The sequence below is a fragment of the Haloferax marinisediminis genome (assembly GCF_009674585.1).
Taxonomy (GTDB): Archaea; Halobacteriota; Halobacteria; order Halobacteriales; family Haloferacaceae; genus Haloferax; species Haloferax marinisediminis.
The window spans coordinates 2,175,138-2,395,976 of the sequence record NZ_WKJP01000001.1; the positions used below are offsets into that span (position 1 = coordinate 2,175,138).

Annotated in this window: 235 protein-coding genes and 4 tRNA genes (1 of these 239 cut by a window edge); 123 read left to right on the top strand and 116 right to left on the bottom strand. The window is 61.8% G+C overall.

Features of this window, described 5'->3' with window-relative positions; translation table 11 throughout:
- Positions 1-213, top strand: the 3' portion of a protein-coding gene (locus GJR98_RS11270) for a DNA mismatch repair protein (RefSeq protein ID WP_151138499.1). 1,530 nt of this gene lie to the left of the window's left edge; the window shows 213 of its 1,743 coding nt (coding positions 1,531-1,743); the start codon falls outside the window, past its left edge; it ends in the stop codon at positions 211-213.
- Between the two features lie 43 nt (positions 214-256).
- Here the strand turns inward: GJR98_RS11270 and GJR98_RS11275 are convergent, their stop codons facing one another.
- Positions 257-478: a DUF7511 domain-containing protein gene (locus GJR98_RS11275; RefSeq protein ID WP_151138501.1), complete on the bottom strand. Its 222-nt coding sequence runs from the start codon at positions 476-478 to the stop codon at positions 257-259.
- Between the two features lie 252 nt (positions 479-730).
- Here GJR98_RS11275 and GJR98_RS11280 point away from each other — a divergent pair, with 252 nt between their 5' ends.
- Positions 731-922, top strand: a complete 192-nt coding sequence (locus GJR98_RS11280) for a DUF7576 family protein (RefSeq protein WP_151138503.1) — start codon at positions 731-733, stop codon at positions 920-922.
- Between the two features lie 8 nt (positions 923-930).
- Here the strand turns inward: GJR98_RS11280 and GJR98_RS11285 are convergent, their stop codons facing one another.
- The 3 genes from GJR98_RS11285 to GJR98_RS11295 form a co-directional block, all read right to left on the bottom strand.
- Positions 931-3,285: an ATP-dependent DNA helicase gene (locus tag GJR98_RS11285; protein ID WP_151138505.1), complete on the bottom strand. Its 2,355-nt coding sequence runs from the start codon at positions 3,283-3,285 to the stop codon at positions 931-933.
- Between the two features lie 70 nt (positions 3,286-3,355).
- Entirely contained in the window at positions 3,356-3,745 is a 390-nt protein-coding gene (locus GJR98_RS11290; protein ID WP_151138507.1) for an ArsR/SmtB family transcription factor, read from the bottom strand.
- A 43-nt stretch (positions 3,746-3,788) separates the two neighbouring features.
- Positions 3,789-4,973: an MFS transporter gene (locus GJR98_RS11295; protein ID WP_151138509.1), complete on the bottom strand. Its 1,185-nt coding sequence runs from the start codon at positions 4,971-4,973 to the stop codon at positions 3,789-3,791.
- A gap of 89 nt (positions 4,974-5,062) precedes the next feature.
- On the opposite strand from GJR98_RS11295, the gene GJR98_RS11300 reads away from it, so the two are divergent.
- The 3 genes from GJR98_RS11300 to GJR98_RS11310 all read left to right on the top strand — a co-directional run bounded on the left by GJR98_RS11300 (position 5,063) and on the right by GJR98_RS11310 (position 7,786).
- Positions 5,063-6,499 (top strand): NAD(P)H-hydrate dehydratase, encoded by a 1,437-nt coding sequence (locus GJR98_RS11300; protein ID WP_151138511.1) that lies wholly within the window; start codon positions 5,063-5,065, stop codon positions 6,497-6,499.
- Complete coding sequence (gene moaC, locus GJR98_RS11305; protein ID WP_151138513.1) at positions 6,496-7,014, top strand: cyclic pyranopterin monophosphate synthase MoaC; 519 nt, start codon at positions 6,496-6,498, stop codon at positions 7,012-7,014. Before GJR98_RS11300 ends, moaC begins: the two co-directional genes overlap by 4 nt.
- A gap of 82 nt (positions 7,015-7,096) precedes the next feature.
- Positions 7,097-7,786 (top strand): hypothetical protein, encoded by a 690-nt coding sequence (locus GJR98_RS11310; protein WP_151138515.1) that lies wholly within the window; start codon positions 7,097-7,099, stop codon positions 7,784-7,786.
- Positions 7,787-7,866: 80 nt separating this feature from the next.
- On the opposite strand, the gene hflX is transcribed toward GJR98_RS11310, so the two are convergent.
- A complete protein-coding gene (gene hflX, locus GJR98_RS11315; RefSeq protein WP_151138517.1) occupies positions 7,867-9,162 on the bottom strand; it encodes a GTPase HflX in 1,296 nt (431 codons plus the stop codon).
- 167 nt (positions 9,163-9,329) lie between these two features.
- Between hflX and GJR98_RS11320 the strand changes: the two genes are divergently transcribed.
- Positions 9,330-9,659 (top strand): FUN14 domain-containing protein, encoded by a 330-nt coding sequence (locus GJR98_RS11320; RefSeq protein WP_151138519.1) that lies wholly within the window; start codon positions 9,330-9,332, stop codon positions 9,657-9,659.
- A gap of 42 nt (positions 9,660-9,701) precedes the next feature.
- Here GJR98_RS11320 and GJR98_RS11325 read toward each other — a convergent pair whose 3' ends face one another.
- Positions 9,702-10,418 (bottom strand): ribosome assembly factor SBDS, encoded by a 717-nt coding sequence (locus GJR98_RS11325; RefSeq protein WP_151138521.1) that lies wholly within the window; start codon positions 10,416-10,418, stop codon positions 9,702-9,704.
- 126 nt (positions 10,419-10,544) lie between these two features.
- Between GJR98_RS11325 and GJR98_RS11330 the strand changes: the two genes are divergently transcribed.
- Positions 10,545-10,859, top strand: a complete 315-nt coding sequence (locus GJR98_RS11330) for a NifU family protein (protein WP_151138523.1) — start codon at positions 10,545-10,547, stop codon at positions 10,857-10,859.
- Positions 10,860-11,045: 186 nt separating this feature from the next.
- Here GJR98_RS11330 and trxA read toward each other — a convergent pair whose 3' ends face one another.
- Positions 11,046-11,381, bottom strand: coding sequence for a thioredoxin (trxA, locus tag GJR98_RS11335; RefSeq protein ID WP_151138525.1), 336 nt, complete (start codon positions 11,379-11,381; stop codon positions 11,046-11,048).
- 98 nt (positions 11,382-11,479) lie between these two features.
- Positions 11,480-12,139, bottom strand: coding sequence for a 2,5-diamino-6-(ribosylamino)-4(3H)-pyrimidinone 5'-phosphate reductase (locus GJR98_RS11340; protein WP_151138527.1), 660 nt, complete (start codon positions 12,137-12,139; stop codon positions 11,480-11,482).
- Between the two features lie 121 nt (positions 12,140-12,260).
- On the opposite strand from GJR98_RS11340, the gene GJR98_RS11345 reads away from it, so the two are divergent.
- Entirely contained in the window at positions 12,261-13,304 is a 1,044-nt protein-coding gene (locus GJR98_RS11345) for a glycosyltransferase family 4 protein (protein ID WP_151139433.1), read from the top strand.
- A 36-nt stretch (positions 13,305-13,340) separates the two neighbouring features.
- On the opposite strand, the gene GJR98_RS11350 is transcribed toward GJR98_RS11345, so the two are convergent.
- Positions 13,341-13,709: a DUF7510 family protein gene (locus GJR98_RS11350; protein ID WP_151138529.1), complete on the bottom strand. Its 369-nt coding sequence runs from the start codon at positions 13,707-13,709 to the stop codon at positions 13,341-13,343.
- Positions 13,710-13,825: 116 nt separating this feature from the next.
- Here GJR98_RS11350 and GJR98_RS11355 point away from each other — a divergent pair, with 116 nt between their 5' ends.
- The 4 genes from GJR98_RS11355 (at position 13,826) to GJR98_RS11370 (ending at position 20,645) form a co-directional block, all read left to right on the top strand.
- The gene (locus GJR98_RS11355; protein WP_151138531.1) at positions 13,826-15,106 is read left to right on the top strand and encodes a Single-stranded DNA binding protein; all 1,281 of its coding nucleotides are present in this window, start codon (positions 13,826-13,828) and stop codon (positions 15,104-15,106) included.
- Entirely contained in the window at positions 15,103-16,926 is a 1,824-nt protein-coding gene (locus tag GJR98_RS11360) for a rpa-associated protein (RefSeq protein WP_151138533.1), read from the top strand. The genes GJR98_RS11355 and GJR98_RS11360 overlap by 4 nt, the downstream gene beginning before the upstream one ends.
- Before the next feature lie 4 nt (positions 16,927-16,930).
- Positions 16,931-17,713 (top strand): metallophosphoesterase, encoded by a 783-nt coding sequence (locus GJR98_RS11365; RefSeq protein WP_151138535.1) that lies wholly within the window; start codon positions 16,931-16,933, stop codon positions 17,711-17,713.
- Between the two features lie 91 nt (positions 17,714-17,804).
- Positions 17,805-20,645 carry a DEAD/DEAH box helicase gene (locus tag GJR98_RS11370; protein WP_151138537.1) on the top strand — a complete coding sequence of 947 codons (2,841 nt, stop codon included), beginning with the start codon at positions 17,805-17,807 and terminating at the stop codon, positions 20,643-20,645.
- Positions 20,646-20,657: 12 nt separating this feature from the next.
- On the opposite strand, the gene GJR98_RS11375 is transcribed toward GJR98_RS11370, so the two are convergent.
- On the bottom strand, positions 20,658-21,047 hold the full coding sequence (locus GJR98_RS11375) for a DUF7522 family protein (protein WP_151138539.1): 390 nt from the start codon (positions 21,045-21,047) through the stop codon (positions 20,658-20,660).
- A 102-nt stretch (positions 21,048-21,149) separates the two neighbouring features.
- The gene (locus GJR98_RS11380) at positions 21,150-21,551 is read right to left on the bottom strand and encodes an ArsR/SmtB family transcription factor (protein ID WP_151138541.1); all 402 of its coding nucleotides are present in this window, start codon (positions 21,549-21,551) and stop codon (positions 21,150-21,152) included.
- A 100-nt stretch (positions 21,552-21,651) separates the two neighbouring features.
- Between GJR98_RS11380 and GJR98_RS11385 the strand changes: the two genes are divergently transcribed.
- Both GJR98_RS11385 and GJR98_RS11390 read left to right on the top strand, forming a co-directional pair.
- Positions 21,652-22,272 (top strand): DUF7509 family protein, encoded by a 621-nt coding sequence (locus tag GJR98_RS11385; protein WP_151138543.1) that lies wholly within the window; start codon positions 21,652-21,654, stop codon positions 22,270-22,272.
- Positions 22,273-22,336: 64 nt separating this feature from the next.
- A complete protein-coding gene (locus GJR98_RS11390; protein ID WP_151138545.1) occupies positions 22,337-23,044 on the top strand; it encodes a class I SAM-dependent methyltransferase in 708 nt (235 codons plus the stop codon).
- 20 nt (positions 23,045-23,064) lie between these two features.
- Here GJR98_RS11390 and GJR98_RS11395 read toward each other — a convergent pair whose 3' ends face one another.
- Both GJR98_RS11395 and GJR98_RS11400 read right to left on the bottom strand, forming a co-directional pair.
- Complete coding sequence (locus GJR98_RS11395) at positions 23,065-23,382, bottom strand: hypothetical protein (protein ID WP_151139434.1); 318 nt, start codon at positions 23,380-23,382, stop codon at positions 23,065-23,067.
- Positions 23,383-23,446: 64 nt separating this feature from the next.
- Entirely contained in the window at positions 23,447-25,624 is a 2,178-nt protein-coding gene (locus tag GJR98_RS11400; protein ID WP_151138548.1) for a CDC48 family AAA ATPase, read from the bottom strand.
- A gap of 78 nt (positions 25,625-25,702) precedes the next feature.
- On the opposite strand from GJR98_RS11400, the gene GJR98_RS17840 reads away from it, so the two are divergent.
- Positions 25,703-25,837, top strand: coding sequence for a DUF7128 family protein (locus GJR98_RS17840; protein ID WP_255518429.1), 135 nt, complete (start codon positions 25,703-25,705; stop codon positions 25,835-25,837).
- Between the two features lie 39 nt (positions 25,838-25,876).
- Here GJR98_RS17840 and GJR98_RS11405 read toward each other — a convergent pair whose 3' ends face one another.
- A complete protein-coding gene (locus tag GJR98_RS11405; RefSeq protein WP_151138550.1) occupies positions 25,877-26,113 on the bottom strand; it encodes a DUF7508 domain-containing protein in 237 nt (78 codons plus the stop codon).
- Positions 26,113-26,541: a DUF5796 family protein gene (locus GJR98_RS11410; RefSeq protein ID WP_151138552.1), complete on the bottom strand. Its 429-nt coding sequence runs from the start codon at positions 26,539-26,541 to the stop codon at positions 26,113-26,115. The genes GJR98_RS11405 and GJR98_RS11410 overlap by 1 nt, the downstream gene beginning before the upstream one ends.
- A gap of 168 nt (positions 26,542-26,709) precedes the next feature.
- On the opposite strand from GJR98_RS11410, the gene GJR98_RS11415 reads away from it, so the two are divergent.
- Together GJR98_RS11415 and GJR98_RS11420 are read left to right on the top strand one after the other, a co-directional pair.
- Positions 26,710-27,579, top strand: coding sequence for a shikimate kinase (locus tag GJR98_RS11415; RefSeq protein WP_151138554.1), 870 nt, complete (start codon positions 26,710-26,712; stop codon positions 27,577-27,579).
- Complete coding sequence (locus GJR98_RS11420) at positions 27,576-27,884, top strand: chorismate mutase (protein ID WP_151138556.1); 309 nt, start codon at positions 27,576-27,578, stop codon at positions 27,882-27,884. Before GJR98_RS11415 ends, GJR98_RS11420 begins: the two co-directional genes overlap by 4 nt.
- A 5-nt stretch (positions 27,885-27,889) precedes the next feature.
- Here GJR98_RS11420 and GJR98_RS11425 read toward each other — a convergent pair whose 3' ends face one another.
- Positions 27,890-28,732, bottom strand: a complete 843-nt coding sequence (locus GJR98_RS11425) for a CPBP family intramembrane glutamic endopeptidase (RefSeq protein WP_151138558.1) — start codon at positions 28,730-28,732, stop codon at positions 27,890-27,892.
- A gap of 163 nt (positions 28,733-28,895) precedes the next feature.
- Here GJR98_RS11425 and GJR98_RS11430 point away from each other — a divergent pair, with 163 nt between their 5' ends.
- The 3 genes from GJR98_RS11430 (at position 28,896) to GJR98_RS11440 (ending at position 31,603) form a co-directional block, all read left to right on the top strand.
- A complete protein-coding gene (locus tag GJR98_RS11430) occupies positions 28,896-30,293 on the top strand; it encodes an FAD-binding oxidoreductase (RefSeq protein ID WP_151138560.1) in 1,398 nt (465 codons plus the stop codon).
- 142 nt (positions 30,294-30,435) lie between these two features.
- Positions 30,436-30,864, top strand: a complete 429-nt coding sequence (locus tag GJR98_RS11435) for an OsmC family protein (protein ID WP_151139435.1) — start codon at positions 30,436-30,438, stop codon at positions 30,862-30,864.
- 142 nt (positions 30,865-31,006) lie between these two features.
- The gene (locus GJR98_RS11440) at positions 31,007-31,603 is read left to right on the top strand and encodes a LysE family translocator (protein WP_225316397.1); all 597 of its coding nucleotides are present in this window, start codon (positions 31,007-31,009) and stop codon (positions 31,601-31,603) included.
- Between the two features lie 120 nt (positions 31,604-31,723).
- Here the strand turns inward: GJR98_RS11440 and GJR98_RS11445 are convergent, their stop codons facing one another.
- Both GJR98_RS11445 and GJR98_RS11450 read right to left on the bottom strand, forming a co-directional pair.
- Positions 31,724-32,530 (bottom strand): aminoglycoside N(3)-acetyltransferase, encoded by an 807-nt coding sequence (locus GJR98_RS11445; protein ID WP_151138564.1) that lies wholly within the window; start codon positions 32,528-32,530, stop codon positions 31,724-31,726.
- A 137-nt stretch (positions 32,531-32,667) separates the two neighbouring features.
- Positions 32,668-33,075, bottom strand: coding sequence for a nuclear transport factor 2 family protein (locus GJR98_RS11450; protein ID WP_151138566.1), 408 nt, complete (start codon positions 33,073-33,075; stop codon positions 32,668-32,670).
- A 182-nt stretch (positions 33,076-33,257) separates the two neighbouring features.
- Between GJR98_RS11450 and GJR98_RS11455 the strand changes: the two genes are divergently transcribed.
- Entirely contained in the window at positions 33,258-33,509 is a 252-nt protein-coding gene (locus GJR98_RS11455) for a hypothetical protein (protein ID WP_154269734.1), read from the top strand.
- A gap of 24 nt (positions 33,510-33,533) precedes the next feature.
- Here the strand turns inward: GJR98_RS11455 and surE are convergent, their stop codons facing one another.
- The 3 genes from surE to GJR98_RS11470 form a co-directional block, all read right to left on the bottom strand.
- Positions 33,534-34,325 (bottom strand): 5'/3'-nucleotidase SurE, encoded by a 792-nt coding sequence (gene surE, locus GJR98_RS11460; protein WP_151138571.1) that lies wholly within the window; start codon positions 34,323-34,325, stop codon positions 33,534-33,536.
- 74 nt (positions 34,326-34,399) lie between these two features.
- Positions 34,400-35,803, bottom strand: coding sequence for a small ribosomal subunit Rsm22 family protein (locus tag GJR98_RS11465; protein WP_151138573.1), 1,404 nt, complete (start codon positions 35,801-35,803; stop codon positions 34,400-34,402).
- A 77-nt stretch (positions 35,804-35,880) separates the two neighbouring features.
- Positions 35,881-36,648, bottom strand: a complete 768-nt coding sequence (locus tag GJR98_RS11470; protein ID WP_151138575.1) for a prephenate dehydrogenase/arogenate dehydrogenase family protein — start codon at positions 36,646-36,648, stop codon at positions 35,881-35,883.
- A gap of 174 nt (positions 36,649-36,822) precedes the next feature.
- Between GJR98_RS11470 and GJR98_RS11475 the strand changes: the two genes are divergently transcribed.
- Positions 36,823-37,668, top strand: coding sequence for an SDR family oxidoreductase (locus tag GJR98_RS11475; RefSeq protein WP_151138577.1), 846 nt, complete (start codon positions 36,823-36,825; stop codon positions 37,666-37,668).
- 170 nt (positions 37,669-37,838) lie between these two features.
- A complete protein-coding gene (locus tag GJR98_RS11480; RefSeq protein WP_151138580.1) occupies positions 37,839-38,360 on the top strand; it encodes a hypothetical protein in 522 nt (173 codons plus the stop codon).
- A 36-nt stretch (positions 38,361-38,396) separates the two neighbouring features.
- Here GJR98_RS11480 and GJR98_RS11485 read toward each other — a convergent pair whose 3' ends face one another.
- The gene (locus tag GJR98_RS11485; RefSeq protein WP_151138582.1) at positions 38,397-39,572 is read right to left on the bottom strand and encodes a M24 family metallopeptidase; all 1,176 of its coding nucleotides are present in this window, start codon (positions 39,570-39,572) and stop codon (positions 38,397-38,399) included.
- A 104-nt stretch (positions 39,573-39,676) separates the two neighbouring features.
- Positions 39,677-40,096: a CBS domain-containing protein gene (locus tag GJR98_RS11490; protein ID WP_151138584.1), complete on the bottom strand. Its 420-nt coding sequence runs from the start codon at positions 40,094-40,096 to the stop codon at positions 39,677-39,679.
- Positions 40,097-40,266: 170 nt separating this feature from the next.
- Here GJR98_RS11490 and aroA point away from each other — a divergent pair, with 170 nt between their 5' ends.
- Positions 40,267-41,559, top strand: coding sequence for a 3-phosphoshikimate 1-carboxyvinyltransferase (gene aroA, locus GJR98_RS11495; RefSeq protein WP_151138586.1), 1,293 nt, complete (start codon positions 40,267-40,269; stop codon positions 41,557-41,559).
- 69 nt (positions 41,560-41,628) lie between these two features.
- Positions 41,629-42,870, top strand: a complete 1,242-nt coding sequence (locus GJR98_RS11500; RefSeq protein ID WP_151138588.1) for an alkaline phosphatase family protein — start codon at positions 41,629-41,631, stop codon at positions 42,868-42,870.
- Here GJR98_RS11500 and GJR98_RS11505 read toward each other — a convergent pair.
- Complete coding sequence (locus tag GJR98_RS11505; protein ID WP_151138590.1) at positions 42,856-43,350, bottom strand: DUF6653 family protein; 495 nt, start codon at positions 43,348-43,350, stop codon at positions 42,856-42,858. The two genes, GJR98_RS11500 and GJR98_RS11505, sit on opposite strands and share 15 nt — an antisense overlap.
- A gap of 105 nt (positions 43,351-43,455) precedes the next feature.
- On the opposite strand from GJR98_RS11505, the gene aroC reads away from it, so the two are divergent.
- The 6 genes from aroC (at position 43,456) to GJR98_RS11535 (ending at position 51,402) form a co-directional block, all read left to right on the top strand.
- The gene (gene aroC / locus GJR98_RS11510) at positions 43,456-44,613 is read left to right on the top strand and encodes a chorismate synthase (protein ID WP_151138592.1); all 1,158 of its coding nucleotides are present in this window, start codon (positions 43,456-43,458) and stop codon (positions 44,611-44,613) included.
- A gap of 199 nt (positions 44,614-44,812) precedes the next feature.
- Positions 44,813-46,708: a 2-oxoacid:acceptor oxidoreductase subunit alpha gene (locus GJR98_RS11515; RefSeq protein ID WP_151138594.1), complete on the top strand. Its 1,896-nt coding sequence runs from the start codon at positions 44,813-44,815 to the stop codon at positions 46,706-46,708.
- A gap of 3 nt (positions 46,709-46,711) precedes the next feature.
- Positions 46,712-47,650 carry a thiamine pyrophosphate-dependent enzyme gene (locus tag GJR98_RS11520; RefSeq protein ID WP_151138596.1) on the top strand — a complete coding sequence of 313 codons (939 nt, stop codon included), beginning with the start codon at positions 46,712-46,714 and terminating at the stop codon, positions 47,648-47,650.
- Positions 47,651-47,758: 108 nt separating this feature from the next.
- On the top strand, positions 47,759-48,187 hold the full coding sequence (gene lrpA1, locus GJR98_RS11525; RefSeq protein WP_151138598.1) for an HTH-type transcriptional regulator LrpA1: 429 nt from the start codon (positions 47,759-47,761) through the stop codon (positions 48,185-48,187).
- A gap of 83 nt (positions 48,188-48,270) precedes the next feature.
- Complete coding sequence (gene dinB / locus GJR98_RS11530) at positions 48,271-49,590, top strand: DNA polymerase IV (RefSeq protein WP_151138600.1); 1,320 nt, start codon at positions 48,271-48,273, stop codon at positions 49,588-49,590.
- Between the two features lie 63 nt (positions 49,591-49,653).
- Positions 49,654-51,402, top strand: a complete 1,749-nt coding sequence (locus tag GJR98_RS11535) for a helicase HerA domain-containing protein (protein ID WP_151138602.1) — start codon at positions 49,654-49,656, stop codon at positions 51,400-51,402.
- A 39-nt stretch (positions 51,403-51,441) separates the two neighbouring features.
- Here GJR98_RS11535 and tpiA read toward each other — a convergent pair whose 3' ends face one another.
- The 9 genes from tpiA to GJR98_RS11580 all read right to left on the bottom strand — a co-directional run bounded on the left by tpiA (position 51,442) and on the right by GJR98_RS11580 (position 59,116).
- Complete coding sequence (gene tpiA, locus GJR98_RS11540) at positions 51,442-52,086, bottom strand: triose-phosphate isomerase (protein WP_058573739.1); 645 nt, start codon at positions 52,084-52,086, stop codon at positions 51,442-51,444.
- Between the two features lie 132 nt (positions 52,087-52,218).
- Positions 52,219-52,740 carry a multiprotein bridging factor aMBF1 gene (locus GJR98_RS11545; protein WP_151138604.1) on the bottom strand — a complete coding sequence of 174 codons (522 nt, stop codon included), beginning with the start codon at positions 52,738-52,740 and terminating at the stop codon, positions 52,219-52,221.
- A gap of 102 nt (positions 52,741-52,842) precedes the next feature.
- The gene (locus GJR98_RS11550; RefSeq protein WP_151138606.1) at positions 52,843-53,445 is read right to left on the bottom strand and encodes a CDP-alcohol phosphatidyltransferase family protein; all 603 of its coding nucleotides are present in this window, start codon (positions 53,443-53,445) and stop codon (positions 52,843-52,845) included.
- A complete protein-coding gene (locus GJR98_RS11555) occupies positions 53,442-53,951 on the bottom strand; it encodes an adenylate kinase family protein (protein ID WP_151138608.1) in 510 nt (169 codons plus the stop codon). The genes GJR98_RS11550 and GJR98_RS11555 overlap by 4 nt, the downstream gene beginning before the upstream one ends.
- Positions 53,948-55,033, bottom strand: a complete 1,086-nt coding sequence (gene hisC, locus GJR98_RS11560; RefSeq protein ID WP_151138610.1) for a histidinol-phosphate transaminase — start codon at positions 55,031-55,033, stop codon at positions 53,948-53,950. The genes GJR98_RS11555 and hisC overlap by 4 nt, the downstream gene beginning before the upstream one ends.
- A gap of 72 nt (positions 55,034-55,105) precedes the next feature.
- Positions 55,106-56,059: a substrate-binding domain-containing protein gene (locus GJR98_RS11565; RefSeq protein WP_151138612.1), complete on the bottom strand. Its 954-nt coding sequence runs from the start codon at positions 56,057-56,059 to the stop codon at positions 55,106-55,108.
- A gap of 70 nt (positions 56,060-56,129) precedes the next feature.
- Positions 56,130-57,722, bottom strand: a complete 1,593-nt coding sequence (locus tag GJR98_RS11570; protein ID WP_151138614.1) for a GMC family oxidoreductase — start codon at positions 57,720-57,722, stop codon at positions 56,130-56,132.
- Positions 57,715-58,299: a gluconate 2-dehydrogenase subunit 3 family protein gene (locus GJR98_RS11575; RefSeq protein WP_151138616.1), complete on the bottom strand. Its 585-nt coding sequence runs from the start codon at positions 58,297-58,299 to the stop codon at positions 57,715-57,717. Before GJR98_RS11575 ends, GJR98_RS11570 begins: the two co-directional genes overlap by 8 nt.
- An 85-nt stretch (positions 58,300-58,384) precedes the next feature.
- On the bottom strand, positions 58,385-59,116 hold the full coding sequence (locus GJR98_RS11580) for a fumarylacetoacetate hydrolase family protein (protein ID WP_151138618.1): 732 nt from the start codon (positions 59,114-59,116) through the stop codon (positions 58,385-58,387).
- A gap of 229 nt (positions 59,117-59,345) precedes the next feature.
- On the opposite strand from GJR98_RS11580, the gene GJR98_RS11585 reads away from it, so the two are divergent.
- Positions 59,346-59,513 (top strand): hypothetical protein, encoded by a 168-nt coding sequence (locus GJR98_RS11585; protein WP_154269735.1) that lies wholly within the window; start codon positions 59,346-59,348, stop codon positions 59,511-59,513.
- Positions 59,514-59,523: 10 nt separating this feature from the next.
- Here GJR98_RS11585 and GJR98_RS17510 read toward each other — a convergent pair whose 3' ends face one another.
- A complete protein-coding gene (locus tag GJR98_RS17510) occupies positions 59,524-60,168 on the bottom strand; it encodes a hypothetical protein (protein WP_191965454.1) in 645 nt (214 codons plus the stop codon).
- A 151-nt stretch (positions 60,169-60,319) separates the two neighbouring features.
- Between GJR98_RS17510 and GJR98_RS11595 the strand changes: the two genes are divergently transcribed.
- Both GJR98_RS11595 and GJR98_RS11600 read left to right on the top strand, forming a co-directional pair.
- Positions 60,320-61,036 carry a metal-dependent hydrolase gene (locus GJR98_RS11595; RefSeq protein ID WP_151138621.1) on the top strand — a complete coding sequence of 239 codons (717 nt, stop codon included), beginning with the start codon at positions 60,320-60,322 and terminating at the stop codon, positions 61,034-61,036.
- Positions 61,037-61,126: 90 nt separating this feature from the next.
- Entirely contained in the window at positions 61,127-61,525 is a 399-nt protein-coding gene (locus GJR98_RS11600) for an OsmC family protein (protein WP_151138623.1), read from the top strand.
- A gap of 81 nt (positions 61,526-61,606) precedes the next feature.
- On the opposite strand, the gene GJR98_RS17845 is transcribed toward GJR98_RS11600, so the two are convergent.
- Positions 61,607-61,738 carry a hypothetical protein gene (locus tag GJR98_RS17845; RefSeq protein WP_255518431.1) on the bottom strand — a complete coding sequence of 44 codons (132 nt, stop codon included), beginning with the start codon at positions 61,736-61,738 and terminating at the stop codon, positions 61,607-61,609.
- 187 nt (positions 61,739-61,925) lie between these two features.
- Positions 61,926-62,708: an HAD-IIA family hydrolase gene (locus GJR98_RS11605; RefSeq protein ID WP_151138625.1), complete on the bottom strand. Its 783-nt coding sequence runs from the start codon at positions 62,706-62,708 to the stop codon at positions 61,926-61,928.
- A 77-nt stretch (positions 62,709-62,785) separates the two neighbouring features.
- Here GJR98_RS11605 and GJR98_RS11610 point away from each other — a divergent pair, with 77 nt between their 5' ends.
- From GJR98_RS11610 to GJR98_RS11630, 5 genes are all read left to right on the top strand, one after another.
- On the top strand, positions 62,786-63,052 hold the full coding sequence (locus GJR98_RS11610; protein WP_151138627.1) for a hypothetical protein: 267 nt from the start codon (positions 62,786-62,788) through the stop codon (positions 63,050-63,052).
- A 72-nt stretch (positions 63,053-63,124) separates the two neighbouring features.
- Complete coding sequence (locus GJR98_RS11615) at positions 63,125-63,910, top strand: GTP cyclohydrolase III (RefSeq protein WP_151138629.1); 786 nt, start codon at positions 63,125-63,127, stop codon at positions 63,908-63,910.
- A 3-nt stretch (positions 63,911-63,913) separates the two neighbouring features.
- On the top strand, positions 63,914-64,912 hold the full coding sequence (locus tag GJR98_RS11620; protein WP_151138631.1) for a zinc-binding dehydrogenase: 999 nt from the start codon (positions 63,914-63,916) through the stop codon (positions 64,910-64,912).
- Positions 64,913-64,918: 6 nt separating this feature from the next.
- Positions 64,919-65,296 carry a 6-pyruvoyl trahydropterin synthase family protein gene (locus GJR98_RS11625; RefSeq protein WP_151138633.1) on the top strand — a complete coding sequence of 126 codons (378 nt, stop codon included), beginning with the start codon at positions 64,919-64,921 and terminating at the stop codon, positions 65,294-65,296.
- A gap of 1 nt (position 65,297) precedes the next feature.
- Positions 65,298-66,371 (top strand): glycosyltransferase family 4 protein, encoded by a 1,074-nt coding sequence (locus GJR98_RS11630; protein WP_151138635.1) that lies wholly within the window; start codon positions 65,298-65,300, stop codon positions 66,369-66,371.
- Positions 66,372-66,385: 14 nt separating this feature from the next.
- Here GJR98_RS11630 and GJR98_RS11635 read toward each other — a convergent pair whose 3' ends face one another.
- The 3 genes from GJR98_RS11635 to GJR98_RS11645 all read right to left on the bottom strand — a co-directional run bounded on the left by GJR98_RS11635 (position 66,386) and on the right by GJR98_RS11645 (position 67,993).
- On the bottom strand, positions 66,386-66,871 hold the full coding sequence (locus GJR98_RS11635) for a dihydrofolate reductase (RefSeq protein WP_151138637.1): 486 nt from the start codon (positions 66,869-66,871) through the stop codon (positions 66,386-66,388).
- 110 nt (positions 66,872-66,981) lie between these two features.
- Positions 66,982-67,236 carry a HalOD1 output domain-containing protein gene (locus tag GJR98_RS11640; RefSeq protein WP_151138644.1) on the bottom strand — a complete coding sequence of 85 codons (255 nt, stop codon included), beginning with the start codon at positions 67,234-67,236 and terminating at the stop codon, positions 66,982-66,984.
- 112 nt (positions 67,237-67,348) lie between these two features.
- Positions 67,349-67,993: a helix-turn-helix domain-containing protein gene (locus GJR98_RS11645; protein ID WP_151138646.1), complete on the bottom strand. Its 645-nt coding sequence runs from the start codon at positions 67,991-67,993 to the stop codon at positions 67,349-67,351.
- Between the two features lie 363 nt (positions 67,994-68,356).
- Here GJR98_RS11645 and GJR98_RS11650 point away from each other — a divergent pair, with 363 nt between their 5' ends.
- Positions 68,357-69,433 (top strand): hypothetical protein, encoded by a 1,077-nt coding sequence (locus GJR98_RS11650; RefSeq protein WP_151138648.1) that lies wholly within the window; start codon positions 68,357-68,359, stop codon positions 69,431-69,433.
- 132 nt (positions 69,434-69,565) lie between these two features.
- Here the strand turns inward: GJR98_RS11650 and GJR98_RS11655 are convergent, their stop codons facing one another.
- On the bottom strand, positions 69,566-69,949 hold the full coding sequence (locus GJR98_RS11655) for a DUF7522 family protein (RefSeq protein ID WP_151138650.1): 384 nt from the start codon (positions 69,947-69,949) through the stop codon (positions 69,566-69,568).
- A 235-nt stretch (positions 69,950-70,184) separates the two neighbouring features.
- Between GJR98_RS11655 and GJR98_RS17515 the strand changes: the two genes are divergently transcribed.
- Positions 70,185-70,340 carry a hypothetical protein gene (locus GJR98_RS17515; protein ID WP_191965455.1) on the top strand — a complete coding sequence of 52 codons (156 nt, stop codon included), beginning with the start codon at positions 70,185-70,187 and terminating at the stop codon, positions 70,338-70,340.
- A gap of 42 nt (positions 70,341-70,382) precedes the next feature.
- Here the strand turns inward: GJR98_RS17515 and GJR98_RS11660 are convergent.
- The 4 genes from GJR98_RS11660 to GJR98_RS11675 form a co-directional block, all read right to left on the bottom strand.
- A tRNA-Trp gene (locus GJR98_RS11660) sits at positions 70,383-70,559 on the bottom strand.
- 56 nt (positions 70,560-70,615) lie between these two features.
- Entirely contained in the window at positions 70,616-70,843 is a 228-nt protein-coding gene (locus GJR98_RS11665) for a DUF5795 family protein (RefSeq protein ID WP_191965456.1), read from the bottom strand.
- Positions 70,844-70,908: 65 nt separating this feature from the next.
- Positions 70,909-71,295 (bottom strand): secondary thiamine-phosphate synthase enzyme YjbQ, encoded by a 387-nt coding sequence (locus tag GJR98_RS11670; RefSeq protein WP_151138652.1) that lies wholly within the window; start codon positions 71,293-71,295, stop codon positions 70,909-70,911.
- A 41-nt stretch (positions 71,296-71,336) separates the two neighbouring features.
- Positions 71,337-72,263, bottom strand: a complete 927-nt coding sequence (locus GJR98_RS11675) for a DUF5794 domain-containing protein (protein WP_151139438.1) — start codon at positions 72,261-72,263, stop codon at positions 71,337-71,339.
- Positions 72,264-72,876: 613 nt separating this feature from the next.
- On the opposite strand from GJR98_RS11675, the gene guaB reads away from it, so the two are divergent.
- From guaB to GJR98_RS17520, 4 genes are all read left to right on the top strand, one after another.
- On the top strand, positions 72,877-74,373 hold the full coding sequence (guaB, locus tag GJR98_RS11680) for an IMP dehydrogenase (RefSeq protein WP_151138656.1): 1,497 nt from the start codon (positions 72,877-72,879) through the stop codon (positions 74,371-74,373).
- Positions 74,374-74,550: 177 nt separating this feature from the next.
- The gene (locus GJR98_RS11685) at positions 74,551-75,624 is read left to right on the top strand and encodes a TrmB family transcriptional regulator (protein WP_151138658.1); all 1,074 of its coding nucleotides are present in this window, start codon (positions 74,551-74,553) and stop codon (positions 75,622-75,624) included.
- Between the two features lie 168 nt (positions 75,625-75,792).
- Positions 75,793-76,383, top strand: coding sequence for a HalX domain-containing protein (locus GJR98_RS11690; RefSeq protein ID WP_151138660.1), 591 nt, complete (start codon positions 75,793-75,795; stop codon positions 76,381-76,383).
- Between the two features lie 181 nt (positions 76,384-76,564).
- Positions 76,565-76,705: a DUF7503 family protein gene (locus tag GJR98_RS17520; RefSeq protein WP_191965457.1), complete on the top strand. Its 141-nt coding sequence runs from the start codon at positions 76,565-76,567 to the stop codon at positions 76,703-76,705.
- Here the strand turns inward: GJR98_RS17520 and GJR98_RS11695 are convergent, their stop codons facing one another.
- The 5 genes from GJR98_RS11695 to GJR98_RS11715 form a co-directional block, all read right to left on the bottom strand.
- Complete coding sequence (locus GJR98_RS11695) at positions 76,706-78,724, bottom strand: hypothetical protein (protein WP_151139439.1); 2,019 nt, start codon at positions 78,722-78,724, stop codon at positions 76,706-76,708.
- Between the two features lie 135 nt (positions 78,725-78,859).
- Positions 78,860-79,561 carry a DUF7504 family protein gene (locus tag GJR98_RS11700; protein WP_151138662.1) on the bottom strand — a complete coding sequence of 234 codons (702 nt, stop codon included), beginning with the start codon at positions 79,559-79,561 and terminating at the stop codon, positions 78,860-78,862.
- Positions 79,562-79,698: 137 nt separating this feature from the next.
- Positions 79,699-80,124: a universal stress protein gene (locus tag GJR98_RS11705; protein ID WP_151138664.1), complete on the bottom strand. Its 426-nt coding sequence runs from the start codon at positions 80,122-80,124 to the stop codon at positions 79,699-79,701.
- A gap of 77 nt (positions 80,125-80,201) precedes the next feature.
- Positions 80,202-81,353, bottom strand: a complete 1,152-nt coding sequence (locus GJR98_RS11710; RefSeq protein WP_151138666.1) for a pyridoxal phosphate-dependent aminotransferase — start codon at positions 81,351-81,353, stop codon at positions 80,202-80,204.
- Positions 81,350-81,835, bottom strand: coding sequence for an Lrp/AsnC family transcriptional regulator (locus GJR98_RS11715; protein WP_151138668.1), 486 nt, complete (start codon positions 81,833-81,835; stop codon positions 81,350-81,352). Before GJR98_RS11715 ends, GJR98_RS11710 begins: the two co-directional genes overlap by 4 nt.
- A gap of 145 nt (positions 81,836-81,980) precedes the next feature.
- Here GJR98_RS11715 and GJR98_RS11720 point away from each other — a divergent pair, with 145 nt between their 5' ends.
- The gene (locus GJR98_RS11720) at positions 81,981-82,592 is read left to right on the top strand and encodes a PH domain-containing protein (protein ID WP_151138670.1); all 612 of its coding nucleotides are present in this window, start codon (positions 81,981-81,983) and stop codon (positions 82,590-82,592) included.
- Positions 82,589-83,119, top strand: coding sequence for a PH domain-containing protein (locus GJR98_RS11725; protein ID WP_151138672.1), 531 nt, complete (start codon positions 82,589-82,591; stop codon positions 83,117-83,119). Before GJR98_RS11720 ends, GJR98_RS11725 begins: the two co-directional genes overlap by 4 nt.
- A 24-nt stretch (positions 83,120-83,143) precedes the next feature.
- Here GJR98_RS11725 and GJR98_RS11730 read toward each other — a convergent pair whose 3' ends face one another.
- Both GJR98_RS11730 and arcD read right to left on the bottom strand, forming a co-directional pair.
- On the bottom strand, positions 83,144-83,935 hold the full coding sequence (locus GJR98_RS11730) for a 2-oxo acid dehydrogenase subunit E2 (RefSeq protein WP_151138674.1): 792 nt from the start codon (positions 83,933-83,935) through the stop codon (positions 83,144-83,146).
- A gap of 174 nt (positions 83,936-84,109) precedes the next feature.
- Complete coding sequence (gene arcD, locus GJR98_RS11735; RefSeq protein ID WP_151138676.1) at positions 84,110-85,564, bottom strand: arginine/ornithine antiporter ArcD; 1,455 nt, start codon at positions 85,562-85,564, stop codon at positions 84,110-84,112.
- Positions 85,565-85,772: 208 nt separating this feature from the next.
- On the opposite strand from arcD, the gene GJR98_RS11740 reads away from it, so the two are divergent.
- The 9 genes from GJR98_RS11740 (at position 85,773) to GJR98_RS11780 (ending at position 95,796) form a co-directional block, all read left to right on the top strand.
- Positions 85,773-87,569, top strand: a complete 1,797-nt coding sequence (locus GJR98_RS11740) for a vWA domain-containing protein (protein WP_151139440.1) — start codon at positions 85,773-85,775, stop codon at positions 87,567-87,569.
- Complete coding sequence (locus GJR98_RS11745; protein ID WP_151138678.1) at positions 87,569-89,947, top strand: VWA domain-containing protein; 2,379 nt, start codon at positions 87,569-87,571, stop codon at positions 89,945-89,947. The genes GJR98_RS11740 and GJR98_RS11745 overlap by 1 nt, the downstream gene beginning before the upstream one ends.
- Positions 89,944-90,564 (top strand): chromosome partitioning protein, encoded by a 621-nt coding sequence (locus GJR98_RS11750; RefSeq protein ID WP_151138680.1) that lies wholly within the window; start codon positions 89,944-89,946, stop codon positions 90,562-90,564. Before GJR98_RS11745 ends, GJR98_RS11750 begins: the two co-directional genes overlap by 4 nt.
- Positions 90,554-91,453 carry a DUF7502 family protein gene (locus GJR98_RS11755; RefSeq protein WP_191965458.1) on the top strand — a complete coding sequence of 300 codons (900 nt, stop codon included), beginning with the start codon at positions 90,554-90,556 and terminating at the stop codon, positions 91,451-91,453. Before GJR98_RS11750 ends, GJR98_RS11755 begins: the two co-directional genes overlap by 11 nt.
- Before the next feature lie 82 nt (positions 91,454-91,535).
- A complete protein-coding gene (locus GJR98_RS11760; RefSeq protein ID WP_225316419.1) occupies positions 91,536-92,465 on the top strand; it encodes an AAA family ATPase in 930 nt (309 codons plus the stop codon).
- Positions 92,462-93,352: a DUF58 domain-containing protein gene (locus GJR98_RS11765; RefSeq protein WP_151138684.1), complete on the top strand. Its 891-nt coding sequence runs from the start codon at positions 92,462-92,464 to the stop codon at positions 93,350-93,352. The genes GJR98_RS11760 and GJR98_RS11765 overlap by 4 nt, the downstream gene beginning before the upstream one ends.
- Positions 93,353-93,430: 78 nt before the next feature.
- On the top strand, positions 93,431-94,669 hold the full coding sequence (locus GJR98_RS17980) for an MFS transporter (protein WP_151138686.1): 1,239 nt from the start codon (positions 93,431-93,433) through the stop codon (positions 94,667-94,669).
- 114 nt (positions 94,670-94,783) lie between these two features.
- The gene (locus GJR98_RS11775; RefSeq protein ID WP_151138688.1) at positions 94,784-95,227 is read left to right on the top strand and encodes an ester cyclase; all 444 of its coding nucleotides are present in this window, start codon (positions 94,784-94,786) and stop codon (positions 95,225-95,227) included.
- A gap of 122 nt (positions 95,228-95,349) precedes the next feature.
- Positions 95,350-95,796, top strand: coding sequence for an ester cyclase (locus GJR98_RS11780; RefSeq protein WP_151138690.1), 447 nt, complete (start codon positions 95,350-95,352; stop codon positions 95,794-95,796).
- A gap of 45 nt (positions 95,797-95,841) precedes the next feature.
- Here GJR98_RS11780 and GJR98_RS11785 read toward each other — a convergent pair whose 3' ends face one another.
- On the bottom strand, positions 95,842-96,039 hold the full coding sequence (locus GJR98_RS11785; RefSeq protein ID WP_151138692.1) for a DUF7501 family protein: 198 nt from the start codon (positions 96,037-96,039) through the stop codon (positions 95,842-95,844).
- A gap of 174 nt (positions 96,040-96,213) precedes the next feature.
- On the opposite strand from GJR98_RS11785, the gene GJR98_RS11790 reads away from it, so the two are divergent.
- Together GJR98_RS11790 and GJR98_RS11795 are read left to right on the top strand one after the other, a co-directional pair.
- Positions 96,214-96,639: an EamA family transporter gene (locus tag GJR98_RS11790; RefSeq protein ID WP_151138694.1), complete on the top strand. Its 426-nt coding sequence runs from the start codon at positions 96,214-96,216 to the stop codon at positions 96,637-96,639.
- Between the two features lie 71 nt (positions 96,640-96,710).
- Positions 96,711-97,274: a thioredoxin family protein gene (locus tag GJR98_RS11795; RefSeq protein ID WP_151138696.1), complete on the top strand. Its 564-nt coding sequence runs from the start codon at positions 96,711-96,713 to the stop codon at positions 97,272-97,274.
- Between the two features lie 31 nt (positions 97,275-97,305).
- Here GJR98_RS11795 and GJR98_RS11800 read toward each other — a convergent pair whose 3' ends face one another.
- Positions 97,306-97,734: an RNA-binding protein gene (locus tag GJR98_RS11800; RefSeq protein WP_151138698.1), complete on the bottom strand. Its 429-nt coding sequence runs from the start codon at positions 97,732-97,734 to the stop codon at positions 97,306-97,308.
- A gap of 36 nt (positions 97,735-97,770) precedes the next feature.
- Positions 97,771-97,962 (bottom strand): DUF1918 domain-containing protein, encoded by a 192-nt coding sequence (locus GJR98_RS11805; RefSeq protein ID WP_151138700.1) that lies wholly within the window; start codon positions 97,960-97,962, stop codon positions 97,771-97,773.
- Positions 97,963-98,144: 182 nt separating this feature from the next.
- On the opposite strand from GJR98_RS11805, the gene GJR98_RS11810 reads away from it, so the two are divergent.
- Complete coding sequence (locus GJR98_RS11810; RefSeq protein ID WP_151138702.1) at positions 98,145-98,714, top strand: NUDIX hydrolase; 570 nt, start codon at positions 98,145-98,147, stop codon at positions 98,712-98,714.
- Between the two features lie 25 nt (positions 98,715-98,739).
- Here GJR98_RS11810 and GJR98_RS11815 read toward each other — a convergent pair whose 3' ends face one another.
- Entirely contained in the window at positions 98,740-99,072 is a 333-nt protein-coding gene (locus tag GJR98_RS11815; RefSeq protein WP_151138704.1) for a 2Fe-2S iron-sulfur cluster-binding protein, read from the bottom strand.
- 122 nt (positions 99,073-99,194) lie between these two features.
- On the opposite strand from GJR98_RS11815, the gene GJR98_RS11820 reads away from it, so the two are divergent.
- The 3 genes from GJR98_RS11820 to GJR98_RS11830 all read left to right on the top strand — a co-directional run bounded on the left by GJR98_RS11820 (position 99,195) and on the right by GJR98_RS11830 (position 101,273).
- Positions 99,195-99,887, top strand: coding sequence for a thioredoxin domain-containing protein (locus tag GJR98_RS11820; RefSeq protein ID WP_151138706.1), 693 nt, complete (start codon positions 99,195-99,197; stop codon positions 99,885-99,887).
- 133 nt (positions 99,888-100,020) lie between these two features.
- Positions 100,021-100,605 (top strand): TlpA family protein disulfide reductase, encoded by a 585-nt coding sequence (locus tag GJR98_RS11825; RefSeq protein ID WP_151138708.1) that lies wholly within the window; start codon positions 100,021-100,023, stop codon positions 100,603-100,605.
- Entirely contained in the window at positions 100,605-101,273 is a 669-nt protein-coding gene (locus tag GJR98_RS11830) for a cytochrome c biogenesis CcdA family protein (RefSeq protein WP_151138710.1), read from the top strand. The genes GJR98_RS11825 and GJR98_RS11830 overlap by 1 nt, the downstream gene beginning before the upstream one ends.
- 24 nt (positions 101,274-101,297) lie before the next feature.
- Here GJR98_RS11830 and GJR98_RS11835 read toward each other — a convergent pair whose 3' ends face one another.
- Complete coding sequence (locus GJR98_RS11835) at positions 101,298-102,596, bottom strand: DUF7405 family protein (protein WP_151138712.1); 1,299 nt, start codon at positions 102,594-102,596, stop codon at positions 101,298-101,300.
- Between the two features lie 143 nt (positions 102,597-102,739).
- Here GJR98_RS11835 and GJR98_RS11840 point away from each other — a divergent pair, with 143 nt between their 5' ends.
- The 3 genes from GJR98_RS11840 to GJR98_RS11850 are packed head-to-tail and all read left to right on the top strand — an operon-like array spanning position 102,740 to position 105,699.
- Positions 102,740-103,408, top strand: a complete 669-nt coding sequence (locus tag GJR98_RS11840) for an SCO family protein (RefSeq protein ID WP_151138714.1) — start codon at positions 102,740-102,742, stop codon at positions 103,406-103,408.
- Positions 103,405-104,463, top strand: coding sequence for an iron transporter (locus GJR98_RS11845; protein WP_191965459.1), 1,059 nt, complete (start codon positions 103,405-103,407; stop codon positions 104,461-104,463). Before GJR98_RS11840 ends, GJR98_RS11845 begins: the two co-directional genes overlap by 4 nt.
- Positions 104,464-104,499: 36 nt before the next feature.
- Complete coding sequence (locus tag GJR98_RS11850) at positions 104,500-105,699, top strand: MFS transporter (protein ID WP_151138718.1); 1,200 nt, start codon at positions 104,500-104,502, stop codon at positions 105,697-105,699.
- On the opposite strand, the gene GJR98_RS11855 is transcribed toward GJR98_RS11850, so the two are convergent.
- Together GJR98_RS11855 and GJR98_RS11860 are read right to left on the bottom strand one after the other, a co-directional pair.
- Complete coding sequence (locus GJR98_RS11855; RefSeq protein ID WP_151138720.1) at positions 105,675-106,169, bottom strand: hypothetical protein; 495 nt, start codon at positions 106,167-106,169, stop codon at positions 105,675-105,677. The two genes, GJR98_RS11850 and GJR98_RS11855, sit on opposite strands and share 25 nt — an antisense overlap.
- Before the next feature lie 36 nt (positions 106,170-106,205).
- The gene (locus GJR98_RS11860) at positions 106,206-107,180 is read right to left on the bottom strand and encodes an aldo/keto reductase (protein ID WP_151138722.1); all 975 of its coding nucleotides are present in this window, start codon (positions 107,178-107,180) and stop codon (positions 106,206-106,208) included.
- 174 nt (positions 107,181-107,354) lie between these two features.
- On the opposite strand from GJR98_RS11860, the gene GJR98_RS11865 reads away from it, so the two are divergent.
- The 4 genes from GJR98_RS11865 (at position 107,355) to GJR98_RS11880 (ending at position 112,490) form a co-directional block, all read left to right on the top strand.
- Entirely contained in the window at positions 107,355-108,470 is a 1,116-nt protein-coding gene (locus tag GJR98_RS11865) for a bactofilin family protein (protein ID WP_151138724.1), read from the top strand.
- A gap of 67 nt (positions 108,471-108,537) precedes the next feature.
- Positions 108,538-110,142 carry an acyl-CoA synthetase gene (locus tag GJR98_RS11870; RefSeq protein WP_151138726.1) on the top strand — a complete coding sequence of 535 codons (1,605 nt, stop codon included), beginning with the start codon at positions 108,538-108,540 and terminating at the stop codon, positions 110,140-110,142.
- 60 nt (positions 110,143-110,202) lie between these two features.
- Positions 110,203-110,997 carry a creatininase family protein gene (locus GJR98_RS11875; RefSeq protein ID WP_151138728.1) on the top strand — a complete coding sequence of 265 codons (795 nt, stop codon included), beginning with the start codon at positions 110,203-110,205 and terminating at the stop codon, positions 110,995-110,997.
- Positions 110,994-112,490 carry a cryptochrome/photolyase family protein gene (locus GJR98_RS11880; protein WP_151138731.1) on the top strand — a complete coding sequence of 499 codons (1,497 nt, stop codon included), beginning with the start codon at positions 110,994-110,996 and terminating at the stop codon, positions 112,488-112,490. Before GJR98_RS11875 ends, GJR98_RS11880 begins: the two co-directional genes overlap by 4 nt.
- Before the next feature lie 78 nt (positions 112,491-112,568).
- On the opposite strand, the gene GJR98_RS11885 is transcribed toward GJR98_RS11880, so the two are convergent.
- From GJR98_RS11885 to GJR98_RS11895, 3 genes are all read right to left on the bottom strand, one after another.
- Positions 112,569-112,763 (bottom strand): cold-shock protein, encoded by a 195-nt coding sequence (locus GJR98_RS11885; protein WP_151138733.1) that lies wholly within the window; start codon positions 112,761-112,763, stop codon positions 112,569-112,571.
- An 84-nt stretch (positions 112,764-112,847) separates the two neighbouring features.
- Positions 112,848-113,426, bottom strand: coding sequence for a peroxidase-related enzyme (locus GJR98_RS11890; protein WP_151138735.1), 579 nt, complete (start codon positions 113,424-113,426; stop codon positions 112,848-112,850).
- A 78-nt stretch (positions 113,427-113,504) separates the two neighbouring features.
- Complete coding sequence (locus GJR98_RS11895) at positions 113,505-113,999, bottom strand: metal-dependent hydrolase (protein WP_151139442.1); 495 nt, start codon at positions 113,997-113,999, stop codon at positions 113,505-113,507.
- A gap of 117 nt (positions 114,000-114,116) precedes the next feature.
- Here GJR98_RS11895 and GJR98_RS11900 point away from each other — a divergent pair, with 117 nt between their 5' ends.
- Positions 114,117-115,304, top strand: a complete 1,188-nt coding sequence (locus GJR98_RS11900) for a mechanosensitive ion channel family protein (protein ID WP_151138737.1) — start codon at positions 114,117-114,119, stop codon at positions 115,302-115,304.
- Positions 115,305-115,366: 62 nt separating this feature from the next.
- Positions 115,367-115,501, top strand: a complete 135-nt coding sequence (locus GJR98_RS17850; protein ID WP_255518434.1) for a hypothetical protein — start codon at positions 115,367-115,369, stop codon at positions 115,499-115,501.
- Positions 115,502-115,553: 52 nt separating this feature from the next.
- Here the strand turns inward: GJR98_RS17850 and GJR98_RS11905 are convergent, their stop codons facing one another.
- Together GJR98_RS11905 and GJR98_RS11910 are read right to left on the bottom strand one after the other, a co-directional pair.
- Entirely contained in the window at positions 115,554-118,007 is a 2,454-nt protein-coding gene (locus tag GJR98_RS11905; RefSeq protein WP_151138739.1) for a DUF5059 domain-containing protein, read from the bottom strand.
- 260 nt (positions 118,008-118,267) lie between these two features.
- A complete protein-coding gene (locus GJR98_RS11910) occupies positions 118,268-119,860 on the bottom strand; it encodes a uracil-xanthine permease family protein (RefSeq protein WP_151138741.1) in 1,593 nt (530 codons plus the stop codon).
- A 126-nt stretch (positions 119,861-119,986) separates the two neighbouring features.
- On the opposite strand from GJR98_RS11910, the gene GJR98_RS11915 reads away from it, so the two are divergent.
- The gene (locus GJR98_RS11915; RefSeq protein ID WP_151138743.1) at positions 119,987-121,330 is read left to right on the top strand and encodes an MFS transporter; all 1,344 of its coding nucleotides are present in this window, start codon (positions 119,987-119,989) and stop codon (positions 121,328-121,330) included.
- On the opposite strand, the gene GJR98_RS11920 is transcribed toward GJR98_RS11915, so the two are convergent.
- Positions 121,331-121,801, bottom strand: a complete 471-nt coding sequence (locus GJR98_RS11920) for a chemotaxis protein CheW (protein ID WP_151138745.1) — start codon at positions 121,799-121,801, stop codon at positions 121,331-121,333. It abuts the gene before it with no gap.
- A gap of 246 nt (positions 121,802-122,047) precedes the next feature.
- Here GJR98_RS11920 and cheB point away from each other — a divergent pair, with 246 nt between their 5' ends.
- Genes cheB through GJR98_RS11940 form a run of 4 tightly spaced genes read left to right on the top strand, consistent with a single transcriptional unit; the run spans position 122,048 to position 127,187 of the window.
- Positions 122,048-123,145, top strand: a complete 1,098-nt coding sequence (gene cheB, locus GJR98_RS11925; protein WP_151138747.1) for a chemotaxis-specific protein-glutamate methyltransferase CheB — start codon at positions 122,048-122,050, stop codon at positions 123,143-123,145.
- A gap of 2 nt (positions 123,146-123,147) precedes the next feature.
- A complete protein-coding gene (locus GJR98_RS11930; RefSeq protein ID WP_151138749.1) occupies positions 123,148-125,475 on the top strand; it encodes a chemotaxis protein CheA in 2,328 nt (775 codons plus the stop codon).
- Positions 125,475-126,317, top strand: a complete 843-nt coding sequence (locus GJR98_RS11935; RefSeq protein WP_151138751.1) for a CheR family methyltransferase — start codon at positions 125,475-125,477, stop codon at positions 126,315-126,317. The genes GJR98_RS11930 and GJR98_RS11935 overlap by 1 nt, the downstream gene beginning before the upstream one ends.
- Positions 126,318-126,320: 3 nt before the next feature.
- Positions 126,321-127,187: a CheF family chemotaxis protein gene (locus GJR98_RS11940; protein WP_151138753.1), complete on the top strand. Its 867-nt coding sequence runs from the start codon at positions 126,321-126,323 to the stop codon at positions 127,185-127,187.
- Between the two features lie 161 nt (positions 127,188-127,348).
- Here GJR98_RS11940 and GJR98_RS11945 read toward each other — a convergent pair whose 3' ends face one another.
- The 8 genes from GJR98_RS11945 to GJR98_RS11980 all read right to left on the bottom strand — a co-directional run bounded on the left by GJR98_RS11945 (position 127,349) and on the right by GJR98_RS11980 (position 135,504).
- A complete protein-coding gene (locus GJR98_RS11945; RefSeq protein WP_151138755.1) occupies positions 127,349-127,807 on the bottom strand; it encodes an SRPBCC family protein in 459 nt (152 codons plus the stop codon).
- Positions 127,808-127,971: 164 nt separating this feature from the next.
- A complete protein-coding gene (locus tag GJR98_RS11950) occupies positions 127,972-129,027 on the bottom strand; it encodes a CheF family chemotaxis protein (RefSeq protein WP_191965488.1) in 1,056 nt (351 codons plus the stop codon).
- A gap of 53 nt (positions 129,028-129,080) precedes the next feature.
- On the bottom strand, positions 129,081-130,823 hold the full coding sequence (gene flaJ, locus GJR98_RS11955) for an archaellar assembly protein FlaJ (RefSeq protein ID WP_151138759.1): 1,743 nt from the start codon (positions 130,821-130,823) through the stop codon (positions 129,081-129,083).
- Positions 130,824-130,827: 4 nt separating this feature from the next.
- Entirely contained in the window at positions 130,828-132,492 is a 1,665-nt protein-coding gene (locus tag GJR98_RS11960; RefSeq protein WP_151138761.1) for a type II/IV secretion system ATPase subunit, read from the bottom strand.
- Positions 132,493-133,236, bottom strand: coding sequence for an ATPase domain-containing protein (locus tag GJR98_RS11965; RefSeq protein WP_151109208.1), 744 nt, complete (start codon positions 133,234-133,236; stop codon positions 132,493-132,495).
- Positions 133,233-133,691: a flagellar protein G gene (locus GJR98_RS11970; RefSeq protein ID WP_151138763.1), complete on the bottom strand. Its 459-nt coding sequence runs from the start codon at positions 133,689-133,691 to the stop codon at positions 133,233-133,235. Before GJR98_RS11970 ends, GJR98_RS11965 begins: the two co-directional genes overlap by 4 nt.
- On the bottom strand, positions 133,692-134,117 hold the full coding sequence (locus tag GJR98_RS11975) for a fla cluster protein FlaF (protein ID WP_151138765.1): 426 nt from the start codon (positions 134,115-134,117) through the stop codon (positions 133,692-133,694).
- Positions 134,101-135,504 (bottom strand): flagella accessory protein C, encoded by a 1,404-nt coding sequence (locus tag GJR98_RS11980; RefSeq protein ID WP_191965489.1) that lies wholly within the window; start codon positions 135,502-135,504, stop codon positions 134,101-134,103. The genes GJR98_RS11975 and GJR98_RS11980 overlap by 17 nt, the downstream gene beginning before the upstream one ends.
- A gap of 309 nt (positions 135,505-135,813) precedes the next feature.
- On the opposite strand from GJR98_RS11980, the gene GJR98_RS11985 reads away from it, so the two are divergent.
- Positions 135,814-136,554 carry an RAD55 family ATPase gene (locus GJR98_RS11985; RefSeq protein WP_151138767.1) on the top strand — a complete coding sequence of 247 codons (741 nt, stop codon included), beginning with the start codon at positions 135,814-135,816 and terminating at the stop codon, positions 136,552-136,554.
- A 145-nt stretch (positions 136,555-136,699) separates the two neighbouring features.
- Here the strand turns inward: GJR98_RS11985 and GJR98_RS11990 are convergent, their stop codons facing one another.
- The 3 genes from GJR98_RS11990 to GJR98_RS12000 all read right to left on the bottom strand — a co-directional run bounded on the left by GJR98_RS11990 (position 136,700) and on the right by GJR98_RS12000 (position 138,535).
- A complete protein-coding gene (locus tag GJR98_RS11990) occupies positions 136,700-137,308 on the bottom strand; it encodes an archaellin/type IV pilin N-terminal domain-containing protein (RefSeq protein ID WP_151138769.1) in 609 nt (202 codons plus the stop codon).
- An 11-nt stretch (positions 137,309-137,319) separates the two neighbouring features.
- Positions 137,320-137,991 carry an archaellin/type IV pilin N-terminal domain-containing protein gene (locus GJR98_RS11995; RefSeq protein WP_151138771.1) on the bottom strand — a complete coding sequence of 224 codons (672 nt, stop codon included), beginning with the start codon at positions 137,989-137,991 and terminating at the stop codon, positions 137,320-137,322.
- Positions 137,992-138,196: 205 nt separating this feature from the next.
- Positions 138,197-138,535: an ArsR/SmtB family transcription factor gene (locus GJR98_RS12000; protein WP_151138773.1), complete on the bottom strand. Its 339-nt coding sequence runs from the start codon at positions 138,533-138,535 to the stop codon at positions 138,197-138,199.
- A 141-nt stretch (positions 138,536-138,676) separates the two neighbouring features.
- On the opposite strand from GJR98_RS12000, the gene GJR98_RS12005 reads away from it, so the two are divergent.
- The 6 genes from GJR98_RS12005 to GJR98_RS12030 all read left to right on the top strand — a co-directional run bounded on the left by GJR98_RS12005 (position 138,677) and on the right by GJR98_RS12030 (position 143,590).
- Positions 138,677-139,378 carry a DUF7500 family protein gene (locus GJR98_RS12005; protein WP_151138775.1) on the top strand — a complete coding sequence of 234 codons (702 nt, stop codon included), beginning with the start codon at positions 138,677-138,679 and terminating at the stop codon, positions 139,376-139,378.
- 124 nt (positions 139,379-139,502) lie between these two features.
- A complete protein-coding gene (gene cheY, locus GJR98_RS12010) occupies positions 139,503-139,871 on the top strand; it encodes a chemotaxis protein CheY (RefSeq protein WP_151138777.1) in 369 nt (122 codons plus the stop codon).
- Positions 139,868-141,052 carry a chemotaxis protein CheC gene (locus GJR98_RS12015; RefSeq protein WP_151138779.1) on the top strand — a complete coding sequence of 395 codons (1,185 nt, stop codon included), beginning with the start codon at positions 139,868-139,870 and terminating at the stop codon, positions 141,050-141,052. Before cheY ends, GJR98_RS12015 begins: the two co-directional genes overlap by 4 nt.
- Positions 141,053-141,076: 24 nt before the next feature.
- Positions 141,077-141,589, top strand: coding sequence for a chemotaxis protein CheD (locus GJR98_RS12020; protein WP_151138781.1), 513 nt, complete (start codon positions 141,077-141,079; stop codon positions 141,587-141,589).
- 217 nt (positions 141,590-141,806) lie between these two features.
- Positions 141,807-142,310 (top strand): FlaD/FlaE family flagellar protein, encoded by a 504-nt coding sequence (locus GJR98_RS12025; protein ID WP_151138783.1) that lies wholly within the window; start codon positions 141,807-141,809, stop codon positions 142,308-142,310.
- Positions 142,311-142,417: 107 nt separating this feature from the next.
- Positions 142,418-143,590 (top strand): hypothetical protein, encoded by a 1,173-nt coding sequence (locus GJR98_RS12030; RefSeq protein ID WP_225316398.1) that lies wholly within the window; start codon positions 142,418-142,420, stop codon positions 143,588-143,590.
- Positions 143,591-143,719: 129 nt separating this feature from the next.
- Here the strand turns inward: GJR98_RS12030 and GJR98_RS12035 are convergent, their stop codons facing one another.
- Complete coding sequence (locus GJR98_RS12035) at positions 143,720-145,816, bottom strand: histidine kinase N-terminal 7TM domain-containing protein (protein ID WP_151138785.1); 2,097 nt, start codon at positions 145,814-145,816, stop codon at positions 143,720-143,722.
- A 320-nt stretch (positions 145,817-146,136) separates the two neighbouring features.
- Here GJR98_RS12035 and GJR98_RS12040 point away from each other — a divergent pair, with 320 nt between their 5' ends.
- Positions 146,137-146,586, top strand: coding sequence for a FlaD/FlaE family flagellar protein (locus GJR98_RS12040; protein ID WP_151138787.1), 450 nt, complete (start codon positions 146,137-146,139; stop codon positions 146,584-146,586).
- A 73-nt stretch (positions 146,587-146,659) separates the two neighbouring features.
- Here GJR98_RS12040 and GJR98_RS12045 read toward each other — a convergent pair whose 3' ends face one another.
- Positions 146,660-147,802, bottom strand: coding sequence for an acyl-CoA dehydrogenase family protein (locus GJR98_RS12045; protein ID WP_151138789.1), 1,143 nt, complete (start codon positions 147,800-147,802; stop codon positions 146,660-146,662).
- 117 nt (positions 147,803-147,919) lie between these two features.
- Between GJR98_RS12045 and GJR98_RS12050 the strand changes: the two genes are divergently transcribed.
- Positions 147,920-148,357 (top strand): universal stress protein, encoded by a 438-nt coding sequence (locus GJR98_RS12050; RefSeq protein WP_151138791.1) that lies wholly within the window; start codon positions 147,920-147,922, stop codon positions 148,355-148,357.
- Between the two features lie 39 nt (positions 148,358-148,396).
- Positions 148,397-149,194, top strand: a complete 798-nt coding sequence (locus GJR98_RS12055; RefSeq protein ID WP_151138793.1) for an RIO1 family regulatory kinase/ATPase domain-containing protein — start codon at positions 148,397-148,399, stop codon at positions 149,192-149,194.
- Positions 149,195-149,242: 48 nt separating this feature from the next.
- Here GJR98_RS12055 and GJR98_RS12060 read toward each other — a convergent pair whose 3' ends face one another.
- From GJR98_RS12060 to GJR98_RS12080, 5 genes are read right to left on the bottom strand one after another with little or no spacing between them, the layout of a single operon-like run.
- Positions 149,243-149,980, bottom strand: coding sequence for an ABC transporter ATP-binding protein (locus GJR98_RS12060; protein ID WP_151138795.1), 738 nt, complete (start codon positions 149,978-149,980; stop codon positions 149,243-149,245).
- On the bottom strand, positions 149,977-150,786 hold the full coding sequence (locus GJR98_RS12065; RefSeq protein ID WP_151138797.1) for an ABC transporter ATP-binding protein: 810 nt from the start codon (positions 150,784-150,786) through the stop codon (positions 149,977-149,979). Before GJR98_RS12065 ends, GJR98_RS12060 begins: the two co-directional genes overlap by 4 nt.
- On the bottom strand, positions 150,783-151,880 hold the full coding sequence (locus tag GJR98_RS12070; RefSeq protein WP_151138799.1) for a branched-chain amino acid ABC transporter permease: 1,098 nt from the start codon (positions 151,878-151,880) through the stop codon (positions 150,783-150,785). Before GJR98_RS12070 ends, GJR98_RS12065 begins: the two co-directional genes overlap by 4 nt.
- Positions 151,877-152,818, bottom strand: coding sequence for a branched-chain amino acid ABC transporter permease (locus tag GJR98_RS12075; protein WP_151138801.1), 942 nt, complete (start codon positions 152,816-152,818; stop codon positions 151,877-151,879). The genes GJR98_RS12070 and GJR98_RS12075 overlap by 4 nt, the downstream gene beginning before the upstream one ends.
- A 52-nt stretch (positions 152,819-152,870) precedes the next feature.
- Positions 152,871-154,190, bottom strand: a complete 1,320-nt coding sequence (locus GJR98_RS12080; RefSeq protein ID WP_191965490.1) for an ABC transporter substrate-binding protein — start codon at positions 154,188-154,190, stop codon at positions 152,871-152,873.
- 183 nt (positions 154,191-154,373) lie between these two features.
- On the opposite strand from GJR98_RS12080, the gene GJR98_RS12085 reads away from it, so the two are divergent.
- Entirely contained in the window at positions 154,374-155,213 is an 840-nt protein-coding gene (locus tag GJR98_RS12085; protein WP_151138805.1) for a proline dehydrogenase family protein, read from the top strand.
- A gap of 69 nt (positions 155,214-155,282) precedes the next feature.
- Here GJR98_RS12085 and GJR98_RS12090 read toward each other — a convergent pair whose 3' ends face one another.
- Positions 155,283-156,014, bottom strand: coding sequence for a helix-turn-helix domain-containing protein (locus GJR98_RS12090; RefSeq protein ID WP_151138807.1), 732 nt, complete (start codon positions 156,012-156,014; stop codon positions 155,283-155,285).
- 170 nt (positions 156,015-156,184) lie between these two features.
- On the opposite strand from GJR98_RS12090, the gene GJR98_RS12095 reads away from it, so the two are divergent.
- Positions 156,185-157,711, top strand: coding sequence for an aldehyde dehydrogenase family protein (locus GJR98_RS12095; protein ID WP_151138809.1), 1,527 nt, complete (start codon positions 156,185-156,187; stop codon positions 157,709-157,711).
- Between the two features lie 607 nt (positions 157,712-158,318).
- On the opposite strand, the gene GJR98_RS12100 is transcribed toward GJR98_RS12095, so the two are convergent.
- From GJR98_RS12100 to GJR98_RS12110, 3 genes are read right to left on the bottom strand one after another with little or no spacing between them, the layout of a single operon-like run.
- Entirely contained in the window at positions 158,319-158,750 is a 432-nt protein-coding gene (locus GJR98_RS12100; protein ID WP_151138811.1) for an SRPBCC family protein, read from the bottom strand.
- 43 nt (positions 158,751-158,793) lie between these two features.
- Entirely contained in the window at positions 158,794-159,018 is a 225-nt protein-coding gene (locus GJR98_RS12105) for a DUF7123 family protein (RefSeq protein WP_151138813.1), read from the bottom strand.
- Between the two features lie 51 nt (positions 159,019-159,069).
- Positions 159,070-159,252, bottom strand: a complete 183-nt coding sequence (locus tag GJR98_RS12110) for a DUF7525 family protein (RefSeq protein ID WP_151138815.1) — start codon at positions 159,250-159,252, stop codon at positions 159,070-159,072.
- A gap of 190 nt (positions 159,253-159,442) precedes the next feature.
- Here GJR98_RS12110 and GJR98_RS12115 point away from each other — a divergent pair, with 190 nt between their 5' ends.
- Positions 159,443-160,648, top strand: coding sequence for an LEA type 2 family protein (locus GJR98_RS12115; RefSeq protein WP_151138817.1), 1,206 nt, complete (start codon positions 159,443-159,445; stop codon positions 160,646-160,648).
- A gap of 137 nt (positions 160,649-160,785) precedes the next feature.
- On the top strand, positions 160,786-161,229 hold the full coding sequence (locus GJR98_RS12120) for a DUF7528 family protein (protein WP_191965460.1): 444 nt from the start codon (positions 160,786-160,788) through the stop codon (positions 161,227-161,229).
- A 10-nt stretch (positions 161,230-161,239) separates the two neighbouring features.
- Here the strand turns inward: GJR98_RS12120 and GJR98_RS12125 are convergent, their stop codons facing one another.
- The 7 genes from GJR98_RS12125 to GJR98_RS12155 form a co-directional block, all read right to left on the bottom strand.
- Positions 161,240-162,271 (bottom strand): phosphate signaling complex PhoU family protein, encoded by a 1,032-nt coding sequence (locus GJR98_RS12125; protein ID WP_151138819.1) that lies wholly within the window; start codon positions 162,269-162,271, stop codon positions 161,240-161,242.
- A gap of 138 nt (positions 162,272-162,409) precedes the next feature.
- Positions 162,410-163,474 carry an ATP-NAD kinase family protein gene (locus GJR98_RS12130; protein ID WP_151138821.1) on the bottom strand — a complete coding sequence of 355 codons (1,065 nt, stop codon included), beginning with the start codon at positions 163,472-163,474 and terminating at the stop codon, positions 162,410-162,412.
- A 266-nt stretch (positions 163,475-163,740) separates the two neighbouring features.
- Positions 163,741-164,436, bottom strand: coding sequence for a competence/damage-inducible protein A (locus tag GJR98_RS12135; RefSeq protein WP_151138823.1), 696 nt, complete (start codon positions 164,434-164,436; stop codon positions 163,741-163,743).
- Between the two features lie 60 nt (positions 164,437-164,496).
- A complete protein-coding gene (locus tag GJR98_RS12140; protein ID WP_151138825.1) occupies positions 164,497-165,258 on the bottom strand; it encodes a DUF5803 family protein in 762 nt (253 codons plus the stop codon).
- 4 nt (positions 165,259-165,262) lie between these two features.
- Positions 165,263-165,940, bottom strand: coding sequence for a DUF2110 family protein (locus tag GJR98_RS12145; RefSeq protein WP_151138827.1), 678 nt, complete (start codon positions 165,938-165,940; stop codon positions 165,263-165,265).
- A 3-nt stretch (positions 165,941-165,943) separates the two neighbouring features.
- A complete protein-coding gene (locus GJR98_RS12150) occupies positions 165,944-166,474 on the bottom strand; it encodes a transcription factor (protein ID WP_151138829.1) in 531 nt (176 codons plus the stop codon).
- A gap of 112 nt (positions 166,475-166,586) precedes the next feature.
- Positions 166,587-167,129, bottom strand: a complete 543-nt coding sequence (locus GJR98_RS12155) for a tRNA (cytidine(56)-2'-O)-methyltransferase (RefSeq protein WP_151138831.1) — start codon at positions 167,127-167,129, stop codon at positions 166,587-166,589.
- Positions 167,130-167,251: 122 nt separating this feature from the next.
- Between GJR98_RS12155 and GJR98_RS12160 the strand changes: the two genes are divergently transcribed.
- Together GJR98_RS12160 and GJR98_RS12165 are read left to right on the top strand one after the other, a co-directional pair.
- Positions 167,252-168,148 carry an SDR family oxidoreductase gene (locus GJR98_RS12160; protein WP_151138833.1) on the top strand — a complete coding sequence of 299 codons (897 nt, stop codon included), beginning with the start codon at positions 167,252-167,254 and terminating at the stop codon, positions 168,146-168,148.
- A gap of 75 nt (positions 168,149-168,223) precedes the next feature.
- Entirely contained in the window at positions 168,224-169,159 is a 936-nt protein-coding gene (locus GJR98_RS12165) for an NAD-dependent epimerase/dehydratase family protein (protein WP_151138835.1), read from the top strand.
- A 42-nt stretch (positions 169,160-169,201) separates the two neighbouring features.
- On the opposite strand, the gene GJR98_RS12170 is transcribed toward GJR98_RS12165, so the two are convergent.
- Together GJR98_RS12170 and GJR98_RS12175 are read right to left on the bottom strand one after the other, a co-directional pair.
- Entirely contained in the window at positions 169,202-169,555 is a 354-nt protein-coding gene (locus GJR98_RS12170) for a BsuPI-related putative proteinase inhibitor (RefSeq protein ID WP_151138837.1), read from the bottom strand.
- A 59-nt stretch (positions 169,556-169,614) separates the two neighbouring features.
- Positions 169,615-170,754 carry a S8 family peptidase gene (locus tag GJR98_RS12175; RefSeq protein WP_151138839.1) on the bottom strand — a complete coding sequence of 380 codons (1,140 nt, stop codon included), beginning with the start codon at positions 170,752-170,754 and terminating at the stop codon, positions 169,615-169,617.
- Between the two features lie 182 nt (positions 170,755-170,936).
- Between GJR98_RS12175 and GJR98_RS12180 the strand changes: the two genes are divergently transcribed.
- Both GJR98_RS12180 and GJR98_RS12185 read left to right on the top strand, forming a co-directional pair.
- Positions 170,937-171,683: a DUF2797 domain-containing protein gene (locus GJR98_RS12180; protein ID WP_151138841.1), complete on the top strand. Its 747-nt coding sequence runs from the start codon at positions 170,937-170,939 to the stop codon at positions 171,681-171,683.
- A gap of 79 nt (positions 171,684-171,762) precedes the next feature.
- Complete coding sequence (locus GJR98_RS12185) at positions 171,763-172,179, top strand: hypothetical protein (protein ID WP_151138844.1); 417 nt, start codon at positions 171,763-171,765, stop codon at positions 172,177-172,179.
- A gap of 21 nt (positions 172,180-172,200) precedes the next feature.
- Here the strand turns inward: GJR98_RS12185 and GJR98_RS12190 are convergent, their stop codons facing one another.
- Both GJR98_RS12190 and GJR98_RS12195 read right to left on the bottom strand, forming a co-directional pair.
- Positions 172,201-173,307, bottom strand: coding sequence for a glycosyltransferase family 4 protein (locus GJR98_RS12190; protein WP_151138846.1), 1,107 nt, complete (start codon positions 173,305-173,307; stop codon positions 172,201-172,203).
- A gap of 96 nt (positions 173,308-173,403) precedes the next feature.
- Complete coding sequence (locus GJR98_RS12195; protein ID WP_151138848.1) at positions 173,404-174,465, bottom strand: glycosyltransferase family 4 protein; 1,062 nt, start codon at positions 174,463-174,465, stop codon at positions 173,404-173,406.
- A 106-nt stretch (positions 174,466-174,571) separates the two neighbouring features.
- Between GJR98_RS12195 and GJR98_RS12200 the strand changes: the two genes are divergently transcribed.
- The 3 genes from GJR98_RS12200 (at position 174,572) to GJR98_RS12210 (ending at position 176,093) form a co-directional block, all read left to right on the top strand.
- Positions 174,572-174,847, top strand: coding sequence for a ribonuclease P protein component 4 (locus GJR98_RS12200; protein WP_151138850.1), 276 nt, complete (start codon positions 174,572-174,574; stop codon positions 174,845-174,847).
- Positions 174,848-174,939: 92 nt separating this feature from the next.
- Positions 174,940-175,188 (top strand): YhbY family RNA-binding protein, encoded by a 249-nt coding sequence (locus GJR98_RS12205; protein WP_151138853.1) that lies wholly within the window; start codon positions 174,940-174,942, stop codon positions 175,186-175,188.
- Positions 175,185-176,093, top strand: coding sequence for a mechanosensitive ion channel family protein (locus GJR98_RS12210; RefSeq protein WP_151138855.1), 909 nt, complete (start codon positions 175,185-175,187; stop codon positions 176,091-176,093). Before GJR98_RS12205 ends, GJR98_RS12210 begins: the two co-directional genes overlap by 4 nt.
- A gap of 53 nt (positions 176,094-176,146) precedes the next feature.
- Here GJR98_RS12210 and GJR98_RS12215 read toward each other — a convergent pair whose 3' ends face one another.
- Together GJR98_RS12215 and GJR98_RS12220 are read right to left on the bottom strand one after the other, a co-directional pair.
- A complete protein-coding gene (locus tag GJR98_RS12215; protein ID WP_151138857.1) occupies positions 176,147-176,959 on the bottom strand; it encodes an HD domain-containing protein in 813 nt (270 codons plus the stop codon).
- Positions 176,960-177,031: 72 nt separating this feature from the next.
- A complete protein-coding gene (locus GJR98_RS12220; protein WP_151138859.1) occupies positions 177,032-177,535 on the bottom strand; it encodes a redoxin domain-containing protein in 504 nt (167 codons plus the stop codon).
- A 263-nt stretch (positions 177,536-177,798) separates the two neighbouring features.
- On the opposite strand from GJR98_RS12220, the gene GJR98_RS12225 reads away from it, so the two are divergent.
- Positions 177,799-178,053: a Sec-independent protein translocase subunit TatA/TatB gene (locus GJR98_RS12225; RefSeq protein ID WP_151138861.1), complete on the top strand. Its 255-nt coding sequence runs from the start codon at positions 177,799-177,801 to the stop codon at positions 178,051-178,053.
- Positions 178,054-178,138: 85 nt separating this feature from the next.
- Positions 178,139-178,211: transfer RNA gene (locus tag GJR98_RS12230), tRNA-Arg, on the top strand.
- 266 nt (positions 178,212-178,477) lie between these two features.
- Here the strand turns inward: GJR98_RS12230 and GJR98_RS12235 are convergent.
- Complete coding sequence (locus GJR98_RS12235; RefSeq protein ID WP_151138863.1) at positions 178,478-179,008, bottom strand: hypothetical protein; 531 nt, start codon at positions 179,006-179,008, stop codon at positions 178,478-178,480.
- A 340-nt stretch (positions 179,009-179,348) separates the two neighbouring features.
- Here GJR98_RS12235 and GJR98_RS12240 point away from each other — a divergent pair, with 340 nt between their 5' ends.
- Genes GJR98_RS12240 through GJR98_RS12270 form a run of 7 tightly spaced genes read left to right on the top strand, consistent with a single transcriptional unit; the run spans position 179,349 to position 187,895 of the window.
- On the top strand, positions 179,349-182,603 hold the full coding sequence (locus GJR98_RS12240) for a type II/IV secretion system ATPase subunit (RefSeq protein WP_151138865.1): 3,255 nt from the start codon (positions 179,349-179,351) through the stop codon (positions 182,601-182,603).
- Complete coding sequence (locus GJR98_RS12245) at positions 182,604-184,646, top strand: type II secretion system F family protein (RefSeq protein ID WP_151138867.1); 2,043 nt, start codon at positions 182,604-182,606, stop codon at positions 184,644-184,646.
- Positions 184,646-185,146 (top strand): DUF7287 family protein, encoded by a 501-nt coding sequence (locus GJR98_RS12250; protein ID WP_151138869.1) that lies wholly within the window; start codon positions 184,646-184,648, stop codon positions 185,144-185,146. The genes GJR98_RS12245 and GJR98_RS12250 overlap by 1 nt, the downstream gene beginning before the upstream one ends.
- Positions 185,140-185,739, top strand: coding sequence for a DUF7288 family protein (locus GJR98_RS12255; protein ID WP_151138871.1), 600 nt, complete (start codon positions 185,140-185,142; stop codon positions 185,737-185,739). Before GJR98_RS12250 ends, GJR98_RS12255 begins: the two co-directional genes overlap by 7 nt.
- Complete coding sequence (locus tag GJR98_RS12260; RefSeq protein ID WP_151138873.1) at positions 185,727-186,704, top strand: DUF7261 family protein; 978 nt, start codon at positions 185,727-185,729, stop codon at positions 186,702-186,704. Before GJR98_RS12255 ends, GJR98_RS12260 begins: the two co-directional genes overlap by 13 nt.
- On the top strand, positions 186,704-187,141 hold the full coding sequence (locus GJR98_RS12265; protein ID WP_151138875.1) for a DUF7266 family protein: 438 nt from the start codon (positions 186,704-186,706) through the stop codon (positions 187,139-187,141). Before GJR98_RS12260 ends, GJR98_RS12265 begins: the two co-directional genes overlap by 1 nt.
- Complete coding sequence (locus GJR98_RS12270) at positions 187,134-187,895, top strand: DUF7289 family protein (protein ID WP_151138877.1); 762 nt, start codon at positions 187,134-187,136, stop codon at positions 187,893-187,895. The genes GJR98_RS12265 and GJR98_RS12270 overlap by 8 nt, the downstream gene beginning before the upstream one ends.
- A gap of 5 nt (positions 187,896-187,900) precedes the next feature.
- Here GJR98_RS12270 and GJR98_RS12275 read toward each other — a convergent pair whose 3' ends face one another.
- The 3 genes from GJR98_RS12275 to GJR98_RS12285 form a co-directional block, all read right to left on the bottom strand.
- The gene (locus GJR98_RS12275; RefSeq protein ID WP_151138879.1) at positions 187,901-189,403 is read right to left on the bottom strand and encodes a DUF7289 family protein; all 1,503 of its coding nucleotides are present in this window, start codon (positions 189,401-189,403) and stop codon (positions 187,901-187,903) included.
- A 379-nt stretch (positions 189,404-189,782) separates the two neighbouring features.
- Positions 189,783-189,854: transfer RNA gene (locus tag GJR98_RS12280), tRNA-Ala, on the bottom strand.
- A 104-nt stretch (positions 189,855-189,958) separates the two neighbouring features.
- Complete coding sequence (locus tag GJR98_RS12285) at positions 189,959-190,606, bottom strand: helix-turn-helix transcriptional regulator (protein WP_151138881.1); 648 nt, start codon at positions 190,604-190,606, stop codon at positions 189,959-189,961.
- Positions 190,607-190,826: 220 nt separating this feature from the next.
- Between GJR98_RS12285 and GJR98_RS12290 the strand changes: the two genes are divergently transcribed.
- The 3 genes from GJR98_RS12290 (at position 190,827) to GJR98_RS12300 (ending at position 192,106) form a co-directional block, all read left to right on the top strand.
- On the top strand, positions 190,827-191,159 hold the full coding sequence (locus GJR98_RS12290) for a DUF7553 family protein (RefSeq protein ID WP_151138883.1): 333 nt from the start codon (positions 190,827-190,829) through the stop codon (positions 191,157-191,159).
- A gap of 109 nt (positions 191,160-191,268) precedes the next feature.
- A complete protein-coding gene (locus tag GJR98_RS12295) occupies positions 191,269-191,757 on the top strand; it encodes a hypothetical protein (RefSeq protein WP_151138885.1) in 489 nt (162 codons plus the stop codon).
- A gap of 130 nt (positions 191,758-191,887) precedes the next feature.
- On the top strand, positions 191,888-192,106 hold the full coding sequence (locus tag GJR98_RS12300; RefSeq protein ID WP_151138887.1) for a hypothetical protein: 219 nt from the start codon (positions 191,888-191,890) through the stop codon (positions 192,104-192,106).
- A gap of 129 nt (positions 192,107-192,235) precedes the next feature.
- On the opposite strand, the gene GJR98_RS12305 is transcribed toward GJR98_RS12300, so the two are convergent.
- Positions 192,236-193,102, bottom strand: a complete 867-nt coding sequence (locus tag GJR98_RS12305) for an ion transporter (protein WP_191965461.1) — start codon at positions 193,100-193,102, stop codon at positions 192,236-192,238.
- Positions 193,103-193,303: 201 nt separating this feature from the next.
- Here GJR98_RS12305 and GJR98_RS12310 point away from each other — a divergent pair, with 201 nt between their 5' ends.
- Positions 193,304-195,418, top strand: a complete 2,115-nt coding sequence (locus tag GJR98_RS12310) for an acetate--CoA ligase family protein (protein WP_151138891.1) — start codon at positions 193,304-193,306, stop codon at positions 195,416-195,418.
- Between the two features lie 38 nt (positions 195,419-195,456).
- Here GJR98_RS12310 and GJR98_RS12315 read toward each other — a convergent pair whose 3' ends face one another.
- From GJR98_RS12315 to GJR98_RS12340, 6 genes are all read right to left on the bottom strand, one after another.
- Positions 195,457-196,314, bottom strand: a complete 858-nt coding sequence (locus GJR98_RS12315; protein WP_151138893.1) for an HpcH/HpaI aldolase/citrate lyase family protein — start codon at positions 196,312-196,314, stop codon at positions 195,457-195,459.
- A gap of 13 nt (positions 196,315-196,327) precedes the next feature.
- Positions 196,328-198,379, bottom strand: coding sequence for a dipeptide ABC transporter ATP-binding protein (locus tag GJR98_RS12320; protein ID WP_151138895.1), 2,052 nt, complete (start codon positions 198,377-198,379; stop codon positions 196,328-196,330).
- Positions 198,376-199,311, bottom strand: a complete 936-nt coding sequence (locus GJR98_RS12325; protein WP_225316399.1) for an ABC transporter permease — start codon at positions 199,309-199,311, stop codon at positions 198,376-198,378. The genes GJR98_RS12320 and GJR98_RS12325 overlap by 4 nt, the downstream gene beginning before the upstream one ends.
- Positions 199,311-200,294: an ABC transporter permease gene (locus tag GJR98_RS12330; RefSeq protein ID WP_151138903.1), complete on the bottom strand. Its 984-nt coding sequence runs from the start codon at positions 200,292-200,294 to the stop codon at positions 199,311-199,313. Before GJR98_RS12330 ends, GJR98_RS12325 begins: the two co-directional genes overlap by 1 nt.
- A gap of 32 nt (positions 200,295-200,326) precedes the next feature.
- Entirely contained in the window at positions 200,327-202,225 is a 1,899-nt protein-coding gene (locus tag GJR98_RS12335; protein WP_151139447.1) for an ABC transporter substrate-binding protein, read from the bottom strand.
- 468 nt (positions 202,226-202,693) lie between these two features.
- Positions 202,694-202,765 (bottom strand) — tRNA-Ala (locus GJR98_RS12340).
- A gap of 226 nt (positions 202,766-202,991) precedes the next feature.
- Here GJR98_RS12340 and GJR98_RS12345 point away from each other — a divergent pair.
- The 4 genes from GJR98_RS12345 to GJR98_RS12360 are packed head-to-tail and all read left to right on the top strand — an operon-like array spanning position 202,992 to position 205,473.
- Entirely contained in the window at positions 202,992-203,459 is a 468-nt protein-coding gene (locus tag GJR98_RS12345; RefSeq protein WP_151138905.1) for a 30S ribosomal protein S15, read from the top strand.
- 4 nt (positions 203,460-203,463) lie between these two features.
- Positions 203,464-204,585 carry an exonuclease gene (locus GJR98_RS12350; RefSeq protein WP_151138907.1) on the top strand — a complete coding sequence of 374 codons (1,122 nt, stop codon included), beginning with the start codon at positions 203,464-203,466 and terminating at the stop codon, positions 204,583-204,585.
- Positions 204,582-204,824: a KEOPS complex subunit Pcc1 gene (locus GJR98_RS12355; RefSeq protein ID WP_151138909.1), complete on the top strand. Its 243-nt coding sequence runs from the start codon at positions 204,582-204,584 to the stop codon at positions 204,822-204,824. Before GJR98_RS12350 ends, GJR98_RS12355 begins: the two co-directional genes overlap by 4 nt.
- Positions 204,817-205,473, top strand: coding sequence for a 30S ribosomal protein S3ae (locus GJR98_RS12360; RefSeq protein ID WP_151138911.1), 657 nt, complete (start codon positions 204,817-204,819; stop codon positions 205,471-205,473). Before GJR98_RS12355 ends, GJR98_RS12360 begins: the two co-directional genes overlap by 8 nt.
- A 92-nt stretch (positions 205,474-205,565) precedes the next feature.
- On the opposite strand, the gene GJR98_RS12365 is transcribed toward GJR98_RS12360, so the two are convergent.
- Positions 205,566-206,012: a cupredoxin domain-containing protein gene (locus tag GJR98_RS12365; RefSeq protein WP_151138913.1), complete on the bottom strand. Its 447-nt coding sequence runs from the start codon at positions 206,010-206,012 to the stop codon at positions 205,566-205,568.
- Positions 206,013-206,119: 107 nt separating this feature from the next.
- Here GJR98_RS12365 and GJR98_RS12370 point away from each other — a divergent pair, with 107 nt between their 5' ends.
- Positions 206,120-206,791 (top strand): protein sorting system archaetidylserine synthase, encoded by a 672-nt coding sequence (locus GJR98_RS12370; protein WP_151138915.1) that lies wholly within the window; start codon positions 206,120-206,122, stop codon positions 206,789-206,791.
- A 28-nt stretch (positions 206,792-206,819) separates the two neighbouring features.
- On the opposite strand, the gene GJR98_RS12375 is transcribed toward GJR98_RS12370, so the two are convergent.
- Positions 206,820-207,095 carry a DUF7111 family protein gene (locus GJR98_RS12375; RefSeq protein WP_151138917.1) on the bottom strand — a complete coding sequence of 92 codons (276 nt, stop codon included), beginning with the start codon at positions 207,093-207,095 and terminating at the stop codon, positions 206,820-206,822.
- 112 nt (positions 207,096-207,207) lie between these two features.
- Here GJR98_RS12375 and GJR98_RS12380 point away from each other — a divergent pair, with 112 nt between their 5' ends.
- Positions 207,208-207,522, top strand: coding sequence for a helix-turn-helix transcriptional regulator (locus GJR98_RS12380; RefSeq protein WP_151138920.1), 315 nt, complete (start codon positions 207,208-207,210; stop codon positions 207,520-207,522).
- Between the two features lie 6 nt (positions 207,523-207,528).
- Here GJR98_RS12380 and GJR98_RS12385 read toward each other — a convergent pair whose 3' ends face one another.
- Positions 207,529-208,671 (bottom strand): acyl-CoA dehydrogenase, encoded by a 1,143-nt coding sequence (locus tag GJR98_RS12385; protein WP_151139448.1) that lies wholly within the window; start codon positions 208,669-208,671, stop codon positions 207,529-207,531.
- Between the two features lie 102 nt (positions 208,672-208,773).
- Between GJR98_RS12385 and GJR98_RS12390 the strand changes: the two genes are divergently transcribed.
- Positions 208,774-209,850 carry a phytoene/squalene synthase family protein gene (locus GJR98_RS12390; RefSeq protein ID WP_151138922.1) on the top strand — a complete coding sequence of 359 codons (1,077 nt, stop codon included), beginning with the start codon at positions 208,774-208,776 and terminating at the stop codon, positions 209,848-209,850.
- Between the two features lie 176 nt (positions 209,851-210,026).
- A complete protein-coding gene (locus GJR98_RS12395) occupies positions 210,027-210,875 on the top strand; it encodes a cytochrome c oxidase subunit 3 (protein ID WP_151138924.1) in 849 nt (282 codons plus the stop codon).
- Positions 210,876-211,145: 270 nt separating this feature from the next.
- On the opposite strand, the gene GJR98_RS12400 is transcribed toward GJR98_RS12395, so the two are convergent.
- Positions 211,146-212,804 carry a potassium channel family protein gene (locus GJR98_RS12400; RefSeq protein ID WP_151138926.1) on the bottom strand — a complete coding sequence of 553 codons (1,659 nt, stop codon included), beginning with the start codon at positions 212,802-212,804 and terminating at the stop codon, positions 211,146-211,148.
- 54 nt (positions 212,805-212,858) lie between these two features.
- Between GJR98_RS12400 and GJR98_RS12405 the strand changes: the two genes are divergently transcribed.
- The 4 genes from GJR98_RS12405 to GJR98_RS12420 all read left to right on the top strand — a co-directional run bounded on the left by GJR98_RS12405 (position 212,859) and on the right by GJR98_RS12420 (position 216,858).
- Positions 212,859-213,203 carry a hypothetical protein gene (locus tag GJR98_RS12405; protein WP_151138928.1) on the top strand — a complete coding sequence of 115 codons (345 nt, stop codon included), beginning with the start codon at positions 212,859-212,861 and terminating at the stop codon, positions 213,201-213,203.
- A 67-nt stretch (positions 213,204-213,270) separates the two neighbouring features.
- On the top strand, positions 213,271-215,688 hold the full coding sequence (locus tag GJR98_RS12410) for a penicillin acylase family protein (RefSeq protein ID WP_151138930.1): 2,418 nt from the start codon (positions 213,271-213,273) through the stop codon (positions 215,686-215,688).
- On the top strand, positions 215,685-216,023 hold the full coding sequence (locus GJR98_RS12415) for a hypothetical protein (protein ID WP_151138932.1): 339 nt from the start codon (positions 215,685-215,687) through the stop codon (positions 216,021-216,023). Before GJR98_RS12410 ends, GJR98_RS12415 begins: the two co-directional genes overlap by 4 nt.
- Before the next feature lie 67 nt (positions 216,024-216,090).
- On the top strand, positions 216,091-216,858 hold the full coding sequence (locus GJR98_RS12420) for a CDP-alcohol phosphatidyltransferase family protein (RefSeq protein ID WP_191965462.1): 768 nt from the start codon (positions 216,091-216,093) through the stop codon (positions 216,856-216,858).
- Here GJR98_RS12420 and GJR98_RS12425 read toward each other — a convergent pair.
- Positions 216,855-217,760: an SAM-dependent methyltransferase gene (locus GJR98_RS12425; RefSeq protein WP_151138936.1), complete on the bottom strand. Its 906-nt coding sequence runs from the start codon at positions 217,758-217,760 to the stop codon at positions 216,855-216,857. The genes GJR98_RS12420 and GJR98_RS12425 overlap by 4 nt on opposite strands.
- 171 nt (positions 217,761-217,931) lie before the next feature.
- On the opposite strand from GJR98_RS12425, the gene GJR98_RS12430 reads away from it, so the two are divergent.
- Complete coding sequence (locus tag GJR98_RS12430) at positions 217,932-220,067, top strand: DUF7527 domain-containing protein (RefSeq protein WP_151138938.1); 2,136 nt, start codon at positions 217,932-217,934, stop codon at positions 220,065-220,067.
- Between the two features lie 266 nt (positions 220,068-220,333).
- On the opposite strand, the gene GJR98_RS12435 is transcribed toward GJR98_RS12430, so the two are convergent.
- Positions 220,334-220,639 carry a hypothetical protein gene (locus tag GJR98_RS12435; RefSeq protein ID WP_151138940.1) on the bottom strand — a complete coding sequence of 102 codons (306 nt, stop codon included), beginning with the start codon at positions 220,637-220,639 and terminating at the stop codon, positions 220,334-220,336.
- Positions 220,640-220,839: the final 200 nt, after the last annotated feature.

Genomic DNA, 220,839 nt, shown 5'->3' on the forward strand with positions numbered 1-220,839 from the left:
TTCGCCGAGGGACTGACCGACGAGTTGGAACTTCGTGTCGACTACCAACCTCGGTTCGGGACCGTCGGCAAGTCCACGCCCGAGTTCATCGTCTCGCGGTTGGTGGCGAACGCGCGCTCCCGCGCCGAACGCGCTGGCTTCGAAGCACTGGCTGCAGCAGTCGGCGAGGAAGCGGTACAAAAGACACTCTCCGACGCAGAGTTCGCCGGATGAGCGGGCACGGGAGGTGACGAGTGGTGACCGTCGAGTCTGTCGATTAGCGCATCTCGTCGAGAGAGACGAACGCATCGACGTTGGCGGTCAACCACGCCTCCATCTGGTCACAGCAACTGTCGCGCCGGGGATAGACGGTGACTTGGTCGGCACTCCCTCGATACGTTACGACGACACTATGGAGGAAGCAATCACCGGTCGAGTCCGAACCGGAGCGGTCAGTGGTCCCTGCAACCGAATCCTGAGAGGCGGGCACTTCGGACATTCGCCGTCACGTATACAGAGGAGACGGTGCTTACATAACCTTCACTAAGTGTGGTAAGCTTTGACAATATCGACAGATTCCACCATACTCCCGACGATGGTGAGCGGACGTGCGCCAGTGTTGAGGACTGCAGTTTTTAGCGAGTATCGTGGCTTGCTCGCCTGAAAACGGGCAGTCACACACGAACACGCGCGGGGCGACTTCTGCCGGCGGAGACGGCTTGAAGTGCCCTGACACGACATCTGTGGGTCGATGGTTGATCCCACGTCTGACTTAGAAGAGAACGTAGACCCCGAAGACGCGCCAACCTGTGCGACGTGCGGCGACCCAATCGTGAACGTCCCGACACACCGCGTCGTCACGTGGGTGGACGACGACGGTGCGGTCCAGTACCGTCACTTCTGTGACGACGAGTGCCGAGACGGGTGGGACGACGAACGATAGACGGGCGCTTACTCGACTGACGACCAGAACTGGTCGAGGCCGAACCCGAGCATGTCCGGGCTGACAGGGCGGAATTCGTCTCGTTCTTGTGCGGGGAAGTAGCCGCGGACGCCGTTCCACGAGTCACGCGCGTATCGGGCGTCCACGAAGACGCGAACACCGACTTCGTCGGTGCCGCGGATGACCCGTCCGATGGCCTGTCGCGCCTTCCGGACGGCGGGGACGGTCAGCGCCGTTTCGAATCCGTCTCCAAACTCCTTGTCGTAGGCTGTCTTCACCGCTCGCGTCCGCGGCGACGACGTGTTGATGAGCGGGACACCGCAGACGACGGCGGCCGAGAGTTTGTCGCCGCTGTAGTCGACACCCTCGGTGAGCGTCCCCCGAAGACTCGTGACGAGGACTTTGCCCGTCCCACCGAAGAAATCCCGCTTGAGGTCTTCCGTCGCGCCGTCGTCGGACGCTTCGTCCAAGAGGACCGGTTTGTCGACTCGGTCTTCGAGCGCGCTGGCCATCCACTCGGCTTCCGCGTAGTTCGGCATCCCGACGAGGACGTTTCCGGGTGAGCGTTGGCAGACTTCGACGACGGCGTCGGTGTACGCGAGGCGTGTGTCGTTCTCTTCACCGGGCGGCCCGCGGTTACTGTGGGTGAACTTCGGCACGTCGACGGCGAAACTGGCGCGGTTCGATTCGGGGAAGCCGAGACCGAAGGTCCGTTCGGCAATTGGTCGTCCGTCGTCGGCGAGGGCGTCGAGGCCGGTCACGCGCCGGAACACGTCGATTGGTTCGAGCGTCGCACTCATCAGGACGCCACCACCGAAGTCACCCAGTCGCTCGGCGATGGCCTCACCGGGGACGCAGTTGTGGACCGAGAGTCGGGCGTTGTAGGCACGGCGCCACGACTCGGGCGGTTCCAGTTCGTCCCACGTCCGTTCGAGGTCGATGGCGCGGAAGTGTTTCTCGTGGTCTGCGTAGGCCCACGTCGCGAGCGCGCGTCCGGCGGCGGGTGCGGCCCGCCGCTTGTCGTCTTCTTCGACCGAGTCGAGAATGTGGGCGACGGCCGACCCAGTCGCTTCGGCGCGCACCCACGTTCCCTCGTCGTATCCGGTATCCTCCGCCCACTCGGTGAGTTCGTCGACGGCCGGTTCTTCTGGGTCGCGCAGCGGAATCTCCTCGTCGGTGAGTTCGGTCATGTCGGCGCGCCACCCGACGTACTCCGTATCGAGGTGGGCCGTCACACGTCGGTCGAGTTCCTCGCGGAGGTCACGGATGAAGTCGCGCGTCTCTTTGAGTTCGCGGAGCGTCACGTCTGCCTCTTTCAACTCGCCGCGGACGAGGTCGGCATCGGCGGTCGATTTTCCGGCGTCGTCGAACTCGACGGGTTGGATGACGCGCGTGAACTCGCTCTCTGCGTCGCGGAGGGTTCGGTCGCCGACGCCGACGGAGACGAGGTCGCGGACGCGAGGTTCGAGCATGTGTGCTTCGTCGCAGATGACGAACGTCGAGTCGTCGACGAGCGCGCCGGTGAACGTGCCGACTGTCGTGGGGTCGAACGCGTGGTAGTAGTTGCCGACGACGACTTCGACGTGTGGCAAGAGCGCGCCCATCACCGAATGCGGACACGACCCTGCCCCCGCGGCCAGCGAGACGAGGTCGGACGTGGTGATGAGTCCCTTGTCGTCGAACTCGAACGGGACCGCTTCGATAGGGTCGCCATCCTCCGGGAGGTCGGCGAGGAAGTTCGCGTAGAACGGGCAGTACTCCACGTCTTCGTACTCGGGCATCGACTTCGGGTAGGGCGTCGGTTCGTCCGCGGTTTCGAGGTACGACGGGCCAGCATTCGTCGCGCCGGTGTCGAGGAGGCCAGTCTGTTGCTCGCGTGCGTCTTTCGCCAACGCCTCGGCACTGGTGCGCCCGCCGTCGCCGACGAGCCCACGGGTTCGGTCGCGGAGGCCTTCACAGCGGTCGTACACGCTCGACTCGTCGATGCCGCCGCACCGTTCTCTGCTGTACGGACAGACGTCTGCTTTCCCGACGAGTGTGAGTCCGGAGACGGGTTTCCACTCGTCAGGGAGGTTCTCGTTGATGGTTCGGAGGTCGGCTTCGAACTGCCGGAGTTGCTGTTTGACGCTCGTCAGCACGAACACCCGTTCGTAGTCGGAATCGGGGTCGCGGACGAGTTCGATGCCGGCGGTGAGCGCCAGCATCGTCTTGCCAGTCCCGCACGCGCCTTCGACGACGGCGAATCCGTCGTCGCGGGCGGTTGCTATCGCAGTCTCGATTCCGTCGGCCTGCTCCGGATACGCCTCCGGGTGGCCGAACACCTCCTGCCAGGTCACGCTCTCAGGTCCAGTTGCGACGGCCATAGGGGTGTCGGTGAGTGGCCGCTGATTCGTACTTGAACGTTCGCAGGAGATGGGGGTTCGCGCCCGAGAGTCACTCGAGGAACGACGAGATGGCGTCAGCGAAGTCTTCCCGGTTCCCCTCGTTCCCACCGACGCAGACGACGAGCGGCCCGTCTGTGGGGCCATACACCTTCATCTCGCGCCCTTTTTCGGAGTATCGCGTCCCCGCAATCCGGACTAAGTCGGCGTCGACGAGGTTTCCGAGGTGGTGTCGCGCGTTCTGAATGGAGGTATCGACCGTCTCCGAGAGTTCTTTCGCCGTCGCGGGGGAGTCGTGGAGCGACGAGAGAATGTCGCGAGCGGTGTCGCACGAGAGGCACCCGATGAGTTGCTCCGTCTCGTCGTCGTCGAGCCAGTGGACGCGAGGGGTCCCCTCACCACCGGCGTCGACGTTTCCTTCGGACGGTAGCAACCCTGACATGATATGAAAAATCAGGTGAAGTAAGTAAACCGTTTCGGGACCATCACACTACCGACTCTTCGTGGCGAGAGAGGCCAGGAAGTCGGTCAACGGCGTAGAGCAGTGCGAGCACCGCGACGACGACGAGGAGACTCACTGACAACGTCCGAAACACGAGTTCGAATCCGAAGTCGGCTTCTGTTAGGAAGCCGACAGCACCGCTCCCGTTGGCTTCCAAGAGGAGCGCCGCACCACTGAACACCGCGTAGGCACTCCCGCGAGCATCGTCCGGGAGCGACGAGAGCATGAACGTGTCGAGTGCGGGGAACAAACTGTGGACGACGTATCCCAGAATGGCGACGACGACGGCCACGACGACGAACCCCTGCGCGTACGTGAGGGCGAACAGCGACCCCGTGAACGCGACGAGGAGCGCGAAGATGTAGGGCACGTGCGGGAGTTTGTCGGCGAGTCGCCCCGACACCGAGAACGCCGGGACACCTGCCGCGAAGATAATCGTGAGCATCGTGCTCGCGACTGCCGGACTGAACCCTTTCGCCTGTGTCATGTACGAGACGAGGAAGTTGAACAGGCCTTGCCAGATGAACCCGGCGGGGGCGATGAGGAGGATACCTGTGAGGATGAGTTTCCAGTGGCCGAGCGCGGCAGAGAAGTCTCGGTCGACGCCGGTTCCCGTCTCTGTACTGCCGTCCCGAGAGACGACGAAGAGCGTGATGGTGATGATGGCCGCAGCGACCGACAGCGCCCAGAAGGTCTCACGCCACGAAAACGATGCGAGGATTGCGACGACGACTGGCGCGGCGACGACGGCCGCCACCTGACTCGCAGCGCCGTGGATGCCGACCATCCGGCCGACGCGTTCGGGGAACAGTTCGCCGACGAGCGGAACTGCCGAGACGAAGTACGCACCGGACGCGAGGCCGAGGCCGAACGCGCCGATTTGGAGTGTCAGAATCGACGTCGCACTCGCGGTGAACGCCGCGGCAGCGACGAGCAAGGTTCCTGCCCCGAGGACGACGCGGTCTCTCGGGATGCGCGTGAGGAGGTAGCCGACTGGGATGCGAGGGAGTGCCGTTCCCAACCAGACCAGACTCGTGACGACGCCGATGGTCGCCGGGCCGACGCCGAACTGCAGTTGGAGCGTCTCGACGAGCGGCGGAAACGCGACGCGACCGAAGTTGACGAGGAAGACGAGTCCGCAGAGAGTTCCGAAGAGACGACGGGTCACTGCCACCAGTTTTCCCGGACGTGAGTCAAACGTTGCGGAAGTGACCGCCGACCACACATGTTAACGCGGGGCCGGGCGAACGACTCATCATGATTACGAGTCGACGCATGGCCGCGGTCGATGTGAACGCCGAGTCGCTCGGCGTCCCGCGGAAACAACTCATGGAGTCGAGTGGGAACGCCGTCGCTCGGGTCTGCCGTGACCTCGCCGACCCCGGGTCGTCGGTCGCAATCGTCGCCGGGCGGGGCAACAACGGGGGCGACGCCCTCGTCGCCGCCCGGTTTCTGAAGGAGTACGACGTAACCGTCCACTTGCTTGGTCGTCCAGAGACTATCTCGACCGACATCGCCCGCGAGAACTGGGACGCACTCGTCGCCAGCGAGGCCGACCTTCGAACCGTCAGCGACTCCTCGACGTTCGACCTCGGCGACCCCGACCTCGTCGTGGACGCGATGCTTGGAACCGGCGTGACCGGCGCACTCCGAGAACCCGAAGCGACCGCCGCCAAGGCGTTCAACGACTCGTCGGCGACAGTCCTCGCCGTCGACGTTCCCTCTGGTGTCGATGCCGACACGGGCGAGGCCGCAGGCGTCGCCGTCGACGCGGACCACGTCGTCACCTTCCACGACGACAAACCGGGCCTCGGGTCGCTCGGCTGCGACGTCACAGTCGCAGACATCGGTATTCCGGCGGCCGCCGAACTGTTCACTGGACCGGGTGACCTCCTATCGCTCCGCCGCGACCCCCAGAGTCACAAGGGCGACCACGGCGACGTACTCGTCATCGGCGGCGGCCCGTACACCGGCGCGCCTGCATTAGCCGCACAGGCCGCCCTCCGGGCCGGTTCCGACCTCGCCCGTGTCGCCTGCCCCGGACACGTCGCTCGCGAGGTTCAGGGCTACTCGGAGAATCTCATCGTTCGTGGATTCGAGGGAGACCACCTCGAACCCGACCACGTCCCAGCCCTCCTCGACTTCGCCGCCGACCGCGACGTGGTCGTCTTCGGCCCCGGCCTCGGCGACGCCGACGAGTCACTCGCAGCGGTTCGTGAGTTCCTCGACGCCTACGACGGAACCGCCGTCGTCGACGCCGACGCCTTGCAGGTCGTCCCCGACGTGGACACCGAGGCGACGCTGATTTGTACGCCGCACCAAGGAGAATTACAGAAGATGGGCGGCGAGACGGATGCAGACTGGGAGACGCGGGCAGACCTCGTTCAGGAGTTCGCCGCAGACCTCGGTCACGTCCTCCTCGTCAAAGGTGCCTACGACGTAGTCTCTGACGGTGACGAAGTCCGAATCAACCGAACCGGCAACCCCGGGATGACCGTCGGCGGAACCGGTGACGTGCTCGCTGGGGCGACTGGCGCACTCGCGAGCGTCCTTCCCCCGCTCGACGCGGCCGCGGTCGCGGCGTACGCGAACGGCCGCGCAGGTGACTTCGCCGCCGACGAGTTCGACGGCGGACTCGTCGCCACAGACCTGCTCGAACGACTACCTGCTGCCCTCCGGAGTGATGACGAATGAGCGATGACACACACCCAGACGAGTCGAACAGCGGCGACGAACGAGAACTGACGCACGTCGACGAACACGGAAACGTCCAGATGGTCGACGTGGGGGCGAAACCAGACACCCGTCGGCGGGCCGTCGCACGCGGAACGATTCACCTGAGCGAGTCGACGATTCGCGCCATCCGCGACGACCAAATCGGGAAGGGCGACGTCCTTGCCACTGCTCGCATCGGCGCGATTCAGGCGGTCAAACACACGTGGGAGACGATTCCGATGTGCCACCAGATTCCCATCACGAACGTCGACACCGAGTTCGACGTGGCAGAGGACTCGGTCACGCTCTCTGTCACCGTCGGGACGACCGGAAAGACCGGGTGTGAGATGGAGGCACTGGAGGGCGTGACGACCGGCCTCAACGTCGTCTGGGATATGGTGAAAGCCGCCGAGAAAGACGACGACGGCCAGTATCCGAGAACGAAGATTACGGATGTGGAAGTCCTGACGAAGGAGAAAGAGACGGTCGAGTAAGTCCGGCGAGTCTGTCGAACTTCCGGCGCAGTCCAGACCCACCAGCAGAACGTGTAAGTTGTTGGTCTCGTGAACTGTCTCTATGCCCGATTCCGGTCCCACCGTCGACGCTCCAGCAGACGCAGCAGCGGTCGCACGACGCTATCAGCGTCTCGAACGCCCGTTGAGTGGTGTCGTGTCACTCCTCGCTGTCGGTGTCGTCGCAGCGGCGCTGTTCTTCTTCCCCCTCTTCGTTGGACTCCTCATCGCTGTCGCCATCGTCGCACTGCTTCGAATTCCGTTCTTCCAGAGCAGTGGCACCGCCCACTTAGCATCCAGTGCCGCGACTGAAACGGTCGTTGACGAATTCGAGAGTGAAACCCCGCCGCCGCTGGCATTCCAGTGGGGTATCGCCGACAGCATCCACTCGGAAACGGATGGTGCAGTGTACGAACTCTCGTATCTGTTCGGACTCCGGTCGGTGACTGTCGAGACCGAGGTACAGTCACGCGAATCGCCTGAGAGCGAGCCGGCTAAGAGCGAACCCGCCGACAGCGAGCCCGCTACCGAACTCACGCTGGCGGTCACGGCGGGAGGGCAACCGTGGGCAACGTATTCGTTCTCGATACGCGAGGGCGATGCCGAGACACACGTAGACGTCGAGTGGGAATCAGACCGTAGATTCGAACTCAGACAGCTCCCACAGTGGTTCGTCACCGAACGCTACCGCGACGACGTTCTCTCCGCACAGGGCTACCGTGTCCTCGAACGAGACGCGTCGCTCTCGCTGTAGTCGTCTCTTCGAACTACCTCGTCGGTGTCAACGAGTCGAGTGTCTGAAAACGACCATCGACAGAGTCGGTGCGCTCAGGTCTAGTCAGCCGTCACCGACAACGCTGCCGCCTTCGACCGCGCCTTCTCGATGATCTCGGGGCGCGCCTCGAATTCGAGGTGGACCTGCTCGCCTTCGTACTCTTCTGTCTCGACGTGCGCGTGGTCGTAGAGCCACGAGACGAGACTCATCGTGTCGTCGGTCATCGGGAGCAAGAGTCGTTCACGCTCCCACGCGGGCAGTTCGGCCTCGACGCGCTCGGTCAACTCGGCGATGTTCTCGCCGGTGAGTCCCGAGACGGCGACGGGGTTCGGCGCGAGCGCCGAGAGCGCGGCGCGCTTTTCGTCGAGTTCCTCGGCGTCCACCTTGTCCATCTTGTTGAACACGGTGACGATGGGTGCCTCGTTGCGCTCGTAGAGCGTGTCGTGACTCGTGATGAGCTTCTCGCGCATCTCTTCGATGGGTTCCGAGGCGTCGACCACGAGGAGCACGAGGTCGGCCCGATAGACGGAATCGAGCGTCGACTTGAACGACTCGACCAGCCAGTGTGGCAGGTCGGAGACGAACCCGACAGTGTCGGTGAGAAGCACGTCGTGTTTGCCTGTCTCGGCCCGGCGGGTCGTCGTCCCGAGGGTCGTGAACAGTTTGTCCTGCGATTCGGCAGTTGGGTCGAGGTCGGGATGTAAGTCGTCGTTCTGGCCGACCTCTAAGTCGTCGGCGAGTCGCTGCATCAACGTCGACTTTCCGGCGTTCGTGTACCCCGCGAGTGCCACGAGGTCGAAGCCAGACTCACGGCGCTGTTCGCGCCGCGTCTCTTCTTTGTCCGCGATGGCGTCGAGTTCGTTCTTGATGCGCGAAATCTGCGCTTTGATGTCGCGTTCGCGACTCTCGTCGTACTCGCCGAGACCCATGAACCCGGGTCGTTCGTCGCGTTTCGCCAGCGACGCTTTCGCCTCGGCACGTGGGAGTTCGTAGCGCAACCCGGCGAGTTCGACCTGTAACTGCGCTTTGCGGGTGTTCGCCCGCTGTCCGAATATCTCGAGGATGAGCGTGAAGCGGTCGATGACTTCGACGTTTTCAGGAAGCTTCTGGGCGATGTTGTACGTCTGGTACGGGCCCAGTCGGTTGTCGAAGATGACGGCCTGGACGTCTTCACGGGCCACAAGCGCCGCTAACTCTCCGACCTTCCCTTCACCGAAGTGGTAGGCCGCATCCTCTTCGCGGGTCTGCGAGAGGCGTCCGACGACCTCGTACCCCGCCGCGCGGGCGAGGTCCGTTATCTCGGTGAGTTCGGCGTCTCCGCGGTCGACACGCTTCGCGACGATGACGCGCGTCATCGCCGCACCTCGACTGTGTGGTACGTTGCCTGCACTGTGTCACGATGTACTACCCGCCCGAGACACTTAAGCCCCGCTTGCAGGTTCGCACGTGGCACGACAAACAGTGTCACTGTGCGAGACTGTCCCCACAAATCACTTATACGAACGCGCAGGATGTTCGCCGTATGGACCCCTTACAACTAAGCCTCGACCCCCAACAACTGGGACTCGAATTCGGGAGTGGGGCCGTCATCGGCGGTATCATCGGCTTCGCCGCCAAGAAGGTGGCAAAAATCATCGCCGTCATCGTCGGTCTCGAACTCGCCGTGTTCAAGTTCCTCGAATCGCGCGGCATCCTCGAAGTCGACTGGGAGCGTCTCAGCGGCGGACTGGTGAAGGTTACACAGGATGCGGCGACGGGCGCGCCACCGGACTGGATATCGACGGTTCTATCGACCCTCTCTATCTCTGCTGGCTTCTCCGGCGGCTTCCTCGTCGGATTCAAGAAAGGATAGTCGTCGACCGCCGGTCGAACAGCGAGGACGGACCGAGCGGCTTCAGAGGTCGTCTTCGTCTTTGACGATTCGTGTCTCTGCCGTGCCGCTCGTGATGTTGTTCACTTTGTCGTAGAAGTCGTTCTGCATCCCTGCGGGGAAGGTGATGACGCCGACCCACGAGCCGTCGTTCTGCCACTCCTCGCGTTCGAGGTCGCCGTAGCTCCGGATCTGTGCCTGTCCGCTCCCGGCGTACTGGGCAGGGAGTTGGACGGCGATGGTGACTTCAGCGAACTTGATGGGTAACACCGGTCGGAGCGCTTCGAGCGCGTCGTCGACCTGCGACTCGACGGGTTCCATCGGGTCGATTTTGAACCCTGCTTCTTCGAGCGCTCGCTCGATGCGCTCCGGCGGGTGCGGCGAGTCGTTCATCTGCGGGTTGACCGCGTTGCGGGCGATGCGGTTGATGAGCGACTTGCGCTTCTGTTCTTGCATCTCACGGCGCTGGTCGGCCGTAATCTGAATCTCCCCTTTCTTCACGACTTCGGGGATAATCTGCATCGGATCGGTGGTCCCGAACACCTTTTCGAGGTCGGTCTCGGCGGGGCGGTCGCCACGAGAGGCGTCTTCGAACACGTCCTCGGCGGCGATGACATCTTCGAGGTCTCCGTCGAACTCGTCTCGTTTGATAGCCAGTGCTGCGTCGGGGTCGATGAGCACCTCAAAGCGCGCGCCGTGAGATTCCAGGCGGGCGGTGACTGCCTCGTCGAGTGAAATCATAGGTTCCGATACTCTCTCCGTGGTAAAAAGCCCTCGCCGACCGACTGTCCCCAGTGTGGGCTGCCGAAATCGACCGGTTCACGGACCGAAGAAACCGTTATGCTCGCACAACCCCCACGACTCAGTATGAGTTCGCAAGCCTCGGAGAAGTCACTCGAAGAACGCCTCGAACTGTTCATGCGCCGAAACTTCCCACAGATTCAGATGCACGGCGGGAGCGCGGGCATCGAAGCCATCGACAAGGAGACGGGCGAAGTGTGGATTTCGCTCACCGGTGCGTGTTCTGGATGCGGTATCTCGCCGATGACGATTCAGGCGCTCAAGTCGCGGATGGTCATGGAGTTCGACGAGATCGACGCGGTCCACGCCTCGACCGGTGGCTTCTACGACGACGAACCGGGCGCAGGATTTGAACCCGACGTCTCGGACGCGCCGTTCTGAGCGGTGACTCCGCGGCCGTCGCCGTGGTCAGCCATGCTTCTCTTTCACTCTTCGCTCGTTTTTCCCGGCTATCGACCCTGCTTTCAGCACGCAGCGAAGGCTATCGTGTCGTAACGACAGACGGCGCTGCTGAAAAACGGGCGGCGCTACTGAAAATAGGCGGCCGAGAAAGGGTGTCGAGACTGCTCAGGCGAGTTGTTCGATGATGCCAACGAGGTCGTCCTTGCTCTGGACGCCGATGACTTGGTGGGCCTTCTCGCCGTTCGCGTAGAACTGGAGCGTCGGGACGCTGCGAATCTGCTTGTCACGGGCGAGTTCCTGTAGTTCGTCGATGTCGACTTTCGCAACGATGGCGGCCGTCTCGTCGGCAATCTCCTTGACGGTCGGCTCGAGCATCTTGCAGGGGCCACACCACTCGGCGTGGTAGTCGACGAGGACGATGTCGTTGTCCGCGATGAGTTCGTCGAGGTGGTCCGAACTCTCGACGTGGATGGGGGCGCTGGTCGATGTGGGTGTGCTCATGCACAGTTCTATCCACGCGACACTCTTACCCATTGCGCCCGTTTGCACGAGGCCGCACGACCGCGAAATTGTGCGCTAATCCTTCTTCCTCGCCCGTTTCAACAGGTGTACGTCAGGAGAACGCCGTCGTCGACTCGTTCGACCGACTGGAGTGACAGTCGGGGGAACTCTTCGACGAATCCCTCCCCATCGGCGAGCGTCGGCGCGTCGCGGCCACCGATAATCATCGACCCGACGTAGAGCGTGAGCTCGTCGACGAGCTCGGCCGCGAACAGTGAGAAGATAACTTCCCCACCGCCTTCGACCATCAGTCGCTCCACGCCGTGCGATTCGAGCGCGTCGAACGCCGCTGGGAACGAGACACGCTCCTCGCCCGCGACCACGACGGCTGCGCCGGCAGCTTCGAGGCTCTCGCAACGTGTTTCGGGCGCGTCCTCGGAGACGAGCACGTACGTCGTCGCTTCGTCGTCGAGAATTCGCGCGTCGGTCGGTGTCCGGGCACGCGAGTCGGCGACGACTCTGGCGGGATGGGGTGACTCTCCCCGCGACTCGCGTGCATCGATGAGTGAGGAATCATCGAGCGTGAGGTGTGGGTCGTCGGCGAGAACGGTGCCGACACCGACGAGCACCGCATCTGAAGCCGCTCGAACCTCGTCCACGCGAGCGAAGTCGTCGCTGCCGCTAATCTTCACCTGCTCGCGGCGGCGTGACGACAGTTTTCCGTCGGCACTCGTGGCAGCGTTCACGTGGACGTGCATACCCGAGGGTCGGTGGGGTGGTGAAAACGCCTTTCGGTGACGTGTCGGTGTCGTAGCTGTCGGACAGGAATTAAATAGGGTTGTGTGGTAGATTGTGGCATCAATGAAACCTAAGGTCCTCATGTTAGGCTGGGGCTTCCCGCCGAACGTCAGTGGTGGACTCGACACACACGTCGGCGAGATGTTCGAGCGACTCGAAGACCGAGACGACGTAGATATCGAACTCGTCTTACCCGCGGAGTACGCCCCCGACCGCGAGGGTATCACCGGCGTCCCGACGGGCGAAGGTGACATCATCACGCGAATCGGTCGACTGGGGACGACGTTCGCCGAACGGGCCGCAGACGCCGACATCGTCCACACGCACGACTGGTTCGGCTACGGTCCGGGCTCTCGCGCACAGTCGAACAACGAGGACGTCGAGTGGGTGACGACGTTCCACTCGCTGTCGTCGGACCGCAACATCGACCCACCGCAGCGCGAAGTCGAGACCGAACGCCGAATCGCCGAGCGGTGTGACCACCTGCTCGCAGTGAGCAAGCTCCTCGCCGGAAAGGTCAAAGATGAGTACGGCGGCGACTGCCACGTCATCTACAACGGGTTTTCGGAGGTCGAGACGACGGGACGTGACATCAAAGACGAACTCGGCATCGACGGAAAGATGCTCTTTTTCGTCGGCCGACACACCGACCAGAAAGGAATCTCTCATCTCGTCTACGCACTGGAGAAACTCGACCGCGACGACGTGACGCTCGTCATGGGCGGGTCGGGCCACCTCACCGACCAGCTCAAGCGGTTCGCCGAACTCCTCGGCGTCGAAGACAGAATCGAGTGGGCGGGCTACATCCCCGAAGAGGAACTCGGCGACTACTACTCCGCTGCGGACCTCTTCGTCTCACCGTCGCTCTCTGAACCGTTCGGCATCACCATCGTGGAAGCACTCTCGGTCGGCACGCGCGTCGTCGCCACCGAGAGCGGCGCGGCGGAGGTCCTCCCAGAAGACTGTGTCATCGAGGTCGAACCGGACTCTCGGTCGATCGCCGACGGTATCGAATACGGCCTGTCGCTCGACGGCGAACCCGAGTACGAACCGTACACGTGGGACCGCGTCGTCGACGAGACAGTCGAGTTCTACCACCAGGTTCTCGAAGACAAAGACGCGTAAGACCGAGCGTCGCGCTCGGTGGTTTTGGTCGACTCGTTACCGAAGGAGACGGAGGTCCGTCACCGGTTCGGGATGTCGAATTCGGTAGCCAGTTCGGGTCGGAACCATCCCTTCGCGGGGCATCGTCCCGCGCGCAGACTGGTACGGTGAGTCGTCGTTCTGGACCGACTGGTACGGCGAGTCGTACGACGACTGATACGGGCTATCCGAGCGCTGATACGGGCTGTCGTTCGAGGCGGCAGACGCGAAGTCTTCTGGCGGGAGGTAGATTCGCTCGCCCGACTCCGAACGGACGACGACTGCGGTGTCTTTGTCGCCCTCCATCAGGATGGTCGTCCACCCGTCTTCGATGGTCACAGAAAAGGAGACGTCTTCGTCAGTCTCGGGTGTTTCGTCGTTCGTCATACGTCTCCAACTGACACCCGAACACTTAGTGATTCGCCCACATCGACACGCCGGCGGTGGGGGCCACCCCAGACACCGGCAATCCTTTTTATCCAAAGGGGGCGAATGGCTGACCGATGGATATCGACCACCATGCCGAGGAGCTTGCCTCCGCCCTCGGTGTCGACAAAGAGGAGGTCAAAGCAGACCTGCAGAACCTCTTGCAGTACAGCGTCCCACTGGACGAAGCCAAACAGAGCGTCCGCCGAAAACACGGTGGAAGCTCCTCCGCGAGCGACGCCGCCCCGTTGACGAAACGCATCGGCGACATCGGCCCGAACGACGGGAACGTCTCGGTGACGGTTCGTGTGCTCACCGTCGGTACGCGGTCTATCGTCTACCAGGGTGACGAACAGACCATCCGCGAAGGTGAACTCGCCGACGAATCCGGTGTCATCTCCTACACGGCGTGGCAGGACTTCGGCTTCGAACCCGGCGACTCGGTCGTCATCGGGAACGCCGGTGTCCGCGAGTGGGACGGCAATCCCGAACTCAACATCGGCGCGGCCTCGACGGTCGGCGTCGAGAAAGAGACGGTCGAGACGCCCTACGACGACCGAATCGGCGGCGAAGCCAACCTCATCGACCTACAGGCCGGTGACCGTGGCCGCGTCGTCGACGTGCGCGTCCTCGAAGTCGAGTCGCGGACCATCAGTGGTCGCAACGGCGAGACGACGATTCTCTCCGGCGTCCTCGCCGACGAGACGGGCCGTCTCCCGTTCACCGACTGGAAGCCTCGACCGGACGTGAAAGAGGGCGCCAGCCTCCGTCTCTCGGACGTGTACGTCCGTGAGTTCCGCGGCGTTCCGCAGGTCAACCTCTCTGAGTTCACGACGCTCGAAACGCTCGACGAACCGGTCGAAGTGACCGACTCCGCGCCACGCCTCAAGATTGGCGAGGCCGTCGACGCCGGCGGCATGTTCGACGTGGAAGTCCTCGGCAACGTCCTCGAAGTTCGCGATGGGTCCGGCCTCATCGAACGCTGTCCCGACTGTGGCCGTGTCATCCAGAACGGCCAGTGCCGACAGCACGGCGAGGTCGACGGTGAAGACGACATGCGCGTGAAAGCGATTCTCGACGACGGCACCGGCACGCTGACGGCCATCCTCGACCACGACCTCACGACCGAGGTCTACGGCGGAACGATGGAAGATGCGATGGCTGCCGCCCGCGACGCGATGGACAAGGAAGTCGTCGCCGACGAAATCGCGTCGAAACTCGTCGGCCGCGAGTACCGCGTTCGTGGGAACCTCTCGGTGGACGAGTACGGTGCGAACCTCGAAGCCGACGAGTTCGAAGAGTCTGACGACGACCCGGCCGACCGTGCGATGGCCATCCTCACGGAGGTGGGTGCATGAGTTCCTCACCAGTCGTTGGAACGCGCGAAGTCGCCTACCGCGTCTTCGCCGCCGAGTTCGACGACGCGTCGCTTTCGTACTCCGAGAGTGACGAAGAGCGCGCACCGAACTACGTCGTCACGCCGACGGGTGCGCGCCTCAACCGGACGTTCGTCGCGGGCGCGCTCACCGAAGTCGAGCATGTCAACGACGAGGTGCTCCGCGGTCGTATCGCCGACCCGACGGGCGCGTTCGTCACCTACGCCGGGCAGTATCAACCCGACCCGATGGCGTTCTTAGACCAGGCGACGCCGCCGGCGTTCGTCGCACTCGCAGGGAAGGCCCGGACGTACCAACCGGACGACTCCGACGTCGTCTACACGTCGATTCGCCCGGAGAGCATCAACACCATCGACGCCGACGTGCGGGACCGATGGCTGGTCTCGACGGCCGAGGCGACGCTCGAACGCATCGCGGTGTTCGACGAAGCACTCTCGATGCCGCAGCGCGGTGACGAACTTCGCCGCGTCCTCGAAGCACGAGGCGTCGAATCGACGCTCGCAGCGGGTATCCCACGGGCAATCGACCACTACGGGACGACCCGTGCGTACCTCGAAGCAGTCCGAACGCTCGCCGTCGAGGCATTGGAACTGGTTGCGGGCGAACGCGACCAGGTCGAAGACCTCGCAGTGTCGCCGGGCGACGAGGGCGACGTGACGCTCGGGTCCCTGCCCGAACTCGACCTTCTGCCGGCCGACAGCGTCGACATCGGTCCTGCTCCCGAAGAAACGGTGACAGCAGCCGAAGAATCGGACGACGCAGCGGTGTCCGAATCTGTCGAAGCAGAGTCTGAAACGGCGGAGCCTGAGACAGCAGACTCCGTCGAGGCCGAACCCGAGACGGCGGACTCTGTAGAAGCCGAAGCCGAGGCCTCCGAAGCCGAGGCCTCCGAAGCCGCCGAAATCGAAGCGGATGCCGAACCCGTCGCTGCTGAAGCGACGACCGCTGGGACGGCGGAAGCAGAACCTGTGTCCGAGACCACTGCTGACTCGGAACCCGTGACGGCCGAGACGGAATCCGTGTCCACCGAACCGGACGCAGCCTCTGCCACGCCAGACCCCGAACCCGAGTCTGAACCCTCGGACACGTCGTCGACGGGCGGTTCGCTCGGCGACTTCGAAGACGACGTCGTCGCAGACGACGACCCCCTCGACGAACCTTCACTCGACGAGTTGGGTGACTTCGACGACGACCTCCCAGACATCGAGGAGGCCGACGTGGAGACCGACCCAGTGTCTGAGACGGAAGACTCGACTGCTGAGGCAGCGGCTGACACGGAGTCGGTCGACGACACGACTGCAGACTCGGCGACCGAAGCAACCGACCCGTCGGCGATGTACGAACTCGACGACGACGAGCGCGCCGAAATCGAATCCGAGTTCGGCACGGAGTTCACGAGTGGGTCGGACGTCGACCCCGCCGGCGAGGCGGACATCGACGTCCCCGACGTCGAAGAACTCTCCGAGCAGGTGGAAGACGAACCTGAACCGGCAGCAGACCCTGAACCCGTTTCCGAGCCCGTCGAGACCGAGTCCGAACCGACCGACGCGGAACCCGAGTCCGATGACGACACGCCCGCTGAAGACGTCAACCTCGAAGTGGCAGTCGTCGAAGCGATGGAAGACATCGACGACGGCGACGGTGCGGCACACGACGACGTCGTCGCCGCCGTCGTCGACGAGTACGGCGTCGACCCCGGCTCGGTCGAAGACGCCATTCAGGACGCGCTCCTCGGTGGTCGCTGCTACGAACCGCAAGACGACGTGCTGAAGGCCATCTGAGGCCGTGTCCGGCCCGCTCGTCGAACCGATTCCCGGCGAACCCGCTGCCGTCGCGCAGACCACTCGCCGCGGATTCCCAGAGCGGTCGCTCGTCATCGCCGACTACCACGCCGGTATCGAGGCTGGACTGCGGTACGAGCGCGGGGTCGAACTCCCGTCGAACGCCGCGGTTCGTCGCGAGCGACTCTGCTCACTTCTCGACCGAACAGGTGCAGACCGCCTCGTCGTCCTCGGTGACTTAGGCCACCGCATCGGCGAGCCGAAGGGTGCGGAAGCCGAGGAGTTGACCGACTTCGTGGAGACCGTTACCGACCGGGCCGAGATAACGCTCGTCCCCGGCAACCACGACGGCGGCCTCGCGGACTTTTTTGACGACCGAGTCGAGGTGACAGACCGGTCTGGTGTCAGACTCGGCGACGTCGGATTCTGTCACGGCCACACGTGGCCCTCTCGGGACGTCCTCGCCGCCGACGTGGTCTGTTCGGCGCACGAACACCCGGCGGTCAGACTCGAAGACGAAGTCGGCGGGGCGCGAAAAGAGCGCGTCTGGCTCCGCGGGTCGCTCGTCCCGGACGTGTTCGCGGAACACTTCGACGTAGACGTTTCCGAACTGGAGTGGCACGACCCGGAGTTCGTGATGTTTCCGGCGTTCAACAACACCTCCGGTGGGACGTGGGTCAACGTCCCCGGTCAGGGATTCCTCTCACCGTTTCTGCCGGATGGACTCGTCGATGGTGAGGCGTACCTGTTGGACGGGACGCGGTTGGGTGACTATCGGCGGGTGTAGACTCACTACCCTCACGAACCTCCGCACACGATTTCCGGTCACCCCCGCCCCGAGCGGTGTGCTTAATCACCTCGAACGGTAACCTCGGGCGATGTCAGACGGCGAGGCCGCCGCTGGGATGGACGCGTTTACGACGCTCTCGTCACCCGTCCGTGCGGCGCTCTCGGAACGTGGATTCACGACACCGACAGAGCCACAGCGTCGGGCGATTCCACCGCTGGCCGATGGAAAAAACGGGCTCATCATCGCACCGACCGGAACCGGAAAGACGGAGACGGCGATGTTGCCTGTTTTCTCGGCCATCAGTGAGGCCGAGGACCGGTTCGGTATCTCTGCACTCTACATCACGCCGCTTCGGGCGCTGAACCGCGACATGCGCGAGCGGCTCGACTGGTGGGGAGCGGTACTCGATATCGATATCGACGTTCGACACGGCGACACCACACAGTACCAGCGACAGAAGCAGGCGAACGACCCGCCGGACGTGCTGGTGACGACGCCCGAGACGTTGCAGGCGATGCTCACGGGGAAGAAGTTGCGGAAGGCCCTCTCCGACGTGCATCACGTCGTCGTCGACGAGGTTCACGAACTGGCCTCGGCCAAACGCGGGGCGCAGTTGACCATCGGATTAGAGCGTCTTCGGGAACTCGCGGGACCCTTCCAGCGAATCGGTCTCTCGGCAACTGTTGGGTCGCCCGCCGAAGTGGGGAAGTTCCTCACCGGGGACCGCGACTTCGAAATCATCGAAGTCGACGTGGACAACCGCGTGGAGTTCGACGTGGTCCGTCCCGAGGTGACGAAGGAAGACGAACGCCTCGCAGGCCGTCTCGCGACCGACCCCGAGATCGCGAGTCACGTCCGGACGATACGCGACATCGTCCAAAGCCACGAATCGGTGCTCGTCTTCGTCAACACCCGGCAGACTGCGGAAGCACTCGGGTCGCGGTTCAAGGCGCTCGACGATCCCATCGAAGTCCACCACGGGTCGCTCTCGAAAGACGTCCGTATCGACGTCGAAGACCGGTTCAAAAGCGGTGAGTTGGACGCGCTCATCTGTACGTCGTCGATGGAACTCGGCATCGACGTGGGCCGCGTCGACCACGTCGTCCAATACAACAGTCCCCGTGAAGTCTCCCGACTCCTCCAGCGAGTCGGCCGCGCTGGGCACCGACTCGGCGTCGTCTCCCGTGGGACCATCATCACTGACCACCCCGACGACACGATGGAGGCCCTCGCTATCGCCCGGCGGGCGGAGTCAGGGGCGGTCGAACCCGCCCGCGTACACCACGGCAGTCTCGACACCGTCGCCAACCAAATCGTCGGCGTCGTCATGGACTACGGCGACGTCTCTGCCCGGCGAACCTACGAAATCGTCACTCGGGCGTACCCGTTCCGTGACCTCTCTGAAGACGACTTCCGCGCCGTCGTCCGCGAACTCTCACAGAATCGATTGCTCTGGTTAGACGAAGACAAGGACCTCTTAGAGAAGTCGAGTGGGACGTGGCAGTACTTCTATGCGAACCTCTCGATGATTCCTGACGAGGAGACGTACGACGTCCACGACATCTCCTCACGGCGGCAAATCGGGACGCTCGACGAGAAGTTCGTCCTCAACTTCGCCTCGCCGGGCGCGACCTTCATCCAACGTGGTGAGATGTGGCGCGTCAACGACGTCGACGACGAGGAAGCACGAGTGAACGTCTCGCCAATCGAAGACCCCGGCGGCGAGGTGCCGTCGTGGGTCGGGTCCGAGATTCCAGTCCCCGCACCGGTCGCCGGCGAGGTGGGAGAACTCCGTGACGTGGCAGCACCGCAGTTCGAATCCGGGGCAGACCGAGACAGCGTCGCCCGCGACATCGCACAGCGGTATCCGACTGACGCGGCAACCGTGTCGACTGCGCTCGGCCCCATCGAACGACAGGTCGAGGCAGATGCGCCGATTCCGACCGCCACTCGCCTCGTCCTCGAAGGCTCACCGCGAAAGGTGACGCTGAACTCCTGTTACGGCCACCGGGTGAACGAGACGCTCGGCCGACTCCTCTCGGCGCTCATCGGCCAGCGAACCGGGTCGTCGGTCGGGATGGAAGTCGACCCGTACCGCGTCGAGTTCGACGTGCCGGGGAAGGTGAGTCCGACGACGTTCGCCGAGGTCCTTCGTGAGACGGACCCAGCGCACGTCGAGGCACTCCTCGAACTGGCGCTCAAGCGCTCCGACTCGCTGAAGTTCACGCTCGCGCAGGTCGCCGCGAAGTTCGGGGCGCTCAAACGCTGGCAGGGGAAGGGTCGCTTCGGCGGTGACCGACTGCTCGCCGCGCTCGAAGACACGCCAGTGTACGACGAGGCCGTCAGAGAGGTGTTCCACACCGATCTCGCCGTCGAGGAGACGGTCGAACTCCTCCGGCGAGTCCACGAGGGCGACGTAGAACTCGTCGTCGCCCGTGAACCGACGCCAATCGGGACCGGTGGCCGCGGGTCGGGAACCGACCTGCTCGTCCCAGAGAACGCCGACGCGAGCGTCATCCAGACGATTCGGGACCGGATTCAGAACGACCGGGTGTTGCTCGCGTGTCTCCACTGTAAGGAGTGGACGCGGAAGACGAAGGTCGAGCGCGTCAGGGACCCACCGGAGTGTCCGCAGTGTGGGGCGACGCGAATCGCCGCGCTGAACCCGTGGGACGAAGAGACGGTGAAGGCGGTTCGTGCCCCGGAGAAGGACGAAGAACAAGAGCGACTCACGAAACGCGCGTATCGCTCGGCGAGTCTGGTGCAGGCCCACGGCAAGAAAGCAGTCATCGCCCTCGCAGCGCGGGGCGTCGGCCCGCACAACGCGGCACGCATCATCAACAAACTCCGTGAAGACGAAGACGACTTCTACCGCGATATTCTCGAACGGGAGCGAGAGTACGCCCGGACGCAATCGTTCTGGGACTGATTCTGAGACCGATTACTCTGCGACCGCCCACTCGTCGAGAATCGCCGTTACGGCGGTTCTGAGCGCCTCGAAGTCCTGCATCGTGATGCCGTCCGTCGTGACGAACACGCCCATGTCTTCGACCGTGATGCGGACGAGGTAGCCGTTTTCGAACACGCGGATGGTGTACTGATAGTCGCCGAGTTCGGACCCGCGATAGGCATCCTGTGTCATCTTGAAGTCGTGCCACTCGTTTCCGATGAACGAGTTCAGGTCGGCCTCCTGTTCGAGGTCGCCGCGGAGGTACACTTGCAGGTAGTCGAATCGGTTGAAGTACGTCAGCGACCGCAGACTGTCACCAGCGGCCGTTCGACACGTCGAAATCAGCTTTTGCTGTGCTTCCTCGGGGAGCAGATTTGACATCAGTGTCCGGTGTGTGACCAACTACCAAATAGGCGGCGCCTCCGGCAGGCGACGTGTCAGTGGGCGTCGTCTCTTCGACGCGGTCGGTGCCGCCTGCCCGTCTCACTCCGACGAGTAAGCGTCGCGGTAGTCACGCTCTCGTCGAATGAGTTCCTCGACGCCGTATTCGAGGATGTCCGCCCCGAGCGACGTCGCGCGGTAGTAGGCGAACAACCCGTCTTCGTCAGCGCGAGTTCGTTTTCGCTTCTCCACGAGGCCGACGTCGACGAGTTTCCGGAGGTGGTAGTGGAGCGTGTTCGCCCGCACGTCGAGGGCGTCTTCCAGCTCTTTCGGACTTCGCTCGCCGAAATGGACCAACCGGTACAGGAGGGTAAATCGAGTTCTATCACCGAGTGCCGCCTGCATGTCGAGGTACTCGTCCAGCGTGAGGACGCTCGTCGACGGCAGTAACTCGGCGGGGTCTTCGGGCAGTCCGTCCGAGTCGACCGGTGAGTTCGTCGCCATCTCAGTTCGATAGATGCGGTAACTCGACTTAACAGTTCTTGAGTCGAACATCACTGAAAAGGCCGTTTTTTATATATGTGTTCGGTCAGTACGGCCTCACATGCGCGACTCCATCACACGAGACGACATTCGAGCGTCGCTCGGACGCACCACCTACGACCGGTTTCTCGTCTACGTGATGGGTCCCTACAAATCGTTCAACCTGAACTACGTCCTCTCGGAGCAGGAACTGAGAGACATCGACATCGAGGACCTTCCGGGGCCGATTCGGCGGTTGTTCGCCGCACGCGACGACATCGACGACGCGCTCGCCCTCCTTCGCAGACTCCAAGGGTCACTGCGTGCCGACCCGGGCGTGAACGCGTTCCTCGCCGTCGATGTGGATATCGACACCGACGAAGTCGACGCCGCGACACAGAGCATCGCCTTCGCGCGGGCGAGCAACGCAACCGTGTTCGTCCTCCCCTTCCTCGGGCACAACTTCGGCGTCGGCGAAGAAGCAGGGTCGGTCCTCGAACGCCTCTCTGAGACGCACGGCGACCGAATCGTCTTCGTCCACGAAGCCTCGGTCACGAGTGAGATGATTCGTGCGGCACGAGCGCGCTGGGACCTCCGCGTGGAGACGTACGACGACGAAGCAGAGCTACGCAAACGAATCCGCCTCTTCGTCGCCGACGTGATGAACCGGGAACTCTACGGAGAGTTGGAGCGACTCGACTAGATTGCTCATCGCTACCAACTAGCTCATCACACTTTTTTGACATTCTCACGAATTGTACGTCGTCATGCCCGACGATGCGCTCGGACAGGCGATGCTCGACCGGATGCGCGGATGCGTTCGCGCGCAGTGTGTCTACCGTGACGGGGACGACGTTGGCGACGCCCACATCTACGAACACTATCTGGTCCCACAGGAGCGCTGGCCTGACGAGAAGTGGGAGTTCGTCGGCTCACTGCGGACTCCCATGCTAGATGTCGGCTGTGGCGCGGGTCAACACGCGCTCGCCGTCCAGGAACGCGGTGACGTGGTTGCCTTCGACGTGAGTCCGAACGCAGTTCGTACGGCACGGGAACGGGGCGTCGAGACGGTGTTCGTCGGGGATATGTTCGAACGCAGTCTCTGTACGAGCCAGTTCGAGACAGTTCTCGCAAATGGGACACAGACCGGACTCGTCTCCACTCTCGAGCACCTCGCCGACCTGTTGGTGTCGCTGGATTCGTGTACGACGTCGAAAGGAGAACTCGTCGTCGACTCGTACGACCCGACGCGAATCGTCCCCGACGAGTTTTTTGGGTACAGACCTGACCCACGGCCCGGACTCGCTCGTCGGACGTTCCACGTCGAATACGGTGGCTTGCGAGGACCTGACCTCGAATTTCTCCTGCTCTCACCGGACCGCCTCAGAACGGCCGCAGGTGCTGCGGGTCTGGACGTAGAGCACGTTCACTATCCCACCACCAAATCGAGTTACTACAGGGCACGAATCCGCTAACTTTCGGGGTTGTACTCGCCCTATTCCCACCGATTCGTCGCCTCGTTCCGTCGGGGAAGGAACGGGAGCAACAACGCGACGACGAACACGATGGCCGCGATGACGAGATAGGAAGGCGTCGTCAGGACGAGGACGACGAGTGAGAAAACCGACGCCTGTCCGGCGTTGACCGCCATCACCGCTGCCGAATCGTTGTTCATCAGCACGAGGAACATGAAGATGACCTCGGCGAACGCCACTCTGAGTCCCGCCTTCGTGAACCACCACCCCGCAGAGAGCGGACCGCCAGTGAGCGCATTCAACTCGCGTCGGACTTTTCGTCGCCACGCGGCGTTCATGACACACCACTGTTGCATGTGAACATGACACGTGATTGGTCGGCAGAGAAGATAGTTTTCGCTGTCAGGAGAGCGTCGGTGAGACCGACCCGAGCGCCGCGTTGAAGTGGTCGCGTGTGATGCGAATCTCGTCTGCGTGCTCGTTTGCAGTCGTCCCTTCGTAGGCGTCGGCGACATCTTGGATGGCCCTGAGTGCGGCCTCCCGGCAGACTGCGGCGACGTCTGCGCCAGTGTAGCCGTCCATGTGAGCGGCCACGTCGTTCAGGTCGACATCGGAACTGAGGGGCTTGTCTCGGACGTGAACGTCGAGAATCGCCCGACGCGCCTCGATGTCGGGTGCAGGAACTTCGACGTGTGTCTCCAGTCGCCCGGGGCGGAGGAGCGCCGGGTCGAGGGCGTCACGCCGGTTCGTCGCCGCGAGGACGACGAGGTTCGGGTTGTCCGCGGCGTTGTCCATCTCGGTCAGGAGTTGCGAGACCACGCGTTCGGTGACGCCGGAGTCAGACCCCATCGAGTCTCGGTTCGTCGCGAGCGCGTCTATCTCGTCGAAGAAGAGGATGCTCGGCGCGGCCTGTCGGGCACGGTCGAACACCTCGCGGACGGACTTCTCAGACTCGCCGACGTAGCGGTCGAGGAGTTCCGGCCCTGCGACGTGGATGAAGTTGACCTCGCTTTCGGCCGCAATCGCGCGGGCGAGGAGCGTCTTTCCTGTTCCCGGTGGGCCGTAGAGGAGGAGGCCTGTCGGCGGGTCCGTCGCTGCCGCTTCGAAGAGTGGTGCGTAGGTCAACGGCCACGTGACGGCGCGTTCGAGCGTCCGTTTCACGTCGTCGAGGCCGCCGACGGCCTCGAAGCCCTTCGTCGGTTGTTCGGCGACGTACTCACGCATCGCAGAGGGTTCGACCGACGCCATCGCCGACTCGAAGTCGCCCCGCGTCACCGTCAGGTCGGCGACCGAAACGCCGTCACCGGACCGACGGGAGCGACGAAGTGCAGTCATGGCTGCCTCTTTCGCCAGCGATTCGAGGTCAGCACCGACGAATCCGTGTGTCCGCGAGGCGAGTCGGTCGATGTCGACGTCGTCTGCCAGCGGCATCTGGCGGGTGTGCACGTCGAGAATCTCACGTCGGCCGGCCACGTTCGGGACGCCAATCTCTATCTCGCGGTCGAATCGTCCACCGCGGCGGAGCGCCGGGTCGAGGCTATCGACGCGGTTCGTCGCGCCGATGACGACCACGTCTCCACGGGCGTCGAGGCCGTCCATGAGCGAGAGAAGTTGTCCGACGATGCGATTTTCGACGTCTCCCGCGTCGTCACGTTTCGACGCAATCGAGTCGATTTCGTCGAAGAAGATGATGCTCGGCGAGCGCTCGCGAGCCTCTTTGAACACCTCTCGGAGTTTCTCTTCGGACTCGCCTTTGTACTTCGAGAGCACTTCGGGCCCCGAAATCGTGATGAACGTCGCGTCGACTTCGTTGGCGACGGCTTTCGCGATGAGCGTCTTTCCGGTCCCCGGCGGGCCATGGAGGAGCACGCCTTTCGGCGGTTCGATGCCGAGGTGAGCGAATACCTCCGGTTCCGAAAGTGGGAGTTCTATCATCTCCCGGACGAGGTCGAGTTCGTTGTCGAGGCCACCGATGTCTTCGTAGGTCACGCCCGTCGCGCGCCCCTGGCTCCCCTCACCATCGCTGCCCGTCATACTCTTCACGGCATCTCGAACTGCCTCACTCGCACCTTTCGACTCTGTCGCGGTCACAGAGACCTTCGTGGCGTCGGTGACGCGAACGACACCGCTCGGTTTGGTCTCGCTCACGACGAGGGCGGCACCGCCGAGGCGCTCGACACGAACGCGGTCACCTGCCCGTAGGGGCCGATTCCGAATCTCGGATTTCACCACCTCTTCGATGGTCTCGCGGCTAACGCTAGTTCGCTCGAACGCGCTGGGCCCGGCGAGTGTCACCGCCGTGGCGTCGTCGACGTCTATCTTCTGGACGCGGACGGTGTCCCCGATTTTCACGCCAGCGTTCGCTCGCGTGTCGGCATCGACGAGAATCTCGCCGGCGTCGGCGCCGGGGCGAGCAGGCCACATCTTCGCGACTGTCTCGCGAGTCCCTTCGATGACCACTGTCTCGCCGCTCAACACGCTGAGTTCCCGGCGTGCAGTCTCCGGGAGGCGGGCGATGCCGCGACCCGCGTCGCGTTTTTCAGCGGCGCGGACCACGAGTGTCACCCCGTCTTCGGTCATAGCAGTGGTTTCGGCACCACGAGCCTTGAGGGTTCGCCCGGGGTAACCGTTTTCCGGACTCGTGTGATAGCTCTACACATGGTGACCACGACGAAAAAAGACGGTGAGACGTGGTTCCAGTGTGAAGAGTGCGGGATGCTGTTCGACGTCGAAGTCGACGCAAAAGCACACGAAGAGAACTGCGACACGGATAGCCCGTCGTACCTGCAGTAAGTCGCCCACGGGAGGACGTGGGAGTCTGCTGTGGGGAGACTACTCGGGGTCGTGTTCGGCGGCGATTCGCTCTGCGTGTTCGAGGGACGTCGCTCGCTCCCATCGGACGCGCTCGCCATCGCCGTAGGCGAGTACTTCTTTCAACTCGTCACGGAGGACGCCCACGCCGCGGCCGACGAGTTCGCCATCTGCGTCACCGAGTTCGTAGTAGCCGTAGGCTTCTGGCGCCTTCCCAATCGTCTGCTTCTCCAGTGGCTCCCATCGTTTCCGGAGCATCACTCAGAGACGAACTCGTAGGCGTTCTCGCTCCAATCGTCTTCGACGAAGACGAACACACGGCCACGAGCGACGTCTGGCTCCGCCTCGATTTCGAATCGGTGGCCGGGAAGGCGACGGACGACGACGCCGGGGAACAGTTCTTCTTCTTCGCCTTCGGCGAGGATGACGCGGCCGACACCGCTCGATTCGAGCACGTCGTCGTGCGTCTTGAGGTCGTTTACGTACATCATCACACCTTCCGTCTCGGTCGGGTCGGTGACGAGGACGTGGACTTCCTTTCCGGGCGGCGTGTTCAGCGTGCCCGTGGTTGCCTCGGGGACGCCTCGGTAGACTGTCGACCGATTGTCGATGTACTCCACTTCGACGCCGTAGTCGTGGAGTTCGATGCCGAGGGTACTCGGGGCGATATCGTTCCGGGCGCTCATACCACGCGATAACGCCGGAACGGTGAAAAGGAACGCGATACCGCCCATCGAACTGGTGGCGATGTGCCGCCCGCAACTGACTCGGAGTCGGCAGAGAGACCACCAGCCAACACCGGTTGATATGGCACCGACCGCCACTTCTTTCTCTCCGCTCGTTTCGGTAGAGGTATGCACGGCCGAGCCACCGCCCTCGGAGCGGGAACTGTCTTGAACGCCCTCGCGACGGGCACTGGCTCCGCGTTCGCTATCGACGCAGAGACCACCGCGACGGTCGAGTTAGACGAATCGGACCGCGTTCGCGGGACCATCGCGGAGGCACCAGACGCCGACACGCGACTCATCGAGCGCTGCGTCGAACTCGTCGTCGAGGAGTTCGGTGACGGCGAAGCCGGGGCTGTCGAGACGGAAAGCGACGTGCCGATGGCCGCTGGCCTCAAGAGTTCCAGCGCTGCCGCAAACGCGACGATTCTCGCCGCACTCGACGCAGTCGGTGCTTCGGTCGGCCCCGCACCGGACGACGACATCTCCCGTATCGACGCCTGCCGACTCGGTGTCCGCGCGGCCCGTGAAGTGGGCGTCACTGTCACCGGAGCGTTCGACGACGCCGCCGCCTCGATGCTCGGTGGGGTCGTCGTCACCGACAACACAGAAGACGAACTCGTCGTCCGCGACGAAGTCGACTGGGACGTTCTCGTGTGGACGCCGCCGGAACGCGCCTACAGCGCCGACGCCGACGTCTCTCGGTGTGAAGACGTCGCGTCGATGGCCAACCTCGTCGCCGAACTCGCCCTCGAAGGACGCTACGCCGAAGCCATGACTGTCAACGGCCTCGCCTTCTCGGCCGCGCTGGACTTCCCGACCGACCCTGCCGTCGAAGCGATGCCCATCGCCGACGGCGTCTCGCTCTCTGGAACCGGGCCGAGCGTCGTCGCAGTCGGCGACCGTGACGACCTCGAAGCGGTCAAGCGACGGTGGGACGCCCGCGACGGCGAGACACGACTGACCACCACCCGAACAGACGGAGCACGAATCCTATGACAGACGACACTGCAGACGAAACCGAATCGATTCAGGACATGACTCTCGACGAACTCCGCGAGGAAATCGAAGACATCGACCGCGGCATCGTCGAACTCATCGCGCGGCGAACCTACGTCGCCGACGCGGTTGCGCAGGTCAAAGCCGAACAGAACCTGCCGACGACAGACGAGTCCCAAGAAGAGCGCGTGATGGAACGCGCCGGTGAGAACGCCGACCACTTCGAAGTGGATTCGAACCTCGTGAAGGCAATCTTCCGGTTGCTCATCGAGATAAACAAGGCTGAGCAGCGGCAGAATCGGTAGCTACGCTATCGGGCTGCTGTCGGTGGTTCACCCCCACCACGAACCAACGTCTTCGCTCCCGAGTAGCCCACGACAGCAATCGTACTCACCGCGAGAAGCACGACGAACGCGAGACTCGCCGGGTCGGAGTCGAGGACGGGGAACATCACCTGCGACCAGTTGAACGACGCGTGAAAGAGGAGCGCCGGCAAGAGACTCCCGTTCGTGTTGTTGTACACCCACGTCATGAGGACAGACAGGAGTGTAATCGAGACGGCGAACCCGACGAACGGATTCCGGTAGTAAATCGTCTCGCTCGGGATGTAGAACAGGGGCAGATGCCACACAGCCCAGACCAGTCCGACGACGACACCACTCCAGAGCGCACCGAGTCGGTTCTGGAGTGAATCGAGGAGGACGCCGCGCCACCCGAACTCTTCTTGAATCGGTCCGCCGAGCAGGAGGACGACCACGAACGCGATTGGGAGCACGACCAGGTTTCCCGCCCACGGAAACGACGGCGTCGTTCCAGTGACGAATGCAACACCGAGTGAGACGGCGATTATCGCGGGAGTAAAGAGCACCGTGAAGACGAGCCATCGGTTCGGGTAGTCGAGTTGGATTGCACGCCTCGCGAGGCGTCGAGCGCCCGAAAGCCCGCCAGTGTAGACGACGATGACGAACGCAGCGACAGTTGGCCCAAACGCGCCCAGTTCTGGAAGGTCAGGAACTGTTTGAACGAGTCCTGCCGCCGCAATCGCCTCTGGAATCCAGAACGCCCAGGACCACCCAAACGTGAGAACGAGAAAGAGACCGACTCGCCGCCACCCGCCCGCAGCGCGGGTATTTGGCTGCTGTCCTCGATTCATACACCCCTCGTCTCACTCCAACGATATGTAGACACGCCCAGTACTGGACGGATGCGGTCATTTTACAGACCTGTTCTCCCACGTCACACTCCCGACACACAGACCATCACGATTAAAAATGTAGGTTTATTTGGGTTGACACGGCGAATGCACTAGCGATGCTATGGCAACTGCTAGCACACCGATTGACGACAGTATAGTCTCTGAACTAGAAACGCAGTTCCGTGGGACGTTGCTTCAACCCACAGAAGCAGGCTACGACGAAGCACGAAACATCTGGAACGCGATGATCGACCGCCGTCCGGCGCTCATTGCACAGTGCGCAGGTGTTGCAGACGTGAGGGCTGCAGTCGACTTCGCGCGCACGAACGACCTACTCGTCTCGGTGAAAGGAGCGGGGCACAACATCGCCGGGAACGCCATCAATGACGACGGCCTCGTCATCGACCTCTCACCGATGAAGTCGGTGCGAGTCGACCCCGAGGCGAAGACCGCACGAGTCGAACCGGGCGTGATTCTCTCCGAGTTAGACCACGAAACACAGGCGTTTGGCCTCGCGACGCCGGTCGGATACAATTCGACGACTGGTATCTCTGGACTCACGCTGGGTGGTGGGTTCGGGTGGCTCTCACGGAAGTATGGACTGACTGCGGACAACCTCCGCTCGGTCGATATCGTCACTGCAGACGGCGAACTTCGACACGCCAGCGAGTCCGAAAACGAGGACCTGTTCTGGGCAGTTCGCGGCGGCAGCGGCAACTTCGGTATCGTCACCTCGTTCGAGTTCGACCTCCACGCAGTCGGACCCGAGGTGCTGTCTGGACTCATCGTCCACCCGTTCGATGATGCCGCAGACGTCCTGCGTGCGTACCGCGAATACGTTGCGACTGTTCCCGACGACGTGACCGCGTGGATGGTCTTCCGACACGCACCGCCGCTCGAATTCATCCCTGAGGAGTGGCACGGAAAGATGGTCCTCATCCTCGCGGCGTTCTACGCGGGTTCGATGTCCGACGGCGAAGAGGCGCTCAAACCGTTACGCGAGATTGGGTCGCCCATCGTCGACGTGATTGGACCACACCCGTACGAAGGGTGGCAACAGGCGTTCGACGGACTCCTCGGCCCCGGTGCCCGAAACTACTGGAAGTCACACAACTTCGAAGAGATTACCGACGGCATGATAGACACGTTCGTCGAGTACGCGGCGTCGATGCCGACACCGCTCAGTGAGATTGCAGTCGCCCAACTCGGCGGTGCAATCAACCACGTCTCGGTCGAGGAAACAGCGTACCCCCACCGCGACGCCGAGTTCCTGATGAACCTCCACACTCGCTGGGAAGACCCAGCCCAAGACGACGAGTGCATCGCGTGGGCACGCGAGTGCTACGAGGCGATGAAACCCCACGCGACTGGTGGGGTCTACGTCAACTTCATCCCCGAAGACGTGGGTGAAGAACGAGCAGCGTACCGCGAGAACTACGACCGACTCGTCGAAATCAAGAAGACGTACGACCCGGAGAACCTGTTCCGGATGAACCAGAACGTCACACCGACATCGTAGTCGCGGTGAAACGGCTTTTTTCGGGAGAGACAGCGTTCGGCCCTCGTTTCGTGGGCGACAGCATCACGGTCACGTTCGTCTGAGAACCATCTCTGCTCCCGCCGGTATTTCCATACTGGTGGAGTTCCATACTATGGGTGGAATGGTCAAAAGACAAGCCGAAACGACGTGGCAAGGTGGAAAAGATGGGAGCGGTGACTTCAGCACCGAGAGCGGACAGGTCGAAGGAACGTTCACGTTCCCGACTCGCTTCGAGGACGAACCGGGGACGAACCCCGAAGAGGTCATCGGCGCAGCACACTCTGGATGTTTCTGCATGCAACTGACGGCGCTTCTCGAAGGAGAAGGCTATACGGCAACCGAACTCCACGCTGTGGCAGATGTCCACCTCAGACCCGCAGACGGTGGTGGATTCGAGATTCCCCAAATCGAACTGACACTGGAAGCCGACATCCCAGACATCGACGAGGACACCTTCGAGGAGATTGCGCAGCAAGCCAAAGAGACCTGTCCGGTCTCGAAGGCACTGGCTGGCCCGGAGATTACGCTCGACGCGACGCTCCTGAGCTAACTCCGTCGCACAGAACCGACACCGATATTTTTCCGACGACGACCCCACAGAGAGTGGCACCTCTACAGAACGGTTTTACCGCACTGGTTCGTCGGGGGACGCAACGAGGTGACGCGTATTAACCACGACAACCGACGTTCTGTTGCAGGGTCTCGTTCTCGGTGTCTCGATCGCGGCACCGGTCGGCCCAATCGGCGTCCTCTGTATTCAGCGAACGCTTTCGAGGGGGAGACGCGCTGGCTTCGTCAGCGGACTCGGCGCGGCGTCCGCAGACGCCGTTTACGGAGTTATCGCCGGGTTCGGTATCACTGCGCTGTCGTCGATTCTCTTGGACTACCAGACGGGAATCAGGGTTGCTGGTGGACTGCTCTTGGTGTACCTCGGGGTGCAGTCGTTCCGGGCCGAACCCGCGGAGACTGCTGCGGCGACGACTGACTCCGAGCGCCTCGCTCACGACTACGGGTCGACGTTCCTGTTGACGATAACGAATCCCGTGACGATACTGGCGTTCGTCGGCATCTTCGCCGGATTGGGCGTCGGAACCTCCGGAAACTATCTCGACGCTGCCGTCCTCGTTGCTGGCGTCTTCACGGGGTCTGCACTCTGGTGGCTCGTCTTGAGCACCGGTGTGAGCCTCTTCAGAACGCGATTCACGCGGCCAGTGATGCGCCGAGTGAACCAACTCGCCGGAGTCGTCATCGCGGGGTTCGGAGTGCTCGCGCTGTGGAGTGCAGTGTAGTGATTCTCGTCTTGCGCTGACGTGGCGGCCTCGAAGACCAGTACAGCGGTCCCACACCTACAGCGGTATCTCACTATATCGGGACCCCACCGACAGTGGCACCCCACCAATCGTCGAGTGCTATCGGTGTACTTCGAACCAGTCGACGGCGAAGTCGACTATCGTCGGCTGGTTCACGAGTTTCGCCGTGCCCGCACCGACGGGCCCTTCGGTGAGACCGACTTCCGATTCGAAGTCTGCGCCGAGTTGCTCGAAGTCGTCGGAGTCGATGTCGATATCGTCGTACTCGAAGACGACTCGCTCACCGTCACGGAGAAGTGGAGCGGCCGACTGGATGCGTTCTTTCTCGAAGTCAGCACGGTACTCCGCGAGGTGGAGTGAGGTGTTGCGGTCGTGGCCGACACCGAGGAGTAACACGTGGCCATCGCGGTCGTAGACTCGCGCGAGCGGCGACTGTTCGCCGAGGCCGTCGTCGAGTCTGTGGTCGGCGACGACTTCGTCTGCTCCTGCACCCCACGCGGCGAAGGAAAACGTCGGATGGTCGCTCCGGACCACACCGGGATAGGCTCGGAAGCACTCAGGAATCGCACCCATCCCGCGCGTCGGCGTCACGTCGGGCCGGAACGGCGGCATCGTCTCGCGAATCGTCTCGACCCAGTCGTCCGGAACTGGTGGATTCTCCCACCCTGCTGGGTCTGTGTACTGGCCGCTGTGAGTGGGCATCACGAGCGTGCCGTCGTCGGTGAGTACCGCCTGCAACGCGTCCACGACGGCCTGTGGGCCGCCAACGACCCAGCCGAGCGAACTCAACGATGAGTGGACGAGGAGGGTGTCGCCGGCGTCGATGCCGAGGCGACGGAAATCCGAAGCGAGCGACGAGACCGTGTTCGGTTCGTCTGCGGCTTCGATAGCATCTGCTTCAGGCATGCGAAATCTGACACGTGGGGTCTGTTTCAATGTTCTCCTCGCCTGTTCGGGCCTCGGCGATAGCTCTCACAGAACTCGCGACCTCTTCCTCGAAAAACCGCCGTTCGGGAGCACGGACAGACTCACCGTGAGTCGCCTTATGCCTCGAACAACTGCTGGAACAGCGCCGTATCCGTGTTGTTCACGCACTTGCTGATCTTGCCGTCTTTCATGTCGATGATGTGTGCGAACGGGACTGCAAGGCGGGTGCCAGTTCCTTTCGCTGTCCCGGTTAGCTTCCCCACGACGACGACTGTGTCTCCGCCATCGATGAAGCGCTCTGGTTTGGCCGCGACCTCGTCCATCGCATCCAGCGTTGGCATGAAGATGTCGTTCAAGACGGCGTCGGGGCCGCGGTGCGTTCCACCGCCCAATCCACCTTCCGGTTCGACCCACTCGATATCGTCTGCGAACGTGGACACGACGGTCTCCAGGTCTCCCTCGTTGTACGCCTCGTACGCGTCTTCGAGTATCTCTACATTCGCCCGTTTGCTAATTGCTGCCATATGCCACACCCATATGACTCTACGACTCTCTGGAGAATATAGATACAATGATATATGTTAGCATTGCACTGCTGCAAAACGTGTGATACGGCGTTCGAGAGCGGTGTTTGAGAGTGAAGTTTGAAAGCGATGCTCGAGAGCGTCGTCTGCGGGTCGAAACGAATATTTGGCAGTGGTCTGTCATGCGTGTCGTGCAAACGGTCTCGGCTCGCGCTGCCCTCCGCTACGCCACCGAAGACAGCATGGTCGCACTCTATGGGGTCGTCTTCGGTGGATGGCTGCTCGTGACGGTCGCTGGATTCGCGTTCAACAGCGACACGCTCGGGATGATGTTCGTCGCTGGAGTGCTCGCCTTCCTCGCGGGAGGACTCGCAGTCGCCACTGGACTCGTCGCAATTGCGTACAAAGTCGTGGTCGACAGTCGAACCGCCTGAGTCGGGAAAATCGTTCGACGCGGCTCAGTCGAGATAGGCCTCTGTGAGCCCGTCGAGTGCTTCGTGGTGGTGTGTCGTGTGCGGCGCAGTTAGCGGCGAGACCGAAATCTTGCCATCGACGACGGCGCGACGGTCGGTCCCCTCGGGGTCGGGAATGTCACCGGTGCTCATCCGCTCCCAGACACGGTCGTGGAGTCTCACGGTCCCGTTGTCGTAACTCGCGGTCATGTCGTACATCTCCGAGGGGTAGGTAACTTCCATGTCCGCAGGTTCGCCGCTCGGCTCGGCCATCGGCGCGTTGACGTTCAGGTAATCACACTGCTCGAACACGCCTGCGGGTTCGGCGTGCTTGACGAGGTAGGACGCCGCACGCGTCGCGTCACGGTAGTCGCCTGGGTCAGTCGCCTTCTCGTGCCACGGAACGTCGCCGCCCGGTGGGACGTACATCGAGAGAGCGATTGCAGGAACGTCGAAGAACGCCGCTTCGACGGCGGCGCTGACGGTTCCCGACCGACCGAGGACGTACGCGCCGATGTTGGCGCCTTTGTTGATGCCGGAGACGACCATGTCGACGTCGGGACAGAGGGCTTCCAACCCAGCGACTGTACAGTCGGCGGGCGTTCCCTCCAGTGCGTACCCGAGTTCGTGTTCGGCGACCACGGCGTCGGTCGACATCTTGCGGCCGACTGCACTCTGGTCGGTCGCTGGCGCGACGGCAGTCACGTCGGCGAACTCTGAGAGGGTATCGTAGAGTGCTTTGAATCCAACACTCTCGATACCATCGTCGTTCGTGAGGAGGATGGCGGGTTCGCTCATGTCTTGGACTCCGGAGGGAGCGCGCAAAAAGCCACCCGTCGAACCTAGTCCAGTTTCCGCGCTCGGCGTCTCGCTTACGCCACTCTGTCGACGATCGTCTCTCCGTCGACGACGAGGTTGTAGGCTTCTTCGTCGTCGTTCCACAGCGCGAGGACGTTCTCGAAGGCCAGTACGTCCCCGTACGCTGCGTCTTCGAGGTCGGCGTTCAGGACCGTCGGATTGGTTCGGACGGCGTAGTGGTCGACTGCTTGACTGCCGTCACCGATTTTGAACAGGTGGTTGCCCCCCTCCGAGAGGTTGTGGCTCAGTTTCACCGCGAGGAGGTCGATACGGTTCGTGACGTGCAGGTCCATCTCCGCCATCTTGGCGAACCGTGACGCGTTTGCACGGATACCGAGGCGACGCTTCCCATCGGTTCTGAGGATACTGTAGGAGTACTGCACGTCCACGTTGACGAACGTTCCTTCGTCCTCCTCGGCGTCACGTCCCTCGTCGAGCCGGCGTTGGAACCCCGGTACGTCGAGGTCCGGTTTGACGTCGAACGACCAGCCCCGGTCCGAGGGCGCATAGCCGTCCCAGAGGCGCAGCGTCGGCGAGTAAACCGTCACGTCGCCGTCGACGGGTGTGACCTCGCGTTCGACTTCTCGGAGACCGATGCTCGTGTTCCGGTCGGCGGGTGCGATGGCGACGACGGCTCCGTCGTCGGCGAGGACGTCGAGGTACTTCCGGACGACTGCGGTGGGGTCGTCGAGTTCACTCAGGACGCTCGCGAAGACGACGAGGTCGTACTCACCCTCCGGCTCGAACGCCTCTGCCGTCTCGTCGTGGATGGTCGTTCGGAAGTTCCGACGCGTCTCGCCGAGCATTCGTTCGAGCACGTCGGCGGAGGCGCTCGGTTCGACCGCGTGGTAGTCGACGAGTGAGTCGTCTGGGAGGTAGTCGTGGAGGCCGAGGGCCGGGCCACCGGTTCCTGCACCGACGTCGAGGACACGCAATCGACGTGAGAGCAGGCCGGTTTCCGCGATATCGTCGAGGACGTAGCCGACGGCGGCGTAGTAGTCCGGGAGGTGGTAGATGGCGTACCCGAGTGCGGCGTCGTCGTCGTACTCGACGGGATTTCCGCGATAGTAGTCTTCTTTCAACTGGCGGACGCGCTGGCGGAGGCGGTCGCCGGAGTCGCCGACGTGCCAGTTCGCGCCGTAGCGTTGGATGAGGAGGTCTTCGAGGGCGAACGAGTAGTCACCGGGGAACTGCGTTGGCGACCATCCCGGTGGCGTCACGTCGTCTTCGTTCGCCGGGACGAACGTTCCGTCGTCCTGCTCGAAGAGGCCAAGGTCGTAGGCTTCCTCGCGGAGCGTCTGTTTGACGACTGCTGGGTGTGGCGCGCCGTCGATGTACTCGGCAATCTCTTCGGGGTCGATTGGGCGGACGTTTCTGAGGTACTTCGCGTTGTCGCGGACAGCGTCTCTATCTATCATCGTAGGTCAAATCTGGAAGATGTCGGCAGAGCGTCTCGGGGCCACTCTCTGCACGAGTTGGTCGCGTCTACCCTCTCTCATCGCTCGGTAGGGTCGTGGTTGTCGGTCTCGTCCCGCCCGCGAGCGACGGTGCGGTAGAGCGCGGCGAACTCCTCGGGGTCGGCCATCGCCAGTTCCTGTGCAGCGTCAGCGACGCGGTCGGTTCCGTCGCCAAAGGCTGACTGAATGTCGCCGTACACACGGGGTGTCCCCCCCGAGACCGACGAGACGAGTTCGTCGAGCGCGGCGGAGATGGGCGTCGCGAACTCGTCGCGGACGTCGTCGGCCGCGAGGCCGAACGCGAGGACCGCGGCGTGGGCCGCCGCTTGTACCGTCTCCATCGCCGTATCGTGTTCGTCCGGCGTCGTCTCGAACACGTGGTTGCCAGCGGCAGCGAGGTCTGTCACGATGTCGTCACTGAATGGTCCCGCTTCGTCGACGACGGCAGCGACGTTCCCCGGCGCGTTCTGTGGAGCGAACAGCGGGTGGAGACTGAGTCGTTCGCGGTCCGGGAGGTGTTCGCGCATCGCCGACACGGGGGCAGCCATCGACCCCGTTACGTCGCACATCGCGTTCTCTGCACGGTGGGCGTTAGCTTCGACGGCGTCGGCCGCGAGACTCATCGGAACCGCCAGACAGACGACGTCGAACTGCTCGTCGCCGTCCAGTGGAACGGCGCGGCCACCGAGTTCGTCGGCCGCAGCGACTGCTGCTTCTGGGTTCGCATCTGCGAACGCGAGGTCAGCGTCGACCGTCCTGCCGAACCAGCGACCCATCGCACCGGCGCCGACGACGAGCAGTTTCATCGGTACGGTGTGGACGCGGACCGCCCAAAAGAGAATCGGTGCCGGCGGACTCCGCGAACGGGGTGTCCCGGACGCACTGTCCGCGAACTCCGAGTGAACACCCGACCGGGCAAACGTCGGTGAACGCACTCCCCGTGTACGAACCATCAAGTGGCCGTTTGACAATGTGATTCTATGGCATTCGATGATGTTGATTTCGAGGGGCGGACGGCCTTCATCACAGGAACCAGTCGAGGGATCGGGAAGGCAATCGCACTCGACCTGGCCGACCGAGGTGCGAACGTCGTCTCGACGGGCAAGACCGTCGAGGGGCGCGACGACCTCCCAGGAACCATCGTGGAGACGACTGAGGAGATTCGTGAGCGCGGTGGCAACTCTATCTGGTGTCAACTCGACGTTCGGGACGACGACTCCGTCCAGGCAGCGATAGACGAGACGGTCGACGCGTTCGGCGGCATCGACTTCGTCGTCAACAACGCGGGCGCGATTCACATCGCGAACTTCGAGAACACGCCACCGAAGCGGTTCGACCTCCTCGTGGACGTGAACGCCCGCGGCGCGTACGCGACGACCCACGCCGCGCTTCCACACCTCCGCGAGAGCGACCACGCACACGTCGTCACGTTCTCACCACCGATGCCTGCCCGTCCCGCACCCGGGAAGATTGCGTACGCGCTCTCGAAGTACGGGATGACCTTCATCGCACAGTCGCTCGCACAGGAACTCGAACGAGACGAAATCGGCGTGAACGCACTCTGGCCCGTTGCGGCAATCGAGTCAGAGGCGACGCGTCACTTCGGGATGGGAACGCCCGAAGACTGGCGAACCCCGCAGATTATGTGTGACGCCCTGACCGAACTGTTCTCCCGCGACCCGACGGACTGCACGGGCAACGCCTTCTACGACGAAGAGATTCTGGAAGACGCCGGTGTCGAGGACTTCTCCTCGTACGCCGTCGTCGAGGGAACAGACCCCGGTCCGATGTCTGCGCAACTGTTCGACCCCGACTACGAACGGTAACTCCGCTTAGTATCGGAGTTGAGAGTTGGGCCCAGAGGTTTATGTGTGTGAACGCTAGACCACGGTCAATGAGTTTTCGCGTCACGCACGTTCCGGAACCACTGCTCACGACGCGATATTTTACTGAATCGGCAATTAGACTTATATCCCATTGGGGTTTCGCCTAGCGCATGGAATTCCCTCGCCTGCCGTCCCGAGATACGAACGGCCAGAAGGTCGTTCTCCCCGACGACCTCGAGGGTGAACAGACGCTCGTGCTCATCAGTTTCGACCGCCGCCAGCAGTCGCTCGTGGGGTCGTGGCGAGGGTTTGCAAAAGAACTCTGTGAGACCTACAACCACTTCGGATACTACGAACTGCTCGTGCTCGGCGGCCGAAGCGGGATGATGCCGCCGCTCGCAGGCGGTGGGATGTCACCCGGTGCCGCTCGCAGCCGACCGCACGAGAACGCACTCGTCACACGTGTGAACAAGACCGCACTCCAGCGCCGCCTTGGACTCCTCGGGGAAGGGAACATCTACGCACTTCTCATCGAAGACGGAAGCGTCGTCAGACAGGCCGCCGGCGTTCTCACGCCTGAGACCGCCGACGCGCTCGAAAACCTCCTGAAGCAGTGGCGCGACGTCAACTCCGGATGGACAGACGCCTCGGGAGTCGACCCGACCACCGGCGGCAGCGCACTCGACAGCTAATCAGCGATTCGGTCCCGGGGAAGGCCGTGCAGTCTCTTATTCGACGACGAGTTCGACTGGGTAGTCGGTGAGGTTCTCGTAGCCGTCTTCGGTGACGACGACCATGTCCTCGATTCTGACCCCACCGATTTCTGGGTCGTACAGGCCGGGTTCGATAGTGATGACGTGGCCCGGTTTCAGTTCCTCGCCGTTCTGACTCACGCGTGGGAGTTCGTGTACGTCGAGGCCGACGCCGTGGCCCGTGCTGTGGATGAACCCAGTCTCGGCCGACTGGTCGGCGCGGAGCGTGTTCTCGCCGGCCGCTTCGTACACGTCACAGACTGCGTCGTGGACGTCTTCGCCGGTTGCACCCGGTTCGACGGCGTCGAGGGCGGCGTTGAACGCTTCTTCTGTGAGGTCGAACCACTCGCGAACCTCCTCGGTCGGTTCGCCCTTCACGAACGTCCGGGTCATGTCGCCGTTGTACTTCGTCGCCTTGTTGCGCGGGAAGATGTCGATGATGATGGCTTCGTTGGCGGAGAGTGGGCCACTTCCGCGGTTGTGCGGGTCGGCGGCGTCGGCACCGCACGCGACGATGGTCTCGTTGAGGGCGCACCCGTGGCGGAGGAGCGTGACCTCGATTTCTTCTTTCACGCGCTCGCTCGTCAGCGGTTCACCCTCGTAGCGGAGGGTGCCGTCGTCGGCCACGTCGGCGGCGCGAATGAGGTCTTCCGCAGCGTGCATCGACGCCTGCGTTGCCTTCTGCGCGTCGTGGATGTGGTCGATTTCGTCGTCGTCCTTCACGGCGCGAATCGTCGTCAGCACGTCGTCCGTTTCCCCTTCGATGGAGACGCCTTCGTCGCGGAGGGCGTCGGCGGTGGCGAGTGGGAAGTCGTCTGGGGCCGCGAGCGACGCGACGTCGTGGTCGGCCAGGAATTCGGCGAGCACTTTCGCCTTCCCGACGACCGGGCCGTATTCGGTGTACTTCTCCATGTAGTCGTAGTCGGAGAGTCGCGAGACGGTGTCCGCACGACTCTCCTTTTTGGCACGTCCGTATTCGAGGGTAGAGACGAGAAGGTGGGTCCCCTCGGGCGTATACAACGTCGTGTACGGGTCCGGTGCGTCGAATCCAGAGAGGTACAACTGGTTCGAGTCACTGCCGTCAGCGGAGATGAGATAGCCGTCGAAGTCGTCGCCGAGGAACTCGGCCAGCGGTGAGAAATCTGGTTCCATATGCCGGGGTTCGCCCGGTCGGTAGTAAAGCCCTCGCGTCGCGGACGGCGGTTTCCGGTTTCGGTCCCCAGTGCATCGCATCGGGCAGACGACAGTCTCCGAGTCTACCGCGGGAACTCGCCACGGACGACGTCTGCGAGTTCTTCGAGTTCTCTCGAGAGGTGACACAGCAGGTCGTCCAGCGTGACGATGCCGACGAGGTCGCCGTCGGCCATGACGGGGATTCGGCGAACACCCTCGTCGTGCATCTTGTCGACGACTTCGGTGATGCCATCGTCGGGGGCCACACAGAACACGTTCGTCGAGAAGATGTCGTTGGCTACGAGGTCACCGACCGGTCGGTCTCCGGCGAGTCCGTAGACGACGAGGTCACGGTCAGTCAGCAACCCCGCGACGACTCCTTTTCCGTCGACGACGACCACGCTCCCGACGCGTTCGTCTCGCATCGTTCGAGCGACGTCGACGATGGGTGTTTCGACTTCGACAGTGACGACGTCCGTGTGGGCGATATCCTTGACGAGCATACCTGTGATTCGTTCGGTGAGGCCAAAGGAATACTCGTGATTCTAACGACTCGGGAACACCTGTCGTTGTCCTACTCGGGTGTGCGTGGTGGGTCATTCCTGCTCGCCGATGAGCGGGAGAACGTCGCCGCGTCCGGTACCCTGATACTACGTCCTCACGACGCCCGCGTATGGACGTTCACATCTCGCCGTCTCGGGTTCGGGGTCGAATCCGAGCGCCGCCGTCGAAGAGTTACACACACCGTGCGCTCCTCGCCGCAGGGTACAGTGACGAGGCAGTCGTCCGCGACGCCCTCGTCAGCGCCGACACGAAAGCGACCATGCGTGCAGTCCAAGCGTTCGGTGGAACCGTCGACCGGGACGGCCAGACGGTCGATATCGTCGGCTTCGACGGCCGACCCGAGACGCCAGACAACGTCATCGACTGCGCGAATTCGGGGACGACGATGCGACTCGTCACTGCCTGTGCGGGCCTCGGCGAGAACCTGACCATCCTCACCGGTGACGAGTCGCTCCGCTCGCGCCCACAAGGCCCACTTCTCGACGCCGTCTTCGACCTCGACGGCCGAGCCGAGAGCACGCGAAGAAACGGACAGGCACCGCTCGTCGTCGGCGATGGGATGACCGGCGGCACGGTCGAAATCCCCGGTGACGTCTCCTCGCAGTACATCACGGCGCTTCTCATGGCCGGCGCGGTCACCGAGGAGGGAATCGATATCGAACTCACGACCGAACTCAAGTCCGCACCGTACGTCGATATCACGCTGGAAGTGCTCGACGACTACGGTGTCGAGGCCACGCGCACTGACGACGGATTCTCGGTCGCAGGTGGGCAGTCGTACCGACCCGAAGGCGGTGAGTACAGCGTCCCCGGTGACTTCTCGTCGATATCGTATCTCCTCGCCGCGGGCGCTGTCGCAGGCGCAGAAGACGAACCTGTCATCGTCGAAGGTGCGCGCCCCTCCGCGCAGGGCGACAAAGCAATCGTCGATATCGTCCGCGACATGGGTGCCGACGTCGAGTGGGACGAAGACGCCGGCGAACTCACTGTCTCTGTTGCGGACCTCACGGGAACCACAGTCGACGTGGGTGACACGCCCGACTTGCTCCCGACAATCGCCGCGCTCGGCGCAATCGCCGACGGCGACACCGTCATCGAGAACTGCGAACACGTCCGCTACAAGGAGACCGACCGCGTGACTGCGATGGCCGAGGAACTCTCGAAGATGGGCGCGAACGTCACCGAACAACAGGACCGACTCACCATCCACGGCGGCGACACCGACCTCGTCGGTGCAGAAGTCGACGGCCGCGGTGACCACCGAATCGTGATGTCACTCACCGTCGCCGCCCTCGTCGCAGATGGCGAGACGACCATCGCCGGTGCAGAGCACGTCGACGTGTCGTTCCCCAACTTCTTCGATGCGATGTTCGACCTCGGTGTGAACATGCGCAAGGACTGACTCGCCGTAAAAGAGATAGCTGGCTGACTCGACGGAATCTTTTTCCCCGCGCTGTCCGGCGAACTGGGCATGCAGCACCTCGACGTGTCGGAACTGCGCGAGCGCCAACTGGACGGTGACTACCTCCTCCCTGCATACGAGGACTGGTGCTTCTCTCGGATTCCGGGGACAGTCGCCGACCTGCTCGGTGCCGACGTTGGGCCGCGCCTCCCCGACGCGGCCACCGACGAGTACGACGACATCGACCGCGTCGTCGTCTTTCTCGTCGATGGGTTCGGCCTCGCCCAGTGGGATGGCGAGCGCGAGCGAATCCCGTTCTTGCGGCAGTTCGAGCGAGCGGGTCGGGTGACTCCGCTCACCACAGTCTATCCTTCGGAGACGGCCGCCGCGATGAACACGTTCCACTCGGCCGCCCTGCCCGCCGAACACGGCGTCGTCGGGTGGTACGTCTACGACCCCGACTCGGACGAACAGTTCGAGGCGCTTCCGTTCCTCCGGAAAGATGGGACTCGACCGGAGCGAATCGATTTCGAGGACGTCGCCGACGCCGAGAGCATCTATCCCGAACTGGCCGACGCGGGCATCGAAGTGCATCAGGTGACGCCGTTTCCCAACGACGGAACGGTTGCACACCCTTACGACCCCGAGGACCTCTCGACGTTCTCGGGGGCGTTTTCGGACGCCGCCCACGAGGCGTCTGACCCGGCGTACATCTTCGCGTACCTCCCGCAGACCGACGCCGTCGCACACGGGGAGGGCGTCGATTCCGACGAGTACCGCGAGACTGCAGTCGAGACGTTCGACCGCATCTCCGAGGCAATCGAGAGACTCGGAGAAGCCGCCAGCGACGACGCAGGGCAGACACTCGTCTGCCTCACCGCCGACCACGGCCTCATCGACACCGAACGGGAGCGAAACGTCGATATCTCGGCACCTCCGTTCGACATCGTCTCGGACCTGCAGACGCTCACCGACGGGACGCCGATTCGGTACTCGGGGAGTGCTCGAAACGTCCATCTGCACCTCCGACCGGACCGAATCGACGCCGTCTACGAGACGCTCACGTCCGAACTCGACGCGAGAGTACTCCGGAAACAGGAGGTACTCGACGCTGACCTGTTCGGTCCGAACCCCTCCGAGACGTTCGAGCACAGACTCGGTGACCTCGTCGTCGTCCACCGCGACAGCAGCGTCTGGTACGGCGACGAGGACGTGGGGAAACTGGACTTCCTCGCCATGCACGGTGGACTCCACCCCGACGAGATGTTGATTCCCTTCGCGACAGCGACGCTCGACTCACTCTGCGAGTGAAGTCGCTTCCGAGAGAGTGCTATCGGACGGTCCCTCACCGGTGACGCCCGTCTTTCTGATGATGGCGTCGGTCCACCAGAGTTTGATGACCATCACGCCGAGCGTGCCGAGGAGCGTCCCGACCGGCTTTCGCCGGAACGCCGAGGCGAACGCGTAGAACGTGACGGGGATGTTGAGGACGTTGAGGACGTTCGGGTAGTCCAGTCCCATCGTCCCCTTTCCTTCGTCCAACCACTCCCGTTCCGCGAGGACGATTCTGCTCAGATAGTTGTCCGTGCGCTCGGGGCGGGGAAACAGCACCGGGTTGACGGCGATGAACGCCAGCGTCGCCGCGAACAGTTTCGCGTCGCGCTTGTAGATGGCGTACATGAACACCGGATAGACGAGGATTCGCGTCCCGGCGCTCCACGGATTCGCGTGTCGCTCCCAGAACGTCGCTTCGAGTCGGCCGCGGAATCCTCCGTCGGATGTCGGTTCCATAGGGAACGTTCGACGCACTCGGGTATGAATCTCCGCACGCTGAACACCGCCCACGATTGCACCTTTCTACAAACACTAAATGGCCGGACACCCGAGGGTGCGGTAATGAACGGGAACGAATTCGGTCGCCTCTTTCGGGTGACCACCTACGGCGAGAGCCACGGCGACGCGATGGGCGCCACGATTTCCGGGTGCCCCGCCGGCGTCGAACTCTCTGTCGAAGACATCCAGAAAGAACTCGACCGACGAAAACCGGGCCAATCGATGATTACGACGAGTCGCGGCGAACCAGACGCCGTCGTCGTCAACTCCGGGACGCAAGACGGCTACACGACGGGGACGCCCATCGGGATGGTCGTCCAGAACAAAGACGCTCGCTCCGGGAAGTACGAACCGTACGTGACCGCCCCTCGGCCGTCGCACGGTGACTTCACGTACTCGGCGAAGTTCGGGACGCGAAACTGGGGAGGTGGCGGACGCTCGTCCGCGCGCGAGACGGTAAACTGGGTTGCGGCGGGAGCCGTCGCGAAGCAAGTGCTCGAACAGAGCGAGTACGACATCGAGGTAAAAGCCCACGTCAACCAGATTGGCGACATCGAAGCACCGCCAGTCTCGTTCGACGAGATGCTCGAACACACCGAAGAAAACGACGTCCGGTGTGCACACCCCGAGACGGCTGAGAAGATGCAGGAAGCCATCGAGCAGTACCAGAAGGAAGGCGACTCCATCGGTGGGTCGATTTACTTCGAAGCGCAGGGCGTCCCCCGTGGTCTTGGCTCTCCCCGATTCGACTCCTTCTCGGCGCGACTCGGTCAGGCGATGATGTCCGTGCCTGCGGCGACTTCCTTCGAGTTCGGACTCGGACGAGAGGCGCGTGAGTGGACCGGTTCGGACCGCAACGAGGACTGGGAGTTCGACGACGCGGGCGACCCGCGGCCAGTCGGCAACAAGCACGGCGGCATTCAGGGCGGCATCACGACCGGCCAGCCAATCTACGGCGAGATGACGCTCCACGCGCCGACGTCGATTCCGAAGAAACAGCGGACGGTCGACTGGGAGACGGGTGAAGAAAAGGAGATTCAGGTCGTCGGCCGACACGACCCAGTTCTCCCCCCACGTGGGGTCCCGGTCGTGGAGGCGATGCTGTATCTGACCATCCTCGACTTCATGCTCCTGACGGGGTACATCAACCCCGACCGTCTCGATGGGAAGGTCGGCGAGTATGACACGCCGTATCATCCATCGAGCCCGGAGAACCAATAGGTCACTCGATTCTGAGTTCTCGATTCCGCTAGACTCCCTTCTGAACTCTCCATTCGTCCATTTTCGGGTACGGGTGGGCAGACCAATTTAACAATATTAAGTCCTTCATTATCTTTCCTTGTCAATCCATAGCAAAGTCTTTAATCGGACCAACCCCAAATTTTCAAACAGCGCCCCAGCGGGGCCGTGAGCTCAAATTATGACTGACCACGAACTTATCTGGCGCATCGCAGGGGGTTCCGGTGACGGCATCGCCTCGACCAGCCAGAACTTCGCAAAAGCCCTGATGCGAGCGGGGCTACACGTTTTCACGCATCGACACTATCCATCACGCATCCGCGGCGGCCACACGTACACGGAAGTACGCGTCAGCGACGAACCCGTGAAGTCGCGTGGTGACGGGTACAACTTCCTCCTCTCGCTCGGTGACTCGTTCGCTCGCAACCCGAGTGAGGGTGCCTACTACGGCAACGAGGAAATCAAGCCGCTCTCGGAGAACCTCGACGAACTCGTCGAAGGTGGTGTCATCGTCTACGACTCTGGTCTCCTCGACACCGACGAGATCGAGAACTTCGACGAGCGCGTCGAAGAGAACAACTGGCACGTCTACGACATCGACCTCCGCACCATCGCCCGTGAACACGGCCGTGAGGTCATGCGTAACACCGCCGGTGTCGCAGTCACCTGCGCCATCGCAGACATCGAGCCCGACGTCATCAAGAGCCTGATGTCGGACGCGATGCCGGAGAAGATTCTCGAACCCAACCTCGAGGTCTTCGACGACGCCTACGAGATGGTCCAAGAGGAGTTCGACGTCGACGCCCCCGACATCTCGGTTCCGTCGGGCGAACACGACGAAGAGCAGGTTCTCCTCTCCGGTTCTGACGCCATCGCCTACGGTGCAATCGACGAAGGCTGCCGCTTCATCTCGGGTTACCCGATGACCCCGTGGACGGAAGTGTTCGTCATCATGTCCCAGAACCTTCCCGAACTCGGTGGCATCTCCGAGCAGGTCGAAGACGAGATTGCTGCCGCGGCGCTGGCCATGGGTGCTTCGCACGCTGGTGTGAAGGCCATGTCCGGTTCGTCCGGTGGCGGGTTCTCGCTCATGTCCGAGCCGCTCGGTCTGGCCGAGATTACCGAGACGCCGATCGTCCTCGTCGAGGCCATGCGCGCCGGCCCATCGACGGGTATGCCGACGAAGCCAGAGCAGTCCGACATGGAGCACGTCCTGTACACGTCGCAGGGTGACTCCCACCGCGTCGTCTTCGCCCCCGGCACCGCTGCCGAGGCGTACTACCAGACGCGCAAGGCGTTCAAGCTCGCCTACGAGTACCAGATTCCGTCCATCGTCCTCTACGACCAGAAGCTCGGTGGCGAACTCTCGAACGTCCCTGCCTCCGTCTTCGACGAAGAACCGAACCCAGACCTCGGTTCGGTCCTGACGGAAGCAGAACTCGCAGACGCACCCCACGACGACTCGGGTAAGTACCAGCGCTACCAGCACGACACCGAGAACGGTGTCTCGCCGCGCTCGCTCCCCGGTCAGAAGGGTGGTCGCTACCTCGCGACGGGTAACGAGCACATGCCCGCTGGGCACATCTCGGAAGACCCCGACAACCGCATCGCACAGATGAACCGCCGCATGCAGAAGGTCGACTCCATCCGCGCCGAGCTCGACGACGACGGCGAGTTCAACACGGTCTACGGTCCGGAAGACGCCGACTACGGCCTCATCACCTTCGGCAGCCAGCAGGGCACCGTCGAAGAGGCCGCCGACGTCCTCAACGAGAACGGTCACTCGGTGAAGGTCCTCGGTGTCTCCGAACTGATGCCGTTCCCGAAAGAGCAGGTTTCGGAGTTCCTCGACAGCGTCGACGAATCGCTCGTCGTCGAGATGACCGCCTCCGCCCAGTTCCGCGGCCTCGTCCAGAAGGAACTCGGTGGCTACGGCGACGTCATGTCGAGCCTCCTCAAGTACAACGGTAACCCGTTCGAGCCCGCCGACATCGTCGAGGGCTTCGAGACGGCGCTCCTCGAAGGCGAGGAGCTCCCAGACAACCGTACGAAGTTCGTCCCCAAGGTGGGTGAATAAATCATGAGTGCATTCAGCGCAATCGGTGAGGAAACGGAGAAAGACCAAAACGAGTTCACGCCCGGACTCGAACCCCAGCCGACGTGGTGTCCTGGCTGTGGTGACTTCGGTGTGCTCAAGGCTCTGAAGGGTGCGGCGGCCGAACTCGGCCTCTCGCCCGACGAGATGATGGTGACGACCGGTATCGGCTGTTCCGGTAAGCTCAACAGCTACTTCAACAGCTACGGTTTCCACACCATCCACGGTCGCTCGCTGCCAATCGCCCGTGCCGCAAAGCTCGCGAACCCCGGTCTGACCGTGGTCGCAGCCGGCGGTGACGGTGACGGCTACGGTATCGGTGGCAACCACTTCATGCACACCGCTCGTGAGAACCACGACATCACGTACATCGTGTTCAACAACGAGATCTTCGGCCTCACGAAGGGACAGACGTCCCCGACGTCGCCGATGGGCCACAAGTCCAAGACCCAGCCGCACGGCTCGGCCAAGACGCCGCTTCGCCCGCTCTCGCTCTCGCTGAACGCGGGTGCGTCGTACGTCGCCCGTACGGCCGCGGTCAACCCGAACCAGGCGAAAGACATCATCGTCGAAGCGATCGAGCACGACGGGTTCTCCCACGTCGACTTCCTGACGCAGTGCCCGACGTGGAACAAGGACGCACGCCAGTACGTCCCGTACATCGACATCAACGAGTCCGACGACTACGAGTTCGACAACACGAGTCGAGCCGAGGCGTCCGAGATGATGTTCGAAACGGAGAACGCGCTTCACGAGGGTACCGTCCTCACCGGCCGGTACTACGTCGACGAGAGCCGTCCATCCTACCAGCAGGAGAAACAGCGCATCGGCGAGATGCCCGAAGAACCGCTCGCTGAGCGGTACTTCGACGACTCCTACGAGTGGGAACGGTCCTACGACAAGTTCCTCGGAAAGCACAAGTAACGCGAACCGCCGCCACGTCGGCGACCCGGTTCTCTCACCGGTTCGACGTGACGGAGTTGCGTTTACGGATTCGCAAGATATTTTTCTCCCGTAGGAAAAGAAACGGGCATGGAAACCACGTCCACGGAGGGACGCATCCTCGCAGTCTTGGAAGAAGACGCGAAAGCGTCGTACGCCGAGATTGCAGACCGAGCGGGCGTGTCGAAGCCGACGGTTCGAAAGTACATCAGTAAACTCGAAGACGATGGCGTCATCATCGGATACTCCGCAGACGTCGACCCGAAGAAACTCGCTGGACAGTCGATTGCGATGGTCGGTATCGAATGCGCCAGCGAACGCTACGTGGAGGTCACACGGGCCCTGAAGGAACTCGACGACGTCGAATCACTCTACACTTCGTCTGGCGACCACATGCTGATGGCGGAAGTCCGCGCCGTCGACGGCGATTCACTCGGTGACGTCATCTCCGAGAAGATTCTCTCTATCGAGGGTATCGAGGCCGCTCACCCGTCCTTCCTGCAAGAACGACTGAAGTAACCACGCTCAGTTCTCTGTTCGGTGAATTCAGTTTCACCGCGCTACCTGAAGGTTCAGGTACGTCGCCCGTCTACCATCCTGTGATGGCGGAGGAGACGCTTCCGGGGACGCAATCGGACGACGAGATCGACCGTATCGTCCTCCACGTGGACATGGACTGTTTCTACGCGTCCTGTGAGCGCCTCCGCGAGCCCGAACTCGTCGGCGAACCGGTCGTCGTCGGCATGGGCTACGAACCCGGCGAAGGCCACGGTGCCGTCGCAACCGCGAGTTACGAAGCCCGTGAGTTCGGTGTCGGGAGTGCGCAACCAATCTCGACGGCCCTGGATAAACTGCCGCGCCGCGCAGATGTCGACCCGGGCGACGACCCGTCCGGGACGGGGTACTACCGTACCGTCGACATCGACTTCTACAAATCCGTCGCGGCAGAGGTCAAAGAGATTCTCCACGACTGCGCCGACGTCGTCCGCGAAGTGAGTATCGACGAGGCGTACCTCGACGTGACCGACCGGACGGCGTGGGACGTCGCCCCGTCGGGCAACCGGACGCTGGCCGAGGGCTACGCTCGGTACGTCAAACAGCGCATCGCTCGCGAGGTGGGCGTGACGGCGTCCATCGGCGTCGCACCCAACATGTCCACCGCGAAAATCGCCTCAGACTTCGACAAACCGAACGGCCTCGTCGTCGTCAGGCCCGGTGAGGTTCAGTCATTTCTCGCACCGATTCCTGTCGAGGAGGTCCACGGCGTGGGACCCGTCACGGCCCGCAAGATGGCAGAGTTGGATATCGAGACGGCGGGTGACCTCGCAGCGGCCGACCCGGCCACACTCGAATCACAGTTCGGGTCGCGTGGCCGCGAACTCCACGAACGAGCACGCGGCTCCGACGACCGGCGCGTCACCCCGACGGGGCGACCAAAGAGTCTCTCCAGAGAGTCTGCGCTCACCGAACCCACTGCCGAGATGGAAGACAAACGCGAGGTGGTCCGTGCGCTCGCGGCCGACGTGGCCGACCGTGCACAGTCACGTGGAGCGATGTACCGGACGATTGGCATCAAAGTCGTCGTCCCGCCGTTCGACATCAACACCCGGGCGCGGTCGCTCCCCGGCCCCGTCGACGACCCCGACCTCGTCGAATCAGTGGCACTGGAGTTACTCGACGCTGAGTTCGCCGACGAGCGAGTCCGCAAACTCGGTGTGCGCGTCTCGAACCTCTCGTTTGCGTCGGCAGACCAGTCGAGCCTCGACGGATGGGAGTCTGACGCGGCGACGACGTCGGATGAGCAGGCTGACAGCGAGTCGGAGCGTACTGCGGCCAGCGATTCTGCGAGGAGCGACGAACGCTCGTCGTCCGAACCACGACGAAAACGTCGCGGACAGTCGTCGCTCGTGGAGTTCGATTGATTGGCGACGGTGAGTGTCGCGGAGGGCAGGAACTATCACCTCTGGGACTGTCGGAAAAACCGAATGACGGATTCGGACACGGAAACGATCTCGGTCGCCGAGATCAGTGACGGACCAGGGGGAGTGGGCGCAGAAGACCCGGGGACGACTGTCGACCTTCCAGTGGTCGACATTCTCACCGGACGAGGGTTCATCACGGGGAAGTCCGGGTCTGGCAAGTCGAACACGGCGTCGGTGTTGATAGAGAATCTGCTGTCGTCGAACTTTCCGGTGCTCATCGTCGACACCGACGGAGAGTACTACGGTCTCAAACAGGAGTTCGAACTCCTGCACGCGGGCGCGGACGACGAGTGCGACATTCAGGTGAGTCCCGAACACGCCGAACGACTCGCGACGCTCGCACTCGAACAGAACGTCCCGATAATCCTCGACGTGTCGGGCTATCTCGACGACGCGGCGGCGGACGAGTTGGTGACCGAAGTCGCAAAGCACCTCTTCGCTAAAGAGAAGAAACTCAAGAAGCCGTTTTTGATGCTCATCGAGGAGTGCCACGAGTACATCCCGGAGAAGGGCGGGATGGACGAAGCGGGCAAGATGCTCATCAAAATCGGCAAGCGCGGGCGGAAACACGGCCTCGGCGTCGTCGGCATCTCGCAGCGCCCCGCCGACGTGAAGAAAGATTTCATCACGCAGTGTGATTGGCTGGTCTGGCACCGACTCACCTGGCGGAACGACACGAAAGTCGTCGGCCGCATCCTCGGGTCGGAGTACGCCGACGCCATCGAGGACATGGGCAACGGCGAGGGCTTTCTCGTCACCGACTGGTCCGAATCTATCCGTCGCGTGCAGTTCCACAAGAAGCAGACGTTCGACGCGGGTGCGACACCCGGCCTCGACGACTTCGAACGTCCCGACCTGAAGTCGGTCGACGGAAACCTCGTCTCCGACCTGAAAGAGATATCCGACGAGAAGGAGCGTCGCGAGAGCGAAATCGCCGACCTTCGCCAACAACTCGAAAAGAAGGAGGCGAAGATTCGACAGCTCGAACGCGAACTCGAAGAGGCGCGTGACCTCTCACGGATGGCCGACCAGTTCGCTCAAGCGATGTTCCAGAAAGCCGAGGCTCCCTACCGCGGCGGGGAAGGGCGCAATCTCAACCGTCCCGAAGAGAAGCAGGCCGCACTCGGCGAGTACGGTGCTGCAGACGACGAGGACGACTCCCCGAAGGTTGCGACCCCGGACGACGTCGCCCGTGCTGTCGAGAACGCCGACGACACGGACAGCGAGTCACGGCCGTACCCACGACCACCGCTCGAAGCGCCAGACGGTCCTCCGTGGCCAACACACGGGTTCGACGTACCGACTGGGACAGAGGGTGACTCGGGAGACGACGACGCGTGGGAGGCCGCCGCTAATATGGGCGACTTCGAACCTGCAGACCTGCAACCCGCACCGGGTGCCGAAAACAGACGTGACGTCGTCGACCGGATGACCGCCATCGTGAACGCGCTCGGCGAGGTCCACCACGGGATGCTCGCTCACTACCGCGAATACGGTATCTCGGACCCACTCGCAGCACACGTTGCGGCGGGTGAGACGGGCGACCAGCACCTCGCCTACGGTCGCAATCGCTCACTTCGCCGGGCGGGATTCATCCGCCACGCCGGCCGCGGCCAGTACGAGTACGCCTTGCCCGACCTCGTTAGCGACGAGTACGCGGACCTCTTGGATGCCGAGGAACTCGCAGAGACAGTCGCCGCTATCGAAGCGTCGTTCGTCGACGAAGAACGTGAAGACGCCGCCGCCGAGTAATCGTCGGTCGGCAGTGTGCGTTCGTAGTGTTGTCGTCGTCTACAGTCCGGAGACGAGGTCTTCGAGGGCCGCGCGCGGGTCGTCGGCCTTGGCGACACCGGACGCGAGGAGGATACCGCTCGCACCGAGTTCTTCTGCGGTCACGACGTCGTCGCCAGTGGAAATGCCAGCGCCACAGTACACGTCGACATCTTCGTCGACGTTAGCTGCGGAGTCGACGGCGTCGGTGACGATGCCGGGGTCTGCAGTCGCGACAGAGACGTCGCCGCCGATGAGTTCCGGCGGTTCGACGGCGACAGAGTCAGGTCCGAGTGCGGAGACAGCGCCAATCTGGGCGGGGTTGTTCGCACAGACACAGGTCTCCAGTCCGGCGCGTTCGGCCGCCTGAACCGACCCGTCGATGTCGGCGAGTTTCATCCGCTTTTCGGAGTGGTTGATGAGTGTCCCGACTGCACCCGCCTCGGCGACTGCTTCGGCGAGCGTGCTTCCGGTGTGACTCCCGTAGTCGTTCGGGTCGACGTGCTGTGCCCACGTCTCGACGCCGGTGTCGGCGACGCGCGAGATGTCGGCCGCCTGGGGCGACACTGCGATGCGGACGCCGGACTCCTCGGCGACGTCGCGCGCGGCAGTCGCTACTTCGATGGGGTCGCACGGGTACGCCTTGAGGTTGACTAGGATGAACACATTCGAAGTGGGGTCTGGCGAGACTAATAAATTGGTTTTCACCGCCGTGATTGCCACGAGACGGCGTCTCACGGGAGAAGAACTATGATAAACGTCGCGGCGAGGGCTCGCCGAGTCGCGTGCAGACGGTCGTCAGTCTTTGCGCTTGACGACGTCGCCCAGCGTGGTCGTCGTGCTGCCGCCGCCAGACCACTCGGAGTCGTCGTCACTCTCGCCTTCGACCAGCGAGATGTCGAGTTTGCGCTCGATTTTCTTGCGGACAGTGTCCGGCGGCATGATGTCGCCGCGTTCGAGCTTGCGGATGAGACTCGCCTTCTCGTTGAGCGAGCTGGCGAGTTCTTCTTGACTCATCCCGCGCGACTCGCGCGCCTGTCGGATACGGGAGTCGTAGTCGGTGGCAATCTCGTCCATGTCGTCGAACATGTCGCGGCGTCGGCGCGTCTTCGACGACGAGGACGAAGACGACCCAGACGAGCGTTTGGCCTTCCCACTCGACGAGGAAGTAGAGTACTTCGAACTCGCACTGGAAGTCGACTCGGTGCGGACCTCCGTGCCAAACTGGGCGCAGTTATCGCACAGTTGCAGTTCTGCGCCTTCGACCTTCACAGTCTTCAGAGAGGCTTGGTTGGAGCCACACATCTCGCACTGAGGCATACACTCACGTACCGCCCCGCCGCGTATAAAAGGCACGCCACCGGTCACTCACCCAGAACGAGAATACCGCGTCGTCGTGTGATTCACCGACGAAGCTACCGGTTACGTCAGGTCGCTCCACGCACCCCAGAACCGCTGGAGTGCGGTGAAGTGGCCGATGATGGCGAAGAAAATCAACAACCAACCGACGAGCGTGAACCCGCCGAGTGTGCCGGTGTAGAACGCCGACGCGAACCCGACGATACCGATGAGTGCCAGTCGGTCGGCACGGCCGACGAGGCCGCCGTAGGCCCGCCCGAGGCCGACTGCTTGAATCTGCGTCCCGAGGTACGACGTCATGAGGACACCAGTGACGGCGAGGAGGCCGAGGCCGAACGAGTCGATGCCGGCGGCGAGGCCGACGAGGACGACGATGTCGGCGTAGCGGTCGAGGACGTGGTCGAGCATGTCGCCGGCCTTCGAAGAGACGCCCTGTTCGCGGGCGAGTGCGCCGTCGACGAGGTCCAACCAACCGTTGAGGAAGACGAAGAGTGCGCCCAGTCCGTACCACAACGGGTCGGCGATTGAGAAGGCGACACCCGCGGCGACGGCGAAGCCGAAGGCGATGACGCTCACGCCGTTGGGCGACAGTCCTGCGGTGTCGGCCGCCGAGACGAACGGTGCGAGGAGTTTGTCTGCCGTGTCGCGATACTGGTCTAGCGTCATAGGTATTCGATGAAGTCGACGGTTCCTGCTGACGGTTCGCGCTCATCTTCGGCGACGGCGACGATTTCGTCGGCCACCGCCTGTGGGTCGCGGTCGGTCGTGTCTATCTCGTAGACGGCATCTTCGCCGTGGAACTCGACTGCTTCCCCGAGGATAACGTCGAGTGCTTCGGATTCACGGTTCTCGCGTGCTTTCGCTTCGGATTCCCCACGTTCGAGGAGGCGGTCTTCGAGCACGTCCGGCCGGCAGCGAAGCACGACGACACGGTCGGCGTCGAGGTGGTGGGCGAGGTGGCTCTCGACGATGCCGTCCCACGCACCGAGTCGGTCTCTGACGGCGTCGAGGTCGACGACGAGCGTGTCGCGGTCCTCGTCGCGTTCGGTCCAGAGGTCCTCGTCTTTCACGAGTTGGTTGAGGTGGACGACCGCAGCGTCGAGTTCGTCGGCGACGAGGTCGGTCGCGGTGGTCTTCCCGGTTCCGGGCGTGCCAGTGACGACGAGTCTCACGCTGTGGGCACCTCCGAGAGAATTCGGTTGAGTACCTCGACGGCGTGTTTCGTCTGCGTTTCAGTGCCGCACGAGATGCGGATGCACTCGGGGAGGCCGAAACTCCCGCAGTCGCGGACGATGACGCCTTCTCGCTGGGCGGCCTCGGAGACGGCAGTCGCGTCGCCGACTTCCGCGAGGACGAAGTTGCCGGCGCTCTCCCACGTCGGAACGTCGAGTTCGTCGCGGAGATACTGGCGGGCCCACTTCGCTGACTCGACCGACTTCTCGACGTGGTCGGGGTCGTCGAGTGCGGCGAGGGCGGCACGACAGGCCACCTCGCTCGCAGCGAACGGTGTGTTCACCCGGGCGTAGGCATCGGCCCACTCCTCGGGGACACAGGTGTAGCCGATTCGGAGGCCGGCGAGGCCGTACGCCTTCGAGAACGTTCGAAGCACGGCGATGTTGTCGTACTCCGAAAGCAGGTCGATGGCTGTCGGTTCGTCCGAAAATTCGCCGTACGCTTCGTCGACGACGAGAAGCGTGTGCTCTTCGACCGACTCTGCGAGTTCGACGAGTTCCTCCCGCGGGAGGACAGACCCCGACGGGTTGTGCGGCGTCGTCAGGTAGACCATGCGTTCGCCGTCGTAGGCGTCGAGCACTGCGGCCGCAGTCTGCTCGAAGTCGTCGGCTTTCGACACCTCGTACTGGACGGCGTCGCCGTGGTGGTAGCGAGCGCTCATCGAGTAGTACGAGAAGCCGGGCGACGGTTCGAGGATGTCGTCACCGGGTTCGAGCATCGCGCGGGTCAGATAGTCGATAGACCCGTCGGCACCGGGAGAGACCCAGACCTGTGCGGGGTCGAGGTCCCACTTGTCGGCGAGGGTCTCCGTCAGGTCGGTGTGAGCGGTCTTCGGATAGACGCTCACCGTCGATGCGGCGTCTTCGATGGCCGCGATAGCCTTCGGACTCGGGCCGTGCGGGTTCTCGTTCGAGGAGAGTTTCGTCAGGTCCTCGGGGTCCATCCCGAGTTCGCGGGCGACCTCCTCTGTCCCGCGGCCGGGTACGTAGGGAGCGTGCGCGGAGAGGTCCCGTGGTTGCATGGTCGAACGATGCGGGTCGCGGTTCTTAAGGGTGCGTACTCTGGGTCGGGCGCCCACTCCCGACTGCAGCGTTCACTCGTCGTCAGACTCCGGTTGGTACTGGTCGAACGGTGGGTCGTCGTCGAGCGCGTCCGGGACGAACAGCGTCGTCTCGCCGAACTCACGGATGATTCGTTGTCCCTCACGGCCGGTGAGATACCCGACGTAGGCCATCGCCAGCGAGTAGTTCACGTCGTGTCTGGCGGGGTTCGTCGGGATGACGGCGTACTCGTTTCGGAGCAGGTCCGGCCCCCCACCGAGTGGCCCTTCGACGAACTCGACGAGCGACGTCGAGTCCGACATCACGTAGTAGGTGCCTCTGTCGACGAGGGTGTACGCACCGCGGCGACTCGCCTGTCTGAGCGTGTCGCCCATGCCGTCGCCGGTTGCCTGATACCATCGGCCAGAAGGGCTGGAACCACAGCGCTCCCACAGCGTCTGCTCTCTGATGTGGGTCCCCGAGTTATCGCCCCGAGAGAGAAACAGCGAGTCGGACGACGCGATGGCCTCGAAGGCCGCCACGGGGTCGTTCCCGACGCGTTCGATGCCGGCCGGGTCGTCGTCTGGGCCGACGACGAGGAAGTCGTTGTGCATCAGGTCACGGCGGTTGATACCGTGGCCGGCCTCGATGAACTCGTCTTCTGCACTCCGGGCGTGTGTGATGACGACGTCTGCATCGCCGTCTGCGGCGGTCCGAAGCGCCGCGCCAGTCCCCTGAACGAGCGTCTTGACCCGCACGCCGAACTTCTCTGTGAACCCGTCGTGGAGAACGTCGAGGAGACCCGTATCGTAGGCCGTCGTCGCCGTCGCGAGCGTCAGGTCGCTGGAACGAGCGCCGCCGTCCGTGTCGGAACCGCCCGCGGGGTCGCTTCGGCCTCCACTGAGCGCCACACCGTCACCTCCTTGACGGTCGTCGCCGCCGAGGCACCCAGCGAGCCCTAGTGCGCCTGCCGCGCCGACTGACCGGATGAATCGTCGCCTCAGCATTAGTTCGGGGTTTTGCTTCGATACGTAAATCACACTGGCATCGTTCTCACGATGTTGAAATCGGATTCGGTTACACGATTCGTCGCCGAAGCGACTCGGCGAGACGAACCGACAGCGCGGCGATGGTGAGCGTCGGATTCATCGCCCCGCCCGTCGGGAAGACGCTCGACCCCGCAATCCACAGGTTCTGCAGGTCGTGCGTTTGGCACTCGGCGTCGACGACGCTCGTGTCGGGGTCGTCGCCCATTCGGGTTGTCCCCATGTGGTGGAACGCCGGACCGGTGTTCTCTGGACCGACGGTCCACTCCGCTTCGACGCCCAGTTCGTCCAGCACCGACGCCTGAATCTCGTTCGCGCGGGCGAGAGCGGCCTTCGTCTGGTCGTCCACCGACCAGTGGACCTCCGGAACTGGGTCTCCTAAATCGTCGGTCGTCTCCGTGTCGAGGGTCACGTAGTTGTCTTCGCGCGGGAGTTGTTCGACGAGTGCGCCCATCGCGATGTGTGTTCCGTACGCGTCGTCTAACTGGGTTCGTAACTCGTCACCCCACGTGTCGGCGTGGAGGGCGTCGATGACCGGTGACGGGCCAGCGTAGTTGAGAAACTCCAACTTGAGGCCGTTGACGGGGTCGGTGTCGTCGTAGAACTGGTGTGTCTCGCTGGTGTTGAATCCGACGTGGTTCTGTCTGGTCGGTCTGTCGAGCCGACCGCCCATACCGGCAAAGAGGTGCTCCATGAAGTACCGACCGACGACGCCCGACGAGTTTGCGAGGCCATCGGGATACTGGGCAGAGTCAGAGAGCAAGAGCAGTCGGACGTTCTCGACGCCGCCACAGGCGACGACGAACTGGGCTGCTTCCTGTCGGTGTGTCTCCCCGTCGGGCGTGGTGTACGACGCGGCGACGACGCGCGCTCCCGATTCGTCGTGTTCGAGACGGCGAACGCGGGCGTGGTCGATGACGCGTGCACCCGCCGCTTCAGCCTTCTCGATGTGCGACTCGGCGGTGTACTTCGCCCCTGACGGACAGACCGGTTTGCACGTTCCGTAGCCCACACACGGCGACCGGCCATCGTACGGCTCGGAGTTGCGAGCGCTTGGGACCGAGTGCATGTCGATTTCGAGGCGCTCGCAGGCTTCGGCGAAGATAGAATCGGAGTGTGACGGTGGGAACGCTGGCAGAGGGTACGGGTCGTCCCGAGGCGGAGCGTACGGATTGTCGACTGCCCCCGCGACCCCCAGTTCACGCTCTGCGCTGGCGTAGTACGGTTTGAGGTCGGAATACGAGATGGGCCAGTCGACGCCGACGCCGTGGCGCGACGCGAGGTCGAAGTCGCGCTCGTGGAGTCGCATGACCATCCCTTGCCAGTGGAGTGTGCTCCCGCCGACACCCTTCACACGTGCGGCGTTCAGTGGGTAGAACGACTCACCTGTCGACGAGAACTCGTCTCGTGGGCCACCCATCTCCCACGGGCCTCCGAGTCCGGGCCGGATGTGGCGCTCCAGTTGCTCACGCCTGTCGCCGTCGAACCGCGGACCTGCTTCGAGGACGACCACGCGTGCACCCGACTCGGCGAGTCGGTGGGCGACGATACCGCCTGCGGGACCTGCACCGACGATACAGACGTCTGCGTCTTCGACGGGTGTTCGGTCGTGCTCGTTAGCCATCGTCTGATTCCTCGTCGTCCGCGGGCATCTCCATCGCCGCGCGTTGGTAGCTTTCTGTTCCGCCGGGGTGCCCGATTGGATTCTCGATGCCCACGAGGCGACCGCCGGTCGGCGAGGCGTAGAACGCGTAGAGCAGTTCGTTCACGACGTGGAACCGGATTCGTTCGGAGATGGTTCCATCTGGCACCGGGTCGGCAGTCGCCACACCGAGTTCACGCAGGAGCGAATCTCGCTCCTCGACAGAGAGGTCTGAAAAGGGTGCACCGTACCAATCGCGTGCGGCGCCGTCGAGTTCGCCGACAGCCTCCCGCATCTGTGTCTCACGTTCCTCGTCGCTCACACGCCCGTAGACGTACGTCTCAACGAACGTCGAGACACCACTCGTTTCGCTCGGAAAGACGACTTCGCCTGCGGCGACCATCGTCGGCAGGATGGCAGTCGTCGGGCGTTCGTCGCTTCCTTCAGTTCCACCTGTCTCTGCCGTCGGTGGGTCGAACCGGTCGACGGCGACTGCTCCGCTGCCGACGACACCGAGTCCGGCGAGAACCGCGAGCGCGTCCCGTCGCGTCAGTCGCATTTGGCGGGGATTAGGCCAGCCTAAACTTATGCGTTGTCCTCTGGCGTGGTCGTCTCGCGGTGGAAACGTGAGGCGTGTGACGCGCTCAGTCCTGTCGCACGTCGTGTTCGAGGACACCGACGCCTTCGATTTCGACTTCGACGTGGTCCCCGTCTTCCAGTGGGCCGACGCCTTCGGGCGTCCCCGTCGAGATGACGTCACCGGGTTCGAGCGTCAGATACGTCGTAATCTCGGCGATGAGTTCCGGAATGGAGAAGATGAGGTGTTCGATGCTGGAGTCCTGCCGCGTCTCACCGTTTACGCGAAGCGAGATGCGTGCGTCTTCGGGGAGGTGGTCCGGGTCGGCGAGGACCGGGCCGAGTGGTGCCGCGCCGTCGAACGCCTTGCCGCGAACCCAGTTCGACTCGATGTCCTGGTCGTCGCGGTTAGACACGTCGTTCATGATAGTGTAGCCAGCGATGACCGATTCGGCGTCTTCAGCCGACACGTTTCGGCACTGCTCGCCGATGACGACGGCCAGTTCGGCCTCGTGTTCCACGTTCTCCTTGCCAGCGGGGAGCGTCACCGTATCACCGTGACTTGCGACGGCGTTCGGCGGTTTGAGGAAGAGCAGTGGTCGGTCTGGGACTTCCTCGTCGCGCTCTTCGGCGTGCTTGGCGTAGTTGCGACCGATACAGACGACTTTCGTCGGTTCTGACGGTGGGAGGACGTCGACTTCGCCGAGGTCGTACGTCTCGCCGCCGAAGGAAACCGAATCGCCGTGCCATTCGCCCTGTCGAACTGCGCCTGCTGGGTCACGAAACCGAACGTGGTGCATAACCGACGACTCTGTTTCGGGCGTGATAGGTCTTTACATCCCACTGTATTCGGCCGACACAGACACCACAGGTGAAGTTGTCCCGCCGTCGCACGAATCGAGTATCACTCGACGTAGACGAGCAGTCGAACCTGAGCGTGCACCTCCCGTTCTGGTTCGTTCGACTGTCTGGCGACTAGTAGTGTGTAGTTAGAACAACATTATCTCTCTGTGTCGCCACTGTACTCGTATGTCCTCATCGTACATCGTCGAGTGTCGTGACTGTGAGTTCGAGAAACGAGTAATCGGCGACGAGTTCGCCCAACGGGCCGCCGACAGACACGAACTCGCCACAGACCACTTGGTCACTGTTCGCAGTGTCTCTACGGGGACGACCGTCTACTCGTCGCCGGAGTAACCACGAATAGTCACCGTACGTCCAATCCGATGTCGACGATGACGAACAGACAGATGAGTCCGAACGCGACGACGGCGCTCGGTGCACCGACGGACAGGTCTAAGACTTGGCCGCCGACGGCGATTACCGACAACGAGACACCGTAGTAGAGTGCCCGAACGAGTGTTCGTGTGCCACTCGCCCCTCGAATATGTGGCAATACGAGCAACGAACCGAGTGTGAACCCGCCGGCGACGAGGATTGCGCTCCCCAGTCCCCCCGCAGTGTCGGCGAGTGCCCCCGCGAACGTTCCGAGTCCCAGTGTCGCGTTCAGGTACGCCGCACGTCGCGCGAAAAAGCCGTACCCTCCGGTTGGGCCGAGTCCGAGGTCGTTGTCTTCGATTCGTCGCCACGGCACCCCCACCGAGATGACGCCCATCCGAAACGCACCGATGGTCAGCGACGCCACACTCAACGCGACGATGGCACTCGTCGTTACCGCGACGGGCGTGGTAACAGCCTGAAACGCAATCCAGAGTACCGGAACTGCGAGGAGGAGGTGTTGCCCGAGTCCATAGTAGACGATGGCGTCTAGCCACGCGTCGAGGCCGCCGTGTCGCTCGTCGAGGGAGGTGTGCCGACTCCTGCGTCGGTATCCCTCGTCGCCAGGGGACATCACGGTTACAATGTGGTCGGAAGCTGAAAATTGTACCTCGTGTGTGCCGGAGCTTCGAACAGTGAATTCAACCACAGAACCACGACCACAGCCGCTCGCACCGCTCCCGCGAATAGCTTTTTGTGTATTTCGTGTGTAACTTCGAACTGCTATGGAACTCACCTGGCACGGTCACTCGACGTGGTACGTCACGGTCGGAGACACCTCACTCCTCATCGACCCGTTCTTCGACAACCCCCTTACGTCGCTCTCCCCGAGCGACATCGAGACGCCGGATTACGTCCTTCTCACGCACGGCCACGCCGACCACATCGCCGACGCAGGCGAGTTCGACGGCGCGACGGTCGTCGGCACACCCGAGATTGTCGGCTACGTCGAAGCCGAGATGGGCGTCGACGACACCATCGGTATGAACATCGGCGGAACCGTCGAACTCGGCGACGCGTTCGTCACGATGGTCCGCGCAGACCACACGAACGGAATCAACACGAGTTACGAGTACGACGCGGGCATGCCGGGCGGGTACGTGATTAGCGATAAACTCCCGTCACACGAGTCCGACGACGACACGACGACGTTCTATCACGCCGGCGACACCGGCCTCATGACCGACATGCGCGAGATATTTGCACCGTATCTGGAACCCGACGCTGCAGCGCTCCCCGTCGGTGACCACTACACGATGGGCCCGATGCAAGCCGCAATCGCGTCCGACTGGTTGGACGTCGACCACGTGTTCCCGATGCACTACAACACGTTCCCGGCCATCGAAATCGACATCCGTGACTTCGAGCACGAAGTGAAAGCCGCCGGCAGCAAGGCCGAAGTACACGTCCTCGAAGCAGACGAGTCGTTCACGCTCGAATAACACCGAACCCTCCGCTTTTTCACGGTCGATTGTGCACGAGAGCGCCCGAGTGGACAACTTTTAGGGGCGATTACTCCCTTTCCCCGATGGATGTCCGACATTCAAACTTCAACCGTCAGTGACGAAGGGTTCTCGTGTACGAGTCAGGTCGGCGACTTCGATCTCCAGATCGACGCGCTCGATGAATCCGGCCCGAACCCGAACGCGGCCCTCGTCGCGACGTACGCCTCCTGTTTCCTCCCTGCCTTCCGTGTCGGCGGCCAGAAGACTGGCTTCGACGACCTCGGCAAGATTCAGATCGACGCTGACGCCGAACTCGACGACTCCGACGACCTCTCGACCATCGAGTTCGACGTGTACGTCGAAGCAGACCTCTCTGACGACGAGTTCGCAGAGATTGCTGACCTCGCCGAAGACATCTGCCACGTTCACTCGGCGCTCCGTGACGACCTGCAGGCCGACGTGACCGTCGTCGGCGACGCGTTCTAAGCGTCGCTCTCTCCGTTTCTTTTCAAAAAACCGCAGAAGAGTCGTGAGCTCCGGTGTCGACAGCCCAGTGCGTCGGACTGATTAGTCCTGACGCCGGTATGTTCGAAGGCTCATTGCCTTTCCTTCCACAATAATGACCTCGCCGTCTTGCGGGTCTGCTTCGACGACGTCGTCGACCTGGTCGCGGAAATATGGGCTGTTCGGTTCTTCCATGGCAGACTCTATGCATCAGTTAATAAAAAGCTTTGTCAGACATTCTCACACGTGGTAAGTGGTGTGATGGGGTTCTATTCAGTCGTCTGCGGCCGTGGCAGTCGCTCTATGGCTCATTTCGGTGCCAGAGATGCCGAGCCAGTCACTCGGGGGCTGGCCACGACTGCCCACTGACGAGTCGCGCCGATTACTCGGAGAGCAGTCGCTCGATATCGCCCAGACTGTCGAGGACGAAGTCCGGTTCGTACTCGCTTCTCGCGAGTGCTGCGTCGTCGGTGACGCCGGTTCGAACCACTGCGGTACTCATCCCTGCGTCGAGGCCAAACGCGATGTCCGTATCGAGTCGGTCGCCGACGACCAGCACGTCTTCGGGGGCGAGACCGAGTCGGTCGAGGACGAACCGTTGTGCGACCCGCGAGGGTTTCCCGAGAATCGCGTCTGGTTCGCGCTCGGCGACGCCTGCGACGGCTTTGATTATCGCCCCAGACCCGGGGATGTCACCTGCAGCGGTCGGGATGATGATGTCGGGGTCGGTTCCGTAGAACCTGGCACCGTCGCGGAGGGCGACGTAGGCGTCACGCAAGTCGTCGAAGTGGAACTCGCGGTCGATAGCGACGACGACGACGTCTGGGTCGTCGCTGGCGCCGACGAGTTCGAGCCCCGCGTCGCGGAGCTGGTCGTGTAAGCCAGACTCGCCGATACAGAAGGTGCGTGCGTTCGGATGGTTCTCGGTGAGGTACGCCGTGGTCGTCGTCCCCGAAGTGACGATTTCGTCGGCGTCCGCGTGGATGCCAGCGCGGCGAAGTCGCGCCTCGTATGCGGGCGGTGCTTTCGTCGGATTGTTGGAGACGAACAGACGGTCGAGTCCGGCGTCGGAAATGGCCGCGAGACCGTCGAGTGCACCCGGAATCGCTTCGTCGCCGCGAACGACTGTCCCATCGACGTCGAGGACGACACCTCGGTATTCCATCGACCGAAGTAGGGTCTCGTCGCTGTTGAACGTTCGCCCGGAGAACTATTATGTTCAATGATGACGTACCTCAAACTATGGGTGTCTCTTCGAAGCGGTTGGTCGGGTGGCTACGGGGTCCCGCGACTGGCAATAGCGCGATGGGGGTGTATGGGCTGGTGACGGCGATGGTCGCGCTCTTTTTGACGTACTCGATGGTCGCGACACTGTCGGTCGTCGTTCCGTTGCTGTCGACGACGACGATACTCTTTGCCGCCATCGTGGTGTGGCTCGTGACGTGGGCGATTCTCGACGTTCTCGCCAGTAAATTCGTCCGAAAACCACCGACGAGCGACGAGTCGTAGGGTCCTGACCGAGTCCCGGCCGGTTCGTCCCAGAACCAAAGAACGATATGCGCGAACCCCCACCACTCTACCGTGACGAATACGCAGCTGACGCTCGTCCAGATCGACAACTACGGGCCGTGGACGGTCACGCCGGACCCGCGACGTGAGATGGACCTCCAGACGCTCCAATCGCGGTTGTTCGCTGACTTGGCCCAGTTCGTCGGCTCTCGAGACGGGTATGTTTTCTTCACCCGCTTCGACAACATGGTCGCGGTCACTAACGGCCTCGACCGTGCAGACCACGAACTTCTGCAGGAATCTATCGGCAACCGATATCCCGTGACGCTCAGTCTCGGAATCGGCACCGACCGGAACCCTGCAGTCGCTCTCGAACGTGCCACCGACGGTGTCCAGCGTGCCGGAAGCGCACAGGACGGCGACCGTCGTGAAGTCCTCTCGGGAGACCCACTCGCCGAGGCGGACCGGACCCCTTCCGACGTCCAGATTGCGCACTTCGACGTGAACGACGCGACCGGCAAGTACACCGACCGACTCAACGAGTTCGACACGTTCATCCACATCGAGCAGGGCTACGCCTCGCTCATGCGGCACCTCCGTCAGGAACACGGTGCACTGTCGTTCTTCGTCGGCGGCGACAACATCATCGCCGTCACGCCGGACCTCTCTGCAGAACAGTACCGCGCGGCTATCGACCACGTCGAGGCCGAGGCAGATGTCGAACTCAAAGTCGGCGTCGGAACGGCGAGCAACGCCCACGAAGCGGGCTTCGCCGCCAAACACGCGCTCGAAGACTGCCGTCACCACGGGACGATAGTCGAGTTCGCAGACGCACCGGTCGAACCAGTCAACGACTGAGCGATGCTGGGGCAAGCGGTCTACTTCGTCGGTCCAGAACGCGTCGAAGTTCGCGACCACGACGTCCCAGACCCTAGCCCCAGCCAAGTCCGTGTCCGAACGCGAACCTCCGCGGTGAGCTCCGGAACCGAACGGCTCGTCTACCGCGGTGAAGCACCAACGGACCTCTCGGCCGACGAATCTATCGCCGCCCTCGACGGTGACTTGTCGTTCCCACTTCGCTACGGATACGCTGCCGTCGGGGAAGTCGAAGCCGTCGGCGACGACGTTAGTTCTCGATGGCTCGGCCGCCGCGTCTTCGCGTTCAACCCCCACGAGAGCCGATTTCTCGCCACACCCAGCGAACTTTACCCAATCCCTGACGACGTGAGCGACACCCGGGCCGCTCTGTTGCCGACGATGGAGACTGCCCTCAACTTCGTGATGGACGGCACCCCGCGCATCGGCGAACACGTCGTCGTGTTCGGGCAAGGTATCGTCGGCCTCGTGACGACTGCGCTACTCAGCCAGTTCCCGCTGGGGAGTCTCACTGTCGCCGATTGTGTCGCTGAACGACGCGAGCGCGCCCTCGACCTCGGTGCGACGGACGCAGTCCATCCAGAGGCTCTCGACCCTCCTGCCGACGGCGCAGACCTCACACTCGAACTCTCCGGAAACCCAGATGCCCTCGACGACGCCCTCGACGTGACACGATACGCTGGTCGCGTCCTCGTGGGTTCGTGGTACGGAACCAAACCGGTGACGCTGGACCTCGGGGGGAAGTTCCACCGGTCACGAATCAGCGTCGAGAGCAGTCAGGTGAGCACCATCGCCCCCGAACTCCGTGGCCGGTGGGACGCCGACCGGCGCTTCTCACTCGCGTGGGAGCATCTCAGCGACCTTCCGCTCGACTCGCTCGTGACACACCACGTCGCGGTCGAGAACGCACCTCGCGCGTATCGACTACTCGAAGACGACCCGAACGAAGCCGTCCAAATCCTCTTTACCTACACGGACGATTGACAGTTCATGTATCGCGTCTCAGTTCGTCGGGAACTCATCGCCCAGCACTACCTGACGGTCCCCAACCCGGGTCCGGAAGGAGAACTTCACTCACACGCGTTCACCGTCGAGGTCGAGCTCTCCGGCCCTGAACTCGACCAGTACGGCTACCTCGTCGATATCGACGACGTGAAAGCCGCACTCGACGCGACGCTCTCACGATACCGCGACGAGACGATGAACGAACTCGTCGAGTTCGCCGGACAGAACCCGAGCGTCGAACGCCTCGCCCGCCACGTGTGCGAACAGTTCGTCGAGGCCGCGACGCTCACGAAACCCGAACACGTCTCGGTCCGAATCTGGGAAGACGACATCGCGAGCGCCACCTACGAGACGTCGCTCTGACGTGCACGTTGGTCTCGTCGTCTACGGCGAACTCGATGGGCGCTCAGGTGGCTATCGGTACGACCTCGAACTCACTCGCGGCCTCCGTGCCGCCGGGGACGAGGTGACCGTCGTCTCACTCCCCGAGCGACCGTACCGAAAGCGACTTCGCGATAACGTCACGTCGGCCCGCCGACTCCGTGACCTCGACGTCGATGTCGTTCTCCAAGACGAACTGTGTCATCCATCCCTCGCAGCCGTGAATGCGCGCCTCGACGACGAGGTGCCGGTCGTCTCGGTCGTCCACCATCTCAACTCGGTGGAGAACCACCCACCGTGGAGACAGCATCTCCGCCAAACCATCGAGACTCGGTATCTGCGGTCTGTCGACGCGTTCGTGTTCAACAGTGAGACCACCCGAGCCTCTGTCGCGGCCGTCGCCGACGCCGACCCGCACGTCGTCGCCTACCCCGCTGGCAACCGGTTTTCGTCACACGGCGCACCGCTCGGCGACGACGAAATCCGGTCGCGCGCCGTCGAGGGACCGCTCCGGGTCGTCGCTGTCGGAAACCTCGAACCCAGAAAGAACATCGATGGGTTGCTTCGCGCACTTGCCCGACTCAGCGGCGAGTGGCGGCTGACCGTCGTCGGTGCACCCGTGGATACGGCGTACGAACAGTCGCTACACTCACTTGCCGACGAACTCGGTGTTTCCGACTGGGTAACGTTCACGGGGCGACTCTCCGACAGCGACCTCGCGACGATTCTTCGACAGTCGCACCTCTTCGCACTCCCGTCACACTACGAAGGGTTCGGAATCGCGGCCCTCGAAGCGATGGGGTTCGGTCTCCCGGCTCTCGTCTCGTCGGCTGGTGGTGCGAGCGAACTCGTCACCCATCGCGTCGATGGCTTCCTCGTCGACCCGGTCGATACGGCGTCGATTACCGATGCTGTCGCCCCGCTGTGCCGAAATCGCCGCCGACTCGTCACACACTCGCTGGCAGCGCGCGACCGATTCGTCGAACACGAGACGTGGGACGAGATGGCCCAGACGGTTCGGTCGTTTCTGACGACGGTCGTGGACCACGGTGGGTAATCTGTCCTCGTCTCTCACTCACCGTCAATTCGGACCCACTCTTGTAGCGTGAACTGTTCGTAGGGTGTCTCTGACTCCAGTCGCCACTCGTCGTCGTTCCACTCGGGATAGAACGAATCCCCTTCGTACGTTCCGGGGACCCGACTCAGAACCATCCGGTCGAGATGCGGTTGGAACAGGTCGTAGATTTTCCCGCCGCCGATGACGTAGACCGTCTCGGAATCCAGTGATTCTGCGATGTCGATGGCCTCTTCGACGTCTCTCGCGTGGTGTGCGGTGTCCACGTCGAACGCTTGTTGGCTTCGGCTCAACACGATTTGGGCGCTTCCGGGGAGGTCCGCGCGCATCGAGTCGAACGTCTTTCGGCCGAGAATAACCGGGTCGTTCGCGATTCGGCCGCGGTACTGCTTCTTGTCTTCGGGGATGCTGTGCCACGGAATTTCGCCGTCTTGCCCGATGACGTAGTTCTCGGAGAGTGCGGCAACAGAGACGAGTTCCATCATCGGACAGACGGGCCGTTCGACAATGATGGTTACGTCAGACGGCGGTGGCGACTACAGAATACGGGCCCTCCAGCCCTACGTCACTCCTCTATCGAGTGGGTTCGCACTCACTCGACGACGAGTGTCCCGTCCGAATCGACGACTACGGTGTACCCGGCGTATTCGAACCTCACGATGATGGGAGACTGGGCGTCCGTCGTCGCTGTCGCTAAGAGGGTGTCGAGGGCATCGGGGTTGATGACGTCGTATAGCCGTGGTTCGAGGTTGGTCGGGTCGACGCCCTCCCGCTCGGCAACTGCTCTGACAACGTCTGTGCAATCGACGCTTCGGTGGGGTGTGTCCAGTTGCTGGGAGTCTCTCATCACGAGAAGTTCACCACCAGCGGGGGTGAGCCTTGCTCTTACACATGTAACATGCCTTTTCAGGGGTCGACAAACACACAGGAGCCACAGGGCTCGATGAAGAGTACGTAGTTCACTCGCTGAACACGTCGAGCGCGTCGGCGGCAAGTGTGTCGAATGCCCGTCTCAGTCGCCCGCTGAGCGCTTGACGAGAGATTCGAAGCTCCTGTGCGAGTGTGTCCAGCGTGGTCCGCCGTGGGTCGTCGAAGTACCCTTCGACGTACGCGAGCTGCAACGCCTCGAATTGGGGACCAGTGAGATGCGTTCTGTCCTGCTCAGGGCGGTCTTCTGCGAGCCGTATGACGTTCATTCGGATGCCATCCGCTCGGAGCTCGTCGATGAACGCCGAGAGCGGAGCCTTGCTACTGCCCCGGAACTCGAAGCGCCACTCGTCTGCGGTCCCAATCCCCGACAGTAAGGCGAGATTCGAATCACCAATCGAGACGATGGTGTCCTGAAACGCTCGGTTCCAGACGACGCGATACAGCGTCCGTCCCTCTTCTTCGTTGAGCACGGTAATCTGTTCGACAGCGCGATGCTCACGCGTCGCTCGGGCGACTTCAGTGGGACTCGGACCCTGCACCCAGATGAACGGAACGACGGCGTTCGACGTCGGAACAACGCGGTCCAGTTCGACGCGAACGTCCGGGAACTCACTGAACGCTTGGCCAATCCGAAACCCGTTTGCTGCGACTGAAATCTCGGCGTAGACGACCATGCGGTACCCTTTGGGCCGAACGTGCTTTAGTCCGTGTGAATGAGTGACAGTGTTTCCGTATCGACGAGATTGTTTTCTCCCGTTCCTTCGAGACGAGGATTCAGAACGATGTCTCGCTGTGAGGTTCGGTTGCCCATCAGCGATATTACTGATAATTGATAATAATGAAGAGTATATTCGAGATTATTCGTGCTGAGGTAGCTGTATTTCCTCCGAAGATTCGCCAGAACCAGCATATGGCGACTACTATGGCCGAACATATTGGAGAATATGATATTCAACAATCATGATTGATATCAGATAAGTATAATAATATTGCAAACCAACAGTATATACCTTCCATAAGGCAGGAGGGGGAGGAATATGGAACCAATATCTGACACGGTTCGGCTAACGAGGAGGACAGTACTCCGAAGTGCAGCGACAGGGACGTTGCTCACTGCTGTCGGGGTCGGCACTGCGGGAACTGCAGCAGCAAACGGAGGAACGACAGTCGACCTCATCGCAGACAACGGCGATGGGAGCGGGCCAGTAGTCGGCTCTGTGTCGATTTCGGACGACGGCATGGACCTCTCTATCACCATCGAGACGGACGGCTACTGGTGTCTCACAGAGACCCACGTGCACGTGGCCGATTCGGTCGGTGACGTCCCGGCCGCTGGCAACGGAAATCCGATTCCCGGTCGATTCGACTACTCTGGGTCACACGACTGTGTGACGTCGGTACCGTATACGATTCCGATACCGTCGCCGAACGACGGCACACTCGTCGTCGCAGTGCACACTGTCGTAGAGACGTTCGGCACACTCGACTACTTCGCGCAGTTGCTCCCGTCGACCGCGAGTGTTCGCGTTGCGTTCCCCGGCGGTGACAGTTACTTCAACCTCACTGTCAGCAATGCAGGAAGTCTCGACGGAACGTACGACAGTTTCTGCATCGACACTGACCGGACGATATCGCCGGGGGCGACGTATACCGCAGACGTATACTCGAGTTACGAGTCGCTTCCGTCGGGAATCGTCGAGTTCCCGGAGAACCTCGACCTGGTCAACTACATCATCAACCAGAGTTGGCCGGGGAAGACATCACCAGGGGGCTACGGGACGTACACCTACGGTGACGTCCAGCGAGCCATCTGGACGCTCATCGAAGACGAACTCAGCGCGTCTGGACTTGGCTCGTGGAGTCAGGACCGCGTCAACGAGATTCTTGCGGACGCACAGGCGAACGGCGAAGGGTTCGTTCCCGGCTGTGGCGACTACGTCGCAGTGATATTCGTCCCCGGAAATAGCCAGTATATCATCGGACAGGTCGTCCTCGGGTCGTACCCCGTCCCGTGCGAGTTCCGTGAAGAGACCGCCTGGGGAGACGGTCCGGACTTCGCCGGTAGAAACTGGGCGACGTACATCGAGTACACACTGTCTGGAACGAACGGATAGTCTCTCGGCGACGACTTCGTTCGACACCACGAATACGTACTCGACATTTTTCACCCGACTTCGAACTCAGCACCAGTTGGTTACGCAGTCACACAATTCGAACCACATTCCTGGGGAGGGCGATGGATTTCGCTATTCGTTCAACAGGCCACGGAGTGCCATCGCAACTTCCTGGAAATCGCGGAGTGTGAGTCCGTCTGTCGTCAAGAACACGCCCTCGGTCGGGGTGGTAACCCGCACGAGAAATCCGTTGTCGAAGACGCGAATGGTAAACCGGTAGTTCCCGAGTTCGGACCCGGAGTACGCCGTGTGCGCGTGGAACCCCCACGACTCGTAATCGACGAACCCAGCGAGGTCTGCATCCGATTCGAGGTCAGACCGGAGATATATCTGCTCGTATCTGTCTTTCGTGAAGTACGTAATCGACCGAAGTTGGTCTCCGATGGTCGTTCGGCACGCAGAGATCAGCTCCGACTCTCGGGCGTCGTCGATGATATCGTCCTCTTTAGGTCGCATCTGTCATCACCACAGCGTAGATACGCCTCAAACTGTGCTATCGACTGCTGTATTTCTCAACGTATGGGAACGACTACCGCACGGCGAGTGTATCGGTGACGCCGACTGGGGGGACGACGACGCTCGGGGATGGGTGAGTTGGACGAGGTCTCTGAACGAAGGGAGATATTGTCAGCTAGCCACCAATTTGATTAGCGCACAGAGTGAGTCTCTTCCAACGGAGTGGTTTCAGACGATGGCGCAGCCATTCGAAGTCATCAGTGTTCTCGTGGCACTGGAGTTCGTGGCCATGGCCGCGATTGTGCTTCTTCTGGGCCCGCTCGAAGCGGTGGTTTCGGTCGTGCCGCTGATGGTTGTGTTGTTGATTGCGTTAGTGGTGTATTGGCGGTGATTCCGTGTCGTTCTCGCCGTCTCTTTGTTGAATAGATTACAGTGGGGCCGGAGGGATTTGAACCCCCGATCGACTGATATCTCCGGTGGGCACCTCGGAACTCCAGAGGGTCGTCAACACGACCGATGATCAGTCGGCCGCTCAGTATATCAGCTGGAGTGTCGTCCCGGGCGCCAAGCCTCTGGAGTCAGTCGCCATGCCGGGCTTGGCCACAGCCCCGTTCCGTTCTGTCTGCACTCTCTCGTATGGCGATTTTTCTTAAAGGGGTTTCGATTCTACTCGTCGCGGTCGTCGTCCGCCCAGTCGCACTCTTGGCACTTGTAGGCGACGACGAACTCGGTCACACTCGGCATGTAGCCGACCTGAATCACGTTTTCTCCGCACTCCGGACAGTCGAAGTCGGCGTCTTCGATGGCTTCGGCTTCCAGCGGGCGTTCACCCTCGACGAGTTCGGCGAGTGTCTCGGGGGTCACCATCCGACCTTGTACGACGCGGTTGCTCATACTCCGACGAATTCTCCCGAGTAACGTAAGCCCTCCGTCACCGACAGACCGAACCAGTCGTCAGATTACGGCGTCGCAACCGTCACCGTCCGCGTCCGCGGGCCGTCACACTCGACGAGGAGGACCGACTGCCACGTGCCGAGGTCCAACTCGCCGCCGACGACCGGAATCGACACGCCGTTTCCGACGAGGAGGGCACGAAGATGTGAATCCGCGTTGCCGTCCAGTTCGTCGTGTCGCCATCCCTCGTCGGGGACGCTCGCGGCGAGCATGGACTCGATATCCTCCAATAGCCGTGACTCGGCTTCGTTGACACAGACGCCGGTCGTCGTATGTCGCGAGAAGACGGTACAGACGCCGTCGTAATCGTCGGGAAGGGCGTCAGAAACGTGGTTCGTCACGTCGAGCGTCTGGAGACGCCGTTCGGTCCGGATATCGAAGGTTCGTCGCATACGACGATGTTCGTCGACAGGAGAGAAAAATCGGCCGACGCTCAGAGCCACGGCGCGCGCGAGCCTTCCTCACCGGGGTAGCCGTATCCCGGTTCGGAGGCGTCGTCTGCGTCTTGGGACGACTCGTCGAAGACGTCGTCCCCGTCGTCGGCGTCTGCCGCGATGGATTCTTCGTCGACGGCGTCAGCAGCGCCGATGTCGTCGCCGCCGTCTGCGACTGCTCCAGTTCCCATCGCACTGTCGGGTTCGGGGCCGTCGGTGACCGTCAGGTCGTCGAAGTCGGAGGCGTCTTCGCTCGCCCCAGCAGGGTCGAAGGCGAACAGCGCCGTGACACCCAGCACGCCGAGGGCGACCGGAGCCTTCGTCGGCATCAGGCCGAGGACGTCCAGCGCCAGCATCCCGAGAGCGACCGAACTCCCGAAGCGGAACAGGTCGATGTCGACCGACCCGCGCAGGCGGGGTGCGAGCAGGGCGACCGACCCGGCGAACGCGACGCCGGTTCCAGCGGCCGCGGCGGCACTGATGAGGCGAATCGGGTCGGGGCTGACGATGAGTTCGAAGCCCGAGGGGTTGAAGCTCGCCACGAGGCCGAGACCGATGATGACGCTCGGCGACGGGAGATACTCACCGACCTTCGAGGATGCCGTCTTCGCGGCGATTGCCAGGATGACGAGGCCAGCGAAGCGGTGGAACACCTCGAAGTTGAGCAGCGTCTCGATGGTCTCGGCGACGGCCGCCTCTGCGACTGCCACCGGGATGAGGAGCGCGCCGAGCAGGAGAATCGACGTGAGCTGCTCGCGGCGCGTGCCGTCCATCTCCGCGAGGATGACCGCGACGGTCGCGGAACCACCGAAGATGAGCAGGCCCGTCTGGAGGATGCCCGTAATGGATGGGTCGCCTGCCGCCGTGGTCAACGCACCCGCGATGATGAGCGCGGGGAAGATGCCGTCGACGAGGGGCAGACCCATGACCGTCGCGAGCAGGCGCGTGGCACCACCGACCTGCTGCTCGAGACGAAGCGCGACTGGATGGCGTGAAACACTCATTCGATGTTACTGGCCTTCACCATGGCCTAAGCGGCGATATGGACGCAATTCGGACAAGGGAGTACGAAGGGAGTGTACCGAGTGTCCTTTTCGTCCAATATTGAACTCCCGTTTAAATGTCGTCCACATCTGTGTAAAGAGAATGCCGGAGTCGGAGGTCAGTTGACCGGCAATACGCGATGCGGCGGGACACGTGGAGTCCATACAGCATAAATTTAGGACAGGAGTATTAAACGTTGTGTGGGATACGACCGCATGGGACACGAACATCTCTGGCCTTGTTATAAAAAGGAGCTACAAATCGTAGGATAATGGAGGCCTATTTCTACGAAACCGAGATACACGAACGTGAATATGGTGATTATTCACGAGGGTCCCGATATTCGATACTCCGTCACAAATTCACGTGACCAGAGTCGAGATACTCGCGGACAGATATCCACTACTGTGCATACATCGTCGGAGGCGTTTGCCACACATCGACACGCCCGTGCTATCTCGCAACCCTTTTGTCGTCGCCGAAACCACGCTTGATATGGCGAACGACGTTCCTGACCGAGAACCCTTCTCTGAGAAGCTTCGGGTACCCGAATCCCTGACGTTCGACGACGTACTGCTCCGACCGATGGAGAGCCGTGTCGAACCTGACGATGCAAACGTCTCGACGCGTGTTTCGAAGAACGTCGAACTCAACATTCCGATTCTCTCTGCGGCGATGGACACTGTCACCGAGAGCGGGATGGCTATCGGGATGGCCCGTGAGGGTGGCCTCGGCGTCCTCCACCGGAACATGGACGCTGAACAGATGGTCCACGAGATCGAACGCGTCAAGCGCGCCGACGAACTCGTCATCCGGCGTGAAGACGTGGTCACGGCCAACCCCGAACAGACCATCCGCGACGTCGACGAGATGATGGAACGCGCCGGTGTCTCTGGTGCCCCCGTCGTCGACGACGACGACATCGTCCTCGGCATCATCTCCGGCACCGACATCCGCCCGTACCTCGAAGTCGGCGAATCCGACGAGGTCAGCGAAGCGATGACGGACGAGGTCATCACGGCGACGCGCGACGTGACCGCCCGTGAAGCCCTCGAACTGATGTACGACCACAAGATCGAGCGCGTCCCAATCGTCGACGAAGACAGCCACCTCGTTGGCCTCGTCACGATGCAGGGAATCCTCCAGCGCCGCGAACACGAGAACGCCGCCCGCGACGCAGACGGCCGTCTCGTCTGTGGTGTCGCTGTCGGTCCGTTCGACCGCGAACGCGCCCAGAAGGCCGACGAAGCAGGTGCCGACGTCATCTTCATCGACTGCGCCCACGCGCATAACCTCAACGTCATCGACACCGCCCGAGAAATCAAAGAGACCGTCGAAGCCGACGTCGTCGTCGGGAACGTCGGAACGCGTGAGGCCGCCGAAGAACTCGTCGACTTCGCCGATGGTATCAAAGTCGGTATCGGCCCCGGTTCTATCTGTACGACTCGCGTCGTCTCCGGGTCTGGTATGCCGCAGATTACCGCCGTCGCAGAGGTCGCAGACGTCGCTGCCGACTACGACATCCCCGTCATCGCCGACGGTGGCATCCGCTACTCCGGCGACGCAATCAAGGCAATCGCCGCCGGCGCCGACGCCGTCATGCTCGGTTCCTACTTCGCTGGCACCGACGAAGCACCCGGCCGCGTCATCACGATGAACGGCAAGAAGTACAAGCAGTACCGCGGAATGGGCTCTGTCGGTGCGATGCGCTCCGGCGGTGCCGACCGCTACCTCAAGGACGACGACGAAGACGAAGAGTACGTCCCCGAGGGTGTCGAAGCCGCGACGCCGTACAAGGGTTCGCTCGCGTCTGAACTCCACCAACTCGTCGGTGGAATGCAGTCCGGGATGGGCTACGTCGGCGCCAAGACGATTCCGGAAGTCAAAGAACGCGCCAAGTTCGTTCGCGTCTCTGCGGCGGGCCAGACCGAAGGGCACCCCCACGACGTGATGATCACCGACGAAGCACCGAACTACAGCCCGAACGAGTAATCTCGCAGAACTCGCGTTCGCTTTTCGACCAGACGCACGCTGCTTCTCTCCCGACTGACGAGACAACGCATCCACGACGTATCACCGCCAGGTGTAATTTGTCTGTCTCGATGTCCCTCTAACGCGACGAGAATATGGGGATTATTAATAGGGATGTATGATGTGCACTTACAAGCGATGGATACTGCGGAGCTGCGCACTGCCCTTCGGAACGCTGGGTTATCTCAATATCAGGCGGAAGCCTACGTGGCCCTCCTCCAGTTAGGTGCAGCGAGTGCAACTGAATTGGCCGATGCATGTGCTGTCCCCACAGCACGGATTTACGACGTACTTCGAGACCTCGAATCGAAGGGGTACATCGAGACGTACGAACAGGATAGTCTCCACGCCCGTGCGTGTGACCCAAAATCAGTGATGGAAGACCTCCAGAAACGGTCGGTCCAACTCGACGAGGCGGCCTCAGAAATCGAAGCTCGGTGGCAACAACCAGCAGTCGACCGCCACATGCTGAGCATCGTAAAGCGGTTCGATACCGTGTTCAACCGGGCTGAAGAACTGATTCGAGGCGCGACGAGTGAGGTCCAACTCTCCGTGACTCCCGAGCAGTTCGAGGTACTGCGTCCCGCGCTGTCAGAGGCGTACGAGAACGGAGCACTCGTGAAGATTTCGCTCCACCCAGAGCAAGGAGAGGAGGTAGACGATGTCAAGAACACATCGTACCACGGCCTCGCCTCTGAAGTTCGCTATCGGACGCTTCCGACACCGTTCGTCGCAATCGTCGACCGGACTGGAGCATGCTTCGCGCCCCACGTCGATTCGATGAACCAGTACGGCGTGCTCGTCGACGACTACACCCTCACGTACGTCTTCTACTGGTACTTCCAGACTGCACTGTGGGAGGTGTGGGACGTCGTCTACACCGCACAGACGCCCGACCCACCCATCGTCTACTCAGACATTCGGCACTTCGTTCAGGACGCCGAACCACTCTTCCAAGATGGGAAGCAGATACTCACTCACATCAACGGCTACGACACCACAACCCGCGAGCCAGTCGATATCGTGGGGAATCTGTCAGACATCTACTACACTGCAGTGTCCGAACCAAAAGACACGTTGTCGTTCTCAGAACTCGCAGGGCAGGTCTGTCTGACTATCGAGACGGACGACGAAACGTACACCGTCGGCGGGTGGGGTGCGGTGTTAGAAGAAGTCGAGGCGAACCGCATCACCGTCGAGTCCATCTCCTGAACCTCTCTACAAAGTGAGCATTCCCCCTTGCCGGAATGTATAACAACTTCCCGTTCTCATACTTGGTACAAGACGCGTTTCGGGCACGCACTCGACAAGGGGTATTTTGATATACCACCGTGCGACATTCTGTCTCGTGAGTGTTCCCGGAACACCACTACACTACCAATGAGTGCAGAACAGCCCTTGGTGCTCATCGTCGAAGATGAGCCTGACCTCGCCGATCTGTACGCAACCTGGCTTAGGGACGACTATCGCGTTCGTGTCGCATACGGCGGCCGAGAGGCACTCGACGAGCTCGACGACGAGGTCGACGTTGTTCTCCTCGACCGTCGGATGCCCGACCTCTCGGGCGACGAAGCGCTCACGGAGATTCGTGACCGCGGCTTCGACTGCCGCGTCGCGATGGTGACTGCTGTCGAACCGGACTTCGACATCATCGCTATGGGCTTCGACGATTATCTCGTCAAGCCTGTCTCTCGGGAAGCGCTGACCGAAACTGTCTCTAATCTCATCTTGCGAAACGCCTACGACGTCGGGATTCAAGACTTGTTCTCGCTCGCCTCGAAGAAGGCCCTTCTCGAGTCAGAGAAGGACGAGGCGACGCTCGGGGACAACGAAGAGTATCAGACCCTCACGAAGGAGCTCGACGAACTCAGAAGCGAGCTCGACGAGACACTCGGTCAACTCGACGACACCAAGGGGCTCTCTGCGGTCTACCGCGACATCGGCGACTCGGCTCAGTCCGACGACTCCTGACGACGCACGTCCGGTCCGGGAACCATCTTTTCTATCCTCAGTGGCCGAATTCGTAGCGTAGGGGCCCGTCTGGCGCCCTCTTTCGGATTTCTTACAATAGGCGACATATTAATTGATTTAATTTTATATCAGAATTACACGAAAATTTATATTTTGCAGTCGCTCCTCGGACTACTTGCACATGTCCGAAGAATCCAGCACGATGGTTTCGTACCTCCGCCAGAACCCCCGTATGATGGGCGTCCTGTTCACGCTCATCCTCCTGCTCACGCAGGCGGGAAGCGCAGCAGCAGGAAACGCAGGGTACATCTACGGTCCGTAATCACGAGAGAAATTCGTAGTTCCAGTAGACTGCATCTTCGAAGACAACCGGTACTTGTTCTAACAAGAGGAAATCCCTGAGTTCCTCCTCAGACAGTCCTGTCTCTGTGATTCGTTGAGAGCCGAGGTGGTACTTTTGTTGGCCGGGGAATGCAGGAATGACTAACGAGCCAGGGCCACAGCGAGACGTCGGGTACGTCTTGTACGTCAGGTCGTACGTATCCGTGTCGACCCGTTCTACTTCGCAGAGTACTGCAAATCCACTTTCGGCTTGCACGACCGAGAGGCTCCCGTCCCCGACGACAGCGTATTGGTGGGCAACGCTGCCGTACTTGCGGACGAGTTGGAGCGACGCCTGCAGTGGGAATCCGCGATTGAGGTAGCGCGCAATCGTTCTCCCAGCGGTAACTGCCTTACTGTTGATGACTTCACTGAGTGTGACGATGCCACCGATTGCACCTGCTTCGACGAGCGCGAGCCCTTGGTCGTAGGACTGACACGCGTTGAGGAAGAACGCCCCAGTCCCAACGTGGTCGAGCGTCTCCGCGTCGACTTTTCCATCACGGCATTGGAAGCCGTCGTCGTCGATGTGACCGATGTAGTGGAGGAAGTCCGTCGGTTCAGCGAGTATCTGGCGGAGTTCTGCCCGGCTGAGGTTGTAGTGCGCATCGACGTCGAACGAGAGTCCGTTCCGTGACCCGTACACGTCGTCGACGATGTCAGTCTCGGCGAGCATCTCCTGGTCGTTACAGATGACGGTGATACCGATGTCGCCAGTTGTGGGCTCTCGCTGGAGACGGTTTTGATACGCTGTCGGTGTCGTTTTGGTCGCACCGACAGGTGTCCCGTCGCTGACCCACGCCTGCTCGACGGAGTTGTCCGAACTCGGGCGGACGTACGTCTCGCTCGCCGTTGTCGTTCCGGCGCTTCGGACGATGTCGTCTCGGAGGAAGTCGGTGACGGCGGTCGCTTGCACCTCCGAGTGTGGGACGCTCGTCCCGTCAGGTGTCCTCACCACCGCGAGGTCGTTGGTGACGAACGGAAGTAACTCGACGTTGGCTGCGTCTGGTGCGACGTGCGTCGTCAACTTCCACTCGGGGACGAGGTCTGCGATGTGTTCGTACGGAACCTCGAAGTACGACTCCAACTGCTCGCTGAGTGGTTTATCGTACAGGGTCTCGACGTCGAGGTCCGTCCGAGATTCGACCGTCTGTCGTTCGTGGAGTTCGACGTCGTAGATTCCCTCGGTTCGGACCACACAGTCGAGGAAGAACGTTCGCTTGAGCGCCCGGGCGACGCCTTCTTCGAATCCGTGTGGGCCGTCGAACTCGTGTACGAACCCGGTGTCGGTGACGAGTCTGGGCGACTCACCGGGGACGAGCGTCGCGCCGAGGTAGTACGCGAGCGGCGTCGCGACGAAGATATGACTCAGCGTCGGTGGGAGCTCGATACGAACGCCCGTCTCCGGGGCCTGTAGCCCCTCGGGAATGTGGAGTTCGTCACCACGTTCGAGGAGCGGTGGGTGTCCCCGAAGCGTCGGATACGACCGTTCGACACTCGTCGTCTTGAGTGCCGAACTGAGCACCGAGATGGCACGCATCACGTCGAGAGGGTCGTCGGTCGTCGTGACCGTCGTCGCAGGACTCTCGTGAGACGACCGCCCACCGACGAGAACAGTCTGACTCTCCTCGAAGGAGAGCACCGTTTCGAGTGGTTTCGCGTCGATGGTGAACGGGCCGTCGACTTCGAGGTACGTCTTGACTGCGCCGAAGAGTTCGATGCTGTACGTCCCTGCGCCGAACTGCTCAGCTCCCTGTTGGTCGATTTGTGCGAGCATCGAACCGGAGCTGTCGCGGACGCACACGACCGTGTTCGCGGCGAGTCCAATAGCCGTCGTTTCGATGCGAACTGCAGCGTCTGTTGGGAGGGAGAATCGAGATTCGTCTGCCGGTTCAGGGGAGACCGACGAGGGAGTCCGTAACAGGAACTGGTGCCGTTCGACGTTGTCACGAACGACCAACCCAGTGCCATCTGAAGGGAGCGAAAATCCAACCTCTAACGTAGAGGACTCAGTGGACTGTTCGCTCTGCCCGGACTCGTCCATTGTGTGTACGTGACACAATTCGAGGTAAAAAACGTATTGGTCAACTGAAAGTCAGCCGTTCAGGGGGAACCAGCCCGACGAGACGTCGATATCGAGGAGGTGCCAGCGCTGTTTCGCTTCGGTCCCGTCGACGTCTAACTCGACGACAGCGTCGAACAACGGCGCGAGCATTCGGTTGATTTCGTCGTCCCGTTCTCCGGGTGACCAGACGTGAAGCATTCCCTTCCGTGAGCGAACGTGTGCCGTCATCACGTGGAGGAAGCGGAACACGTGCTCGCGGTCGTACTTCGAGAGGAGGGCAGGCAGACAGTCGAACGCGACCCGAAGTTCGGCGGGTGAGAGTACGTTCCCGAAACTGTCGAACTCGTGGATGTCTTCGGCAATCTCTGCACCGAGTCGGCCGATTCCGCCGTTCACACGGCGTTCGTAGCCGGGGCGCATCGGACTCGACGCCGCAGTCGCCACGCTTCGTTCGAGCGTCGTGTACCGAATCGCGCGCGTCCACTCCGTCGAGCGGCGAATCGCGGGGTCGAGGCGTGTGTCGAGAGAGGCGGACTCGTTCAGGACGACGAGGCGACGGCGTTGCTCGGTCGGGGCACCGAGCATCTGCTTCGACGCCTCCGAGTAGAGTTCCGTGGGCACGGACCCGACGACGAGAAGCGCGCTTCCGCGTCGCTTGAGGTCGTCCAGTCCACGGTGGAATGTGGACGTCTCCTCTGCGGCGGGCGCGTCCATGTCACCTCTCGACACCATTCGTCTGTGACGACGAAACCATATTTAATAATACTTTGCGTGTTGCCGCGCCGATATGTGTGTAGTGGTAACACGCCCAGACTGGGTGTGAGGCCACCGCTCTTCGTGTTCGTCTGTACCACGTCCCGCCGAAGGAATCACTCCGTAGCGTGAACCGTCAACACGGGGACGGACGACGTTCGGACGACACGTTCTGTGACGCTCCCGAGGAGGATGCGTTCGATACCCCGACGTCCGTGTGTCGCCATCACGATGACGTCGATTCCGTGGTCGTTTGCGTAGTCGATAATCGCCTCGTATGGCGTTCCTTGTACGATGTCTCCCGTTGCGGGGATTCCTCGCGCTTCGGCGCGTGCGACGATTTCGTCGACGAAGCGGTGTCCCTCCTGTTCGAGGGTGTCGAGTATCGACCCACCCATGACGCTCACACTGTCGCGGGTATCGTCTACGACGAACAAGACGTGGACCGTCGAGCCATACCGTTCGGCGAGGCCGAAGACGTGGGGAATCGCCTGTTCACCGGCGGCGCTCCCGTCGATTGGAAGCAAAATCTCCTCGTACATTCCTTACTATTCGCGCCCAGAACGTGTGAACCCTTCGCACAGCAGAACACGGAGAACTCTCCGTGGTGTGTGAGCGACTAGTCGCTCACGTACGCTTCGATTCGGTCCATCGCTTCGCGGAGTTCTCGCATACTCGTCGCGTACGAGACGCGGAGATGGCCTTCGCCGCCCGACCCGAACACGCTTCCGGGCACGAGTGCGACGTTCTGTTCTTCGAGCAGTCCTTCGGCGAACGCTTCGTCGTCGCCATCCGGTGCTTCGGGGAAGACGTAGAACGCACCCTTGGCCTCGAAGCAGTCGATTCCCATCTCGTCGAAGCGTGCGAGGACGAACCGTCGTCGACGGTCGTACTCACGCCGCATCTCTTCGACGGCGTCGTCACACGACCGCAACGCTTCGAGCGCCGCGTACTGCGCCGTCGTCGGTGCCGACAGCATCGCGTACTGGTGGACCTTGTTCATCGCGTCGATGGCTTCTGGCGGTCCCATCGCGTAGCCGAGGCGAAGGCCAGTCATCGCGTACGCCTTCGAGAAGCCGTTGAAGACGATAGTCCGTTCGCGCATCCCCGGATGGGTCGCGATAGAGGCGTGTTCGTCTTCGTATCGAAGGTCCGCGTATATCTCGTCAGAGAGGACGAGGAGGTCGTGTTCCTCGACGAACGCGGCCACTTCGGCGAGTTCGTCGTCGGTCATCACCGCACCGGTAGGGTTGTTCGGATAACAGAGGACGAGGACGTCCGCTTCGTCGGCACCCGCCGCGTCGAGGGCGTCGCGCGTCAGTTTGAACTCGTCTTCTGCGTGCGTCGGCACCGGAAGGGGGTCGCCGCCGGCGAAGACTGCTCCCGGCGTGTACGAGATGTACGACGGTTGCGGGATGGCGACGACGTCGCCGTCGTCGACGAACGCTCTGAACGCGAGGTCGACTGCTTCGCTGGCCCCCGTGGTGACGATAATCTCGTCGTCGGGGTCGTACTCCTGTCCGTAGCGAGTCACGCGCTCGGAGATGGCTTCCCGAAGTTCGCGCATCCCACGGTTCGACGTGTACGACGTCTTCCCGCGTTCGAGCGAGTCGATAGCCGCAGTTCGGGCGGCCCACGGCGCGGAGAAGTCTGGTTCACCCACACCGAGAGAGATGACGTCGTCTACCTCCTCGGCGAGTTCGAAGAATCGCCGGATACCCGAGGGCGGAACCTGTTCGACGCGGCTGGAGATGTGGTCACCAATCGTCATGGCGACACAGAGAGCCGGTCGTCGTCGTCGCCGTCGCCGAGTTCGATGCCCTCCTCTTTGTAGGAGTCCATCACGAAGTGCGTCACCGTCTTGGTGACCTCGGGAATGGGCGCGATGCGCTCGGAGACGAAGTTCGAGACGTCGTGCATCGAGTCGCCTTCGACTTCGATGAAGAAGTCGTAGTCACCCGAGACGAGTCGAAGCGTCGCGACTTCGGGGAACCGCGCGATACGACGGGCAATCTGTTCGTACCCCGTCTCGCGGTCGAGTTCGACGTCGACTTCGACTTGCGCGCGCACCCGCTCTTCGTCCACGCGGTCCCAGTCGACGACCGCCTGATAGCCTCGGATGACTCCGTCGTCTTCGAGTTCTTCGAGCGCTGCTGCCACTGCATCGGCGTCTGCGCCCAGTTGTCGGGCAATGTCGTCTACACTCTCTCGAGCGTCGTGACGCAGCAGGTCGAGCAGTGACTGCTTGTCCATGGACAGTCCGTTGCAGTCATCAGTAAAATGGTTTGCCCAATCGCGATGATTTGTCGTGATATTTTGTGACGGTCTCTCAGTATCGACGCCACCGGAGTCACGCCGCGACACAAACTATTCTAGTCGGGACTGAGAGGTGCGTGCTATGGAGACAGAATTCGATTGGCTCACCCTCGATACCGACGAGGAGGTTCTCTGGGCGGACACCCCGCACCCGTACAGCCTCGTCTCGGTACTCATCATCGGCATCCCGCTCTCGTTTTTCCTCATCGGGATTCCCATCCTCGTCGGTGGGTATCTCTCGTTCAAGAACACGAACTACGTCGTCACCTCCGATGCGCTCTACAGGAAGACGGGCGTCCTCTCGCGGAACGTCCAGCGTATCGAGTTCGACAAGGTCCAAGACACCTCGTACAGCCAGACGTTCTTCGGCGCGCAGTTCGGCTACGGGTCGGTGAACATCAGCACTGCAGGAGGAAGCGGTATCGAGATGAGTTTCCAGAACGTCGCGGAACCCCAGTCGCTCCAGACGCTCGTCAACGAGCGAATCAAACGACGCGGCGGCCGTGACGCCGATGCAGACGGCAAAGCTGCCGTCCTCGACGACATCCTCACCGAACTCCGTGCGATTCGGGCGGCAGTCGAGGACGACGGCGAGACGCACACGGAGTCCGCGACGGCATCGACAGACGACACGTCCGAGTCGGTCGAACCGAACGACTTCGACTTCGATTCGTCGGTGACGGACGAGCGATGAGCGTCGACGACTGGATGGCCCGGGGAGCGGACGAAACGGTCGTCTGGGAGGGGCGACCACGCATTCAGACGATTCTTCCGTCTATCGGCGTCGGCGTCGTCGTGGCCGGCGGTGCGCTCGCCGCAGCGACAACCATCGACGAACCACTCGTCGGACTGCTCGCGCTCTTCGGACTCCTCTTTCCTGTCTGGTCGTACCTCCGCGTCACCAACACACGATTCGTCGTCACGAACCGCGCACTGTACCGGAAGACTGGCGTCTTCTCGCGGACCGTCCAGCGCGTCTCTCTCGACCGGGTGCAGAACAGCACCTTCTCGCAGGGTATCACCGGGTCGCTGTTCGACTACGGCACAGTGTCTGTCGAAGCCGCAGGTGGCGGAGAGATACAGTTCGAGGACGTGGACGACCCACGAGAAGTTCGCACCGTGATAGACGGGCGCCTCGGCCGCGACGAACTGCCGGGGACCGTCGAACAGTGGACTGCCGTCCTCGACGAGGTTCGCGCGCTCCGAACTGCGCTGGAATAGCGACTCCAGAACGGTCGTCGTCGGTCACTCTCCCTTTGGATTCGGCAGCCCGTGAGCGCTCTCGATGAGTTCTCCGAGCCGTTGGACGAAGCGAGCGGCAGGCGCGCCGTCGACGACATCGTGGTCGAACGTCACCGTGAGGTCGAGGAACTCTCGCGTGCTGAGTTCTCCGTCGACGAGTCTCGGTTTTCTGCTGATGCCACCAACGGTCAGTTGGACTGTGTAGTTCGTCGGCGTGACTGCCCACCCACCCCCGTTCCCAAACATTCCAACGGAAGTCACGCTGACAGTCCCCGCCATCGACTTCCACCGCCGGGGGAACAACTGTGGCAGACGCCACACGTGTCGCCGGATAACCCCTGGCAGTCGGAGTGCCAGCGTACTCCACCGTGAGAGTTCTGTCGGGTCTGGTGACTCCTGTGCAGTTCGTATCTCGTCGTGGATAGAGTGGATCGACCGCCGATTGGCCGCTCTGATGACGTGCGGGACGCCGATTCGACTCCCCTGAATCGTCGTCTCGACGAGGACGTTCACGTCCACGTCGGCGAAGACGTGAACCCGACCACGCCAATCGCGATACGCGTTGATGTGTGGGTGGTCGTCGATGGCCTGTGCGAGACAGAACACAATGAAACCGGTGAACGAAATCTGTTCCCCCGTCTCCTCCTCGTTGGTCTCGATGCGGTCTCTCGCCTCGGTCACGTCGAGTTCGACGAGGCCGTGAACGGTGCTTCTCCGGCCCGCCATTCGCATGTAATCGACCGTCCCACGTCGACGGAGAGGGAGTGGTTCGAGACGGTCTCCTCGCGTTCCCATGCAGTTCATACGACGGCGAACTGCATACCTCTTGACACCAGCAGGTGTCGAAGCTATCGCGAGACGCGGTCACGTACGGGAAAAGAAGCGAGTCGTGACGGGGTCCAGTTGCTCGTTCTCGTCGATTCAGGCAGCAGAAGATAACAGGTGGGTCGCCTGTCGCCTGCGAGGCCGTCAGTCGTCTGCCGGACTCGTGGCGGCGGCACCCGAACTCGTCGCATTCCCGGAGAAACCGATTCCAGCGGCGACGAAGGCGAACAAGACGAGCGGTGAGAGGTAACCGAAGAAGTAGTACGGGGCGTACGAGAGCGTGGCAACACCGAGAACGCCCGACATGTACGCGCCACCGGCGTGCCACGGGAAGAGTGCACCCGTCGGGGTTCCTGCGGACTCGATGGCCTGCGAGAGGTCCGAACTGTCGAGGCCGAACTCGTCGTAGGTGTTCCGGAGCGTCATGCCGGGGACGACGATGCTCATGTACTGTTGGGCCGTGAGCGCGTTGGTCAGAATCGCGGAGGCACCCGTCGCGGCGACGAGCGACCCGGTGTTTTTGACACCTTGTTCGAGGCGGTGTGCGAGCACGGCGAGGACACCAGTCTGTTCGAGGAGGCCGCCGAGCGTCAGTGCGGCGACGACGATGGCGATGGTCCACGCGGACCCGGAGACGCCACCGGCGGCGAGGAGACTGTTGACGAGTTCAGACCCGGTTTCGGGGCTGGTTCCGCGCATGAAGACCTGCCACGCCGTGACGAACGTGGTACCTTGGACGAGGAGACTCGTGAAGGCGCCTGCGAAGGCACCGGCGAGGAGCACGTTGAGCGCGGGGTATCCCGCGGCGGCGAGGCCGAAGGTGACGGCGAGTGGGATGAACGCGAGGAGCGAGATGTTGTACGAGGAGGTGAGTGCAGTCTGAATCTCGGTGATTTGGCCGGCAGGAATCGCCCCGGAGAAGCCGAGACTGAGGACGACGAAGCCAACGACAGAGAGTCCGAACGCGATGAGCGTCCCGTTGCGCATCGCTCGGATGTGGTCGTAGAGGTCGGTGTTCGTGACCGCAGCAGCGAGATTGGTCGTGTCCGAGAGGGGTGACTGCTTGTCACCCGCGTAGGCACCAGTGAGGATTGCACCGGCGGTCATCGGCTCGGGGACGCCGAGTCCAGAGCCGATGCCGATGAACGCGACACCGAGAGTGCCGACGGCAGTCCACGACGAACCGATGGCGAAGGTGGTGATGCCGACGAGGATGGCCGTTGCGGGCAGGAAGATTTCCGGCGAGAGCAGGTCGAGGCCGAAGTACATCAGCGTCGGAATCGTCCCTGCGGACACCCACGTCGCGACGACGCCGTAGATGACGAACAGAATCAACACTGCCTGCAGGCCCATCGACAGACTTCGTTCGATACCCTCGTAGAGGTCGGTCCAGGTGTATCCCCAGACGTAGCGACCGAGGAGGCCGACGAGTGCGATACTCCAGATGAGCGGAATGTGTGGGTCGAGTTTCAGCCACGCCGAGCCGAGGCCGAGGAACGCGACGAGCCCGACGACCGGAATGAGCGCTTGGAGGAAACTTGGGCGCTTCTCCGGCGAGAGGTCGTCGAACGACCGTGGCGTGTAACTATCAGTTCCCATCGTAGTTCGACAAATAACTTCGGAGCATAAAATTGTGTTGTGTTATAATTCAAGCGCATTGTTATGCAATGTCGTATTTACTATTGACAGGAAAATGTTTTCTAGTAATATTCTTCGAGCTGTTCTGTCCTCGATTGTTGACAGTCTTCTGTACGAGAACATGTCAACGAGGGAAAGTTCAATGCCCGTAGCGCGCGAGGACATGAGCATGGTCCTCGACGAGTTCTTCTTAGCCCCTCTCGGACTCGTAGCGCTCCTCGGCGCTATCCCCCTCATCGTTCTCTATCTTCTGCGGCCGGAGCCGGCCCGGCGGACCCTCCCAACCTTTCGGTTCCTCGCAGAGACAGCAGGGCGAACCGCATCGAATCCAATCTTCGACCGACTGCTCCGAAGTCTGCTCCTTCTCATCCAACTCCTCGCAATCGTCACGTTGGTCGTGTCGCTTGCGACGCCGTACGTTCTCGTCCCGGAGGCAGAGACTGTCTCCGAGACGGTTCTTGTTCTCGACACGAGTGCGAGTATGGCGGTCCGTGACAACGGTGGGACGCGATTCGACAAGGCGCTCAGCGCCGCGCGTGACGAAGTGACTGGAACTACGTCCGTCGTCGCAGCCTCCTCGTCCGCTGATGTCGTGGTCAGGCGTGGGAGCAGCATCGACGCGAGAGCAGCACTCGACGGACTCACCGTGACCGACTCACCGGGAGACCTCCGCACGGCGGTCACGACAGCAACGTCGATTGCCGGCGAAGACGCCCGTATCGTCGTCCTCAGCGACTTCGCGGACGACTCACCGTGGGCAGACGCCGTTCGTGAGGCCCGCGCGAGAGGACTCGTCGTGGAACTCCAGCAGTTCGCCGGTGGCGGCGAGAACAACGTCGGTATCGTCGACCGGCGCTTCTCGGGGACGAACGTCACCGTCACCGTGAAAAACTACAGAGACACGCCAGCCACACGCACGGTCTCACTCGCCGGGACGAGCCGACAGGTCGAACTCGCCGCTGGTGACGTGGCGACTGCGACGCTTCCGGTTCCAGCGGGCGGTGGACGCGTCACGCTCTCACCGAGCGATAGCTTCGCCACCGACGACGAGTTGTACATCGCGGCACCGGAAGACGAGTCCATAGACGTACTCGTCCTCACGAACGACGAGAACGAGTACCTCACTGCGGCGCTGTCGGTCATCCCTGAGGTATCGCTGACGGTCGACAACCCGCCGACGAGTATCACCTCGTCGTACGACGTCATCATCTACAGTAACGTCAACCCTGGTCGCATACTCAGGAGTAACGTCGATGCCGGACGTGATACCCTCGCTGATGGCGGCGGCGTTGCGATTCAGGCCCAAGAAGAGCCACCGAACTATGGCGACCTCCTCCTCGTCTCTCCGGAGCGAATCGGAACGACTCCGACGATCAGGTCCGTCGAAGCGCACGAACTGACTCGGGACATCACCTTCCCCCCACCGACCGAGTACGTCGTTGGGTCCCTCCAAGATGGTGAGTCGCTGGTGACGGCGACCGATGGCACGTCACTCATCGCCATCTCGGAACGCGGAGAAGGTCGCCTCGTCTACTATGGGTTCATCGAAGAGCAGTCGGCGTTCAAGTTCAACTACCAGTATCCGGTGTTCTGGAAACGCACCGTCTTCTATCTCGCCGGGCGCTCGACACTTGGTGAACTGAACCAACCGACGGGTGGGTCTATCGGAGCCAGTCCGAATCAGACGGTCGAGGGGCCGTCTGGAGAGATTACCGGCCCTGAGGTACGACTCGCTGATGCGGGGTTCTACCGCGTTGGAAACGAGCGGGTCGCCGCGTCACTCCTCAGTGAGTCCGAGTCCGACGTGGTCGCACCCCCGTTGACGGGTGAGAACGCGCCAGCAAACTTCCCGACACGAGTCGAAGAACGACTGGTTCCTGACGCGTTGACCGAGTGGGCGGTCCTCGTCGCACTCGGCGCTACGCTCGTCGAACTGGGCTACCTGCGTCGTCGAGGTGACCTCTGATGACGCTCATCGCGTGGACGACCGAACTGGGAGACATCACGGTCGGGTTAGAGCGCCCGCTGTTCCTCGTCGTCTTCCCGGTCGCAGTCGCCCTCACGTGGGTCCTCATCTTCCGCGGGGCGACGGGTACTGCGGGGGTCCGGTCACGACGACTCCTGTTCGCGTCACGTCTGTTCGTCGCACTCTTGTTGGTCGTCGCAGCGGCGGGCCCGTACACAGTCGCGACCAGACAGACCGACGGAGACCCGCGAGTGACGCTCCTCGTCGACGAATCCGACAGTATGGACGTCTCGTCTAGCATAGCGTCGAAACTGGCGGACGATATCGAAGCAGAGGGCGTCCCCGTGACCGTGTCTACCGTCGCACGAGGTGACGAATCGGCGCTTGGTGAGGCGTTGGCGGCAAATCTCCGTCCCGGTGGGACCGTCGTCCTCGTCTCTGATGGGCAGGTGACGAGAGGACGGAGTCTCGCCTCTGCCGCCACGTTAGCCCGCGACCTGAACGCGACGGTGAGTGCTGTCCCACCGACGACGACCGAGACCGAACAGTACGTCTCGCTGAGTGGCCCCGCAAAGACGAGCGTCGGCGTCGACAACGCCTTCCTCGCGCAGGTTAGTGGTGTCGTCCCGGATGAGGCAGAAGACATCGAGGTCGTTCTCGAAATCGACGGCGAGGAAGTCAGACGCGAGACACTCCCGTCGTCGGGTGGGAGCATCCAATTCACACGCTCGTTCAACACGACCGGTGTCCACCGCATCACTGCCAGCATCGACAGCGACGACGAGTTCGAGCGGAACAACGAGTTCCACAAGTCGGTCCGGGTCGTCGAACCGCCCAAGATTCTGTACGTCTCTCGAACCTCGTTCCCGTTCCGGGCGTACCTCTCTGAACTGTACGAAGTTGACACCGCCGACCGAGTTCCCTCTGACCTCTCGCGGTACCACGCCGTCGTCCTCCAGGATATGAACGCCAACGACGTTGGAAACGTGGACACGCTCCAGCGATTCGTCATCGACGGCGGTGGACTCCTCGTCGTCGGTGGCCGGAACTCCTTCGAGAACGGTGAGTACGACGGGTCGAGTCTGGCGTCGATGCTCCCCGTGACGACCGGAGAGGGTGCATCACAGAGTACGAACCTCGTCTTCGCAATCGACGTGTCCGGGAGTGCAGAGTCGGGGATGCGCGTCCAAAAGAGCGTGGCGCTCGACGCACTCGACCAACTCGGTGACGACAACCAAGTGGGCATCGTCGGGTTCAACTACCGCGCGTACGAGGTTGCGCCACTTCGCCCAATCGGCTCGAACCGGGAGTCGACTGCCGACCTCATCCGGCGACTCGAATCCGGCGGTGCGACGGACATCGCCGTCGGTCTCAAAGGCGCTGCACAGCAACTCGGTGAACGACGGGGGACGGTCATCCTCATCAGTGACGGCCACGACCGATTCGAGGACGCGGCAACCGTCGCGGACCAACTCGGTCGGAGTGGCGTTCGTGTCATCACCATCGGTACCGGCCCGAGTCCGAACGAACAGACGCTCCGCGAAATCGCGCGGGCGTCGGGTGGAAACTACCTCCGTGCCGACGAGACGAACCGCCTCCGAATCCTCTTCGGCGGCGCGAACCGTCAGTACGCCGGCGACGGACTGACCATCGTCGACCAGAACAACTTCGTCACCGCCGGCGTGGAGCTGACGTCGAACCCTGGAAACGTCAACGACGTGGCCATCAGACGCGGTGCGGACTTCCTCGTGGCGGCAGACGATGGAACGCCCGCCGTCGCCACGTGGCGTTACGGCCTCGGCCGTGTTGCGACCATCACGTCCTACGGCGCAGACGGGTCACTCGATGGCCTCCTCAGTCGACCGGATTCGTTGCTCCTCACGAAGTCGACGAACTACGTCATCGGCGACCCCGAGCGCAAGGCGTCTGGCGTGACTGACGTGCGCGACACCCGCGTCGGGTCGCCCGTGACCGTCGTCTACCGCGGCGAGGCACGACCTGAAGACACGGAGAACGTCACGTTCTCGGCGGTGAGCCCGGGAGTCTACGAGGCGACTATCGTCCCCACAGAACAGGGCTACCAAGACGTACTCGACAGCGCGTTCGCAGTGAACTACCCTGTCGAGTACGGCGGATTCGGAACGTCGACGCAACTCGCCGCCGCCGTCGCCGACACCGGTGGGAGTCTCTACTCCCCGAGTGATGCCGCCGAAATAGCCACGTCTGCTCGCGACAATGCATCAGGTGTGAAACCCGTTCGCGACGACTGGGCGATCTACTTCGTCCTGTTTGCCTTCCTCGTATACCTCTCAGAGGTGCTCCTCCGGCGAGTTCAAGTGTACCGAGGGCGAACCCAAAGTGAAGGTGGTTTGATATGAGCTCCATCGGCCGACCCCTGAATCTGGGCCTCGTCACCCTCGTCGTCCTCCTGACCGCTGGTACCGTCGGTGCAACGATGTTCTACCAGTACTCCGTCGACTCGCTCGACCAACAAAACGAGCAGTTGCGCGAGCAAAACGAGGCGCTCGAAAACGACCTCTCACAGACACAAGAGAACCTGTCGGCGGCCAATTCAGAACTGGCGGAACTGAACACCAGTCTCGAACGGACACGAGGCGACGTCTCGCAGGTCTCGACGAATCTCGAAGACACCGAGGCTCGACTCGAAGCGACACAGACCGAACTCGAGTCGACCCAGTTACTCCTCCAGAAGTCTGAAGAAGAACTCACCCAGTCGCGGAACCGAATCGACGCCCTCGTCGCCGACTTGAACGACCGGAGAGCGATTCAATCCCGACTCGAAGACGAGCTCAACGACCTCGAACGAGTGAACGACGACCTCCAAAGGGCGAACGACGACCTCGAAACGCAGATCAACAGCCTCGAGACCGATATCGACGACCTCCAGCGGCAGGTCGACGACCTCGAATCCGACCTTCGGTCGGCGTGTGCCGCGATAGAGGGCGAGAAACCTCCTGCATGTGATGGCGTCTAACTCCACTTCGACCGACGGACCAACTGACCCCGAGTCAGCGACTGCCGACGACCGCCGTACCGAGATGGCCGCCGCGGTCCGCGAGGTTCGGCGTGAAGTCAAGAAAGCCGCGCTCGTCCCCAGTGTCGTCGACGCTGCGGCCGTGACGCTTCTCGCGAACGTCGTGTTTCGCGTCGTGGAACTGCCGTTCTCCACTTCGGTTTCGCTCGGGGGACTTCCCGGTGTCGACCCGGGCACGACCGTCCACGTGGCCGTCCCGATTGCGCTCGCACTCGGCATCCTCGTCGCAGTCGTCGAGTACACAGTTCGGATGTGGCAACCGCCAGTCGCCCAGTTCGAGCGCGCGAACCCCCCAGTTGCAGAAGCACTGCGAACTGCCCGCGACACGATTTCGACTGACGGCACTTCGGCGATGGCTGTCGCACTGTACGACGACGTGCTCACACGACTGAAATCGACGTCGTCCGTCGAGTTGTTACCGACCCGGCGTGTCGCCGTGACGCTCGTCTTTGCACTCCTGCTCTCGGTGGCGAGCATCCACGTCGCCATCGAAGACATCCAAATCAACGTCCCCGGTGGGCAACAGAACGGGAACGGCTCCGACCTCGACGCCCAAGACCGACCGACTGAACTCCAGAACGGGAGTGCCATCCTCGGCGACCCTGAGAACGTGACCGCCGGTTCCGAAGAGTTGAATGCGACACTCTCCGGCGTCGCAGGATCCGGAGATGGGCCGTCTTCGTCGGCCGCCGCCTACGATTCGAGTGGCTTCGGCGGTGAGTCTGGCGTCGAAAGCCAGCGCGCTGGCTACCTCGAAGACGACACGCTCGAAGAAGCCGAACTGATTCGCAACTACACCCTCAAGATACGAGACCAAGACGATGAGTGACGACCAACACTGGAACCCCGAAGACGACGTAGACGCGACGCTATCGAACGACGGCAGTGGAGAGACTGCCGAACTTGCGGACATGAGTATCGAAGACCTCCAGCGGAGCGTCGCGGCCGTCGAAGACGAAGTCGGAAAACGAATCATCGGCCAAGAAGACGTCGTCGAACGGCTCTTGGTCTGTGTCCTCTGCGATGGCAACGCGCTGCTCGAATCCAACCCCGGGCTCGGGAAGACGACGCTCGTTCGTACTCTCGCCGCAGCGACCGACCTGCAGTTCTCGCGCGTGCAGAACACCCCCGACCTGATGCCATCCGACATCACGGGAACCGAAATTATTCGAGAGACACCTGACGGACGCGAGTTCGTCTTCGAGCGTGGTCCGATTTTCGCGAACGTCGTCCTCGCCGACGAGATAAACCGGGCGACGCCGAAGACCCAGTCTGCCCTTCTCGAAGCGATGCAGGAAAAGCAGGTGACGGCGGCCGGAAACACGTACACGCTTCCGAAACCGTTCTTCGTCCTCGCGACCCAGAACCCCATCGACCAGGGGGGTACCTACCCACTTCCGGAGGCGCAGACGGACCGCTTCCTGATGAAAATCGTCGTCGACTACCCGACGTTCGACGACGAACGGCAGATTGTCAAGCAGTACGCCGAAGGCGCAGCAGTTCCAGACATCGAACGCGTCCTCTCGCAGGAACACCTCCTCGCCGCCCAGCAGCTCGTCAGAAACGTCCCCATCGCCGACGACATTCGTGACCGAACCATCGAGTTAGTTCGTCGAACCCGCGAGGACGAGGCAATCGAGTTCGGCGCCAGTCCGCGCGCGAGTATGGCGCTCGTCCTCGCAGCGAAAGCCCGCGCGTTCGTCAACGGTAGGACGCACGTCTCGTGGGAAGACGTCACCGAGATGGCGGCACCGGTCATTCGCCACCGCATCATCCTCGACTTCCGGGCGGAACGTGAGGGACTCACCGCGGACGACGTGGTTCAACGACTGTTGGAATGATCGACCCAGACTTCCTCGACGAACTCGACCGGTTCGACACTGCGCTGAAGCGCACGTCGAATGCGCCGCTTCAGGGCGACCAGCGCTCGCCGGACGTCGGAGAAGGCCTCACCTTCAGTGACTACCGCCGATACGTCGCAGGCGACGACCCGCGACTCATCGACTGGCGAGTCTTCGCGCGGACCGAAGAACTGTTCATCAAACGGTTCGAGGCCGAGCGAAACCTGACCGTCCACGTCCTCCTCGATACGACTGCGTCGATGAACTTCGGCGACGGTGCCCACAACAAATTCGAGTACGGGGCGAAACTCGGGTTGGGCTTTTGCCACCTCACGGCCGAAGACCACAACGACTTCCAGTTCTCTCTCATCGACGACGTTCCAGACCGAATCGACACCGACACGTCGACGCAAGGCGAGGTGCTTCGACTCATCGACCACCTCAACGAGACGACACCCAGTGGCGACGGTGACTTCAAGGCGGCCGTCGAGTCGTACGCCGACACGATTCACTCACGGTCGCTCGTCCTCATCATCAGCGACCTGCTTTTCGACCCGGACGACATCGCTGACGGACTCAGTGCACTCACTCGCAACGACGTACTCGTCGCGCAGGTGTTGACGGCGGAGGAACTCGGCCCCGCGACGACAGGCGACGCAATCTTCGAAGACCCGGAGTCGGACGAGACCCGGCGGACGTACTTCGGCGGGACCGCCGCGAAAAAGTACGGAGAGCGACTTCGCGACCACCTCGACGCCGTCGACGAACGCTGTCGGCTACTCGGCGTCGAGCACACGCTCGTCGATACGGGCACAGACTTCTTCGACACGTTCGCCACGCTCTGGTTGGGTGCACGACTCAGAGGCGAACGACGCGGACGGCGGTGACGGTCGACCACATCGTGCGCTGCGGATGGAATCACCGCGGACGGCGTGCTTTTCACGACTGAATCTGTCCACTCTCCTGTGACGGACACGCACGAACAGCGAGTCGTGGGCCTCGTCGCCGGGTCGCACGTCGTCAACCACGCCTATCTCGTCGCCCTCGCGCCAGTTATTGGCACAGTCGCGGCGGAGTTCGACGTGAGCATCGCCGCGGTCGGCCTCGCCATCGGCGTCCAAGGGGCCGTCGTGACGCTCTTGCAACTCCCGTTTGGCTACCTCTCTGACTCGAAGAGCCGCACACTCGTCCTCACCATCTCGCTCGTCGTCGGGACGCTCGGTATCGCTGCAACCGCGTTTGCACCCTCGTATCGCTGGCTTCTGGTCTCACAGGCGCTCCTCGGCGTCGGTATCGCCGGACACCACCCTGCACACTATCCACTGCTCGCGACGGCCTCGTCGGAGACGAATCGTGGGCGCGCGTACTCGCTGCACGCCCTCGGCGGGTCGCTCGGCTTTGCTGTCCCGTACGCTATCGCCGCAGGAACTGGCTACCTCGGCCTCGACTGGCGCTGGGTCATCGGCCTCGTTGCAATCCTCGGCGCAGGTTTCGCACTCGTTGCGCTCCCCGTCGCCCGCGGATTCCCACCGGAAATCGCACGACCAGCAGTGTCCGACCGTCCGACTGCTCGCCCAACGCTCGCGGGAGTCCGTCGCGGCGCTGTCAGCCTCGTCAAATCGTCCGGACTGATGGGACTCGCACTCCTCTCGTTTCTCACCTCGGCGGCCGCGTGGTGTATCCGAACGTACTCGCCACAACTGCTCTCCGGGGGGTACGGTCTCGCGCCGGGCACGGCAAACCTCCTCGTCTCGGGCATGCTCGTGACGGGCGCTGGGACCATCCTTCTCGGCGGGTCACTCACGGACCGAATCGGCCCCGGAGACGTCGCGCTCGGCGGGTACGCAGCCCTCGCCGCATTGGCCGCGCTTCTCGCCAGCGGGTGGCTTCCACTCGCGTTGCTCGTCTTGATTCTCCCGTTCAGCGGGACGATTAGCGTCTCACGACCAGCGCGTTCGACGCTCGCAGACCGACTCTCCGAGCGGAGTGACCTCGGCAAGAACTTCGCCGTCGTCACGATTGGAATCTCTCTCGGTGGTGCGGTTGCTCCTCCCGCATTCGGCGCACTCATCGACCTCGCGAGCGTCCAAGTGGCGTTCGGTGTGGTCGCCGTCCTCGGCGTCGTCTCGCTCGGACTCACACGATGGCTCTTGGGCCACGTCGATGGGTCGGCACGAGATACGAGTGCGACTGCAGGCGACTGACGCCAGCCCATTCGCCGCAACTCACGACCCCCAGTTCTCTCCTCTGCCGACGTTCATGGGCCTAAGAGTTCATAACTAAGCTACTCTCTCGCGTCCTCTCTAGTGGTGGGAGAGATGGCTGCGACTACCGAACAAGAACAACAGAATCGAACGACGTGCATCCGGCTCGCCGAAGAGTTGTGGAACAAGCGAAACTACGATATCGTCGACGAAGAGTACGACCCGCTCGTAGAGGTCCACGCCAACGTGCCCGAAGCTGTCGTCGGAACACAAGCCGTGAAAGACTGGGCCCGAATGCCCCACGACGCGTTCTCCGACTTCCACGTCGAACTATTCGACGTGACGGCGAAAGACGACTTCGTCTTCGGACGATACCACATGACCGGGACACACGACGGGACGTTCCGGAGTGCACGAGGTGACATCCCGCCGACCCACCGGAAGATGGACACGTGGGGCCTCGTGGAGATGCGGTTCGAGGGTGGCCTCGTCGTCGAAGAGTGGAACAGCACGGACGGCATACGGATGATGGAACAACTCGGTGTCATGCCCGAGTGAGCGACGGGTCGAACGAAGCACCGCCAACAGCAGACCGACTTTTCTGTTCACCACCAGCATTCATGATGGAATGAATACATAACTATGTCGACAGGGTGCGTCTATACGACTGGTGTTGACAGATGGCTGAACTAACCGACCAGGAACAACAGAACCGCGAGATGTCCTTCCGCATCATCGACGAGTTGTGGAACAAACGAAACTACGACATCATCGACAAGGAGTACGACCCACTCGTCGAGGCGCACGCGTTCTCCGAACCGGAGGGTATCGTCGGAACACAGGCAGTGAAAGACTGGGCTAGAAAGTACCACGACGCGTTCTCTGACCTCCACGTCGAAGCGTCCGACGTGAAGGCAATCGACGACCACGTCTATGGACGGTACCGCCTCACTGGCACCCACGACGGGACGCTCCGCAGCGCACGAGGTGACATCCCAGCGACGAACAATACGATGGATACGTGGGGCCTCTACGAGGTTCGTGTCGAAGGTGGCCTCGTCGTCGAAGAGTGGAACAGTACGGACATCATGACGATGATGGCACAACTCGGTCTCACTCCCGAGTAAGCACGGTCTCTTTTCGAAAAAATCAGTGCGCTGAGTGGCCGCAGCTTAGCCGGACCACTCGCCGCCGACGTCGTCGGCGACTGCATCGCGCCACATTCCGAACCCCTGTCGACAGATTGGACTCTCGTCGATGTGGTCCATGAAGCCTGCACCTTCGCTCTCTAGTTTGGCGAGGCAGAACGGGCAGCGAGTCGGGTCGTCCCACGTGTGTGCAATCACCGAGGGGGATACTTCCTGGGACATGTCTACCGTTATGCGATAATACTTGATAAATCTATGCTCCATTCGGGAATTTGAAAACAGAGTATTATTCTCGTGCCGAATTTACACCTGAACATACAACGAAGAATTTCGCTTTATCCCCGAACCGTAACCCTATACACGCTCCGCGTCCGGTACTCGAACGGTGAACTCTCGGTGAATTATATTTCGTGGGCCGTTATCGCGCTCGCCGCCTACTCGCTCGTCGCCCCCTTGATGAAAGTGGCGACGACCGGACAAGGAAAGATTCCGAGCGACGTGGCCGCACTCATCGCAAACGGAATCCTCGTCACGGCGACCATTGGTGTCATCGTCGTCTCCGGACAGAGCGTCTCCGACTCGGTGGTCAGTCCGAAACTTCCGTACGTTCTCGTTGCCGGCGTCTGTCTGGCCGTGGGTATCCTCTCGTACTATCGGGCACTGTCGCTCGGCCCCGTGTCTATCGTCGCGCCAATCTTCGGGATGTTTCTGGCCGTCTCGGCGCTCGTCGGAATCGTCGCCCTCGGCGAACCCGTCACGATTCGAAAGGTCGCGGGTATCCTGCTCGCGGTTCTCGCCGTCTTCCTCGTCTCCGTCGAGTAACGTGGTCGCTCGCTCTCGGGCCAACTGCTCTCGGGCCAACTGCTTTTGTCGCTCGCGGGCCAACCCCGTGTATGGTACTGCTCGAATCCGACTCTGAACTGGAACGCGGTGACGTTGCACCCGAGTTCGACCTCCCGGGAACCGACGGTAAGACGTACTCGCTGGCATCGTTCGACGACTACGACGCCCTGCTCGTGGTGTTCACGTGTAACCACTGTCCCTACGCGAAAGCGAAGTTCGACGAACTGAACCACCTCGCCGAGGCGTACGACGACCTCGCCGTCGTCGGTATCAACCCGAACGACGCCGAGACCTACCCCGACGACTCGTTCGAGCGCATGAAAGAACTCGTCGACGACGGGACGATTCAGTACACTGCGTACCTCTACGACGAGTCACAGGAAGTCGCCGCGTCGTACGGTGCCGTCTGCACACCCGACCCGTTCCTCTTCGAAAACACGGGCGACGAGTTCGAACTCGTGTTCCACTCACGAATCGACGACGCGATGAGTCCCGACGACGAGGTGACGGCCTACGAGATGCGCGAGGCCGTCGAAGCCCTCCTCGCCGGTGAGGATATCCCAATCGACGAATATCCCTCTCAAGGCTGTTCTATCAAGTGGAAAAGCGAGTAAGACTCGCCACTCGCGACTGTGTGAGTGAGGGTTACTCGCCGCCGAGAAGCGCCTCACGGGCGTTCTTCACGGCCGCGTCCTTCTTCGCCGGGTAGGCTTCGACCTTCGCTCGGAGCGTCAGCCCGCCACCGCGGCGGGCCTCGCCTTTGAACGCGGCCTGTTTGTCCAGTCGCAAGAAGAACTCGGTGTTCTCTGTGACTCGGTCGTCGAGTTCGTCCAACAGTTCTTCGAAGTCCGGGAGTTCGCGAATCTTCGCGAGGATGTGGCGGATATCGTCGGCCCGCTCGGCGCGCGCCGAGAACACGACGATTCGGTCGCCGTGGTGGCCGGTGCTCTCCATACGGTCTACTTCGAAGTCGTCGGGGAGGAACGTCCGAAGCGCCTCCTCGACCCGCTTTTCGTCTTCTGTCTCGTAACAGAACGCTCGAAGGTCGACGTAGTGAAACGGAACGCGTGGCATTGTAGGGGTCTTCTCGGAGGCGGGAGTGTGGTGGGGTTACTCTTCGTCTTCTTCGACGGCTTCGAGCTGGTTCTCGGCGATGCCGACTTCCTGGCCCTCGTCGAAGCTAATCGTGTAGGTCGGCTCACCGAACATGCTCTCGATGACCTGCGTGACCGTTCCGGTCTCGCCGTCGAACTCGCTGTGCTGGTCGTGCAGAACGACTTTGTCGTCTTTCTCGAAGCTCATAGACACAGGTTCCGCGCCACCGAATAAAAGGGCGATGGTTAACCGCGAGCACAGTAGTACAGCGTGCCACGGACCAATCGCAGACGCTGGTCAGCGGAGTGTCGAAGCCAATTTGTGGAGTCACTCCAAACGTCACCTATGCTGAGGCGTTCGCGCAGAAACCGGCCGTCAGACCAACTTCGATGACGGTCGACGACCTCTGGTTCCTCGCCGACCAGGCACGACAACGGGCCGAACAGGCGTATCACCGACTGCGACGAGGCCACGCTGACTTTCTCGAACCCGTCCACACACGCCGGGTCTCACGCGACCGATTCCGAACGTTAGCGACGCGCGTGAAAGCCACCGGAACACCGTACGGCGCCCACACCGTCGTCCGCCGACGCGACGACGAAGTCCTGCTGGTTCGGCACGAGGGGGTCGACATGTGGGTTCTCCCCGGCGGCGGCGTCGACGAAGGCGAAGGGTTCAGAGAGGCGGCTCGCCGGGAACTCGCAGAGGAAGCGGGTATCTCAGCCACCTACGGTGGCCTCGCGATGGCGACGAGAGTCGATATTCGGTGTGGCGGACACCAGACGTGGGGCATCATGCCCATCTATCAGGCCCGCGCCACCGAAGAATCAGTTCCGTCGGCCGACGACCCGGACGAAGAGATTTCTGCGGCCCGGTGGTTCACCGTCGACGACGTTCCGGCCGATACCCGCGACCGGGCGGACCTCCGAGCGTGGTTCGACCACGTCGCCGACGACTGAAGACGGGTCCCACTGAGAAACTGCGTCAGTCGGTCGATTCGTCTGAGACGTGGTGTCCCCAGAATCCGGGGTACTTCTCGACGGTGAGGTCACCCAAGACGAGCGTCTGACACGCCAGTCGAAGGCCGGAATCGGGGTCGTGAGGCGGGAATCGGAGTCGCCGCCGTTCTTTTTTCGTCCGGTACGTGACGGGGCCTCGAATCCGGACGGCACACGTCCCACAGGACCCGCCACCACGGCAGTTGAACCACGTCGAGTTCCCGTTGTGTGGGGACTCACCGGCCGCTCGAAGGACGTCTCTGAGAACGTCTCCCCGGTCGCAGGCAATCTCGCGGCCACGGAAGCGGACGGTTGGCACGTCCACCGAGAGAACGCACGTGGTTTAAGTCGTATCGTTCTCCGTGTCACACTCTCGGGGGTGTCGAGACGTGGCGACGTATCCCCGGTGAGTTGAAGTACGACACATCCTTCCATCAACTCATGCGACAAACACGACGTGCGTATCTCGCCGCGACGGCAGGTGCGTTGACCCTCGGCACTGCAGGGTGTCTCGGAGGGTCTGGCGGTGGTGGTGCCGGGACTGACGACGGAACCGTCGCTGCTGTTGGCTGTGACGTCCCCGAACGAGCGACAGTCGATTCCCTCCCCGCGCCACGGATGGGCCCCGAAGACGCCGCAGTCGTCGTCGATGGCTGGGAAGACTTCGCGTGCCCTCACTGTGCGACCTTCAGTCTCGAAGTCCTCCCGAAACTCGAGTCAGAGTACGTCTCCGAAGGCATCGTCGCCTACCGCCACCACGACCTTCCGATTCCCGTCGACGACTGGTGGTCGTGGGTCGGCGCGTCCGGCGCCCGTGCAGTTCAGGACGAGGGTGACGACGAGACGTTCTTCGACGTTTCCAAGACGCTCTACGAGCAGCAGTCGACGTTCCGACAAAGCGACGACGAGGAGGCGCTCTCGACGCTGCAGGGCATCGCGGACGACGTAGGACTCGATGGCTGTTCTATTGTAGCGGCCGCCGCACGCGAACGATATCGTCCTCTCATCGAAGCAGAGCGGAAGGACGCCGTCGAAGACCGTGGCTTCCAGGGGACACCGACCGTGCTCGTGAACGGCGAGCAAGTCGCGCCTCGATGGGAAGACCTCAAAACGGCTATCGAGAACGCCCGATAACCGGATTCGACGCGCACACTACCTCTCGCGCATGATTCGCGCACGACACCAGCGGTTCTTTAGGTCGAGATTCACTAGCCAGTTGTATGAGAGCGATGCCAGCGTCTGTCGGAACGCGCCGGAGTGGTGATAGATGAACCGGCGCGACGTACTCGGTCTCCTCGCGGGTTCGGGTGTTGCTAGTCTCGCGGGGTGTCTCGGCGGGGGTACCAGCGGGTCTGGCGGAGCGACGACAGAGGGGTCCGAGAGTGGGGCGACCGAGACGACAGGTTCGTCTTCCGACTCCGACGCTGGAGAGCTCCCACTTGTCGTCGATACCATCGACGCGCAGGGGTCTACTGCCGGCGATATTCAGGTACCCGTCGAGGGAACGGCCACGGTTCTCGACCTCTTCGCGACGTGGTGCGCGCCGTGTGTCGCACAGATGGAGTCACTCCGGTCCCTCCACACTGAGTTCGGTGGCGACGTCGCGTTCGTCTCCGTGACGAACGAACGACTCGGCGGCGGCCTCACGATGGACGACATTCGCGACTGGTGGTCCGAACACGACGGCAACTGGGTCGTTGGCCACGACCCAGAGAGTCGACTGATGCGCGCCGTCCGAGCGGGCGGTCTTCCGTTCCTCGTCGTGTTCGACGCAACTGGCGAGATAACGTGGACCCACCGCGGACTCGCGAGTGAGTCGAACCTCCGCCAAGCTATCGAGGACGCGCGCTGATGCTCGGTCTCGACCCCGCCTTCGCCGGCACGCTGGCGTTCGCACTCAGCGCTGGTGTCGCCACGTTCTTCGCGCCCTGTGCGTATCCGCTCCTTCCGGGCTACGTCGGGTACTATCTCTCGCGCGACGACGCCGACCTCGGTGGGGCCGTCGCTCGCGGCGGTGTTGCATCGCTCGCCGCGCTCACCGCCCTCGCCGCAATCGGTGTCCTTCTCGCCCTCATCGGGGGTCGAATTGCGGCACACATCGCACTCTTCGAACCCATCGTCGGCGGCGCTCTCGTCGTCTTTGGCCTCCTCTTGTTCACAGGCCGGGCACCGAGTCTGCACGTCGTTCTGCCCGAGTACCGTTCGTCGGTCGCTGGCTTCGGTATCTTCGGAGCAGTCTACGGGCTAGCGGCCGCTGGCTGTGTCGTCCCAATCTTCCTCGGCGTCGTCGCCCAGTCATTGGCGCTCCCAACTGCGCAGACAGTCGTCTCACTCGGCGCGTACGCGACTGCGGCGGCCCTGCCGCTGGCAATCGTGACGGTGCTGGCCGCCCTCGGTGGTGACCGAATCCGGTCGCTCTCGCAGTACGTCGGGTCCGTCCAGAAAGTCGCTGCCGTCGTGATGATTGCCGCCGGCGTCTGGCAGATTTGGTTGGCGTTCTCGTTCCTCGGCTACGTCTGAAGAATCGGCCGTTCCGTTCTCTCGTCAGTCGTCTATTATCGGCACTTCCCCGTTCGTCGTCGGCAACGCCCGAATCCGACGCGCCGGCACGAGGAAGTTGCCACGGTGCTTGGTGAAGAGGTACTCCAAGATACCGTTGTTGACTCGCTGGCGGATGGTCGGAATGTCGGTCAAGTCGGTTCCGTTCATGGCCTCTCGAACCGCCTCGAAGTCCGAGATGCCGCGCTGGAGCGACGGGAAGTGGAGGCTGGCGATACCGTCGTCGGCTGACTCGAAGTGTCGCCGAAGGAGTTTGACGTTGCCGTCCTCGTCGCGGTTGGCGCGCGCGGCCTTCTGGGCGTGGCCGACGTGGCCGAACTGCTCGGCGTCGTCGCGGATACGGTCGAGCATCGCGTCGATACCGCTGTCGTCGCCGAGGTTCTCGCCGATTCCCTCGACGAGACCCTGTTCGGCGTGTCCCGGCGAGAACAACTTCATGATGCGGTGATACTGGTCTTCTTCGTCGTACCAGTCACCGAGTCGCTGGCGGACGTTCGCGACGTGTTTGGTCGTCCCGCCGGCGAACGGGCCGTCTCGGATGGTGACGTACTCCTCGGTGGCCTGATTCTTGGCGAATCCGGCCTTGAAGCCCATGAACAGCGGCGAGTGTTCGGGGACGGGATTCCCGTCGGGGATGCCGTTGAGTTCCGACTGGCGTTCTGCTGGGAGTCCAGCACCGACGAACCCAGTCCGCCGGGCGTCGACCGAGAAGACGCCAGAGAGGTCGGCGTCGACGGTGATGCCGTTCGCCGTGTCGACTTCGCCGAAGAGCGCCTGTTCGGCTTCCAGCACGACGTCGGCGCGGTCCGATGCGAGGTGGACGAGCGCATCCTGTCGGTCGAACGCCGGCGTCTCGAACGGCGAGAGCGCCCGCGGTTCGGGGAGGTCGATGTCCTCCGGTAGTGGGTCGTCGAATCGGTCGAAGTAGCGCGGTGAGTAGCCAATCGACCACAACAGTCCCTCGTGACTCCGCTCGTACGCCCGGTCGAGGACGCGGAACGCGTTCTCGGCCGTCGAGCGGTCGGATTCCGTCGGTGGGCCGTCACGGTCTAATTCGAGGTAGAGGAGTACCTGATGGCGAGGCATCTCGACGTTGCCGTACTCGTCGGTCTGGCAGGCGTCGTTCCACGCGTGCTGACTCGCTGGGAGCGCGTCGAAGTCGTCGGTTCCGGCTGGTACGGAGTCGTCAGGTGTCCTATCGAGGCAGGCTGAAAGCGCTGCTGCACCACCCGTCGCAACAGCGGCTTTCAGAAACTCCCGGCGAGACGGAGACCCGTCGAACATACGTCGGCTAGGGAGTTCTTCGGCAAGTCCGTTCTGGTGTGCGTGTCGAAGAACTGGTTCAGTTCTCGAACCGAAATCGGCCGCCTGTGCGTTCGAAACACACACCAAACGGCATTTTAGGCTCTGGCCGTAAGTGGGAGATAATGCAGCGACGAACCTACCTCCGTGCGGTCGGAACGGGCGCGGCCGTCGGACTCGCCGGCTGTCTCGGTGGGAGCGGCAATCCGAACGTGTCGCTCTCCAAGCCGGACCGAGAAAACGACATCTCGAGTGAGGACCTTCCGTACCCCGCGTGGGGCCAGCAAGTCCCCGACGTGACGCTCACGGACCCGATTCGCGGGACTGAAGTCGCCGTCCGCGACATCGACACACCGCACTTTCACACGTTCTTCTTTACGAACTGTATGACCGTCTGTCCGGTCCTCATCAGCGCGCTCCGCGAGGTACAGATTCACTCGGTCACTGAGGGGTACGCCAACGAGGTGTCCTTTTACCCCATCACGTTCGACCCCGCCCGCGACGACACAGCAGCGTTCCAGAAGGAAGCAGACCAGATGAACGTCGATATGGACGTCGGCAACTGGCACTTCCTCAGGACCGCTGACGAAGCAGAAGCGAAGTCGGTCGTCGAAGACCAGTTCGGCGTCTTCTTCGAGAAAAACGAACCCAACGAGGATGGCAACTACATGTTCACGCACCTCGGTCTCGTAATGCTCGTCAACGGCGACGGCTACGTCGAGCGAACCTACCGCGGAAACCAACCGGACGAACAGACGCTCATCGACGACCTGACCGCACTTCGGGAGGCGTGATGAGACGGCGGCAATTCCTCACCGCGACAGGAACTGCCGCGGCAGTCGGACTCTCTGGATGCCTCGCAGAACTCGGTCGACTCTACACCTCAGACGAACCGCCCGTCGTCAGAAACCGTCCGAACGAGGTGTACATCCCGACTCACGTCGAGGGGATGAAGATGGCCGGAACCGCCGACGCCGGCGACTACCGCGTTGGCCTCTTCTATAGCTACCCTCACCGCTTCTGGGTGTTGGACGACGAAGACGGCGACTACGGAACGAGCAAGACGACCGTCGAACCGGGTGACGACGTACACCTCATGGCGTCTGTGTGGGACCCCGAGACGGGAACTGTCGTCCCCGACACCGGGTTGTCTGTCGAACTCAGCCGTGACGGCGAACTCGTGAGTGAGGAGGTCATCTACGCCATGCTCTCACAGCGGATGGGATTCCACTACGGCGCGAATTTCGGCCTCGACGGTGACGGAACGTACGACGTTCGGGTGAACGTCGGCGCTGCGTCGCTGAATCGCTACGGTGAGTTGGCTGGACGGTTCGAATCGCCGGCCACCGTGACGCTCGACTTCGAGTTCAGTACGCGAGACAGAGACGACATTCCGTACACGATGCTTGACGACCAGAAAGGCGACCCGGGTGCGGTCAAACCGATGGAGATGGAGATGGTTCCCCTCGGGCGCGCCCCCGAACCACTCCCCGGCGACCAACTCGGATCCGGGATGGCGAGTGGTCTCCGGTTGGTCGGGACAGCCATCTCTGCACCGAGGTTCGGCGAAGACCCGTATCTCGCCATCTCGGTACAGACACCGTACAACCGCCTCGTCGTCCCGCGGATGGGCCTCTCGGCGACTGTCTCTGGCGGCGGACTGGTCCGATTCGACGACAGGCTCGAACCCGGACTCGACCCCGAACTGGGATTCCACTACGGCGCGACGGTCCCCAGTCTCTCGAACGACGACGCGGTCGAGGTTCTCGTCGACACGCCGCCGCAAGTCGCCCGCCACGAGGGCTACGAGACGGCGTTTCTGGAGTTCGACACCGTTCGTCTCACGTAGACAGCCCTATTTTGGCCGAGTTTCTATCTCTCGTATATGACCGCGACGCGCCGTGAACGAGTGACGCTCGCCCTCGCCGTCTGGGGAGTGCTCGTCTCACAAGTGTTACTCTACCCGGGCGTCGCAGACCTCGTCTCGGCGCTCGGGGGGAGCGGCGACATCTCGGCAGGGATGCTGTTCCTCGTCGCCGAATTCGCCGCTTTCGTCACCTTCGCGAGCGTCTGGGGTGCCGCGTCGGACGCACTCAGCAGGCGAACGTCGCTCATCGTCGTCGGTGCCCTCGGTGGTGCGACGAGTTACCTCGTCCTCGCCGCCCTTCCGAGTCTCGGGATGCCGTTTAGTATCGCGCTCGCAGTCCGACTGTTCGGCGGTGCGATGACCATCGGTGCCTTCTCGCTGGCGATTACCATGCTCGCAGACCTCTCCGGTGGGAACGGCCGAAACATGGGTGCGGCCGGTATCGCTATCGGTCTCGGTGCCGCGCTCGGGTCGGTCGTTGGGGGTCGACTCTCGACGTTCGACCCACTCGCACCGCTCTACGCCGCGGCGGCCGTCCTCGTCGGTGTGGCACTTCTCGTCGCGACGGTTCCCGATAGAGCACCGGACTCCGTCCGCGTCGGCATCGGAACCGTCCTCCGGAAGTTAGCCGCGAAACCGGCGTTCAGCGTTCCCTACGCGTTCGGCTTCATCGACCGGATGACGGCCGGGTTCTTCGCACTCGTCGGCGTGTTCTACTTCCGTGAGACGTTCGGGGTGAACGCCGCTGTCGCAGGGGGCGTGCTCGCGCTCTTTTTCGTCCCCTTTGCTATCTTGCAGTACCCGTTTGGGTCGCTCTCTGACCGCGTCGGTCGGTTTAGACCGGTCGTCGTGGGGTCGATGCTGTACGGTGTCGCGATCGTCGCTGTGGGTCTCGCACCGACGTTCGAACTCGCGGCGGGACTGATGGTCGTCGTCGGCGTCTTCGGTGCCCTCGTCGCACCCGCGACGATGGCGCTCGTGACCGATCTCGCACCACCTGGTGAACGCGGCGCGGCGCTCGGAGGCTTCAACGTCTTCGGCAGTCTCGGCTTCCTCACAGGGTTCGTCGTCGGGGGCGTCGTCGCCGACGCCGTCGGCTACCTCCCGTCGTTCCTCGTCGTTGGACTCGCAGAAGTCGCAATCGCGGTCATCGCGCTCCGGGCGGTCAAACGGCTCGACCGGGTCGGGGCGGGTCAGCCCCCAGTGAGTGCAGACTGAAGTTCGGCGTCGACGACCCGCCACATCCCGCGAAGACAGACGATGACTGCGAGGGCGACTCCGGAGAGGATGAACGCGAGAAAGAGGCCGACGAAGACGCCGCTGCCGTGCGGATTCGAGATCGATTGCATGTACTGCCCGAGTTCGATGGCGAGGGCAGCGATACCGGCGACGAAAAAGGCGAACAGCACTTCGAGCAGTCGCCAGAACGATTCGATAGCGAGCCCGCCCCGGCCGGTGACGAGGCGGACGATTCGCCGCGAGGCCGCCAGCAGCGACGTGACTGTGAGAACGGAGATTGCGACCATCGCAATCGGAAGTCCGACATCGGCGAGGTCCACCGAGGTGACGACTGGAGAGAGCAGCGTCAGTGCGACGCCGAGAAGCGTCGATACTGCGAGAACCAACTCGACTCCAAGTATTACTCTCTCGGGGTCGTCGCGGGCGACTCGGACCAGTTGCCTGTGCACGGTCGAACCTCTCGAACGGCAGTAAAGTGTGTTCCCCTATTCGTGGCCAGAGACCCGGACCGGTTCGTAGGGCTCTTCGAGATACTCGATATCAGAGTTCGAGAGTTTGATGTCCAGTGCTTCGACGGCGTCTTCGAGGTGTTCGATACTCGTCGTGCCGACGATGGGTGCGTCGACCCAGTCTTTGTGGAGCACCCACGACAGCGCAATCTGTGCCATCTTCACGCCCTTCTCGTCGGCGAGTTCCTGCACGCGCTCGTTGACTTGGCGGCCGCCGCCTTCGAAGTAGGGGTGCCCCTTCGCGAGTTCGTCCGTCTCGCCGCGTGTCGTCGCCTCGAACTCCTCGTGCGGGCGCGTGAGATAGCCACGGGCGAGTGGCGACCACGGGATGACGCCGACGTTCTGCTGCTCACAGAGCGGGAGAATCTCGCGTTCTTCTTCGCGGTAGAGCAGGTTGTAGTGGTTCTGCATCGTCGCGAAGCGGTCGAGACCGAGTGCGTCCGCTGTGTACTGCGCGTCGGCGAACTGGTGGGCCCACATCGACGAGGCGCCGACGTATCGCGTCTTTCCACGACGGACTGCGTCGTCGAGAGCGCGCATCGTCGTCTCGATTGGCGTGTCGTAATCCCAGCGGTGAATCTGTAGCAGGTCGAGTGTGTCCATCCCGAGTCGGTCGAGTGAGTTGTCGAGTTCTTGCTCGATGGCCTTCCGCGAGAGCCCACCCGAGTTCGGGTCGTTCTCGTCCATCTGGAAGTACACCTTCGACGCGACGACCATCTCGTCGCGGCGTCCCTCCAGTGCCTTGCCGAGGACGCGTTCGGACTCGCCGTCGGAGTACATGTTTGCGGTGTCGAAGAAGTTGATACCGAGGTCGATGGCGCGGTCGACCAGTTCCAGTCCCGCCTCTTCGTCTAAGACCCACTCGCGCCAGTCGGGGGTGCCAAAACTCATGCAACCGAGGCAGATACGCGAAACCTCCATGCCGGTGTCACCAAGTGTCGTGTACTCCATGCCCGCAGGCACACAGGGCAGGGGCAAAAAGGTGGACCACCCGGACAGTTCGGTTCAACTTGTAGAGACGAAGTTCCCAATAATCGCCACATTCCCTCGAAATGAGACTCTCTACGCCTGTTTATCCCCTCACACGTTGTATCATCAAACTGAGGCAAGGCCTCGGTGATTCCGATGTTTAGTAGAACCAAGCTGGTCGCCCTGTTCCTCGCGGTCCTCGTTATTGGGTCCGTCGCGGGTGTGGCGACTGCACAACAGGGACCGTCTGCCGGCGGTGCCATCGTCATCGACGAAGGGGAAACCTACGTCGGTGACCTCGAAGCAACCGGTGGGACAGTCGTCATCGCGGGGACAGTAGATGGAAACGTCGAAACAGCAGCAGGTAGCGTCCTCGTGGCAGAAACCGGTGTCGTGACTGGCTCACTCGAAGGGGTTGCAGGCAGTGTGACCATCGAGGGGACAGTCAACGGTGACGTGAACCTCGCCGCCGGTGCCATCTTCGTCCGCGACACGGCCACTGTCGGCGGGTCGATGGAGGCTGCAGGCGGAGATGTGAGACTCGACGGAGCCATCAGTGGCGACGTCACCGTCACCGCTGAGACGCTCGTCGTCGGCCCAGCCGTACAGATTGGCGGGGCGATGCAGTACAACGCAGCGACTGCGTCGATTGACTCGGGTGCGGCCATCGCTGGCGGCGCGACGCAGGTGGACGACCTCGAAGTCGTTGGCCCGCCCGTCTTCGGTGTGCCAGTCGGTCAGTTCGAAGGCCCCATCATCCCGGCGTGGGTGTTCACTGGGTACTGGCTCATCGCGAACTTAGTCCTCGGTGCGATTATCGTCCTCGTGGCACCCACGTTCGCCACTCGTGTGACGGGCCTCGGGACGAAGAAGGCGCTCCGCAGCGGTGGGACTGGTCTCCTCCTCATCGTCGCCGTCCCCATCGTCCTGCTCGTCTTACTCCTGACCATCATCGGCATCCCGCTGTCACTCGCTGGTGGCGTCGGGTTCGCCCTGGTGCTCTGGGTCGCGAGCATCTACGGGGCACTCGTCCTCGGGACGTGGTTGCTCTCACTGGCGGACTACGACAACCGCTGGGTCGCCCTGTTCGCAGGGCTGTTCATCCTGGCGCTGCTGGACTTCGTCCCGTTCGGTGGCATCGTCGACTTCGTCGTCCTCCTCGTGGGTCTCGGCGCGTTCGCGCTGGCACTCCGCGGTGAGTCCGGTGACGAAGGCGACGAAACAGTGAGCATGCCCGACGAAGGACCGCAAGAAGGCTCTCCGATGACCTGACGGCGGTTCGACGACCCCACAAAATAGCGGACGAACAATTATTATGGTCCTCTCTGTCTGTCGAGTTATGGCAGTCGATTACGAGGCCGAACTGGAATTGTTCGAGTGGGATATCCCGGAAGACTACAACATTCCGGCAGTCATCGAGTCCCACGCCGATTCGTTCGGTGACCGGGTGGCACTGAAGTTCCGTGACGCGGAGGGCACACGCGAAGAACGGACCTACGACGACCTCCGACGGGACATGAACCGATTTGCGAACGCGCTCGAATCGATGGGCGTCGGCAAAGGTGACCGCGTCATTCATCTGCTTCCGCGGGACCCCGACGTGTTCGCCATCCAGCTCGGCGCGCTCAAGCGCGGCGCGCTCCTCGTCCCGAGTTCTTCGATGCTCAAGCCGAAGGACATCGAGTTCCGCGCGAACGACTGTGAGGCGACGACGGCCGTCGTCCACGAGTCGCTCGTCGACATGGTCGACGACGTACGCGACAACACACCACTGGAGAACTTCGTCTCGCTCGGCGGCGCGCCCGACGGGTGGACAGACTTCGCCGACCTCGTCGACGGCGAGTCTGACGAGCACGACGGCCCCGAACTGAAGGCAGAAGATGGCATGTCCATCAACTACACCTCCGGGACGACTGGGCAACCGAAGCCCGTTCGACACCGCCACCGCTGGATGCGCTGCTTCGAACTCATCAACGCACCCTACTGGTGGGGCGTCACGGCCGACGACGACCTCTCGGACGAACTGCTCTGGGCGACCACCGGGACCGGGTGGGCGAAGTGGTTCTGGAGTCCCGTCGGCGTCGGCCTGACGACGGGTGCGACTCAGTTCATCTACCGCGGCGACTTCGAACCGGACCTGTTCCTCGAACTCATGGAAGAAGAAGGCGTCACCCGTCTCTGTGCCGTCCCGACGCAGTACCGCATGTTCGCACAGCGTGACCTCGGGTCGTACGACCTCAAGTTGAAGGAAGTCCTCTCGGCCGGCGAGCCCCTCAACCGCGAACCAATCGAAGCGTTCCGCGAAGCGTTCGACGTCATCCCGCGCGACGGCTACGGCCAGACCGAGACGGTCGCCCTGCTCACGAACTACCCCGGTATCGACGTGAAACCCGGTAGTATGGGTAAGCCGACGCCGGGCCTCGGAACAACTATCATCGACGAAGACGAGAACGAAGTCGACGACGGCGAAATCGGTGAAATCGCGGTCCCTGTCGGCTGTCCGGGTATCTTCGACGGCTACTACGAAAAACCCAACCTCGACGAGAAGACGTTCTCTGGCGACTACTACCGAACCGGTGACCTCGCCTCCCGCGACGAAGACGGCTACTTCTTCTTCGAAGGGCGCGCCGACGACATCATCATCTCGTCGGGCTACCGCATCGGCCCGTTCGAAGTCGAAGACGCACTCGTGTCCCACGAGGCAGTCGCCGAAGCAGCAGCAGTCGCGAGCCCGCACGACGAACGCGGGAACATCGTCAAGGCGTTCGTCGTCCTCGTCGACGGCTACGAAGGCTCTGACGACCTCGTCACCGAGCTTCAGGAGTTCATGAAAGAGCAGACGGCACCGTACAAGTACCCACGCGAAATCGAGTTCGTCGACGAACTCCCGAAGACCTCTTCGGGGAAGATTCGCCGTATCGAACTCCGTTCCCAAGAGAAGTAACCCTCTCAGGGGACTACCCCACGGTTCACATTCTTTACGTGTCGCTCCGTGGTGACTGACATGTACCTCGCGGACCAGACGTGGCCCGAACTCGGTGACTACGTCGCCTCGGAGTCGCTGGCGGTTGTCCCGCTCGGCTCGACCGAACAACACGGCCCACACCTCCCACTCGCCACCGACCACCTCATCGCCGAGTCGTTGGCACGCGCTGCGACCGACCGAACCGGTCACCTCTGTACGCCAACAGTGAACGTCGGCGTGAGCCCCCACCACCGACAGTTTCACGGGACGATGTGGGTCGACGCGCCACAGTTCCGCGACTACGTCGAGTCAATGACGCGTAACCTCGCGTACCACGGTGTCGACCGCGTCGTGTTCGTCAACGCCCACGGCGGCAACGTTCAACACCTCCGCGAAGTCGGTCGCAGACTGCGCGACGACGGGACGATGTACGCCATCGAGTGGATGTGGGACGAGTCGATTCCAGACCTCGTCAGCGAGTTGTTCGACCACCCCGGGCCACACGGCGGTCCGAAGGAGACGGCGATGATTATGCACATCGCGCGCGACCTCGTCCGAGACGACCGACTCGAAGACGCCCGCGACGGGGGAACCGTCGACCTCACTGGAGACCACCTCCGTGAGTACGGTGCCCGGACCTACTACGACGCCATCGAGAACGCCGAAAACGGCGTCTTCGGCGACCAGACCGACGCGACACCAGACGCCGGTGCCGAGCTGTTCGAGGCCGCGACCGACCAACTCGTGCGGCTCCTCGAATGGCTTGACGCGCAACCAATAGACGACCTCCTGGCACCCGCGCACGTCGACCCGCAACCGGGCGAGCGCAGATGACCGTCTGGGTCCTCGGCGACCAACTCTCTCCAGACGCGACACCCCTCCAGCACGACGACCACGTGCTCATGATAGAGGCACACGCGTTCGGCGAGCGGTTGCCGTATCACCCCCAGAAACTGGCGCTCGTGTTCTCGGCGATGCGCCACTTCCGCGACGACCTTCGTGAGCGCGGGTACGAGGTGACCTACATCGAAGCGGAGACGTTCGCCGATGGCCTCGACCGATTCTACGACGCTGCTCCCGGGACAGACCTCGTCATGATGGACCCGCCGAGTCACGGCGCAGGCGAGCGATTTCGGCACCTCGTCGAATCCCGTGGAGGGTCGCTCACGCTCGTCGAAAACGACCGCTTTCTCACGACACCCGCGGAGTTCGATTCGTGGGCGGGCGACGCGGAGTCTTACCGGCAGGAACACTGGTACCGTCACGTCCGGCGAGAGACGGGAATCTTGATGGACGGCGACGACCCGGCCGGTGGTGAGTGGAACTACGACGACCAGAACCGAGAGACGCCACCCGACGACTGGACACCTCCCGAAGCGCCGCGATTCCTCCCTGACGACGTGACACAGGAGGCCATCGAGTTCGTCCGCGAACGCTACCCTGCGGCGTGGGGGTCTGCCGACGAGTTCGTCTGGCCAGTGACCCGTGACGAGGCACGACAGGCACTCGACCACTTCGTCGAGACGCGACTCACCGAGTTCGGCCCGTATCAGGATGCGATGCTCGACGGCGAGTGGGCGCTGTGTCATTCGCTTCTGTCGGCGTCTATCAACCTCGGCTTGCTCACGCCGCACGAGGTCGTCGAGGTCGTCGAGGACGCCTACAGAGATGGTACGGCACCGCTCAACAGCGTCGAAGGCTTCGTCCGGCAGGTCGTCGGCTGGCGAGAGTTCATGCGCCACGTCTACCGCCGGTCGATGCCCGAGCTCGCCGACGCCAACCAACTCGGTCAGACGGAATCACTGCCAGAGGCGTACTGGACCGGCGAGACGGACATGAAGTGTCTCTCTGAGGCGGTCGGCCACGTCTACGACCACGGCTATGCGCACCACATCGAGCGCCTGATGGTGCTTTCGAACTTCGCACTCGTCTACGGCGTCGACCCACAGGAACTCAATCGATGGTTCCACCTCGGATTCGTCGACGCGTACCACTGGGTGACGACGCCGAACGTCGTCGGGATGGGGTCGTTCGCGACAGACGTGCTCTCGTCGAAGCCCTACGCCTCGTCGGGGAACTACGTGAACAAGATGTCCGACTACTGCTCGTCGTGCCCCTACGCGGTGTCGAAGACGACTGGGTCGAACGCGTGCCCGTTCAACGCGCTCTACTGGGACTTCCTGAAGGAGAACGAAGAACTGTTGCGTGGGACGGGTCGGATGGGGCTCATGTACTCACACGTCGACCGGAAAGACGACGACGAGTGGGCCGAAATCAGCGCGCGTGCGACAGAAATTCGGCAGATGGGACGGGACGGCACACTCTGAACGTCCCGGCGCAGTCGCTCACCGTGTGAAAATGAAAAGTTCTGTTCGCGCTCGAGTCTCCGGTCGGGAGTCGCAGCCTTAGAGCCGCTTTACGTTGACCGCTCGGGGACCTTTGTCCGCCTGTTCGATGTCGAATTCGATTTCCTGACCCTCTTCGAGGTCTGGACCACCGATATCTTCCATGTGGAAGAATACGTCGTCATCCGCGTCGTCCGTCTCGATGAATCCGTATCCACCGGAGGACTTGAAGAATGCAACCTTACCTTTCGCCATTGCGTGTCGAATGTCGGCAGAGAAGCTGATAAGGGTTCCGCCAATTGACACCAATCCACGTGGTCTCTGCAGGCAGACACTGTGTTAGTCGCGGCGTTCTCGGCCCAGTGAGTGGAATTCCTCGTTCGGCCGCATATCGGCGAACATCGCCATGCGGTTGCTCAGATTGAAGAACGAGGTGACTGCACCGATGTCCCAGACGGCCTCCTCGGAGAACCCCACGTCACGAAGTCGCTGGAGGTCGTCGTCACCGACTTCAACTGGGCGCTCGGTGAGTTTGACGGCGACGCCGAGCATCGTCTTGTGCTTCTCGGAGATATCCGCCGACCGGTAGTTGGCGACGAGTTGGTCCGCGAGCAGTGGGTCTTTCGCGTAAATTCGCAGCAGCGCACCGTGTGCGACGTTGCAGTAGTAACAGTGGTTGACTCCCGAGACGGCGACGATTATCATCTCGACTTCGTGGCGCTCCAAGTCGGTGTCGTCGACGAGGGCGTCGTGATAGTCGAAAAACGCCCGCCAGTGTGACGGTTTGTACGCGAACCCGGCGAAGACGTTCGGGGTGAAGCCTGCTCGTTCTGTCTCGTCTTCGATTCGCTCGCGCAGGTCGTCTGGGAGTTCGTCGAGGTCCGGAACTGGGAACCGTCGCATCGCGTCGTCGTCCATGCGTCGGTGGTCACTCGGACAGACCTTAACGATTCCTCAGATTCGAGAGACGATACAGCCGGTGGCAATCCGCCCGAGTCAGATAGCGACCGAGAGATACGCGGCGGCGGCGACTGCGAACACGCCGACTGCGAACAGGCCGTAGTTGGCGAGTGTGTTGTCTGCAGTCCAGAGGGAGAGCGTGAACTTCCGCGACGAAAGCGGCCAGAGGGGCCGAATTCCCATGGGTGTGAGCACGTCGCCGAGGAGGTGGGCGACGATGGTCAGCGCGCCGACGGCGAACCCGAACGCACCGAGGGTCAGTGCTGTGGTTTCGGTCTGTCCCGCGTTGCTCGCGAGCAAGAAGGCACCGCCGCCGCCGACGGCACCGACGAGTGCGGCAAACAGGAGCGTGTGGGTCGGCCCACGGTGAGAGATACCCGGGATACGAACGTCGTAATCGGGAAGCATCGCCAACCAGCACATCACCGCGCCGGCGACGAACGCGAGTTCGGGAGAGCCTGCTTGCACCAGCGTGAATCCAAGCGGGGCGAACACGAGGAGGGAGACGCCCCAGTGGCCGAGTCGGTACATCTGACTCGTGTTGGTGGCGGTATCGTACATAACCTTTCGGCCCGAAGAGCGTCACCGTGGCCAGAGTGTCAGCCGCTCGGAACAATGGTTAACCGCGATGGCCGCGTCGTGCGCGTTATGAGCCAGCACCTCTCTGGATTCCTTTCGGGACTGTCGGCGGTGGAGGCGACACTCCTCGTGTTACTCATCTCTATCGGTGGTGCATTCGTGATGGAGGCCGTCGTCATCCGCCTCTTGTTGCAGTACACGAAGCGGACAGAGACTGGCCTCGACAACATCATCGTGCAGGAACTCCGGTGGCCCATCGTCGTCACCGTCTCACTGACCGGCATCTACCTCTTTGCGCAAGCCCCGGCAGTCGCGACAGCGCTCGTCGTCGACGAAGCGTTTCTCAACACCTTCTTCGGACTGCCGTCGATTTCCATCGGCATCGTCGTCTGGGCGTGGGGGCTGAACCGTCTCGTCAACCGCATCGTCGAGTCGGTCAAAGACAAAGGGAGTCGATTCGACTTCGCGCCGGTGTTCTCGAACATCTGGACGATCGTCGTCTCCGCGGGGACCATCGCGGCCCTGTTGTACCTCTGGGGCATCGAAATCACTCCACTGTTCGCCGGTGCAGGTATCGCTGGCATCGCCGTCGGGTTCGCCGCGAAGGATACCGTCGCCAACTTCTTCGGCGGAATCGCACTCTACTTCGACGACACGTACAAGATTGGCGACTACGTCGTCCTCGACTCTGGTGAGGCAGGAACGGTAATCAAAGTCGGAATTCGCTCGACGACGCTCCTCACCCGTGACGAACTCCGCGTCACCGTCCCGAACTCTGTGCTCAACGCTGCGAAGATTATCAACGAGTCGGCGCCGAACCGCCGTCGTCGGATGAAGGTCCCCATCGGCGTCGCCTACGGCACCGACGTGGACGAGGTCGAAGAGATACTCGTCGACATCGCCATCGACGAACCGCTCGTCCTCGATTCGCCCCGACCACGCGCTCGACTCCGGCGGTTCGGTGCCGACGCACTGGAGTACGAACTCGTCTGCTGGGTCAACAGTCCACTCAAACGAGGGAAGGCGACGCACAACGTCAACCGCGCCATCTACAAACGGTTGAACGCTGCAGATATCGGAATCCCGTTCCCACAGCGGGAGGTTCACGTCTACACTGCCGAGAAGCGTGAAAAGCCAGCCCAAAAGTCGATGGTCTCAGAGATGACAAACGGCGGGAGTTCGTCGTCGCGAGCAGACGCCGAGTTCGACGCAGAAGACGCCGAAGACGACTCATACGACGACCTCATAGACGACTGAGTGCGAAGCCGACGACGAGTAACCGCCGGGAACGTTAACCCTCGGGCGGCCCTTCGTCAGGTATGCTCCAACTCGGGCCGCTGGACACGCTCATCCAGACGTTCGGGCCCTTCATCATCCCAGTCCTCCTGTTCGCCGCCGGACTCGTGGGATATCTCGTTCTCGTCGCACTCGGGCAGGGCCGGGCGGAGCGGTGACTGACCAGGACCGAACCACTCGGCACCCGAGTGAGACAGCGACGTGTGTCCCTTATTCTTCGACGACGATGGTTCCGGTCATGCCTGCAGCCTCGTGAGGGATGCAGAAGTACGGGTGTTCGCCCGCCGTCTCGAACGTGTGGACGTAGGACTGACCGGACTGGACCGCGCCCTTCTGTTCGTCCCATCCTGCTTCGGCCGCATCCTGTGACTCGAATCCACCAGAGGCCCAGTACGCTGCACCTTCGGGTAGGTCGCTCCCGATAGCGGTCACCGTGTGTGCTTCGCCAGCGGCGTGTTCGAAGGCGACCGTGTCGCCGACGTTCACTGTCAGTTCGTCGGGGTCGAAGGAGACGGCGTTCATCTTCACGACGTGGTCCACGTCTTCGGGGACACCCTCGACGACGTTCGGTCCGCCTGAGTACGAAGTTTCACTGCCTCCGTGGTCGTGGTCGTGCGACGAGTGGTCGATAGGTGCCTTGTCGGGGGAACCGACGACAGCGAACTGTGCGCGAAGCGTCGCGGCGGCGTACGCGTTGGCCGCCGTGTCGGTCTCGGCACCCTCTTCGAGCGCACCCACGTAGGTCGAAAGTGCCTTCTCGAAACCTTCGTAGGCATCGTGGTCGGCTTCTTCGAGCGTCTCGTGGACGCGGGCTCCTTCGAACGTTTCGTAGACACCGCTCATGCGCGCAGATGCAGCGGCCGCGAGGCCTGCGTCTGCGGCGGCGGTTGCCACCACAGCGTACATCGAGTCGATGGCCTTCTGGTTGTACGTCTTGGCCGGGCCGTAGGCGTCGCCGCCTTCTTCGGCCGCAGTTCCGACTCCTTCGAGTGCGCCTTCGAACGACTTGTACAGGTCGTGGTCGGCGTGTTCGAGCGCCTCGTGGTAGCCACCGGCCCCTTCCTCGAAGAAGCCGTACGCCGACTCCACAACAGCCGCGGCGCGGTCGGTCGACCCAAGCTGTGCGAGTCCGGCCGCGTCGAATCCTCGGGCACCGAAGAACGCTGCTTCGGCGGCCGACACTTCGGCGGTCGTTCCGACTGCAGTCTCGAACTCGAAGAGCGCGTCCATCGCACCCTCGGCGTGCGTCACTGCCGACTCGGTGTCGCCTGCCGTCGCGGCGTCGACGAGACCGGCGAGGTGTTCCTCTTCGAAGCGGTGATAGAGGTCTTCAGACTCGTGTTCGATGGCTTCGTGGAGGTTGGCTTCGTTCTCCTCGAACCGTTCGAAGAGGTGCTCGGCGACGGAGGCGGCCCGGTCGGTCGCACCGAGAGAGACGAGTTCACGAGCATCGGCGAGTCGGGCACGGAAGAACGCCGCTTCGAGGATGGTCGCCGCGTCGCCACCGACGAGTGCTGAGACACCGGCGAGCAGGTTCTCGTCGACAGTCACGAGTGCCTCTTCGGTCGCTTCGAGGTCACCAGACTGGGCTGCTTCCTTCAGCGATTCGAGGCCACCTTCGAAGCCTTCGTACGCGTCGTGGTCGGCGTGTTCGAGAGCCTCGTGTGCGCGTGCGCCTTCGAAGTGCGCGTAGATGTCACCGGCAATCGTCGCGGCGAAGTCGGTCTCACCCTGCGCGACGAGCCACGCGACGTCGGCAGCGCGGGCGCGGTAGAGGGTGAGTGCCGACGCGTGGGCGTACTCGTCACCGGGGCCGCCGAGGCCAGCGAGGACTTCGGCGTCGAAGCCAACTGCTTGCATGAGCGCGAGGTGTCCGGCACCGCTGACGGATTTTGGGGCGACTTCGTAACTGGCATCGACCATCGCGGTGGCGGCACTGCGAGCGGATTGGCGAATCGCGCTCGCGTCGCTCGCGTCGGCCGCGCCTTCGATGCCCGCCTCGAACGTCTCGTAGAGTTCGTGCGATGCCTCCTCGATGACTTCGTGTGCGGGCGCGTCTTCGAACGCTTCGTAGATGCTGTGTGCGAGTTCCGCCGCGGCGTCTCCTTCACCGGCGGCCGCGAGCATCTCGACGTCGCGAGCGCGGGCAGCGAAGGAAAACAGTCCCAGTGCATCGACGATTGCGGGGTCGGTGCGTCCGCGCTGGGCAGCGAGAAGGTTGTCGGCCGCTTGCATGGCGAGGTCGGTCCCCTCGTCGGCGTGGCCTTCGGAGAAGGCAGTTGCCGCACCACCGAGGTGTCGTTCGAACGTCTCGTAGTTCTGCTCGTTCGTCGCTTCCAGCTGTTCGTGCGCACTCCACTCGCCAGATGCCTGTTCGAACCGGGCGAACACGTCTTCGGCCACACGACCGGCAGTACCGAGACGGCCGGCCGAGGCGAGTGCAACCGTATCGTACAGTCGCGCACGCATGGCGTTCCACTCGGCCGCGACGGCAACCGTCGCATCGACAGTCACTGACGAGCCGGCTTCGGTTCCCTCCGCAGTCTCCGTCGCTGCCGTCTCGGATTCCGTCGAATCGTTGTTTTGGCTGCTACAACCGGCGAGGCCGGCGGATGCGACCGCGAGCCCCGTCGTCTTCAACAGCGTCCGTCGGGAGTAGTTCATGATTTTAGGCTTGCCTAAACTAATAAAAGGACTTCGATTTTTAGGCCAGCCTAAAACTGTGCCGTGCGTTGAGACTCTCTCCTGTTACTGATTTTTTTGGTCTCCCTAAACGTTGATAAGGACGTCGATTGTTCGAGTGCCGGCAGCAGCACCGACGGAAAAACGGAGATTGTCGATGAGTGACGACTGTCGGTCGAATCTGGCGCGAAGAGAAGGTAGTCGAAACCGAGGCAGTTGGGTTGAGACGAGGCCGTCGTCGATTAGTCGGACCAGGACGTCTCGTTGCCGCGGATGCGGTCGAACGCAGACTCGAACTCGCCGTCTTCTTCGACGGTGTCTTCCCACTCTTCGAGGCCGCGTTCGACGCGAGTTCCCTGAATGGTGTTGTCGAAGAAGAACGCGAACAGGCCACCGACTGCCATGCCCGTCGAACCGATGACGAAGATGGTGTCGGCGATGAGTTGCGTCCCGAGGATACCGCCAACGACTGCGACCTGACTCATCCCCTGCCGGAAGGCTTCAGCACTGCCGACGTTGCCCATGTACGCTGGGATTGCGAGTCCAGCGAACATGGCGACGCCGATGATGAAGATGTTGCGCGAGGAGTCGAGGTCGACGTACTTCAGGTTCGAGAGGCCGACAGCGACGATTTGGCCGAACATGGCGATGTACAGGCCACCGACGATGGGGCCGGGAATCGTCGCGATGAGTTGCCCGAAGTAGCCGACGAAGCCCATGACGAGCATCAGCGCAGCACCGACCTGCACGACGTAGCGAGACGCGACGCCCGTGAGACCGATTGCACCGATGTTCTCGGAGTACGAGGTCGACCCACTGCCGCCCATCGTCGCGGAGAAGATGTTCATCAGGCCTTCCATGCCGATGCCGTGGTTGATGCGGCGCTTCGACGGTGCACCGACACCCGACAACCGGGCGACGGCGTGGTAGTCACCGAAGGACTCGACCATCGAGGCGGCGACGCCGGCGAGCATGCCGATGATGAACGAGGTGGTGAACTGCGGGATACCGAAGGCGACAGCACCCACGACGGGGAGCGCGACTTCCATCGTTCCAGCACCGCCTGCGAAGCCCCACTGGAAGGGGTAGATAGGCATGACTGCCGGTGCGGTGAGGACCGACTGGAAGTTGACGTACCCCGGTGCACCCGCGGCGATGACGCCCGTGACAGACAGAATCGCCGCCACGATGTAGGAGACGAGGACACCGAGGAGCACGGGGAAGAGTTTGAACGCCGAGTGAGTGGTGTCGAGGTACTGCGAGAAGAGGACGATGAGTGCCAGCGTCAAGCCGAGCAACCACCAGTTGTTGGTGGCCGACGTGACCTGTGGGACGCTGAACAGCGACAGACCGATGAGCGCGATGGTCGGCGCGATGACGACCGGCGAGATGAACTTCCGGAGGCGTCCGAGCAAGCCGAAGTAGCCGACGAGGACTTCGACGCCCGCCGCGACGATGATGGCGCCCTGAAGTTGGAGCAACGCACTCTGCCACGCGACTCCTGCTGGGTCGGTGGCTTTCACGACGCCGATGACGGCGATTGCCGGTGCGAGCATCGAGAACGGTGCCCCCTGCACGATTGGGTAGCGGTTCCCGAACGTCGTCTGCATCAACGTCGCGATGCCGGAGACGACGAAGAACGTCCCGACGAAGCGTGGGACGACGTCGCCGGGCATTCCGAGGACTCCAGCGAGAATGAGGGGAACAGCGATGTTTGCGCCCACCATCGTGAGATAGTGTTGGGCGCCGAGAAGGAGAGCGGTTGGGAGGGGTGGTTTGTCGTCGATACCGTACTGCACGAATGAAGAGGGTGATGAGTCGTCCGTCACGACCATCCCCCCGTATGCGGCGGTTTTCTCCCGAGCATGGTTGTTCCAGCATTCCACTGGTGGTATATATGTCCTACTTTTTCGTGTGACCGGGGCACAACGACTATATTTCACCGTTTTGACTGTTGGCCCATGTTCGACCGACAGTCCTCTCAGAACTCGGCCCGCGACCGGTGGCTCATCGGGTGGGCACTCGGCTACGCCGCCGTCGGTGCATCGTCACTCGTCGTTCCACTCTACGCCATCGAGTTGGGTGCGAGCGCCCTCTTCGTCGGTCTCATCGCGGCCACCGCGGCGTTTGCCGGGGCACCCGGTGCGATACTCTGGGGCCGACTCGCGACCCGAGCGAAACGCAGACGTCCGTTCGTTCTCGTCGCACTCATCTCGACGGCCGGCGTGCTCGGACTACTCACCGCCGTCGACTCACCGACAGCAGTCCTCGCCGCAAATACGCTCCTGTGGTTCGTCGTCGCGGCCGCTGCGCCCGTGTTGAACCTCATCGTCGTCGAAGGCGTACCCTCGCATCGGTGGGACCAACGGTTCGGCGTTCTCAACCACTATCAGGGCTACGGCTGGTTGGGTGGCCTCGTCGTCGGCGCAGTCTGGTCGGCGCTCGCGCCACGACTGCTCGGCCTCGACGCACTCGCCGTCCAACGATGGTTCCTCCTGATTTCGGCAGTTGCCGCCGCGGTCGGAGCAGTCTTGGTTCGAGTGTGGTACCCCGAACACTCCACGGTGTCTGCCGAGAGATTCGCGCGTCTCTCAGCGGGAATCCGCCGACAAAGTGGCCTCATCGGGCGCTCGGTCAGGGCGGTTCCGTACGGTCCATCACGGATGTACTGGGCGCTGCACGGACTGGACCTCTCGGAACTACGGACTCGTGTGAACCCAACCTTGCTTCGGTACCTCGCGGCCGCGACGCTCTTTTTCGTCGGGTTCTCCGTCTTCTTCGGCCCACTCCCTGCGTATCTCATCGCTGCGGGTCGGTCGGCGGATGAAGTGTTCATCCTCTTCGTCCTCTCGAGTCTCGGGTCGGCCCTGAGTTACGCCCGCGTCGGGTCGTTGACGACGACACACGACTCACGAGAGTTACAGGTCGGCGCACTGGCGACGCGTGGACTCGCGTTTCCGCTCGTCGCCGTCGTCGGAACGCGCCTCACGGCAGGGACGAGTTTCCTCGTCCTCGGGGCGACGTTCCTCGTCATCGGTGTCACGTGGGCCGTCATCGCCGTGACGGCGACGGGAATCGTCACCCGCCTCGCATCCGACCGCATTCGAGGTGACGCGCTCGGCGCGTACACGGCGCTCGCAAGCCTCGGCGGCGGTATCGGGGCAGCACTCGGCGGTGTCGTCGCCACCTCCTTCGGATACGTCACCGCCTTCGCACTCGCTGGCGGAATCGTCGTGACGGCGCTCGTCGTCGTCTGGTCGTCGGGCGAAAAATCAGTGCGGGGCCAGTTGCTCTCGACCCAGTGATTACTCGATTGCGTGGACCGGCGAAATCCAGACGACGAGTTCCCCATCACGCTTGATGACGCCCTCGATGGAGTCGTCTTTCTCTAACGGTGGGTCTTCGACGTCGTTCATCGAGACGCGGACGACCTGATACACTTCGTCGACCAGCCATCCCGTCGCTGCTTCGTCTTCGAACCGGTTGGGGTCGAAGATGACGATGCGCTTCGAGTCGCCCTCGTCGTCGATGTTGAACAGCGACTTCGGGTTGATGATGGATGTCGTCCGGCCGCGCAAGTCCATCACGCCCTCGACGTACTCGGGGGAGTTCGGAACGGCCGTGAGTTGACCCTTGTCGACGATTTCGCTCACGTATTCGATATCGACGCAGTACGTCTCCGGCCCCAGTTGGAATTCGAGGACTTGCACCTCTTCTGTGGAGTCTTCATCCGCGTCGTCCGCTGCCACGTCGGGCGTGATTGCATCCTGTCGCATGGTAAAATTCGGCGGTGCACACCGCCGTCTGTCTGCCTCACAGTGGACAGATTCGGTGCATAAAGGTACGTACCCGATTATCAGCCGTGATTCTCCTCGGCGAGCGTTTATATATCCGATTTCCGAACCTCGACAGTAGATGAGCGGTCAACGAAACGGCACTCCGACGACTTCTACCAGCCATCGACAGGGGGCGCTCCCGACGCCTCTCGTGTCGCCTCGGCGTGGCCTCTCCGGGTGGAGACGATGAGCACGTCTCCCGCCGGTGGGCCGACCCGTGCCGTCGTCGTCGACGACTCACGGTTCATGCGGACGCTGATTCGAACACTCCTCGAAGACGCAGACGTCGACGTGGTCGCCGACGCGAGCAACGGGAGAGAGGCGATTTCGGTTGTCGGTGAACACCGTCCCGACGTGGTGACGATGGACATCGAGATGCCCGAGATGAACGGCCTCGACGCGGTCGAAGGCATCATGGACGAGTGTCCGACACCCGTCCTCATGCTCTCGGCCCACGCCGAAGAGGACGCCGACGTCACGTTCGAAGCACTCGACAGAGGCGCAGTGGACTTCGTGACCAAACCCGGTGGCGAAGTCACCTCCGAGATGCCTCGCGTGAAACGCGAACTCGTCGAGAAGATTCAGTCCGCCGCGGCAGTGGACCTCCGCGCCACGCAACGACGGTCACGCCCACCGAAGACCGAGACGAAACGCCGACCCAAATCCGAGTCGACGACGCCGAAACCCTCTCTCACGGCACTGCCGCAAGAGGGGTCGACGCTCGTCATCGGCGCATCGACTGGCGGGCCGAACGTGGTCGAACGAGTCCTCGCTGCACTTCCGGCGGAGGCGGGGCTCCGGGTCATCGTCGTCCAACACATGCCGGAGGGCTTTACGAACCGATTCGCCGAACGACTCGACGGTCGCTGTGACTACGACGTTCGAGAGGCCGAAGATGGCGAACGAATCGGCCCCGGGCAGGTTCGAATCGCGCCGGGTGGATCACACCTCCTCGTCACCGGTGACCGTGCCGGCCGACTCACCCTCCACCTCTCCGACGACGAACCACTCCACGGCGTCAAACCAGCAATCGACCTCACGATGGCCTCGGCGGCCGAAGTTGTCGACGCACCGCTCGCCGGTGTGCTGTTGACCGGAATGGGTCGCGACGGCGTCGAGGGGATGTCTCGAATCAGTCGTGCAGGCGGTCACACGGTCGCACAGGACGAAGCAACATCAGCAATCTTCGGGATGCCGAAGCGAGCCATCGAAGCAGGCTGTGTCGACGTTATCGCACCCGACGGGCGCATCACCGACGAAACACTTCGCGGGATTTCTACCTGACCATGGACGAAGAACTCTACCAGGCATTCATCACCGAGAGCGAAGAGAGCATCACGCAGTTGAACAACTCCCTCCTGTCGTTAGAGTCCAACCCCGACGACACCGACGCCATCGACGACATCTTCCGGCAGGCACACACCCTGAAGGGGAACTTCGGTGCGATGGGCTTCGACAACGCCGCGACGGTCGCACACGCCGTCGAAGACCTCCTCGACGAGATTCGTCACGAACGGCTCGACGTAACTGCCGAGCGGATGGACCTCGTCTTCGACGGGATGGACCTCATCGTGGACATCCTCCACGACATCGAGGAGAACGGCGAATCGACGACCGACCCCACCGAGACGGTCGAAGAGATTCGTGCCGCCGCCCAGACCGGCGGTGACACGGGAAACTCGGAGCAGGTGGCATCTGACGGCCCCTCCCGCGAAGACGTCGACCTCCTTTCACTCGCTGCCGAGCGTGTGGATGTCGACGCCATCGACGCGGCAACCCTCGCACACGCCTACGTCGAACTCGGCGCGGGCCAGATGAAAAGTGTCGACGCCGGCATCTTCCTCAGCAACATCCCCGAGCGCGTCGATGTCGTCGGGTTCTCTCCGTCACGAGACGCCATCGAATGTGGCGAGTTCGACGACGGATTCGACCTGTTCGTCGCCAACCTCGCTCCCAAAGCAGTCGAATCGAGACTCGGCGACCTCTGGAAGGTCGAATCCGTCGACGCGACCGACGTCTCCGACGTACTCGACGGTGTTGCGTCCGCTGTTCCCGATTCAGACGAGACTGTCGATGCGGACGCGACCGAACAGGCTGTCGATGCGGACGCAAGCCAGCAGGTCGAACCTGCCGACGACGTAGCAGACGCGGACACTGACGAATTCTCCGCAGACGAACCGTCGGCGGACGACGCCAGCGGACTCTTCAGCGACGATTCGGACGCCGATGTCACCACCGACAGTGACACCGACCAGAGTTCGGACACCAGTGACGAGAAGAGCGTGGACACCAGCGCCGACGAGAACACGAAAACCGACGCCGATGACGGAGACAAAGACGCCAGCAACGACGCTGACGCTGACGACGGCGAATCGAACGACAAGAAGGAGGCACAGTCCATCTCCGCAGTCAAGTCCGTCCGTGTCGACGTCGACCAGCTCGACGAACTCCACGAACTCGTCGAGCAACTCGTGACGAGTCGGATCAAACTCCGAAACGCCATCGACGAAGAACAGCACACGGCGCTCGACACGCTCGACGAACTGGACAAAATCTCGTCGAACCTCCAGAACACCGTCATGGACATGCGCCTCATCCCGCTGAAGAAGGTGTTCGACAAGTTCCCACGGCTCGTTCGTGACCTCGCACGCGAACAGGACAAGCGTGTCTCGTTCACCGTCGAGGGCGCGGATATCGAACTCGACCGGACCATCCTCGACGAGATTTCAGACCCATTGATGCACGTGCTCCGGAACGCCGTCGACCACGGCATCGAAGAACCCGACGTGCGCGAAGCCAACGGCAAACCGCGGATGGGGACGATTAGACTCTCCGCACAGCGACAACACGACACTGTCATCGTGACGGTCGAAGACGATGGCGGCGGTATCGACGCCGACGCCGTCCGCGACAAAGTCGTCGCTGAGGGCGTCGAGACCCGCGAAGAGATGAACGCGATGCCCGACTCAGAGGTGTACGACTACATCTTCCATCCGGGCCTGTCCACCAACGACGAGATTACCGACGTCTCCGGCCGTGGTGTCGGGATGGACGTCGTGAAGACCACTGTCGAGTCGCTCGACGGGGCCGTCTCGGTCGAGAGCGAACCCGGGCAGGGGAGTACAGTCAACATCCGACTCCCCGTGTCGGTGGCGATTATCAAGGTCCTGTTCGTGCAGGTCGACGACCGCGAGTTCGGCGTTCCCATCAAGTACATCGACGAGATTAGCCGCCGTGAACGGGTGCAGTCGGTCAACGGTGCGGAAGTCATCGTCCACGAAGACACGATCTTCCCGCTGATTCGCCTTCGCGAAGCACTGGAAATCGACGCCCCCGAACTCGACCACGGGATGGTCGTTCGCATCCGCCCCGACGACAGACAGGTCGCACTTCACTGTGACGGCGTGACCAAACAGGAAGAAGTCGTCGTGACGCCGCTCCAAGGGCCGCTCTCCGGCGTCGACGGACTGTCCGGCACCGCCGTCATCGGCGACGGAAACGTCATCCCGATTCTCGACGTTTCGACGCTCGAACTCCCCGCCGAAGGGAAGCACGCGATGCGCGAGTTCGACCCGAGTGAACTCCCGAACACCGTCGAGGAGGCGGCAGACTGATGTCCTCGTCCAGTGCTGGGGATGCAGACTTCGAACGACTCTTGGAGTACATCGAAGACTCGCTGCGGTTCCAGACGAGTTCGTACAACGACGCCTACCTCGACCGGCGTATCTCTGCCCGAATGCGTCGGCGACGGGTCGACGAGTACGACGAGTATCAGAACCTGTTGCGTACGGAAGACGACGAACAGGCCGCGCTCCTCGACGCGCTCTCTGTCAACGTGACCAGTTTCTTCCGAAACCCGAAGGTCTGGGACGCACTCCGAGACGTCCTTCGTGACCTGAGTTCGAGGGGAAGCAGACACGACCCAATCAAGGTATGGAGCGCCGCCTGTTCGGACGGCCGTGAGGCGTACTCCCTCGCGATGCTCGCACACGACGACGACCACGTGGACGAACGACGAATCGAAATCGTCGGTACCGACATCAAACGCGAGATACTCCGCGCTGCACGAAACGGCGAGTACCGCGCCTCGGAGACGAACGACATCGCCGAACAACTCGACCCAATCGGGCGCTGGGACCGCTACGTCGACCGGGATGGCGACATCTTCCGCGTCAAAGACAAAATCACGGACATGGTCCGCTTCAGCAGGCGTGACCTCATCCGTGAAGACCCTCCGGGGACGTTCGACCTCGTCGTCTGTCGGAATCTGTTCATCTACATCAACGCCGAGTCGAAGCGTGCCGTCTTCGAGACGCTCGGGTCGGCCCTCAAGCCGAACGGCTACCTCACCATCGGGATGACCGAGACGATTCCGCCACGCGTTCGAACACAGTTCGACCCCGTCGAGAAACGACTGCGTATCTACCGCGCGAGCGACGCCGCGGCTCAGAGATAAGCGATGAAACCCGGTGAACACAAACTTGGAGACACTCGCGGACGCTTCCTCCAGGTTATCAAGAACGGCCGGGAGCGACACGACGTCGACTGGACGAGTGGCCGGATTCTCCTGTCGAACAAACGGCTCATCCTCGCAGGCACGGCAGGAAAACGGACGATCCCACTCGGGGATATCGAGAAACTCGGCGGCCGATTCGACGTCAATCAGCGAATCGCGACCGTCTCTGACTACTTCAGCCTCCGAATCCCATCGGGCGTCGTCCTCCTCGCACCGGTCGACTACGACGAGTTCGAGACCGATTTCTTCGGTGCGCTGCTGAACTCCGAGCAGTTCCTCGCGCGACACCCGGCGGTCGCTGGTGGCGTCGTCCAGAACACCGAGTGGGAGAACTCACGACTGAAAGTCGAAGAAGAGGCCGTGAGTATGGCAACCGTCGGTGGCAAGTTCGTCGAGATTCGCCTCGACGACATCGGCGCAATCAAGACGGGCGAACGGAAGGTCGACGACGACGTTCGGAGCGTCATCGAAGTCGAACACTCAGACGACGAAGGGACGAGTCTCCAGACGTACATCTCCGGGCCAGAACGAGCGATTACGTTCCTCTACTCACTCTTACGCGAAGGCGAGGAACTCTCGGAGACCTCTATCGAGTTGAGCGAGACGGACAAGCAGGTGCTCACCGCGCTCTACTCTGGGGTCGCCCCGTTCGATATCCCTGACTTCCTCGGCCTCGACGTCGACAAAGTAGAGGAACTGTTCGAACGCCTCATCGACCACAACGTCGTCGAAGAAGTTCGCATACGGCACGAAGTGCAGTTGAATGCCCGTGGCCGCAACATCGCGTCCGACGCCATCAACGAGCAGTAGCAGTCTGTTGCTTTTTCACGTCTTCTGCTGGAGATGGATGCTATGGCTCGTCGAAATTGAGGGAGTGTAATCGTTTGGTGACGTCGTGCTGAATAGAGTGTGCATATCTCGCAGAGCCACTCTGTCAAACTCGCTTACGAAGAGATGCTTTTCATGGTACTTTAGGAAGTACTGATAGCTTCGGTTTCAAGGATGGTCTTCAAATTCTCACCTTCTTCTTTTATATGTTCCCGAACGGCATCGAATTCACGCCGGTTGAGTCGAGCACCGATCGGTCCAGTGCGGACCTTGATTCGCTGAGTTAGGTCACAGCCGTCCTCGTGAGAATCGATAGTAAAGCTAATTGATGGCATGAGTAGCCCAACAAGCCGTGATGTTGGTGTGAACTCGATGTGTTCGCAAGGAACGATGTCCGTGAACCGCACGGTCTTCTGCTGTATCTTTCCCGCGATTCGTTCCTCGAAGTAGGCTTCTGCTCCCTGCACTAACCCGTTTCCGTCGGTCCATCTGAATTCAATGTGATCTGGATGCCATCGCTCGTAATTTTCATCCATCGTTTCGAAAAAGCGGTAGATGTCTTCCGGAGAGGCGTGTACTCTCGTAGATTCCTCTAATAGCATTTCTACTATTAATAGTTGGACTCTGAGAGCATAATCTTTTGTTCAAGGATTTGTTCAATTTTCATCGATGCTGTGATGGGCACACCCTCTGCATTCAGCACACCACATCTCTCAACCGCTAGCAATTCCGACAGAACCACTGAGTTCTCGCAGCCCCAGTGCCCTCAGACGTTCACGTCTTCTATCTCTTCGTTCACGACGAACCGACCCTGTGGCGTGAGCGAGGTTGGCAGCGAGTCGTCTTCGATGAGTTTCTCGTCGTTGAGGGTCTCCAGCGCGTCGTCGAGGACTGCCTGTTCGACGCCGAGGAGTTCGCTAAAGTCGACTTCTGCGGCCATCTCGCCGGCGGAGTAGAGACCGACGAGCACTTCGAGGCCCTGTTCTGTGACCTCCACGTCGCGCACGTTGGACTTGATCCAGTGGTAGACGAGTCGGAGGTAGCGCCCGAGGATGTTCATCTTCCGCCGGGATTTGAGGGATATCTCGGACGTGACCGTTTTCCCCTGTTCGACGTGCTGGACCGAGAGGACGAGCCGCTTTTCGTCGTCGACTGTCCGTTCGAGGACTTCGAAGAAGATGACGCTCGCGAGGTCGATGTGGAACGGTTCGCCGTGTTCAGTGAGTGGGCCGTCGTTGTCCGGGAACGTGACTGCCTCGTAGTCGAGGTGGAGTCCGGAGGGTCGGCGCGGTGTATCGAGGACGCGACCTCCGATTCGGGCAGGATGTGTAACCTGCGCTTGCGACCCGTTGAGTACCGCACGGAACAACAACAGGGTGAACTTCTCGATAGTCTCGCGGTCACCACCGATGACGGTCGTTCGTCGGCGTCTCCCGATGATGTATCCAACCATCACCGTGTAGTCGAAGAACTCCTCGACTTCCGGTGGGACCTGTCCGACGGCGATGTCGAAGATGGACGTGATGGGGATGTCGGTCTTCGAGTTCGAGGTGGCGAGGATGAGTCGACGTTGACTCATCAGGACGCGCCCCTTGACGGGTTCGAACGATGCGTTGCCACCGGCGACGAAACTGGCGACGAAGTCGACGACGATAGACTCTCCGTTGGCAGTGCGCTTTTCTTGGCGCTGTTTCGACTGCTTCCGTTCGTTCTGTTCGCGTTTGTCCGTTGGCTCGGACTTCTGCCGACGATACGCTTGCAGGAGTTCGCTCTCTGCGACGTCACCTCCCTCGGGCGTTCGAGCACGTGCTTGTTCGACCATCTGGTCGCCCGACTCACCTGTGTTCGACGTTGGTGGCTGTGTTGGTTCGTCCGTCATATGCTGATCAGCGCTCCTGCGAGCGACGAGGTGGCGACTGCCATGAGCGACCCGACCCAGACGAGCGCCACGAAGTGGAGGTACGCGTTCGCCTTGTGGCCGCCGTCGACCATCCGAATCATGAGCGAAGAGAGGAGGGCGTTGAACAGGATGATGAGGGTGAGCATGTACTCGATGAACGGCACGTCGTAGACGCCTGCGTAGATGAGCGTCCCGAACTGGAGGCTGTCGAGGTTCATCTGCGTCGAAAACGACGCGAGAATCTCGACGACTTCGAGGCCGATGAAGAACGCGAACGACGCAGACGCCGTGATGCCGTAGAGGACACCGATGAGCGTAATCGTCGACTGCTTGCGCTGCCGACGGAGTTTGATAATCTCGTTCATGTTCCGACTGATGAGTTCACCGAGGAGTTTCGGCTTCCCACCCATCGACCGGCCGACGTTGTACATCTCACTGAACTTCTGGATGAGGTAGGAGTTCGACTCGGCGGTGAAGAAGAACCACGACCGGTCGGGGTCGAGACGCATCCGAAGTCTGGTGTGCAGACGGCCGATTTCACGAGAGAGAACCCCGAAGTCTTTCTTCCGGAGCGTCTCCAACACGGCCGTCGTCGTACTCTGCTTTGCCGTCTCGGACGCCCCGAGCGCACGGATGAATCCGGGGTACTCGTCGTCGCGTTCGCCGATTTGCTTCTCGTGACGCCGGGCGACGATACCCGGGACGGCCAGCGGCGTCAGTGGGGTCGAGATGAGGAGCGGAACCGGCAGGTCGACCATGATTGGGCGGACGATTTCGCCGACGATGGTCAGATTGAACGTTCCCATCGCGAGGACGAACACCATGGCGATAGAGAGGCCGACAGCACCGTACAGGGTGATGTCGATCTGGCGGTCGGCTTTCGTTCGGTAGTCTCGCTGGTGGTACCACAGGGGGTCGTGTGGGGACATCGTCCGGATGACGAAGTAAAAGCCCAGCTGGACGAAGACGAAGAGCACGATGACTGCACCAATCGTCATCGTCGCGTCCGTCCCGGTGAGGATGGGAAGCACGATGGCGTTGATGATAGCGAACGTCATCGAGAGAATCATCGAGAGGTAGAGGTCTTTCATCACCTCGAGGTTCCCGAGGGCGCTCTCGTAGACGGTGATGTATTTCTGAATCATCGCGTTCTGCTCACCGAGCAGGAAGTCGTCGATGCTCTGACCGGCGTTGATGGCGTACGCGAGTCTGTCGAGGAAGTCTGAGAGCGGTTTCGACGGCACCTCGCGTGCGCGTCGGACACAGGCGTCGTCGAGCGACTGATTCCACGCGTCGACCAGTTGGACGATGCGGTTCATCTCCGTCGCCAACTCACCGTATTCTTCTTCACGCGCGAGCGTGCGGAAGACGGCGACGCGGTCGATGTTCGTCGTCGAAAGCACCGTCATATGCGTGATGAGCAGGTGAATCTGGTTTTCGAGGCTTCGCCGGGTCTGTTCGACGAGGAGACGCGGGTAGAGGACTGCACCCCCGAGGAGCAGCGCCCCGAGCATGAACACGGGGATGCGGACGAGGATGGGGAGAGGAAGTGCGATTGCACCGGCGATAGAGAGGAGAAACGCCACGATACCGGGTCCAAGCACGAACACGAGGTACCGCGAGAGGTCCATCGGCATCTTCTCGTACGACTCGACGACGTCGCTGACGAAGTCTCGAACCTGAACCGCTTGCACCGACGCGTTCGTTTCCCCGGCCATCTGGTTACACCCTCGCCATGTCGAACGGCAGTCCCTCGGTGCCGTCTCGGTAGTAGTCCTCGATGAGTTCGTTCACTTCGTGGTAGCCGAGGACGTTCTCCTGTATCGCACGGCGGATGAGCTCTGCCCGGAACTTGATGTCGTCGTAAATCTTCCGCGTGTCGTCGTACCCGAGGAGCGTCGCGACTTTCTGTTCCATGATGAACGAGTTGTTCATCCCCTGGAACACGATCTCGTCGTTGACGGGGTCCCAGTAGAACACCTCACGAGTGACGACACCGCCCATCTCCTTCGAGTACCCCTCTATCTCTTGGACACTCGTCACGCGTCGGAGGATGTCGTTGCCACGCTTCACGCGGTTCTGGAACAGCGCGATGTCACAGTTCGACATGAACGTCTCGGGGACGTTGATGGGGTCGCCCGTGAACCGCTGAATCATCGAGACGATGTCGGATGCGTGGAACGTGAGCATGACCGGGTGACCGGTCTGTGCTGCCTGGAACGCCATGCGGCCTTCCTCGCCACGAACCTCCCCGACGATGATGTAGTCGGGACGGGAACGAAGCGCCGCCGCAACGAGGTCGAACATGTCGACTTCGGAGTCAGAGCCACGCCCTTCACGCGTGAGGAGTTGCTGCCACGTATCGTGCGGTGGCAACACTTCGGCGGTGTCCTCTGCGGTGTAAATCTTCGAATCCTGTGGGATGAACGAGAGAATGGCGTTGAGCGTCGTGGTCTTGCCCGACGCCGTCTCCCCGACGACGAACACGGTCCGTTCGTTCTCCAGTGCAATCCAGAGGTACGCCGCGAGTTCGGGTGAGACCGTCCCCCACTTCGTAATCTGCAGGATGGAGAGCGGAACATCGTCACCCTGACGAATCGTGAGCGACGACCCTTTCAGCGACACGTCGTCGGAGTAGATGATGTTGATACGCGACCCGTCTGGGAGCGTCGAGTCGACGATGGGGTGGGCGTCGGAGACGGGGTCACCGATGCGCTCACCCATGTTGCGAAGCCAGTTGTCGAACTGTTCTTTGCTGTCGAACTCGACGCTCGTCTCCAACAACCCGAACGTCCCGTGGTCAACGTCGACCTGTCGGGGGCCGATGACGTGAATGTCTTCGTTCTCCGGGTCGCGCATAATCGGTTCGAGCGGGCCGAGACCGACGATGTCGCGGACCAATCGGTACTCGATTTTGTCGTAGGTCACCTGCGAGACTTCGATACCAGCGACGTCGAGTCGTTTCGCCACCGATTCGAGTGGCCCGTGGTCTTCGCCTTCGATACGGACGATTTCTTCGAGGAGCTCTTCGATTCGCTCTTCGTAGTCGGCACTCTCTTCGGGTGCCGGCTTGGAGACACTGCGTTCGAGCAGTTTGTCTTTCACCCGAGCGAACACCTCGAGTTCGTCGTCGTCCATCTCCGGTTCGATGACGTAGTACTTGGTCGTCTCACCGAAGTTGCCGTAGATTTGGCAGAACACGGGGCCACCGAGATGGTAGAGGATGTTCGGACGACGCGACTCGTAGTCGCCGGGTTCGTCGACGAGCATCGGAAACTCACCCGTAATCTGTCGGAACCGCTTGAGGTGGTCCCGCAGGTGCGGCCACTTCATGGCGAGGCGCTTGAGGTCGTCCGAGAGTCTGGCAGAGCCGTGTTCGGTCGCCATCTATGCCACGCTCCTCGACTCGATGACGAGCCCGATTCCTGACCGGACGGAGAAGCCGACGCGGTCACCGACCTGTTGGCCCATCCCCGCGAATCGCTTCACGAAAATGTTCCGACGGACGTCGTTTCCGACCTCGACCATCTCGAGTTCGAAGTAGACGTCGGCAATCGACCGGAACGGTCCGATCGAGCCTTCGTCGACCGACGACGGGTCGACGGTGAGGATGATGGTCTTACCCTTCGTCGTCAACTCACGGAAGAACGAGATGATTTCGAGGGCCGCCTGTCGCTCTTCGTTCTGTCGAACCAGTGCTTCGAACTGCGGGTCGTTGCGGAGGATGGCGTCGAACGTGTCGATGATGATGACGTCTGCGTCCCAGAGCGTCTCTGCGTCCATCAACCGGCGGAGGAGTTGCTTTCGCTCCTGTTGACCGCCGGAGAGTGCGCCACTGCTGTCGATTTCGGCCTGTAAGAACAGGATTTCTTCGTTCAACAGGTGTTTGACGACGTCGTACGACAACGAGTGCATCTGGTCGAGGAAGCCACGGACGCCCAACTCCGTCGAGACGAGCGTCGTGACGGTGTCTTCCTGACAGAACCCGTAGCTGAATCGCTGCGAGAGCACGCTCTTTCCGGCGCCGTAGTCGCCTTCTATCAGGACGATTGCGCCCTTCGGCATGCCGCCACCGAGTTCCTTTTCGAGACGGTCGTGCCCCGATAATCCGAGAGAGTATTGACTGCTCATGGTACGTAGAATTCGAACACCTCTTCGTCACCGTCGACGACGACTTTCAGTCGATGGTCGGCGGACTGCGAGAGGCTGAGGTTGGTGATATCCAGTCGAACGACGTTGCTTGGACGCCACTCGGTGCCGTCTTCGACGGTCACGGTCACGTCTGACTGGGATTGGTACTGTGCATCGACGATGAGATCGAACCCACTGGCCGTCGCTGGGAGCGTCCGTAACCCGGTGTTTTTGACGTACACGGACAGGGTGTCACTCCCGGTGTCGTAGACGCCGCCTTCCGGGTCGCTGATGACTTCGATATCCGTTCGGATCTCTGAACTCACGTCACCGCCACGTTCGTCGACCGAACTGCTGATTCCAGTGACCGTGTCGATAAGTACGCCGGAGACACCGGCAGCGACGACGATGCTGGCGATAAACAGGATGAGACTCGGCACGGAGATGTCAGCCATTTAGCTCACAACTCCCGTCGCAGCGACGCCGTTCCCAGTGACGAGTTTGACACGGGTCGGTGCGCTCGGCTCTGCCACGTCTATGGAGAGCGTCCCACCGGGATGCCACAGGTTTGTCGCCTGACTGCCGTCGACGCTCGTGGTGTCGGGTGCCGTGAAGTTGTTGTCGACGAGTAACGTCGTCTCGTCGACTGCCAGCGTTTCGGCACCAGTGTTCGTGACGTTCACAGTGAGCGTTCCCGTGTCGTAGGTCGCGTTCGTGAGAGAGATCGCGGTGTTCTGTCGTTCGAGGGCCAACTCCGCGTCGGCGTCTCGCGCCTCGACGAGGTTCTCTGCCGCGTGAGACGTCGCTGTGTAGAACGTCCCTGTCGCGATGAGGACGCCCAAGAAGATGATTGCGGTCGAACCACTAACACCGAATCCCATCGATTTCCCCTCCGTAGGCGAGTACCTCTTCGAACAGTCGTCCGGCAGGAACGCCGTCGGCGAGTCTGCTGACGTAAGCCAGACTCGTCTGGTGGTCCTCGATGCGTAGTTCCGTGTCGTCTTCGGTGTCTATCGCCGCGGCGATCTGTCCGACGTGCGCGTTCAGTTCGTTCTCGACGGGACGCGAAATCCACTCCTGTTCGCGGTACTGGCGGAGTGCGCGTGAGGCACCGAGCGCACCGCCGACCGAGACGAGGTGTTCGGCCCATTCGATGACGAGCACTTCGGCGACGTAGCTCGCGGGTAACTGTGTGAGATACGCGTTCGACTCCACCACGGCGGCCTCGAACGGTTCGTCTACCGGGTCGGCTGCTTCCACGGACTCGGTCGGTTCGTCGTCCTCGTCCGAACTGGCGCCCAACTCCTCTTTTGCCATCGCCGCAGAGGCGTACTCTGCTTCCAGTTCGTCGAGGGTCTGTTCGATGTCGTCGTGGTCGTCGCCAGACACGGAGTCGGATTCGTCGGTTAGCTCTTCGGCAGTGACCTCGGGTTCGACCTGCTCGTCGGTCGGCGGCGTGTCACCGTCGTCGTCAGAGACGACTGGTTCGTCGAACTCGGCTTCTGATTCGACCTCGTCGAGGTCAGCGCCGTCGTCTTCGTCGTCGTCCCAGCCACCGGACTCCTCGTACTCTTGCTTGAGGTCGTCGAAGCTCGCGCCACCGGCCGTTCCAGCGCCCGAATCGTCGTTCTCTTCGAACCCGTCGTCGAGTGTATCTGCCGGACTCTGACGCTCTGCGTCGGTGAGTTCGTCTTCGGCCGCGAGTTCGGCTTCTTTCTCGCCAGTCTCGGCGTCGAGTTCGCCGAAGTCGTCGTCGAAGAACGACTCTGCGTCTGCACTCGCCACTTCGGGGTCGAGGTGCTCTTCGTCTTCTGCTTCCGCTTCGAAGAGCCCGAAAGAGCCACCACCGTCGAGGCCGCCCATCTCACGGGCGTCGTCGACGAACGGGTTGATACCGCGGGTGACCATCTCGTAGATGTCGAGCAGTTTTCGAATCGTATCTTCGAGCTCTTCGACCGTCTCGCCGATCTGTTTGTTCTCTTCGCGGACGGTGTTCATCCCTGACGAGATGGCGCTCACTTCGTTCTCGAGTTCTCCGACTCGGTCCTCGAGCTCTGCGAGTTCCTCGTTGTTTCCGTCGTCGAATCCGCCGAATCCACCGTCGTCGAATCCGTCGTCGAGGTCGTCGCCGAAGTCACCAAACTCGTCGGAGAGATCGTCTATCCCCTCCTCGAATCCAAGTCCATCGTCTGATGACATATGTTGGTCTTCCGTTTCAGCATCGTCCCCGGCGTCGGCAGTCTCCGTGTCGTTCATCCGTTCCATCATGCTCGGGGCGGACACCTCCACACTGCGTGTGGCGTGTTCTCCCCGAGTGGCTGCCTGTCACCCACCAGGTCGTCGGACCGGCCGGGGACGGCCGACAGACCCGAGGGAGCAGGTAACATTAGTGCAAGGTACGTAAGTCGATACAAGAAAGTTCCCGTCCCGTTATCAGAAGAGATATTCAGGCAGGAGAGAATTTCAATATCCCAGCCACATAATAAAAGTCTGATGGAGGCGTAGCGCCGGTAAGAAGAATTATCCGGCGGGGGAACAGATGGTCGTTCGACAGTCAGCACTCGTCTCAATCAAATTATGACAGAACTAGTCAAGACCGGTGTCGAAGGACTCGATTCCATCCTGAACGGCGGTATCGTAAAGGACGCCGCAGTGCTCATCAGCGGCAACCCGGGGACAGGAAAGAGTATTCTCGGGCTGCAGTACCTCTACAACGGCGTCGACCAGTTCGACGAAGGTGGGTTGTATCTCACGTTCGAAGAGGCCGAAGACGACATTCGGGAAGCGGCAGAGTCCATCGGATTCGACCGGTGGCACGAGTACGTCGAATCGGGAGATATCAAAGTCTACGACAAGCGAACGCTCCTCCGTGACGGAGACTTCTCTTCGACGCTCGACCGCATCCTCGACGACTTACAGGATACCAACTACGACCGACTCGTCCTCGACTCACTCACGATGTTCCAACTCTTCTTCGACGACGAGAAGGAACAACGACAGTATCTCCTGAAGTTCATCGACATCCTGAAAGACAGCGGCCTCACGTCGCTGTTGACGACAGAGCAATCCGCAATCTTCCCCGAGACGGATATCGGTCTCGAGAACTTCCTCACCGACGGGAACATCTACCTCATCCAGAGTCCCGCCGGCGCGACGAGCAACCGATACATCTGGGTCGCTAAGATGCGCAAACAGAGCATCAAGAACTCCATGTTCCCGCTGGAGATTGCACACGGCGGAATCAAAATCTACGAGCAAGCGGCGGGCTTTTCGATGGTCGGCGAGTCCCCGCCGTGGTTCGGCGAAGAGACCGAATAACGACTGGCGTTCGTTTTTATTTCGCTTTACCCCGAGTCCAGTGACGTTGAATCACACAGAGACGACTGACACGCTTTGAGAGTCATCATCGAGCGCCGCCGCTCAGTGGGACGTAAAATAAAGTAAAAACCGCTCGTGGCCGTGGTTACAGTTCGACCGGTTCGCCTTCGGATTTCCCAGCGAGTTGCTGCGGCATCGTCAGGATGACCTGCGTCGTACCACCGGTACGGCTCGTAATCTCGAGGTTGACGGTTTCACCAGTGGAGAGGCCGCCGGTGTTCGTCTCGATCGCGGAACTGTTGATCTTGACCTCGTAGCGGTCGTTCATGCTGTTGAGGACACCGAAGGAGTTGTCGTCGTCAGTGACTTCGGTGAGGTTGAACGAGGTTGCCGTCGCGTACGTCTCTGCAGTCGTACTGTTCGTCAACGTCGTCACCTCGGTTTCACTGAGGTACTTGATCGACGTCTCGTTCATGTCGACTGCGTCCGACCCCGCGGCGAGACGGACCGTCATCGTGATGTTGGCGATGTCTTCGTTGCCGCCCACCGTACCGTGGGTGTTCAGCACTTCGACACGGTTCGTCACTTTGTTCACGCTTTGCTGCCCGGCGTCTTCAGCCGTCGCCTGCAGGAATCCTGCCGTGTTCACGAGGACGCCCGCCGCGATCGCAGCGACGAGAACCATCGCAATGAAGACGATGAGCGTACCGATACCGACCTGACCGCGATCTTCGTTGTTGAGTTTATCGAACATTGTAATCACTCCTACAGAGCCACCGGGTTGTTGTTCTGCTTCCCAGCGAGTTGCTGCGGCATCGTCAGGATGACCTGTGTCGAGCCACCCGAGCGACTCGTAATCTCGAGCTTCACCGTCTCACCGGTGGAGATACCTTCGCCGTTCTCCTCGATCACCGACGCGTTGATGATGATCTCGTAGCGGTCTGCCTGGTTGTTCAGGACAGGGAACGAGGTGTCGCCGCCGTCGTCGAGCTTGTGGGCTGTGAATTCAGTCCGGTTGAGACCTTCACCAGCAGCACCGCCCGAAAAGGCACTGACGTTTCTGAGCGTGTCCCCAGTCGCATCAGTCTCGTTGTTGTAGACGAGGTTTCGTGCGGTCTCGCCACTCAGGTACTTGATGCTAGTATCTTCCAAACTAACACTGCCAGAACCTGCTGCGAGGCGAACGGTGAGGTTGATGCTGTCGACAGCCAGCCCGCTACCACTGTCGTTGACCATTCCGTGTGTCGACACGACGTCGAGGCGGTTGGTGACTTTGTCTACACTTTCCTGTCCTGCGTCCTGTGCTGTGGCCTGCAAGAAGCCAGCAGTATTGACGAGGACACCCGCCGCGATTGCGGCGACCAAAACCATCGCGATGAAGACGATGAGGGTCCCGATACCGACCTGACCCCGGTCTTCAGTTATGTTTTCGAACATGGGTTGTCGTGGGGGCCGCACTCTGGCGAGCGGCGACCTTCGACTGTTCACTTGAGTAGGGTGTACATAACGATACGGCCCTCAATATCAATTCTGATATCGAAGTGCGGTAGCGCAATTACAGAGAATACTTCGGGCGCTCACGCGAGGGTAGAAACTCGAACAGTTCAGAAAGCAGAGGAGAAGAGTACGGAGCCGAATAGGGTCAGTCTTGTGCGATCTTGCGCCAGACGTCGTCGAGTTTGTTCTTGACCTCTGGGCGCTCGGTCACACTCACAGTGTAGTCGTCGCTTTCGAACCGGACGACGATTTCGTCGACTTCACGCCGATACACGTTGGTCCGGCGGTGTTCGTCCGAGAGGACTCTGTCGTGAAGTTCAAGAAGCCCGGCTGCCGTCAGTTCCTCGATTCGGCGATAACAGGTTGCGATGGGGATATCCAACATCTCGCTAAACTCCTGTGCCGAGTGTGGCTCTTCGGCGGCGCGGAGGATGTCAGGGTTGTATTCGTTTCCCAGTGCAGAGAGGGTCCTGTCAGACTCCATAGATGGAATTCACTCGGTTCGCACGGCTTGTTAATATGTTGGTTGCCGAGTTGGCACGTTCTCAATTGTAGTACTGTAAACACAAGTTCCGTTCTTCGTCCGGACGATGGAATTATATATCGCCACTCCGAGCATCCGGCGATGGACGACGACGAGCGTCCAAGGCGTCGACCACGAGCACAGGGCGTGGTCGACACTGACGACCTCGATATCAGCCACGACGAGCGGGTCGCCCAAATCGAATCCGGGCGCTACGTCATCACGACCGGTGGGACACCGCCGAGTCCGGAAGATTTCTCGACAGACGACGAAGACGAAGCCGAACCGCAGAACTCCCCAGATGACACCGAGGAGACCAGCGGTGACGAGGGTGGAGAAACCGACCAGACCGACCAGACCGACCAGACCGACCAGACCGACCAGACCGACCAGACCGACGACCGGCCAGAAGTCGTCCTCCCCCGGGACCCACGGAAGCGAGCGATTCTCGCACGACGGCTCCTCGCCGAGCGTGTCGGGTCGATTCGGGCAGACCACGCGGTCGTTGCGACGGCGTTGGTCGATGGAAACGTCGAACGGCACGAGAGCGTCTCGAACGACGTGACCGACGTCTTCCACTCGATGGTGAACTGGTACGCGAACGCTGTCGGGAGTGGCGAAACTCCCACCGACGAGGTGCTTGGAATTCTGCTCTTGGCTTCTGAGGTTCAGGTCACATACCCGGGTCGTGCAGTCGCAGCACTCGCAGCGTCTCACGGACTCGGTCGAGACGACTCGATAGGCAACCTCCTCGACGCTGTCGAGGAGTCAGGTGCGTCGTTCCCGCCGCGGAGTCGTCGCTGAAACTCCCTCTCTGTGAGCGTTCGTTCTCTGTTCGTCGCTCGAACAGGTACACTGTCGCCTATCCGTATCAGCCTTGATAATGGGGTGGAAGGCTTTATACGCTGATTTTTGGAAATTTCGACGTATGGCAAGCAAGGTACTGGTCGTGGACGACTCTGCGTTCATGCGGAACCTCCTCAAGCAACTCCTAGAGGACGAACACGAAGTCGTCGGTGAGGCGGAAAATGGCGTCGAGGCGGTCGAACTCTACCGAGAACTCGACCCCGACGTCGTCACAATGGACGTCGTCATGCCGATTCGAAACGGCATCGAAGCAACGTCCGAAATCAAGTCGCAAGACCCCGGTGCATCGGTCATCATGTGTACGTCGGTCGGACAGGAAGAAAAGATGCGTGAGGCTGTCGAGGCCGGAGCGGATGGCTACATCACGAAACCGTTCCAGAAACCGAACGTCCTCCAGGCGATCGCCGACGTCATTCAGGCAGAGGCATGAATCTCGACGTACGGTCGCTCCGCACGTTTAGCCGCCTCGCCCACTCGGGCGCTGAGAAGGCGGCGGGGTCGTTGACTACCCTCGCCGGCATCGACACGTACGTCAACGTCACGAAAGTCGAACTGGGAACGAAGGCAGACGTCGAAAACGAGCTCAACGAACGTGACCTCGTGAGCGTCGAGATTGGATTCAGCGGTGGCTTAGACGGCCGCACGGTGTTGGCGTTTTCACCGGCGTCCGCCGAACGCATCGTCGAGGCACTGATGCCAGAAATCGACCCGACTGACGCCGATGGCGAACTCGCCGCGAGCAGTCTGAAGGAAGTCGCCAACATCATGCTCGGTGGATTCATCGACGGATGGGCCGACTACCTCGACACGTCGATCGACATCACAACCCCGACGTACATCGCCGACGGGAGTTCGGGGCCACTCGAAGGCGTGGAGACCGAGGGCTTCGAACACGAAGACGACGAGCGCATTCTCGTCTTCCGGAACCAACTCGAAGCAGCAGACGACGCAGTCGGGTTCGACCTGTACATGGTCCCGTCGCCTCGTTCTATCGGCACCATCGTCGATGCCAGTGGTGACGACGGCGCACTCCCGGTCGAATCGTTCGCCGCGTTCTCCGAGATGATCTGTGACGGGGCGAATCAGGCGTCAGACGACATCAGCGCGATGACTGGCATCGAGACTGCCGTCGAAGTGAGTCGATTGAGTTTCGTCCCGATCGAGGGCGTCCCCATGTCGCTGACGGACGGGGTTCGCCGCGGTGTCGTCTTGGAGTTCTCCGGAACGCCGAGCGGCTACATCGCGATTCTCTTCGACGAACCCTCTGCCGAGAACATCGCGAGTTCGCTGCTCCCGGGTATGGAGGCCGACGAAGCGATGCGACAGAGTGCAATCCAAGAGATTGGAAACATCGTCACCTCGGGGTTCCTCGATGGGTGGGCGAACGCGCTCGAAACCACGATCGAAATCTCGCCACCGAATCACGTCCACGACATCGGGTCGGCTATCATCGACCCACTCGCAACCGACCTCGCACAGTCGCAGGAGTACGCGTTCCTCATCGACTCGACCATCCGGACGAACGACGACGAGTTCACCTGCGATATCTACGCACTCCCGGACGAGACGGAGTTACGGAAGGCGCTCGAACAACTCTCCCCCGCGGCCTGACCCAGTCTTGGAGGCACCCCAGAAATGCAAGTGTACACCACGGACACCCCCACCGCGACGTCTGGCAGAGTCAAAGTCGGTATCGCAGATTTCGCCGTCGACAGCGACGGGAATACGTTGACGACGAGCGGACTTGGGTCCTGTATCGGCGTCGCACTCTACGACCCCGACACGGGCGTCTCCGGTCTCGCTCACGCGATGCTTCCAGAATCGGACTCGAGCGCTAGTAACCCAGCGAAGTACGCCGACACCGGTATCGAGTCGCTCTTCTCGGAGATGCAGGACGCTGGTGCCAACCCCGACCGAATCGTGGCGAAACTCGCTGGTGGAAGCAAGATGTTCGATTTTACGTCGACCAACGGAATGGGAAGTATCGGAGAGCGAAACGTCGACACGGCGCGAAAGACGCTCGAACAACTGGGCGTCGACGTCGTCGCGATGGACGTCGGTGGTGACCACGGCCGGTCCTTAGAACTCGATGCAGCGACCGGAGACCTCCGAATCCGGAGCGCGAACGCTGGCGATAAAATTCTCTAACGGTCACGTTTTCCAGTCACCAGAACCGTTCCGACAGCTGGTTCGTAATAATCCATTATCATCGTTGATAACAGCTCGGGTAGATTTATGACACCTGCTTCGAATTCTCTCACCGAAACGGTACGATAGTCGCGTGTGACATCTCACGTAGCGTTCTTCGCTACCAACCCAGGTCGGGGGACTTGGGAAAGTCGTACCGTCTACCACGAGGTGACCTATGTACTTGGACCCGGACGACTACGACCCTGACGAAATTCGACGCATCGCCCGTGACTCGCCACAACAGCGACGAAACGGAGACTCTCGGTTCGAGGACCGAAGCCCGTTCCGCTTCAACAATCCGCTGTTCGACCGAAGTCACCAGCCAGCCTCGGAGGCCCTGCGTTCGAGCCAGCTCGAACACTTACTTGTCCACCAGTCACGCGGAGACGACGAGGACGGTGTCGAGAAACCGTATCTTCGGTCACTCCCCGACAAGTACGGCGCCGAACGCGTCGTCTTCGATTGGCTCGAGTTCCTCGTACTCAAGGGCGGATTCAAGCGGGCGATGGACGCACTTCGCTATTATCAAACGGTCGACTGGCTCACCGCTGACGTCGAACAGACCCTTCGGGACTACTTGCTCGGTTTCTCGGCAGCGGTCGAAGAACCGACGGACCTCGACGTCGACGACCACCTCCTGAGCCTCGTCTACGTCGCCCGGCTCTCGTCGATGGTCTAACGACGGCGTTCCGGTCTCGATATCGGTCTCTCCTTGTGTAAACGAGTTTACCCATCATGACTGACTCCTTCGACATACCCTTCGAACCCCGACACAGGTGGTAACGTATGGCAAACAATGCTGTCGACGCAGCGGTCGCTAACGGATGCACCGACGCACAGCAACCCGACGGCTCCGACGACTCGACACCACCCAAGTCAGAGAGCGACCTGTCGGTTTCTGACGGCGTCGACACTTCAGCCACGTCCGACAACGAACCGACCCCGACTCCAATCGGCGTCAAACTCGGCAGTGACAGAACCGTCGTCGTCTTCCGCAGGGACGACGGCAAGCGCGAGACGATTCGAACACGTTCGTGTCTCGCCGTCTCCGACGAATCGGAAAGCGATGACTATCTCGCCTCCGGTGAGGAAGCCGAGACGCAGTACCCCGACCAGACGACGTACGTTCTCAGTTCGGGGCTTCCGGGCGATGCAGCACGAGCAGAGCTGACAGAACAGTTCTTCCACGAACTCTGTACGGCCCACGACCTGCCCGAACACAGCGCCGTCGTCTACGCCATCCCGATGGTCGACGACGAAGTCGGTCTCGCAAACCTCTCCACCCTCGTCAAAGCGAGCGATATCGGTGACGTACTCGCCCGTGGATACCCCGAGTCACTCTGTGGGTCGATTCCCGCCCTGAGCGACGACCTCGCCGCAATGGAGCAGATATTCGCCGCCATCAACCTTGGGGCGACGACGCTCGAAGCGTGCGCATATCGACGCGGCGAACAACTCTCTCCGTTTTCATCCACTGCTGCGACTGGCGACACCGTCGACCACGCCATCGTCGATGCCATCGCCGCAGAGACGGACGGACGCGTCGAACTCTCCCCGGTCGTTGCGCGTGGCTACAAAGAGACACACGCAGACTTCGACTCGTTCGAACCGTTCACCGACGTGGTCAGCCACTCCGACGATGCCGAACACGAGTTCACCGTCGAAGCGGGCGTGATGGGTCCACTCGAGACGTACCTCGACGACGTCGTCGACGAACTCACCGCCGGGTTCTTCTCACGACTGGCAACCGAACACATGCGGTCGTACCAACTCTCCCTCACACGACCACTCGTCGTCACCGGCGGGATGGCCTGTATTCCCGGCCTCACCGACGAGTTAGCGAGTCGACTGAGCGAGGAACTCGACCGCAGTGTGACCGTCGTCACCGCCGACGACCCCGACCTCGCCGCCGCGGAAGGTGCGTTTCGTATCGCCGACCGTCTCGCATCCACACACTGAGCGCCGGTCTGGTTTTTCAGAAGTCGTTTCAGCAGCCTCGCTCACGAATGAGTTCTTCGGGATTCCGTCGTCGAGCCGGTCTAGTCTGTCGAGCCAGTTCGTCAGTCAGTCAGTCAGTCACACACTCACTCAGTCAGTCTGCGTCTCGGTGGTCGCACGCACACTGCTCCTGGCCGACTTGTCCAACTGTTGGAGTCGGACGATTGCGACAGTTCCTCTCGGTTCGTTCTCCGTAAAGCGGAGATGACCGTTCGAACGGTCGATAATCCAGTGGACCAACCACAGACCGAGGCCGCTGATGTGTTGCAACGGCGTCTCCGTCCCCGATTCGAGGACGGACAGTTCGGCCTGGGGGATACCCGGCCCGTTGTCGGTAATCCGAATCTCGACGAAGTCGTCCGACACGGGTGTCGCTTCGATGCTGACACCGACCTCGGGTAAGATTCGGTCGTTGTGTTCGAGCGCGTTGTCGATGAGATTCTTGAGTCCCGACTCGACGAGTTCGTCGGCGTACACCCACTGTTCGTCCGGGAGGGTGCGATGGACGATGGCCTGAGGGTATTCCGACTCGATGGTATCGAGGTGGCTCTCGATTCGGGCGACGATTTCGACCGGGGTGAGTCCCTCAGATTTGCGGTTGAGTGTCGTATCGATGTTCCGGGTCTGTTCACTGAGTTCGACGAGTGAGCGTGCTTTTCGCTTGATCGTCCGCGCGTGGTCTTTCGACTCCACAGGGATGCGTTCGTCGAGCAAGAGGTCTGCGTGCCCGAGGATGACGTTCATGTCGTTTCGAAGGTCGTGGCGAAGCACACGGTTGAGAACTCTGAGCCGCTGTTCGTACCGGTGCCGATTGGTCACGTCACGAGAGTTCAGCACGATTCCATCCACAGCGGGGTCGTCGAGGAGGTTGACCCCAACCGTCTCGAAGCGACACCACGTTCCGTTTTTGTGGCGAACCCTGAACTCGGACCGAACCGGTTCGTCACCACAGATTGCATCCACCAACCGACGTTCGACGGTGTCTCTGTCGTCGGGGTGAACGAGGTCTAGTACGTGCTCACCGACGAGCGACTCGGGGTCGTATCCGAGAACGTCGGCCATCGACGGGCTCGTATACTTGCGGACGCCCGATTCGTCGAGCACCGTAATCACGTCTCTGGAGTTCTCGATGAGCGCGCGGAACTCCTCTTCGGTCTGGCGTCGGTCGGTTACGTCGTGGAAGACGAGGAGTCGTGCACGATTGCCCGTCTGTTCTCCCACAGGGCTGCACCGAATCTCGAAATACCGTCGTGAACGCTCGTCCTCGATGGTCGTCTCGACACGGTCACGGCCGTCGAGGACCGCTTTCACAGCAGACGGCTGTCGAACGACGTCGAGAACTGGTCGTCCGATACACTCGCCCTCAGGACAGACGAGGAGGTCGGCCGCCGCACCGTTCGACTCGATTATCCGGTCGTGGTCGTCCAGTACGACGACTGCATCACGCATCTCCGAAAGAATCGCATTTCGGGCAATCGGCGTGATGTCGAACAGTCGGTACCGAAGGAGTGCCCAGAGGACGATGGCCGAACTGACTGCAAACGAGGCGGGTGTGGGGTCGAGCGGAGACACCTGCCGCCAAAACAGCGTCGTCCCAAACGACGCGATGGGGATTCCACCCATCATCGAGAGGAGTGTCGCTTGCCGTCTATGGACGCCACTGCTACTGAGTGCAGTCTTTGCGAGGATGCTCAGCCCGGCGAACACGATGCCCGCCGTGTAGACGATGTGGAGGACGAATAGCGGGCTTCCCCCGACAGAAAGACTCTCTGCGAACCCTGTCCGGAGTATCGTCGGGGAGACGAAGAGGCCGTGGAACTGGTTCGTCATCGTGAGTGCAATCGTGACCGCTGGTTCGACGGTAACCAGCGCGACGACCCGCCGGCTGAGAGTTTGCCGCTCGCCGGCGTAGACGATGCTGAAGATGAACCACGCTGTCGGCACCAGCGTGGAACTCACCCACGCGATGTCGAGGTAGAACCGTGCAGCACCGGCGGTCGACGCGAGAAGAGAGAATCCGTACGCAGTGGCCCAGATTGCTCCGGAAAGAGAGAGGAGTGCGAACGGTATCCGGACGCGACGAGAGTAGAGGCGAAATCGCCCCAAGACGATGACTGTAACCACACTTGCGAGGACGCCAGCGGCGAACAGGGCGTACACGTACGGCGACAGGCCGACGCTCGTCATGAATTCAGTGTGGTGTACATGTGTAGCTCTCGTCCGTCCGTTCGTTCCCGATGGATATCACATCGGTTCGACAGTACTCGTGACACGGGTGTGTGACTTAAGCCGTTCGTGCCGGTTATCAGACTTGGTAAATGAGTACTCGATTATATCGAATCCTGCTATCGAATATGCCCAGATTTCTGCTCGTAGTTACGCTTCGGTATCAGAGTTGAAATGGGCACACTCGGAAAGGGTCGCCTCACCGACTGCTAGTACCTACCTGTCACGCTCGGTCCACCGGCCCGAACGCTTAATCCGGATGGATACACAACCACGGATAGATGGTGCTCGACCCAGAACACGACGACGTTTCAGGCGGCCGCCACACGGCCGACGAGCGGAGCGACGCGTCGTTCGATTGGGTCGACGAACTGGAGAGCCAAACCTGGCGCGAAACCGTCTACGAGCGACTCCTCACGACGACTGCGATGGTGACCGCAGACGGACAGGCGTACCTAGAATCGATTCCGCGAACCCCACGCGCAGAGAAGGTCCTCCTCGATTGGTGTGTCCACCTCGTCGAGCGATTAGGCGGCCGCGGTGCACTGTTGATGGTTTCGTACTACCGGAGAATGGGGTGGGTCGGCTACGACGCTCACAAGACCATTCACGAGCGAATCGTCTCGTTTTCTGCGCCGTCAGAGTTCGAAGACGCGCCGACAGAAGAAGACCACCTCGAGAGTTTCTCGTACATCGTCCGACTCGCGTCGATGGACGATGACGACGACTGAATAGATTCCATTTTCGGGAACGACGGTCGAGTCGTGAGTGCGAACAGTCCCTGAGTGCGACCAGTCCGTGGTCTCAGAGTCCGAGTTGGCGACCGATGACGAGGTGTTGAATCTCGCTCGTCCCTTCGCCAATCTCCATCAACTTCGCGTCGCGGTAGAATCGCTGCGGTGCGAAATCAGTCGTGTATCCGTATCCACCGAGGACCTGGACTGCGTCTTCGGCAACTTCTCGTGCTGCTTCTGAAGCGTCGAGCTTTGCCAGTGCGGACTCCTTGCTGACCCGGTGGCCAGCGTCGTACATCGTCGCCGACTTGTGAGTGAGGAGACGCGCCCGCTCGGTCTTGCGATACATCGAGACGAGTTTGTCGCGGATTGCGTCGAACTTCGAAATCGGCTGCCCGAACTGTTCGCGCTGCCCGGCGTACTCCTTGGCGTGGTCGTAGGCTCCCTGTGCGAGACCGACCGAGAGCGCCGCAATCGAGATACGACCACCGTCGAGCGTCTTCATGGTCTGTTTCCAGCCCTCGCCTTCTTCGCCGAGGAGTCGGTCCTCGGGAACCCAGCAGTCGTCGAAGGAGAGTTCACACGTCGGCGAACAGTTGAGGCCCATCTTGTCCCACACCGTCGTCACCTCGAATCCGTCGTCGTTCTTCGGGTCGACGATGAACGTCGAGATGCCGTCGTATCCCGCACCGGGGTTGGTGACGGCTTTCACCAGCACCGACCCGGCGACGTTCGCGTTGGTGATGAACTGCTTCGTTCCGTTGATGACGTAGCCATCGCCGTCTTTCTCGGCGACTGTGTCCATGTCGCTCGCGTCACTGCCGGAACCCGTTTCGGTCAGTGCCCACGCACCCATGTGTTCGCCCGTCGCGAGTGGGCGAAGCCACGTCTCTTTCTGTTCTTCGGTCCCGAACAGGTCGAGTGGCTTCGACGCGAGACTGACGTGTGCTGCGTACGACAGGCCGATGCCGCCCGAGACACGACCGAGTTCCTCGACCACGAGCGAGTACATCAACTGGTCGCCGCCGAGACCACCGTACGTCTCGTCGATGGGGATACCCATCACGTCCAGTTCGGCCAACTGGTCGAATATCTCGGCCGGGAACCGGTGTTCGTCCTCGATATCCTGTGCGATGGGAGCAATCTCCTCTTCGCAGAACTCACGGACGGTGTCACGAATCATCCGGTGTTCGGCCGGAAGGTCGAAGTCCATGAGAGCAACTATCGCCGAACAGGACATAAACCAATCGAACGACCATGAAGATTCTCGGCTCCCACTGTGTGGGAACGTCCGGGCGGTTCTTTCAGTTCTCAGAGACGACCGACTCGTATGTACTCTCACATCCTGTTTCCCACCGACGGAAGCGAGTGTGCAGACGCCGCACTGGACCACGCACTGGACCACGCCCAGAAGTACGACGCGACGGTTCACGTGCTGTACGTCGCCGACGTCCGCGACGTCGCCCACGCTGCGCCCGCAGTCTCTCCCACACGAGTCCGGGACGCACTACACGACAGTGGACAGGAAGTCCTCGAACGGGTCGGCAGTAGATTACGGGCCGCCGGCGTCGACGTCGAGGCGACCGTCACGGAGGGCACTCCGGAAAGTGAGATTCTCGAGTTCGCCAACCGAGACGACATCGACCTCGTCGTGATGGGAACTCACGGGCGGAGCGGCCTCGACCGCTACCTCATCGGGAGCGTCGCCGAGCGTGTCGTCCGAAGTTCACCCGTTCCTGTGTTGACTGTCAGACAGGAATCGGAATGAGCCCACGACGTTAAGCCATCCCTCGTCATACGAGGGGTTATGGACCTCCGTCGGCTCGTCCGCGGCCGTGTCGGATGGCCTCGTCTCGAGGCCGTCGTCCGCGAACTGAAGCACCGATACGACCGCGAGACCCTCCACGTCCGCTTTCTCGAAGCAGACAACTGGCTCTCTACCCCGATGGTCGTCGACGACGAGTGGTTCGTGAAGGTCATCTCTCGGCAGAACTCACTCGTCCACGCCCTGTTTACGACCGGTCGGAATCTCGGTGCGTTCTCCAGCGGGACCGAAGGCTTCTTCGAACACTTCGGGACGCCACTCGAGATGGCCCAACACGAACTGGAAGCGACGAAGCACCTGCGTGAGATTGGCCTGAACGCCCCCGCACCTGTCGAAGCGTTCGAAGTCGAGGGACTTGGCGTCCTCGTCTTGGAGTATCTTCCGGACTTCCACACGCTCGATTCGGCCCCGCGTGCGGAAGTCGTCTCACTCGCGCCGGACCTCTTTGGGGCCCTCCACGAGATGCACGACAACCACCTCGCCCACGGCGACCTTCGGGCCGAGAACGTCCTCGTCCGCGACGATGGTATCTACTTCATCGACGCGACCAACGTCAACGACGAGGGAATGCACGACGCCCGCTCGTACGACCTCGCGTGTGCGTTGGCCGCCCTCGAACCACTCGCAGGGGCGAAAGTCGCCGTCGACGCCGCAGCAGCGGTGTACGAACCGCAGGAACTCCTCGACGCCGTCGATTTCCTCGACTTCGTCAACATCCGTCCCGACCACGACTTCGACGCTGCGGCGCTCAAAGGCGAAATCGAGAAACAGGCGACATAGCGACTGTCGGTCTGGAAAAAAGCCACGACAGAGTCGTGGAAACGTGTGTTACTGTCCTTCGACGCCCTCGTAGTCTGCGCCACCCATGTAGAGACGCGAGACTTCGGGGTCGTCGAGGAGACTGTCGGCGTCGCCCTCGTAGGCGACGGTCCCCTGGTCGAGGACGTATCCACGGTCGGAGATGGCGAGGCCCTCGCGGGCGTTCTGTTCGACCATCAACACCGACGTGCCGAGTTCGTTCACCTTCTGTACGTCTTCGAACACCGACTGCACGATGTTCGGTGCGAGACCTGCCGACGGTTCGTCGATGAGGAGCACGTCTGGGTCCATGACGAGGGCGCGAGCGAACGCGAGCACCTGACGTTGTCCGCCAGAGAGTGTCTTCGCCTTCGCGGATCGCTTTTCGTCGAGGATGGGGAACTGCTCGTACAGTTCGTCGATACGTGCTTGGAGGCCGCTCGAGCGAGCGACGCCACCCATCTTGAGGTTCTCGTCGATCGTGAGCGACGAGAACACGTTGTCGACCTGCGGGACGTATCCCATCCCGATTCGGACGAGGTCTTCTGGCTCTTCGCCCGCGATGTCGCGGCCGTCGAGTTCGACCGTCCCGTTCCACGGTTTGAGGAGTCCGAAGACGGTCTTGAGGACCGTCGACTTCCCCGCCCCGTTCGGGCCGATGATACAGACGATTTCGTCGGATTTGAGGTGCAACGTGAGGTCACGAAGGACCTGCACCTCGCCGTAGCCACTGTCGACGCCTTCCACGTCGAGTGCTCGGTTGCTCATGGACCGGCACCTCCGAGGTAGGCTTCGATGACTCGGTCGTCCGTGCGGACTTCGTCCGGCGTACCTTCCATGAGCACCTTCCCCTGGTCGAGGACGATGATGGGGTCGGCGAGGTCCATGATAAAGGGCATGTCGTGTTCGATGATGAGGAAGGTCTGGCCCTCCTCGTTGAGTTCGCGGATGAACCGTTTGATGTCGTTCGCCAGCGTCGGGTTGACCCCGGCGACCGGTTCGTCGAGCAGCAAGATGTCCGGGTTCGTCGTGAAGGCGCGTGCCAACTCGACGAGTTTCAACTGTCCACCGGAGAGTTCGGTCGACGGTTGGTCGATGAGGTGTGCAATCTCGAACCGTTCGAGAAGTTCGCGCGCCTGCTCGATGTTCGCCCGCTCTTCGCGAGTAACCTCGTCACTCGAGAAGAACAGCGAGAAGATGGACTCACCGGCCTGTGGTCCGGGGCCGACGAGCATCGCTTCGCGGACGGACATCCCTTCGAGACGCCGTGGCGTCTGGAACGTTCGCACGAGTCCCTCGTGGGCGCGTTCGTGCGGTTCCATCTCGGTCACGTCGGTCCCGTTGACCATGACCCGACCGGCGTCGTTTTCGTAGAATCCGGAGATGAGGTTGAACAGCGTCGACTTGCCGGCGCCGTTCGGGCCAATCATCCCCGTGATGGTTCCACGTTCGACCTCGATAGAGACGTCGTCGGTGGCGACGAGGCCACCGAACGCCTTCTCCAGCCCGACCGTCTTCAACACCACGTCGTCTTTTCCGAGGTTTGCACCCTCGTAGACGCCGTTTTCGCTCATTGGTCCTCACCTCCATCGGACACGGCAGCACCACGGTTCGCGGTGGACGAGTCCGAGCGTGCGGCCGGCCAGATGAGTTCGTCCTTCGGTGGAAGGAGTCCGTCTGGGCGGAACCGCATGATGAGGATGATGAGGACGCCAACGAACAGGAGGCGAAGCGGTGCAACGTCGAGTCCCAGCGACCCGATTGCCGGAACGTCGTTGAGGAACCGCGTCCCCTCGCGGATGGCGATGACGACGGCGGCGCCGACGACCGCCCCGCGGTTCGACCCGGTCCCACCAAGGATGACGGCGATCCAGATGTAGAACGTCGTCAGGGGGACGAGGTCGGAGGGGTCGATGTAGAGGTTCAGGTGCGCGTAGAACGCCCCGGCAACCGCCATGATGATGCTGCCGAGGACGAACGCCTGCATCTTGAACCGGTAGGTGTCCTTTCCGAGTGCCTTCGCGAGGTCCTCGTCGGACCGGATGGTCCGAAGGACACGGCCCCACGGCGACCGGTGGGTGCGCCGAAGGAACAGGTAGATGAGCACACCGAGAACGACGACGACGCTCGCAGTCGTCGCGAGTCTCGTGAGTGGTAACCACGGAAGGAGTGAGGGGATACCGCTGATACCGCTCGACCCGGCGGTCCACTGGCGCTCGTTCAGGATGATGAGGCGAATGACTTCTGCCAACCCGAGACTGGCGATGGCGAGGTAGTCCTCGCGGAGCCGCAGCGTCGGGATGCCGATGAGCAACGCGACGAGCGCGCTCACGACGATTGCGGCGGCGAAGCCGTAGATAGGATGCAAGCCGAGTCCGAGGGGAGAGTTGGGCGCAGTCAACAGCGCAGCGCAGTAGGCACCGAGGCCCCAGAACGCGGCGACTGAGAAGTTGATGAGCCCAGCGTAGCCCCACTGAACGTTGAGTCCGAGCGAGAGCAGGGCGTACATCCCGACGAGCGAGACCTGGAACAACAGGAAACTCAACCCGACGACGCCGGTGAGGACACCGACGACGAGCAGGGCGGTGACGATGCCCAGCACGGCGAAGATGCGACGCTCAGACGGGTCGCGGACGAGGGTGTCGCTCACCCAGGACGTGACGCTCATCCGCTCTCACCCACGATTCCGCTCGGTTTGACGAGCAAGATTGCGACCATGATGACGAAAGCGACGGCGGCGGCGTACCGTGAACCAACCGGCAGGATACCCCACTGGTTGAACAGCGGGACGAGTTCGTGAACCATCCCGATGACGAGGCCACCGAGCATGGCACCGTAGACCGACCCGATACCGCCGAGGATGACTGCTGCGAACACGATGAGCAGGATGTCGAAGCCCATGCGGGGCCGGACGAGTTCCTCGAGTCCGAGGAAGACGCCACCTGCTGCGGCGAGTGCGCCGCCGATAAGCCACATCGCGAGGATGACTTCGCTCGTTCGAATTCCACTGATGCGTGCGAGGTCCGCGTTGTCCGCGGTGGCACGCATCTTCCGGCCGAGCGTCGTCCGCGTCAGCGTCAGGTGAAGGGCCACCACGAGCACCGTCGCAAGCGTGACGACCACGAGGTTCCGCGGCGTGACGGCGACACCGAACGTCTCACGGACCCACGGGATGGGCCCCTGTCGCGCCACACCGTAGCGATCAGAGTCGGAACCGAACGACAGGAACACCGACGCCCGATAGACGAGCGCGACCCCGATACTCGTGATGAGGAGGCCAATCGACCCGGACCCTTTCATCGGTTTGTAGATGAACCGGTCCGTGAGGACGGCGATGACCGCAGCCGAAAGCATCCCGAACGCGAGGGCGAGGAAGAACCACAGTGGGAGGCCGAAGAGACCCACGTCGCCCAGCACTGGTTGTAAGAACGACACCGAAAACAGTGCGGAGAACGCGCCAACGGTCATCAGGTCGCCGTGCGCGAAGTTCGCGAAGTCTGCGATACTGTAGACTAACGACAGGCCGATGGCCGCGAGCACGATGATGCTCGAGAACACCAATCCATTGACGACGTATTGGAAGGGGCTAATCTGAAGGGGAATCACCGCTTCGGGCCCTCCTTATCCGACGGTTGGCGCGCGGTCCGTGCGTGCATGATTAGCTGGTGATGTAGTCACCGAAGACGTACTCGTGGTTCTCGACGCTGTAAATCTGGTAGAATCCCGGCGGGTCACCGTTCTCGTTGAGGTCGACAGGACCACTGACACCCTGATAGTTGATGTCGCTGGGAGAGCCACCGTCTTTGAGAATCGCGGCGGCCTCTTCGAAGGTGAACACTTCTTCGCCGTCCGGACGGGTCACGTCGCGGACGACCGACGCGAGTGCATCACCCGTGAACTCGTCGGCCGCCTCGATAGCGAGTGCGGCAACGGTCACGGCGTCGTAGGCGTACGCAGACCAGACCGTCGGCGTCGTATCGTAGGCCGACTCGAACGCGGAGACGAAGTTCTGGTAGTTCTCCTGGTCCTGTGGGGCACTCTCGGTGATACCCTTCATGCCGTTCATGCTGCCTTCCGGCGTGTTCTCGATGATGGAGTCGGCGACGGTCGACTCTGCACCGTAGTAGTCGACTGCCGTGTTGTAGCCCTGGTCGAACCCTTCGTTGACCATGACGGTGTACTCGTTGGCGTACGTGATGAACACCCACGCGGAGGCGTCCGTCGAGGCCATCTCCGTGAGGATACCACTGTACGACGACTGACCCTGGTCGTGGGGTTCGTTGTAGGAGACCGTTCCGCCGAGTTCAGACTCGAACGTCTCTGCGAACACGTCGGAGAGGCCGGTCCCGTAGTCGTTGTTGATCCACGTGACTGCGACGTTCTCGTGGCCGTCGTCGTAGACGAGGTTGGCGAGGGCAGTCCCCTTCGCCGCACCGGACGGACTCATGCGGTTCAGGTTCGGACGCGACGTCAGTTCGGGGCTCGTACTGTTCTGACTGATCTGTACCACGCCGGCGTCGTTCGTGACGCTGTCGTGGATGGCGATTGAGACACCGGACCCGACAGACCCGATGAGAAGCGGAACGCCGTCCTGGTTGACGAGTTTCTGTGCACCGTTCACACCGCCCTGGTTCGTACTCTCGTCGTCTTCGACGGAGATTTCGAGCGTCGCGCCGTCGCCGATACCGACTTCGTTGACTGCTTCGAGTGCGAGTTCGCGGCCACGGGTGTTGCGCTCGCCGTACGGTGCGAGCGACCCAGTGAGCGAGTCAACCATCCCGATGGTGTACGAGGAACTCCCGCTTCCACTGTCGTCGCTTTCGGCCGTCGTCTCTTCTCCACCGCTGTCGCCGCCACTGTCACCGCCACCGCCGCCCGATTGTTCGGTGGTGGTTGGTTCTTCTTCACCTTCGAGACAGCCAGCAGTCGCTCCGACGAGTGAGAGCCCGGATAATTTCAGCAACGTTCTGCGGTCAATGTCTTGTGGTGGCATAACATGGACTTCTCGCGGATTGTGGTAAATATAGCTGTGACCGTCCATGGTCGGTATTGGGGGATTTTTCGGGGACGGGCGTGAGAACTCAGTAAATTCCACGGCCAAATAGTCAGATTAATTTGGTAGGCTCTCCCTTTAGGGTGAGACTCTCACAAGAGCAGACCGATGATACCCCCCATCGCGAACAAGTTCGTGGCGGGTGAGACGGCCGATAGTGCGGTCTCGCGCGTTGAGTCGTTGAACCGTGAGGGAATTTCGGGGATACTGAACCTACTCGGCGAACACTACAGTGACCGACGAGGTGCCGACGCCGACGCCGAGGCGTACGTCTCGCTCGTCCGCGACATCAGCGAGGCAGATATCGATGGCTGTGTTTCTGTGAAACCCTCGCAAATCGGCATCGACATCAGCGATGGTGTCTTCCGGGAGAACCTCGACCGAATCGTGGAGGCCGCGAACGACGAAGACGTCTTCGTCTGGGTCGACATGGAAGACCACACGACGACCGACGTGACACTCGACGCCTTCGAAGAACTCGGTCATCAGACCGATGGAAACGTCGGTGTCTGCGTGCAGGCGAACCTGAAGCGGACGCCAGACGACCTCGAACGACTGGCCGACGTCCCCGGGAAGGTCAGACTCGTCAAAGGCGCGTACAACGAGCCTGCGTCCGTCGCTCACAAGAAGAAATCCAAAGTGGACGACGTGTACCAAGAGCTGCTCGAGTACATGTTCGCCGAGTTCGACGACGGAGTCGCCGTTGGGAGTCACGACCCCAAGATGCTCTCGTACGCACGTGACCTCCACGACGAGTACGGCACGTCGTACGAGATTCAGATGCTCATGGGCGTCCGCGAAGACGCACAACGCGAACTCGCAGCAGACGACGTCGACGTCTGGCAGTACGCCCCCTACGGCGACAAGTGGTTCCAATACTTCTATCGGCGCGTGCGTGAGCGCAAGGAGAACGCCTTGTTCGCGCTCCGTGCAGTCGTCGGAGTGTAACTGACGTTCACACGTTCGACTCTTGTCTGAGACGGGAGAATGCAGTCGACCCTAGTGCTATCGTAGTGGCTACTGCGGGTCGAGCAGTTTCGATTCGGCCTTCCGCAGGTGTTCGAGCAGCGTCGTCTTCGAGATATCGAGCATCGACGCGAGTTCTCTGGTCGACACTTCGCGTGGCCAGCGGTAGTAGCCTTCCTCACGGGCCAGTTCGAACGCCTGTCGTTGACTCTGCGTGAGCGTGTCGAGTCGTTGCTCACGCTCGGGTTCTGCGCCTTCTGCCGAGGTGATAGACTGGACACGGATGTCCGCACCACTCTCGTCCATCACGGTCGCGATTCGGTCTCGAATTTCACTCCGTTCACCGGCGTACCAGACTTGCCACAGTTCACGTCCCTCCTGTATCCGTGCGGGGGCGCTGTGGATGAACCCCTGTTCGAGGAGATACGGATTTATCATATCTCCGGGGTCGTACTCCAGAAAGAACTCGCGTGCGACAGACCCCGGTGTCCCCTGCTTCCCCCGGGAGTCGAACCGCTCTTGCAACTCCAGCACGTCGCCGGTCAATTCCGAGTCGGCGATGGTGTCGAGGAGTGTCTGAACTTCCTCGGTTGAGTCGCCGTACGCAGTAAAGAGGCCGTTCGTTCGCCCGTTCTCCCGTGCAATCTCGCCCGTCGGTGCGTCGTAAATCGCGTGTGCGAGAATCCCTCCGTCTTGTTCACTCGTTGCCTCTATCGCCCAGCAGTTCGGATGCCAGAGGTCGAGCGTCAAGCGCGTGCCTTGTCCTGCCATGCGCTCGCTCATACGGCGGCGTAGTGTGGCCGACTGTAAGACGTTGTCTATGCGCACAATGAATGACAGCTGACTGACTCGAATCGGACGCTGTCACTCGGCCGGTGTTTGGATGAGAGGGTGGGATACCTCCCATGGGAGGTGCCGGGGTTATTAATGTAAGTTCCGCAAATATCACCAGCATGGCGCAGGACGTCTATCAACACTATATAAACGGCGAATGGACAGACGGCTCCGGTGAGGAGACGTTCGAAAGCGAGAATCCGGCCACCGGTGAGACGCTGGCGACGTTCCGACGCGGAACCCCCGAAGACATCGACGTCGCGGCCGAAGCGGCCGACGAAGCGTTCGAGGAGTGGCGCGAACTCTCGCACATCGAGCGTGCAGAGTACCTGTGGGACATCTACCACGAACTGCGTGACCGCACCGACGAACTCGCCGAAATCGTCACCAAAGAGTGTGGCAAGGAAATCAGCGAGGGCCGTGCCGACGTCATCGAGGCGTACCACATGGTCGAATGGGCTGCTGGCGACGCCCGTCACCCGAAGGGCGACGTCGTCCCCTCCGAGATTCCTGCGAAAGACGCCTACATGCGCCGGAAGCCTCGCGGTGTCATCGGTTGTATCACGCCGTGGAACTTCCCGGTCGCAATTCCGTTCTGGCACATGGCCGTCGCACTCGTCGAAGGGAACACGGTCGTCTGGAAGCCTGCCGAACAGACCCCGTGGTGTGGGCAGATTATCGCCGAGATGTTCGAAGACGCTGGCATCCCAGACGGCGTGTTCAACATGGTACAGGGCTTCGGCGACGCCGGTGCCACCATCGTCGACGACGAGCGCGTAGACACGGTGCTCTTCACCGGGTCCGCAGAAGTCGGACACGAAGTCGCGAGCAAGGTCGCCCAGCAACCCGGCAAACTCGCCGCGTGTGAGATGGGTGGCAAGAACAACATCGTCATCACGGAGAAGGCGGACCTCGACATCGCCGTTCACTCCGCCGTCATGTCGTCGTTCAAGACGACCGGCCAGCGCTGTGTCTCGTCCGAGCGTCTCGTCGTCCACGAGGAAGTCTACGACGAGTTCAAGGAGCGATACGTCGAACTCGCCAAGGACGTTTCCGTCGGCGACCCGCTCCGCGAAGACACCTTCATGGGCCCCCTCATCGAGGAAGGTCACCTCGACAAGGTCAAAAGCTACGCCGAACTCGCGAAGAAGGAAGGCGTGAACGTCCTCGTCGACCGCACCGAACTCGACGACGACGAGATTCCAGAGGGCCACGAAGACGGTCACTGGGTCGGTCCGTTCGTCTACGAGGCCGACGCGAAAGAAGACCTGCGCTGCACGCACGAGGAAGTCTTCGGTCCCCACGTCGCCCTGCTCAAGTACTCCGGTGACATCGAAGAGGCAGTCGAGATTCAGAACGACACCGACTACGGGCTCGCCGGCGCCATCATCTCCGAGGACTACCGCCAGATCAACTACTACCGCGACCACGCAGAAGTCGGCCTCGCGTACGGGAACCTCCCGTGTATCGGTGCCGAGGTTCACCTGCCGTTCGGTGGCGTGAAGAAGTCCGGCAACGGCTACCCGTCGGCCCGCGAAATCATCGAGGCAGTCACCGAGCGCACCGCGTGGACGCTCAACAACTCCAAGGAGATTCGCATGGCACAGGGTCTCTCTGCGGACATCAAGACGAAAGACGAAGAGTAAGGCCTCGCGTTCGGCCCCGACTCTCGAATCGGTACGAACCACTTTTTGGGTACGTCTACTCCCATCGCAGTTCTGTACGTGATATATCGATAGCTCACTGAGGACGAGCGCGTCGCTCTCGAATCACGTTAGTCGACTGGGGTACACTGCTCGTCTGAAGTATTGAAGCGCGAGATTTCCGGTATCCTACGTCGCAAATCTCTTGCTTCGTACGAAACTGCGATACGCTCGTTGAAAAACCCGTCGTAACGATCGGTTCACTGACCGCCAGACGGTACGTGGTCGACACACAGTGTTCTCACTCGGATTGTCAGTGTCCAAAAGGCGGAGGCAATCTGCCTCCCGCCATGCTCGTGTCACCAGTTGGCGGAGTGAGACGAGGCGAGGGGTGACGCCCCCTCCGGGCTTGGGGGCGTGAAACGACGTGGCCACGTCGTTGGATGCTACAACGGACCCCGATACGTTGCAGCGAGTGCGGCGGATGTGGAGTCGCCGACGTCTGGCGAGAAAAGCGCCTATTGCGTCGGCGATTTGGGCTAAGGAGCCATGGTGTATAAACCCACCGTAACACTACATAGCGCACCGCAAGAACGCGAGAATACCCGGCTTACGCAGTCGCTTCGAGTTCCCGCCGAAGCGCCGCTTCGAGGTTGTCGAGTTCGCGGTCGAGGTTCCGCTCGAAGAACGTCTCGACACCCGGGAGTCGGCCGTCGACGACGAACTCGTTGACGAGCCGGCACCCGCTGTCAGTTTCTTCGATAGTGTGTTCGCCCGTGACTCGCATCACGCGAGACCGGCCGATGAATTTGACGTGCGTCGGCTCTTCGACGGTGACGTCTTCGGTCTCGACTTTGACGGTCGAGCTCACGAGCGGAATCGGTAACTCGAGGTGCCACGTCGCGTGGCGTCCGTCTGCGGCGACGTCGAATCGGTCGACGACACTAATCGCTCCGGCTCGCTTCGCTGGGTCAGCGATGAACTCCCAGACGTCCTCGCCGGGGGCGTCGAACTCGAACGTTCGTTTCACGCGGACGGTCATGAGATATCGTCACACCTCGATAGTAAAAACCCGCTGAATCGGTTTAGCTTAGCGTGACGCGCCACGTCGTCGAGCGGGCACGTCCCCACTTCTCGATTTCGACATCTTCAGACTTCTCAGCCAGTTGGGGGAGACGGGAACCTACCTGTTTCGCGGTCAGACCAATCGCTTCGGCGATGTTTTTCGCCCGGAAGTACCCCTCTCCGCGGCTAACGCTATCGCGGAGGTATGCGATAATGCGTTGTTCCTCGTCGGTGTACTCGGTCATCCTCGCCACGTCTAGGGAATGTGCGCTCTTAACGGTTACTTGTATTCTACGCTACTGGAAGATGTGGACGCCGGAGACAGCCAACGAAGCGGCGATAATTGCGAACGCAAAGCCAATCGCCTGCGTCAGTTGGTCTGGTCCAGCAATCATCAGCCCTGCACCGACGAGCGTGAGCACGCCGAACAACGCCGCAAAGCCGATTGACTTGTCGGATTGCACCGTCTTGGTTTCCATATCGACGAACTTCACGGGTGCGCACTTAGTTCATTCGACAGCGCGTGCCGCGTGAGTCGGTGCCACCGACGTGTTCACTCCCGACGTGACACGTTCCTGTGTTCGTCCGAAACTGTGTGGTCTGTAACCACGCAACGACGCCGTCTTCGGCCGTTCGACATTTGTACGAGTAGCCTCGTGTCACACGACGATGGGAATCACATCCGTGCTGTTCGGCGGTAAACTCCGAATCGCACTCGTCGCACTCCTCCTCGTTGGAGGAGGCGTCGGGGGTGCCTTCGCGATGGGCGTCCTCGGTGCACCGAGCGTCGACGGTGTCGACAACCAATTCGCAGACGTGAACGAGACGACGACCGTCATCGAGTCAGACGTCAACGTCGAGAACCCCAACCCGATTTCGGCGAACCTCTCGGGTATCAGCGTCGACTACGCGGTGTACATGAACAGTCTCGAGATGGCCAACGGCGACAAAGCCGGCGTCTCCATCGGCAAAGGCGAGACTGCAATTCCTCTCCGGACGACGCTCGACAACGAGCGCATCCCCGCGTGGTGGGTCTCGCACATTCGAAACGACGAGCACACGGACCTCCGCGTAGACGCGAACGTCACGTCCGACACGCTCGGGAAAACCTTCGAGGCACCGGCGATTTCCCGCAGCATCGATACGGACCTCCTGTCGGCGTTCAACTCCACGGAGACTCGCGAAGTGAACGCGAACTCCGCCGTCGTCTCTGACCCCGTGTTGTACATCAACGAGACGAGCGCCGAGTGGGGCAACGCGACCGAAGACCGCACGGAACTGAAACTCACGTTCGTCGTCCACAACCCCAAATCGTACCCCGTTGCCGTCTCGGAACTCGGCTACAACATCTCGATGAACGACGTCGACGTGGGCGAGGGGACGACGAACTCCGAGTACGTCATCCCGGCGAAGTCGACGAAGACCATCGAGGCGACGACGTACATCGAAAACGAGAACCTCGACGAGTGGTGGGTGACCCACCTCGAACGGAATCAGACCACCGACCTTCGTATCGATTTCTACGCGAAGCTCGACGCTGGCGGCACGACGTTCACCGTCCCGCTCGACCCGCTAACCTACGAAAAGACGTTCGAGACGGATATCTTCGGCACCAAATCGAGTGCTGACACGAGTACGTCGGGCGACTCCTCGTCCGAAAGCACGTCTTCGGACGAGACGACCACGTCACAGGAGTCAGAGACGACCGAATCCGGTGAGACGACGACGGCTGACTCCGGCGAGACGACGACCGAGTCGGGGTCGAACACGGAAACCACGACTTCGACGCCTACTCCAACTCCAACGCCAACACCGACTCCGACCCCAACGACGACAGATTCGGGCGGAACGACGACTGACGACGGATTGTTGTAATTAGCCGGCCGATACCGACAATCCGTTGGTGATTTCTGGCTCAGCCGACAAGTCTTTAACTGGGGCCACGATACCAATGAGTATGAATCGGAGTACCCACGCTCCTGATCGAGTTCTTCTCCCGTGATGAGAACCCTGTGTCCGTCGAGAGCGACGACGAATCCATCGTCCTCACGATCGGCGGCCAGACCTGTGAACTGTCCCGTGATGCTGCTGCCGACCTGCAGGAAGCCATCGGCTCGGCGCTGACCGAGAAACGTGAGTTCTTCCGGACTGCCGGTGAGTACCGACAGGACGGAAGCTACGTCGTCTCCAGACGTGGCGCCGACTCGACTGGCAACGCGAAGGTGTTCGCCAGCTTCGAGGAACTGCGCCGCCTGTACGACCGGTTGCCCGAGACGTTTACCGCAGAAGACGTCGGCCGGACCGGTATCACCGGGTCACGTCGCCACATGATTATCCGGCATCTGGGTGAACACCCAGCGTTCGACTGCCGTATCGCGAGTCGAAACCCACTGACTGGCGAGAAGCAGTCTGAGACCGTCGAGAGCCGGAAAGAAGTAGAAATCGTCGCCGACTGAGGCGACCCCCTCAGTCGAGCGTAACGTGTTCTGACTCTTCGTTGAGCGCCAGGTTCGCCGCGATTTCGGCGTTCCGCATGGCGTACTGTGCAGTCTGCTGGAGACTCACGAGCACTTCACGAATCTGGAGGAGTTTCTTGTTCTCCATCTCCGGAAGGTCGTTGAGGATGTCGCGCTCGCGGTCACCGATCTCTCGGTACAGTTCGCGGCACTCGATGGTCAGGTCGTAGTCGCGCTCGACGACGGCCCGAACGGCGGTGTTCGTGATTTCGTCGACAGAGTCGGTGAACTCACGGATGCGCCGCATCGTGGACTGGTCGACGTCGATGGTGTGGCCATCGGCGTCCATGACGATGTTCGCGATATCCTCGGCGTTGTCGGCGGTGAGTTCGAGGTTCTTCGCCACGGCACGGTAGCCGATGAGCGGGAACCCAGAGTCGAGGCCGACGGCGCGTGCGAGGTTCGGGTTCTGATACGAGGTGAAGATGAGGCGAAGCAACAGGACGAAAATCTTGTTCGCCTGTCGCTCGCGGTTGAGGGCCCGCTGTGCGAGGTCAGGGTTCCCGTGTGCGAGCGCCTTGACGGCCTCTCCGCGCATCGTACTGCCAGTGTTCTCCAGTCGTTCGAGCAGGTTGTCGAGCGTGAAGTCCTCGGCGTCGACCGAACAGCGAATCGCGATTCGCTCGGGCGTCTCCTCGATGACACCGAGACCCATGAGCTGTGTCTCGGCTTTGTAGACGGCGTTGATGTGGTCGGAGTCGAGCGCGCCTTCGCTCTTTTCGATGTGGATGACGCGTCGCCCGAGGACGTACTGTGCGACGATTGCGCGTTCGAGTGCCTCTGCGTTCAGATTGTCAGCGCGAATAGTCGCCTTCGAATCTTCGTTGCTCACCGACTCCGGGAGGACAGTCAGGGTACCTTTGCCGCTCGTACGAATGGACACTTCGTCGCCCTTGTCGACGTTGTGTTCTTTGGCCCACTCCGCTGGCAACGTCATCGCCAGCGTGGAGGGACCGAGACGCTGGACTTTCCGGGTTTCCATGGAGAGTGACAGCCATTCAATGACCTTAAATCCCACTATATGCCAACCTTAGTGAACAATGATTTGGAACTTTCCTTTCACACACTGACCCATACTAGAGCAGGTGTCTGGAGAGTTCCCCTGTCGGTGACGTGTGCCTCACTCGATTTTCATCATCCGTCGTTCGACGCGACCGACGCGAACTTTCGTCCAGCCGCGGAGGTCGTCGTCGAGCGCGGTGTCGTCGGTGTCGACGCGGAGGACCGGAATCGTGTCCAGTTTCGACCGCGAGGCGACGACGGACACGTCACAGCGGCGAATCACGTCAGGTGACAGCTGTGGGTTGCCACGGCCGAAGATGAACCCTTGGCCTCCAATCGGTGTGACCACGATGACGTTCTCGTCTCCGAGGTTCGCCAGAATCTCTGCTTCTGTCGCGTCGCGGACGAGCACCTCGCCGTCACGATACACGTCGACGCCGAGTGGCGACCCGTCGATGGCGAGTTCGGCTTTCACAGCGCCCACGGTGCTTCCGGGGCCGAGGACGTACGTGACGCCTGTACCTGCCCGGATGTCGTCGGCGACCCCCGCCGCGAGTGCTTCGACCGTTCCACTACTCGTTTGCTTCGACGACTGGAGGTCTTCGGCGACGGGGACGTGGGCGACTGCCCTGAGTTCTGGGTGGACCTCGCCGGCGCGGTAGTCGTCTTCGTCGATGTCCATGACTTCCCGGGCCTCGGTCCGCTCGAACGTCGTCGCGATGACCGCCGCATCTTCTGGCGAGACGGCGAAGACCGACGAGTAGACTTTCACGCCAGCAGGGACGCCGAGCATCGGAACGTCGCTCCCATCGAGGGCGTCGGCAACGTCGGCCGCCGTGCCGTCTCCGCCGACGAACAACACGAGGTCGACGTCGGCATCGACGAACGCCGTGACTGCTGCAGCAGTGTCTGCGGCCGTGGTCTCGTCACCGGTCGTCTCTCCCAGCACTTCAGGGTCGAACCCGACGTCCCGAGCGAGAGAGGCACCCATCGGGTCACCCCACGTCAACAGCTCAGTCTCGGGAGCGGCGTCGTACAGTTGGGAGAGCGCCCGCGTGGCACGGTCGGGTGCTCGCGGTTTGGCACCCCGCTTTCGGGCCTCTTCGACCTTTCCGTCGGTACCCTTCAACCCGACTCGGCCACCCATTCCCGCGACGGGGTTGACGACGAGACCAATTCGCATACTGAAACGAATCCACGCCCGTGGCAAAAACACCGCGATGCCGAGGTGGTCGGTCGCCGACGTCACCACAGTCCATCGTGTATTCTGGGCTGATTGACTGTCGCCGGAACCTCACTGTTTAAGAATGGGACGGAGCAATTGTCACCTATGATTCCGTTAGAAATGTCCGAACAGGTGTTGCCGATGTCGGAGACGGCCGCAACTGTGCTCCTCGTGGGTATCCTGATGACCGCCGGATGGCTCTGGTACCTCCAGCGCTGACCGGTCTACGCTTCTTCGAACAGGTCGACTCGTTCTTCGAGCCACGCCACCGCCGCGTCGACGGCGGCCTCGTCGCGTCCAGCGAGTTTCACACGGACGTGGTCGCCGGGGTAGCTTCCGACAGTGACGTCGAACTGCGCTTGCACTGCCTCGAAGCGTTCGATGAGTGAACTCTCGGGTTCAGATGTGTGGACGAACCGGACGTACGTCTGTTCCCCGGCGAACTCGTCGGCGACTCTGTCGAACATCGCCTTCATCTCTCGGGGGACGCCCGGCAAGACGTAGACAGACCCGACGACTGCGCCGGGTGCGACGCCCTCGTCGTTCGGAAGCATCCGCGCCCCGGCAGGGAGGTCTGTCGTTCCTTCGACCAACTCTTTGGCCGAGTAGCCACCGTTCGTCTCCAGCCAGAGTTCGGCTTCTTCGTGTCGCTCCATCGAGCGGCCGAACGCGGCGGCGACGGCGTCCATCGTCACGTCGTCGTGCGTGGGGCCAAGTCCGCCGGTGACGACGACAGCATCGTACTCTGCGTGATACTCGTTGACCACGCGGGCGATGTCGCCGATGTCGTCGGGGAGCGTCGTCACTCGCTGGACGGACACCCCACGCTCGGTCAACTGTTTACACAACCACGTCGCGTTCGTGTTTTGGGTGTCTCCTGCGAGCAGTTCGTCTCCCACAGTGACGACGGCAACTTGCATAGGGCAACCTAGAGTCGTGACAGGCAAAAAGGCGTCCGCCCCGGCGGTTTTCGGTGACGGCTATCGCTTCTTGTCGCCGCCTTCGACGTCGAGACCGAGTTCTTCGCGCTGTTCGCGAAGCGCCTCTATTTGCCGGCGGTAGTAGAGAATTCCGGCTCCACCGATGAGGAGCGAGACAGCAGCGACAGCAGCGAAGATGCCGAGGTCACGCTGGAGGTAGAACTGCACCACGACGCTCCCGTCCGACACGTTGTTCCACGTGATGTGCAACTGGTCGCCGACGAGTTCCGTCTGGTAGCCCTGCGGGCGGACCGACCCGAAGATTGGGAAGTCGACGCGGCGGTCCGGCGGCAAGATTACCTCGTACGACCCCTCGACGAAGACGGGAAGCGAGAATCGCTTCGGCGTCGACGAAGAGGTGAAGGCGAGTTTCCCGTCGCTGTCGGCGTCCGATGGAAGCGTGACGTTCGTGATTCGGTTGTTCTGGGTGACGTCACCACCACGGGCTTTGAGTTCGCTCCCGTTCACCACCGTCCCGTTGGGATACTGGTACCGGAGCGATTCGACTGAGAGCGGCGTCCGACTGCCGAAGCCATCGAACCGATACAGTTCGACCGACGACGAGTTTACCTCGTACACCGCACGGAATCGGCCGTTCTCTTGGACGGTGATGTGGGCGTCAGTCTCGGCGTCCCACGCGTACGACGCGTCGGGGTCGGTGTCGAGTCGGTCGTTCGAGACGCTGGACGTGCCACCGAGACACCCCGCGGTGACGAGGAGGAGGGCGAGTCCAGCAACGCCAACGAGGAGTCGCCTGTTCATCGTCTTACTGTCCGATGACGGCCTTGAGTTCCGACGGCAGATACGAGCCGATGCTCGCGAGGAGCCCCGGCGGGTCGGTCTGGTCTTTGCAGATGATACTCTGTTCGAGGAGACCGAGTCGTTCGACGGTCACGATGTCGTTCGCGTGTCCGGCGCGGTTCACCGTCGCGCGAACCTCACCGCGAGTCGCACTGTTGACGTTGACGCGGCCGCTTCCGCGAGTCCAGTCGTAGAGTGTGTCGACGGTGTCGTCGGCCAACCGAGATGGCTCGTCGTCACCGCCGTAGACGAAAGAAATCGGCATGTGCTGGACGAGACCGAACCGGTCACGAATCTGGACTGCAGACCCGCGGCCGAGGCCGAGTTCTTCGGTCGGGATGCGAATCTCCTGTCCGGCGTCGAGGACGAAGCCGTCGTCGTCCCAGTGTTCGAGCGTTCCGACGTACGTCTCACCGGCGGTGAGGTGCGGCGTGACCTCGCCCCACTCCTCGCGGAGGACGTTCCGTGCGACGGTTTCGTCGTCACCCGAGATGGTCACCGAGATAAAGCCGTCGTCGCGGACGCCGATGTCGTAGTCGACGTCGAGGCCACCGATGTCGTTGGCGACGAGCGACGTGAGACTGTCGAGTGCGCGTTCACGGGCCTCGCCGTCGATGTAGCACTTTGTTGCGAGTACGACCATCGATTAGTTCGTACCCGTCACTTCGACGTTCAGTTCGTCTCGAAGCTCTTCGATGCGCCGTTCCATCGCGTCGACGAGGTCGGCGTTGTCCATCGGTTCGAGTGGTGCGCCGGTCTCGGGACACTGGAAGCCCAGTTCCATCGCTTCGGAGAACTCGAAGCGGATACCGGCGGGTTCAGAGAGATAGAACTCGTGGTTGCGTTCGTAGTCGAGACGCTCTTCGAGCGCCTCCAGAAGTCGGTACATCTCTTCTTCGAGGTTTTCCGGGATATTCTCGTAGTGGAACGTCCAGAGGTAGGTGAGCCATCCAGAGTCTTCGTCGCGGACGCGACGATACGACGCGAGGTCGTTCTCGTAGAGGATGAAGAGGGCGCGACGAACGTCGTTGAGCTCTAAGCCGAGCTCTTCGGCGAGTTCTTCGTCGGTGACCTCACCATCTGGGGGTGCCGCTGCGACTGGCATCCCCGTTGGCCCAACCAACTCGTGGAGGTACTTCTGGATAACAGGGTCGTTCAGTAACTCCTCAAAAGCCATTGTCGAAATTGGCGTCAGGAACGCCATTAAGTCTTATTACTCTCGCGCACACGGAGAACTGCCCGGGGGCGTGACGTTCGACCCGTCTACGCCTCGTCCACCGTGACGACCTTCACTCCTCGTCGGCCGGCACGACCTTCTTCCCCGTCGCCATCGGGATGACGGTATTCTCGGCGTCTTCCCACTCACGGTCCAGTTCGCGGCCGTCGAACAGGCGGTCCAGGAACACCGCGAGACCAGCGACTTCCGAGTGTGGTTGGTTCGTGACACCGACGTTCCAGTCGGCTTCGTCGTACACTTCGAAGGGAACTTTCTCGCCACCCACGACGACGAGGAGTGGCTCTTCGGCGTGTGCCTCGCGGATGTCGGCTTCGACGTCCTGGACGCGCTCGCCGTACATCGTGAGGTGGACGATTTTGCCCTCCCAGTTGCGGATGATGCCGTTGAGGCCTTCGGTGAGTTCGACCGTAAACGGGCCGCCGAACCGGCCTGTGATGTCTTCGACTGTCTCTAGCGACTGCCCCGCGTTGTCGGGGAAGATGACTCGGTCGGCGCCGAGCGCTCGGGCCGTCAGGCCGACGTGTGTCGTCATCCGGTCGTCTCGTCCCGGTCGGTGCCCGTACCGAAGGACGGCGACTTCGGGTTCGTCTTGCATGCCTCTTCGAAGACGACGGGGGAAAGTGGTGCTTTCGGAACGTCGCTCTCGTCGGGACGGCCCCATCGCCGCGACCCCACAGCCGCCAGAGGTTTATCACCGATGGCGACCCACCGCAGACTATGAGTCACAGACCGGAGGCTGACGCCGGCGTCGACGGCGTCGACCTCTCGGGGCGAACTGCACTCGTCACCGGGTCCACCTCGGGTATCGGTCGTGAGACGGCACTCGCACTGGGGAGACTCGGCGCGACCGTCTTCGTCCACGGGCGCGACCGAGACGCTGGCCGACAGGTCGCGTCAGCCATCGACGATGCAGGCGGTGACGCCGTCTTCTTCCGCGCCGACCTCGCGGACGTCGACACTGTCCATCACCTCGCCGACGAGATTCGAGACCGAACCGACCGTCTCGATATCCTCGTGAACAACGCCGGCGCACACTTCTCTGCGGGGCACCTGACCTCCGACGGGGTCGAACAGACGTTCGCCGTCAACCACCTCGCGCCGTTCGTCCTCACCCACGACCTCCACGAGTTGTTGCCGAACGATGGTCGTGTCGTCACGGTCTCTTCCGGCGTACATCACCGCGCCGACGGAACGTTCGACGTGACGACGGTGGACGACTACGATGGCCTCGACGCGTACGCCCGGTCGAAACTTGCGAACATCCTCTTCACCGTTGGACTCGCGCGCCGACTCGATGGACCGACGGCGAACTGCTGTCACCCCGGTCTCGTCCCGTCGAGTCACCTCTGGCGTGAGGCATCGCTTCCCGTCCGTCTCGGGGTGGGACTGCTCGCATTCTTGCCCCAGCGACTCGTCGGCGGGTTCGCAGAGACGCCCGCGACTGGCGCGGCGACGTCCGTCTACCTCTCGGCGTCACCTGCGGTCGAAGGCATCTCTGGACAGTACTTCTCCGAGTGCGCCCCCGCGGACCCATCGGCCACTGCGGCAGACGACACACTCGCCCGAGAGCTGTGGGACCTGAGTGAGGAACTGACGGGAATCTCGTGGTCGTGAGTTACTGCGACTTTGAACCCCCGCTCGGATGGCCGAGGGGAAACGGACTTACCACTCCGTTGAATCTTCTGTACCATGTCGTTAGCACTCTCTGACAAGCGCGTCCTCGTGACCGGAGGCGCTGGTCTCGTCGGTTCTCATATCGCTGCCCACCTCGCGGACGACAACGACGTCGTCGTCGCGGACGACCTGTCGAAAGGCACTCGTGAGCGCGTCCCCGACGGCGTCGAGTTCGTCCAGGCCGACATGACGGACCCCGACGATGTGGCCACCGTCGTCACCGAAGATGTCGACATCGTCTTCCACTTCGCGGCCTACACGGACACGAACTACCACAACCCGCGGCAGTTGTTCGAAGAGAACACCGAGATGACGTACAACGTCCTCGAACGCATGCAGGAAGTCGGCGTGACCAACATCGCCTTCACGTCGTCGTCGACGGTCTACGGCGAGGCACCGCGTCCAACGCCGGAAGATTACGCCCCGCTCGAACCCATCAGCATCTACGGCTCTTCGAAACTCGCCGACGAGGGTCTCCTCTCGACGTTCGCACACTCGTACGACTTCACGGTCTACATGTACCGCTTCGCCAACATCGTCGGCCCGAAACAGCGTGGGAACGTCATTCCGGACTTCATCGAGAAACTGCTGGAAGACCCCGAGACGCTCGAAATCCTCGGTAACGGTCGACAGGAGAAGTCCTACCTCCACGTCGAAGACTGCGTCGAGGCGATGTGCCACGTCGTCGAGAACGCCGAACGCGACTACAACGTCTACAACCTCGGCACGCGGACGACTACCTCGGTGACGACCATCGCGAACATCGTCGCCGACGTGATGGGACTGGACCCCGAGTACGAGTACACCGGTGGTGACCGCGGATGGACTGGCGACGTGCCGAAGATGCGCCTCTCCGTCGAGAAACTCTCCGCACTCGGCTGGGAACCTGACGGGTCGAGCGACGACGCCGTCCGCCGCGCCGCCGAAGAACTCTACGAAGAACTGGCCTAAGACCCGAGGCGATACCGTCGCCTAGTCGCCCAGTTTCGCCGTTCACTCCTTCTCGGGAACGACGACCGCCATCGTCACGGATGCGTCTGCGTCGCTGGCTGCCAGAGATCCGGTGACTTCGTACTCGCCGGTGGGTGGCGACGACCACTCGGCCTCGTATGCGACCGACTCGCCAGGCGCGAGCGTCTCGCTTCCGAGCGCCATCGAAAACGCCCGCCCGTCGCTCCAGCGCCACACTTCCGAACCGTCGTCGTCGACGGCGACGAACTCCGCGCGCTGGCCGTTCGCGAACGAGAGGTCGAGCGAAGCCTGTCCCTGGTTCTCGACCGTCAGCGTCAGCGACACACCGTCGGCTACCGGAGCGACTGTCAGCGTGGCATCGAGCGTGTCGTCCATACCGCTGCGTGTGGTCGCCACGAAAAAGAAACTACAGGTCGGTGCTATCGAACAGGGAGTCAGTTGTCGCTCGAATCGTAGCCGAGGGCGGCGGCCGTGTCGAGCAGGCCACTCCCCTGTTGATTCGACGCGAGTCCGATATCCTCTGCCGTGTTCTTGAGCCGCGAGCGAGCTTCGCTGTTCGTGTAGCCGTTGGCCATCAACTGCCCGGCGGCACCGGCGACGTGCGGCGTCGCCATCGACGTGCCCGAGAAGGTGTCGTAGCCGCCGGGAACCGTGGAGTAGATGTCCGTCCCGGGCGCGATGATTTCGACCTCGGGCCCCGTCGAGGAGAACCCAGACAGCGAGTCGTCGCTCGCCGAGGAGGACACCGCCATACACTCGCTGTACGCGGCGGGGTACCCCACACAGTCCGTACACGGCCCGGAGTTGCCTGCCGCGGCGACGAGGAAGACGCCACGGTCGTCAGCGTACGTACAGGCATCTTTCACGGTCTGCGACCCTGACGAGGCACCGAGACTCATCGACCCCACGTCCCACCCTTGGTCGGCGGTGTACTCGATTCCAGCGGCGATGTCGGAGAAGCTCCCTGAACCGCGCTTGTCGAGCACTTTCACCGCGTGGAGCGTCGCTTCGGTCGAGACGCCCTTGACGCCCTGACTGTTGTCGGCGGCGTTGGCGATACCCGCACAGTGGGTACCGTGGTCGTTGTCGTCGTCCCACGATTCCGCGTATTTCCCCCTCGACTTGACGAACGCCTTGCCTGCGCCGATGTTCGCCTGCAGGTCGGGGTGGTCCGAGTCGATTCCGGTGTCGAGGATGGCGATGTCGGCCCCCGCCCCGGTGTCACCGTTCGCGTGAGCGACTTCCGAGTCCGTGCGGTCGATGCCCCAGGTGAGCTGTTGGGCGAGCGCGTGCATCGTTCCATTCACCTCGACGTAGCGCACGTCGGGGCGGTTTCGCAGCCCTGCAATCGCGTTCTCGTTGACCTGGACCGTTACCGCATCGAAGTTGAACTCCCGGACAACCTCGTTCGCCTCGGCCAGCGCCGCGCGCTTGCCGCTTGCGTCGCTGTAGCCCACGTTGACCTCGATGACCCCCGGTTTCCCTGACGCCATTCCAGCGAGGCCGGTCGTCGCGACGGCCGCGCCGGCCGCCTTCAGTACGTCACGTCGTGTCTTTCCGCCACGGTATACCATGACGAACGTGAAAGTGTGCCATACTGTCATAATTCTAATGGCAGAATGTTTAAATCAAGACTGAAAAGTAGAGCTAGTATATACTATCAATCATCGAACTAGATGCGGACTGTATCGCAAGACTCGTCGCGCTACTGGCCGAGAGCGAGGACTCTTTCTACCATCGATTCGTACCCTGATTCGTGCAGGTCGTCGGCTACGATACCGGGACGCCCGCCCTCTTTGTCAGTACGAGCGACGGCCTCGATTCGGTCGACCTCGAACCCGGAACCGAACTCGACTATCGACTCGAAAACCGCCACTGCGCCGGCACGATACACGACGACACCCACCTCTCGTGCCTCAACGAGCGTGCGCCCTACTGCGACGACCACCGGAGTACGTGGGTCTGTGCGAAGTGCACGGGGACGTGTCTCAAAGACGAGATGGACTGTTACGAAGACCACGCCGTCTATCTCGCCGCGTTCGCTCCCAACACGTTCAAAGTCGGCGTCACCCGCCTCTGGCGACTCGAAACACGCCTCCGTGAGCAGGGAGCAGACCGTGCGGCACACGTTCGGACCTTCTCTGACGGCCGCGTCGCCCGCGAGTACGAAGCAGAACTCGCACAGACGCTCGTCGACCGGGTCCGCGTGCCGACCAAGATTTCGGGCTTCGGTCGCGACGTAGACGAAACGGCGTGGAACGAACTGCTCGCCGACTTCGACCCCATCGACACGTTCGAGTTCGACTACGGATTCGACCTCACCGACGCACCGCTCGCCGAGACCATCGCGACGGGGACGGTTCGCGGCAGCAAAGGTCGCGTGCTCGTCATCGACAACGGAGGTACAACCTACGCCGTCGATATGCGGAATTTGGTCGGCTATGAACTCGAACGCGGCGGAACGGACCGAAACCTCCAGTCGAGCCTTGGCGCGTTCGGGTGAGGGCGGGCGGTTCGCACCTTCGACTGACGGCCTCTGAGAGACCGTCAGCACTTTCCGGATGGACGGCTAACCCGCGAGCATGGCTGACGACGAACCCGCAGACGAGACGCAGGCACCCGACGACGGTGAAAACGGCGAAGAAGAGAAGTCGTTCCGCGAGCGGGTCGAAGAGATTCGAAAGCGGCGTGAGAAAGAGCGCGAAGAAGGCGAGCGACCGAGTCCCGAAGAGATGATGGGCGGTGGCCCTGGTATGGGCGGCGGCCCCGGTGGCATGGGCGGCGGTAACCCCTTCGCACAGATGATGAGCGGCATGATGGGCGGCGGTCCCAGCGGCCCTGGCGGCATGGGCGGCGGTCCCGGCGCGCAGCGCGAAGCAGACCAGGAAAGCGGCAACAACGAGGCCCTCGTGCGCGAAGTCCGACAACTCCGCGACGAAGTCCGTGACGTGAACCGCGAACTGCGCCGCATCGCCGACGCACTCGAAAACCGCGACTAACGCGGCTTCCCAGTCGGTCTTTTACTGACTCCCGAGTCGGTCGTAGAGCGCCGCGAGTCTGTCGACCGAGTGTTCGACGCTCACCTCGTCGCGGCGTTCGAGACATCGCGCACTCAGTTCCTCGCGCTCTGCCAGCGCCTGCTCGATTCCACGTTTGAACCCGTCGAGGTCGCCCGACTCGTAGTGGTATCCCGTCCGGCCATCGACGACGGTGTCTTCCAGTGCCCCTTCGTTTACGCCGACGACCGGGGTCCCGCAGGCGTTGGCCTCTAACGCGACGAGGCCCTGCGTCTCGACCGGACTCGGGAAGCCGAACACGTCGAGCGACGAGTAGAACGCCGGTAGTTCCTCGCGGTCTAAGAAGCCAAGGAATCGTGCATCGACGTCGAGGCCGGCAGCGAGTTCCTCTAACTCGTCACGGGCGGGGCCGTCACCACCCAACACGAGTGTCACGTCGAGGCCCGACGCGGCACGGATGAGTTCGTCGAGATTCTTCTCGTAGCCGTGTCGTCCGGTGTACCCGACGAGTGGGCCGTCTCCGAGGTCGTATCGCTGTCGGAACCCGTCGCCGTCGGCTGGCGCAAACTGCTCGATGTCGATGCCGTTCGAGAGGACGACGATTTCGGCGTCGACACCGACTTCGCTGATGAGACGCCGCTTTGCGTCGTCGCTGGGGACGATGACTGCGTCGGCACGGTCGAAGAACCACCGTTCGTAACGTTCGGCGGTTCGTTCGACACCGCGTTCGATGGCACCGACCGAACTGAGATACTCGGCGTACTCGCTCGTCGGCGTGTGGTAGGTTGCGACGAACGGTAGGTCGCGCCGGCGTGCGAGTCGAAGGCCTGCCAAGCCGAGGCCGAACGGTGTGTGGGCGTGGACGAGGTCGGCGTCTTCGACGGCGTCTGGGATGCGCGGGACGCCGACTCGCATGCCTTCGTAGAACGGGAACGGGAGGCTCCGAACGGGGAACTCACCCGACTCGGGCGTGTACTCGTCGTCTTTCGGGAAGACGACATCCATGCGGCCGCCGCGGCGGTGCCACCGCTCGCGCCACGTCTGAATCGTGTACGTGACGCCGTTGACGGTCGGCAGGTACGTGTCGGTGAAGGCGGCGACCGACTGCATAGCGGGTGCTGTGAGGCGAATGGGATAAACTGTTGTGACTTTCCGCTGGCGTGTGAGCCTGTCGCGAAGAACGGTCGAGTGCCGGCTGTCGTCGGCTCAGTTGGCGAGCGCGCCGGAGAGCACGTCTTCGTACGTCTCGACGAGTCGGTCGCCGACGCGGTCGAGACTGTGTTCTGCGGCCGTCTGTTTCGCGTTCTCGCCGAGTCTGCGGCGGAGGTCGGCGTCTTGTCCGAGCAGTTCGAGCGCGCGACGGAACTCTTCGTCGGTCGAACACTTCAGGCAGTCGTAGCCGTGGGTGTAGAACTCTTCGAACACGGGGATATCACGGAGGACGACGGCCTTTCCACAGGCCATCGCTTCGAGGACAGCGATGCCCTGATTCTCGTTCTTCGTGGGGAAGAGGTAGACGTCGCCTGCGCCGAACGCGCCGCGGATGTCGTCTATCCAGCCGGTGAAGGTGACGTTCTCCGGTGGGTTCTCGACCCAGTATTTGACTTTCTTCGAGGCGTGCGGTCCGGTGTCGTACGGGCCGAACCACGCGAAGTCGTAGTCGGTCTGTTTGGCGACTTCACAGAACGTCGTCAGTCCCTTTCGCTCGAAGACGTTGCCCACTGCGAAGACGGTCATCCCGTCGAGGTCGTACTTCTCTCGGTACTCGTCACGGAACGCTTCGAACCCGTCGAGTGACTCGGCATCGACCCCGTTCGAGATAGGGCGAATCGGCGCGTCGACTGGGTAGGATTCGAGGACCTGCTTTGTGTACTCGGAGGGACAGAGAACCACGTCTGCTTGCGAGTAGAACCACTTGAGGTACTTCCCGAGGGCCGGTGCGATGGCGGTCGACCCACGGAAACTCTCGGCGAAGTCCTCTCGGGTGACGTGCGAGTGGAGGACGAGGGGGATATCGTTTCGCTTCGCGTGTCTCGCGACGGCGACTGACCCCGGTCCGATGAGGTTGCAGTGGGCGACGTCGTAGTCGCGGAAGACGCAGTCGCCACGCGCGACGCTGGCAGCAGCAGAGAGCGGGGAGTCGGGCCACGGGGACGTGACGACGTCTACGTCGGTCGTCGCCAGTGCCGCCCGCTGTTGGTCGGTGGAGGTCCCGATACCGCTCCGTTCGAGTTGCGAGGCGAACTCGAGATAGTTCAGTACGCGCACGCTCGCCGTTTCTTCCGGACGGGATTTGACCCTACCGGCTTCGCGGTCACTCGGTTCGCTCCGATGGTTCGGAACGCCTATGTCTCGGCCACTCTCCCGACTTACCATGAGCATCGCGGAGGAGCGAATCGACCGACTCCACCACCTGGCGCGCGAGGCGGCCTCCGACCGAGACCACGACCTAGCACGTGAGTACGTTCGCCTCGCACGTCGCGTCGCAGAGCGGAATCGCTGTGGCCTCCCGAAGGAGTTTCGGCGGTTCACCTGTGACGAGTGCGATGCGTATCTCATTCCGGGAGTCAACGCCCGCGTCCGGACGCAGTCAGGCGGCCACGTCGTCGTTCGGTGTGACTGCGGCGCGACGAAACGCTATCCGTACTGACGCCCCAAGTGCCGCTGTGCCGTGGGTGAAGCCCCCACGCAGCGCCCAAAGCCTTACTATTGAAGGGCCCTCGCACATAGTAGAGTCCACGCATGAATACGCAGGACCTCCGAAAGCAAGCTCACGACCTCGACGTGACCGTCTGGGTCGGCAAAAGTGGCATCGAGGCAGTCGTCGGCGAACTGAACGACCAACTCGGCGAACGAAACCTCGTCAAGGCGAAGTTCCTCCGCGCCTCCCTCGGCGGAACGACCATCGACGAGGCAGCAGCAGACCTCGCAGAGCGAGTGAACGCTGAACTGATAGAGACACGGGGGAAAACGGCGGTTTTCCACAGATGAACCTGTTTGCACTTCCGCTCCAGCTACAGGGTGACGGTGGTGCGATTGGTCGAATCCTCGCACAGCAGAACATCCCGTACGCGGGTACGCTCGGTGCGATTCTTGGATTCATCGTCGGCTTCGCCGTCGTCTACATCGTCGGGAAAGCCGTGTTGTCGTCCATCCTCAGCCGCGTCCTCGACCGACGCGATGCGGGCGAACACGCCAAGAAACCGCTGATGAAGATTGTGTCGCTCATCGTGGCGTTCGTCGCACTCGGCGCTGGGTTCGCGCTCGCCGGACTCGGAAACATCCTGCAGTCGCTCGCCACCATCGGTGCGGCGGCCACACTCGCGATTGGGTTCGCACTGCAGGACGTCATCGCCAACTTCGTCGCGGGTATCTTCATCTTCACCGACAAGCCGTTCCGCATCAACGACTGGATCGAGTGGGACGGGAACTCCGGTGTCGTCGAAGACATCTCCTTCCGCGTGACGCGCGTTCGGACGTTCGACAACGAGCTGCTCACCGTTCCGAACTCGCAACTCACTGACGGCGTCATCAAGAACCCCGTCGCGAAGGACAAACTCCGTCTGCAGGTGCCGTTCGGCATCGGCTACGACGACGACATCGAACTCGCCACCGACATCATCCTCGATGAAGCCGAAAAGCACGACGGCATCATGAAGGACCCCGCTCCGTCGGTTCGCCTGACGGAACTGGGTGATTCGTCGGTCACGCTCAAGTCGCGAATCTGGATTGCGGACCCCAGTCGCGCCGACTTCGTCAAGACGCGCGGCGAGTACGTGACGTCGGTGAAAGAGCGGTTCGACGAGGAAGGTATCGACATCCCGTACCCGAACCGGACGCTCAGTGGCGAACTATCCGTCGCAGGGACCGACCGCGTCGTTCAGTCGAACGACTGAGACGCCTCCGCGTCGACGTCTCGGCTATTCCATTTTTCTGGGTCGCAACCCGCTTAGAGCTCGATCCGCTCGACGAGTTGGTCTTCGGACCGCGTGTTGACAGCGACGATTCTGACGTGGTCTTCGAGGCCCGACCCGTCGAGTTTCGCCTTCAGGAGGTTGTCGACCTGGTAGACGCCTGCCGCGTTCACCATCTCGATTTCGACGAGGACAGGTCGGTCGTCGCCTTCTTTGAGCGCGACGTTGCTAATCGCCTGACTGGAGAGGGTGTTGATACCCCGCCCGCCTTTCTCGTAGGGGATACGTGACCGTCCGTGTTCCATGTCGAGGGCGTCGGCGACGCGGATGACGCCCGCTTCGAGCGTGAGTGGGTCCTCTTCTTTGTGGTGACAGAGGATGGCGTGGAGCACTTCGGCCTTGATTCGGACGCTGTCAGCGAGGTTGTAGAACTGTGGCAGGAACCGGTCGAGGATGTCTGATGCGAGTGGAATCGAGTAGTAGACGTGGTCGTCGCGGTGGACGACGTGACCGATGTCGTGTAACTGGGCCGCGAGCGCGATGATGACGGCCTCGTCCGCTTCGTCGAGGCCCTGGTCTGCAGCGCCGTTGAACTCGCACCCACCACGTTTGAGGAGGTCGTAGAGGCGGAGCGCGCGGTTGCGGACGATTTCGATGTGTTTGGGTCCGTGGTCGTTGTAGCCCTTGCGCGTCACTGCGTTCACGTTCTGCGCTTCGAGGAGCGTGGTTACTTCTTCGTCTTCGAGGAGGACCGGGAGAATCTCGTTGAGTCTCTCGTCGGGGAACGCGTGGTCCGCATCGGGGTCGTAGACTCGACCACCGTTGGTAGACTCTTCAGAATTAGCCATACCCGAGATAGTTCTCGCAGGGAGAAAAAAGGATTGGCGCTCGTGGTGGCTAGACGCGTGTGGCGTAGCGATTTACGCTGCTTCGGACGCCTCTTCGACCGTCTGGGACGCGGCCGCTTCGACGGCGGCGTAGTCGGGTTCGACGCCGGGGTCGTCGCTGACCCATTCGTAGGTGACCTCGCCGTCGGCGTCGACGACGAAGACGGCGCGCTTTGCGACGTCGTAGACACCGAGGTCCGCGAAGTCCATCTCGATGCCGTACGCGTCGATGAGGTTGCGGTTGGTGTCGCTGATGAGGTCGAAGTTGAGGTCGTTCTTCTCGGCGAACTCAGAGAGCGTAAACGGCGTGTCGATGCTGATACCGTACACCGTCGCGCCGATGTCGTCGAAGTTGGCCATCTGGTCGCGGAAGGTGCACATCTCCGTGGTGCACACGCCCGTGAAGGCCGCGGGGAAGAACGCGAGGACGACCGGTGCGTCGTCGAGGTTCTCAGAGAGCGTGAACGACTCGATGTCGCCGTCGATGTCCGTCTTCGGTGCCGTGAAGTCTGGAGCGGAGTCTCCGACAGATACCATACAACCTCAATATTGAGGTCGTCACCTTATAGTCACGGGAATTGGTACGACTGCCGGGCCACAGCACCCCGGCGACGGATGCGGGACGGATGACACGACGTGGTCGAATCGGGGGCAGTCACCGTTCTGATTCCCCCGAATTATGGCTGCAAAACGGCTGAAAAGACAATTCAGGACTGTTCAACTCGTCCGATAGTCATCTTTTGATGAAGCCGTAGAAGGCAAAAAGCCTATAATTGCCACTGGGTAACGCAGAAATAGCGATGTTCGAGACTATCACCCCCTTGTTCCCGGGACTCCCAGGCGGGCCGGAGCTGCTCATCGTCCTCCTCGTGCTCGTCCTGCTGTTCGGCGCGAACAAGATTCCGAAGCTCGCGCGGTCCACTGGGCAGGCCATGGGCGAGTTCAAGCGCGGACGTAGCGAAATCGAAGAAGAGCTTTCAGAGATGCAAGGCGACGAAGACGACGACGACGAACTGGCCACGGAGACGAAGACGTCGGCCAAGGCGGAGAACTAACCGCAGCTCCACTCTTACTTGCTTTCTCTCGGCCCACTGGGGTCGAACCACGCGATTTTTGTCGAACCAGAGAGAGTTCTCGACAGGGCGTGTGGCCTAGTGGACAGGGCGAGAGGTTCCTAACCTCTCGATCGCGGGTTCGAATCCCGTCACGCCCGTCACCTTCTGCGAGCAGCAGCGAGCAGTAGTGACGGCACAGGGATTCGAATCAGGGAGCGAACGAAGTGAGCGACTGGGGTTCGAATCCCGTCACGCCCGCTGAACGAACGAAGAGAGTGAAGCGGGCGTTCCTGACTCCCACTCGCTTCGCTCGCGGGAGTCCCACCGCGCCCGTTCTGCGACGAGACGAGCAAAGCGAGTCTTGGCACGGTTCGAATCCTGTCGCGCCCACAGTGTCCTCAAAACGACGCAGAATGAGACTCGATTAGCTGTTCCGCCAGTGGTAGACGATCGCGCCGACACCGACGGTGTTGACGACGAAGTTCGTCACCCCGCCGATAACGGGGATGGCGGCGAGGACAGTGGCGACGAACGCACCGGCGACGAGGTGGCCCCAGCGAGACGTCTCGACGTTTGCGGCTTCGAGGAGTCGCTCGCCGACGTAGATGAAGACGAGAGCACCGCCGAACAGCGAGACAAATATCATCAGAATGACGAGCGGGACTGCGACGATGATGCCGATGAGCGTGATGACGAGGAGGATAATAGCGACGATGAACGCCACGAAGATTCCGAGGCCCCAGAGGAACGACGGAATGGGTTCGTCCTCGATGGTGTCGATTACTTTCTCAGTGAAGTCAGGTGCGAGGGCAATCAGCAGTGCGCCGATGATGAGCGTCCCGACGAACGTCCCTGCGGCAGAGATGGTCGACCCAAAGAACCGAGTGAACGCACTGGGGTCTGCCCCCGGCGTAATCGGCGCTTGTTGCAGGACGGTCAGTGTGAACGGGTCCATAGAGGAAAACCTCATCGAGGCAACATAGTGGTTGGCACCGCACTGAGAGTGGTCCAGTGCAGCGATTTGGCCTCGAATCGCTCTGGCCACAGCGTCTGCCCTCCAATTCGAGTTCCGACTCCTCTCCGGTCGTGAGTCGCCTCGTATTGGACACCGTATCGCTCACGACCGCCAGAACGAGCGCCATTCAGTCTGTTAAACCAACGATTTAGGGACGTACAGTCTCAGCCAGATTACAACTCAATACTTAAAGACATATAAAAACCAGACTTAAATGATTGCTATAATGTAAAAAGTCTGGGAAAAAGACTTTTCCATTAACCCGAATATCCGAGGGACAATGGCAAGGAAAGACGCCGACGGATCCGGGCCAAAGGCGATCGAGGGTGATGCAGAGTCACCGGTGGAGGGCGATGCCGCCCCGGACCAGGCGTCAAACGCCCGTTTAGGCGAGTATACGTGGGCCGACTTCCTCGACGAGTACGGGGAAGACGGCGATGTCGAGGCCCTCTATGGCTTCGACCCGCGCACCCGCACAGACACACCGGGTAGTTCACGGTGGGGAAAAGACGAAGAACAAGAGACTCCGGCCCCAGACCGGACAGACTGGGAGAGCGTGACGCTCGACCCAGAGCGCTATCTGGACTTCCACCCGGTCGACGTGGCCGAGTTCGTCGGGAAACGGGGCGCGCACGCGTCAGACATACACGAGCAGTTCGAAGCGTTCTGCGACCCCGAGACGACGCCCGTCGTCAAAGACGAGTGGATGTGGGAGCACTACAAGCGAGAGTACTACTACGAAGACGATGGCTCCCGCCCGCGCGACAGCGACGGCGAAATCGACCGCTTCGACGCCGAAGACGCCCTCGGGTTCGACCCTGACTGTATCGAGAACGCGCTCGCCCGCGCAGGGAAGCGTGCCAAAGAACTCGACGAGGTGGTCGACACTCGAACCGTCGACGTCAACGAAGAACTCGACGAAGACGAGTTCTTCTCCAGTGCAGACGGGACGACGACGCTCGCGAACCGCTACGACCTCGAGAAGGCAGTTCCGATGGAGAAGAAGACGCACTTCCGCGAGGTCGAACGCTACTGGGTGAACAAGCCCTACGCGTTCGTCGTCATCTTCCACTCCGTCAAAGAAAACGAGAAGAAGTACTACGCAGTCGAACCGTACCTGAACCGCATCGAAGACGACTTGACGGAGTTCCTCACGAGCAAACTCCGGAACGCGATCAAATACAGCGACGAGAGCGTCGTTCAGGGTGGGAAAGACAACCGCGGGAACGTCATCGAAGCCCAGACGTACGAACTGCTGTCCCGATACGACCTCTACGACCAACCCGCGCCAGCCGCACTCACAACTGACGAGACGGACGACTCGCCGGGACTCGCAGACCGGCTCGGACTTGGTGGACTGTTCGGTGGCAGCGACGAATCCGCTGGGAAGACGAACACGGTGACGACCGATGGAGGCAGTTCCTCCTTCTTCGGTGGCGTAGCGTCACGACTCGGACTGGGAGGTGCCGCCGGAGGGCGCACGAAAGACAGCGACGACACCCCAATCGGCGGAATCGAGGGAATCGCTGCCCGACCGGAGTCTGCCGTCCTCGACGACGACGAAGCAGACCTGAACGACTACCAAGTCCAGAAGTTACAGTACTACCTCAGGCGTGACTTCATCGGCTACGAGCGCATCGACGGCATCAAACACGACATCAACGTCGAGGACATCTCGTGTGACGGGTACAACTCGCCGGTGTTCGTCTACCACTCCGACTACGAACAGATTATCTCGAACATCTACCACGGCGAGGGTGAACTCGACGACTTCGTCGTCAAACTCGCACAGCGCTCCGGGAAGGGTATCTCGAAACGTCGGCCACAGGTCGACGCGACGCTCCCCGACGGGTCACGTGCACAACTCACCCTCGGCCGCGAGGTGTCCGACCACGGGACGAACTACACCATCCGTCAGTTCAAGGACGTTCCATTCACTCCAATCGACCTCATCAACTGGTCGACATTCTCGCTGGAGGAGATGGCGTTCCTGTGGCTCTGTATCGAGAACGACAAGAGTCTCATCTTCGCCGGTGGTACTGCGTCCGGGAAGACGACGTCGTTGAACGCTGTCTCTCTCTTCATCCCGTCGAACACCAAAATCGTCTCCATCGAGGACACGCGTGAGGTGGAGCTTCCACAGCGGAACTGGATTGCGTCCGTCACTCGCCCCTCGTTCGCAGACGACGACAAAGGTGACGTCGACGAGTTCGACCTGCTCGAAGCGGCACTGCGTCAACGTCCAGACTACATCGTCATGGGTGAGATTCGTGGTGAGGAGGGTCGGACCCTCTTCCAGGTCATGTCCACGGGTCACACCACGTACACGACGTTCCACGCCGACTCTGTGGGCGAAGTCCTCAAGCGCTTCACGACGGCACCCATCAACGTCTCGAAGACGATGTTCTCCGCCCTCGACCTCGTGTCGATTCAGACGTCGACGCGGGTCGATGGCAACAAGGTGCGCCGGAACAAGTCGCTCACCGAAATCAACCACTACGACCCCGAGAACGACGAAATCAACGTTCAGGACGTCTACCAGTGGCAAGCGGAGACCGACGAGTTCCTCGAGATGGGGTCGTCGAACACGATCGAAGAGATAAAGTTCGACCGCGGGTGGGACCACGAGACACTCGAACTCGAGATTTTCAAACGAGAGGTCGTCCTCGCGTACCTCATCGACCGCGGCCTCAACACGTACACGCAGGTCGCAGCGACGTTCCAGGCGTTCATCAACGACCAGGACACCATCATCGGTCTGATGGCGACCGACGACCTCGAACGCAGTCTCGAAGACCTCCGCGAGATGGAGTCGGTCCTCATCGACATCGACCCCGAGAGTGAGGCGATGGTCCCGCGACCGGACCCACCGGAACACGTCAGAGAACTCGCCAAGGAGATTCTCCGCCGTGCCGAAGAAGAACTGTTCCCCGACTACCGTGACCGCGACGTCGGTGAAGTCGCGGAAGCACTCGGGCACATGCGGCAGGAACCGGACGTCGAAGCGACGCCCGGCGAGCGAGACGAACTCGACTCCATCGAAGAAGCGACGAGCGACCCCGCGCTCGACGAAGGGTCCGCGCGGTCTGAACTCGACTCGGGTGACGAGACGCCCGAACTCGAAGGAGACGACGGCCCATCTTCGCTGGATGGCGAAGAAGCGGCCCCGGCGCTCGAAGCAGCGATGGAGGACGCTGACGAGTCAGACGACGTGCAGTCGCGCAAAGATGCCGCGACGGACCTCTGGGAGTCACTGCTCGAAGCTGACGTCGAAGGCGAACCCAACGACTTCGGGTTCGACGAAGAGGGCGAACCGACGTTCCCGGACCCCAACGAGGACGATATCGACCTCGAAGACTTCTTCGGAGCGTTCGGCATCGAAGAGCCCGGTGATGCCGACCAGTCGTCGGACGAGGCGGAGGCGGAAGATTCCGACGATGACGAACTGTGGGGCGGTTTCAAAGCTGCAGAGACTGACACACCAGACGAGGAGAAGACGGAGTCACAGTCCGTCGAGAGCGACGAGGACGATTAGATGAGCAACATCGACTCTGAAAACTCCGCAGGGCTCGACCGCAGCACCGACACGCTCGGAGACGCGTTCTACCCGCTGTTTCAGTTGCTCTTCGACAAAGACGGCGAGTTCGTCTCGGACGTCGAAGAGAAACTTCAGCAGGCGCGGATGCCGAACACGGTCGAACTGTATCTCTCGCGGGCGCTCGCCGTGGGCGTTCTGGTCGGCATCACGCTGTGGATTCTCGGTATGGCGATTGGATACAGTGTCTTCGCACTCGGACTCGTCTCTTCGGAGTCGATAAGTCTCGGTATCCCCGTCGCAAGCGAATCCACTGCGGAACTGCTCCGGTCGCTCGTGATGCCAGCCGCTGTCGTCGTCTCCGGCATCGTCTTCGGGTCGATTGGATTCGCACTCGGATTTGGGACGCTCGTCGGGACGCCGTACTCGAAGGCGTCCGCCCGGAAACGGGAGATAAACATGCTCCTCTCTGACTCTATCTCGTTCATGTACGCCCTGTCCGTCGGGGGGCTGAACCAACTGGAGATTCTGGAAGCGATGGCACGCGCCGACGACACCTACGGCGAAGTCTCACGGGAGTTCCAGAGCATCGTCCAGGAGACGGAATACTTCGGAACCGACTACCGAAACGCTATCCGTCAGCAGGCGATTCTCACACCCTCTGCCGAACTCTCGCAGTTCCTCACGGACATGCTCTCCATCGTCAACTCCGGTGGTGACATGGAAGGGTTCCTGAAGGACAAGAAGGACAAGCACCTCCGGACGGCCAAACAACAGCAAGAACAGACGCTGGACACGATGGAACTGTTCGGCGAGATGTACATGACGCTCTCGCTGTTCCCGCTGTTGCTCATCATCATCCTCGTCATCATGAGCATGCTCGGACAAGCACAGCAGGAACTCCTCTACGCGACCATCTACGGTCTCATCCCGTTGGTCGGTGTCGGGTTCCTCGTCCTCATCTCGACCGTCAAGCAAGACGAGATTGGTGACGGCTACCTCTCACCATCGAACGGCAGTCAGCGCCTGCAGGGACAACAACAAGAGGGCCTCATCCACATGGGGCTCATCGAGTCGTACGTCGGTGAGTTCAGCCTGTTCTCGCGCATCAAAGACCGCGAAGGGACGTACAAAACGCAGGAGTTACTGCGACAACCGCACATCTTTTTCAAACAACATCCGCTGTACACGCTCGCTCTCTCCGTTCCCGCGTCGATCGTCGTCCTCGCGGTCGCGGTCATCGGTGGCTCTGCACCCACGTCGTGGGACGGAATGATCTCTCAGCCAATCTGGGGCACGGTCATCTGGTTCTACGTCCCCGTCTACTTCGTCACCATCCCGCTCGCAGTCTTCCACGAGTGGAACGTCCACTCTCGGTCCGCCATCACCGGGAAACTCTCGGACAACCTTCGGAAACTGTCGAGTGCGAACGACACCGGGCAGACGCTCCTCGAATCGTTCAGAACCGTCGCAGACACCTCCTCGGGGAAACTCGCCGACGAGTTCGAGATAATGTACGCGAAGGTCAACTACGGGATGAGCCTCAGAGAGGCGCTCGTCGAGTTCAACAACACGTATCACATTCCACGCCTCGCCCGAACGGTGAAGCTCATCACGAAGGCACAGGAGGCGTCGAGTCAGATTACGGAGGTCCTGACGACGGCAGCGCAGTCCTCTGAGAACCAAGACGACATCGAACGAGAGCGCATCGCGCGGACTCGGATGCAGGTCGCGATTATCCTCATGACGTACGTGACGCTCCTCGCCGTCATGGCGATCCTGAAGACTCAGTTCCTCGACGTGATGGCCGGTCTCTCTTCGCAGGCGTCGGGGTCCGGTGGCGGCGTCTCCGGTGGCCCAAGCTTCGGCGGCGCCCTCGACCCGGACCTGATGTCGCTTCTGTTCTTCCACGGCGTCACCCTGCAGGCGGTGCTGTCTGGATTCATCAGTGGCTACATCCGTAACGCCGACCTCCTCGCGGGGGTCAAGTTCGTCGTCATCCTGCAGTCGCTCGCACTCGCGGTGTGGATGGTGGTTGGCTGATGCCACGTCGCGAGCGAACGTCGAACGACGGGCGCAGTCGAGCACAGACGACTATCGACTACGCCGTCGGTGTCGGTATCTTCCTGCTCGCAATCGCGTGGGTCGTCGGAACGGTCCCGCAAATCGTCCAGCCATTCGACGATGCACAGGACCAACCACTCGTCGCGAACCGTGCTGCAGACCGCCTCGCAGGCGGCGCGCTCTCACCCCCGGGAGAACAGACTGTCCTCGACTCAGAGTGCACCGTCGCCTTCTTCGAGAACTCCACACCACCCGCAGACTGCCAGTATGGCCCTCCTGGCCCGGTCGAAGACGTCGTGGGTGTCGATGATACGTACGACATGAACGTCACGCTCTTGCGAGACGGGTCGGTCGCGTCGCTCGATGGGGTGGCCGCGACGCGCGGCGAGCCAGTGCCGAACTCCGGACAGGTCGTCGCCGCCCGTCGCTCGGTGCTCGTCGACGGGAAGCTCCACCAACTGCTGGTGAGGGTCTGGTAACGATGGACCGTGGACAAGCACACGCGCTCGAGGCCTTCGTCGCCGCGACGGTCCTCCTCGCGAGTGTCACGTTTGCACTTCAGGTGACGGCCGTCACGCCGCTGACGGCGAGTACGTCGAGTCAGCATATCGAAAACCAGCAAGCGTCTGTCGCACAGGGCTTGCTCGATGCGGCCGCCGAGAACGGGTCGCTCAAGCGGACAGTCCTCCTCAAGAACATCAGTGTCACAGAAGGTGACAACTACATCTCCGGCGGACCACCGACCGTGTTCGGCCAGATGCTCAACGACACGTTCCGAGACCGAGGTATCGCGTTCAATGTGAACGTGTACTCGGTTCAGTCGAACCAGCAAGGGAAAGCCCTGAACCGAATCGGTCTCGTCCACATGGGCCAGCCGAGTGACCACGCAGCGTCCGCCTCTCGTCTGGTCACGCTCATGGACACCGACGTGCTCCACAAAGTGGACAGCGGGGAGGCGGTTCCGACGACGACCACGCTCGACGAGGCGTCGTCGTTCTACGTCGACGAGCGACAAGACGGAGACCCGGTGTGGTCTGTCCTAAAAATCGAGGTGGTCGTATGGCGGATGTGAGCCTTCCCTCACGGTTCGCTGACGAGGAGAGAGGGCAACTCTTCCTCATCACGGCGCTCGCAATCGCCGTCCTTCTCGTCGGTCTCGCGTTGATTCTCAACACGGCAATCTACACCGAGAACATCGCCACACGGACGACCGACACCCAACTGGACGATGCGACGAGTTCACAGCGCGCGGCAGTCGAAGCAAGCGGCGAGATATTGGACGCAGAGAACCGGAATGGAGGCGATGCGTCTACCATCGAAACTCAATTCGACGCCTCGATGTCGAACTGGAGTGAGTCGTCAGCGACGTTGGAAGCGAGTAACGGGTTCACAACGAGCGTCTCGCACACCGGAACATCTACCGAAGGGCTCCGAATCCATCAGGACGACCCAGCGCGGAACTTCACCAACGACGAAGACTTCGATGATTGGGAGCCAGTCCACAATGGACGTGTTCGCGGCATTTGGTTCAACATTTCCCGAGACAATCTCTCGACGGAAGAGTCCGACGCGTTCTACATGGAACTCGACGACGACGACGATACGCCGGGTGACAAGGCCACCGTCTCGATGCACACCGACGGGACGAACGTCATCGTCACCGTCGAAAACGACACTGTGACTCGTTCCTGTTCGGTCGAACCGACGAACGGCGACTCGCTCACCATCGATATCGGCAGCAGGACCGTCGGAACGAAGTACTGTTCCGCACTCGAACTCGCCCACGAGGAGGTCGAGGGCGACGTTCACCTCCGGTTCAAGAACGCCGACGAGGTGACTGGAACGTACGAACTGTATGCAACCGACGATGGCGGTGTCCTCAGTGACCTGTACGACGCTGTGAACTTCGCCACAGCCGGAAGCGGGAATTGGCCTGTCCAAGAACCGGCGCTCTACGACGTGAACGTAACGTTCACCTTCCAGTCCAGTGGCACGACTGTCGAGAAAGAGATTCGAATCGCACCGGGTGAACTCTAATGAATTCGCGCGCAGTCTCCACCACACTTGGCTTCGTACTGACCCTCTCTATCACCACCATCCTCATCTCGGGAATCATGGTGGCCGCGGGAGGCTTCGTCGCAGCAGAACACGAGCGTGTGACGGAGACCGAACTCGAAGTCGTCGGACAGCGACTCGCGGCGAACATCGAAGCTGCAGACCGCGTGGTTGCATCGTCCGGCGACGAAACAGTCAGCAACGTCGAGACTCGACTGGAGCTTCCCAATCGAGTCGCTGGCACGACCTACCGAATCAGTGTCGACAACTCGTCGAACCAACTCGTCTTGCAGTCGGTCGACCCCGAGGTGACAGTTCGAATCCCTGTCGAAACTGAGACCGAACTCAAAAACGGGTCCGTCGACGCCGGTGACGTCGCCGTCACATACGATGGAAAACTGGAGGTGACCAATGGTTGACCGCCGTGCCGTGAGCGACACACTCGGCTTCATCTTCGTGTTCTCACTCGTTCTCTCGACGGTTGGTGTCGTCACAGCAGTCGGGATGGACGGCCTGCAAGACACCCGTAACGTCGAACGCATCAACAACGCCGAGCGCGCCTTCGACATCCTCGACGACAACATGGAAGACATCGCGGTTCGCGGTGCACCGAGTCGAGCGACTGAAATCAAACTGGCCGACTCGGCAATCTCGTTCGACGACTCCGTACAGATGACCGTCGAATGGGAGAACGGGGGGACAGTAGACAACGCGACGATACGTACACAACCCCTCGTCTACACCTCGGACACCTCGGACGAGCGCCTCGTGTACGCCTTCGGAACGGTGTTCAGGGGCACCGACGAGGCGATGACCGTCGTTCGTCATCCTGCATTCGTCCTCTCGGAGGACGCCATCGTGGTCTCGGCGACTTCGGCCAGAAAGTCGAGGTCTAGTGTTAGTTCGGTCGGCGGGTCGGGAACGTATCTCGTCCGCGCAGAAGTCGCCGACACTGGAGCGAAGTACCGCGGAATCGCGTCTCGAAGTGGCGGCCCATACAATGTGACAGTCAACGTCACCTCGCCTCGCCCACAACTCTGGAAGACCGAACTCCAGTCCTACGAGGATGTGACGTGCCCGTTCGTCAACGATACGATGGTGTCGTGTGAACTCACGAACGTCAATTCTGTCCGTGTCGTGGAAAAACAGGTAGACGTCTCGTTGGTCGACTGACGACGTTACCGAACGCGAACGCGGACGCGATTTTCTGTGATGTGGAGGAAGGTGATGTACCGGCCACCGTCCGCCTGTTCGTAGTCGAGATTCCCCGTCGATGCTTGTTCGTTGACGCGCTCACTACCGCCAGGTCCGTCGGTGACGGTGAGTTTGAAGCTCGGAGACATCAGCGCCATGTAGTGGTTGGTGAGGTTGTAGAGCGTCTCCTCGTCACCGCGGTTGTACGTCGTGTTGGGGTACGACTCGTGCTGGTCGAACGTCACCGACGGCTGAGTCGTGCCATCACCGATGTCGTCGCCGAAGTACCACTTGTTCTTGTTCCCCGTCTTGGTGATGTTGCCGTATTCGAGCTTCGTCGCGTTGCTCGTCAAGTTCAGCGTGATCGTCGCAGGGTCGGTTCCACAGTCGACCTGGATGGGTGAATCCGGGTCCGTGGGGTCGATGCCAGATTTCTGCCATCCCTCGTAGACGCCCGACTCGTTCGAGTAGTAGATGCTGATGTCGATGTCGTCGTCGAACCCGCTCGTGCACTGGCTCTCCGAGTACACGTGGAACTCTACGTCCTGTTTCGGACCGTCGTGGTACATCGACCAGTGCATGTTCTGGAAGTTGCCGTCGGCCGTCAGGTTCAGTGTGTACGACGACACGTTGTGGTCGGGCGACATTCCTCGAACCTCGACCGAACTCCCTTCGTTCGGCATTCTGAAGGCGCCGACGACGCCTCCGATCGCCTCCAACTCCACGCTGACCGACTGCTCCGTGTGGTTGAGCGACATGTCTCCCTCCGTGCGGTCTTCGAAGAACTGCGCCCAGCCACGGTAGTGAGGACTGTAAATCGTTACTTCGACGGTCCCGTTTTCGACTGGGTTGTCGTATGTCCCGCCGGTGAGACTGTAGGTCGAACTCTCGTTCGGGTAGACGCGACGAGCCTGTTCTTCTTCGATGATATCGACGGTGGGGCTGGTTCCCGAACTCCCTTCACCGGTCACCTGAATCACTGGCAGTGTGAGCGTCTTGTCTCGGTAGTGGAACTCCGGTGGCGACACCATCGACGTGCCGTTGTCTTGTGTCCGCCAGACTCCGCCGCCTTCGTAGGCAATCGTCACGTCACCGGTCCGGTATTCGACGCTTCCGAGGGTCTCGTTGTACAGTTCTTGCGAGCTTCCGTTCCCGTCGTAATCCTTGTGCGTGACGACGACACGAGTCGTGTCGTCTCGGACGGTGTACTGCCCACTCTGTGACCCGCTGAGTTCGACCGACTGCGACTGAGAGTCACCGAGTGCGGTGATTGCCACTTTCGAGTCGAACAACGTCATCGAGTGTTCTGCTCGTGCGGCGTTAGAGGCTTGTTTCGTGTCGTCGAGTGCGGCCCCACCGAGCGTCACGATGCTCGTCACGCCGAGGACGGTAATCCCGAGGAGAAGTACGACAGCAAGTGGAGATGCTTGTCCCGACCGGTCACGGACGACGCGATAGAGCCAGGGGACGCGAGGGCGGCCGCTCATTACGTAGTCTCACAACGTCCGGCACCAAAACCTCATTGGCTACGTGACAGTCTGCTATCTAGATGTGTCGGAAATGTCGACAATCGTTCTTACTCCACAAACAACGTCGAATCCGTGGACAGAGAGTCCTTCACCAGCAGTATCGAGCGAAGTTGATGGGCTTGTCACACTCACCAGAAGTCCAGAGAGATATTGTGAGGACCCGCCGGGACTGAGCAAACCGTAGGTTTGCGAAGGTCGTAAACGTAGTTCACGGGATTTGAACCCGGAGAAAGACGTGCTCGCTCGTTCCTCGCTGTGCGCGACTTTCAGGGCTTCAAATCCACGCGCTCGCAACAGCGAGCGCTCGGCTCGTCAATTTCTTCACTTCGTTCAGAAATGGACTCGCCGGGATTTGAACCCGGGGCCTCTCCCATGCCAAGGGAGTGATCTACCCCTGATCTACGAGCCCTCGAACGCATTCTTCCATTCCTCGGTCGAATAAATAAGGGCTTCGAATCGTCGGACTGCTACGGGTCCGAGGCGTGGCACCGTCGTCCAAACCCACTGGTCGAATCACTCTTCGTCGCCCGACCGATTCGGGTCTGCGAAGACGACGAGCGTCCCGCCATCTGTCACCCTGCGCTCGACGTCGCCTGTCGCAACGAGACCGTCGAGGACGCGTCCTGCACGCGCCGGCGACCAGTCGAGTTCCTCCTCCAGTACGTCTTCGAATATCCGACCGTTGTTCTTGTGTAGCAGCGAGATAACACGCTCAGAATCCGACTGAGACGGTTCGGTGGCAGCAGTGGTCGTCGAAGCAGTTTCCGTCTTCGACTCGGACTTGTTTCGTCCGCGGAGGATGCCTGCGGCGACGAAGCCGACGGCAAAGACAGCAAGCGCCCCTAGCAACAGGAGCGTCTGGTTGTTCGATTCGCCATCGCCTGCACCACCGTCGCCGCCTTCACCACCACCGGGGGCGTCTGTCGCTGGCGGCGCTTCCGTTGGTGCGTCCGTTTCAGGAGGCGCTTCAGTCGGTTGCTCCGTCGGTTCAGGCGTCTCTTCGACTGGGGGTTCAGTCACCTGCTCGTCAGTGGTTCCATTGGCTCCGTCTCCCGGATCGGTTCCAACACCAGCACATCCTGCAGTCACCACCACGAGCGCGAGCGCGATGGCCATCAAGACGAGGCGCATGCGTCGTTGGCCCTCTTTTCGAACCAGCATAGCAGTATCTATACGTCAACTAACACGATAGCTATTGTCCGTGGAGACGTTCCTCTGCGTTGGTCTGTACTGGTGCCAAGAACACCCGGCTACGAGTCGAATCGGTGCGTATCGAGGCAAACCGGGACAGCGTGAGCCTCGGTACGTTCTCTCGATGTGACCCGTCAGAAAGATTGATTATTTGACAACTACTTTCCCCGTTGGCGTCGTTGTCTCCAGCATGGTTCGAGCACGAGACGAACTGATGAAAGCGAGCGAGAGCATGAAGCGGGCCCTCGACGAAGCACAGGAAGACGTGAGCAAGGGCGTCGGCGACGCGTCCGACCGAGTCTCTCGCCTCGTCGAAGACGCGAAAGAAGACACGAAGGAGGCGACGGAGCATCTGCACACAGATATCGACCGCCTGATTTCGGACCTCGACAGCCTCATCGACGAGACCACAGACGAGACGCGAAAGTACCTCGAAGAGACACGGAACCGTCTCTACAACGCCCGTGATGCGCTGGCCGGGAAGTCCACAGACCCAACTGGCGGAGAGGAAGCAGAAACCTGAGCGACATCCCCTGTCGTCCAACTATTTTGACCTGACTCGACGGTTGCTGTGATAGTCTGGGACCTCAGCGGGTAGCGACAATTATGCTTCTCACTGACGTCTCTCTTGCATGAGTCTCCCCGAGACGCCGCCAGACCCTCCGTCTGTCTACGACGGCCACGACGTCGACGAGTATCACACCGACGCAGAACGGAGAGCAGAGATACAGACCTTCTTCGAACTGGAGAATGCGTGGGGAGAGGCCTACGAACAGTGGTTGGAAGAGACGCTTCTGACGGAGCAAGAGTACGAGACTGCCCTCGAGTTAGGACTGTTCGATAAACTCGACTTCTACTGGGACACCGGTGCTGGAAACGTCGAATACGAGATTCCACCCATCGTCGACGGAGGGTACGACCTCCCATTGGACACCGCGTCGGATATCGAAGAAGAACTCGACGAGTTCGCGCAAATCGTCGCCGACACACTGACTGAGTACTACCTCGACTGGGGGCCAACTGACGACCCCGATTCGGAATACCACCAGCTCTTCGGCGACCAGTACAACGCGGCCGACGACGTGCTGACTGACGACCAAGAAGGAAGAGAAAACGCCTGAGCCGAGTTCGTTCGTCGAAGCTACGAAGTTGATGCACTGTCGCTGTGTCTCGTTCGGTACTCGTCGGGAACGCAGTCGGGTCGAGCGGCGAACCGATTCTGTTTTTCATCGGTGCGAAAACTGGTGTGTTATGCCAAGTGATGACGACGATGCACCACTCGTTCCCATCGTGTGTGAGGAGTGCGAAACCACGTCGCGAATCCCACTCTCAGAGGTCCCAGACAAGATTCGAAAGCACAACGACCAGTTACACGACGGTGAGGATATCGCGCAGGTCGACCCAGAAATCGTCCGCCACGTGACCGACCTCGCGGCCGAAGACATCGTCGTCTCCGACGACGGCACGTAACCGTCGGCTTGTATACTGCGTTCGTTAGCTCCTGTCTGGCGACCCTACGAACGAGACGGCGATGGATGAAGCGTATCGGATATCCAGCTCAGTAGAACGACGCCGAGTTCCAGTTGGTTAGCGCGAGGCTCACACCTGTTCAGTTCCCGTGGAGTCGAGCGCTTCCCCACAATGTGGACACCGAGTTTGCGAGTGCCCGAGTTTCGAGTGTATCGACTCCGTCCCCGCATCGTCCGCCTCGTTCGACGCTTGTCGTTCGCGTGCTCGCTCGTCCATGAATCCCGCCGCCAGAATACTCGATGGGAGTGCGAAGAAGGCCACGCCACCGAACGTGGTTATCGCGCCGAGGAGACGGCCCAGTGGCGTCCCCGGAACGACGTCGCCGTAGCCGACGGTGGTGAGCGTCACGATTGCCCACCAAAGTGCGGCGGGAATCGACGAGAATGCCTCCGGTTGCGCCCCTCTCTCGACGAAGAACATGAGCGTCGACGCGAGGAGGGCAATCGTTCCAGACCCGATGAACGCAATCGAGAGGTCGTCACGCTGGGCAACCAGCACCCGTCTGAAACGGATTCGTGAGCGCTGTAATCGCGGCAAGTTGAACATGCGAGCCAACCAGAGGACACGGACCCACCCAATCGACCCGGGGACGAACAGGACACCGAACCAGTAGCCCACGATTACCACGAGGTCGAGGAGAACGAAAGGACGACGAACGAACCGAAGTCGTCCCGTTGAGCCTCGACTTCCAGTTTTGACTGGGACTGCCCACAGACGGATGACAAACAGGATTGTAAAGAGAAGAACAGACACGTGACCGAACCAGTCGAACCACACGGAAAACGCACTGTAGAGGGGTTCGACACTCCCGAACACGACCGCGACCACGTTCAGCGAGGCGAGTACGAGCGCGGCGTTTTCGAGGCGTTGTGCCCTGCGATTTCTCATCTCGGGGTCGACTAGTCTCCACGCGCGGCGTTTCGTCGAACTACTCATGTGTGATATATCAACGTAGACACGTATATCGCCGCTGCCGATTCGGGTCGGCCCCACTTCGATTCGCCTCGATTCTGTACGTGCCTCTCTGACAGCCACGAATATTGTGTCGCGTGTTGTCATCTATCCATTGCATATCGTTACCGAGAGGAGAGTCAACACACGTCAAATGTTTTCACTCCCGGGTGAACAGTGTACGTAATGTCACTCGACGCACCTGACCTCGCACCACTGTTCGACCCAGACACCGTCGCTGTCGTCGGTGCGAGTCCAGACTCGTTCTACGCCGGCAACCTCATCGACCACTTGCTCGCGTATGGGTTCGAGGGAACGCTCTACCCCGTCAACCCAAAGCGCGACGAGGTGTGGGGGCGCACCTGCTACGACGACATCGACGACGTCCCCGAGACGGTCGACCTCGTCGTCGTTAGCGTCCCCCGTGAGTACGTGGTCGACGTGGTTCGTGCTGCTGGCGAACGTGGTGTCCCCGTCGCGCTCGTCGTCGCCGCTGGCTTCTCGGAGGCAGACGACCGGGGTGTAGAGTTGGAAGCCGACCTCGCGAGGGCGGCCGACGAAGCGGGCATCCACGTCGTCGGGCCGAACTGCATCGGTGTCATGTCTGCGCGCGGCGCGACGTTGACGGCGACGTGTTCGCGTGAACCCCGCCCTGGCTCGATCGGACTCGTCAGCCAATCGGGTGCGCTCGCGTTCACCACGTTCTTCGAGCGGGCCGCTGACGCTGACGTCCACTTCAGCCACATCGTCTCGACCGGTAACGAGGCCGACCTCACCACGAGTGACTACGTTTCGTACTTGGCCGCCCAAGAGACGGTCGACGTCATCTGCGCGTACGTCGAGGGGGTGGCCGACCCCGAACGGTTCATGCGCGTCGCGGAAGCCGCAACTCGTGCGGGGACGCCTGTTCTCACGGTGAAAATCGGACAGAGCGACGTTGCTGAGGCGGCTACCCTCTCACACACCGGATCTATGACTGGAGACGACGACGCCTGGGAGGCCGTGTTCAGACAGACTGGCGTCCAGCGTGTCGCAGACATTCCCGACCTCCTCTCGCAGGCGAGTGCCCACGCAGCGTACGACGCCCCCGACGGGAACCGCGTCGCAATCGCGTCTACCAGTGGCGGACTCGCGAGTCTCCTCGCGGACTTGGCCGACGAACGAGGTCTTTCGCTCCCAGACCTGACCGGCGAGACCGAACAGACGCTCCTCGACATGGACGAGTTACTCACCTTCGGCGAGTTCCACAACCCGGCAGACATCCGTGGGTATGGTGCGGAAGTTCTCTCCGAAATCGCCGACACGCTCTTCGCAGACGACACGTTCGACGCGTACGTGTTCGCAATCGGTCTGTCCGCCGTCGACGAGCGCGCTGCTCGCGTCGCCGCTGACCTCGAAGCAATCGTCGAGCGGGCCGACGACCCGGTAGTTGTCCTCTGGACTGGTCGAAAAGTCCCCGACGACCCCGCCGAGACACCACCGCACGAACGCCTCAGAGAGTCGGTCCCAGTGTACGAAGACCCCGCTCGATGTCTAGACGCCGTCGCATCGCTTGTCGACGCAGCGGCTGACCACGACCGACTCGCCTCACGCCCGACGCGTGCAGAACTCGCCGACCAACTCGACACAGCGACGGTCGACCTGCCCACAGACCGCGTCCTCACGTGGGAAGAAAGTGAGCGTCTGCTCGCTGCGTTCGACGTCCCCGTCGTCGACACTCGATTGGCGACAACGGCCGAGGAGGCCGCGGCCGCCGCGAGAGACCTCGGCTTCCCGGTCGTCCTCAAGGTCGACTCGCCGGCACTCCCTCACCGAACGGATATCGGCGCCGTCCACGTCGGTGTCGACTCCGCCGAAGCGGCCCGCGAGTCGTTCGACGCGATCATGAGTGCCGCACGGGAGAACGCTTCCGACGAGGAAATCGAAGGCGTCCTCGTCCAACCGATGGTCGACAACGGCGTCGAGGCCATCGTCGGCGTGTCGTCAGACGAGGTGTTTGGCCCCCTCGTGACCGTCGGCCCAGGTGGGGTGCTCGTCGAGGTGCTGGACGACGGCGCAGTGCTAGTGCCTCCGTTCTCACGGGCCGACGCGCGAGAAGCAATAGAAACGACGGCACTGTCTGACATGCTCGAGAATCGCCGTGGGAGTCCCGCGCTCTCGGTCGACGAACTGGTCGACGTAGTGGTCGCAGTCGGCGACCTGGCCGCCTCGGCCGACGTCGCAGAACTCGACCTCAATCCGGTGCTCGTCACGGCAGACGGGCCAGTCGCTGTCGACGCGCTCGTCCAGACGCGTGAGTGAGAACCAGTGAAAAAGAACCGTCGAACGAGTGTTTCCGCCTACTCGGGCGCGCGTTCGAGCAACCGTCGGTAGCGGTCGACGGTCGCCGTATCGAGGAAGACACTCTCGACTTCGAGCGAGTCACGCTCGGAGGCGTCGAACGACTCGACTAGTCGTCTCGCCTGTGTAACCTCGTCTGGCGGCGGCGTGAACGCCTCGTTTATCACACTGACTTGTGCCGGGTGAATCGCTGTCATCCCGACGAAACCAGTCTCACGAGCACGCTCGGCGACCCGTCGGAGTCCAGCCTCGTCACCGATGTCGAGGTGGACGGAAGCAACTGGGTCGACACCACCCATCGCGGCGTATTCGACCGTGAGCAGTTCGAGTCGTTTTCGAATGCGGTCCGGTGTCCCCGGAGACCCAACGGCCTTACAGTAGTCTGCGAAGCCAAACCCGAGGCTCTCGACGCCCGTCTCCCGACATGCTGCTGCGATGTCGGTGCCGGCGTGCATTCCTGTTGGTGTCTCTACGGTCGCGCGGAGGCGTGGTGGGTCGTCGGTGAGCGCCGTCAGTTCCCGCCACGTCTCGCGGATGTCGCGACCGGAGTCGACCATCGGGAGTGCGACTGCGTCGGCACCCGCCTCGACAGCGGTTTCGAGGTCGGACGCGAAGTCCTCTGTCCCCCACCCGTTGACTCGAACGGCCACCTCACGGTTCACGTCGAGGTTGGGGACGTGCTCTCGTAGATTCTCGCGGGCTGTCTCTCGCCGTGAGGGGTGGACCGCATCTTCGAGGTCGAAGATGAACGCGTCTGCGTCGGTCCCGACTGCCTTCTGGAGCATCTCGGCGTCGTCTGCTGGCGTGAACAGCGCAGACCGTCGTGGGCGGGCGGTGTGTGTCGTGTCGTTGCTCATGTCGATAGCCCCGTCATTCGTACTTCGCGAGTAGTTCGTGTTCGATTCGCTCGACTGGGTGGTGACACGCAGCCTCGTGGTCGCCGTCCTGATAGGTTGTTCGCTCAGGTTCGACACTCCAGCACTCCTCAGTCGCTTTCGGACAGCGTGGCGCGAAGTTACACCCTTCCGGGAGGTTCACTGGATTCGGCGGTTCCCCTGGGAGGAGCACTCGCCGGCGCTCTTCTGTCGGGTCAGCGTTCGGCGACGCCGACAACAGCGATGCCGCGTACGGGTGTTTCGGATTCTGGACGAGTTCACGAGTCTCCCCGAGTTCGACGATACGCCCCAGATACATCACGGCCAGTCGGTCGCTAATCTGTGAGAGGCTCGCCAGGTCGTGGGAGATGTAGACGATACCGATGTCGCGTTCGTCCGCCATCTGTCGCAGGATGTTGAGGATACTGGCCTTCAGTGAGACGTCGAGCATCGACGCCGGTTCGTCACAGATGAGCAGTTCGGGGTCGAGGACCAACGCTCGCGCGATTGCAACCCGCTGGCGCTCTCCGCCCGACAACTGGTGTGGGTAGTCGTCGAGGTACTTGTGTGGTGGATTTAGTCCGACATCAGAGACCGTCTCGCGGACTTTCTCCTCGATGGTGTCGCGGTCGTAGCCATGAATCTTCAGTGGTTCTGCCACCGCCGCTCGGACGGTCTGACGTGGATTCAGTGAGTCGAACGGGTCCTGGAAGATGAACTGCACCTTCGACCGGAACTCCTTCGACCCACCGTCGAGATATTCGTCGACGGTCGTCCCGCGGAAACTGATAGTGCCGTCGGTCCGGGGTTGCAGCACGGAGATAACTTCTCCGAGTGTGGACTTCCCGCACCCGGACTCGCCGGCGATACCGACGATTTCGTTCTCGCGGACGTCGAGGTCGACCTCGTTGACTGCCTTGACGTAGTTGGGTTCGTTACCACGAAGTTGGTCGATGATGCCTTGGGTCTGCGTGAACCACTTCGAGAGGTCGTCCGTCTCCAGAACGGTGTCCCCCACGTCGCCACTCTCTCCGCGCTCTGCAAATTCGAGCCCCCACGTCTCCGGTTCGGTCGCTTCTGTGCGGAGGTGCTCGACACGGTCAGTGTGGTAACACGCAGACCGCTGGTTCTCGACGGTCTGTATCTCTGGGTGGCCATCCTCGCACGCCTCGGTGGCGAACGGACAGCGGTTCCGGAAGACACAGCCGGTGGGCTCTTCCGTGAGGTCGGGAAGTGACCCCGGGATGGAGATGGCTTGACTGTCGAAGTCGTCGATATCCGGGAACGAGTTCTTCAGCCCCATCGTGTAGGGGTTCGTCGGGTTCTTCAGGACGTGTCGGGTCTCCCCTTGCTCCATCACCTTTCCGCCGTACAGCACGGAGACGTCGTCACAGGTTTCCGCCACGACGCCGATGTCGTGGGTAATCAACAGCAACGAACTGTCGATTTCTTCTTGAATCTCCATCAGTTTGTGGATGATCTTGTCCTGGACGATGACGTCGAGTCCCGTCGTGGGTTCGTCGGCGATGATGAGGTCCGGGTCGAGGGCGAGTGCCATCGCAATCGTGACTCGCTGACGCATCCCCCCCGAGAACTGGTGGGGATAGTCCGTCGTCCGAGCGGGGTCGAGGCCGACGATTTCGAACACCTCGTCCACCCGTGCTTGCGCTTCTGCCTTCGAGACGTCACGATGCGTCGTGATGGACTGTCGAATCTGCTTCCCGACAGTCATGACGGGGTCGAGCGAGTCCATCGCGCTCTGGGGGATGTACGAAATCTGTTGCCAGCGGACGTCTCGCCACTCCTTTTCGGAGAGGTCGAGGAGATTCTGGCCATCGAACCGCACCGTTCCAGACTCGATTCGTGCGTTGTCGTCGAGCAGTCCGAGAATCGAGTGAGCGATGGTCGACTTTCCACACCCGGACTCGCCGACGAGTCCGTAGTTGTCGCCGCCGTCGACCGAGAAGGAGACGCCGTTGACCGCGTGGACGTCTTCCTTGGCTGTCTTGTACCTGATTCGTAGATCTTCAACTTCGAGTAGACTCATTCTTCACTCCGTAGTTCGGGGTTGACGACTTCCTCGAAGGCGCGACCGACGAGGAACACCGAGGTAGTCACTGCTGCGATACCGATGGCCGGTGGGAGTACCCACCACCACGCTTCGCGCATCCCGCCGGATTCGAACACCTGCTGGAGCATCCGGCCCCAGGATGTCGCTGTCGGGTCGCCAAAGCCGAGGAACGCGAGCGACGCCTGACCTGCAATCGCCCACGAGACGGCGTAGGCGGTGTACAGGAACCCGACGCCGATGACGTTCGGCGCGACGTGTAAGAACATGGTTCGTAAGTGACCCGAACCTGCGGAACGTGCGGACTTCACGAACGTACGCTCCCGGACGGTCATCACCTCCGAGCGGATGACCCGTGCAGGCATCTTCCAGAAGAACGCCACGATTACTGCGGTGATGAGGAAGATGTTCGGTTGGACGAACGTCAGCACGAGCAGCGCCATCGGCAGGAACGGGAGCGCGAACGTCAGGTCGGTCATGCGCATCAGCACCTCGTCGACCCGACCGCCGAAGTAGCCACTCGTCAAGCCGACGAGGAACCCGACCACCCCTGTGCCAACTCCGCCGAAGAAGCCGACGATGAACGTCGGGCGGGCGCCCGCGAGGAACTGGCTCAACACGTCCTTACCGAACGTCGTCGTGCCGAGCAGTGCCACGCTGTTGGGCGGGGCGGTTCGCATCATTCCCCCGTCTTCCGTTTGGACTGTGTCCTCGATGGGTTCGTATGGGGCGAGCGCCGGGCCGAACAACCCGAGGAAGAGGAACGCGAGAAGGACGACGACACCGACTTTCGCTGCGTCGTCTTTGAGCACGACTGCCATGACGTTCTTCGCCCGCGTGAGGTTCTCCGAGATACGGTCTTTCACCACACTCCGGTCGACCGAAACGGACGACAGCGAGAGGATCGACATCAGACGTCACCTCCTTCGACCGTCGGGTCGACCTTCGCGTACATCACGTCCGCGAGGAGGTTCATCACGATGACCGCGAAGGCCATGATGAAGATGGCTGCCTGAACCGTCGGGTAGTCTTTCTGATTGATTGCCAAGACGAGTGCACGGCCGATACCCGGCCACGCGAACACAACTTCGAGAGTGATGACTCCTTGGAACATCATGCCCAGCCGGAGCGCGAAGTAGGTCAACAACGGGAGCATCGAGTTTCGACCGGCTCGAGCGAGTTGTTCCATCTCTGAGAGCCCTTTCGCGCGGTGGAGCGTGAGAAATGCAGACCCCTTCCGCTCGACGACCGAGTTGCGTGCGAGCATCAGGAAGTCACCACTGTAGTACAGCACCGTCGCGAGGAACGGCAAGAAGTAGTGCATCGCGAAGTCCGGATGGAGATACGTCTCGACGAACCCCTCGGGGTTCGCAACTGGGCTTCGCATCCCGAACGCGGGGAGGAGGTCGAGTTGGTACGAGAAGATGATGAGAAAGAAGATTCCCGTGACGAACACCGGCGTCGACCGAAAGAACGTCGTGACGACGATGCTCGACTGCTCGAACCACGACCCGCGGTTCCACCCTGCGTACGAGCCGAGGGCGGAACTAACGATGGCCGTCACGACCAACGCTGGCACGAGGAGAATCATCGTGTTGAGCAGTCGCGGGAAGATAATCTCGCTCACCGGGCGACTCTGCGCGATAGAGAACCCGAAGTTGAGTGTCAAGAGACTCTGGACGTACTTGATGTACTGGACGTAGACTGGTTCGTCGAGCCCGTACTGGACTCGCAGCGCCTCCACCTGCTCTTGTGTGAGACCTCCAGAGGCGATGAGCGAACTGAACGGGTCGCCCGGAAGGAGCCGCAACGTGAGGAAGATGATCGAGACGGAGACGAGCGTCAATACTAACGAGATGGCAATTCGTTTGACGAGGAAGCGTCTGAAACTCATGGAATAGTGAAAGTGGGGTGTCCTCTGTTGATTCAGGAGAAGTCAGGCTGGTCTAGGTCAGACCGGTCGGCGTGCCCGTCTTCTACCCGTTCGGCGAACGCCTCCCACGCGTCGCCCGTTGGTGCGACGAGCGTGTCACCGTCGAAGGTGTAACCCGCCTGTTCGAGCATCTGCTTACCCTTCTCAGGGTTGTACTCGTACGTTGGGATGTCGCTGGTGTAGAACGGTGCCATCATGTCGGAGATGAGGTTCTGCCCCTCGATGGGCGTCCCACGACCGCCGAGGACACCCTCGACGAAGCCCTCTTTGTCGACAGAGTGGCTCAGCGCCTTCCGGAACACCTTGTCCCGGATGAGCGGGTTGATGTGGTTGGTGTGGACGTCGAGCGGTGCGTAGTTCTTCGACACCTGCTTTTCGACACCGTCCGCCGAGGCAGCACGGTCTGCCTGCGAGTTCGACAGCGTCGTCCCGATCGCGTCGATGTCGCCACTCTGCATGGCACCGATGAGCGCGTCGACGTTACCGACGTTGGCCCAGACGATACCGTCGATGCCGTCACCGGGGGTGAAGAACTCGCCGAGGTACTCCTCGCGGGTATCTTCGTCCCACATCCAGTGGTCGGGGTTCTTCTCGACTGCGAAGCGGGTGCCCTGCTCCCAACTCGAGAACTGGAACGGCCCCGTACCGACCGGGTTATCGGGGTTGTGCTGTGCGGGGTTGTCGACGTCCTCCCACTTGTGCTTCGGCAGGATGACGCTGCGAACCATCCGCTGGGTCAAGAAGGCCGCGTCGGGACGCTTGAGGTTGAACCGGACACGACCGCCGCCGCTCTCTGAGACGACTTCGACACTCTCGATGGGTTCGTAGAACGGACCCATCTCGGGGGAGTTGTACTCTTTGAACAGTTCGACGCTGAACTTCACGTCCTCGGGGCCGAACGGCTCGCCGTCGTGCCACTGGACACCCTCGCGGAGGTCGACCTCGACCGTCGTTTCGTCGACGACGTCGGCGTTGACCGCCAGCGCCGGCACGATTTCCAACTGGGGCGAGGCGTCGAAGAGACCGTCGTAGAGGTTCGTGAGACGCTTCGCCTCTGGACCGCCGCCCGCCCAAGCGATGTTGAGGCCACCCATCGACGCAAGCACGCCTTTGACCCACGTGCTCGAATCGCCGGTTGGCTGAAGGTTCACTTGAGTCCAGATGAACGAGTCACGGTTGGTACCGTTACCGGGCATGGGGACGTACCCGTCCCAGTCGGCGGTGTTCCCCGCCATGATGACGTCCGTGAAGGCGATGGACTGGATGTAGGCGTCCTCGCTCGCCTTTCGCTGAATCTCTTGACAGAGTTCGACGCGGCGCTCTTTGTCCTGAATCTCGGTCGACTGCTCTTCGAGCAGTTCCGTGATTTCGGGGTTGTTGTAGTTGTAGTAGTTGCCGCCCGTCCGTGGGTGCATCCGCATCAAGAACGGGTTCGGGTCGAGACCACGCTGTGGGTCCGGCCCGTGAGTGTTCATCGACACTGAGACTGTGTGACCTGTGTCGGCTGCCCAGTACTCGTCGTACATGACGTTCGTCGGGACGTCGTCGAGTTCGACCGGCGCACCGATGTCTTCGAACGCGCGTTTAATCATCAGCGCGTGCTCCCGCATCCACGGTTCTTCGTCGGATGCAAAGTTGACCGTGATAGCTGGGACAGGTGCTCCCTCGGTCACCGTGTACTCGAAGGGGATGTTGTCGTTGTTCTTCGTCTCGAGAGGCCACTCGCCACGGAACATCGTCTCGACGCTCCGGCCATCGCCACCACTGCTTCCGCCACCGCTTCCGCTGTCGCCGCTTCCGCTGTCGTCACTTCCACCGCCACCGTCGCCGCCGCTTTGTCCACCACATCCAGCGAGGCCACTGGCACCAAGTGCTGCAGTCGTTACCAACATTCGTCGGCGGGTCAATCCTGAATCCTGCGAAGGATTATCATTAGACATGTTGTGTGGTGCCACAATTCATTAATCCTATATAAATATTGGTAATGATTAGACATAAACAATCGAGGTCATTAACAGTATACAGTATTAGATTTATTATATCATATATTGCAATCTAACTGCTGTCTACTGATTCATTCCCGTAGCGAACGAGTACTCTGACTTCGAGACTGACACCAGCCATCGTCGCGCACCGCACAGCCCTTCTCGACTCAGAAGTTGTCGATATATCTATAAATATTAGACAGGTGACAATTCAGTCACGACAGTGTTCGCTCGGCGGCCTCCGGACGGAGGCATGCCTCAAGGGGTTGTGGTGACAGAGGTTGCTGGACTCGCCGGGACTGAGCAAACCGAAGGTTTGCGAAGGTCGGCGAGTCCACGAACGACTGACGGAGCGTAGCGACGGAAGAAAGTGAGTGGACTCGCCGGGATTTGAACCCGGGGCCTCTCCCATGCCAAGGGAGTGATCTACCCCTGATCTACGAGCCCTCAACACTTCGTAGCCGCCACCCATTTAGAAGCCCTTCGATTCCGAAGCGCCACGAGTCGAAACGGTTTAACCCGACGCGCGTAGAGCAACCAACGGGAATCCAGCACGGCCGCAAATCTGACGCGCCCGCATGAGCGGGCTTGGGATTGCGGTAGTGCCCCGGTAGTCGCCAATGCGACTACGGGGTACTCGTTTCTGCGGTCAGTGCGGTTCCAACCCGCAACAATGGCACGAATGCACACCCGCCGCCGTGGCTCGTCCGGTTCGGACAAGCCCGTGGCAGACGAAGCACCGGAGTGGAGTGACGTCGACGCAGAAGACATCGAAGCACGCGTCGTCGAACTTGCCGAACAGGGCAACGACCCAAGCCAGATTGGCCTGGCCCTGCGCGACGAAGGCGTCAAGGGCGTCCCGGTTCCGGACGTCAAACTCGCCACCGGCAAGAAAGTCACCACCATCCTCGAAGAGAACGACGCGTCCCCGGACCTTCCCGAGGACCTCCGTAACCTGATGGAACGCGCAGTTCGCCTCCGCGACCACATGGAGGAGAACCGACAGGACAAGTCCAACCGTCGCGCACTCCAGAACACGGAGTCGAAGATTCGCCGTCTCGTGTCCTACTACAAGGGCAACAAGCTCGACGACGACTTCAAGTACACCTACGACGTCGCCGTCGAACTCCTCGAGAAGTAACTAGATGTCTATGAGCCCCGCCGAACAGACTCCCGCTGCCGAGGACGCCGCGATGCTTCGCGAGGCGACGTTCGTTCGCCTTCGCGTTCACACGAGCGGTGCCGCCGTCGCCGCAGCGGGCGTCATCGGGCGGGCGCTCGAGACACTCGACGTTCCCTTCCGTATCCGAGCGACCGAAGCTCCCGACACTGTCGCAAACGACGACGTTGCGGCCGTCGTGGGGCTCTCGGACGCCGATGCCGACCTCGAACTCGACCCACGCGATGGCGTCGCTATCGTCCGCGAACTCGGTGTCGACCCCGACCCGGTGGTCGCACTGGCTGGCCTCCACGCCGCCGGTGTCTCGCCGGAGGACGACACCGCACTCGTAGACGCCGCGACCGACGCGGGTGTCGAGTCCCGACCCGGTGTGGCTGTTCCAACAGCAGACCTCGCCGACGGACTCGCACACTCGACGCTCGTCCACGCGCCGTTTTCGGCCGACAAAGAGCGCACACAGGCGGCACTCGCCGAACTGTCGCTCCCGGCCGAACTCGACGTGGACGCACACAGGCGCGTCGCCTCACTCGTCGCACTCGAAGCGACGGGTGGTGAAGCGACACCGCGGTCGACGACCGCGGTCGAACGCGTCTTGCATCCGGAGGCAACCCCGAATGGACTGTTTGCGACCGTCGGCGGACTCGCCGACGTGCTCGATGCAACTGTTCGGGAGGTCCCCGGTCTCGCCGTCGCACTGGCACTGGGTCACGACGCTCGTGACGCGGCGCTCGACGCGTGGCGAGACCACGCGAACGCGACACACGCAGCGCTCCGCGAGGCGACCACAGGACGCTACGAGAGCCTCTATGCGCTCTCGTGCGACCTCTCGTCTCCGGGACGACTCGCGACAGTCGCACGACTCGCCCGCGACTTCCGGTCGCCGGAACCGACCGTGCTCGCGGTTGGAACCGGCGCTGCGGCACTCGTCTCGACCGGCCCTGCCGGGTTGGACGACGACCTCGCCGCGGCCGCGACCGAACTGGGCGATGCGTCCGCGACTGGGTCACCCGAGGAAGCGACGATGCGGTTCGACCCGTCGGTCGAGCCAAAAACGGTCGTCGAGGCCGTCAGGGAGGTGCGCCGATGACTCGGCGGGCGACCCTGCGGACCACCCACGACGACCCCGACATCGTCGCTGCGGCACTCGGCCCGGACAACACGGAGTCGATGCACACGACAATCGAAGGGGACGAACTCGTCACGACAATCGAACGCGATTCGACCGGTGGACTCCAGTCTACGGTCGATGATTACGTCGTCAACGTGACGGTCGCACAGACCGTCATCGCAGCAACACGAACGCACACAACCACTAACCATGAGTGAACGATCCGTCTCTAAGCAGAAGCGCGGAAAGCGATGGTACAAGGTCATCGCTCCCGAGAATTTTGACCGTCAAGAACTCGGCGAAACCTTCGCCGACGAACCCGAGAAGGTCTACGGCCGAACCGTCGAAGCGACCCTCGGCGAACTCAACGACGACCAGGGCGCGAACAACGTCAAGCTCACCTTCAAGGTGAACGACGTCGGCAGCGACGCCGCCTACACCGAGTTCATCCAGCAGGAACTCACCCGAGACTACCTCCGTAGCCTCGTCCGCCGCGGCGCCTCGAAGGTCGAAGCCAACGTCACGGCTGTGACAAAGGACGACTTCCGTGTCCAGGTCCAGCCTGTCGCCTTCACGACGAAGAAAGCCGACCGCAGTCAGGAACACGAGATTCGCCGCATCATGATGGAGCTCACCCGCGAGGCCATCACCGAGCGAACCTACGACGACCTGACCAACAGCATCACGGAAGGCCGTCTCTCGTCGGCAATCTACGGCGAGGCGAAGCAGATTTACCCGCTCCGCCGCGTCGAAGTCAAGAAGTTCTCCCTCGAAGCACGCCCCGCGGAAATCGAGGCCGAGGAAGAAGCAGCCGTCACCGTCGACGAAGACGACGTCGCAGTCGACGTCGACGAAGACGCCGAGTAAGTCCGCTCGACTCGCGGACCGACTTCCAATTCCGACTTTTTCGGACGCGACGCTGTGAGCGGCAGCGCCCTCGAACCGAACGGAGAACGGAGTTACTCTTCGACGACGACAGTGCCGACCATCCCGGCCTGTTCGTGCGGGATGCAGAGATACTCGTACTCACCGGGCACGTCGAACGTGTACGAGTACGTCTCTCCACTGTCGATGAGTCCGCCCAGTGAGTTCGAGTACGCCTTTCGCGCCGTCTGTTCGTCCTCGAACCCGCCGCTGGCGAAGAACTCGGCATCCTCTGGGATGAGCGCTTCGTAGGCGGTGACCGTGTGACCGCGCGAACTCGTGTTTCGCCACACGACTTCGTCGCCGACTTCGACGGTGACGACCGGCGGGTCGAATGCGACAGCGGTCATGCCGACGTCGAACTCACCACTGGACGCCAGCGACGTCGCACAGCCGGCGAGGCTGGCAGTCACGGCCGTACCCGTCGCCGCGAGGAACCGACGCCGCGTCTGGCGACCGTCTGAGAACCCATCGTCTCGCATAGTCGACTCTCGGGACGCGACGGATAAATGTCGCATGGTTCGCCCGACGAACCCGACGACACGAACGGAACGTAAGAGGCAAAGGGGAGGTACGCAATCGCAACGGTATGAGACCCCGATTCGTCGGCCGGTTGGGCCCCGCTGACGTGGTCACTGCCGGCAACGCGGCACTTGGCTTCGTCGCTGCGGTGCTGACCGCAATCGACGTTCGCCTCGCCGCGAAGGTCATTCTCCTCGCTGCGATGGCCGACGGACTCGACGGGGTCGTCGCCCGCCGCTACGGCGGAACCGACGCAGGGCCGTATCTCGACTCGCTCGCCGACGTCGCTTCCTTCGGCGTCGCCCCCGCACTGCTCGTCGTCTCCGTCGTCCGCGAGATGTGGGGCTTCGACCAACTCAGAGTCGTCCTCGGCGTCGCAATCGCGGCGCTGTTCGTCGCGGCAGCGGTAGTTCGGTTGGCCCTCTACACCGCCTACGACAGCGGGAGCGACGAGACGGTCGGTGTTCCGACGACGCTCGCGGCCACGATTCTCTCGGCGGGTGTGCTCGTCGGCTTCGTCGACCCGATGATTCTCGTCGCGCTCTCGGCAATCATGGCGGCGCTGATGCTCTCCGACGTGACCTATCCGGATTTACACGCCCAGGACGCGCTCGTGATGGGTGTCGTGCAAGGACTCGCAATCGTCCTCTCGGGGTCGCTTGGAGAAGGGTTCGCGTTCGGACTGCTGTTCTTGGCGCTCGGTTATCTGTTCTTGGGGCCGCGGTTCTACTGGGGATAACTGACTCTGTCGGTGAGAAGCGAGACGCTCACATCCCCATGTCTGCCGCATCTTCAGGGATGGGAAGGTCCTGCGGGGAGACACCGAGGAGTTCTGCAGCGTGGTCGAGGGCCATGTCGAACCCGTAGTAGCGTTCTAACTCGTCGCCGTCGACCGTCGGGCGAACTTTGAGCATCGCGTACCCGTCGATGTTCTGTGCCACGGCGGCGGTCCGACCCTCCCGGTCGAATTCGAGGACGCGTTCGATTTCCGTGACGTAGTATCGGGCAGTGATGCCGTTGGCAGAGGCCTCCTGTTCACTCATACCCGCCGCTAGGGACGGGGTGGTGTCTAAAGTACCGGTTCTCTCGGGGCCGAGTATCCGGGTCGGAACGCTGGAACGAAAGTGACGTGTGTCCCTTCTCCGACCACAGTGTATGTGGTTTCAGAGCGGCCGTCGGCGTGACCTCTGCGCCATCCTCTACGACGCAGGTGAACTCCGGGGACAGAAGTTGAAGACGCGATTAGAGCGCTACTACGACACCCGCCTCGACCCGCAGTCGTTCTACGGAACGCTCAACGCGCTCGTAGATTCGGGTCACGTCGAACGACGGACCGAGGGAATTCACGACGTGTACGCACTCACCGATGGCGGCGCGAGCCGGGTCGAATCGTACTACTCGTGGCTCACCGAACGCGTAGAACGCCGCGAGAAACGGACCGCAGAAGCGGACGAACGACTCGTCGACTGACGACGACTACTTCTGCACCCAGTCGCCGATGGTGTTGCGGAGAATCTCGCTCGTCCCTTCGTAAATCTCGTTGAGCTTGGCGTCGCGGTAGTAGCGCTCGGCCGGGAAGTCTTTGGTGTACCCGTAGCCGCCGTGAATCTGAATGCCCTCGTTGGCGACTTCACGGGAGATTTCAGAGGCGTACAGCTTTGCCTGCGCGGCCTCCTTGATGAACGTCTCGTCGCGCATCTTCAGGTCGGCAGCCTTGTGCATGAGGAGTTTCGCGGCCTGCACTTTGGTGTCCATGTCGGCGAGTTTGTGCTTGATTGCCTGGAACTTGCCAATCGGCTGGTCGAACTGCTCGCGTTCGCCGGCGTACTTCACGGCGTCGTCGAGAGCGGCGCGTGCGATACCGATAGACCGCGCTGCAATCGTGATGCGGCCACCGTTGAGCGTCTTGAGCGCCTGAACGAACCCGTCACCCTCGTCGCCGAGGAGTCGGTCTTCGGGGATGCGCATGTCGTCGAAGCGGAGTTCGGCGGTCGGACACCCTTTGTCACCGAGTTTGTGCTCCGTCCCTTCGACGATGAAGCCGTCGTCTTCCTCGGGGCGGACGACGAACGAGGAGATGCCTTTGTTCCCCGCGTCGGGGTCGGTCTTGGCGAAGAGGATGACGGTGTCAGCGACGGAACCGTTCGAAATCCAGAGTTTGCCGCCGTTGACGACGTACTCGTCGCCGTCTTTCACTGCCGTCGTCTCCATGGCAGGAACGTCACTGCCAGCGCCGGGTTCGGAGAGTGCGAACGCACCGATGTCGGTCCCCTCGTTGACCGGCGTGAGGTACGTCTGTTTCTGGTCTTCGTTCCCGAACTCGTAGAGCATGTTGCCCGCGAGACTCGTGTGCGCCGCGACGATGGTTCCGAGGCCGCCGGACCCGCGCGAAATCTCTTCGAGGCCAATCGCGTACGAGTGGTAGTCGAGGCCCGCCCCGCCGTACTCCTCCGGGAACGGCATCCCCATCAGGCCGAGTTCGCCCATCTCCTCGACGAGGTCAGCGGGGAACTCGTCGGTTTCGTCGATTTCCGCCGCGCGGGGTTTGACCTCCTCGTCGACGAATTCCGCCACCATATCTCTAATCTGCTTCTGCTCAGCAGTGAGCGTGAAGTCCATGTCTGGTTCTTTCATCGACTATCCTTATGGTTTCTGCTACCGGCGGGGAGGTTTTCCCCACGAGACTTTTTATCCCCCCTACCGTATTGGTGAACACTCCGAATGTCTCGACACGCCGATGCCCGGCCACCGGCAACCGACGACGACCTTGACTGGTGTCACGATGCAGTTCAGGGCGTCTCGCGTACCTTCGCCCTCACCGTGGACGTCCTTGATGAACCGATGTCTTCCTACATCTGTATTGGCTATCTCCTCTGCCGAGTCGCCGACACCGTGGAGGACTCGTCGTCGATTTCGCCTGACGAGCAGGCTCACCTCCTTCGACTCTACGACAGCGCACTCGACCCCGACGACGACACCGATATCGACGAGTTCGTCACGGCCGTCGAACCACACCTACCTCCGGAAGACGAGCGCTCCGACGACTGGATGGTCGTCGCGAACGCCGACCGCGTGTTCCGCACGTTCGCCGCGCTCCCGGACGACGTTCGCGAGGCGGTCACGCCGCCTGTTCGTGAACTCGTCTCCGGGATGGCGATGTTCGTCGAACGCCACTCCGGAACTGGTGGACTCCGTATCCAGTCGCGCGAAGAACTCGAAGAGTACTGTTACTACGCGGCGGGGACCGTCGGCAACCTCATCACGAACCTCGTCACCCGTGGCAACGTCGACCGCGAACGAAGTTCCCGACTCTACGACACTGCCGAAGAGTTCGGACTGCTCCTCCAACTCGTCAACATCGCCAAAGACGTCCACGACGACTACACCGCCGAGAACAACGTCTACCTCCCCGCCGAGTGGTTGGACGAAGAGGGCGTGCCACAGGACGAAGTCGTCGACCCGCAAAACCTGAGCAAGACCGCGTCGGTCGTCTACCGAACGGCGACGCACGCCAAGTCCTTCGTCGACGACGCACAGACGTACCTGGAGACGGTTCCGCTGCGCGATGGGAACACGCTCGAAGCGTGGGCGATTCCGTTCCTCCTCGCGGTCGGTACCTTGCGTGAACTGCTCGCGAACCCGGAACACGCAGTGACTGGTGAAGGCGTCAAGGTGTCGCGGCAGGAAGTGTTCGCCGTCGTCACGGCGATGAACGACGCGAGTTCCGAATCGCTCGCAGAGATGCGCCACGCCATCGCTCGGCAACCGTTCCACCGGGCGGCAACGAACGCAGACTGAATCACCGCTGTCGAGTACGCACCACGTATCGAGTCGACGACGACTCGAGTGGCCGATTCGACGGCGACCATCTCTTGTTCATCTGTGCGGTCACCGGTGGGTTCGTCTGTTATCTGTCCCCGAGTGACGGGCGCGTTTTGGGAGGATTTTTAGTAACCGAAGAATAACGGGCGCCTATGAGTACCGAAGAAGCACACGACGACCACGGCCACCACCTGCCGGCGGTCCAGGACTGGCCGCGCGGCTTCGGCGAGGCGAGCTGGTGGCCCTTCGTCACCGCCGTCGGAGGCGCGGGCATCTACACCGGTGCCGGTCTCTACGTCATGGGACAGGACGGAATCGTCGGTTCAGCGCTCGGCCCAGCCGTGTTCATCGGCAGTATCTTCGTCTTCCTGGCCGGTCTCTACGGCTGGTTGTACCACGCCTTCGTGAGCCACTTCTGGTCGCGCGATGCGAACCAGAAGAGTGCAGCGAAACTCCGGTGGGGCATGATTGCCTTCCTCGGGTCCGAACTCGCGACGTTCGGTGCGCTGTTCATCTATTACTTCTTCATCCGTGCAGGAACGTGGCCACCACAGGAACTCCCGCACCTCTTGGGGTCGCTGGTGTTGATAAACACCGGGCTCCTGATTGCGTCGAGTTTCACGCTCCACTGGGCACACGTCGCCATCCGTAACGAGAACCGCCGGAACTTCATCCTCGGCCTCGCCGCGACGCTGGTCCTCGGTATCATCTTCATCGGCGGGCAGGTGTACGAGTACTACGTGTTCATCATCGAGGAAGGCTTCGACATTACGTCGGGCCTCTTCGGGTCGGCCTTCTACGGCCTCACGGGCCTCCACGGCCTCCACGTGAGCATGGGTGCGGTCATCCTCGGCATCGTCTTCGTCCGCGCGCTCCGCGGTCAGTACTCCGCCGAACGCCACGTCTCCGTGAGCACGGCCTCGATGTACTGGCACTTCGTCGACGTCGTCTGGATCTTCCTCGTCGTCGTCCTGTACGCCGGTGCGGAAATCACGCTCTAATCGCCTCGACAGCGACCATCCCTTTTTGCGTACTCCGTCGGTGAGCCAGCGGTTTGGACTGGGCTGTGTGACAGTCGGTGCTTCCATCGGGCGGCGCTTCGGTCGGCCGTCTGCCTCGGTCAGACGATGGTTCGTCGGACGCGTGTTTCGGCACCGTCGAGCGGAACCAGAACACGGACCGCTTGCTCGACTCGCTGTGACTCGTTACTTCGAGAACGAGGTGTCAGGAAGAGTGAGACTGAACGTCGCGACGGCCGAATCGCTCGGGAGTTAGCTGTAGCGGTCGTTGAACCGGTAGATATCTTGGTCGAGGCCGGCGACGATGAGATCGTCGTCTGACCGAACTCGAAGGTCGGGTCCGACGTCGGTGATGAGTTCGTCCCCGCGTTCGATGGCGATGATGGTGCAGTTCGTCTTGGCACGAACGTCCGCCTCGGCGAGCGTCTTCCCGACCATCCGTGGTGCTTGTGTCCGGACGATTTCGATTTGCGACTGCGGCGCGATGACTTCCTCGTCGAGGACCGTCGACGCGAGCATGCGTCCTGCGACGGTCGAAAGCGCGAGCACGTAGTCCGCACCGGCGCGGTAGAGTTTGGCGATGCTCTCGGTCTCGTTCGCTCGCGCGATGACTTCGGTCTCTTCTGAGACGCGCTCGGAGACGAGCGTCGCGAACACTGCTGTCGTGTCGTCGTCGAGCGCGAGGAGGACGCCGCGTGCTTCGGTGACGTTGGCTTCTGCGAGCGTCTGCGGGTCGGTGATGTCTCCGACCACGTCGACGCCGGCTTTGTCTACCTTGTCGACGACGAGGTGCGGAACGCCCGAACTGGCGAGCGTCTCCGCCGCTGTCGAGCCAACTTCGCCGTAGCCCGCGACGATGATGGACCCCCGACGGAACCGGCGGGCCGACGAGAGCGTGAGTGCACGCAGTTCTTCGAGGCGTTTCTCACGGCCGACGACGAGTAGTATCGTGTGTTCGTCGATGACGTCGTCGGGGGCGGGTGGTGAGACGAACTTCCCGGAGAACCACGCCCCGATGACGTTGACGCCGGTGAGACGAGCGATTCCGCTCTCGGCGATGGTCTCTCCTTCGACGGGACTCCCGCGCTGAACGAGGAGTTCTGCGACTTCGAAGTCCTCGCCAATCTCGATTGCGTCGCCGAGTGCGGACGAGACGGAGGTCGTCGCCTTCCCGGCGAGACTCTCTCCGAGGAGTCGACGAGGCGAGACGACCTGGTCTGCGCCGGCGTAGCGGTGATACTCGGCGACGCGAGGGTTTTCGATGAGACTGACGACGCGACTCGTCGGCGCGGCCTGCTTCGCGGCGAGGATGATACTCGCGTTGGTCTCGTCGTCGTCGTCGGCGACGATTGCGAGTGCTTCGGCCGCGTTCGCCGACTCCAACGCTTCGACCGACTCGGGGTCGCCGTGGATGACTTCGTACCCTTGCCCGTACAGTTCTTCGGCGAGGTCACGGTCCGATTCGAGGATGACGTACTCGACGTCCATGGCGTCGAGTTCGTCGACTAGCGCGTCACCGCGTGGCGTGAACGTACAGATGATGACGTGGTCGGTCTGGTCGGAAGACGCCGGTGGAGCAGTCCGCAGGGCGTCTTCGACGAGCGGAACGAGGAACAACGGCAACGTGAGGAACACAGTCGTGACTCCCGTGAGTTGCATCAGAATCGAGAGAGCGAGGAGTGGCGGATAGTCGACCCAGAACCGCGTCTGTTCTCCGTATCCGGTCGTCGTGAACGTCTCGACGACGACGTGAGTCGCCTGTAAGAAGCTCACGTCGACACCGGCGAAGAATCCGACCGCCCACTGATAGACCACCGCGTACGAGAGCATCAAGACTGCCGCACCCGTGAGGTAACGACCGAGTCGCGATTTTGCTTTCGAGAAACCGGGGCCGTCACCCGAAATAGACATACCACTCGCTATGGCCCCCGGTGTCTAAAAGTGTCCTGCCACCGGAGAGTCGATATGAGTAGACGGCGAGACGCTGCACTCGCACTCGTGGTCACCGTCCCCGTCGTGGTTGGTGTCGCCATCCTCCGTCCGCAGGCCACTCCTTCGCTGGTTCTTCTCGGTGTCTTCGGCACGCTCGCCCTCGAAGCAGCACTGTTGCGATGGCAGTCTCGCGTTCGCGCCGTGTGGGAACGTCCACGAATTCAGGTGGTCACTGTCGTGGCAACACTCACCGTGGTCGCGCTCGCAGTCGAGGCAGTGGGTGCGAACATCTTGGTTATCGTCCTCTCAGCGCTCGCGACCTATCTACTTCTCCTCGCGAGTGTCGAACTCAGAGACCGATGGACGGGGCGGCGGTAGAACTCCTCTCCCGTTCACAAACATCACGTGAGGAATACTTATCCGCAATCCGGCCGCCACAGTGTGTATGAATACCACGACCCGCGCAGTCATCGCCATCGTGTGTACCGCAGCGCTCGTGGCCACGTCGGTCCTCGGCGGGTCGTTTCTCGGTCTCGCTGCACCGCTGTCTGGTGACCTCTACGACACGGCCGCACCAACTGGTGCAACCCAGGTAGAGAGTCCGTACGGGTCTGCGAGTGTCTGGTACGACGATGCCGGTGTGCCGCACATCGAAGCCGAAAACGAGGAAGCGCTCTACTTCGCCGTCGGCTACGTGCAGGCCCGTGACCGCCTGTTCCAGATGGACCTCCAGCGCCGACTCGTCGGTGGGGAACTCTCGGCGATGGTCGGCGAATCGACGCTCGACTCCGACCGATTCTACCGCAGTCTCGACTTCGAATCCGCCGCCGAGGCGTCGTGGCAGTCGGTTCGAGGCACTGACGTGGGAACCCCAATCGAGGCGTTCACCGCGGGTGTGAATCACTACGCTGGAACGGGTCCGCTCCCACCCGAGTACGCCCTCCTCGATGCCGAGTTCGAAGCGTGGACACCGACAGACACCTTGCTGGTCGGGAAACTCATCTCGTGGCAACTCTCGGGGTCGTTCGCCGACCTCCGCCGAGCGACGGCAGTGTCCCGTCTCGGGCCGAACGCGTCTGCCCTCTATCCGGCGAGTCTCGACCACGACGTTCCCATCATCCGTGACTCGGCGGACTCTGACGCCGCACCGTTCTCGCCCGAGTCGGTCGTCGAAAACGCGTCTGCGCCGAGCGCCACCGTCGACGGTGACTTCGGTGCCCTCGCCGAGTGGACCGACGCCTACGACAAAGACCCGACCTACGGGTCGAACAACTGGGTCGTCTCCGGCGACCACACAGCCTCCGGAGCGCCGCTTCTCGCCAACGACCCCCACCTCTCACTGACTGTCCCACCAATCTGGTACGAGATGCATCTCTCGACCGACGAGATGGACGTTCGTGGCGTCGGCTTCCCGGGGATCCCGATGGTCGTCATTGGCCGAACTGCCGACGCTGCGTGGGGAGTGACGAACGTCGGCGGCGACTTCACCGACCTCTACACGTACGAGATGCGCGACGGTGGCTACGTCTACGATGGCGAGGTTCGCGCGTTCGACACCCAGACGGAGACTATCGAAGTCGCCGACGGGGAGGACGTAGATATCGAGGTTCGAAAGTCCGTTCACGGGCCGGTCATCGAACGTGGCGGAAAGACTGTCGGCGTCGCGTGGCCGGGGTTCTCGGCGACGAACGAGTCACTCGGCGTCTACCGTCTCAATCACGCAGAATCGGTCGACGAAATCCGTGACGCACTGCGCATCTGGGACGTTCCCGCCCAGAACTTCGTCGCCGCCGACCGCGCGGGGAACACGCTGTACTACCCTGCCGGTCGCTATCCGATTCGCGTGACCGATGGCGAGGTCGTTCGCGGCGACACCATCTTCGACGGGTCGGCCGGCGAAGGCGATTGGCGTGGGTACGAACCGTACGGGCAGTCCTCGTGGGACGGCTTCGTTCCGTTCGAATCGATTCCTCACGTCGAAAATCCGGACCTGCTCGCGACGGCCAACCAGCGCACTATCGACGACCCGGCGTTCTACATGGGCACGTCGATGACGTACGCCGACCCCTACCGAGGGCAGCGTATCTACGACTTGCTGGACGAGGCGGTGGCACAAGGCGACGTGACTGCCGAGACGATGCGACAGATTCAACGAGACGTTCGCTCCGACGCAGCGACCAGTTTTACCTCGTACGCGACGAGTTCTGATGCAGTGGCACAGATGTCGCCAGACGCACGAGAACTGACAGCCGAACTCGACGGATGGGACGGACAGATGCGCGCCGACTCGCGAGCAGCGCTCGTCTACCGCATCTGGGTGGACGAGTTCCAAACTGCGACGTTCGCCGACGAGTTCGAGCCCGAAGGGATGGACGACTCGTACTACCCGCGTCTCTCCGTCTTACAGCGCCTCGACGCTGATTCCCAGTGGTACGACAACCGCTCGACGCTGGAGCAGACAGAAACTCGTGACGACATCGCTGCGCAGGCGATGAACCGCACCGCCGAGCGACTCGACCGAGAAGGGTGGGAGACCTACGGCGACTTCAACACACTCGACATGAACCACCCGTTCGACCGCGCGTTCCTGAACTATCCGGAGCGCCCGATGGATGGGTCGCAGTACACCGTGTTCAACTTCCGCTCTGCTGGGTCGACGCAGGCGGGCAGTAGTTGGCGGATGGTCGTCGACTTCTCCGACGAGGACGACTCAGTCGGTGTCATTCCCGGCGGTCAACGCGGCGTCTTCTGGTCTGAACACTACCACGACCAACTCGACCAGTGGGCCGACGGTGCGTACAAACCACTCACGCTCGACCGACCTGCTGGGTCGCCCGACATCGTCTTCGGAGGTGGACAATGAGCGTTCTCACCGAGGTCCGGACTGGAAACCGTGCTGAACTCGCGTTGGTCGTCGCCACGCTGGTCGGTCTCGGTGCCGCATCCATCCATTGGACCGGCCTCATCCTCGGCGGCGTTCTCGTCGGCATCCTCGCAACGTCTGTTCGGCGCGCCGTCGTGCAGGGGCTCACCTTCGGTGGAATCGCACTCGCGGTCCACGTCGGCCGCCTCTGGGTGCAGGGTGCGCTGGACCCGTTCTTCCAGACTGGCATCCTCCTCGCACTCACCGTCGGTATCGCGTTTGGCCTGCCGACAGTCGCCGCCATTGGTGCACGCGCCCTCGTCGACGATGTTTGAGGAGTCGCCCTCGCCAGCAACTCGACAGACACAGCGGCGAGTCCTCGGGACCGGAGTACTCGCTACGATGGCGACAGGTTGTGTTGGATTAGCTCTCACATCGTCTGTGAGCCTCGTGAGCGCGACGACGTGGACGGCCGTGGCGATGTTCGCCGTCGTAGGTCTCTGGGGTTACACGTACGTCTACGCGCCGGAGAACGTGGCCTCACGCACGGCTGAGCAGTCGGACACCGACGACCCTCGCGTGTACGACACACTTGGACTCCCAACGTCGGTGACGCTCGTCAGAGGAACGCTCGTCGCAGGTATCGCTGGAGTCGCCGGTATGGTCGTCTTCGGACCCGCTACCGAATGGATGGCATGGGTCGCAGCAATCGCGTACGGCCTCGCCGCGGCCCTCGACTCTGTGGATGGGTTTCTCGCACGACGACTGGGCCGAGTTACGGACCTCGGCGGGCGACTCGACACTACTGTCGACGCCTTCGGACTCCTCGCCGCACCGCTGGCGGGCGTCGTCCTCGGGCAGCTGCCGTGGTGGTACCTCTCTGTCGGCGCAGCACGGTACGTCTTCGTCGCCGGCCTCTGGTGGCGCGAACGAACCGGCCGACCGACGTTCGACCTGCCTCCCCGGCCGTCTCGACGCGTCCTCGCCGGTCTCCAGATGGCGGTCGTTCCAGTTGCACTCGCACCCGGCGTCGCCGACGCGTGGATACCGTTCGTCGCCGGCGTCGCTGCGAGCGGGCTCCTCCTCGGGTTCGGTCGCGACTGGTTGTACGTCTCTGGACGCATCGAACCACAGGCACGAGTTCGCGCGACGACCCCGACGAAAGACTAGTCGAGCTGCGAGAGGATGTCGATGTTGTGCGCGATGTAGGAGAGTTCACCGAACTCTAACTGGCGGTGTCGCGTCGCGAGCCACCGCTTGAGCTCGTCGTCGTCGACTGAGTCGACGTCGCCGACCGACTGTTCGACGAACCCGAGGATACGGTCGAGAAAGATGCGCTCGTGGTCGTCGTGTTCTGGGTGAACGACCCAGTCTGACCCGCCTGCTGAGACGATGTCTGCACCGAACTCTGGGAGGACCGACAGGAGGGCTGAGCCAGTGTCTGGCCCCGCGCTGTCACCGTCTCGCATCGTCTCGTGGTAGGCGTCGAGGATGTCGTCGTCTGCGTCGTGTGGGGGGCCGAACGCGGTTCGACCGTCGAAGGTAATCGGTGCGTAGAGGTAGCCACCAGCGACGAGGCGAGAGACGAGTGAATCGACTGCGCGCCGGAGGGGAAGGAGGTCGAAGACAGCGTGCGCGATGACGAGGTCGATCGCCTTCGGGAGCGCCGACATGGCGTCGAAGAGGTCGCTCGTGACATACGTGAGTGAGACGCGCCGGCCGTGACGCTCGATTCGAAAACCGTCTTTCGTTGGTACGGCTGCCCACCCGGCGGCGTGGGACCACTTCGCGAACTCCTTCGCCGCCTGGTCGGCCATCCCCTTCCGTCGGTCGACCATGACGTACTTGATGTCGTCGTGCGCGTCGAACACTCCCCACGAGAGGAGTCGACGGCACATCGCACCGGTTCCCGCCCCAACGGAGACGACACGGAGTGGTTCTCCCGGGTTCGACTCCGCGTGTTCTTCCAGACGGTCTCCGAGGTCCGCGAGTGTCGGTCGGTGGAGTGCGCGGTCGTCCACCGCCTCCTTCGACCGGAGGTACCGAACGAACGGGTCGTCGTGTCTGGTCACGAACGTCTCGTCACGTCGGGATGGTATAATCGTTCTCCCGAGTCACGACGAGTCTGTCGGACGCCCGTCCCCAGAACCCCCCGAACTGAGCGTCCGGCCCGCGCGGACGAGTACGAATCACGTGGAATCGCCCGGAAAGTATTTGATTCACTTGCTGTGAAGTAACGGCAAATGGATAGCGAGATTATCGACGCGGTGACTGGGTGGGATTCCGCACCGACGGGTCGCGGTTACGGTGGCCTCCGGTCGCTCGCGGACGACGGCTTCTCCGGTGCCGTCGTAGCCGGCATGACGTGGGGCTTCATGCTCAACGGTCGTCTCCTCGGCGTTTTCGATGGGACGATAGCCGACTTCGACGACGAATCGTTCGAAGCCTACCGCGCACCACACGCATCGTTGCCGCTGTTGTACACCATGCAAGAGACTGGTGGCGACGTGCGCGCGCAGTACTACACGGAAGACACGCCGCTGACCGACGCCGACGGAACGCTCTCTGCTGGAGGGTTCACAGGGTTCGTAGAACTCTCTGAAAACGTCCTCTCTGGTGACTACTACGTCGTCTACCACGGTGGGAAATCGATGAGCGCCGCGTTCGTCGGCAACAGCAAGCGCCTCGTCACCGGCGACGAAGCCTTCGAACTCGCCGACGACGAGATTGGCATCTACAAAGTGTACGACGTCGACATCGACCTCGTCGAGATTCCGGGCGACGGGGACGACGACGCGGCATCCGAATCCGAGTCGACCGCCGGCGTCGCAAGCGCCGAATCGACCGAGTCTACCGAAAGCGACGACGATTCAGATGCGGCGGATGCGACTGACGAACCAGCACCTGCGTCGGAGACAGTGGACGTGGAGATTCCCGAGGCGTCCAGTCAGCCGGACTCGACCGACGACGCTGGCGAGACAGAGACGCAGACGCCCGACACACCTGCGGACTCGCCGAGCACAGCGCAGGCTGATACCTCGGCCGATTCTGCGACGCCGACGTCGACACAGGTCTCTGAAGCCGAGACGACCGAGGCGAAACGCTCGTCTGGGACTACGTCGAGCTCGGCGGCGACCGGTGCCGGAAGCAGTAACGGGTCGTCTTCTGACTCGTCCGCAGACGAGGACGCCAGCGACGACGACGTCTTCTCTGCAGAGGCAGAGTGGCGAAACGCGCGGTCGATTCCGTCGCTCGACCCCCGTGACTCGGAAGGTGAGACGATCAGCGACCGACCCGGGAACGCACGCCACGCCAAACAGCGGGCGGAGCGACCGAAGCGCACGCGGAACGCCTCGCGACAAGGAAAACCCAAACCCAAGCGCACCTCGCGTTCGTCTTCGAGCTCCTCGCAGAGTTCCCAACAGTCGACGCAAACGGCATCGGCGGTATCCACCGGCGAAGTCGACGCGCTCAAAGAACAGCTCTCGGAACTGAAATCGACGCGCGAACGCCTCGAATCCGAGCGTGACTCGCTCCGGAACGAGCGCGACGAACACCGTTCCCGTGCAGAAGAACTCGAACAGCGGGTGAACGAACTCGAAGCCGAAGTCGAGCGACTCAGAACTGAACTTGACGAGGCCGGCATCGCATCGACAGACCGGTCGATGTCTGCCGACGAGGCACTTCGTGGGACTAACCTGTTCATCCGCTACGCCCGCAAGAGTGGCGCGACGTTGGAGAAAGCACACGCCGGACAGGCGAAGCGTGACGACGTCTTCGAGAACCTCCGTCTCGAACACCACACGACGTTCGACACGGAAGGACTCGGCGTCGATGGGCAGCCCTACGAATCGTTCCTCCACGAGTCGCCAGAGTTCGGGTTCGCCAAGTGGGCCGTCACCGACCTGCTCTACGAGATTGGCGAGACTGGCAACCGGTCGAGTCTCGCGGGTGTCTTCGACGCCATTCCGAAAGCAGACCGTATCGAACTCTACGGAACCGTCTCGGTCCCAATTGGCGAGGGCGAGACCGAGCCTCGCAAGTTCGACGTCATCTTCCGAGACCAGATGGGTAACCCGCTGTTCGTCGCGAATCTGAACGACTCCCGCGACCCGGCCACGCAGTCGATGGTCACGCAACTCATCAAAGACTCGAAAGCCGTCGCCGAGGCCAACGAGTCCCTCGGTTCGGCGTTCGTCGTCACGAAGAGTTTCTTCGAACCGGACGCCCTCGAAGCGGCCACCGAAGAGACCGGCGGCGGACTCCTGAGCCGCTCGAAGCGCAAGAGCTTCGTGAAACTCTCGCGGAAGCAGGGCTACCATCTCTGTCTCGTCGAAGCCCGGAGCGGCGAGTTCCATCTGAACGTCCCCGACCTGTAATCGGGCGGCGATTCGTCTCTCGGGCAGTTTTTTTGCGGTTCTTTTGCAGGTGACCAGTGGTCACGACTAGAGGCTCGTCAGTGTGTCCGAGAGAAACGAAGGACGGCGGTGCGACTCCTACGTCACACTCGGTCCTCGTACGGCCCCGTGTCTCGAACCCGGACGGGGCCGCACCAAGCGGTCATCGTAGATGCGGCCGCTCCCGAGACGGGTCAGACGTGACTCGTCGTGGGAAACAGGATATGGAACGGCCGCGCCTAACGGAATTAGCTCTCGATTTCGGCTGCGTCTTCGATCTTCATCGTTTCGAGCTTGGTGACAATCTCGTCGAGCTTGTCGTCGAGTTCGTCGACGAACTCGTCGGTTCGCTCGGTCTTGATCGCACCTTGGCTGGAGGGCTCGATAAGGTTCTCTTCTTCGAGAACGCGGAGCGAGTACCGAACCTTGTGGTGGGGGTAGCCAGTCTCGTTCGACATCTTGACGATGCCGATCGGCTCGTTATCGATGACCATCTTCAGGACCTGGAGATGGCGCTCCAACATATCGACTTCTTTCTCAAGTCGGTCTATCATGCCATTTGTTAACTCTTCTTGGGAGGCTTTAAGCCTTGCCCTCTTCGTCGGCGAATAATAAGATATCGCGTCCTAATCGAGGAAACTAATTAACCGTTGTGTTATACGCCGCCACGGTAATGCGAGTTCGTGGCAGGTTTGGACAGCGGGAGTGACAAAGTATACATAATCGTGTATTTGTTCTCGGCCAGTACCGTAAT

What these genes read in the sequence shown, in the direction of transcription:
- GJR98_RS11275 (WP_151138501.1), bottom strand. Translation starts at nt 478, where the DNA reads ATGTCCGAAGTGCCCGCCTCTCAGGATTCGGTTGCAGGGACCACTGAC.
- GJR98_RS11280 (WP_151138503.1), top strand. Translation starts at nt 731, where the DNA reads ATGGTTGATCCCACGTCTGACTTAGAAGAGAACGTAGACCCCGAAGAC.
- GJR98_RS11285 (WP_151138505.1), bottom strand. Translation starts at nt 3,285, where the DNA reads ATGGCCGTCGCAACTGGACCTGAGAGCGTGACCTGGCAGGAGGTGTTC.
- GJR98_RS11290 (WP_151138507.1), bottom strand. Translation starts at nt 3,745, where the DNA reads ATGTCAGGGTTGCTACCGTCCGAAGGAAACGTCGACGCCGGTGGTGAG.
- GJR98_RS11300 (WP_151138511.1), top strand. Translation starts at nt 5,063, where the DNA reads ATGATTACGAGTCGACGCATGGCCGCGGTCGATGTGAACGCCGAGTCG.
- moaC (WP_151138513.1), top strand. Translation starts at nt 6,496, where the DNA reads ATGAGCGATGACACACACCCAGACGAGTCGAACAGCGGCGACGAACGA.
- GJR98_RS11310 (WP_151138515.1), top strand. Translation starts at nt 7,097, where the DNA reads ATGCCCGATTCCGGTCCCACCGTCGACGCTCCAGCAGACGCAGCAGCG.
- hflX (WP_151138517.1), bottom strand. Translation starts at nt 9,162, where the DNA reads ATGACGCGCGTCATCGTCGCGAAGCGTGTCGACCGCGGAGACGCCGAA.
- GJR98_RS11320 (WP_151138519.1), top strand. Translation starts at nt 9,330, where the DNA reads ATGGACCCCTTACAACTAAGCCTCGACCCCCAACAACTGGGACTCGAA.
- GJR98_RS11325 (WP_151138521.1), bottom strand. Translation starts at nt 10,418, where the DNA reads ATGATTTCACTCGACGAGGCAGTCACCGCCCGCCTGGAATCTCACGGC.
- GJR98_RS11330 (WP_151138523.1), top strand. Translation starts at nt 10,545, where the DNA reads ATGAGTTCGCAAGCCTCGGAGAAGTCACTCGAAGAACGCCTCGAACTG.
- trxA (WP_151138525.1), bottom strand. Translation starts at nt 11,381, where the DNA reads ATGAGCACACCCACATCGACCAGCGCCCCCATCCACGTCGAGAGTTCG.
- GJR98_RS11340 (WP_151138527.1), bottom strand. Translation starts at nt 12,139, where the DNA reads ATGCACGTCCACGTGAACGCTGCCACGAGTGCCGACGGAAAACTGTCG.
- GJR98_RS11345 (WP_151139433.1), top strand. Translation starts at nt 12,261, where the DNA reads ATGTTAGGCTGGGGCTTCCCGCCGAACGTCAGTGGTGGACTCGACACA.
- GJR98_RS11350 (WP_151138529.1), bottom strand. Translation starts at nt 13,709, where the DNA reads ATGACGAACGACGAAACACCCGAGACTGACGAAGACGTCTCCTTTTCT.
- GJR98_RS11355 (WP_151138531.1), top strand. Translation starts at nt 13,826, where the DNA reads ATGGATATCGACCACCATGCCGAGGAGCTTGCCTCCGCCCTCGGTGTC.
- GJR98_RS11360 (WP_151138533.1), top strand. Translation starts at nt 15,103, where the DNA reads ATGAGTTCCTCACCAGTCGTTGGAACGCGCGAAGTCGCCTACCGCGTC.
- GJR98_RS11370 (WP_151138537.1), top strand. Translation starts at nt 17,805, where the DNA reads ATGTCAGACGGCGAGGCCGCCGCTGGGATGGACGCGTTTACGACGCTC.
- GJR98_RS11375 (WP_151138539.1), bottom strand. Translation starts at nt 21,047, where the DNA reads ATGTCAAATCTGCTCCCCGAGGAAGCACAGCAAAAGCTGATTTCGACG.
- GJR98_RS11380 (WP_151138541.1), bottom strand. Translation starts at nt 21,551, where the DNA reads ATGGCGACGAACTCACCGGTCGACTCGGACGGACTGCCCGAAGACCCC.
- GJR98_RS11385 (WP_151138543.1), top strand. Translation starts at nt 21,652, where the DNA reads ATGCGCGACTCCATCACACGAGACGACATTCGAGCGTCGCTCGGACGC.
- GJR98_RS11390 (WP_151138545.1), top strand. Translation starts at nt 22,337, where the DNA reads ATGCCCGACGATGCGCTCGGACAGGCGATGCTCGACCGGATGCGCGGA.
- GJR98_RS11395 (WP_151139434.1), bottom strand. Translation starts at nt 23,382, where the DNA reads ATGAACGCCGCGTGGCGACGAAAAGTCCGACGCGAGTTGAATGCGCTC.
- GJR98_RS11400 (WP_151138548.1), bottom strand. Translation starts at nt 25,624, where the DNA reads ATGACCGAAGACGGGGTGACACTCGTGGTCCGCGCCGCTGAAAAACGC.
- GJR98_RS17840 (WP_255518429.1), top strand. Translation starts at nt 25,703, where the DNA reads ATGGTGACCACGACGAAAAAAGACGGTGAGACGTGGTTCCAGTGTGAA.
- GJR98_RS11405 (WP_151138550.1), bottom strand. Translation starts at nt 26,113, where the DNA reads ATGCTCCGGAAACGATGGGAGCCACTGGAGAAGCAGACGATTGGGAAG.
- GJR98_RS11410 (WP_151138552.1), bottom strand. Translation starts at nt 26,541, where the DNA reads ATGAGCGCCCGGAACGATATCGCCCCGAGTACCCTCGGCATCGAACTC.
- GJR98_RS11415 (WP_151138554.1), top strand. Translation starts at nt 26,710, where the DNA reads ATGCACGGCCGAGCCACCGCCCTCGGAGCGGGAACTGTCTTGAACGCC.
- GJR98_RS11420 (WP_151138556.1), top strand. Translation starts at nt 27,576, where the DNA reads ATGACAGACGACACTGCAGACGAAACCGAATCGATTCAGGACATGACT.
- GJR98_RS11425 (WP_151138558.1), bottom strand. Translation starts at nt 28,732, where the DNA reads ATGAATCGAGGACAGCAGCCAAATACCCGCGCTGCGGGCGGGTGGCGG.
- GJR98_RS11430 (WP_151138560.1), top strand. Translation starts at nt 28,896, where the DNA reads ATGGCAACTGCTAGCACACCGATTGACGACAGTATAGTCTCTGAACTA.
- GJR98_RS11435 (WP_151139435.1), top strand. Translation starts at nt 30,436, where the DNA reads ATGGTCAAAAGACAAGCCGAAACGACGTGGCAAGGTGGAAAAGATGGG.
- GJR98_RS11445 (WP_151138564.1), bottom strand. Translation starts at nt 32,530, where the DNA reads ATGCCTGAAGCAGATGCTATCGAAGCCGCAGACGAACCGAACACGGTC.
- GJR98_RS11450 (WP_151138566.1), bottom strand. Translation starts at nt 33,075, where the DNA reads ATGGCAGCAATTAGCAAACGGGCGAATGTAGAGATACTCGAAGACGCG.
- GJR98_RS11455 (WP_154269734.1), top strand. Translation starts at nt 33,258, where the DNA reads ATGCGTGTCGTGCAAACGGTCTCGGCTCGCGCTGCCCTCCGCTACGCC.
- surE (WP_151138571.1), bottom strand. Translation starts at nt 34,325, where the DNA reads ATGAGCGAACCCGCCATCCTCCTCACGAACGACGATGGTATCGAGAGT.
- GJR98_RS11465 (WP_151138573.1), bottom strand. Translation starts at nt 35,803, where the DNA reads ATGATAGATAGAGACGCTGTCCGCGACAACGCGAAGTACCTCAGAAAC.
- GJR98_RS11470 (WP_151138575.1), bottom strand. Translation starts at nt 36,648, where the DNA reads ATGAAACTGCTCGTCGTCGGCGCCGGTGCGATGGGTCGCTGGTTCGGC.
- GJR98_RS11475 (WP_151138577.1), top strand. Translation starts at nt 36,823, where the DNA reads ATGGCATTCGATGATGTTGATTTCGAGGGGCGGACGGCCTTCATCACA.
- GJR98_RS11480 (WP_151138580.1), top strand. Translation starts at nt 37,839, where the DNA reads ATGGAATTCCCTCGCCTGCCGTCCCGAGATACGAACGGCCAGAAGGTC.
- GJR98_RS11485 (WP_151138582.1), bottom strand. Translation starts at nt 39,572, where the DNA reads ATGGAACCAGATTTCTCACCGCTGGCCGAGTTCCTCGGCGACGACTTC.
- GJR98_RS11490 (WP_151138584.1), bottom strand. Translation starts at nt 40,096, where the DNA reads ATGCTCGTCAAGGATATCGCCCACACGGACGTCGTCACTGTCGAAGTC.
- aroA (WP_151138586.1), top strand. Translation starts at nt 40,267, where the DNA reads ATGGACGTTCACATCTCGCCGTCTCGGGTTCGGGGTCGAATCCGAGCG.
- GJR98_RS11500 (WP_151138588.1), top strand. Translation starts at nt 41,629, where the DNA reads ATGCAGCACCTCGACGTGTCGGAACTGCGCGAGCGCCAACTGGACGGT.
- GJR98_RS11505 (WP_151138590.1), bottom strand. Translation starts at nt 43,350, where the DNA reads ATGGAACCGACATCCGACGGAGGATTCCGCGGCCGACTCGAAGCGACG.
- aroC (WP_151138592.1), top strand. Translation starts at nt 43,456, where the DNA reads ATGAACGGGAACGAATTCGGTCGCCTCTTTCGGGTGACCACCTACGGC.
- GJR98_RS11515 (WP_151138594.1), top strand. Translation starts at nt 44,813, where the DNA reads ATGACTGACCACGAACTTATCTGGCGCATCGCAGGGGGTTCCGGTGAC.
- GJR98_RS11520 (WP_151138596.1), top strand. Translation starts at nt 46,712, where the DNA reads ATGAGTGCATTCAGCGCAATCGGTGAGGAAACGGAGAAAGACCAAAAC.
- lrpA1 (WP_151138598.1), top strand. Translation starts at nt 47,759, where the DNA reads ATGGAAACCACGTCCACGGAGGGACGCATCCTCGCAGTCTTGGAAGAA.
- dinB (WP_151138600.1), top strand. Translation starts at nt 48,271, where the DNA reads ATGGCGGAGGAGACGCTTCCGGGGACGCAATCGGACGACGAGATCGAC.
- GJR98_RS11535 (WP_151138602.1), top strand. Translation starts at nt 49,654, where the DNA reads ATGACGGATTCGGACACGGAAACGATCTCGGTCGCCGAGATCAGTGAC.
- GJR98_RS11545 (WP_151138604.1), bottom strand. Translation starts at nt 52,740, where the DNA reads ATGCCTCAGTGCGAGATGTGTGGCTCCAACCAAGCCTCTCTGAAGACT.
- GJR98_RS11550 (WP_151138606.1), bottom strand. Translation starts at nt 53,445, where the DNA reads ATGACGCTAGACCAGTATCGCGACACGGCAGACAAACTCCTCGCACCG.
- hisC (WP_151138610.1), bottom strand. Translation starts at nt 55,033, where the DNA reads ATGCAACCACGGGACCTCTCCGCGCACGCTCCCTACGTACCCGGCCGC.
- GJR98_RS11565 (WP_151138612.1), bottom strand. Translation starts at nt 56,059, where the DNA reads ATGCTGAGGCGACGATTCATCCGGTCAGTCGGCGCGGCAGGCGCACTA.
- GJR98_RS11570 (WP_151138614.1), bottom strand. Translation starts at nt 57,722, where the DNA reads ATGGCTAACGAGCACGACCGAACACCCGTCGAAGACGCAGACGTCTGT.
- GJR98_RS11575 (WP_151138616.1), bottom strand. Translation starts at nt 58,299, where the DNA reads ATGCGACTGACGCGACGGGACGCGCTCGCGGTTCTCGCCGGACTCGGT.
- GJR98_RS11580 (WP_151138618.1), bottom strand. Translation starts at nt 59,116, where the DNA reads ATGCACCACGTTCGGTTTCGTGACCCAGCAGGCGCAGTTCGACAGGGC.
- GJR98_RS11585 (WP_154269735.1), top strand. Translation starts at nt 59,346, where the DNA reads ATGTCCTCATCGTACATCGTCGAGTGTCGTGACTGTGAGTTCGAGAAA.
- GJR98_RS17510 (WP_191965454.1), bottom strand. Translation starts at nt 60,168, where the DNA reads ATGTCCCCTGGCGACGAGGGATACCGACGCAGGAGTCGGCACACCTCC.
- GJR98_RS11595 (WP_151138621.1), top strand. Translation starts at nt 60,320, where the DNA reads ATGGAACTCACCTGGCACGGTCACTCGACGTGGTACGTCACGGTCGGA.
- GJR98_RS11600 (WP_151138623.1), top strand. Translation starts at nt 61,127, where the DNA reads ATGTCCGACATTCAAACTTCAACCGTCAGTGACGAAGGGTTCTCGTGT.
- GJR98_RS17845 (WP_255518431.1), bottom strand. Translation starts at nt 61,738, where the DNA reads ATGGAAGAACCGAACAGCCCATATTTCCGCGACCAGGTCGACGACGTC.
- GJR98_RS11605 (WP_151138625.1), bottom strand. Translation starts at nt 62,708, where the DNA reads ATGGAATACCGAGGTGTCGTCCTCGACGTCGATGGGACAGTCGTTCGC.
- GJR98_RS11610 (WP_151138627.1), top strand. Translation starts at nt 62,786, where the DNA reads ATGGGTGTCTCTTCGAAGCGGTTGGTCGGGTGGCTACGGGGTCCCGCG.
- GJR98_RS11620 (WP_151138631.1), top strand. Translation starts at nt 63,914, where the DNA reads ATGCTGGGGCAAGCGGTCTACTTCGTCGGTCCAGAACGCGTCGAAGTT.
- GJR98_RS11625 (WP_151138633.1), top strand. Translation starts at nt 64,919, where the DNA reads ATGTATCGCGTCTCAGTTCGTCGGGAACTCATCGCCCAGCACTACCTG.
- GJR98_RS11635 (WP_151138637.1), bottom strand. Translation starts at nt 66,871, where the DNA reads ATGGAACTCGTCTCTGTTGCCGCACTCTCCGAGAACTACGTCATCGGG.
- GJR98_RS11640 (WP_151138644.1), bottom strand. Translation starts at nt 67,236, where the DNA reads ATGAGAGACTCCCAGCAACTGGACACACCCCACCGAAGCGTCGATTGC.
- GJR98_RS11645 (WP_151138646.1), bottom strand. Translation starts at nt 67,993, where the DNA reads ATGGTCGTCTACGCCGAGATTTCAGTCGCAGCAAACGGGTTTCGGATT.
- GJR98_RS11650 (WP_151138648.1), top strand. Translation starts at nt 68,357, where the DNA reads ATGGAACCAATATCTGACACGGTTCGGCTAACGAGGAGGACAGTACTC.
- GJR98_RS11655 (WP_151138650.1), bottom strand. Translation starts at nt 69,949, where the DNA reads ATGCGACCTAAAGAGGACGATATCATCGACGACGCCCGAGAGTCGGAG.
- GJR98_RS17515 (WP_191965455.1), top strand. Translation starts at nt 70,185, where the DNA reads ATGGCGCAGCCATTCGAAGTCATCAGTGTTCTCGTGGCACTGGAGTTC.
- GJR98_RS11665 (WP_191965456.1), bottom strand. Translation starts at nt 70,843, where the DNA reads ATGAGCAACCGCGTCGTACAAGGTCGGATGGTGACCCCCGAGACACTC.
- GJR98_RS11670 (WP_151138652.1), bottom strand. Translation starts at nt 71,295, where the DNA reads ATGCGACGAACCTTCGATATCCGGACCGAACGGCGTCTCCAGACGCTC.
- GJR98_RS11675 (WP_151139438.1), bottom strand. Translation starts at nt 72,263, where the DNA reads ATGGGTCTGCCCCTCGTCGACGGCATCTTCCCCGCGCTCATCATCGCG.
- guaB (WP_151138656.1), top strand. Translation starts at nt 72,877, where the DNA reads ATGGCGAACGACGTTCCTGACCGAGAACCCTTCTCTGAGAAGCTTCGG.
- GJR98_RS11685 (WP_151138658.1), top strand. Translation starts at nt 74,551, where the DNA reads ATGGATACTGCGGAGCTGCGCACTGCCCTTCGGAACGCTGGGTTATCT.
- GJR98_RS11690 (WP_151138660.1), top strand. Translation starts at nt 75,793, where the DNA reads ATGAGTGCAGAACAGCCCTTGGTGCTCATCGTCGAAGATGAGCCTGAC.
- GJR98_RS17520 (WP_191965457.1), top strand. Translation starts at nt 76,565, where the DNA reads ATGTCCGAAGAATCCAGCACGATGGTTTCGTACCTCCGCCAGAACCCC.
- GJR98_RS11700 (WP_151138662.1), bottom strand. Translation starts at nt 79,561, where the DNA reads ATGGTGTCGAGAGGTGACATGGACGCGCCCGCCGCAGAGGAGACGTCC.
- GJR98_RS11705 (WP_151138664.1), bottom strand. Translation starts at nt 80,124, where the DNA reads ATGTACGAGGAGATTTTGCTTCCAATCGACGGGAGCGCCGCCGGTGAA.
- GJR98_RS11710 (WP_151138666.1), bottom strand. Translation starts at nt 81,353, where the DNA reads ATGACGATTGGTGACCACATCTCCAGCCGCGTCGAACAGGTTCCGCCC.
- GJR98_RS11715 (WP_151138668.1), bottom strand. Translation starts at nt 81,835, where the DNA reads ATGGACAAGCAGTCACTGCTCGACCTGCTGCGTCACGACGCTCGAGAG.
- GJR98_RS11720 (WP_151138670.1), top strand. Translation starts at nt 81,981, where the DNA reads ATGGAGACAGAATTCGATTGGCTCACCCTCGATACCGACGAGGAGGTT.
- GJR98_RS11725 (WP_151138672.1), top strand. Translation starts at nt 82,589, where the DNA reads ATGAGCGTCGACGACTGGATGGCCCGGGGAGCGGACGAAACGGTCGTC.
- GJR98_RS11730 (WP_151138674.1), bottom strand. Translation starts at nt 83,935, where the DNA reads ATGGGAACGCGAGGAGACCGTCTCGAACCACTCCCTCTCCGTCGACGT.
- arcD (WP_151138676.1), bottom strand. Translation starts at nt 85,564, where the DNA reads ATGGGAACTGATAGTTACACGCCACGGTCGTTCGACGACCTCTCGCCG.
- GJR98_RS11740 (WP_151139440.1), top strand. Translation starts at nt 85,773, where the DNA reads ATGGTCCTCGACGAGTTCTTCTTAGCCCCTCTCGGACTCGTAGCGCTC.
- GJR98_RS11745 (WP_151138678.1), top strand. Translation starts at nt 87,569, where the DNA reads ATGACGCTCATCGCGTGGACGACCGAACTGGGAGACATCACGGTCGGG.
- GJR98_RS11750 (WP_151138680.1), top strand. Translation starts at nt 89,944, where the DNA reads ATGAGCTCCATCGGCCGACCCCTGAATCTGGGCCTCGTCACCCTCGTC.
- GJR98_RS11755 (WP_191965458.1), top strand. Translation starts at nt 90,554, where the DNA reads ATGGCGTCTAACTCCACTTCGACCGACGGACCAACTGACCCCGAGTCA.
- GJR98_RS11760 (WP_225316419.1), top strand. Translation starts at nt 91,536, where the DNA reads ATGAGTATCGAAGACCTCCAGCGGAGCGTCGCGGCCGTCGAAGACGAA.
- GJR98_RS11765 (WP_151138684.1), top strand. Translation starts at nt 92,462, where the DNA reads ATGATCGACCCAGACTTCCTCGACGAACTCGACCGGTTCGACACTGCG.
- GJR98_RS11775 (WP_151138688.1), top strand. Translation starts at nt 94,784, where the DNA reads ATGGCTGCGACTACCGAACAAGAACAACAGAATCGAACGACGTGCATC.
- GJR98_RS11780 (WP_151138690.1), top strand. Translation starts at nt 95,350, where the DNA reads ATGGCTGAACTAACCGACCAGGAACAACAGAACCGCGAGATGTCCTTC.
- GJR98_RS11785 (WP_151138692.1), bottom strand. Translation starts at nt 96,039, where the DNA reads ATGTCCCAGGAAGTATCCCCCTCGGTGATTGCACACACGTGGGACGAC.
- GJR98_RS11795 (WP_151138696.1), top strand. Translation starts at nt 96,711, where the DNA reads ATGGTACTGCTCGAATCCGACTCTGAACTGGAACGCGGTGACGTTGCA.
- GJR98_RS11800 (WP_151138698.1), bottom strand. Translation starts at nt 97,734, where the DNA reads ATGCCACGCGTTCCGTTTCACTACGTCGACCTTCGAGCGTTCTGTTAC.
- GJR98_RS11805 (WP_151138700.1), bottom strand. Translation starts at nt 97,962, where the DNA reads ATGAGCTTCGAGAAAGACGACAAAGTCGTTCTGCACGACCAGCACAGC.
- GJR98_RS11810 (WP_151138702.1), top strand. Translation starts at nt 98,145, where the DNA reads ATGACGGTCGACGACCTCTGGTTCCTCGCCGACCAGGCACGACAACGG.
- GJR98_RS11820 (WP_151138706.1), top strand. Translation starts at nt 99,195, where the DNA reads ATGCGACAAACACGACGTGCGTATCTCGCCGCGACGGCAGGTGCGTTG.
- GJR98_RS11825 (WP_151138708.1), top strand. Translation starts at nt 100,021, where the DNA reads ATGAACCGGCGCGACGTACTCGGTCTCCTCGCGGGTTCGGGTGTTGCT.
- GJR98_RS11830 (WP_151138710.1), top strand. Translation starts at nt 100,605, where the DNA reads ATGCTCGGTCTCGACCCCGCCTTCGCCGGCACGCTGGCGTTCGCACTC.
- GJR98_RS11835 (WP_151138712.1), bottom strand. Translation starts at nt 102,596, where the DNA reads ATGTTCGACGGGTCTCCGTCTCGCCGGGAGTTTCTGAAAGCCGCTGTT.
- GJR98_RS11840 (WP_151138714.1), top strand. Translation starts at nt 102,740, where the DNA reads ATGCAGCGACGAACCTACCTCCGTGCGGTCGGAACGGGCGCGGCCGTC.
- GJR98_RS11850 (WP_151138718.1), top strand. Translation starts at nt 104,500, where the DNA reads ATGACCGCGACGCGCCGTGAACGAGTGACGCTCGCCCTCGCCGTCTGG.
- GJR98_RS11860 (WP_151138722.1), bottom strand. Translation starts at nt 107,180, where the DNA reads ATGGAGTACACGACACTTGGTGACACCGGCATGGAGGTTTCGCGTATC.
- GJR98_RS11865 (WP_151138724.1), top strand. Translation starts at nt 107,355, where the DNA reads ATGTTTAGTAGAACCAAGCTGGTCGCCCTGTTCCTCGCGGTCCTCGTT.
- GJR98_RS11870 (WP_151138726.1), top strand. Translation starts at nt 108,538, where the DNA reads ATGGCAGTCGATTACGAGGCCGAACTGGAATTGTTCGAGTGGGATATC.
- GJR98_RS11875 (WP_151138728.1), top strand. Translation starts at nt 110,203, where the DNA reads ATGTACCTCGCGGACCAGACGTGGCCCGAACTCGGTGACTACGTCGCC.
- GJR98_RS11880 (WP_151138731.1), top strand. Translation starts at nt 110,994, where the DNA reads ATGACCGTCTGGGTCCTCGGCGACCAACTCTCTCCAGACGCGACACCC.
- GJR98_RS11885 (WP_151138733.1), bottom strand. Translation starts at nt 112,763, where the DNA reads ATGGCGAAAGGTAAGGTTGCATTCTTCAAGTCCTCCGGTGGATACGGA.
- GJR98_RS11890 (WP_151138735.1), bottom strand. Translation starts at nt 113,426, where the DNA reads ATGGACGACGACGCGATGCGACGGTTCCCAGTTCCGGACCTCGACGAA.
- GJR98_RS11895 (WP_151139442.1), bottom strand. Translation starts at nt 113,999, where the DNA reads ATGTACCGACTCGGCCACTGGGGCGTCTCCCTCCTCGTGTTCGCCCCG.
- GJR98_RS11900 (WP_151138737.1), top strand. Translation starts at nt 114,117, where the DNA reads ATGAGCCAGCACCTCTCTGGATTCCTTTCGGGACTGTCGGCGGTGGAG.
- GJR98_RS17850 (WP_255518434.1), top strand. Translation starts at nt 115,367, where the DNA reads ATGCTCCAACTCGGGCCGCTGGACACGCTCATCCAGACGTTCGGGCCC.
- GJR98_RS11905 (WP_151138739.1), bottom strand. Translation starts at nt 118,007, where the DNA reads ATGAACTACTCCCGACGGACGCTGTTGAAGACGACGGGGCTCGCGGTC.
- GJR98_RS11910 (WP_151138741.1), bottom strand. Translation starts at nt 119,860, where the DNA reads ATGGTCGTGACGGACGACTCATCACCCTCTTCATTCGTGCAGTACGGT.
- GJR98_RS11915 (WP_151138743.1), top strand. Translation starts at nt 119,987, where the DNA reads ATGTTCGACCGACAGTCCTCTCAGAACTCGGCCCGCGACCGGTGGCTC.
- GJR98_RS11920 (WP_151138745.1), bottom strand. Translation starts at nt 121,801, where the DNA reads ATGCGACAGGATGCAATCACGCCCGACGTGGCAGCGGACGACGCGGAT.
- cheB (WP_151138747.1), top strand. Translation starts at nt 122,048, where the DNA reads ATGAGCACGTCTCCCGCCGGTGGGCCGACCCGTGCCGTCGTCGTCGAC.
- GJR98_RS11930 (WP_151138749.1), top strand. Translation starts at nt 123,148, where the DNA reads ATGGACGAAGAACTCTACCAGGCATTCATCACCGAGAGCGAAGAGAGC.
- GJR98_RS11935 (WP_151138751.1), top strand. Translation starts at nt 125,475, where the DNA reads ATGTCCTCGTCCAGTGCTGGGGATGCAGACTTCGAACGACTCTTGGAG.
- GJR98_RS11940 (WP_151138753.1), top strand. Translation starts at nt 126,321, where the DNA reads ATGAAACCCGGTGAACACAAACTTGGAGACACTCGCGGACGCTTCCTC.
- GJR98_RS11945 (WP_151138755.1), bottom strand. Translation starts at nt 127,807, where the DNA reads ATGCTATTAGAGGAATCTACGAGAGTACACGCCTCTCCGGAAGACATC.
- GJR98_RS11950 (WP_191965488.1), bottom strand. Translation starts at nt 129,027, where the DNA reads ATGGTCGAACAAGCACGTGCTCGAACGCCCGAGGGAGGTGACGTCGCA.
- flaJ (WP_151138759.1), bottom strand. Translation starts at nt 130,823, where the DNA reads ATGGCCGGGGAAACGAACGCGTCGGTGCAAGCGGTTCAGGTTCGAGAC.
- GJR98_RS11960 (WP_151138761.1), bottom strand. Translation starts at nt 132,492, where the DNA reads ATGGCGACCGAACACGGCTCTGCCAGACTCTCGGACGACCTCAAGCGC.
- GJR98_RS11965 (WP_151109208.1), bottom strand. Translation starts at nt 133,236, where the DNA reads ATGAGCAGTCAATACTCTCTCGGATTATCGGGGCACGACCGTCTCGAA.
- GJR98_RS11970 (WP_151138763.1), bottom strand. Translation starts at nt 133,691, where the DNA reads ATGGCTGACATCTCCGTGCCGAGTCTCATCCTGTTTATCGCCAGCATC.
- GJR98_RS11975 (WP_151138765.1), bottom strand. Translation starts at nt 134,117, where the DNA reads ATGGGATTCGGTGTTAGTGGTTCGACCGCAATCATCTTCTTGGGCGTC.
- GJR98_RS11980 (WP_191965489.1), bottom strand. Translation starts at nt 135,504, where the DNA reads ATGATGGAACGGATGAACGACACGGAGACTGCCGACGCCGGGGACGAT.
- GJR98_RS11985 (WP_151138767.1), top strand. Translation starts at nt 135,814, where the DNA reads ATGACAGAACTAGTCAAGACCGGTGTCGAAGGACTCGATTCCATCCTG.
- GJR98_RS11990 (WP_151138769.1), bottom strand. Translation starts at nt 137,308, where the DNA reads ATGTTCGATAAACTCAACAACGAAGATCGCGGTCAGGTCGGTATCGGT.
- GJR98_RS11995 (WP_151138771.1), bottom strand. Translation starts at nt 137,991, where the DNA reads ATGTTCGAAAACATAACTGAAGACCGGGGTCAGGTCGGTATCGGGACC.
- GJR98_RS12000 (WP_151138773.1), bottom strand. Translation starts at nt 138,535, where the DNA reads ATGGAGTCTGACAGGACCCTCTCTGCACTGGGAAACGAATACAACCCT.
- GJR98_RS12005 (WP_151138775.1), top strand. Translation starts at nt 138,677, where the DNA reads ATGGACGACGACGAGCGTCCAAGGCGTCGACCACGAGCACAGGGCGTG.
- cheY (WP_151138777.1), top strand. Translation starts at nt 139,503, where the DNA reads ATGGCAAGCAAGGTACTGGTCGTGGACGACTCTGCGTTCATGCGGAAC.
- GJR98_RS12015 (WP_151138779.1), top strand. Translation starts at nt 139,868, where the DNA reads ATGAATCTCGACGTACGGTCGCTCCGCACGTTTAGCCGCCTCGCCCAC.
- GJR98_RS12020 (WP_151138781.1), top strand. Translation starts at nt 141,077, where the DNA reads ATGCAAGTGTACACCACGGACACCCCCACCGCGACGTCTGGCAGAGTC.
- GJR98_RS12025 (WP_151138783.1), top strand. Translation starts at nt 141,807, where the DNA reads ATGTACTTGGACCCGGACGACTACGACCCTGACGAAATTCGACGCATC.
- GJR98_RS12030 (WP_225316398.1), top strand. Translation starts at nt 142,418, where the DNA reads ATGGCAAACAATGCTGTCGACGCAGCGGTCGCTAACGGATGCACCGAC.
- GJR98_RS12035 (WP_151138785.1), bottom strand. Translation starts at nt 145,816, where the DNA reads ATGACGAGCGTCGGCCTGTCGCCGTACGTGTACGCCCTGTTCGCCGCT.
- GJR98_RS12040 (WP_151138787.1), top strand. Translation starts at nt 146,137, where the DNA reads ATGGTGCTCGACCCAGAACACGACGACGTTTCAGGCGGCCGCCACACG.
- GJR98_RS12045 (WP_151138789.1), bottom strand. Translation starts at nt 147,802, where the DNA reads ATGGACTTCGACCTTCCGGCCGAACACCGGATGATTCGTGACACCGTC.
- GJR98_RS12050 (WP_151138791.1), top strand. Translation starts at nt 147,920, where the DNA reads ATGTACTCTCACATCCTGTTTCCCACCGACGGAAGCGAGTGTGCAGAC.
- GJR98_RS12055 (WP_151138793.1), top strand. Translation starts at nt 148,397, where the DNA reads ATGGACCTCCGTCGGCTCGTCCGCGGCCGTGTCGGATGGCCTCGTCTC.
- GJR98_RS12060 (WP_151138795.1), bottom strand. Translation starts at nt 149,980, where the DNA reads ATGAGCAACCGAGCACTCGACGTGGAAGGCGTCGACAGTGGCTACGGC.
- GJR98_RS12065 (WP_151138797.1), bottom strand. Translation starts at nt 150,786, where the DNA reads ATGAGCGAAAACGGCGTCTACGAGGGTGCAAACCTCGGAAAAGACGAC.
- GJR98_RS12070 (WP_151138799.1), bottom strand. Translation starts at nt 151,880, where the DNA reads ATGAGCGTCACGTCCTGGGTGAGCGACACCCTCGTCCGCGACCCGTCT.
- GJR98_RS12085 (WP_151138805.1), top strand. Translation starts at nt 154,374, where the DNA reads ATGATACCCCCCATCGCGAACAAGTTCGTGGCGGGTGAGACGGCCGAT.
- GJR98_RS12090 (WP_151138807.1), bottom strand. Translation starts at nt 156,014, where the DNA reads ATGAGCGAGCGCATGGCAGGACAAGGCACGCGCTTGACGCTCGACCTC.
- GJR98_RS12095 (WP_151138809.1), top strand. Translation starts at nt 156,185, where the DNA reads ATGGCGCAGGACGTCTATCAACACTATATAAACGGCGAATGGACAGAC.
- GJR98_RS12100 (WP_151138811.1), bottom strand. Translation starts at nt 158,750, where the DNA reads ATGACCGTCCGCGTGAAACGAACGTTCGAGTTCGACGCCCCCGGCGAG.
- GJR98_RS12105 (WP_151138813.1), bottom strand. Translation starts at nt 159,018, where the DNA reads ATGACCGAGTACACCGACGAGGAACAACGCATTATCGCATACCTCCGC.
- GJR98_RS12110 (WP_151138815.1), bottom strand. Translation starts at nt 159,252, where the DNA reads ATGGAAACCAAGACGGTGCAATCCGACAAGTCAATCGGCTTTGCGGCG.
- GJR98_RS12115 (WP_151138817.1), top strand. Translation starts at nt 159,443, where the DNA reads ATGGGAATCACATCCGTGCTGTTCGGCGGTAAACTCCGAATCGCACTC.
- GJR98_RS12125 (WP_151138819.1), bottom strand. Translation starts at nt 162,271, where the DNA reads ATGGAAACCCGGAAAGTCCAGCGTCTCGGTCCCTCCACGCTGGCGATG.
- GJR98_RS12130 (WP_151138821.1), bottom strand. Translation starts at nt 163,474, where the DNA reads ATGCGAATTGGTCTCGTCGTCAACCCCGTCGCGGGAATGGGTGGCCGA.
- GJR98_RS12135 (WP_151138823.1), bottom strand. Translation starts at nt 164,436, where the DNA reads ATGCAAGTTGCCGTCGTCACTGTGGGAGACGAACTGCTCGCAGGAGAC.
- GJR98_RS12140 (WP_151138825.1), bottom strand. Translation starts at nt 165,258, where the DNA reads ATGAACAGGCGACTCCTCGTTGGCGTTGCTGGACTCGCCCTCCTCCTC.
- GJR98_RS12145 (WP_151138827.1), bottom strand. Translation starts at nt 165,940, where the DNA reads ATGGTCGTACTCGCAACAAAGTGCTACATCGACGGCGAGGCCCGTGAA.
- GJR98_RS12150 (WP_151138829.1), bottom strand. Translation starts at nt 166,474, where the DNA reads ATGGCTTTTGAGGAGTTACTGAACGACCCTGTTATCCAGAAGTACCTC.
- GJR98_RS12155 (WP_151138831.1), bottom strand. Translation starts at nt 167,129, where the DNA reads ATGCAAGACGAACCCGAAGTCGCCGTCCTTCGGTACGGGCACCGACCG.
- GJR98_RS12160 (WP_151138833.1), top strand. Translation starts at nt 167,252, where the DNA reads ATGAGTCACAGACCGGAGGCTGACGCCGGCGTCGACGGCGTCGACCTC.
- GJR98_RS12165 (WP_151138835.1), top strand. Translation starts at nt 168,224, where the DNA reads ATGTCGTTAGCACTCTCTGACAAGCGCGTCCTCGTGACCGGAGGCGCT.
- GJR98_RS12170 (WP_151138837.1), bottom strand. Translation starts at nt 169,555, where the DNA reads ATGGACGACACGCTCGATGCCACGCTGACAGTCGCTCCGGTAGCCGAC.
- GJR98_RS12175 (WP_151138839.1), bottom strand. Translation starts at nt 170,754, where the DNA reads ATGGTATACCGTGGCGGAAAGACACGACGTGACGTACTGAAGGCGGCC.
- GJR98_RS12185 (WP_151138844.1), top strand. Translation starts at nt 171,763, where the DNA reads ATGGCTGACGACGAACCCGCAGACGAGACGCAGGCACCCGACGACGGT.
- GJR98_RS12190 (WP_151138846.1), bottom strand. Translation starts at nt 173,307, where the DNA reads ATGCAGTCGGTCGCCGCCTTCACCGACACGTACCTGCCGACCGTCAAC.
- GJR98_RS12200 (WP_151138850.1), top strand. Translation starts at nt 174,572, where the DNA reads ATGAGCATCGCGGAGGAGCGAATCGACCGACTCCACCACCTGGCGCGC.
- GJR98_RS12205 (WP_151138853.1), top strand. Translation starts at nt 174,940, where the DNA reads ATGAATACGCAGGACCTCCGAAAGCAAGCTCACGACCTCGACGTGACC.
- GJR98_RS12210 (WP_151138855.1), top strand. Translation starts at nt 175,185, where the DNA reads ATGAACCTGTTTGCACTTCCGCTCCAGCTACAGGGTGACGGTGGTGCG.
- GJR98_RS12215 (WP_151138857.1), bottom strand. Translation starts at nt 176,959, where the DNA reads ATGGCTAATTCTGAAGAGTCTACCAACGGTGGTCGAGTCTACGACCCC.
- GJR98_RS12220 (WP_151138859.1), bottom strand. Translation starts at nt 177,535, where the DNA reads ATGGTATCTGTCGGAGACTCCGCTCCAGACTTCACGGCACCGAAGACG.
- GJR98_RS12225 (WP_151138861.1), top strand. Translation starts at nt 177,799, where the DNA reads ATGTTCGAGACTATCACCCCCTTGTTCCCGGGACTCCCAGGCGGGCCG.
- GJR98_RS12235 (WP_151138863.1), bottom strand. Translation starts at nt 179,008, where the DNA reads ATGGACCCGTTCACACTGACCGTCCTGCAACAAGCGCCGATTACGCCG.
- GJR98_RS12240 (WP_151138865.1), top strand. Translation starts at nt 179,349, where the DNA reads ATGGCAAGGAAAGACGCCGACGGATCCGGGCCAAAGGCGATCGAGGGT.
- GJR98_RS12245 (WP_151138867.1), top strand. Translation starts at nt 182,604, where the DNA reads ATGAGCAACATCGACTCTGAAAACTCCGCAGGGCTCGACCGCAGCACC.
- GJR98_RS12250 (WP_151138869.1), top strand. Translation starts at nt 184,646, where the DNA reads ATGCCACGTCGCGAGCGAACGTCGAACGACGGGCGCAGTCGAGCACAG.
- GJR98_RS12260 (WP_151138873.1), top strand. Translation starts at nt 185,727, where the DNA reads ATGGCGGATGTGAGCCTTCCCTCACGGTTCGCTGACGAGGAGAGAGGG.
- GJR98_RS12265 (WP_151138875.1), top strand. Translation starts at nt 186,704, where the DNA reads ATGAATTCGCGCGCAGTCTCCACCACACTTGGCTTCGTACTGACCCTC.
- GJR98_RS12270 (WP_151138877.1), top strand. Translation starts at nt 187,134, where the DNA reads ATGGTTGACCGCCGTGCCGTGAGCGACACACTCGGCTTCATCTTCGTG.
- GJR98_RS12275 (WP_151138879.1), bottom strand. Translation starts at nt 189,403, where the DNA reads ATGAGCGGCCGCCCTCGCGTCCCCTGGCTCTATCGCGTCGTCCGTGAC.
- GJR98_RS12285 (WP_151138881.1), bottom strand. Translation starts at nt 190,606, where the DNA reads ATGCTGGTTCGAAAAGAGGGCCAACGACGCATGCGCCTCGTCTTGATG.
- GJR98_RS12290 (WP_151138883.1), top strand. Translation starts at nt 190,827, where the DNA reads ATGGTTCGAGCACGAGACGAACTGATGAAAGCGAGCGAGAGCATGAAG.
- GJR98_RS12295 (WP_151138885.1), top strand. Translation starts at nt 191,269, where the DNA reads ATGAGTCTCCCCGAGACGCCGCCAGACCCTCCGTCTGTCTACGACGGC.
- GJR98_RS12300 (WP_151138887.1), top strand. Translation starts at nt 191,888, where the DNA reads ATGCCAAGTGATGACGACGATGCACCACTCGTTCCCATCGTGTGTGAG.
- GJR98_RS12305 (WP_191965461.1), bottom strand. Translation starts at nt 193,102, where the DNA reads ATGAGTAGTTCGACGAAACGCCGCGCGTGGAGACTAGTCGACCCCGAG.
- GJR98_RS12310 (WP_151138891.1), top strand. Translation starts at nt 193,304, where the DNA reads ATGTCACTCGACGCACCTGACCTCGCACCACTGTTCGACCCAGACACC.
- GJR98_RS12315 (WP_151138893.1), bottom strand. Translation starts at nt 196,314, where the DNA reads ATGAGCAACGACACGACACACACCGCCCGCCCACGACGGTCTGCGCTG.
- GJR98_RS12320 (WP_151138895.1), bottom strand. Translation starts at nt 198,379, where the DNA reads ATGAGTCTACTCGAAGTTGAAGATCTACGAATCAGGTACAAGACAGCC.
- GJR98_RS12325 (WP_225316399.1), bottom strand. Translation starts at nt 199,311, where the DNA reads ATGTCGATCCTCTCGCTGTCGTCCGTTTCGGTCGACCGGAGTGTGGTG.
- GJR98_RS12330 (WP_151138903.1), bottom strand. Translation starts at nt 200,294, where the DNA reads ATGAGTTTCAGACGCTTCCTCGTCAAACGAATTGCCATCTCGTTAGTA.
- GJR98_RS12335 (WP_151139447.1), bottom strand. Translation starts at nt 202,225, where the DNA reads ATGTTGGTAACGACTGCAGCACTTGGTGCCAGTGGCCTCGCTGGATGT.
- GJR98_RS12345 (WP_151138905.1), top strand. Translation starts at nt 202,992, where the DNA reads ATGGCACGAATGCACACCCGCCGCCGTGGCTCGTCCGGTTCGGACAAG.
- GJR98_RS12350 (WP_151138907.1), top strand. Translation starts at nt 203,464, where the DNA reads ATGTCTATGAGCCCCGCCGAACAGACTCCCGCTGCCGAGGACGCCGCG.
- GJR98_RS12355 (WP_151138909.1), top strand. Translation starts at nt 204,582, where the DNA reads ATGACTCGGCGGGCGACCCTGCGGACCACCCACGACGACCCCGACATC.
- GJR98_RS12360 (WP_151138911.1), top strand. Translation starts at nt 204,817, where the DNA reads ATGAGTGAACGATCCGTCTCTAAGCAGAAGCGCGGAAAGCGATGGTAC.
- GJR98_RS12365 (WP_151138913.1), bottom strand. Translation starts at nt 206,012, where the DNA reads ATGCGAGACGATGGGTTCTCAGACGGTCGCCAGACGCGGCGTCGGTTC.
- GJR98_RS12370 (WP_151138915.1), top strand. Translation starts at nt 206,120, where the DNA reads ATGAGACCCCGATTCGTCGGCCGGTTGGGCCCCGCTGACGTGGTCACT.
- GJR98_RS12375 (WP_151138917.1), bottom strand. Translation starts at nt 207,095, where the DNA reads ATGAGTGAACAGGAGGCCTCTGCCAACGGCATCACTGCCCGATACTAC.
- GJR98_RS12380 (WP_151138920.1), top strand. Translation starts at nt 207,208, where the DNA reads ATGTGGTTTCAGAGCGGCCGTCGGCGTGACCTCTGCGCCATCCTCTAC.
- GJR98_RS12385 (WP_151139448.1), bottom strand. Translation starts at nt 208,671, where the DNA reads ATGGACTTCACGCTCACTGCTGAGCAGAAGCAGATTAGAGATATGGTG.
- GJR98_RS12390 (WP_151138922.1), top strand. Translation starts at nt 208,774, where the DNA reads ATGTCTCGACACGCCGATGCCCGGCCACCGGCAACCGACGACGACCTT.
- GJR98_RS12395 (WP_151138924.1), top strand. Translation starts at nt 210,027, where the DNA reads ATGAGTACCGAAGAAGCACACGACGACCACGGCCACCACCTGCCGGCG.
- GJR98_RS12400 (WP_151138926.1), bottom strand. Translation starts at nt 212,804, where the DNA reads ATGTCTATTTCGGGTGACGGCCCCGGTTTCTCGAAAGCAAAATCGCGA.
- GJR98_RS12405 (WP_151138928.1), top strand. Translation starts at nt 212,859, where the DNA reads ATGAGTAGACGGCGAGACGCTGCACTCGCACTCGTGGTCACCGTCCCC.
- GJR98_RS12410 (WP_151138930.1), top strand. Translation starts at nt 213,271, where the DNA reads ATGAATACCACGACCCGCGCAGTCATCGCCATCGTGTGTACCGCAGCG.
- GJR98_RS12415 (WP_151138932.1), top strand. Translation starts at nt 215,685, where the DNA reads ATGAGCGTTCTCACCGAGGTCCGGACTGGAAACCGTGCTGAACTCGCG.
- GJR98_RS12420 (WP_191965462.1), top strand. Translation starts at nt 216,091, where the DNA reads ATGGCGACAGGTTGTGTTGGATTAGCTCTCACATCGTCTGTGAGCCTC.
- GJR98_RS12430 (WP_151138938.1), top strand. Translation starts at nt 217,932, where the DNA reads ATGGATAGCGAGATTATCGACGCGGTGACTGGGTGGGATTCCGCACCG.
- GJR98_RS12435 (WP_151138940.1), bottom strand. Translation starts at nt 220,639, where the DNA reads ATGATAGACCGACTTGAGAAAGAAGTCGATATGTTGGAGCGCCATCTC.